Source organism: Kitasatospora setae KM-6054 (genome assembly GCF_000269985.1).
Taxonomy (GTDB): Bacteria; Actinomycetota; Actinomycetes; order Streptomycetales; family Streptomycetaceae; genus Kitasatospora; species Kitasatospora setae.
In genome coordinates this window covers 6,654,463-6,885,148 of the sequence record NC_016109.1, presented here as the reverse complement: position 1 = coordinate 6,885,148, position 230,686 = coordinate 6,654,463, and the positions used below count along the sequence as shown (strand labels likewise).

180 protein-coding genes and 3 pseudogenes (2 of these 183 running past the window's edge) are annotated in these 230,686 nt (G+C 74.8%); 80 read left to right on the top strand and 103 right to left on the bottom strand.

Features of this window, described 5'->3' with window-relative positions; all coding sequences use genetic code 11:
- From KSE_RS30265 to KSE_RS30225, 9 genes are all read right to left on the bottom strand, one after another.
- A protein-coding gene (locus KSE_RS30265; RefSeq protein WP_014139179.1) for a PRC and DUF2382 domain-containing protein crosses the window boundary here: on the bottom strand, window positions 1–987 show its 5' portion. It extends 75 nt beyond the left edge of the window; only the first 987 of its 1,062 coding nucleotides appear in the window; it begins with the start codon at window positions 985–987; its stop codon lies off the left edge, out of view.
- Window positions 988–1,108: 121 nt separating this feature from the next.
- Window positions 1,109–1,342, bottom strand: a complete 234-nt coding sequence (locus KSE_RS30260) for a hypothetical protein (RefSeq protein WP_051056002.1) — start codon at window positions 1,340–1,342, stop codon at window positions 1,109–1,111.
- 40 nt (window positions 1,343–1,382) lie between these two features.
- Complete coding sequence (locus tag KSE_RS30255) at window positions 1,383–2,735, bottom strand: DUF2252 domain-containing protein (protein WP_014139177.1); 1,353 nt, start codon at window positions 2,733–2,735, stop codon at window positions 1,383–1,385.
- A 104-nt stretch (window positions 2,736–2,839) separates the two neighbouring features.
- Entirely contained in the window at window positions 2,840–4,246 is a 1,407-nt protein-coding gene (gene lpdA / locus KSE_RS30250) for a dihydrolipoyl dehydrogenase (RefSeq protein WP_014139176.1), read from the bottom strand.
- On the bottom strand, window positions 4,243–5,673 hold the full coding sequence (locus KSE_RS30245) for a M1 family metallopeptidase (protein ID WP_014139175.1): 1,431 nt from the start codon (window positions 5,671–5,673) through the stop codon (window positions 4,243–4,245). The genes lpdA and KSE_RS30245 overlap by 4 nt, the downstream gene beginning before the upstream one ends.
- A gap of 37 nt (window positions 5,674–5,710) precedes the next feature.
- On the bottom strand, window positions 5,711–9,529 hold the full coding sequence (locus KSE_RS30240) for a Pls/PosA family non-ribosomal peptide synthetase (RefSeq protein ID WP_014139174.1): 3,819 nt from the start codon (window positions 9,527–9,529) through the stop codon (window positions 5,711–5,713).
- 334 nt (window positions 9,530–9,863) lie between these two features.
- Window positions 9,864–11,831 (bottom strand): APC family permease, encoded by a 1,968-nt coding sequence (locus tag KSE_RS30235; protein WP_106438076.1) that lies wholly within the window; start codon window positions 11,829–11,831, stop codon window positions 9,864–9,866.
- A 249-nt stretch (window positions 11,832–12,080) separates the two neighbouring features.
- Entirely contained in the window at window positions 12,081–12,641 is a 561-nt protein-coding gene (locus tag KSE_RS30230) for a DUF421 domain-containing protein (protein ID WP_014139172.1), read from the bottom strand.
- Window positions 12,642–12,707: 66 nt separating this feature from the next.
- Window positions 12,708–13,283, bottom strand: a complete 576-nt coding sequence (locus tag KSE_RS30225) for an O-methyltransferase (RefSeq protein WP_014139171.1) — start codon at window positions 13,281–13,283, stop codon at window positions 12,708–12,710.
- A gap of 584 nt (window positions 13,284–13,867) precedes the next feature.
- On the opposite strand from KSE_RS30225, the gene KSE_RS45980 reads away from it, so the two are divergent.
- Window positions 13,868–16,105 (top strand): SpoIIE family protein phosphatase, encoded by a 2,238-nt coding sequence (locus KSE_RS45980; RefSeq protein WP_051055430.1) that lies wholly within the window; start codon window positions 13,868–13,870, stop codon window positions 16,103–16,105.
- A gap of 193 nt (window positions 16,106–16,298) precedes the next feature.
- On the top strand, window positions 16,299–17,081 hold the full coding sequence (locus KSE_RS30215) for a VOC family protein (RefSeq protein WP_014139169.1): 783 nt from the start codon (window positions 16,299–16,301) through the stop codon (window positions 17,079–17,081).
- 64 nt (window positions 17,082–17,145) lie between these two features.
- On the opposite strand, the gene KSE_RS30210 is transcribed toward KSE_RS30215, so the two are convergent.
- Entirely contained in the window at window positions 17,146–18,048 is a 903-nt protein-coding gene (locus KSE_RS30210) for a M56 family metallopeptidase (protein ID WP_014139168.1), read from the bottom strand.
- Window positions 18,045–18,434 carry a BlaI/MecI/CopY family transcriptional regulator gene (locus KSE_RS30205; RefSeq protein ID WP_014139167.1) on the bottom strand — a complete coding sequence of 130 codons (390 nt, stop codon included), beginning with the start codon at window positions 18,432–18,434 and terminating at the stop codon, window positions 18,045–18,047. The genes KSE_RS30210 and KSE_RS30205 overlap by 4 nt, the downstream gene beginning before the upstream one ends.
- Window positions 18,435–18,591: 157 nt before the next feature.
- Between KSE_RS30205 and KSE_RS30200 the strand changes: the two genes are divergently transcribed.
- On the top strand, window positions 18,592–19,614 hold the full coding sequence (locus tag KSE_RS30200; protein WP_014139166.1) for a C40 family peptidase: 1,023 nt from the start codon (window positions 18,592–18,594) through the stop codon (window positions 19,612–19,614).
- A 99-nt stretch (window positions 19,615–19,713) separates the two neighbouring features.
- Window positions 19,714–20,928 (top strand): aminotransferase class V-fold PLP-dependent enzyme, encoded by a 1,215-nt coding sequence (locus KSE_RS30195; protein ID WP_014139165.1) that lies wholly within the window; start codon window positions 19,714–19,716, stop codon window positions 20,926–20,928.
- A gap of 6 nt (window positions 20,929–20,934) precedes the next feature.
- Here the strand turns inward: KSE_RS30195 and KSE_RS30190 are convergent, their stop codons facing one another.
- Both KSE_RS30190 and lepB read right to left on the bottom strand, forming a co-directional pair.
- Window positions 20,935–21,345 carry a DUF3224 domain-containing protein gene (locus KSE_RS30190; RefSeq protein ID WP_033257573.1) on the bottom strand — a complete coding sequence of 137 codons (411 nt, stop codon included), beginning with the start codon at window positions 21,343–21,345 and terminating at the stop codon, window positions 20,935–20,937.
- 86 nt (window positions 21,346–21,431) lie between these two features.
- Window positions 21,432–22,103, bottom strand: coding sequence for a signal peptidase I (lepB, locus tag KSE_RS30185; protein ID WP_014139163.1), 672 nt, complete (start codon window positions 22,101–22,103; stop codon window positions 21,432–21,434).
- A gap of 139 nt (window positions 22,104–22,242) precedes the next feature.
- On the opposite strand from lepB, the gene KSE_RS38900 reads away from it, so the two are divergent.
- Complete coding sequence (locus KSE_RS38900) at window positions 22,243–22,944, top strand: DUF6193 family natural product biosynthesis protein (protein ID WP_014139162.1); 702 nt, start codon at window positions 22,243–22,245, stop codon at window positions 22,942–22,944.
- A gap of 58 nt (window positions 22,945–23,002) precedes the next feature.
- On the opposite strand, the gene KSE_RS30170 is transcribed toward KSE_RS38900, so the two are convergent.
- The 3 genes from KSE_RS30170 to KSE_RS30160 form a co-directional block, all read right to left on the bottom strand.
- Window positions 23,003–24,199, bottom strand: coding sequence for a serpin family protein (locus tag KSE_RS30170; RefSeq protein WP_033257609.1), 1,197 nt, complete (start codon window positions 24,197–24,199; stop codon window positions 23,003–23,005).
- Between the two features lie 75 nt (window positions 24,200–24,274).
- Window positions 24,275–24,652, bottom strand: a complete 378-nt coding sequence (gene cutA / locus KSE_RS30165; RefSeq protein ID WP_014139160.1) for a divalent-cation tolerance protein CutA — start codon at window positions 24,650–24,652, stop codon at window positions 24,275–24,277.
- Between the two features lie 267 nt (window positions 24,653–24,919).
- On the bottom strand, window positions 24,920–25,804 hold the full coding sequence (locus KSE_RS30160) for a dioxygenase family protein (RefSeq protein ID WP_014139159.1): 885 nt from the start codon (window positions 25,802–25,804) through the stop codon (window positions 24,920–24,922).
- Window positions 25,805–26,282: 478 nt separating this feature from the next.
- Between KSE_RS30160 and KSE_RS38895 the strand changes: the two genes are divergently transcribed.
- Window positions 26,283–26,882: an LppU/SCO3897 family protein gene (locus tag KSE_RS38895; RefSeq protein ID WP_148283179.1), complete on the top strand. Its 600-nt coding sequence runs from the start codon at window positions 26,283–26,285 to the stop codon at window positions 26,880–26,882.
- Between the two features lie 67 nt (window positions 26,883–26,949).
- Here KSE_RS38895 and KSE_RS30150 read toward each other — a convergent pair whose 3' ends face one another.
- Window positions 26,950–27,810 carry a helix-turn-helix domain-containing protein gene (locus KSE_RS30150; protein ID WP_014139157.1) on the bottom strand — a complete coding sequence of 287 codons (861 nt, stop codon included), beginning with the start codon at window positions 27,808–27,810 and terminating at the stop codon, window positions 26,950–26,952.
- A gap of 173 nt (window positions 27,811–27,983) precedes the next feature.
- Here KSE_RS30150 and KSE_RS42410 point away from each other — a divergent pair, with 173 nt between their 5' ends.
- Entirely contained in the window at window positions 27,984–29,447 is a 1,464-nt protein-coding gene (locus KSE_RS42410) for a glycosyltransferase 87 family protein (protein ID WP_231873245.1), read from the top strand.
- 62 nt (window positions 29,448–29,509) lie between these two features.
- The gene (locus KSE_RS30140) at window positions 29,510–30,673 is read left to right on the top strand and encodes a glycosyltransferase family 4 protein (protein ID WP_014139155.1); all 1,164 of its coding nucleotides are present in this window, start codon (window positions 29,510–29,512) and stop codon (window positions 30,671–30,673) included.
- A gap of 7 nt (window positions 30,674–30,680) precedes the next feature.
- On the opposite strand, the gene KSE_RS30135 is transcribed toward KSE_RS30140, so the two are convergent.
- From KSE_RS30135 to KSE_RS30125, 3 genes are read right to left on the bottom strand one after another with little or no spacing between them, the layout of a single operon-like run.
- On the bottom strand, window positions 30,681–31,352 hold the full coding sequence (locus KSE_RS30135) for a response regulator transcription factor (protein WP_014139154.1): 672 nt from the start codon (window positions 31,350–31,352) through the stop codon (window positions 30,681–30,683).
- The gene (locus tag KSE_RS30130; RefSeq protein ID WP_014139153.1) at window positions 31,346–32,614 is read right to left on the bottom strand and encodes a sensor histidine kinase; all 1,269 of its coding nucleotides are present in this window, start codon (window positions 32,612–32,614) and stop codon (window positions 31,346–31,348) included. The genes KSE_RS30135 and KSE_RS30130 overlap by 7 nt, the downstream gene beginning before the upstream one ends.
- A 52-nt stretch (window positions 32,615–32,666) precedes the next feature.
- On the bottom strand, window positions 32,667–33,449 hold the full coding sequence (locus KSE_RS30125; RefSeq protein ID WP_014139152.1) for a DeoR/GlpR family DNA-binding transcription regulator: 783 nt from the start codon (window positions 33,447–33,449) through the stop codon (window positions 32,667–32,669).
- A 144-nt stretch (window positions 33,450–33,593) separates the two neighbouring features.
- On the opposite strand from KSE_RS30125, the gene galK reads away from it, so the two are divergent.
- Window positions 33,594–34,769, top strand: coding sequence for a galactokinase (galK, locus tag KSE_RS30120; protein ID WP_014139151.1), 1,176 nt, complete (start codon window positions 33,594–33,596; stop codon window positions 34,767–34,769).
- 96 nt (window positions 34,770–34,865) lie between these two features.
- Here the strand turns inward: galK and galT are convergent, their stop codons facing one another.
- Together galT and pgm are read right to left on the bottom strand one after the other, a co-directional pair.
- Window positions 34,866–35,948 (bottom strand): galactose-1-phosphate uridylyltransferase, encoded by a 1,083-nt coding sequence (gene galT / locus KSE_RS30115; RefSeq protein ID WP_014139150.1) that lies wholly within the window; start codon window positions 35,946–35,948, stop codon window positions 34,866–34,868.
- A 172-nt stretch (window positions 35,949–36,120) separates the two neighbouring features.
- Window positions 36,121–37,764, bottom strand: a complete 1,644-nt coding sequence (gene pgm / locus KSE_RS30110; RefSeq protein ID WP_014139149.1) for a phosphoglucomutase (alpha-D-glucose-1,6-bisphosphate-dependent) — start codon at window positions 37,762–37,764, stop codon at window positions 36,121–36,123.
- A 220-nt stretch (window positions 37,765–37,984) separates the two neighbouring features.
- Here pgm and KSE_RS38890 point away from each other — a divergent pair, with 220 nt between their 5' ends.
- Window positions 37,985–39,316: a hypothetical protein gene (locus KSE_RS38890; RefSeq protein ID WP_014139148.1), complete on the top strand. Its 1,332-nt coding sequence runs from the start codon at window positions 37,985–37,987 to the stop codon at window positions 39,314–39,316.
- Between the two features lie 12 nt (window positions 39,317–39,328).
- Here KSE_RS38890 and KSE_RS42405 read toward each other — a convergent pair whose 3' ends face one another.
- Both KSE_RS42405 and KSE_RS30095 read right to left on the bottom strand, forming a co-directional pair.
- Window positions 39,329–40,525, bottom strand: a complete 1,197-nt coding sequence (locus tag KSE_RS42405) for an alpha/beta hydrolase family protein (protein WP_014139147.1) — start codon at window positions 40,523–40,525, stop codon at window positions 39,329–39,331.
- 122 nt (window positions 40,526–40,647) lie between these two features.
- Window positions 40,648–41,457: a LysR family substrate-binding domain-containing protein gene (locus tag KSE_RS30095; RefSeq protein ID WP_014139146.1), complete on the bottom strand. Its 810-nt coding sequence runs from the start codon at window positions 41,455–41,457 to the stop codon at window positions 40,648–40,650.
- A 171-nt stretch (window positions 41,458–41,628) separates the two neighbouring features.
- Here KSE_RS30095 and KSE_RS30090 point away from each other — a divergent pair, with 171 nt between their 5' ends.
- The 3 genes from KSE_RS30090 to KSE_RS30080 all read left to right on the top strand — a co-directional run bounded on the left by KSE_RS30090 (window position 41,629) and on the right by KSE_RS30080 (window position 44,223).
- On the top strand, window positions 41,629–42,069 hold the full coding sequence (locus tag KSE_RS30090) for a DUF5997 family protein (RefSeq protein ID WP_014139145.1): 441 nt from the start codon (window positions 41,629–41,631) through the stop codon (window positions 42,067–42,069).
- 120 nt (window positions 42,070–42,189) lie between these two features.
- Window positions 42,190–43,755: an adenosine deaminase family protein gene (locus tag KSE_RS30085; RefSeq protein ID WP_014139144.1), complete on the top strand. Its 1,566-nt coding sequence runs from the start codon at window positions 42,190–42,192 to the stop codon at window positions 43,753–43,755.
- 210 nt (window positions 43,756–43,965) lie between these two features.
- On the top strand, window positions 43,966–44,223 hold the full coding sequence (locus KSE_RS30080) for a hypothetical protein (RefSeq protein ID WP_014139143.1): 258 nt from the start codon (window positions 43,966–43,968) through the stop codon (window positions 44,221–44,223).
- Window positions 44,224–44,230: 7 nt separating this feature from the next.
- On the opposite strand, the gene KSE_RS30075 is transcribed toward KSE_RS30080, so the two are convergent.
- The 3 genes from KSE_RS30075 to KSE_RS30065 all read right to left on the bottom strand — a co-directional run bounded on the left by KSE_RS30075 (window position 44,231) and on the right by KSE_RS30065 (window position 49,010).
- Window positions 44,231–45,610, bottom strand: a complete 1,380-nt coding sequence (locus KSE_RS30075; protein ID WP_014139142.1) for an NAD(P)/FAD-dependent oxidoreductase — start codon at window positions 45,608–45,610, stop codon at window positions 44,231–44,233.
- 132 nt (window positions 45,611–45,742) lie between these two features.
- A complete protein-coding gene (locus KSE_RS30070; RefSeq protein WP_014139141.1) occupies window positions 45,743–47,383 on the bottom strand; it encodes an amidohydrolase in 1,641 nt (546 codons plus the stop codon).
- A 73-nt stretch (window positions 47,384–47,456) separates the two neighbouring features.
- Window positions 47,457–49,010 carry an APC family permease gene (locus KSE_RS30065; RefSeq protein ID WP_014139140.1) on the bottom strand — a complete coding sequence of 518 codons (1,554 nt, stop codon included), beginning with the start codon at window positions 49,008–49,010 and terminating at the stop codon, window positions 47,457–47,459.
- 233 nt (window positions 49,011–49,243) lie between these two features.
- On the opposite strand from KSE_RS30065, the gene KSE_RS30060 reads away from it, so the two are divergent.
- The gene (locus KSE_RS30060) at window positions 49,244–49,951 is read left to right on the top strand and encodes a TetR/AcrR family transcriptional regulator (RefSeq protein ID WP_014139139.1); all 708 of its coding nucleotides are present in this window, start codon (window positions 49,244–49,246) and stop codon (window positions 49,949–49,951) included.
- A 115-nt stretch (window positions 49,952–50,066) separates the two neighbouring features.
- On the opposite strand, the gene KSE_RS30055 is transcribed toward KSE_RS30060, so the two are convergent.
- Genes KSE_RS30055 through KSE_RS30040 form a run of 4 tightly spaced genes read right to left on the bottom strand, consistent with a single transcriptional unit; the run spans window position 50,067 to window position 59,265 of the window.
- Entirely contained in the window at window positions 50,067–52,940 is a 2,874-nt protein-coding gene (locus tag KSE_RS30055) for a pPIWI_RE module domain-containing protein (RefSeq protein WP_014139138.1), read from the bottom strand.
- Window positions 52,937–56,578, bottom strand: coding sequence for a pPIWI_RE_Z domain-containing protein (locus KSE_RS30050; protein ID WP_014139137.1), 3,642 nt, complete (start codon window positions 56,576–56,578; stop codon window positions 52,937–52,939). Before KSE_RS30050 ends, KSE_RS30055 begins: the two co-directional genes overlap by 4 nt.
- Window positions 56,562–57,719 (bottom strand): pPIWI_RE_Y domain-containing protein, encoded by a 1,158-nt coding sequence (locus KSE_RS30045; RefSeq protein WP_014139136.1) that lies wholly within the window; start codon window positions 57,717–57,719, stop codon window positions 56,562–56,564. Before KSE_RS30045 ends, KSE_RS30050 begins: the two co-directional genes overlap by 17 nt.
- A gap of 1 nt (window position 57,720) precedes the next feature.
- Window positions 57,721–59,265 carry a PD-(D/E)XK nuclease family protein gene (locus tag KSE_RS30040; protein WP_148283177.1) on the bottom strand — a complete coding sequence of 515 codons (1,545 nt, stop codon included), beginning with the start codon at window positions 59,263–59,265 and terminating at the stop codon, window positions 57,721–57,723.
- A gap of 293 nt (window positions 59,266–59,558) precedes the next feature.
- Here KSE_RS30040 and KSE_RS30035 point away from each other — a divergent pair, with 293 nt between their 5' ends.
- The 4 genes from KSE_RS30035 to KSE_RS30020 all read left to right on the top strand — a co-directional run bounded on the left by KSE_RS30035 (window position 59,559) and on the right by KSE_RS30020 (window position 64,560).
- Window positions 59,559–61,517: an SAM-dependent methyltransferase gene (locus tag KSE_RS30035; RefSeq protein ID WP_014139134.1), complete on the top strand. Its 1,959-nt coding sequence runs from the start codon at window positions 59,559–59,561 to the stop codon at window positions 61,515–61,517.
- A gap of 35 nt (window positions 61,518–61,552) precedes the next feature.
- On the top strand, window positions 61,553–62,896 hold the full coding sequence (locus tag KSE_RS30030) for a serine/threonine-protein kinase (protein ID WP_051055425.1): 1,344 nt from the start codon (window positions 61,553–61,555) through the stop codon (window positions 62,894–62,896).
- Between the two features lie 165 nt (window positions 62,897–63,061).
- Window positions 63,062–63,889, top strand: a complete 828-nt coding sequence (locus KSE_RS30025) for a hypothetical protein (protein ID WP_014139132.1) — start codon at window positions 63,062–63,064, stop codon at window positions 63,887–63,889.
- Window positions 63,886–64,560, top strand: coding sequence for a hypothetical protein (locus KSE_RS30020; RefSeq protein WP_014139131.1), 675 nt, complete (start codon window positions 63,886–63,888; stop codon window positions 64,558–64,560). The genes KSE_RS30025 and KSE_RS30020 overlap by 4 nt, the downstream gene beginning before the upstream one ends.
- Before the next feature lie 7 nt (window positions 64,561–64,567).
- Here the strand turns inward: KSE_RS30020 and KSE_RS30015 are convergent, their stop codons facing one another.
- Entirely contained in the window at window positions 64,568–65,437 is an 870-nt protein-coding gene (locus tag KSE_RS30015; RefSeq protein ID WP_014139130.1) for an alpha/beta fold hydrolase, read from the bottom strand.
- Window positions 65,438–65,490: 53 nt separating this feature from the next.
- Here KSE_RS30015 and KSE_RS30010 point away from each other — a divergent pair, with 53 nt between their 5' ends.
- From KSE_RS30010 to KSE_RS30000, 3 genes are all read left to right on the top strand, one after another.
- The gene (locus KSE_RS30010) at window positions 65,491–66,198 is read left to right on the top strand and encodes a TetR/AcrR family transcriptional regulator (protein WP_231873244.1); all 708 of its coding nucleotides are present in this window, start codon (window positions 65,491–65,493) and stop codon (window positions 66,196–66,198) included.
- A 157-nt stretch (window positions 66,199–66,355) separates the two neighbouring features.
- A complete protein-coding gene (locus KSE_RS43050) occupies window positions 66,356–67,060 on the top strand; it encodes a hypothetical protein (protein WP_014139128.1) in 705 nt (234 codons plus the stop codon).
- Window positions 67,061–67,240: 180 nt separating this feature from the next.
- Entirely contained in the window at window positions 67,241–67,771 is a 531-nt protein-coding gene (locus KSE_RS30000) for an NUDIX hydrolase (protein WP_014139127.1), read from the top strand.
- Between the two features lie 99 nt (window positions 67,772–67,870).
- Here the strand turns inward: KSE_RS30000 and KSE_RS29995 are convergent, their stop codons facing one another.
- The 5 genes from KSE_RS29995 to KSE_RS29975 all read right to left on the bottom strand — a co-directional run bounded on the left by KSE_RS29995 (window position 67,871) and on the right by KSE_RS29975 (window position 71,170).
- Complete coding sequence (locus KSE_RS29995; RefSeq protein WP_014139126.1) at window positions 67,871–68,887, bottom strand: substrate-binding domain-containing protein; 1,017 nt, start codon at window positions 68,885–68,887, stop codon at window positions 67,871–67,873.
- A gap of 303 nt (window positions 68,888–69,190) precedes the next feature.
- On the bottom strand, window positions 69,191–69,586 hold the full coding sequence (locus KSE_RS29990) for a hypothetical protein (protein ID WP_014139125.1): 396 nt from the start codon (window positions 69,584–69,586) through the stop codon (window positions 69,191–69,193).
- 204 nt (window positions 69,587–69,790) lie between these two features.
- The gene (locus tag KSE_RS29985; RefSeq protein ID WP_014139124.1) at window positions 69,791–70,543 is read right to left on the bottom strand and encodes a helix-hairpin-helix domain-containing protein; all 753 of its coding nucleotides are present in this window, start codon (window positions 70,541–70,543) and stop codon (window positions 69,791–69,793) included.
- Window positions 70,544–70,667: 124 nt separating this feature from the next.
- The gene (locus KSE_RS29980) at window positions 70,668–70,967 is read right to left on the bottom strand and encodes a hypothetical protein (RefSeq protein WP_033257569.1); all 300 of its coding nucleotides are present in this window, start codon (window positions 70,965–70,967) and stop codon (window positions 70,668–70,670) included.
- The gene (locus KSE_RS29975; RefSeq protein WP_033257568.1) at window positions 70,949–71,170 is read right to left on the bottom strand and encodes a hypothetical protein; all 222 of its coding nucleotides are present in this window, start codon (window positions 71,168–71,170) and stop codon (window positions 70,949–70,951) included. The genes KSE_RS29980 and KSE_RS29975 overlap by 19 nt, the downstream gene beginning before the upstream one ends.
- A 536-nt stretch (window positions 71,171–71,706) precedes the next feature.
- Between KSE_RS29975 and KSE_RS29970 the strand changes: the two genes are divergently transcribed.
- The 10 genes from KSE_RS29970 to KSE_RS29925 all read left to right on the top strand — a co-directional run bounded on the left by KSE_RS29970 (window position 71,707) and on the right by KSE_RS29925 (window position 84,414).
- Window positions 71,707–73,332 (top strand): amino acid adenylation domain-containing protein, encoded by a 1,626-nt coding sequence (locus tag KSE_RS29970; protein WP_014139122.1) that lies wholly within the window; start codon window positions 71,707–71,709, stop codon window positions 73,330–73,332.
- 196 nt (window positions 73,333–73,528) lie between these two features.
- Window positions 73,529–73,858: a phosphopantetheine-binding protein gene (locus tag KSE_RS29965; RefSeq protein WP_014139121.1), complete on the top strand. Its 330-nt coding sequence runs from the start codon at window positions 73,529–73,531 to the stop codon at window positions 73,856–73,858.
- On the top strand, window positions 73,855–75,309 hold the full coding sequence (locus tag KSE_RS29960; protein ID WP_106437753.1) for a flavin monoamine oxidase family protein: 1,455 nt from the start codon (window positions 73,855–73,857) through the stop codon (window positions 75,307–75,309). Before KSE_RS29965 ends, KSE_RS29960 begins: the two co-directional genes overlap by 4 nt.
- A gap of 161 nt (window positions 75,310–75,470) precedes the next feature.
- On the top strand, window positions 75,471–77,213 hold the full coding sequence (locus tag KSE_RS29955; protein WP_051055423.1) for a class I adenylate-forming enzyme family protein: 1,743 nt from the start codon (window positions 75,471–75,473) through the stop codon (window positions 77,211–77,213).
- Window positions 77,213–78,676 carry a KamA family radical SAM protein gene (locus KSE_RS29950; RefSeq protein ID WP_014139118.1) on the top strand — a complete coding sequence of 488 codons (1,464 nt, stop codon included), beginning with the start codon at window positions 77,213–77,215 and terminating at the stop codon, window positions 78,674–78,676. The genes KSE_RS29955 and KSE_RS29950 overlap by 1 nt, the downstream gene beginning before the upstream one ends.
- The gene (locus KSE_RS29945) at window positions 78,673–79,689 is read left to right on the top strand and encodes an ATP-grasp domain-containing protein (protein ID WP_014139117.1); all 1,017 of its coding nucleotides are present in this window, start codon (window positions 78,673–78,675) and stop codon (window positions 79,687–79,689) included. Before KSE_RS29950 ends, KSE_RS29945 begins: the two co-directional genes overlap by 4 nt.
- Complete coding sequence (locus KSE_RS29940; protein ID WP_014139116.1) at window positions 79,686–80,939, top strand: AMP-binding protein; 1,254 nt, start codon at window positions 79,686–79,688, stop codon at window positions 80,937–80,939. The genes KSE_RS29945 and KSE_RS29940 overlap by 4 nt, the downstream gene beginning before the upstream one ends.
- Window positions 80,936–82,282, top strand: coding sequence for an MFS transporter (locus tag KSE_RS29935; RefSeq protein ID WP_014139115.1), 1,347 nt, complete (start codon window positions 80,936–80,938; stop codon window positions 82,280–82,282). The genes KSE_RS29940 and KSE_RS29935 overlap by 4 nt, the downstream gene beginning before the upstream one ends.
- Window positions 82,279–83,115: an SDR family NAD(P)-dependent oxidoreductase gene (locus KSE_RS29930; RefSeq protein ID WP_014139114.1), complete on the top strand. Its 837-nt coding sequence runs from the start codon at window positions 82,279–82,281 to the stop codon at window positions 83,113–83,115. The genes KSE_RS29935 and KSE_RS29930 overlap by 4 nt, the downstream gene beginning before the upstream one ends.
- A gap of 36 nt (window positions 83,116–83,151) precedes the next feature.
- Window positions 83,152–84,414 carry a phenylacetate--CoA ligase family protein gene (locus KSE_RS29925; RefSeq protein WP_014139113.1) on the top strand — a complete coding sequence of 421 codons (1,263 nt, stop codon included), beginning with the start codon at window positions 83,152–83,154 and terminating at the stop codon, window positions 84,412–84,414.
- 20 nt (window positions 84,415–84,434) lie between these two features.
- Here KSE_RS29925 and KSE_RS29920 read toward each other — a convergent pair whose 3' ends face one another.
- The 10 genes from KSE_RS29920 to KSE_RS29875 all read right to left on the bottom strand — a co-directional run bounded on the left by KSE_RS29920 (window position 84,435) and on the right by KSE_RS29875 (window position 118,258).
- Window positions 84,435–88,565, bottom strand: coding sequence for a molybdopterin-dependent oxidoreductase (locus KSE_RS29920; protein WP_081539684.1), 4,131 nt, complete (start codon window positions 88,563–88,565; stop codon window positions 84,435–84,437).
- Between the two features lie 165 nt (window positions 88,566–88,730).
- Window positions 88,731–89,117 (bottom strand): hydroxyphenylacetyl-CoA thioesterase PaaI, encoded by a 387-nt coding sequence (paaI, locus tag KSE_RS29915; protein WP_033257567.1) that lies wholly within the window; start codon window positions 89,115–89,117, stop codon window positions 88,731–88,733.
- Window positions 89,118–89,891: 774 nt separating this feature from the next.
- Window positions 89,892–92,954, bottom strand: a complete 3,063-nt coding sequence (locus KSE_RS29910; RefSeq protein WP_014139110.1) for an AfsR/SARP family transcriptional regulator — start codon at window positions 92,952–92,954, stop codon at window positions 89,892–89,894.
- A gap of 139 nt (window positions 92,955–93,093) precedes the next feature.
- Window positions 93,094–109,572, bottom strand: a complete 16,479-nt coding sequence (locus KSE_RS29905) for a WXG100-like domain-containing protein (protein WP_014139109.1) — start codon at window positions 109,570–109,572, stop codon at window positions 93,094–93,096.
- 4 nt (window positions 109,573–109,576) lie between these two features.
- Complete coding sequence (locus tag KSE_RS29900; protein WP_014139108.1) at window positions 109,577–110,524, bottom strand: hypothetical protein; 948 nt, start codon at window positions 110,522–110,524, stop codon at window positions 109,577–109,579.
- A 50-nt stretch (window positions 110,525–110,574) separates the two neighbouring features.
- Complete coding sequence (locus KSE_RS38885) at window positions 110,575–112,878, bottom strand: WXG100-like domain-containing protein (protein WP_014139107.1); 2,304 nt, start codon at window positions 112,876–112,878, stop codon at window positions 110,575–110,577.
- 205 nt (window positions 112,879–113,083) lie between these two features.
- A complete protein-coding gene (locus KSE_RS29890) occupies window positions 113,084–113,707 on the bottom strand; it encodes a hypothetical protein (RefSeq protein ID WP_014139106.1) in 624 nt (207 codons plus the stop codon).
- A 457-nt stretch (window positions 113,708–114,164) separates the two neighbouring features.
- The gene (locus tag KSE_RS42390) at window positions 114,165–116,393 is read right to left on the bottom strand and encodes a WD40 repeat domain-containing protein (RefSeq protein WP_014139105.1); all 2,229 of its coding nucleotides are present in this window, start codon (window positions 116,391–116,393) and stop codon (window positions 114,165–114,167) included.
- Between the two features lie 58 nt (window positions 116,394–116,451).
- Window positions 116,452–117,021, bottom strand: a complete 570-nt coding sequence (locus KSE_RS38880; protein ID WP_014139104.1) for a GNAT family N-acetyltransferase — start codon at window positions 117,019–117,021, stop codon at window positions 116,452–116,454.
- A gap of 292 nt (window positions 117,022–117,313) precedes the next feature.
- Complete coding sequence (locus KSE_RS29875; RefSeq protein WP_014139103.1) at window positions 117,314–118,258, bottom strand: LysR family transcriptional regulator; 945 nt, start codon at window positions 118,256–118,258, stop codon at window positions 117,314–117,316.
- 243 nt (window positions 118,259–118,501) lie between these two features.
- On the opposite strand from KSE_RS29875, the gene KSE_RS29870 reads away from it, so the two are divergent.
- A complete protein-coding gene (locus tag KSE_RS29870) occupies window positions 118,502–119,503 on the top strand; it encodes an NADP-dependent oxidoreductase (protein WP_014139102.1) in 1,002 nt (333 codons plus the stop codon).
- A 7-nt stretch (window positions 119,504–119,510) separates the two neighbouring features.
- Here KSE_RS29870 and KSE_RS29865 read toward each other — a convergent pair whose 3' ends face one another.
- Entirely contained in the window at window positions 119,511–121,805 is a 2,295-nt protein-coding gene (locus tag KSE_RS29865) for a DEAD/DEAH box helicase (RefSeq protein ID WP_231873242.1), read from the bottom strand.
- Between the two features lie 450 nt (window positions 121,806–122,255).
- Here KSE_RS29865 and KSE_RS29860 point away from each other — a divergent pair, with 450 nt between their 5' ends.
- The gene (locus tag KSE_RS29860; RefSeq protein ID WP_014139100.1) at window positions 122,256–123,080 is read left to right on the top strand and encodes a helix-turn-helix domain-containing protein; all 825 of its coding nucleotides are present in this window, start codon (window positions 122,256–122,258) and stop codon (window positions 123,078–123,080) included.
- 2 nt (window positions 123,081–123,082) lie between these two features.
- The gene (locus tag KSE_RS29855) at window positions 123,083–123,340 is read left to right on the top strand and encodes a DUF397 domain-containing protein (protein ID WP_014139099.1); all 258 of its coding nucleotides are present in this window, start codon (window positions 123,083–123,085) and stop codon (window positions 123,338–123,340) included.
- An 80-nt stretch (window positions 123,341–123,420) separates the two neighbouring features.
- Here KSE_RS29855 and KSE_RS29850 read toward each other — a convergent pair whose 3' ends face one another.
- On the bottom strand, window positions 123,421–123,918 hold the full coding sequence (locus tag KSE_RS29850; protein WP_014139098.1) for a MarR family winged helix-turn-helix transcriptional regulator: 498 nt from the start codon (window positions 123,916–123,918) through the stop codon (window positions 123,421–123,423).
- 145 nt (window positions 123,919–124,063) lie between these two features.
- On the opposite strand from KSE_RS29850, the gene KSE_RS45975 reads away from it, so the two are divergent.
- From KSE_RS45975 to KSE_RS29835, 3 genes are all read left to right on the top strand, one after another.
- Window positions 124,064–124,651, top strand: coding sequence for an NADPH-dependent F420 reductase (locus KSE_RS45975; protein ID WP_014139097.1), 588 nt, complete (start codon window positions 124,064–124,066; stop codon window positions 124,649–124,651).
- A gap of 190 nt (window positions 124,652–124,841) precedes the next feature.
- Window positions 124,842–125,666, top strand: coding sequence for a DUF5753 domain-containing protein (locus tag KSE_RS29840; RefSeq protein WP_014139096.1), 825 nt, complete (start codon window positions 124,842–124,844; stop codon window positions 125,664–125,666).
- Window positions 125,667–125,668: 2 nt separating this feature from the next.
- The gene (locus KSE_RS29835) at window positions 125,669–125,917 is read left to right on the top strand and encodes a DUF397 domain-containing protein (RefSeq protein WP_014139095.1); all 249 of its coding nucleotides are present in this window, start codon (window positions 125,669–125,671) and stop codon (window positions 125,915–125,917) included.
- A gap of 71 nt (window positions 125,918–125,988) precedes the next feature.
- Here KSE_RS29835 and KSE_RS29830 read toward each other — a convergent pair whose 3' ends face one another.
- Window positions 125,989–126,750 (bottom strand): MBL fold metallo-hydrolase, encoded by a 762-nt coding sequence (locus KSE_RS29830; protein WP_014139094.1) that lies wholly within the window; start codon window positions 126,748–126,750, stop codon window positions 125,989–125,991.
- A 239-nt stretch (window positions 126,751–126,989) separates the two neighbouring features.
- Here KSE_RS29830 and KSE_RS29825 point away from each other — a divergent pair, with 239 nt between their 5' ends.
- Both KSE_RS29825 and KSE_RS29820 read left to right on the top strand, forming a co-directional pair.
- A complete protein-coding gene (locus KSE_RS29825) occupies window positions 126,990–127,841 on the top strand; it encodes an aldolase (protein ID WP_014139093.1) in 852 nt (283 codons plus the stop codon).
- Window positions 127,838–128,749: a dihydrodipicolinate synthase family protein gene (locus KSE_RS29820; protein WP_014139092.1), complete on the top strand. Its 912-nt coding sequence runs from the start codon at window positions 127,838–127,840 to the stop codon at window positions 128,747–128,749. Before KSE_RS29825 ends, KSE_RS29820 begins: the two co-directional genes overlap by 4 nt.
- Before the next feature lie 45 nt (window positions 128,750–128,794).
- Here KSE_RS29820 and KSE_RS29815 read toward each other — a convergent pair whose 3' ends face one another.
- Window positions 128,795–129,361: a helix-turn-helix domain-containing protein gene (locus KSE_RS29815; RefSeq protein ID WP_014139091.1), complete on the bottom strand. Its 567-nt coding sequence runs from the start codon at window positions 129,359–129,361 to the stop codon at window positions 128,795–128,797.
- A gap of 16 nt (window positions 129,362–129,377) precedes the next feature.
- Here KSE_RS29815 and KSE_RS42385 point away from each other — a divergent pair, with 16 nt between their 5' ends.
- Complete coding sequence (locus KSE_RS42385; RefSeq protein WP_148283175.1) at window positions 129,378–129,653, top strand: hypothetical protein; 276 nt, start codon at window positions 129,378–129,380, stop codon at window positions 129,651–129,653.
- Between the two features lie 43 nt (window positions 129,654–129,696).
- Window positions 129,697–130,338 (top strand): ABATE domain-containing protein, encoded by a 642-nt coding sequence (locus tag KSE_RS29810; protein ID WP_014139089.1) that lies wholly within the window; start codon window positions 129,697–129,699, stop codon window positions 130,336–130,338.
- 68 nt (window positions 130,339–130,406) lie between these two features.
- Here the strand turns inward: KSE_RS29810 and KSE_RS29805 are convergent, their stop codons facing one another.
- Window positions 130,407–131,843, bottom strand: coding sequence for a glyceraldehyde-3-phosphate dehydrogenase (locus tag KSE_RS29805; protein WP_014139088.1), 1,437 nt, complete (start codon window positions 131,841–131,843; stop codon window positions 130,407–130,409).
- A 432-nt stretch (window positions 131,844–132,275) separates the two neighbouring features.
- Here KSE_RS29805 and KSE_RS29800 point away from each other — a divergent pair, with 432 nt between their 5' ends.
- From KSE_RS29800 to KSE_RS29785, 4 genes are all read left to right on the top strand, one after another.
- Window positions 132,276–132,806, top strand: coding sequence for an EF-hand domain-containing protein (locus KSE_RS29800; protein WP_014139087.1), 531 nt, complete (start codon window positions 132,276–132,278; stop codon window positions 132,804–132,806).
- A gap of 275 nt (window positions 132,807–133,081) precedes the next feature.
- Window positions 133,082–134,170 carry an isocitrate/isopropylmalate family dehydrogenase gene (locus tag KSE_RS29795; RefSeq protein WP_014139086.1) on the top strand — a complete coding sequence of 363 codons (1,089 nt, stop codon included), beginning with the start codon at window positions 133,082–133,084 and terminating at the stop codon, window positions 134,168–134,170.
- Window positions 134,167–134,910, top strand: a complete 744-nt coding sequence (locus KSE_RS29790; protein ID WP_014139085.1) for a cysteine hydrolase family protein — start codon at window positions 134,167–134,169, stop codon at window positions 134,908–134,910. Before KSE_RS29795 ends, KSE_RS29790 begins: the two co-directional genes overlap by 4 nt.
- A gap of 14 nt (window positions 134,911–134,924) precedes the next feature.
- Window positions 134,925–135,869 (top strand): SAM-dependent methyltransferase, encoded by a 945-nt coding sequence (locus tag KSE_RS29785; protein WP_014139084.1) that lies wholly within the window; start codon window positions 134,925–134,927, stop codon window positions 135,867–135,869.
- A gap of 43 nt (window positions 135,870–135,912) precedes the next feature.
- On the opposite strand, the gene KSE_RS43045 is transcribed toward KSE_RS29785, so the two are convergent.
- Together KSE_RS43045 and KSE_RS29780 are read right to left on the bottom strand one after the other, a co-directional pair.
- Complete coding sequence (locus tag KSE_RS43045; protein WP_014139083.1) at window positions 135,913–136,056, bottom strand: hypothetical protein; 144 nt, start codon at window positions 136,054–136,056, stop codon at window positions 135,913–135,915.
- A 68-nt stretch (window positions 136,057–136,124) separates the two neighbouring features.
- Window positions 136,125–137,129 carry a glycoside hydrolase 5 family protein gene (locus tag KSE_RS29780; RefSeq protein WP_014139082.1) on the bottom strand — a complete coding sequence of 335 codons (1,005 nt, stop codon included), beginning with the start codon at window positions 137,127–137,129 and terminating at the stop codon, window positions 136,125–136,127.
- Between the two features lie 89 nt (window positions 137,130–137,218).
- Here KSE_RS29780 and KSE_RS29775 point away from each other — a divergent pair, with 89 nt between their 5' ends.
- Window positions 137,219–137,830: a TetR/AcrR family transcriptional regulator gene (locus tag KSE_RS29775; protein ID WP_014139081.1), complete on the top strand. Its 612-nt coding sequence runs from the start codon at window positions 137,219–137,221 to the stop codon at window positions 137,828–137,830.
- Between the two features lie 16 nt (window positions 137,831–137,846).
- Here the strand turns inward: KSE_RS29775 and KSE_RS29770 are convergent, their stop codons facing one another.
- From KSE_RS29770 to KSE_RS29765, 3 genes are all read right to left on the bottom strand, one after another.
- Complete coding sequence (locus KSE_RS29770; protein WP_033260274.1) at window positions 137,847–138,728, bottom strand: GNAT family N-acetyltransferase; 882 nt, start codon at window positions 138,726–138,728, stop codon at window positions 137,847–137,849.
- Window positions 138,729–138,814: 86 nt separating this feature from the next.
- Entirely contained in the window at window positions 138,815–138,949 is a 135-nt protein-coding gene (locus tag KSE_RS45970) for a hypothetical protein (protein WP_255519012.1), read from the bottom strand.
- Window positions 138,946–140,175, bottom strand: coding sequence for a radical SAM protein (locus tag KSE_RS29765; protein ID WP_014139079.1), 1,230 nt, complete (start codon window positions 140,173–140,175; stop codon window positions 138,946–138,948). The genes KSE_RS45970 and KSE_RS29765 overlap by 4 nt, the downstream gene beginning before the upstream one ends.
- A 148-nt stretch (window positions 140,176–140,323) precedes the next feature.
- Between KSE_RS29765 and KSE_RS29760 the strand changes: the two genes are divergently transcribed.
- From KSE_RS29760 to KSE_RS29750, 3 genes are all read left to right on the top strand, one after another.
- On the top strand, window positions 140,324–141,673 hold the full coding sequence (locus KSE_RS29760; protein ID WP_014139078.1) for a tetratricopeptide repeat protein: 1,350 nt from the start codon (window positions 140,324–140,326) through the stop codon (window positions 141,671–141,673).
- Between the two features lie 483 nt (window positions 141,674–142,156).
- Window positions 142,157–143,122, top strand: coding sequence for a LysR family transcriptional regulator (locus KSE_RS29755; RefSeq protein ID WP_014139077.1), 966 nt, complete (start codon window positions 142,157–142,159; stop codon window positions 143,120–143,122).
- 190 nt (window positions 143,123–143,312) lie between these two features.
- A complete protein-coding gene (locus KSE_RS29750) occupies window positions 143,313–145,988 on the top strand; it encodes a collagenase (RefSeq protein ID WP_014139076.1) in 2,676 nt (891 codons plus the stop codon).
- A 57-nt stretch (window positions 145,989–146,045) separates the two neighbouring features.
- On the opposite strand, the gene KSE_RS29745 is transcribed toward KSE_RS29750, so the two are convergent.
- From KSE_RS29745 to KSE_RS29735, 3 genes are all read right to left on the bottom strand, one after another.
- Window positions 146,046–147,323 (bottom strand): hypothetical protein, encoded by a 1,278-nt coding sequence (locus KSE_RS29745; protein ID WP_014139075.1) that lies wholly within the window; start codon window positions 147,321–147,323, stop codon window positions 146,046–146,048.
- A gap of 55 nt (window positions 147,324–147,378) precedes the next feature.
- Window positions 147,379–148,587 (bottom strand): hypothetical protein, encoded by a 1,209-nt coding sequence (locus KSE_RS29740; RefSeq protein ID WP_014139074.1) that lies wholly within the window; start codon window positions 148,585–148,587, stop codon window positions 147,379–147,381.
- 69 nt (window positions 148,588–148,656) lie between these two features.
- Entirely contained in the window at window positions 148,657–149,250 is a 594-nt protein-coding gene (locus KSE_RS29735; RefSeq protein WP_014139073.1) for a GrpB family protein, read from the bottom strand.
- A 121-nt stretch (window positions 149,251–149,371) separates the two neighbouring features.
- Between KSE_RS29735 and KSE_RS29730 the strand changes: the two genes are divergently transcribed.
- Window positions 149,372–150,154, top strand: coding sequence for a TIGR04222 domain-containing membrane protein (locus KSE_RS29730; RefSeq protein ID WP_033260273.1), 783 nt, complete (start codon window positions 149,372–149,374; stop codon window positions 150,152–150,154).
- Window positions 150,155–150,198: 44 nt separating this feature from the next.
- Here KSE_RS29730 and KSE_RS29725 read toward each other — a convergent pair whose 3' ends face one another.
- Window positions 150,199–150,573: a DoxX family protein gene (locus KSE_RS29725; protein ID WP_014139071.1), complete on the bottom strand. Its 375-nt coding sequence runs from the start codon at window positions 150,571–150,573 to the stop codon at window positions 150,199–150,201.
- A gap of 160 nt (window positions 150,574–150,733) precedes the next feature.
- On the opposite strand from KSE_RS29725, the gene KSE_RS29720 reads away from it, so the two are divergent.
- The 7 genes from KSE_RS29720 to KSE_RS29690 all read left to right on the top strand — a co-directional run bounded on the left by KSE_RS29720 (window position 150,734) and on the right by KSE_RS29690 (window position 157,207).
- Window positions 150,734–151,246, top strand: coding sequence for a MarR family winged helix-turn-helix transcriptional regulator (locus KSE_RS29720; protein ID WP_014139070.1), 513 nt, complete (start codon window positions 150,734–150,736; stop codon window positions 151,244–151,246).
- Window positions 151,247–151,357: 111 nt separating this feature from the next.
- Window positions 151,358–152,938, top strand: coding sequence for a DUF7933 domain-containing protein (locus KSE_RS38875; protein ID WP_014139069.1), 1,581 nt, complete (start codon window positions 151,358–151,360; stop codon window positions 152,936–152,938).
- A 144-nt stretch (window positions 152,939–153,082) separates the two neighbouring features.
- Complete coding sequence (locus KSE_RS29710) at window positions 153,083–154,276, top strand: hypothetical protein (RefSeq protein WP_014139068.1); 1,194 nt, start codon at window positions 153,083–153,085, stop codon at window positions 154,274–154,276.
- Between the two features lie 227 nt (window positions 154,277–154,503).
- Entirely contained in the window at window positions 154,504–154,788 is a 285-nt protein-coding gene (locus tag KSE_RS29705; RefSeq protein ID WP_041293910.1) for a hypothetical protein, read from the top strand.
- Complete coding sequence (locus KSE_RS29700) at window positions 154,785–155,255, top strand: SsgA family sporulation/cell division regulator (protein ID WP_014139066.1); 471 nt, start codon at window positions 154,785–154,787, stop codon at window positions 155,253–155,255. The genes KSE_RS29705 and KSE_RS29700 overlap by 4 nt, the downstream gene beginning before the upstream one ends.
- Window positions 155,256–155,512: 257 nt before the next feature.
- Window positions 155,513–156,844 carry a hypothetical protein gene (locus tag KSE_RS29695; RefSeq protein ID WP_014139065.1) on the top strand — a complete coding sequence of 444 codons (1,332 nt, stop codon included), beginning with the start codon at window positions 155,513–155,515 and terminating at the stop codon, window positions 156,842–156,844.
- Between the two features lie 138 nt (window positions 156,845–156,982).
- Complete coding sequence (locus tag KSE_RS29690; protein WP_033259974.1) at window positions 156,983–157,207, top strand: hypothetical protein; 225 nt, start codon at window positions 156,983–156,985, stop codon at window positions 157,205–157,207.
- On the opposite strand, the gene KSE_RS45965 is transcribed toward KSE_RS29690, so the two are convergent.
- From KSE_RS45965 to KSE_RS29670, 4 genes are all read right to left on the bottom strand, one after another.
- Window positions 157,200–158,195: a PaaI family thioesterase gene (locus KSE_RS45965; RefSeq protein ID WP_014139064.1), complete on the bottom strand. Its 996-nt coding sequence runs from the start codon at window positions 158,193–158,195 to the stop codon at window positions 157,200–157,202. The genes KSE_RS29690 and KSE_RS45965 overlap by 8 nt on opposite strands.
- A gap of 372 nt (window positions 158,196–158,567) precedes the next feature.
- Window positions 158,568–159,050 carry an acyl-CoA thioesterase gene (locus tag KSE_RS45960; protein WP_014139063.1) on the bottom strand — a complete coding sequence of 161 codons (483 nt, stop codon included), beginning with the start codon at window positions 159,048–159,050 and terminating at the stop codon, window positions 158,568–158,570.
- A 3-nt stretch (window positions 159,051–159,053) separates the two neighbouring features.
- Entirely contained in the window at window positions 159,054–159,311 is a 258-nt protein-coding gene (locus KSE_RS29675) for a hypothetical protein (protein WP_014139062.1), read from the bottom strand.
- 238 nt (window positions 159,312–159,549) lie between these two features.
- On the bottom strand, window positions 159,550–161,955 hold the full coding sequence (locus KSE_RS29670; RefSeq protein ID WP_014139061.1) for a hypothetical protein: 2,406 nt from the start codon (window positions 161,953–161,955) through the stop codon (window positions 159,550–159,552).
- Between the two features lie 335 nt (window positions 161,956–162,290).
- Here KSE_RS29670 and KSE_RS29665 point away from each other — a divergent pair, with 335 nt between their 5' ends.
- Both KSE_RS29665 and KSE_RS29660 read left to right on the top strand, forming a co-directional pair.
- On the top strand, window positions 162,291–163,244 hold the full coding sequence (locus tag KSE_RS29665) for a sigma-70 family RNA polymerase sigma factor (protein WP_014139060.1): 954 nt from the start codon (window positions 162,291–162,293) through the stop codon (window positions 163,242–163,244).
- A gap of 163 nt (window positions 163,245–163,407) precedes the next feature.
- On the top strand, window positions 163,408–165,030 hold the full coding sequence (locus KSE_RS29660) for a chitinase (RefSeq protein WP_014139059.1): 1,623 nt from the start codon (window positions 163,408–163,410) through the stop codon (window positions 165,028–165,030).
- Window positions 165,031–165,077: 47 nt separating this feature from the next.
- Here the strand turns inward: KSE_RS29660 and KSE_RS29655 are convergent, their stop codons facing one another.
- Window positions 165,078–166,094 carry an LLM class F420-dependent oxidoreductase gene (locus tag KSE_RS29655; protein WP_014139058.1) on the bottom strand — a complete coding sequence of 339 codons (1,017 nt, stop codon included), beginning with the start codon at window positions 166,092–166,094 and terminating at the stop codon, window positions 165,078–165,080.
- Between the two features lie 315 nt (window positions 166,095–166,409).
- Between KSE_RS29655 and KSE_RS29650 the strand changes: the two genes are divergently transcribed.
- From KSE_RS29650 to KSE_RS29625, 7 genes are all read left to right on the top strand, one after another.
- Window positions 166,410–167,252 carry a helix-turn-helix domain-containing protein gene (locus KSE_RS29650; RefSeq protein WP_014139057.1) on the top strand — a complete coding sequence of 281 codons (843 nt, stop codon included), beginning with the start codon at window positions 166,410–166,412 and terminating at the stop codon, window positions 167,250–167,252.
- A 66-nt stretch (window positions 167,253–167,318) separates the two neighbouring features.
- Complete coding sequence (locus KSE_RS29645; RefSeq protein WP_014139056.1) at window positions 167,319–168,566, top strand: FUSC family protein; 1,248 nt, start codon at window positions 167,319–167,321, stop codon at window positions 168,564–168,566.
- Window positions 168,567–169,167: 601 nt separating this feature from the next.
- Window positions 169,168–169,290 carry an LPXTG cell wall anchor domain-containing protein gene (locus KSE_RS43040; RefSeq protein WP_157850095.1) on the top strand — a complete coding sequence of 41 codons (123 nt, stop codon included), beginning with the start codon at window positions 169,168–169,170 and terminating at the stop codon, window positions 169,288–169,290.
- Between the two features lie 83 nt (window positions 169,291–169,373).
- Complete coding sequence (locus KSE_RS29640) at window positions 169,374–169,988, top strand: class F sortase (protein WP_014139054.1); 615 nt, start codon at window positions 169,374–169,376, stop codon at window positions 169,986–169,988.
- 54 nt (window positions 169,989–170,042) lie between these two features.
- A complete protein-coding gene (locus tag KSE_RS29635) occupies window positions 170,043–170,471 on the top strand; it encodes a DUF6234 family protein (RefSeq protein ID WP_014139053.1) in 429 nt (142 codons plus the stop codon).
- 281 nt (window positions 170,472–170,752) lie between these two features.
- Complete coding sequence (locus tag KSE_RS29630; protein ID WP_014139052.1) at window positions 170,753–171,250, top strand: hypothetical protein; 498 nt, start codon at window positions 170,753–170,755, stop codon at window positions 171,248–171,250.
- Between the two features lie 230 nt (window positions 171,251–171,480).
- Entirely contained in the window at window positions 171,481–172,758 is a 1,278-nt protein-coding gene (locus tag KSE_RS29625; protein ID WP_014139051.1) for a polysaccharide deacetylase family protein, read from the top strand.
- 13 nt (window positions 172,759–172,771) lie between these two features.
- Here the strand turns inward: KSE_RS29625 and KSE_RS29620 are convergent, their stop codons facing one another.
- The 5 genes and pseudogenes from KSE_RS29620 to KSE_RS46405 all read right to left on the bottom strand — a co-directional run bounded on the left by KSE_RS29620 (window position 172,772) and on the right by KSE_RS46405 (window position 179,607).
- Window positions 172,772–174,889, bottom strand: coding sequence for a transglycosylase domain-containing protein (locus tag KSE_RS29620; RefSeq protein ID WP_106438068.1), 2,118 nt, complete (start codon window positions 174,887–174,889; stop codon window positions 172,772–172,774).
- A gap of 327 nt (window positions 174,890–175,216) precedes the next feature.
- The gene (gene htpG / locus KSE_RS29615; RefSeq protein WP_014139049.1) at window positions 175,217–177,061 is read right to left on the bottom strand and encodes a molecular chaperone HtpG; all 1,845 of its coding nucleotides are present in this window, start codon (window positions 177,059–177,061) and stop codon (window positions 175,217–175,219) included.
- A 169-nt stretch (window positions 177,062–177,230) separates the two neighbouring features.
- The gene (locus KSE_RS29610; protein WP_014139048.1) at window positions 177,231–177,911 is read right to left on the bottom strand and encodes a ribonuclease H family protein; all 681 of its coding nucleotides are present in this window, start codon (window positions 177,909–177,911) and stop codon (window positions 177,231–177,233) included.
- A gap of 85 nt (window positions 177,912–177,996) precedes the next feature.
- Window positions 177,997–178,401: pseudogene (locus tag KSE_RS29605) on the bottom strand (MFS transporter); the annotation flags it as partial.
- A 171-nt stretch (window positions 178,402–178,572) separates the two neighbouring features.
- Complete coding sequence (locus tag KSE_RS46405) at window positions 178,573–179,607, bottom strand: cold shock domain-containing protein (protein ID WP_014139046.1); 1,035 nt, start codon at window positions 179,605–179,607, stop codon at window positions 178,573–178,575.
- Window positions 179,608–180,012: 405 nt separating this feature from the next.
- Between KSE_RS46405 and KSE_RS29595 the strand changes: the two genes are divergently transcribed.
- The gene (locus tag KSE_RS29595; protein WP_014139045.1) at window positions 180,013–180,990 is read left to right on the top strand and encodes an NAD-dependent epimerase/dehydratase family protein; all 978 of its coding nucleotides are present in this window, start codon (window positions 180,013–180,015) and stop codon (window positions 180,988–180,990) included.
- A gap of 42 nt (window positions 180,991–181,032) precedes the next feature.
- Here KSE_RS29595 and KSE_RS29590 read toward each other — a convergent pair whose 3' ends face one another.
- The 3 genes and pseudogenes from KSE_RS29590 to KSE_RS43685 form a co-directional block, all read right to left on the bottom strand.
- Window positions 181,033–181,935 carry a HEAT repeat domain-containing protein gene (locus KSE_RS29590; RefSeq protein ID WP_014139044.1) on the bottom strand — a complete coding sequence of 301 codons (903 nt, stop codon included), beginning with the start codon at window positions 181,933–181,935 and terminating at the stop codon, window positions 181,033–181,035.
- A 350-nt stretch (window positions 181,936–182,285) separates the two neighbouring features.
- The gene (locus KSE_RS42380; protein ID WP_148283174.1) at window positions 182,286–182,495 is read right to left on the bottom strand and encodes a hypothetical protein; all 210 of its coding nucleotides are present in this window, start codon (window positions 182,493–182,495) and stop codon (window positions 182,286–182,288) included.
- 34 nt (window positions 182,496–182,529) lie between these two features.
- Window positions 182,530–183,204, bottom strand: a pseudogene (locus KSE_RS43685) (MFS transporter); the annotation flags it as partial.
- Here KSE_RS43685 and KSE_RS43680 point away from each other — a divergent pair.
- Entirely contained in the window at window positions 183,169–183,816 is a 648-nt protein-coding gene (locus KSE_RS43680; protein WP_014139041.1) for an Lrp/AsnC family transcriptional regulator, read from the top strand. The pseudogene KSE_RS43685 and the gene KSE_RS43680 overlap by 36 nt on opposite strands.
- On the opposite strand, the gene KSE_RS29575 is transcribed toward KSE_RS43680, so the two are convergent.
- From KSE_RS29575 to KSE_RS29560, 4 genes are all read right to left on the bottom strand, one after another.
- Window positions 183,772–184,329 (bottom strand): DUF3995 domain-containing protein, encoded by a 558-nt coding sequence (locus KSE_RS29575; RefSeq protein ID WP_014139040.1) that lies wholly within the window; start codon window positions 184,327–184,329, stop codon window positions 183,772–183,774. The two genes, KSE_RS43680 and KSE_RS29575, sit on opposite strands and share 45 nt — an antisense overlap.
- A gap of 104 nt (window positions 184,330–184,433) precedes the next feature.
- Complete coding sequence (locus tag KSE_RS29570) at window positions 184,434–185,333, bottom strand: 5-oxoprolinase subunit C family protein (protein WP_051055420.1); 900 nt, start codon at window positions 185,331–185,333, stop codon at window positions 184,434–184,436.
- Between the two features lie 95 nt (window positions 185,334–185,428).
- Window positions 185,429–186,037: a 5-oxoprolinase subunit B family protein gene (locus KSE_RS29565; protein ID WP_014139038.1), complete on the bottom strand. Its 609-nt coding sequence runs from the start codon at window positions 186,035–186,037 to the stop codon at window positions 185,429–185,431.
- Between the two features lie 269 nt (window positions 186,038–186,306).
- On the bottom strand, window positions 186,307–187,497 hold the full coding sequence (locus KSE_RS29560; RefSeq protein WP_014133607.1) for an IS701 family transposase: 1,191 nt from the start codon (window positions 187,495–187,497) through the stop codon (window positions 186,307–186,309).
- A 216-nt stretch (window positions 187,498–187,713) separates the two neighbouring features.
- Between KSE_RS29560 and KSE_RS29555 the strand changes: the two genes are divergently transcribed.
- Entirely contained in the window at window positions 187,714–189,282 is a 1,569-nt protein-coding gene (locus tag KSE_RS29555; RefSeq protein WP_014139037.1) for a Re/Si-specific NAD(P)(+) transhydrogenase subunit alpha, read from the top strand.
- A 6-nt stretch (window positions 189,283–189,288) separates the two neighbouring features.
- Window positions 189,289–190,719 (top strand): Re/Si-specific NAD(P)(+) transhydrogenase subunit beta, encoded by a 1,431-nt coding sequence (gene pntB / locus KSE_RS29550; RefSeq protein WP_014139036.1) that lies wholly within the window; start codon window positions 189,289–189,291, stop codon window positions 190,717–190,719.
- Window positions 190,720–190,748: 29 nt separating this feature from the next.
- Here pntB and KSE_RS29545 read toward each other — a convergent pair whose 3' ends face one another.
- The 5 genes from KSE_RS29545 to KSE_RS43675 all read right to left on the bottom strand — a co-directional run bounded on the left by KSE_RS29545 (window position 190,749) and on the right by KSE_RS43675 (window position 196,048).
- Window positions 190,749–191,420 (bottom strand): response regulator, encoded by a 672-nt coding sequence (locus tag KSE_RS29545; RefSeq protein ID WP_014139035.1) that lies wholly within the window; start codon window positions 191,418–191,420, stop codon window positions 190,749–190,751.
- On the bottom strand, window positions 191,417–192,661 hold the full coding sequence (locus KSE_RS29540; protein WP_014139034.1) for a sensor histidine kinase: 1,245 nt from the start codon (window positions 192,659–192,661) through the stop codon (window positions 191,417–191,419). Before KSE_RS29540 ends, KSE_RS29545 begins: the two co-directional genes overlap by 4 nt.
- Window positions 192,662–192,806: 145 nt before the next feature.
- A complete protein-coding gene (locus tag KSE_RS29535) occupies window positions 192,807–195,008 on the bottom strand; it encodes an MMPL family transporter (RefSeq protein ID WP_014139033.1) in 2,202 nt (733 codons plus the stop codon).
- Between the two features lie 203 nt (window positions 195,009–195,211).
- Window positions 195,212–195,556 carry a hypothetical protein gene (locus KSE_RS29530; protein ID WP_033260092.1) on the bottom strand — a complete coding sequence of 115 codons (345 nt, stop codon included), beginning with the start codon at window positions 195,554–195,556 and terminating at the stop codon, window positions 195,212–195,214.
- Between the two features lie 102 nt (window positions 195,557–195,658).
- Window positions 195,659–196,048, bottom strand: coding sequence for a hypothetical protein (locus tag KSE_RS43675; RefSeq protein ID WP_148283173.1), 390 nt, complete (start codon window positions 196,046–196,048; stop codon window positions 195,659–195,661).
- Here KSE_RS43675 and KSE_RS43670 point away from each other — a divergent pair.
- From KSE_RS43670 to KSE_RS29505, 4 genes and pseudogenes are all read left to right on the top strand, one after another.
- Window positions 196,049–196,258 (top strand): annotated as a pseudogene (locus KSE_RS43670) (response regulator transcription factor); the annotation flags it as partial.
- 187 nt (window positions 196,259–196,445) lie between these two features.
- Window positions 196,446–197,408 (top strand): ABC transporter ATP-binding protein, encoded by a 963-nt coding sequence (locus tag KSE_RS29515; RefSeq protein ID WP_014139029.1) that lies wholly within the window; start codon window positions 196,446–196,448, stop codon window positions 197,406–197,408.
- Window positions 197,405–198,724 (top strand): ABC transporter permease, encoded by a 1,320-nt coding sequence (locus KSE_RS29510; RefSeq protein WP_014139028.1) that lies wholly within the window; start codon window positions 197,405–197,407, stop codon window positions 198,722–198,724. The genes KSE_RS29515 and KSE_RS29510 overlap by 4 nt, the downstream gene beginning before the upstream one ends.
- 39 nt (window positions 198,725–198,763) lie before the next feature.
- The gene (locus KSE_RS29505) at window positions 198,764–201,523 is read left to right on the top strand and encodes a bifunctional YncE family protein/alkaline phosphatase family protein (protein WP_014139027.1); all 2,760 of its coding nucleotides are present in this window, start codon (window positions 198,764–198,766) and stop codon (window positions 201,521–201,523) included.
- 274 nt (window positions 201,524–201,797) lie between these two features.
- On the opposite strand, the gene KSE_RS29500 is transcribed toward KSE_RS29505, so the two are convergent.
- From KSE_RS29500 to KSE_RS29485, 4 genes are read right to left on the bottom strand one after another with little or no spacing between them, the layout of a single operon-like run.
- Window positions 201,798–204,200 (bottom strand): beta-xylosidase/alpha-l-arabinosidase, encoded by a 2,403-nt coding sequence (locus tag KSE_RS29500; protein WP_081539922.1) that lies wholly within the window; start codon window positions 204,198–204,200, stop codon window positions 201,798–201,800.
- Between the two features lie 8 nt (window positions 204,201–204,208).
- The gene (locus KSE_RS29495; protein WP_014139025.1) at window positions 204,209–205,027 is read right to left on the bottom strand and encodes a carbohydrate ABC transporter permease; all 819 of its coding nucleotides are present in this window, start codon (window positions 205,025–205,027) and stop codon (window positions 204,209–204,211) included.
- A complete protein-coding gene (locus KSE_RS29490) occupies window positions 205,027–205,992 on the bottom strand; it encodes a carbohydrate ABC transporter permease (protein WP_033260094.1) in 966 nt (321 codons plus the stop codon). The genes KSE_RS29495 and KSE_RS29490 overlap by 1 nt, the downstream gene beginning before the upstream one ends.
- 19 nt (window positions 205,993–206,011) lie before the next feature.
- The gene (locus KSE_RS29485; RefSeq protein ID WP_014139023.1) at window positions 206,012–207,304 is read right to left on the bottom strand and encodes an ABC transporter substrate-binding protein; all 1,293 of its coding nucleotides are present in this window, start codon (window positions 207,302–207,304) and stop codon (window positions 206,012–206,014) included.
- 154 nt (window positions 207,305–207,458) lie between these two features.
- Between KSE_RS29485 and KSE_RS29480 the strand changes: the two genes are divergently transcribed.
- On the top strand, window positions 207,459–208,481 hold the full coding sequence (locus KSE_RS29480; protein ID WP_014139022.1) for a LacI family DNA-binding transcriptional regulator: 1,023 nt from the start codon (window positions 207,459–207,461) through the stop codon (window positions 208,479–208,481).
- Window positions 208,482–208,596: 115 nt separating this feature from the next.
- Window positions 208,597–209,847 carry a D-arabinono-1,4-lactone oxidase gene (locus KSE_RS29475; protein WP_014139021.1) on the top strand — a complete coding sequence of 417 codons (1,251 nt, stop codon included), beginning with the start codon at window positions 208,597–208,599 and terminating at the stop codon, window positions 209,845–209,847.
- A 147-nt stretch (window positions 209,848–209,994) separates the two neighbouring features.
- Here the strand turns inward: KSE_RS29475 and KSE_RS29470 are convergent, their stop codons facing one another.
- The 3 genes from KSE_RS29470 to KSE_RS29460 form a co-directional block, all read right to left on the bottom strand.
- Window positions 209,995–211,620 carry a hypothetical protein gene (locus KSE_RS29470; protein ID WP_014139020.1) on the bottom strand — a complete coding sequence of 542 codons (1,626 nt, stop codon included), beginning with the start codon at window positions 211,618–211,620 and terminating at the stop codon, window positions 209,995–209,997.
- The gene (locus tag KSE_RS29465) at window positions 211,617–212,531 is read right to left on the bottom strand and encodes an ATP-binding cassette domain-containing protein (protein WP_014139019.1); all 915 of its coding nucleotides are present in this window, start codon (window positions 212,529–212,531) and stop codon (window positions 211,617–211,619) included. Before KSE_RS29465 ends, KSE_RS29470 begins: the two co-directional genes overlap by 4 nt.
- Window positions 212,532–212,785: 254 nt before the next feature.
- Window positions 212,786–214,036, bottom strand: a complete 1,251-nt coding sequence (locus tag KSE_RS29460) for a sensor histidine kinase (RefSeq protein ID WP_014139018.1) — start codon at window positions 214,034–214,036, stop codon at window positions 212,786–212,788.
- 117 nt (window positions 214,037–214,153) lie between these two features.
- Between KSE_RS29460 and KSE_RS38865 the strand changes: the two genes are divergently transcribed.
- Entirely contained in the window at window positions 214,154–215,287 is a 1,134-nt protein-coding gene (locus KSE_RS38865) for a hypothetical protein (RefSeq protein WP_014139017.1), read from the top strand.
- 31 nt (window positions 215,288–215,318) lie between these two features.
- Here KSE_RS38865 and KSE_RS29450 read toward each other — a convergent pair whose 3' ends face one another.
- On the bottom strand, window positions 215,319–215,978 hold the full coding sequence (locus KSE_RS29450) for a response regulator (protein WP_014139016.1): 660 nt from the start codon (window positions 215,976–215,978) through the stop codon (window positions 215,319–215,321).
- Window positions 215,979–216,326: 348 nt separating this feature from the next.
- Here KSE_RS29450 and KSE_RS29445 point away from each other — a divergent pair, with 348 nt between their 5' ends.
- Entirely contained in the window at window positions 216,327–217,268 is a 942-nt protein-coding gene (locus KSE_RS29445; RefSeq protein WP_033260303.1) for a glycoside hydrolase family 11 protein, read from the top strand.
- A 51-nt stretch (window positions 217,269–217,319) separates the two neighbouring features.
- Here KSE_RS29445 and KSE_RS29440 read toward each other — a convergent pair whose 3' ends face one another.
- The 9 genes from KSE_RS29440 to KSE_RS43665 all read right to left on the bottom strand — a co-directional run bounded on the left by KSE_RS29440 (window position 217,320) and on the right by KSE_RS43665 (window position 225,892).
- The gene (locus KSE_RS29440; RefSeq protein ID WP_014139014.1) at window positions 217,320–218,345 is read right to left on the bottom strand and encodes an SDR family oxidoreductase; all 1,026 of its coding nucleotides are present in this window, start codon (window positions 218,343–218,345) and stop codon (window positions 217,320–217,322) included.
- A 42-nt stretch (window positions 218,346–218,387) separates the two neighbouring features.
- Entirely contained in the window at window positions 218,388–219,650 is a 1,263-nt protein-coding gene (locus KSE_RS29435; protein WP_014139013.1) for a beta-ketoacyl-[acyl-carrier-protein] synthase family protein, read from the bottom strand.
- Window positions 219,647–219,970 (bottom strand): acyl carrier protein, encoded by a 324-nt coding sequence (locus KSE_RS29430; protein ID WP_014139012.1) that lies wholly within the window; start codon window positions 219,968–219,970, stop codon window positions 219,647–219,649. The genes KSE_RS29435 and KSE_RS29430 overlap by 4 nt, the downstream gene beginning before the upstream one ends.
- A complete protein-coding gene (locus tag KSE_RS29425; RefSeq protein WP_014139011.1) occupies window positions 219,957–221,348 on the bottom strand; it encodes an aspartate aminotransferase family protein in 1,392 nt (463 codons plus the stop codon). Before KSE_RS29425 ends, KSE_RS29430 begins: the two co-directional genes overlap by 14 nt.
- On the bottom strand, window positions 221,345–221,806 hold the full coding sequence (locus tag KSE_RS29420) for a type II toxin-antitoxin system RatA family toxin (RefSeq protein ID WP_014139010.1): 462 nt from the start codon (window positions 221,804–221,806) through the stop codon (window positions 221,345–221,347). The genes KSE_RS29425 and KSE_RS29420 overlap by 4 nt, the downstream gene beginning before the upstream one ends.
- Window positions 221,793–223,022, bottom strand: a complete 1,230-nt coding sequence (locus tag KSE_RS29415; protein ID WP_014139009.1) for a GNAT family N-acetyltransferase — start codon at window positions 223,020–223,022, stop codon at window positions 221,793–221,795. The genes KSE_RS29420 and KSE_RS29415 overlap by 14 nt, the downstream gene beginning before the upstream one ends.
- Before the next feature lie 41 nt (window positions 223,023–223,063).
- Window positions 223,064–224,194 carry an acyl-CoA dehydrogenase family protein gene (locus KSE_RS29410; RefSeq protein WP_033260301.1) on the bottom strand — a complete coding sequence of 377 codons (1,131 nt, stop codon included), beginning with the start codon at window positions 224,192–224,194 and terminating at the stop codon, window positions 223,064–223,066.
- A gap of 93 nt (window positions 224,195–224,287) precedes the next feature.
- Window positions 224,288–225,556 carry a cytochrome P450 gene (locus KSE_RS29405; RefSeq protein ID WP_081958285.1) on the bottom strand — a complete coding sequence of 423 codons (1,269 nt, stop codon included), beginning with the start codon at window positions 225,554–225,556 and terminating at the stop codon, window positions 224,288–224,290.
- A 165-nt stretch (window positions 225,557–225,721) separates the two neighbouring features.
- Complete coding sequence (locus tag KSE_RS43665) at window positions 225,722–225,892, bottom strand: hypothetical protein (RefSeq protein WP_193365930.1); 171 nt, start codon at window positions 225,890–225,892, stop codon at window positions 225,722–225,724.
- Between KSE_RS43665 and KSE_RS29395 the strand changes: the two genes are divergently transcribed.
- Window positions 225,891–226,769 carry a quinone oxidoreductase family protein gene (locus KSE_RS29395; protein ID WP_106437749.1) on the top strand — a complete coding sequence of 293 codons (879 nt, stop codon included), beginning with the start codon at window positions 225,891–225,893 and terminating at the stop codon, window positions 226,767–226,769. The two genes, KSE_RS43665 and KSE_RS29395, sit on opposite strands and share 2 nt — an antisense overlap.
- Before the next feature lie 183 nt (window positions 226,770–226,952).
- Window positions 226,953–227,726 carry a glycosyltransferase family 2 protein gene (locus tag KSE_RS29390; RefSeq protein WP_014139004.1) on the top strand — a complete coding sequence of 258 codons (774 nt, stop codon included), beginning with the start codon at window positions 226,953–226,955 and terminating at the stop codon, window positions 227,724–227,726.
- A gap of 90 nt (window positions 227,727–227,816) precedes the next feature.
- Here KSE_RS29390 and KSE_RS29385 read toward each other — a convergent pair whose 3' ends face one another.
- From KSE_RS29385 to KSE_RS29375, 3 genes are all read right to left on the bottom strand, one after another.
- Window positions 227,817–228,722, bottom strand: coding sequence for an alpha/beta fold hydrolase (locus tag KSE_RS29385; protein WP_014139003.1), 906 nt, complete (start codon window positions 228,720–228,722; stop codon window positions 227,817–227,819).
- A 212-nt stretch (window positions 228,723–228,934) separates the two neighbouring features.
- Window positions 228,935–230,068 (bottom strand): nucleotide disphospho-sugar-binding domain-containing protein, encoded by a 1,134-nt coding sequence (locus KSE_RS29380; protein ID WP_014139002.1) that lies wholly within the window; start codon window positions 230,066–230,068, stop codon window positions 228,935–228,937.
- A 182-nt stretch (window positions 230,069–230,250) separates the two neighbouring features.
- On the bottom strand, window positions 230,251–230,686 hold the 3' end of the coding sequence (locus tag KSE_RS29375; protein ID WP_014139001.1) for a lytic polysaccharide monooxygenase auxiliary activity family 9 protein. The gene runs 665 nt beyond the window's last position; 436 of the gene's 1,101 nt are visible here — the last part of the coding sequence; the start codon falls outside the window, past its right edge; the stop codon is at window positions 230,251–230,253.

The following is a 230,686-nucleotide window of genomic DNA, read 5'->3' as shown; positions in this document are numbered from 1 at the left end:
GTCCGGGAGTTCGGCCTCGATCCGCTCCTTGCGCACCTCGCCGGTGACGGTCCGCTGCTCGACGTGCTCCTCGGTCACCAGCCGGACCCGCTCCACCGGCACGGCCTCGGTGCGCACCACCGGGCGCTCACCGTGCAGGGTCACGTCGTACTCGGCCTCCGAGATCGGCTCGCCGGACAGCGCCTCGCCCCGGTTCGCCTCGGTGATCGGCTCGCGCTCGACCCGGACCTCCTCGTGCCGCACCGGCACGGTCTGCCGCTCCTCCTCCGTGACGACGTACTTGCGCAGCCGGGCGTGCCCGGTCTCGTAGCGCTCGACCCCGACGCGCATCCGCTCCTCCGAGCGGGTCATCGCGTCGTCGCCCCGCGCCGCGGCACCCCTGGTGCCCGCGGCGCCCGGAGCACCCTTGGCGCCCGGCCCGGACGCCCCGGCCGGGCCGGAGGACTTCCCGGCGGCGGCGGCGGTGGTGGGTGCGACGGGGGCGGCGGGCGTACCGGTCAGGCGGGTGTCGGAGGGGCTGGTGCCCACCCGGCCCTCGGCGGTGGGACGACCCGCCGCCGCCCCGGCCGCACCGACGGTCCCGGCGGCGCCCGCCGCCGTCCCGCCCTGCTGCTGCCCGTGGGCCCAGCCGCCCTCGCCGGGCCGGTTGGCGGCCTTCCAGGCGTCGTCCCAGGCGATGCCGTAGTGGTCGTACAGCCGGTGCTCCTCCTGCTCGGAGAGGTGTCCGCCGCGGTCGACGTCCACGTTCGGCGCGTCCTTGACCTTCTCCTTGCTGTAGGGCACCCGGATGTGGCCGTCGACCACCCGGGCGTCCCGGATCGGGACGAAGGTCTCGCCGGAACCGAACCAGCCGGTCTTCACGCTGACCCACTCGGGCTTCCCGGTGGCGTCGTCGAGATAGAGCCGGCCTGCCTTGCCGATCTTCTCCCCCTCGGCGTCCTGGACGGTCTGGTCCGGCACGGAGCGGAATTGCTGCTCGGTGATCATGCGTTCACGTCTCCTTCACATTCCAGCACTGGAGCGCGTGGCCGACCGGCGCGGAACCGAAACACCGCGCCCCCGTTCTGGCATATGCCAGAACGGGGGCGCGGCGGCCCGACGACCGCGGCTACACCGCCCCGTCGCCGTCCCCCTCGCCGTCCCCGTCCCCGTCGCCGCCCGGGTCGGGCTCCAGACCGGCCTCCTCGCGGTCCTCCTCGGTGCGCTCCTCCAGCTCCGCCTCGTCGGGCCGCCGGGGCAGGCCGCCGCCGTGGCCGCTGTCGGGGTCGCCCTCGACCGCCTTGTTCGACTTGTGGTGACTCACGGTTGCCTCCAACGGTGGGGTGGACGTTCCTGCCTCCATCAGCCCCCGCGGCCGGGCGGAGCGCAAACGGGACGCCCGGTCAGGCGTCCTCGGCCTGGACCTCGCCGGAGGCGATGGCGGCGGCCAGCCGGGCGTGGTCGGCGGTGTTGAGCTTGGCGTAGTGGTGGGCGAAGGCGGCGATCGCGCGGTCGAAGGTGTCGCTCCGGCCGAGGTAGGCGGCGATCGCGATCCGGTCGCCGGAGCGGGCGTGGGCGCGGGCCAGGGCGGCGCCGCAGAGCGCGGCGTAGGCGCGCAGGCCGCGGGTGGTCATCCGGCCGACCTCGGCGGAGCCCTTCATGTCGCGCAGTTGGCGCCAGTAGAAGTGCCGGCCGCCGGGGCCGGTCATCCAGCCGAGGAAGATGTCGCCGGCGGCCTGGGTGAGCCGCTGCCCGGCGACCACCCGCTGCCCGTGGTGGGCGTACTGGCTGGGCTTGGCGTAGGGCTCCAGGACGGACGCCCGGGCCTCCTTGACCTGGAGCACCAGCGGGTCGTCGGCGTCCCGGCCCTGGAGCAGGACGACGAAGCAGCGGGTGCCGACGCTGCCGACGCCGACCACCTTGCGGGCGGTGTCGACGTACCGGTAGCGGTCGAGCAGCCGGCCGCGCTCCTCGGGGAGGGTGGCGCGGTAGTCGGCGAGCATGCCGTGCACCTCGTCGGTGTCGAAGCCGACGTGCTCGATCAGCGGGGGCTGGTCCTTGAAGCGGCGGCGGCCGTTCGCGGTGGTCTCGGTGAGCTTGCCGGCGGCCTGCAGGCTGTCGCGGCGGCGGGCGGCGGTGATGCTGGCCTCGGCCTGCTTGCGGGGCCTGCCCTTGCTGTTGGCGAGCAGGTCGTCGGCGTCGATCCGCCGGTACCAGACCGGGAGTTCGCCGAGCCCGGCGAGTTCGCGGATGTGCTCGCGGTAGCCGCGGACGGCCTCCAGCACGACCCGGTGGGCGTCCTCGGGGCTCTCGCCGTTCTCCCGGGCGGCGACCGCGAGGCTGGCGGCGAGGCGCTGGACGTCCCACTCGAACGGGCCGGGCAGCGTCTCGTCGAAGTCGTTCAGGTCGAACAGCAGGGCCCGCTCGGGCGAGGCGAACAGCCCGAAGTTGACCAGGTGGGCGTCGCCGCAGAGCTGGACGGTCAGGCCGCTGTCGGGGGCGGTGGCGAGGTCGCCGGCCATCACGGCGGCGGCCCCGCGCAGGAAGGCGAACGGGGAGGCGGCCATCCGGCCGTTGCGGATCGGCACCAGGTCGGGCAGCCGGCTCTCCGCCTGGGCGCGCAGCACCGCGAGCGGGTCGGGCCGGCCGGCGGCGGGCCGCCAGTGCCCGGCGGTGGAGCGGGGGGCCCGTCGGCGGGCGGCGCGGCCGACCTCGGCGCGCTCGTCGACCGTCAGGTAGGGGGCGGGGGCGTCCATCGGGGGCTCCTCACGGCGTCGGGCCCCGAGACGTACCCGCCCCGGCGCGCTCCCGTACCAGCGGGGGGGCACCGGGGCGGCGGGCGCTCACCCGAACGGCGGCACTACATGTTGATCATGTGGCCGGCCAGGCCGTGGATCGCCTCCTTGACGGCCTCGCCCAGCGTCGGGTGGGCGTGCACGTTGCGGCCGACCTCGTGCACGGTCAGGTCCCACTGCTGGGCCAGGGTCAGCTCGGGCAGCAGCTCGGTGACCTCGGGGCCGATCAGGTGGGCGCCGAGCAGCTCGCCGTGGGTCTCGTCGCTGATCACCTTGACGAAGCCGACCGGGTGCCCGATGCCGTGCGCCTTGCCGTTCGCGGTGAACGGGAACTTGGCGACCTTGACCGCGTAGCCCTGCTCCCGGGCCTGCGCCTCGGTGTAGCCGAAGCTGGCGACCTGCGGCTGGCAGTAGGTGGCGCGCGGGACCATCACGAAGTCGATCTCCATGGTCTCCGCCCCGGCGATGGTCTCGGCGGCGATCACGGCCATCGACTCGGCGGCGTGCGCGAGCATCAGCTTCGCGGTGACGTCGCCGATCGCGAAGATGTGGTCGACGCTGGTGCGGCCGCGCCCGTCGACCGCGATCGCGCCGCGCTCGGTGAGCCGCACGCCGGTGACCTCCAGGCCGTAGCCGTGCACCCGGGGCACGAAGCCGATCGCCTGGAGCACCTTGTCGGCCTCCAGCACCTCCTGCTTGCCGTCCCGGGTGACGGTGACCTTCACCGGCTTGTCCGGGTCCGAGTCGTCGATGCTGTCGACCCGGGTGGAGGTGAGCACCTGGATGCCCAACTTGCGGTACTGCTTCGCGAGTTCGGCGGAGACGTCGGCGTCCTCCAGCGGCACCATCCGGTCCAGGAACTCGACGATGGTGACCTTGACGCCGTAGTTGTGCAGCACGTACGCGAACTCGACGCCGATCGCGCCGGCGCCCGCGATGACGATCGACTCCGGCAGTTCCTCGGTGAGGATCTGCTCCTCGTAGGTGACGACCCGCTCGCTGAGCGCGGTGCCGGGCAGCAGCCGGGTGGTGGCGCCGGCCGCGATCACGCAGTGGTCGAAGGTGACGACCTCGAAGCCGCCGCCGTTCAGCGCGATCTGCAGGGTGTGGTCGTCGACGAAGGTGCCCCGGCCGTCGTACTCGGTGATGCCGTTCTTCTTCATCAGGTAGTGGACGCCCTTGACCCGGCCGTCGGCGACCTGTCGGGAGCGGCTGAACGCCTTGCCGTAGTCGAAGGACACCTTGCCGTCGACCCGGATGCCGTACAGCTCGGCCTCGTTCAGGACGGTGTGCGCGAGCTCGGCGTTGCGCAGCAGGGCCTTCGAGGGGATGCAGCCGACGTTCAGGCAGACGCCGCCCCAGTACTTGGCCTCGATCACGGCGGTGCGCAGGCCGAGCTGGGCGGAGCGGACGGCGGCGGTGTAGCCGCCGGGGCCGGCGCCCAGGACGACCACGTCGTAGTGCGTGCTCATGTGCCTCGATCCTTCAGGAAGCGACGGACGGCCTCGCGGCCCGTGCCTCCCAGTACACCAGGCCGGGGCTCCGCGACCGCTCCCGAGGGCTCGAGTGGGGCCGCGGGCGTCGGCAGGTCGGGGAGCGCGCCCCGGTGCAGCCAGGCGTCGAGCAGCGGGCCGAGCGGGCGGTCGGTGTAGCGGGCGGCGTGCGCGGCGAAGTCGTCGGTGGTGACGACGGCGTGCCGGTAGGCGGTGGACCAGTCGCGCAGCAGCCGGAAGAAGGCGGTGTCGCCGAGGGCGCAGCGCAGCGCGTGCACGGTCAGGCCGCCGCGTTCGTAGACCCGGTCGTCGAACATGTGCCGCTTGCCGGGGTCGCCGATCGCCAGGTCCTGCGGGAGGCCGCGCAGTTGGAGGTGGGCGTCGGCGGCCTTGCGCTGGGCGGTGGGGCCGCCGGTGCGCTCGGACCACAGCCATTCGGCGTACTTGGCGAGGCCCTCGTTGAGCCAGATGTGCCGCCAGTCGGCGATGGTGACGCTGTTGCCGAACCACTGGTGGGCGAGCTCGTGGGCGACCAGCCGCTCCCAGCCGCGCCGCCCGTCGACGTGGTTGCGGCCGAAGGTGGCCATGCCCTGCGCCTCGACCGGGACGTCGAGGTCCTCGTCGACGACGGCGACGGTGTACCCGTCGAACGGGTACGGGCCGAAGAGTTCCTCGAACAGGCGCATCATCTGCGGCTGCCGGGCGAAGTCGTGCTCGAACCGGGCGGTCAGCGGCTGCGGCACCCAGCCGCTCTGCGGGACGGTGCCGGGGGCCCGCTCGGCGAGCGGCACCTGGCGCAGCGGGGCGATCGCCAGGCCGACCAGGTAGCTGGCGGTGGGCGCGGGCTGCTCGTACACCCAGGTGGTGGCGGAGGAGCGGGTGGTGCGGCTGAGCAGCCGGCCGCCGGTGACCACGGCGTAGGGCGTGGCGGTGGTGACGGTCAGCTGGTAGGCGGCCTTGTCGGCGGGCCGGTCGTTGCAGGGGAACCAGGACGGGGCGCCGGTGGGCTGGGAGGCGACCAGCGCGCCGTCGGTGATCTCCTCGAAGCCGAGGCCGCCCCAGGGGCTGCGGACCGGGCGCGGATTGCCGGACCAGTGCACCTCGCAGGTGAAGACGGCGCCGGCGGCGGGGGCCTTGGCGGGCTTGACCCGGAGCTTGCCGTCCCGGTGGGCGTAGTGCGCGGGCCTGCCGTCGACCAGCACCTTGCCGATCCGGAAGTCGGCGAGGTCGAGGGTGAACTCGCGCAGCGGTTCGGGCCCGGCGATGGCGGCGATCCGGGCGGAGGCGGCCAGCCGGTTGGGGCCGGGCCGGTAGTCGAGGGCGATCTCGTACCGGTGCGCCCGGTAGCGCGGGTCCCCGTGCCGGGGGAAGTACGGGTCGGCGACGGGGGCCTGCTTGGGGTTCACCGGTGGGGTTCCTCCTGGCGCGGGGGTGGACACGTGCTCACTGCTGCCAGGCTTCGATGGGGTTGCCGAGCCAGCGGGTGTCGGCGGGCACCGTCTCGGCACGCATCACCAGGGAGGCCGGGCCGAGGGTGGAGCGCTCGCCGACGGTGCTGCCGGGCAGCACGATCCCGCCCGGGCCGAGGGTGGAGCCCGCGCGGAGTTCCACAGTATCCAGCCTCATGATCCGGTCGTGGAAGAGGTGGGTCTGCAGGACGCAGCCGCGGTTGACGCTGACGCCGTCGCCGAGGGTGACCAGGTCGGCCTCGGGCAGCCAGTAGCTCTCGCACCAGACGCCGCGGCCGATCCGGGCGCCGAGCGCGCGCAGCCACAGGTTCATCAGCGGGGTGCCGGCGGTGCGGCCGACCAGCCAGGGCACGGCGAGCACCTCGGTGAAGGTGTCGGCGAGCTCGTTGCGCCAGACGAAGCCGGACCACAGCGGGTGCTCGACCGCCCGGAACCGGCCGACCAGCAGCCACTTGGCGGCGGCCGAGACCAGGCAGGCGGCCAGGCCGGCGGCGAGCAGCACCAGGCCGGACAGCAGCGGCCGGCCGAGCGCGCAGAGCGCGGCGGCGGTGAGCACGGCGAGGCCGGTGGAGGCGAGCACCGGCACGATCCGGGCGAGTTCGGTCAGGCCGCGGGCCCAGCGCAGCCGGGCGGGCGGCTCGTAGGTGAGGGCGAGGTCGGCGGTGTCGGCGGCCCGGGGCAGTTTGACCGGGGGCATGCCGAGGTAGGAGCTGCCGCGCTTGGCCTTCTTCGGGGTGGCGGAGAGCACGCCGACCAGGCCGCCGTCGGGCACGGCCCGGCCGGGCGCGGTCATCCCGGAGTTGCCGAGGAAGGCCCGTTCGCCGATCTCGGCGCGGCCGATCCGCACCCAGCCGCCGCCGAGCTCGTACGGGGCGATCAGGGTGTCGTCGGCGAGGAACGCGCCGTCGCCGACCTTGGTGAGGCTGGGCAGCGCGAGCACGGTGGAGACCTCGGCGCCCTTGCCGATCCGCATGCCGAGCAGCCGCAGCCAGACCGGGGTGATCAGTCCGGCGTACAGCGGGAACAGCGTCTGGCGGGCCAGGTCCATCAGCTGGCTGACCGTCCAGGCCCGCCAGCCGACCCGGCCGTGCAGCGGGTGGTAGCCGGTGCGCAGGCCGCGGGAGAGCAGCCGGACGCCGGCCAGCACGAGGGCGGCGTAGGCCAGCCCGTAGGCGAGGGTGGCGGGGACGAGGGCGAGCAGGGCGCCGCGCAGGGCCTGGCCGAGGCCGTCGCCCTGGTGGACGAACCGTCCGGCGATCAGCAGCGCGGGCAGCGCGGCGAGCAGCGGCAGCAGGGTGAGGGCGAAGCCGGTGACGCCGTAGGCGGCGGCCCAGCGCGCGGTGCGCGGGGGGCGCTGCTTGGGCCAGCCGTGTTCGGCCTTGCCGGTCTTGGCGGCGGGGGCGCCGGCCCAGCGCTGGCCGGTGGGGACGGAGCCGGTGACGCCGGAGCCGGGGGCGATCTCGGCCCGCTTGCCGATCTTGGCGCCGGGCAGCAGGGTCGAGCGGGTGCCGACGACGGCGCCGGCGCCGATCCGCAGCGTGCCGATCTCCAGCCGGTCGCCGTCCAGCCAGTAGCCGGACAGGTCGACCTCGTTCTCGACGGCGCAGCCCTTGCCGAGCCGGAGCAGGCCGGTGACCGGCGGCAGGGCGTGCAGGTCGACGTCGGGGGCGACCCGGCAGCCGAGCGCGCGGGCGTAGCGGATCAGCCAGGAGCCGGAGAGTTCGGTGGCGCCGACCGCCTCGGCGAGCCGTTCGGCGGTCCACAGCCGCAGGTGGACGGAGCCGCCGCGCGGGTAGCTGCCGGGGCCGGTGCCGCGCAGCAGCAGCCGGGCGCCGCCGGCGGCGAGGGCGAGCCGGCCGGGCGCGGAGTACAGCAGGACGGCGCCGGCGGCCAGCAGCCACCAGGGCGCGGTGGGGGCCCACGGGTAGTCGCCGAGCAGGTTCAGCAGGGTGCCGAGGACGCCGAGGGCGAGGGTCCAGCGCAGGCCGGTGAGGGTGGCCAGCGGCAGGGTCAGCAGCAGTTGCAGGGCCTGGGCGCGGCGCGGGGTCGGGGCGACCTCGCGGGCCGGGCCCTCGGCCTGGGCGGACTTCTCCAGCAGCCGGGCGAGCTTGCGCAGGGTGGGCTGCTGGTAGATGTCGAGGACGGAGGCAGCCGGGTAGCGGGCGCGCAGCAGGGTGGTGAGCTGGGCGGCGGCGAGCGAGCCGCCGCCGATCGCGAAGAAGTCGTCGCCGGCGCCGCGGGGCGGGGCGCCGAGGATCCGCGCCCACTGCTCGGCGAGCCACGCCTCGGTGCCGTAGAGCTGTTCGGCGGGCCCGGCGCTCTCCAGTTCGGGCAGCGGCCAGGGCAGCGCGTCCCGGTCGACCTTGCCGGAGGTGCGGGTGGGCAGCCGGTCGACGGTGGCGAGCAGCGGGACGAGCGCGGCGGGCAGTTCGGCGCGCAGCCGGGCGACGGCGGCGTCCCGGTCGAAGCCGTCCTGGGCGACCAGGTAGCCGACCAGCAGTTGGTTGCCGCCGCGGGCGGTGCGGACGGCGGCGGCCGCGCCGGAGACGGCGGGCAGTGCCTGGAGGGCGGCGTCCACCTCGCCGAGCTCGATCCGCCGGCCGCCGAGCTTGATCTGCTCGTCGGCGCGGCCGAGGAAGACCAGGCCCTCGGGTTCGGCGCGGACCAGGTCGCCGGAGCGGTAGGCGCGCTCCCAGCCGAGGGATTCGAGCGGGGCGTACTTCTCGGCGTCCTTGGCGGGGTCGAGGTAGCGGGCCAGGCCGACGCCGCCGATCACCAGCTGGCCGCTGCCGCCCATCGGGACCGGATCGCCGGCCTCGTCGACGACGGCGAGCTCCCAGCCGTCCAGCGGCAGGCCGATCCGGATCGGGGCCCGGCCGGTCAGCAGGGCGCCGCAGGCGACCACGGTGGCCTCGGTGGGGCCGTAGGTGTTCCACACCTCGCGGCCCTCGGTGACCAGGCGTTCGGCGAGTTCGGGCGGGCACGCCTCGCCGCCGAAGATCAGCAGCCGGACCTCGTCCAGCGCCTCGGCGGGCCAGAGCGCGGCCAGCGTCGGGACGGTGGAGATGACGGTGATCTCCTGCTCGGCCAGCCAGGGGCCGAGGTCGGCGCCGGAGCGGACCTGCGCGCGCGGGACGGGCACCAGGCAGGCGCCGTGCCGCCAGGCCAGCCACATCTCCTCGCAGGAGGCGTCGAAGGCGACCGACAGGCCGGCCATCACCCGGTCGCCGGGGCCGATCGGCTCGTCCCGGAGGAACATCGCGGCCTCGGCGTCGACGAACGCGGCGGCGCTGCGGTGGGTGACGGCGACGCCCTTGGGCTTGCCGGTGGAGCCGGAGGTGAAGATGATCCAGGCGTCGTGCTCCGGGTCGGGCGGCCCGGCGTCGTGCCCGGACGGCTTGACCCGGTCGAGGGCGTAGTCGGCGCCGATCACGGCGTTCACGTCGGCCTCGCCGAAGACCAGCTCGGCCCGCTCGTCCGGGTCCTCGAAGTCGACCGGCACGTACGCGGCGCCCGCGGCGAGCACCGCCAGGATCGCCACGTACAGCTGGTTGCCGCCGGACGGGACCCGGACGCCGACCCGGTCGCCGAGGCCGACGCCCGCCTTGGCGAGGTGGCGGCGGACCCGCTCGACCTCGGTGAGCAGCGCGGCGTAGCCGAGCGTCTCGCGCCCGTCGTCCAGCGCCGGCTCCTGCGGGTGGGCGGCGGCGGTGGCCGCCAGCAGGTCGACCAGGGTGCGCGGGGCGGGCGCGTCCTGGGCGCGGAACAGCGCGGTGGCGGGGGCGGTGGTCATGGCAGCGGCGGTCCTCGTCCTGGGGTCCCCGGCGGCCGGTCGAAAGCGGTCCGTCGAAGGCGTCGAAAGCGAGACAACCTGGGCAAGTTTACCGGTCGGGGCGGGTGCGGAGCCGGAGGCGGGGGCGCGCGGGGCCCCCGCGGGCGGGGGCGGAAACGGGCGGCGCGAGCCGACCGGTCGTCAGCTCGCGCCGCTGCGGGGCAGGTTGCGGGGGTCGGGCGGGTGTTCGACCTGACGGTCCGTCAGACGCCCGACACGCCGTCGTACTCCGGGAGTTCACCCACTGTTCACACCCCCGCCTTCTTCGATTGGCCGTCCGGCCGCCCGGTTCCGGTCAGCGGCCCCGGGTCGGCTCGCCGCGGCGGACGGCGCCGGGGGCCCGCCGGGCGGGTCGGTCCGCGCGGGTGGCCGAGGTCAGCTGCCAGGGTACCGAGATCACCATCACGCCGGGGGTGAACAGCAGCCGGCTCTTCAGCCAGAGCGCGGACTGGTTGTGCAGCAGGTTCTCCCACCAGTGGCCGACCACGTACTCCGGGATGAAGACCGCCACCGCGTCGCCGGGCCGGGCGGCGGTCAGCGCGCGCACGTGCGCGACCACCGGCTTGGTGATCTCCCGGAACGGCGAGTCCAGCACCCGCAGCGGCACGTCGGGACCGCTGCCGTCCCACTGGGCGCGCAGCTCGGCGGTGGCCTCCGGCTCGACGTCCACCGTCACGGCCTCCAGCGTGTCGGGCCGGAACGCCTCCGCGTAGCCGAGCGCGCGCAGGGTGGGCTTGTGCAGCTTGGAGACCAGCAGCACGGCGTGCACCTGCCGGGGCCGGGCCGGGGTCGCCGCCCCCTCGTCGTCCGTGACGGCCAGCTCGGCGGCGACGGCGTCGTAGTGCCGGCGGATGCCGCGCATGGTCAGCCAGAGCAGCAGCGCCGCGACCACGGCCAGCCAGGCGCCCTGGGTGAACTTGGTGATCAGCACGATCACCAGCACCAGCGCGGTGGTGACGGCGCCCAGCCCGTTGATCGCCCGGGAGCGCCGGGCGGCCGCCCGGGCCGCCGGGGCCGGCTCGGCGGCCAGCGCGCGGTTCCAGTGCCGGACCATGCCGATCTGGGAGAGCGTGAAGGAGGTGAAGACGCCCAGGATGTACAGGTGGATCAGGCTGGTGACGTCCGCCTGGTAGAACCAGAGCAGCGCCCCGGCCACCATGGCCAGCGCGATGATGCCGTTGGAGAACGCCAGCCGGTCGCCCCGGGTGTGCATCTGCCGGGGCAGGTAGCGGTGCTGGGCCAGGATCGAGGCCAGCAGCGGGAAGCCGTTGAACGCGGTGTTCGCGGCCAGGATCAGCACCAGCGCGGTGACCGCCTGCACGGCGTAGAACAGCACGCTGTCCGAGCCGCCGAAGACGCTCGCGGCGAGCTGGGCGATCACGGTCTGCTGGGTGTAGGCGTGGCAGTCCCCGGCCAGGCCGGTCAGCTGGCAGGCGTCCTCGACGTAGTGCACGTGCGAGGTCAGCGCGAGCAGCGTGACGCCGGCGAACATCACCACCGCGACGACGCCCATCACCGCCATCGTGGCCGCCGCGTTGCGGGACTTCGGCGCCCGGAACGCGGGCACGCCGTTGGAGATCGCCTCGACGCCGGTCAGCGCGGTGCAGCCGGAGGCGAAGGCGCGCAGGCCCAGCATCAGCAGCCCCAGGCCCTGCAGCGCGTCCTTGCCGCCCTCCGGGTCGATCCCCAGGTGCGCGGTCGGCGCCTGCGGGCTGTCGCCGAACGCCAGCCGGACCAGGCCGGTCACCACCATCAGCAGGATCGCGCCGATGAACAGGTACGTCGGCGCGGCGAACGCCCGCCCCGACTCGCGCATGCCGCGCAGGTTCACCGCGGCCAGCAGCACCACGAAGGCCAGCGCCAGCGCGACCCGGTGCCCGGCCAGCGAGCCGAACGCCGAGATGATGTTGTCCACCCCGGAGGCCACCGACACCGCGACCGTCATCACGTAGTCGACCAGCAGCGAGGCCGCCACCACCAGCCCCGAGTTCGCCCCGAGGTTGCGCGACACCACCTCGTACGAGCCGCCGCCGGACGGGTAGGCGTGCACCACCTGCCGGTAGGACAGCACCACCACCGCCATCAGGCCGACCACGCCGAGCGCGATCCACGGCGTCAGGTACAGGAACGCGGTGCCGCCGACGGTGAGCACCAGCAGGATCTCGCCGGTCGCGTAGGCGACCGAGGAGAGCGGGTCGGAGGCGAAGATCGGCAGCGCCAGCCGCTTGGGCAGCAGGGTCTCGCCGAGTTCCTCGCTGCGCATGGCGCGGCCGATCAGGAGGCGCTTGAGCGCCTGGGGGAGGTTGAACACAGCACGGGAGCGTATGTGGCCCCGCCGACTTGGCAACCAGCCTGTCAGACTGTCGGATTTTCCCTGTTTCCGCAGATGGGGGGCGCTTTTGGTGATCGAATCGAAGGCTCGGGGCGGGCGCAAGGGGGCCGTTAAGGATTCGTCAATATCGTCCGACGATCACCCCGAACCGGTATAAACCGCCCGGCCACCCCCGCCCGCTCAGCCGGCCGGGGGCAGCCGGGCCTCGATCGCGGCCAGCGCGGCCCGCAGCGCCGCCACGTCGTCCTTGTCCGCGACCTGGTCACCGGCCTTCAGCTCCACCAGCAGCGTCCCGCCCGGCTCCAGCACGATCAGCGAGGTCTCCTCGACCGCGTCGCCGCCCTGCTGCCGGACCGCCACGTCCAGGTCCCCGGTCCTGATCCCCTGCCGGACGATCGTCCGCCGGTCGTACACCCCGTCCCGGGCCAGCACCGTCGGCGTCCCGTTCAACAGCCGGTTGAACCAGTCCCGGCGGGCCGCCTGCCGCACCATCACCCAGTCCGCGAGCAGCAGCACCACCGCCCCGAACAGGCCGCCGGAGACCGAGTTGTCGTTCCCGATCACCGCGTTCTGCACCACGTTCGACAGCAGCAGCATCACCACCAGGTCGAAGGTGTTCAGCTGCGCCAGCCCGCGCTTGCCGATCAGCCGCAGCAGCACCAGCAGCGCCAGGTAGACCAGCACCGTGCGGGCCGCCTTCTCGCCGTACGAGATCCCCGCGTCGAACATGTCCTGCCACATGGCGGCCACCGTAGGGGCCGGCCCGCCGCCCGCACCGGCCACCACGCCCGCCGTCCCCCCGACGGCCTACGGGCGGCGGGTGGCCAGCAGCAGGCCGGTCGAGCAGTCCAGGTAGGTGGCGTGCAGGCCGGGATCGCCGGTCAGCCGCTCGACCAGCGCCACGACGGCCGCGGCGTGGTCGTCCGGCCAGGTCGGCTGCGGCAGCAGGTCGTCGATCAGGTACGTGCCGCCCGGGGCGAGCAGGGCCAGCGCCTGGTCCAGGTGGTGGAACTTGCCCGGCCAGGTGTCCGCGAAGACCAGGTCGAAGCCGCCCGGCTCCAGCGCGTCGATCAGCTCCGCCCCGTCCCCCACCACCAGCTCCAGCCGCGGGTCCGCCCCCAGCCGCCCGGCCGCCACCGCCGCCACCTCGGCGTCCAGCTCCACGCTGGTCAGCCGGGCCGTCGGGTCCATTCCGCTCAGCAGCCAGCTCGTCCCCACCCCGGCCCCCGTCCCCAGCTCCAGCACCCGCCCGCCGGGGCGGGCCGCCGCGAGCGTCCGCAGCAGCCGCCCCGTCGTCAGGTCGCACGACATCGCGAAGCCGAGCGCCGCGCACTCCTCCGCGAGCGCGGCCAGCACGGCGGGATGGGATTCGGTCGTGAGCATCAAAGCGCGGCCCTCCACGGGTGACGATCCGTCAACGACCCGCCACGCTAGCCACCCGCCCCCGCCCCCCACCACGCATTCCACCCACCGGACAGACCCCCCCACACAGGCCCCTCCGGGGCGGCTGGACGGCGAGGTGGCGGGACGGCAAAGCCGCAGAACGGGCGACAGGGCGATCGGCGGAACGGCAGGCCCGCCGCAGGCGGCCGCCCCCGGGCGGTTCGAAGGCCGCGCTTGGGCAGATACCCTCCCCCCTCCGCCTCGCGAGCCCGCCGCAGGCGGCCGCCCCCGGGCCGCTCGAAGGCCGGTGCTTGGAGATGTCCTCCCCACCCCCTCCACCCCGCGAGCCCGCCGCAGGCAGCCGCCCCCGGGCGGATTCGGAGGCCGGTGCTTGGCAGACGTCCTCCCCACTCCCCTCCGCCCCGCGAGCCCGCCGCAGGCAGCCGCCCCCGGGCGGATTCGGAGGCCGGTGCTTGGCAGATGTCCGATAAGCGATAAATATGACTTATGTGACCTTCTTCCCTTCTGGTCGCTCGGGGTCTCTGAAAGCCTTGCTGTCCACAGACCTGCCGAAGGAGACCCCCGTGACCGGCACCCCCCGGCGCGCCGTCCGACTGCTGCTCGTGGCCGCCGCCTCGCTGTGCGTGCTGCTGCCGCTGCTGCGCGGGGCGACGGCGGCCGGGGCGATGGCGGAGTTCGGGTTGGGGCGGGGGGAGACGGTCGCGGCGCAGCTGGGGTCGGCGCTGGCGATGCTGGCGGCGTTCCTGGTGGCGGGGCGGGCGGTGGACGTGTGGGGGTGGCCCCGGGTGCTGCGGTGGGCGCTGGGGGTGATGGTGGCGGGCGGGGCCGTCGCGGTCTCGGCGCAGCGGCCCTGGACGTACCTGCTGGGGCGGACGGTGGAGGACGCCGGTTCGGCCGGGGTGCTGATCGCCGCGCTGGCGTCCGTCCCGGTGCTGAACCTGCCGGGCCGGATCACCCGGGTGGTGGGCGGGGCGATCGCGGGGGTGGCGACGGCGTTCGTGCTGGGCGCGAACGTCGCGGTGCGGATCGACGCGGTGGCGGGCTGGCGGCTCGGCGAGTCGGTGCTCCCGGCGGCGGCCGGGCTGCTGCTGCTGGTCTCGTTCCGGCTGCTGCCGCGCGAGCACCTGCCGCGGTCCTCGGTGCCGGTGGCGCCGGTGTGCGGTCCGGGGGTGGCGCTGGCGGCGCTGCTGGGCGTGGCGGGGCTGGAGCTGGGCCCGCTGCGGGACTGGTCGGACCCGCTGGTGGGGGTGCTGTTGTGCGCGGCGGCGGTGCTGCTCGCGGTGTGCCGGGTGCGGACGGTGCGGCTGGCGCGGCGGCGGCCGGGCCGGCCGGCGCTCGGGGTGCCGGCCCGCGCGGCGGGCGGGGCGGTGGCGGCGGGCGCGACGCTGGGTTTCGCCCAGCTCGGGCTGATGGCGACCGCCCCGGTGCTGCTGTTGCAGCGCGGCGTGACGCTCGCGCACGTGACGCTGGCGATGTCGGGGTACGGGCTGGGCATGCTGGGGGCCGGGCTGGTGGCCCGGCACTGGCGGCTGACGCCGCTGACCGGTTCCTCGCTGGGCCTGCCGCTGGCCGCGGTGGGCCTGGCGACGCTGCACTTCCTGCCGGCGGGGGCCGGGCAGGCGGCGCTGGTGGCGGGCGCGGTCTCGACGCTGGTGGGCTTCGGCCTGGTGGTCGCGCAGATCCCGTACCTGGCCGGTTTCCTGGCGGCGCTGCCCCGGCAGCGGCGGGCGGCGGCGTCGGCGCTGTACCCGGCGGCGATCCTGTTCGGCGGGGTGCTGGCGCAGGCCGTGCCGGGCAGTACCTCGCTGCTGACCGGCGAGGCCAGCCGCCGGGAGCTGGAGACGGTGCTGTGGGTGTCCTGCGGCGTGGTGGCGCTGGTGGCGATGCTGCTGGGCCGGCCGGTGGTGTCGCTGACGGTGGCGGGCGCGGCCGGGTTGCAGCACCTGCTGCTGGTCGCGCTGGCGGGCGACCGGGTCGCGGACCGTCCGGGGGCGGCGGTGGCGGCGCTGGCGGTGGGCGCGGCGATGGGCCTGGTGGCGTGGAGCCGGCGCCAGCAGTCGGAGCGGCTGGCCCGCGTCCGGGCGAACGAGGTCGCCCTCCAGCAGGCGGTGCTGCACCCGATCCCGGGGCGGCTGGGCGAGCTGCGGCTGGTCGGGCACTACCAGCCGGCGACGGCGGGCACCGGGGTCGGCGGCGACTTCTTCGAGGCGGTGCGCACCCCGCACGGCACCCGGGTGCTGATCGGGGACGTCCGGGGCAAGGGCCTGCAGGCCGTGCAGACCGTCACCGAGCTGCTGGGCTGCTTCCGCTCACAGGCGCACGAGACCGCCGACCTGGGCGAGCTGGCCGCCCGGCTGGACCGGCAGCTGGCCCGGCTGGCGGCGGCCCGCGGCGACGAGGAGCTGTTCGCGACGGCGCTGCTGCTCCAGCACCGGGACGGCGGCGCGCAGGTCGAGGTGGTCAACTGCGGGCACCTCGCCCCGCTGCGGATCGGCCCGGACGGCGTCCGCACCACGCCCGTCCCGGCCCTGCTCCCGCTCGGCCTCGGCGCGCTCGGCCTCGGCCCCTCCCCCGCCCCGACCCCGCTGGCCCTGCCGGACGGCTCGGCCCTGCTGCTGCACACGGACGGCCTCAGCGAGGCCCGCAACTCCTCCGGCGAGTTCTACCCCCTCGGCGAGCGCCTCGCCGCCCTGCGCGCCACCGACCCGGGCCGCCTGGTCGACGACCTCGCCGAGGACGTCCGCGACTGGACCCACCAGCTCGCCGACGACATCGCGCTGATCGCCCTGACCCGGTCCTGAGGACCGGGCCCGGGCCGGTTCTGCTCGCGGCCCGGGCCGAGTGGGGGCTGCGGCCGAACGGGGGACCCGCCGGGGGCGGCGGCGCGGGCGGGAGCGGGGGCGCGGGCCCGCCCCGGTGGCGGGAGCGGGGGCGGGCCGGGAGGGTGGCTGGCGGGGGACGCACCGGATGACCCGAACCGGAAAGAGCGAAAAAATGCCCGAAGTCACCACCCCGTACGCGACCGGCACCCCGTGCTGGGTCGATCTGATGGCGAAGGACCAGCAGGCGGCGCTGGACTTCTACCGCGACCTGCTCGGCTGGCAGGGGCAGCCCGGCCCGGCCGAGTTCGGCGGGTACGCGGTCTGCGAGCTGAACGGCCGGGCCGTCGCCGGCATCGGTCCGGCGATGGCGCCGGAGGGCGCGCCGGAGCCGCCGACCGTGTGGACCAGCTACCTGGCGACCACCGACGCGCAGGCCACCCAGGAGGCGATCGTCCGGGCCGGCGGCGCGCTGATCGTCCCGACCGTGGACGTCGGGGACCTGGGCCGGATGCTGGTCGCGGCCGACCCGCAGGGCGCGGTGTTCGGCGTGTGGCAGCCGGGCGAGTTCTTCGGCGCGCGGGTCGTCAACGAGGCCGGCGCGCTGACCTGGAACGAGCTGCACACCAGTGACGTGCCGGCCGCGACCGCGTTCTACGGCGAGGCGTTCGGCATCGAGATCGAGCCGCTGGACGGCGCGGACTCGTACTGGGAGCTGCGGGTCGGCGGCCGGGCGGTCGGCGGGGTCACCCTGCTGGCCAACGACCCGCCCGGCACCCCGGCGCACTGGCTGACGTACTTCGCGGTCGACGACGTGGACTCGACGGTGGACGCCCTGGTCAAGCGGGGCGGGACGGTGCTGGCGCCGCCGTTCGACATGGCGGCGGGCCGGATGACGGTGGTCGCCGACCCGCAGGGCGCGCCGTTCGCGCTGATCAGGCCGCAGCCGCTGGCCTGACGGTCGCGACCTCGTGAACCGCCCGTCCCGGACCGTCGTCCGGGGCGGGCGGCCGCGCGTTGGCTCAGGGCAGCACCGGCCCGCAGGTGAGCAGCAGCGGCAGCACCGGGGCGGCGGCCGAGGCGAGCGCGGCGGCGGCCCGCAGCGCGGGGTGCGGGGCGGCGGCGGGGGCGAGCAGGCGGCGGACCCGCAGCAGCGCGGCGGGGCCGCCCGCGGCGAACGCGGCGCGCGGGACCTGGCCGTCGGCGACCCGGTACATGGCGGCGGCCAGCACGGCGCGCGGGTGGCGGCGGACGGCCCGGTCGTCGGCGGCCATCTCCAGCAGCAGCGGGGTCTCCCGGGCGCCGAGGCGGGCCAGCGGGAGGAACGGGAACGCGGCGGCGAACGCGTCCGCGGCGGTCCGGGCCAGGTGGTGGCGGCCGGCCACGTGCGCCCGCTCGTGGGCGAGGACGGCGGCCAGCTGGCGGTCGGTGAGCAGTTCCAGGGCGCCGCGGGTGAGCACGATCCGGGCGCGCCGGCCGGGCAGGCAGTACGCGGCGGGGGTGTCGTGGTCGAGGACGTGCGCGCCGAGGCCGGCGTCCCGGGCGGCGACCAGGTCGAGGACGGTGCGGTGGCGGCGGCGCTGCCGGGCGGTGCGGGCCAGCGCGGCGGCGAGCCGGCCCAGCGGCCAGAGCGCGACGGCGGCGGGCGGCAGCAGCCGCCAGGTGCCGCCGGAGGCGAGCGCGCCGGGGTGCTCGACGCCGCAGACGTGCAGCAGCCCGGCCAGGCCGAGGTGCAGGTGGCCGCCGGGCACCGCGAGGTGGTGGGCGGCCAGCACCAGCGCGGTGGTGTAGGACAGCGCGAGCGCCTGCCAGAGCGCGACGGCCAGCCGGGGCGCGCGGTGCGCCCAGCGGGAGCGGGCCAGCGGCAGCGGGGCGAGCACCCCGACCAGCAGCGCGTAGCCGAGCAGCGCGAGGGCCGCCGTCACCGGGGGCCGTCCCCGGGCTGTTCCCGGCCCGGGCCGCCGACCGAGTCGATGGCGCTGCGCAGCGCGGCGAGCTCCTCGGGGGTGAGCTGTTCGACCAGGTGCGCGAGCGCGCCGGTGGGGTTGGGGCTCTCGCCGAGCACCTCGCGCATCAGGGCGGCGCTGTACGCCTCGCGGGTGGAGGCGGGCCGGTAGCTCCAGGCCCGGCCGGACTTCTCGCGGCGCAGCAGGCCCTTGCGGTGCAGGATGTCGGCGACCGTCATGACGGTGGTGTAGGCGAGCGGCCGGGTGCGGTTGAGGTCGTCGACGATCTCGCGGACGGTGGCCGGGCGGCCCCAGGTCCACAGGCGGTCCATGATCTCCGCCTCCAGGTCGCCGAGTCCGCGCACCGTCCGTCCCGCCCTTCCCCGCTGCCCCTGCTGGTTGCCGCGCTCATCGTAGTGGGCGGGGGGCGCCTTGCCGGTCCTTCTACTTAACTACTAAGTTATCTCGTAGATGGTGCCGGCGCCCGTGCCCGTGCCCGACCCCGAGGAGAGAGCGCAGCCGATGGGAACGCACCGCCGCCCCCGACCGGCCGGACGCGCCAGGACCGCCGTGCTCGGCGCCGCCGCCGGAGCCGCCGCCCTGCTGCCCGCCGCCACCGCCGGCGCCGAACCCGCGCCGAGCATCGACCAGGTCAAGGCCAAGGTCGACGGCCTGTACGAGCAGGCCGAGGCCGCCACCGAGCAGTACAACAAGGTCGACGAACGGGCCAAGCAGCTCCAGGACGAGGCCGGCAGGCTCCAGGACCGGCTCGCCGGGCAGCAGCAGAAGATCGTCGAGTTCCAGGAGACGCTGGGCGCGATCGCCGCCGAGCAGTACCGCACCAGCGGCATCGACCCGAGCGTCCGGCTGATGCTCAGCGCCTCCCCCGACGAGTACCTCCAGCAGGCCGGGCTCCAGGACCTGGCGGGCGACCGGCAGGCCGCGGCGCTGCGCGACGCGCTGCGGCTGCAGCGCTCGATCGACCAGGAACGGGCCGAGACCGCCGACAAGCTCGCCGAACTGGAACAGGCCCGCAGCACCATCAGCGCCAAGAAGGCCGAGGTCCAGGACAAGCTGAACGAGGCGAGCCGGATCCTGGCCGGCCTGAAGGCCGCCGACCGGGCCCGCGTCCTCGGCGACGACTCCCCCGCCGCGTCCCGGAGTTCGGCCCGCGGCCAGACGTACGACGGGCCCGCCTCCGGCCAGACCAAGGCGATCCTCGACTACGCCTACGCCCAGATCGGCAAGCCCTACCAGTGGGGCGCCGAGGGCCCGAACTCCTTCGACTGCTCCGGCCTGACCCAGATGGCCTACCGGGCCGGCGGCGTCAGCCTCCCCCGCGTCACCCAGGACCAGTGGAACGCCGGCAAGCACGTCGCCCGCGCCGACCTCCAGCCCGGCGACCTGGTCTTCTACTACGCCGACCTGCACCACGTCGGCATCTACGTCGGCAACGGCAAACTGCTGCACGCCCCGCGCACCGGCAAGAACGTCCAGATCGTCGACCTGGACGTGATGCCGTACGTGGGCGCCGTCCGGCCGTGACCGCCGCCTGACGCCCGCCGGTCGGGCCGGGTGGCGGCTGTGTCAGGATCTGCGCAGGCCGGGGCAGCGTCGCGTCCGGCCGGATCGGAGAGCATCGCCGTGGCCACCGCCGTCGCCCCCAAGCCCCTGCTGCTCCCGGACGGGCGTCCCGCCGCCGCGGGCTGGTCGCTCGACCCGGGGATGCGGCACCTGAACCACGGTTCGTTCGGCGCGGTGCCGGTGGTCGCGCAGCGCGAGCAGCAGCGGCTGCGCGAGGAGATGGACGCCTCGCCGGTGGTCTGGTTCCCCGCGCTGCCCCGGAAGGTCGCCGCCGCGCGCGCCGCGATCGCCGAATTCCTGCGGGTCCCGGCCGAGTTCACCGCGCTGGTGCCGAACGCCAGCGCCGGGGCGAGCGCCGTCTACGGCAGCCTGCCGCACCGGCCGGGCGGCGAGGTGCTGGTCACCGACCACGGCTACGGGGCGGTCACCATGGGCGCGGCCCGGCTGGCCCGGCGCTGGGGCGGGGCGGTGCGCACCGCGCACGTGCCGCTGGCGGCCTCCCCGGAGGAGGCCGCGGCGGCGGTGATCGGGGCGGTGACCGAGCGGACGGCGCTGATCGTGCTGGACCGGATCACCTCCGCGACCGCCCGCTACCTCCCGGTCGACCTGGTCGGCGCGTTCGCCCGCGAGCGCGGCATCACGCTGCTGGTCGACGCCGCGCACGTGCCCGGCCTGGACGAGGACCCGCTGGCCGGGGCGGACTGCGACGCCTGGGTGGGCAACCTGCACAAGTTCGGCTGCGCGCCGCGCGGCACCGCCGCGCTGGTCGCCCGCGGCGAACTCCGGCACGCGCTCTACCCGTTGATCGACTCCTGGGGCGCCGAGGAGCCGTTCCCGGAGCGCTTCGACACCCAGGGCACACTGGACGTCACCGGCTACCTGGCCGCACCGACCGCGCTGGACTTCGTCGAGCGGCAGTGGGGTTGGGCCGAGGCCCGCCGCTACATGGGCGAACTCGCCGACTACGCCGAGCAGTTGATCGGGGCGGCGGTCACCGACGCGACCGGCGAGCCGGCCGCGGCCGAGGTCGGCTCGCCGGTGAACGCGCTGCGCCTGGTGAAGCTCCCGGCCGGCCTGGGCCGCACCCGGCTGGAGGCCGACGCCCTGCGCGACCGGCTGGCCCGGGAGTTCGGGGTGGAGGCGGCGTTCACCAGCTTCGGCGGCACCGGCTACTACCGGCTCTCCACGCACGTGTACAACACCGCCGCGGACTACGAGTACTTCGCCGAGCGGTGCGTCCCGGTGCTCTGCGCCTGGGCCCGCGAGGCGGAGTGACTCCGGTCAGGCGGAGGGCAGTTCGTAGTCGAGGCGGATCCGGTGGGTGCCGTCCGCGTCGACCTCGATGCCGCCGGTGCCGGTGATGCCCGCGAGGGCGCCGGTGCCGCTGCCCGGGACGATGACGAAGTACTCGTCGTCCCGGGCGGTGCCGAGGGTGGTCGCGGAGTGCGCGAAGTTGAAGCTGCCCGCCGCGCCGTGCAGCGCCCCGGCGAACGACTCCATCGCCAGGTAGGTGCCGACGCCCGCGGCGTGGTCGAAGGCCGAGGTGAACAGGGTGTCGGAGCGGCCCTCCAGCTCGCCCCGGAACTCCTTGCGCATGGTGGCGACGCCGACCCCGCTGGCGGTCACGACCTCCCCGGCGGGGACGGGCGCGGGGGTGAACTCCTGGACGGTGAAGGTGCCTGATGCTCGCATGGGCGCGAGCGTAGGCGACGCCACCGACAACCGGCGGGAGGGAAGCCCCCGGCGGGTCGCCTTCCGGAGAGCCGACTTCCGGAGAATCAACTCCCAGCGGGCGGCGGCCCGTTCATCACCCACTCCGGGTAACCGGCGGGCTGCGGGCCGGTCTTGTTCCGGCGGCGGCGGGCCAGCAGGGCGAGCAGCAGGGAGACCGGGAGGAGCGGCAGGCCGACGAGGAACAGGGTGCCGATGGTGAGCAGCGCGCCGTGGTGGGCGGCGTCGCGGGAGACCACGCTGGTGACCGGGTAGGTGCCGCGCAGCCGGGAGTCCATCGAGTTGGCCCGGTGGTCGCCCATCACGAACATCTGCCCGGACGGGACGGTGGTGTCGAAGCAGCGGACGCCGTTGGGCTCGCCTCCGTACAGGTAGGGCTCGTTCAGCGGGGCGCCGTTCAACTGGACCGGCTGGTCACCGCACTGCGCGACCCGGTCGCCGCCGAGGCCGATCACCCGGCCGAAGTGCGGCCCGGGCACCGGGTCCTCCTGGGTGGTGGCGGTGAAGACCACCACGTCGCCGCGCCGGACGTCCCGGGAGTCGACACCGTAGGTGAGGAGGCGCTGGCCGGGCTGGTAGGTCGGGGCCATGTTGCCGGCCGACAGCGTGAACGTCCGCGGCTGGAGCGCCAGCGCGTAGCCGACGCCGCCCAGCGGGAGCAGCAGCCCGAGGATCAGCAGTGCCAGTGCGGCCTTGCCGAGTCCGCTCCATCGTCCCATCGGTCCGTACCCGCTTTCCCCTGGCCTTGGCGCCCCGTCGCCGATCGGCGCGGTGGCCGGGGAGTGTGGCGGGGCCGGGTGACGGTACCGGACCGCAGGCACAGCACCGGAGGGAGGCGCCCGGCGGGATACTGGCGGGATGGACTTCGAGGCGGGGGACGGCGGGGACGGCGTGACGCTCGGGGAGGTGCTGCTGCGGGCCGCCGCGGGCCTCGGGATCGTGCTGCCCGAGCCGGAGGAGCTGTGGGACGGTCTGGCCGTGTACGTCGTCGCGGGACTCGACCGGGGGATGCGGGTGAGTGCGGACGACGAGCGGCGGCGGGCCTACTGGGTGCACCTCCGGAGCGGCGGCCTGCGGCTGGCCGCCGGGTCGACCGCCGATCCGGCCGAGCTGGTCCGCGCACTGGCGGCCTGGGCCGGTGGGGCGGGGCTCGCGGAGACCAGGGCGCGGGCCCCGTTCGTCGAGTTCCGCCCCTGGGCCCTCGCGCACGAGCGGGAGCCGCTGGACACCGTCGAACTGGCGTGGTGCCGCCTGCTGGACCGCTTCCACACTCCGCCGATGAACCGCTTCGTGCGTGCCCGGGCGCTGGTGGCGGCGGCGTACGCCCGGCCGGTGCTCCGCCGGCTGATGCCGGTGACCAGCCACGGCAACCTCTGGTTCTCCACCAGCACCACGGCGAACCGGCGCCTGACCGGGGTCGGGCCGATGATCTGGCCGAGCTACGAGGGGTCCTACGCCGTACGGGACGGGCACGAGGTGCTCGCCCGCTTCGAGACGCCGGAGGAGGCCGTGGCCTTCGTGCTGGCCGGCCTGCCCGAGGGGATCGGCCCGGCACGCTGAAGCGCCGTCCGGACGGCACCGGCGGAGGACGGGGAGAAAGGACGAGGAAGGGGACGGGTCAGTCCCAGGACGGGAGTTCGCCCGGCGTGGGTTCGGCGACCCAGCCGGCGGCGAGGACCAGGCGGGAGCCGCGCTGGACGGCGAGGAAGCCGAACGGGCGGTCGAAGGACGCGTTGATCCGCCGGGCCAGGTACGGGGGGCGCCGGGTGTCGATCCCGCCGGCGACGGCGCCGAAGGCGGTGACCGCGGCGGCCCGGAAGCCGCGCGGACCGAAGACCGCGGTGGCGGCCTGCCGGGCGGCGCCGACCGCCAGCGGTTCGGGGCTGATGCCGGGGAAGTGGCCGCGACCGGTGTCGGCGGCGGTGGGCAGCCCGAACAGGTCGGGGCGGGCCAGCAGGTCGTGGTCGGCGGCGAGGTCGAACTCGACGGTGTCGACGAAGAGTCGGGGCTCGCGGGAGTGGCTGCGCTCCCGGTACACGTACAGGCCGGGGCCGGCCGCGCCGCCGGGGAGTTCGGTGCCGGGGCGCAGCAGGCGGGGCCGTTCGGCGGTGCGGACGGCGGCGGCCAGGACGGTGCCGGGGTGGGCGTCCTCGGGGCCGAGGCAGAGGTGGACGTCCACGCCCGCGCGGCCGAGCACCTTGAGCACGGTGAGCGGCCCGGCCTCGGTCTCGGCGACGCCGACCCGGTCGAGCAGGGTGGTCGAGCGGAACAGGCCGGCCGCGACGCGGCCGGCCCAGGGGCCCTCCTCGATCTCCTCCGGGGCGGCCTGGAAGCGGCGGATCCAGTCGGTGCGGACGGTGAGCGCCCCGGCCAGCAGCAGTTCGGTGTCCGGCGTGAGGACGGCGGGCATCCGGGGGATCAGGCCGCCGGTCCGCTCGGCGGCCCAACCGTCCAGCGCGGCGCGGTCGGTGGCGGGGTCGCCGGTGAGCCGGGCGTGGCCGTGCGGGGGCAGCGCGGCCGTCCAGCCGGGTTCGAGCGGGAGGCCGGCGCGGGTCCAGAGGCCGAGCGCGGCGGCGACGCCGGGCGTCCGGTCGAGGACGGCGAGCAGGTCGCGGCCGGCTGCGGCGGCCCGGTCCGGGGGGACGCCCAGCGCGTCGGCGAGTTCGGCGGCGGCCGGGCCGGCGGCGCCCGCGGCGAGCAGGGCGAGCGGGGCCCAGGCGCCGGGGCCGCTGAACACCGTGTTCCGGCCGGGGGCGGGGGCGGTGCGGGCCCAGCGGGCGGTCAGCTCGTTGACGGCGCGGACGGTCTGGTGCATCGGCACGGTACGGCTCCCCCGGTGGCGGTCCTCGGGGCGGAGCGTACGGGCGGCGGGGCGCCGGGTGCGAACGGTTTATCCGGCGGCGGGCCTGCTGGCGGGGTCGGCGGTCGCGGCGGGCGGCTCGGCGGTCTCCGCGTCCAGCCAGGCGAGGTAGCCGGGGGCGCCGGCGGTGATCGGGACGGCGATCACCTCGGGGGTCTCGTAGGCGTGCAGTTCGCCGATCCGGGCGGTCAGCCGGTCGACGAGGGCGGCCCGGGTCTTGAGGTCGACCCGCCACTCGGTGGTGTCCTGGACCTCGCCGCCCCACCAGTACACCGAGCGGAGGGGGTGGACTTGCGCACAGGCGGCGAGGCGTTCGCGGACCAGGGTGACGGCGAGGGAGCGGGCCGCGGCCTCGTCCTCGTGGGTGGTCGTCACCACCAGGTGCTGGTACTGCTGCTGCTCGGTCACAGGGACGAGCGTACGGGGATCGGGAGGGGCGGCGGGATCGGACGGGTGGCGCCGGCGGCCGGCCGCGGTGGTGCCGCCTCGCGGCGGTGGTGCGCCATGACGGCCCGGGCACCCCGCGCTCGGGCCGTCATGGCGCTTGGCGGGCACGGTCCCGGTCTCCCGGTTTTCCCCTCCCGGGGAGTGGGTCCGTGCCGCCGCTTCGGGTGGCTGTCGCCGCTGACCGCCCGCGTGGGGGTGGGGTCGGTCAGCGACGGGTCAGGGTGGGGGTCAGCGGCGCTGCCAGAGGGCCGGGACGTTCGGCGGCTCCCAGCCCGCGTAGGCGACGTGGCCCTGGATGCAGACGTAGGTGACGCCGTTGTACGTGACCACGTCGCCGGCCTTGTAGGTGGCGCCGACCTTCCAGGTGGTGGTGCCACCGGTCTGGCTCGGGCTGGGGCTCGGGGTCGGCGAACCCTGGGTCTGGCTCGGGCTCGGGCTCGGCGTGCCGGTGCCGTTGACGTTGAGCACGAAGTCGAAGCTGGCCTCGCGACCGTTGCCGACCTGGCGGACGGTCATCAGCAGCGCCGGGTCGTAGATGGTGTCGGTCGCGTTGCGCGGCTCGTTCGGGAAGTACAGCTGGGTGGTGAGGATCGGCTGGTTCGGCGCCTGCACCTTGACGTGGATGTGCCGGGTGCGGCCGGGGTAGAGGCCGGGCACGATCGTGGTCAGCGAGTACGAGCCGTTGGCGCCGCTGAACTGGTGGCCGCGGAACGTGTAGCCCGAGTTGTCGTAGGTGCCGTTGGTGTCGGCCTGCCAGAAGTCCAGCAGCGCGCCGGCGATCGGAAGGCAGTTCCGGCCGAACACGAAGCCGCTGACGGTCAGCGGGACGCCCTGGGTGCCGGACGTGACCAGGCTGGTGCGCAGCGGGGAGCCCGGCTTGAAGTACGGGCCCTCGATCTGCTCGATGGTGGTGTGGCCGTCGGTGCACTCGGGGGTGAGCGGGAGCGGCGCCGGCGCGTCGGCGGCGACCGCGTCGCGCGCCAGGGCGACACCGGTGCCGACCAGCACCGGCGCGGCGGCGGCCGCGGCGGCCGCCTTGAGCAGGCCCTTGCGGCTGATCTTTCGATCGGCCAACTCGCTCAGGCCGTCCAGCGGGTTGTGGGGGGTGGACATGGCTCTCCGTTCGACTGCCTCTGTTGGTCGCCGCACGCCCGGATTCCCTTGGATGGGACATGACACCTGGAGAGGTCGGGTCTCCCGACACGGCGGCGCTGTGGGGTGCCTCAGACGCTAGGCCCTGCCCGGCCGGGCCGTCGATGGACGGGGACGGCGGGACGTGGTGCATTCCTCAGCCGCCGGCACGCTCCGTTCGACCGGACGTCAACCGGGGTTGGGACGGGCGTCGGCGGAGTTTGGGCCAGCTTATGGTACGCCTGGGGCTCGCTTAGGGAAGGAAGTTGACGATACGTCAGCTGAGCTGCGACGGAACCGGCCGGGAGCGGAGCGGGCGGGGGCAGCAGACCTTAACCGACCGTTGCGGAGCGGCCCCCCGGGCCCCCGCCCCCCGCTCGCGCACCCCGGGCGGAACGGCCCGACCGGGCGGCGGTACCCTGCCTGCCCTGCCGCTCCGTTCGAACACCGAGGGACCCCCGTGACCACTCCGCCCGTGCCCACCGCTGCCGCCGCTGCCACCGCACCCGAACCCGAGGACGGGGAGGGGGGCGCGAGCGCGACTGCAACTGCGACTGCCGACGCGACCGCCGACGCGACCGCGCACGAGACCGGGTCGGGGTCGCGGCCGGGGCAGGCCGAAGCCGTCGGAACCGCGAAGACCGTGGAAGGCGGGGGCGCCGGGGAAGGCGCCGAAACCGCGGGCGCCGCGGAGGAGGCGGGTACGGCGTACGAGGCGGAGCCGACGGTGGCGCCCGCGGCCCGCCGTCGGCTGCCGGGCCTCCTCAAGGTCGCGGGCCTGGTCCTGGCGATCGTGGCGGCGCTCTTCGTCGCCGCCTACTTCTCGCGCGACACCCCGGCCGCCGCCAAGGCGGGCGACTGCGCGCACAACGCGGGCAGCGAGGAGAAGCCGGACGTGAGCCTGGTCGACTGCGGCTCGGCCGATGCCGAGTTCACCGTCCTCAAGGTGGTGCACGGCGCCGACGAGAAGGAGTGCGAGACCGAGCCGGCACTGGTGGCCACCTACGTGGAGACCCGCCGCAGCTCCGTCCTGGTGCTGTGCCTGGGCGAGCACGGCTGACCCGCCGCCGCGCCGGCTGGGCGGACCGTCCGAGGACACCCGTCCGCTCAGCCGGCCGGTTGCCCGCTCAGCCGGCCTTCTCGCGGAACTCCCCGGGGGTGCGGCCGACTTCGCGTCGGAAGAAGCGGCAGAAGTACGCCGGGTCGGAGAAGCCGGCCGCCACCGAGACCTGACGGATCGTCATGTCGGTGGTGGTGAGCAGGTGTTTGGCCTCCAGGGTCTGCTGCTCGCGGATCAGCCGGGCCGGGGTGCGGCCGGTCGCCTCCTTCACCACCTCGTGCAAGTAGCCTGCGGAGACGCCGAGTTCTCGGGCCAGCGCGAGCACCGAGCGGTCGGCGCGGTCGGCGTCGGCGATCATCCGGGCGAACCGGGCGGCGAGCGGATGGCTCGCCGCCCTGGGCACGGCGGCCGGGCCGCGACCGCGGGCCACCCGCAGCGCGCGGACCAGCAGGACGTGCAGCAGCGCCTGCATCACACCCAGGCCGCCGTCCATCCGGCCCTGGTACTCCGACACCAACTCCCGCAGGATGCCCAGCACTTCGCGGTGCTCACGGCGGTCGGGGCGGAGCGCCGGACCGGTCGCCAGGGTGCGCAGCAGGGCCAGGTCCTTCGGATGCTGGTGCAGGAAGTCCTCGTTGAACAGCAGCACCCAGCCGTCCAGTCGGCTCACCCCGCGCCAACTGTGCACCTGGCCGGGCAGCACCACGTACAGCGCCGGCGGTTGGATCCGGTGCTCGACCAGGTCGATGACGTGGGTTCCACTGCCCGCCGTGACGTAGGCCAACTCGTAGAAGGAGTGCCGGTGCGGGAAGTCCGCCCTGGACAGCGGACCGATCTGGTCGAAACTGCCTGCCGCGAACGGCAGTAGTCCGGGGTCGGGCACGTCCAGGTCGTGCAGTTCCAGGCCGACGGCCGGTCGGAGCTTCATCGCGCCAGTGTGCGCAAGCGGCCCGCGAAACGTCCAGCGGTCCAGACCAAGTGGCACGGATCGGCAAGCCGATCCGGCCCGCCGGACCGGCCGCCAGTGGTAGGGAAAACCCGACCACGGGCCTCCACCTGGCCGTCATGACGCCGACCGGCCGCCGTACTGGAATGGACCGGGTGACCGACCGACACCCCCGACCACCCTTGCCCGAACCGGCGGCGGGCCGGACGCCGAGCTCGCAACCGGACCTGCCGCCGGGCCCGCCGCCGGGCCGACGGCTGCGGTGGTGCGCGGGCTGGCTGGGCTGCGCCGGCTGGGCCGCCCTCTTCCCGCTGATCTCCCCGCTCGGCCCGCACCGCGTCTGGGGTGCCCTCGCCGCCGCCGGTTACCTGGCGGCGGCGGTGGTCGCCCTGCTGCCCCTGCCACTGCCACTGCCACCGTCGCCCGGTGGTCGCGATCGGGCACGTCGAGCGGTGGCGCTGTCCGGGTGGACGGCGTTCGGCGGGGCCGTGCTGCTCCCGCTCGCCCTGCTGGTCGGCAGCGGCTCCGGCCAGAGCGAGGTGTCCGTGCTGGCCCGGGCCGGCGAGCTGCTGCTGGCCCACGGCTCCCCCTACCTGGACGCCCCGGCCGGGCCCGCCGAGGTCACCCCCTACCTCCCCGGCCTGGCCGCGTTCGGCCTGCCGCACGCCCTCCTCGGCCGGGCGGCAGGCCCCGCGACCGATCCCCGGCTCTGGTGCGCCACCGCCTTCCTGGCCACCGGCCGGGCCGCCTGGCGCCACCTGGCGCCGACCGGGGCACGCAGCCGCGACCGGGACCACGACCGGGGAGGGCGGCAACTCCGTTCCTGGCGGTGGGAGTCGGTCACGACCGCATCGACTCCGCCGCAGCGCACGGGAGTTCCCTCGCCCGCGCGCACGCCGACGCGATCCGCGCGCGTCGGTGTCCTCGAACTCCCCTCCCCCACGCAGGCCCTGGGAACCGGCCGTACCGAACCGGCCGCCGCCCGGACCGGGCTGGTCGCGCTGCTGGCGTCGCCGCCGGTGGCGCTGGGGGTGGCGGCCAGCGGGGTGGACCTGCCGCTGACGGGGCTGCTCTGTCTGGCGCTGGCCCTCGGCGCGGCCCGCCGGCCGGCCGGGGCGGGGGCGGCGCTGGCGGTGGCGGGTGCGCTCAAGTGGACGGCCTGGCCCGCCGTCCCGGTGGTGGTGGCACTGCTCGCGGTGACCGCGGGACGGCGGGCGGCGCTGCGCTGCGCCGGGGTGGCGGTGGCGGGCACGGCGCTGCTGGTGGCACCGTGGCTGGTCCGGGCGCCGGGGCCGCTGCTGCGGCAGGTCTTCGCGTTCCCGCTGGGCCGGGGCCCGTGGCCCACCCCGGCGGCGAGCCCGCTGCCGGGCCGGCTGCTCGCGGACCTCGGCCCGGCCGGGTGGGGGGCGGCGGTCGGACTGCTGCTGCTCGGCGGGGCAGCCGTGGCCCTGTCCCTGCTGCTGCGCCCGCCCCGGCACGCGGTCGCCGCCGCCGACCGCCTGGCGGCGGGCCTGGCCCTGGCCTTCCTGCTCGCCCCCGCCGGCCGCTTCGGCTATCTGGCGCTGCCCCTGTTCCTCTCCGCCTTCACCCGCCTGGCGACCGCCCCCCGAAGCCGCTGAGCCCGCCCCTACTCCCGCTGCCTCCCCCTCCCCTCCCGTCCGTTCCGCGAAGGAGCATTACCGTGGGCACCACCCTGATCGTCACCAACGACTTCCCGCCCCGGCAGGGCGGCATCGAGACCTTCGTGCACGCGCTGGCCGTCCGGCTGTCCGGGGCCGGGGAGGGGGTGGTGGTGCTGGCGTCGGACGAGCCGGGGGCGGCGGAGTTCGACGCGGGGCTGCCGTTCCCGGTGGTGCGGGAGCCGGTGCGGATGCTGTTGCCGACCGCGCGGGTGGCCGGGCGGGCGGCCGGGTTGATGGCGCGGTACGGGTGCGACCGGGTGTGGTTCGGGGCGGCCGCGCCGCTCGGGGCGCTAGGGCCGGCGGTGCGGCGGGCCGGGGCTGAGCGGGTGGTGGCGACCACGCACGGGCACGAGGTGTGGTGGGCGCGGGCGCCGTTGGCGCGGCGGTTGCTGCGTCGAGTCGGCGCGTCCTGTGACACGGTCACGTATCTCGGGGAGTTCACCCGGCGGCGGATCGCGCCCGCGCTGGGGCCGGGGGCGGCGGGGATGGCGCGGTTGGTGCCGGGGGTGGATCCGGCGGTGTTCCGGCCGTCGGCGGCGGCCCGGGCGGCGGTGCGCGGGCGGTACGGGCTGGGGCGGCGGCCGGTGGTGCTGTGCGTGGCCCGGCTGGTGCCGCGCAAGGGGCAGGACGTGCTGCTGCGGGCGCTGCCGCTGATCCGCCGCCGGGTGCCGGACGCGGTGCTGCTGCTGGTGGGCGCGGGTCCGGACGAGTCGCGGTTGCGGCGGCTGGCCCGGCGCTGCCCGCCGGGTTCGGTGGTGTTCGCGGGCGGGCACGGACACCGGGAGACGGCGGCGTTCTACGCGGCGGCGGACGTGTTCGCGATGCCGTGCCGGACCCGCCGGCTGGGGCTGGAGGCGGAGGGGCTGGGCATCGTCTTCCTTGAGGCGTCGGCGAGCGGCCTGCCGGTGGTGGCGGGGCGTTCGGGCGGCGCGCCGGACGCGGTACGGCCGGGCCGGACGGGGACGGTGGTCGACGGGCGACGGGCCGAGGAGGTCGCCGAGGCGGTCCTGGAGTTCCTCGAAGACCCGGACCGGGCACGGGAGTTCGGGCGGGCCGGCCGGGAGTGGGTGACCGGGGACTGGTCCTGGGACGCGTCGGCCCGCCGGCTGGCGGAGCTGCTCTCCCCCACCCCCGGCGATCCGGCCCGCCCGGAGTGGAATTGACCGGGCGTCAGTTCACTTCCTCGTTCGCCCGGTTGTGGTAGGCGAGGACTGCCAGTACCCGCCGGTTGCCCTCCTCCGGGTCCAGGTCGAGTTTCATGAAGATGTTCCCGGCGTGCTTGACCACGGACGCCTCGGTGACGCCGAGCCGTTGCGCGACGGCCTGGTTGTTCCAGCCTTCGGCCATCAGCCCCAGCACCTCCCGCTCGCGCGGGGTGAGTCGGCGCAGCGGGTCGGCGGCGGTGTGCCGGGCGAGCAGGATCCGCACCACCTCGGGGTCGATGACGGTCCGGCCGGCGGCCACCCGCTCCAGGGCGTCGGTGAAGTCGGTGACCTCCAGCACCCGGTCCTTGAGCAGGTAGCCGAGGCCGCCTCGGTCGGCGGAGCCCTCGCCGAGCAGCCGGGTGGCGTAGGCGGTGGCGACGTACTGGGAGAGCACCAGGACCGGCAGGCCGGGGTGGCGTCCGCGCAACTCCAGTGCGGCGCGCAGACCTTCGTCGCGGTGGCCGGGCGGCATCCGGACGTCGGTGACGACCACGTCGGGGCGCTCGGCGTCGACGGCGCGGATCAGCGCGGCGGCGTCGCCGACGGCGGCCGGGACGCGGTGGCCGACCCGTTCGAGGAGTTCGACCAGTCCGGCCCGGAGCAGGACGGCGTCCTCGGCGATCACGATCCTCAGCACGGAACCTCCAGGTCGAGGCGGGTGGGCCCGCCGGGTGGGCTGGTGACGGTGAGCCGCCCGTCGAGGACGGCGAGCCGGTCGGCCAGCCCCTGCAGGCCGGCTCCGGCGCGCGGGTCGGCGCCGCCGCGGCCGTTGTCGGTGACGGAGAGCCGCAGCGCGCCCGCGCGGTGGCCGCCGCGGACGGTGATCTCGTCGGCGTCGGCGTGCTTGGCGGCGTTGGTGAGCGCCTCGGTGATGGTGAAGTAGGCCGCGCTCTCGACCTGTTCGGGCAGCCGGTGCGGCAACTCCAGCTCGACCAGGACCGGTACGGGGTGGCGGGCGGCCAACTCGGCGACGGCGGCCGGGAGTCCGTGGTCGGTGAGGACCTGCGGGTGGATGCCGCGGACCAGCGTGCGCAGTTGCTCCAGGGCGAGCCGGGCCTCGCCGCGGGCCCGGGCGACCAGGGCGGTGGCGGGGGTGTCGTGGCCGCGCCGTACGAGTTCGGCCAGTTCGAGTTCGGCCAGGCCGAGGGTCATGCCGAGGGCGACGAGCTGCTGCTGGGCGCCGTCGTGCAGGTCGCGTTCGATCCGTCGGCGTTCGGCCTCGAAGGCGTCCGCCAGCCGGGCCCGGGAGCGGGTGAGTTCGATCACCCGGACGCCCAGGTCGGTGTCTCGCGGGCCCAGCAGCTGCTGGGCGAGCCGCACTTGGGCCCCGGCCAGCAGGCCGCCGCTGTACGCCAGGACGACCAGTCCGAGCAGGCCGGCGGCGCTCGCCGGGAGGCCGTCCAGCGGGCCGGAGACCGGCCGTCCGGGCCACAGCATCACCGTGTCGGGGCTGACCGCGAGGATGAACAGCGGGGCGGAGACCAGCAGCAGGCAGAACGCCAGCGCGGCGGCGAACAGCAGGCCGACGGCGGCGAACACGGTGGACTGGGCGAGCGCGTAGCCGAGTTCGCGCCAGCTGGCCCGCTCCCGCAGCCGCCCGCGCAGCCCGCGGGCCGCGCCGTGGTGCGGGTCGGGCAGCCGCTCCGGTTCGACCAGTCGCAGCCGCCCCCGCTCCACCGCCCCGACCGGGATCCCGATCAGCGCCGTCCAACCCAGCACCAGCACCCCGACGCCGAACACCGACAGCCCGACCCCGACCGCCAGCCCGACCGCCAGCCCGGCCAGCACCAGCACCCCCTGCCCCGCGCCGCTCACCAGCAGCGCCCACGCCCGCCACGGCCACCACGACACCAGGAACCGCCCCGGCCGCCGCATCGCCGCCCACACCGCGACACCCATCCGTCCGTTCACCCCCACCCTGCCGACCCTAACAACCGGGCGGCCGGGTCGGTCAGACCAGCAGGAGTTCGGCGCAGGACTCGGTGAGGACGGCCCGGGCGTCGGCGGGGAGGGCCTGGTCGGTGATGAAGCAGTCGAGGTCGGTGAGGGCGGCGAAGCTGCTGAGGCCGACGACGCCCCACTTGGTGTGGTCGGCGACGGCGATGGTGCGGTGGGCGGAGGCGATCAGGGCGCGGTTGGTCTGGGCCTCGGCGAGGTTGGGGGTGGTGAGGCCGGCGCGTTCGCTGACGCCGTGGGCGCCGATGATCAACAGGTCGGCGTGCAGGGAGCGGATGGCCTGGTCGGCGAGCGGGCCGACCAGGGCGGCGGAACGGGTGGGGGCGCCGCCGGTGAGCAGCAGGGCGGGACCGTTGTCGCCGCGGGCGCGGACGAGTTCGGCGACCGGGAGGGAGTTGGTGACGACGGTGAGGCCGGGGATGTCGAGCAGGCGGGCGGCGACGGCGTAGGCGGTGGTGCCGGCCGAGACGGCGACCACGGTGCCGGGCTGGACCTGGGCGGCGGCGGCTTCGGCGAGGGCGGCCTTGGTGGCGGGGGCGAGGGTGGTCTTGGCCTCGAAGGCGGGTTCCTCGGCGCTGGCGGTGCGGGCGACCGCGCCGCCGTAGACCTTGCGGACCCGGCCGGCCCGGGCGAGGGCGTCCAGGTCGCGGCGGACGGTCATGTCGGAGACGCCGAGCTGGTCGACGAGGTCGGCGACCTTGACGGCTCCGTCGCGGTGCACCAGGTCGAGGATCAGGGCCCGGCGCTGGTCGGCGAGCAGTCCGCCGTCGGTGGTCACGGGGTCCTCCGGAGGGGGTGGGGGCGGGGCGCGCCCAGCATAGTTGGCGGGGTGGGGCACCAACCCTGTTCGGGTCTGGTGTGGTGTGTTTGAATGTGTTGAATATACCGCCAGACCGTCCGTGAACGTCCGCTGGAGCGCCCGATGACCACCGACCCCGCCGCCGAGACCGCCGCCGACACCGGCATCGCCGCCGTCTTCGCCGCCGTCTTCGGCGGCTCCCCCGACGGCGTGTGGGCCGCTCCCGGCCGGATCAACCTGATCGGCGAGCACACCGACTACAACGAGGGCTTCGTGCTGCCCGCCGCGCTCCCGCACACCACCCGGGTGGCGGCCCGCCGCCGGGCCGACGGCGTGGTGCGGCTGTTCAGCGCGCAGGGCGACGGCTCGGTGGCCGAGTTCGCGGCGGCCGCGCTGGCGCCCGGTTCGGTGCCGGGCTGGGCGGCGTACCCGGCGGGCGTGTTCTGGGCGCTGTCGGAGGCCGGGCACCGGGTGGGCGGGGCGGACCTGGCGTTCGTCTCGGACGTGCCGACCGGCGCCGGCCTGTCCTCGTCCGCCGCGCTGGAGTGCGCCACGGCGATCGCCCTGGACGACCTGTACGGCCTCGGCCTGGACGCGCCCGGCCGGGCGCTGCTGGCCCAGCGCGCCGAGAACGGGTACGTCGGGGTGCCGTGCGGCGCGCTCGACCAGCTGGCGTCGAGCTGCTGCGTCGCGGGCCACGCGTACTTCCTGGACACCCGGACGCTGGACGGCCGCCAGGTGCCGCTCGACCTGGCGGCGGTCGGCCTGTCGCTGCTGGTGGTCGACACCCGGGTCAAGCACGACCTGGCCGACGGCGCGTACGCGGGCCTGCGGGCCGGCTGCGAGCGGGCCGCCGGGCTGCTGGGCGTGCGGGCGCTGCGCGACGTCGGCGCGGCGGAGCTGGCCGCGGCCGAGGAGAAGCTGCCCGTCGAGCTGCGGCCGCTGCTGCGGCACGTCGTCACCGAGGACCAGCGGGTGCTGGACGCGATCGCGCTGCTGGACGCGGGCGAGCCGCGGGCGCTCGGGCCGGTGCTGACCGCCGGGCACGCCTCGCTGCGCGACGACTACCGGGTCTCCTGCCCGGAGACCGACCTGGTGGTGTCCGCCGCGAACGCGGCGGGTGCGCTGGGCGCCCGGATGATGGGCGGCGGCTTCGGCGGCTCGGTGCTGGTCCTGGCGGACACCGACCGGCTGGCCGGGATCGAGCGGGCGGTGCGCGGGGCGTTCGCGGCGGCGGGCTTCGCCGACCCGCAGGTCTTCCCGGCGGTGCCCTCGCAGGGCGCGCACCGGGTGGCGTAGGGCCGGAACGCCGCAGGGCCGGAACGCCGCAGGGCCGGAACGCCGCAGGGCCCCGCCTCCCTCCTCGGGAGCGGGGCCCTGCGGCTCGCCGGGCCTCTACAGCTCGCGGAGGGTGCGGGCGGCGGTCTCGGGGCGGATGTCGTTCATGAAGGCGCCCACGCCGGATTCGGTGCCGGCCAGGTACTTGAGCTTGTCGGCGGTCCGGCGCAGCGTGAACAGCTCCAGGTGGAGGGCGAGTTCGGTGCGGGCCGGGCGGGGGGTCTGGTGCCAGGCGGCGATGTAGGGGGCGGGTGCGGGGAAGAGCCGGTCGAAGCGGCGGAGCAGGTCGAGGTAGACGCGGGGGAACTCGGCGCGGGCGTCGTCGTCGAGGGTGGTGAGGTCGGCGGTGCGGCGGTTGGGGTAGAGGTGCACCTCGTAGGGCCAGCGGGCGGCGAACGGGACGAAGGCGGTCCAGTGTTCGGCGGCGGTGACGACCCGGGAGTCGGGCCGTCCGGCGGTGGCGCGTTCGGCGGCGAGGACGTCGTCGTACAGGTTGCGGCCGGTGGCGGCGAGGTGGGCGGCGGCGCGGTCGAGGGCGAGCGCGGTGCGCGGGGTGGTGAACGGGAAGGCGTAGATCTGGCCGTGCGGGTGGCCGAGGGTGACACCGATGTCGGCGCCGCGGTTCTCGAAGCAGTAGACCTGGCGGACGGCGGGGTCGGCGTGCAGTTCGCCGGTGCGGTCGGTCCAGGCGTCCAGGACGAGGCGGGCGCGGGCCTCGTCGAGGTCGGCGAAGGAGGCGCGGTGGTCGGAGGTGAAGCAGACCACCTCGCAGCGGCCGGTGCCGGGGGTGAGCGCGTAGGGGCCGTCGGCCAGGGCGGTGACGTGGGCGGCGGAGGAGTCGGCGAGGGACGGGAAGCGGTTCTCGAAGACGGCGACCTGGTAGTCGGCGTCCGGGATCTCGCTGAGCCGGTCGCCGGTCGAGGGGCAGAGCGGGCACTGGTCGGCCGGCGGGTGGTAGGTGCGGGACTGGCGGTGCGCGGCGATGGTGACCGCGTCGCCGGTGAACGGGTCGGTGCGGATCTCGGAGGCGCTCGCGGCCGGCTCCAGCGGGCGCCGGTCGGCGGCGTCGCGCGGGGTGGGTCCGGCGTCGTAGTAGATCAGTTCGCGGCCGTCGGCCAGCTTGGTCACCGTCTTGTGCACGGCGGCACTCCTCGTCGGGGTTCGCGGCTCGGGGGCAGGGGCTGCAGGGACAGCGAGCCGATACACCAAACATCTTCGAACAGAGTGCACCACAATGCAACACCCCTCCGGCGCGTGCGAGCCGGAGGGGTGCGGGTGCGGGTGCGGGTGCGGGGAGGGGCCGGGCGGCGGGTCAGACCTTGGCGAGGACCTCGGTGACCAGCTCGCGGGCCTCGGACTGGACCCGGGCCAGGTGGTCCGCGCCGAGGAAGCTCTCGGCGTAGATCTTGTAGACGTCCTCGGTGCCGGACGGGCGGGCCGCGAACCAGGCGTTCTCGGTGGTGACCTTGAGGCCGCCGATCGCCGCGCCGTTGCCGGGGGCGTGGGTGAGGACGGCGGTGATCGGCTCGCCGGCCAGCGCGTCGGCGGTGACCTGGGAGGCGTCCAGCGCGCCGAGGGCGGCCTTCTGGGCGCGGTCGGCGGGGGCGTCGACCCGGGCGTAGACCGGGTCGCCGTGCCGGGCGACCAGCTCGCGGTGCAGGGCGGACGGGGTGCTGCCGGTGACGGCGGTGATCTCGGAGGCGAGCAGCGCCAGCAGGATGCCGTCCTTGTCGGTGGTCCACGGCGAGCCGTCGCGGCGCAGGAAGGACGCCCCGGCGGACTCCTCGCCGCCGAACGCGACCGTGCCGTTCAGCAGCCCGTCGACGAACCACTTGAAGCCGACCGGCACTTCGAGCAGTTCGCGGCCGAGCCCGGCGACCACCCGGTCGATCAGCGAGGAGGACACCAGGGTCTTGCCGACGGCCGCCGTCGCGGGCCAGCCCTCGCGGTGCCGGTACAGGTAGTCGATGGCGACGGCCAGGTAGTGGTTGGGGTTCATCAGCCCGCCGTCGGGGGTGACGATGCCGTGCCGGTCGGCGTCCGCGTCGTTGCCGGTGGCCAGCGCGTAGGCGTCGCGCTTGTCGATCAGCGAGGCCATCGCGTACGGGGAGGAGCAGTCCATCCGGATCTTGCCGTCCCAGTCCAGCGTCATGAACCGCCAGGTCGGGTCGGTGAGCGGGTTGACCACGGTCAGGTCGATGCGGTGGGTCTCGGCGATCCGGCCCCAGTAGGCGACCGAGGCGCCGCCGAGCGGGTCGGCGCCGATCCGCAGGCCGGCGTCCCGGACGGCGTCCAGGTTCAGCACGGCGGGCAGGTCGTCGACGTAGCGGCCGAGGAAGTCGTAGCGGCCGGTGGTGTCGGCGGCCAGCGCCCGGGCGTACGGGATCCGGCGGACGCCCTCCAGGCCGGCCGCGAGCAGCGCGTTGGCGCGGCGCTCGATCCAGCCGGTGGCGGCGGAGTCGGCCGGGCCGCCGTGCGGCGGGTTGTACTTGAAGCCGCCGTCGGCGGGCGGGTTGTGCGAGGGCGTCACCACGATGCCGTCGGCCAGGGCGGCCGGGCGGGTGCGGTTGTGGGTGAGGATCGCGTGCGAGACGGCCGGGGTCGGCGTGTAGCCGTCGGCGGTGTCGAGCAGCACGGTGACGCCGTTGGCGGCCAGCACCTCCAGCGTGGTGGCGCGGGCCGGCTCGGACAGCGCGTGGGTGTCGATGCCGAGGAACAGCGGCCCGGTGGTGCCCTGTTCGGCCCGGTAGTCGCAGATCGCCTGCGCGGTGGCGGCGATGTGGTCCTCGTTGAAGGCGGTGCGCGACGCCGACCCCCGGTGGCCCGAGGTGCCGAACGCGACCCGCTGCCCGACGTCCTCCGGGTCCGGGCGCAGCGTGTAATAGTCCGTCACCAGCCGGGCGACGTCGATCAGATCCTGCGGCTGGGCCGGCTGGCCCGCCCGTGCGTGCACCATCGTGGCTACTCTCCTAGGTCGGTACGGCAAGGATGCCCGTCGACCATCATGCGGGCCACACCGCCCCATCTGCGGGAACACCGGGGAGCGCGCGGCCGACCGGGCGGCGGCGGTCTCGTGCCGCCCTCCCGCCCACCGGCCCGCCGCCGCCCCGCCGTTACCGTACCGCTACCGTCCGTCGCCTCGACGGCACCGCCCGGGCCGCCCGACACTCGGTGCCATGCGGAGCGCGGCGGGGGCGGTACTGCGCTGGGCCGGGCACCCGGGGACGGGCGCGGCGGTCCTGCTGCTGGCGTTCAACGACCATGTGGGCAAGCGGAGTTGGCCCGGCCTGCTGACCGGCAAGCTGAGCGACCTGGCCTGGCTGGTGGTCGCGCCGCCGGTGTTCGCGCTGCTGCCGGCCGCGCTGCTGCGGCTGCGCGGCGACCGGCCCGCGCTGGTCGGCCTCGCGGCCACCGCGCTGACCTTCACCGCGGCCAAGTCCTCGGCGGCGGGCGCCGACGCGGTCTCCCGGGCCTGGTCGCTGACCGGCGTGCCGAGCCGCACCGTCGCCGACCCGACCGACCTGCTGGCGCTGCCCGCCCTCGCCGCCGCCTGGTGGCTGTGGCGGCACCGGCCCGCCCGGCTCCCGCTCGGCGCGGCCGTGCTGCCGCTGGCCGTCGCGGCGATGCTCGCCACCGGCGAGACCCGGCCGGTCGCCGCCGAGCTCTGGCAGCAGCCCGGCGCCGGCCCGATGCTGGTCACCCCCGAGCACCGCTGGACCACCCCGGACGGCGGCCTGAGCTGGCGGATCGGGCCGGGCCGGCCGCGCGACGTCCACCTGGACGGGCGGGCCGCGGGCGGGCGGTGCGGCGACGACGACGGGCCCCCCGGGACCTGCTACCGGGTACGCGACGACGCCTGCCCCGTCGAGTCCAGCCAGGACGGCGGCCGGAGCTGGCAGGTCGCCTACGCCCCGCCCTGGACGACCGGCGCCGACGCCCCCGCCTGCCCCGCCGACGCCCCGCTCACCCGCCCCGGCGTCCAACTGGTGGTCACCGCGCTGTCCGGACCGCGGCACGGCGTCATCGTCCACTACGCCGGGCACGACCTCGCGGTGCGCACCCCCGACGGCGCCTGGACCCTCGTCGCGTACCCCGTCGACCCGCCGCCACCGCCGCCCCCGCCCCCGCCGCCGCCCGGGCCCCGGCCGCTGCTGGCCCTGCCGGCGGCGGCCGCCGTGGGCTGGGCCGTCCTGCTCGCCGCCTGGGCCCCGCGCACCCTGCGCGCCGCCCCGCGCGGACGCCGCCGGCGCACCGCCGTCCTGCTGGTGCTGCGGCAGGCCCCGGCCGTCGCGTGGATCCCGCTGGCGCTCTGGCTCACCCCCGGCCGGATCCTCTGGCTGTTCCCCGGCTGGTGGCTGACCTGCGCCCTGCCGCTGCTGCTCTTCCCGCTGACCGCCCTCGTCCCCGGGCCGCCCCCGCCGGCCCGCCCGCCGATCCGCCTGCTCGGCCCGGCCCTCGCGCTGGCGGCGGCGACGGCGGTGGCGGTCGCCGGGTGGGACCGGTACTGACCCGGGCCGGGCTCAGGGGTGGAAGGCGACCTCCGGGTTCCGCGGGGTGGGGCCGTCCAGCAGGGGCTGGGGGACGCCCTTGAGCTGGAGGTCGAAGAAGGCCCGCACGTAGGCGCGGGTGAGCTGGACGGCGCGGGCGGCCGGGAGAGTCCGGTCGGGGTCGGGGAGGCCGAGGGCGTCGATCAGGACCGGCAGGTCGGTGAACGTCTGGTGGTTGGTGCCGGCCACGGTCAGCCAGCGCTTCCAGCCGTCGAGCCGGGGCCAGGCGTCGGTCCAGCTCTGGTCCTCGCCGTCCGGGAGCGGGTGGCCGAGCATCAGGAACGGCTTGCCGCCGATGCCGGAGTCGGGCACCGCGTAGTCCATCGTGCCGTCGATGTCGACGCCGGCCCGGATCCGGTCGTCGGTGAGCAGCGCCGGGACGGCCGCCGCGCCGCCCGCCGAGTGGCCGGCGACGCCGACCCGGGACGGGTCGATCATCCGGGCGTTCCGCCAGGCCGGGTGCGGGCGGGCGGTGAGCCGGTCGACGACGAAGGAGGCGTCGCGGGCCCGGCCGAGGTTCAGGGCCGCCCAGTCCGCGCGGGTCCTCAGCTGCCCGCACGCGGCGCACGGGAGCGTGCTGCCGTCGGGGAAGGTGGTGCCGGTGTTCTCGTAGGCGTGGTCGATCAGCGCGACCACGTAGCCGTGGCTGGACAGGTCCTCGGCGAGGGCGGTCAGCGTGCTGCGCGGCATGGTGAACCCGGGCGAGAGCAGCACCAGCGGGTACCGGCCGGGCGCGGGGCGGGCCCCGGACGCGGACCAGGTCCGGACCCCGGTGAGCACCTCGGTCGGGACGGTGTTGCCGGGCAGCTTGTCGTCCAGCAGCGCCCGGGCCGCGCCGGGCGTCATGTACGGGGCCGGGACGCCGGTGCCCGGCCTGGCCGGGTAGTACACCGACACCATCAGCCGGCGCGGCCCGGACGCGGGCACCCACGGGTCGGTCCGGCTCGAGTCGACCAGCTCCAGGTCGTCCCGCCCGACCGCGTGCCGCCCGGTCGGGCGCGGCAGCTCGGCGGCGGCGGACGCGGGGGCGGGGGCGGCGGTATCGGCGGAGGCGGTGAGGGTGACGGTGGCCGGGGCGGCCGCCGAGGCGCACGGGGCGACGGCGACCGCGGACATCGGCAGGGCGAGCAGCAGGACGGCGGTGGCCGCGGCGCGGCGGATTCCGGTCATGCGGCGAATGTACTTACCAGGGAAGGGAGTTGACGTCACCTCAGCGACCTAGGGGTTCCTCCGGAGCCGGCCCGGCCGCCCGGCCGCCGCCCCCTACGGGTCGCCCTCGGGAACGGCCCCGGCTACTTCTTGCGGCCGCCGCCCCCGCTGCCGCCGCGCTTGGGCTGGGCGGTGCGGCCGCCGCCGGCCCGCTGGCCGGGCTTGGGGCGGGCCTTGGCGGCGGACTTCGGGACGGCCTTGGGGCTGCCGGCCTGGGCGGTGCGCTTCTTGCCGGTGGCGGAGGGGCGGCGCTGCTCCTCGGCGGCGGCGGTGCGGCCGCGGGAGCTGTTGGCGGTGCGGCCGCGGACGATGCCGATGAACTCCTCGACCAGGTCGGTGGTGGCCTCCTCGGGCCAGGCCAGCGCGACCTGGGACTGCGGGACGTCGACCAGGGTGCGGTAGGTGAGGTCGCGGCGGTGGTGCAGGCGGGCCAGCGACTGCGGGACGGCGAGGACGCCGACGTTCGCGGCGACCAGTTCGATCGCGTCGGCGGTGGTGGCGGGGCGCTCGAAGGCCGGGCGGCCGGGGAGCTCGGGCCAGTCGAGGCTGTCGTCCAGCGGGTGGAAGACGACCTCCTCGGCGAGGTCGGCGGCGGTGACCTCCTCGGCGGCGGCCAGCCAGTGGTCCTTGGGGAACACCACGACGGTGGTCTCGGTGTACAGCGGGATGGCGCTCAGCACCGTCCGGTCGACCGGCAGCCGGACCAGGCCGGCGTCCGCGCCGCCGGCCAGCAGCAGGGCGTGCCCGTCGGCGGGGGCGTGCTGGAGCAGGGCGACCGGGACGTCCGGGAGCCGCTCCTGCCACACCCGCAGCCACTTGGTGGGCGTCACTCCCGGCACGTACACCAGGCGGAAGGGGGCGGGGGTGGCGGCGGGCCGCTCGTTCTCGGTCACGGGCTCCAGGCTAGCGGGCCGCCGCGAGCCGCCGCCGCGAGCCGCCACCGGGCCCGCCGTGGGCCGACCCCGCGGGCCGCCGCCGCGAGCCGCCGCCGTCGCCGCCGCCGGGGACCGCCGCCGGGGACGGCCGTGACCTGGGCAGGCGCGCGCTCCCTATACCCTTGTCACATGACTACGCCCAAGCCCAAGACCTCCCAGACCATGAAGCCCGCGACCGCGGCCAAGAAGCTGGGGATCTACCTGGCGGCGACCCCCGCCGAGTTCCAGGCGGGCGTCGTCACCCGCGACGAGCTCAACGCCATGCAGGCCGAGCCCCCGCAGTGGCTCGCCGACCTGCGCCGCAACGGTCCGCACCCGCGCCAGGTGGTGGCGTCCCGGCTGGGCATCTCGGTGACCGGCCTGAACCGCGCCGGGATCACCGAGGCGCTGACCAGCGAGCAGATCGACGCGCTGCGCGAGGAGGACCCGGAGTGGCTGCGCCGCGAGCGCACGCTGCAGGCCGACGTCCGCAAGGAGGCGCAGCGGGTGAAGGACGCGGCGGCGAAGGCGGCGGCGTTCAAGGAGGCCCGGACCGCGGGGAAGGCCAAGACCAAGTCCGGCCGCAAGTAGCCAGGCCGGTAGCACAATTCGATCGTCCGAGCGGGTGTCCCGGTGTGACGACACCCGTTCGGATGATGTGCGCACGACATGAACGGCTTTGCGGCACAAGGGAACTGACGGTCCGTCAGCATGGCGACCATGATGTCGCTACGCCGTACCTCCGCCGCGGCCGTCGCCGCCTGCGCGGCCCTGCTGCTCCCGCTCGCCCCCGCCGCCCAGGCCGCGGACCGGGCCGGCTCCCGGCCGACCGAGGCGGCCGTCAACGGCCTGCTGGACGGGATCCGGCAGGACCCGGCGCGCCTGGACGCCTTCCTGCGGGCCATGCCCAAGGGCGGCGACCTGCACAACCACCTCTCCGGGGCGGTCTCCACCGAGCTGCTGATCCGGCTGGCCGCGCAGGACGGCCTGTGCATCGACTCGGTGACCTTCACCTCGACGACCGGCCCCTGCCAGGGCACCCGGCGGCCGGCCCAGGAGGCGCTGCCCGACGGCGAGTTCCGCACCGCGGTGATCCGGGCCTGGTCGATGCAGGACTTCACGCCGGGCGCCGAGTCCGGCCACGACCACTTCTTCGCCACCTTCGGCAAGTTCGGCGAGGCCAGCTGGCGCCACCCGGGCACCATGCTCGCCGAGGTGACCGACACCATGGCGGCGCAGCACCAGAGCTACCTGGAGACCCTGCTGACCCCGTCCTCGGTCGGGGTGGCGGCACTGGCCGCCAAGGTCGGCTTCGACCCCGACTTCCCCGCGCTGCGGCAGAAGCTGCTGGCGGACGGGCAGATCCAGGGCCTGGTCGACGGGGCCCGCGCCGACCTGGACACCGCGATGGCCGAGTACCAGAGCACCGAGCGGTGCGGTACCGCGCAGGCCCGGCCGGGCTGCGCGGTGACGGTCCGGATCCAGTCGCAGGTCTCCCGGGCGTCCACCTCTGCGCGGGTCTTCGCGCAGCTGCTGCTCGGCCTCGAACTCGCCTCGCAGGACGAGCGGTTCGTCGCGGTGAACCTGGTGCAGCCGGAGGACTACCAGTCCTCGCTGGACAACTACCAGCTGCAGATGCGGATGCTGGAGTACCTGCGCCCGCTCTACCCGAAGGCCCATGTCAGCCTGCACGCGGGCGAGTTGGTGCCCGGCCTGGTCAAGCCGGAGGACCTGACCTTCCACATCCGGCAGGCCGTGCTGACGGCCGGCGCCGAGCGGATCGGCCACGGCGTGGACGTCACCCACGAGGACGACTCGGCCGAGCTGCTGCGCACCCTGGCCGAGCGCAAGGTGCTGGTCGAGGTGCCGCTGACCTCGAACGCGCAGATCCTCCAGGTCGAGGGCGACGCGCACCCGTTCCCGCTGTACCGCAAGTACGGGGTGCCGACCGCGCTGGCCACCGACGACCCGGGCGTCGAGCGGATCGACATCACCCACGAGTACGTGCGCGCCGCCCGGACGTACGCGCTCTCCTACACCGACCTGAAGGACCTGGCCCGCAACTCGCTGGAGTACGGCTTCGTCTCCGGCCGCAGCCTGTGGCGGGACCGGGACGGGTTCAAGCCGGTGCCGGAGTGCCAGGGCCGCCCGATCGGGGCGGAGAACCCGACGCCGAAGTGCGCGGCGCTGCTCGCGGCCAGCCCGAAGGCGGCGCTGGAGTGGAAGCAGGAGGGCGCGTTCCGGTCCTTCGAGACCTCGGTGCTGAACCTGAAGTAGTCCGGCCCGCGCGCCGGACCGGCGGCCCGCCGGGGTGCTCCCCCGGCGGGCCGCCGTCGTCACCGTGCGGGCCGGGTCCCGGGCCGGCCTCCCGGGAAGGCGGGGTACCCGGGATCCGCCGACCCTGCCAGAATGCCCGACAGGAGCCCAACGCTCCTGCCGGGCAAAGGAGTTCGGACGCCCGGACACCTCTCGGGAAGGACCCGCCCCATGCAGCCCCGTCGCCTCCGCACCGCCGCCCTCGCCGCCTCCGCCGCCCTGGTCCCGCTCCTGGTGCTGGCCACCGGCACCCAGGCGAGCGCCCGCCCCTCCGTCGGCGTGACCATCCAGGCGAACACCGAGGACAGCGCCGCGGACGGACCGCAGGAGCTCTCCAAGGAGGCGCAGTGCGCCGCCGCGTACGACTTCAACGTCAAGATGGTCGGCGTCTCCTACGCCATCACCCAGTACGAGGCGTGCATGGGCTGACCCGGCGCTAGCCGCGGCCGGAGATCCGGTCGGCGAGGGTGGCGAGGGGGGAGGTGGTGGCGTGTTCGCGGCGGTCGGCGTGGCGGTAGACGGCGTAGAGGGCGTGGACGCCGAGCCAGCGGAGGGGTTCGGGTTCCCAGCGGCGGACGCGGTGGCCGACCCAGGGGAGGGTGGTGAGGTCGGTGGGGGCGGCCCGGCGGAGGTGGTGGAGGGTGAGGTCGCGCAGGGTGCGGCCGGCCAGGTTGGTGGTGGCGACGCCGCTGCCGACGTAGCCGCCGGCGAAGCCGAGGCCGGTGGCGGGGTCGAGGTCGACGGCGGCGCACCAGTCGCGGGGGACGCCGAGGACGCCGGACCAGGCGTGGTCGATCCGGGCGTCGGCGGCGGCGGGGAACATCCGGGCGAGGATCGCGCGGAGCTGGTCGACGGTGCCGGCCGGGGTGGCGCCGTCCCGGTCGATCCGGGAGCCGTAGCGGTAGGGGTGGCCGCGGCCGCCGAGGGCGATCCGGTCGTCGGCGGTCCGCTGGGCGTACATGTAGGCGTGCGCCTCGTCGCCGAGGACTTCGCGGCCGTGCCAGCCGACGGCCTCCCAGAACTCGGCGGGGAGCGGTTCGGTGGCGATCATCGAGGAGTTCATCGGGAGCCAGCTGCGGTGCTGTCCGGCGACGTCGGCGGTGAAGCCCTCGGTGCAGCGGAGGACGACGCGGGCGGAGACGGTGCCGTGCGGGGTGGTGGCGCGGCCGGGGGCGAGGGCGGTGGCGGGGGTGGACTCGTACACCCGGACGCCGAGGCGGCGGACGGCGGCGGCCAGGCCGAGGACGAGTCTGGCGGGGTGGATCCGGGCGCCGTGCGGGCTCCAGCCGGCGCCCAACGCGCCCGGGACGTACAGGCGTTCGGCGGTCTGGGCGGCGTCCAGCAGGTGCGTCTCGGCCGCGCCGAAGTCCTGCTCGTGGGCCACCCGGGCGCGCAGCCGGGCGAGTTGGGCGGGGGTGGTGGCGACTTCGAGGACGCCGCCGCGGTGGGCGTCGCAGTCGATGCCCTCCGCCTCGGCGGCGCGCAGGGTCTCGGTGACCGTGTCGTTCATGGCGCGCTGGAGCCGGCGGGCGGCGTCCGGGCCGTGCAGGCGGGCGTAGCGGCCGCGGCCGGCGATGCCGTTGTACAGCCAGCCGCCGTTGCGGCCGGAGGCGCCGTAGCCGCAGAACTCGGCTTCGAGCAGGACGACGTCGAGGTCGGGGGCGGCCCGCTTGAGGTAGTAGGCGGTCCACAGGCCGGTGTAGCCGCCGCCGACGACGCAGACGTCGGCGGCGGTGTCGCCGTCGAGCGGGGCGCCGCGCCCGGGCAGGCCGGTGGCCGCGTACCAGAAGGAGACGCCGCCGTTGACGGTGGTCATGTGTCCTGCTTCCGGAGGGGGTCGGGGTGTCGCGCGGTGGACGCTAGCCGGGCGGCACCGGGCCGGACAACGGGCACCCTGCCAGGCCGTGGCCGCGCGGCCTGACAGGGTGTCCGGGGTCGTTCGGCGGTGTCACTCCGCCACGTGGACCGCCCGGCCGCCGACGTAGGTGCGCAGCACCCGGGTGTCGGCGATCTCCTCGGCGGGCGCGGCGAACGGGTCGCGGTCGAGGACGACCAGGTCGGCGAGGTTGCCGGCGCGCAGCACGCCGGTGTCGTCGAGGCGGTTGAGGTGGGCGGTGCCGGCGGTGTAGGCGGCGAGCGCGGCGGCCAGGTCGAGGCGCTGCTCGGGCAGGAAGACCGGGACGTCCGGGCCGGCGCCGGGTTCGCGGCGGTTGACGGCGACGTGGATGCCGTCGATCGGGACGGGGCTGGAGACCGGCCAGTCGCTGCCGGCGGCGAGGGTGGCGCCGGTGCGCTGGAGGCCGCCGAAGGGGTACTGCCAGCCGGCCCGCTCGGGGCCGAGGAACGGGATGGTGAGTTCGTCCATCTGCGGTTCGTGGGCGGCCCACAGCGGCTGGATGTTGGCGATCGCGCCGAGCGCGGCGAACCGGGCCAGGTCGTCGGGGTGGACGACCTGGAGGTGGGCCAGGTGGTGGCGGTTGCCGCGGCGGCCGTTGGCGGCGACGGCGGCCTCGATCGCGTCCAGGGCCTCGCGGACGGCGCGGTCGCCGAGGGCGTGGAAGTGCACCTGGAAGTCGAGCGCGTCGAGGGCGGTGACGTGCTCGCGCAGCGCGACGGGGTCGACGAAGCTGAGGCCGCTGTTGCCGGTGGCGCAGCCGCAGCCGTCCAGGTAGGGGGCGGTGAGGGCGGCGGTGAAGTTCTCGGCGATGCCGTCCTGCATGATCTTGATCGAGCTCGCCCGGAACCGGCCGTGGGTGTACGTGGCGCGGCGGGCGACCAGTTCGGGGATCTGCTCGGCGCCGCGCTCGCGGTCCCACCAGAGGGCGCCGACCACCCGGGCGGTGAGGGTGCCGTCCTGGGCGGCCTCCAGGTAGGTGTCGGACGGGTCGGGGTTGCCGCCGAACTCGCCGAGCAGGGCGTCCTGCCAGGCGGTGATGCCGAGCGAGTGCAGCATCGCCTGGGCGCTGAGCAGGCCGGCCTTCCGGTCGGCGGCGGTGGGGTCGGGGGCGTGCCGGCCGACCAGGCCGATGGCGCCCTCCTGGAGCACGCCGCTGGGGGTGCCGTCGGGCTCGCGCTCGATCCGGCCGTCGGCGGGGTCGGGGGTGTCGCGGGTGAGGCCGGCGAGCTCCAGGGCGCGGGTGTTGGCCCAGGCGCCGTGGTGGTCGCGGTTGGAGAGCAGGACGGGCCGGTCGGGGACGACGGAGTCGAGCAGCTGCCGGGTGGGCAGGCCGCCGTCGAAGCTCTCCATCGACCAGCCGCCGCCGGTGATCCACTCCTTCTCGGGGTGGGCGGCGGCGTACTCGGCGATCCGGGCCAGGTAGTCGGCGACGGTGACGGTGCCGGTGAGGTCGCAGGACGCCATCTCGACGCCGCCGTAGACGGCGTGCACGTGGGCGTCCTGGAAGCCGGCCACCAGCAGGCGGCCGCGCAGGTCGACGACCTCGGTGCCCGGACCGATCGACTCCCGCACCTCGTCGTGGCCCACCGCGGTGATCCGCTCGCCGGTGACGGCCAGCGCGGTCGCCCGGGTGCGGGCGGCGTCGCCGGTGTGGATCGGCCCGCCGGTGAAGACCAGGTCGGCACGGTTCATGGGGTGGTGCTCCGTTTTCTGCGCGGGGTACGGGAGTCGGGGCCCGGGCCCGTGGTCGGGCCCGGGCCGCGGGTCAGGCGGTGGCGGGTTCGGTCTCGGCGGGGTCGGCCGGGCCGCTGCCGCCCGGGCCGCTGCCGGCCCGGTCGGTGGCGCCGGTGAAGTAGGCCGAGCGGCGGCCCCAGCGGGACCAGGCCGCGGCGACCAGGCCGGAGCCGATCATCAGGACCGGCACGGTCAGCTCGAACCAGCCGTTGCCGGCCGAGAGTTCGAAGTGGTCGGCGCTGTCGTAGAAGCTCCAGGCCAGGTAGCCGCCGACCAGCAGCAGCACGACCGCGCCGAGCAGCGGGGCGACGACCGCCTTGAGGCCCTCGACGACGTTCTCCCGCAGCAGGTGGCGGAAGCGCACGGCGGAGGCGATCGCGACCAGCGCGTAGTAGAGGGCGACGACGATGCCGATGGCGTTGACGGTGGCCGAGATCAGCTCGGTCACGGTCGGGATGACCAGGGCCAGGCCGGCCAGCGCCAGCGCGATGCCGGTGATCAGCCAGGTGCCGGTGGAGGGGGTGCGGAAGCGCGGGTGCAGCCGGGTCCAGACCCGGCCGAGGGTGCCGTCGCGGCCCATCGCGTAGGTGCCGCGGGCGGTCGGGATGACGGCGGCCTGCAGCGAGGCGGCGGCCGAGAAGGTCAGCGCGACCAGCGGCAGCGCGGCCAGCGGCTGGGCGGCCAGCTTGTCGGCGAAGTACGCCAGGCCGACGGCGCCGTTGTCGGCGAGCTCGTCGATCGGCAGCACCCGCTGGAAGGCGGTGCCGGCGAACAGGAACAGGCCGAGCATCAGCAGCAGCGACAGGAAGCCGCCGCGGGTGGCGTCCTTCGGGTCGTGGACCTCCTCGCCGACGCTGAACACCGACTCGAAGCCCCAGTAGCAGAACACCGCGAGCACCATGCCCTGGGCGAGCGCCGCCATCGACGGGATCTCGAACGGGTCGTACCAGGACAGGCTGAACGGCTGGTCACCGGCGAACAGGCCGTACCCGCAGAACGCGAGCAGCACGGCGTACTCGAAGATCAGCAGGTACTTCTGCAGCTTGGCGGCCAGGTCGAGGCCGCGGACGGCGACCACGGTCGCGGCGAGCAGCACCAGCATGCCGATCAGCGTGCACTGGAAGCTGGAGTCGGGGTCGAGCTGCACGCCGGGCAGCGCGTGCAGTCCCGCCTTTCCGGCCAGCTGGATCAGCGCCGAACCGGTGACGGTGGTGGTGTACGCCATGAAGACGATGGTGGTGACGATGTTCACCCAGCCGGTCAGGAAGCCGAGCCACGGGTTGAGCGCGTTGCCGACCCAGCGGTAGGAGCTGCCCGCGTCCGGTTCGACCCGGTTGAGGCGGCCGTAGCCGCTGGCGATGGCGAGCACCGGCAGGAAGGCCAGCAGCATGATGGCCGGCAGGTGCAGGCCGACCACGCCGGCCATCAGGCCCAGGCCGATGCCGATCGAGGTGGTGGCGGCCGTGCTGGACGCGGCGATCACCACCACCGCGCCGACGCCGACCGACTTGCGCATCGCGTCCGGGCCCGCGGAGGAGCCGCCGCCGTCGGGGACGGGGCCCCGGTCCTTGACCGTCGTTGCCAAAGGATCACCGCCGTGAGGTGTCGTGGGGGGACGCCCGCGGGCGGGCGCCGGGTGAGGGGGTGCGCCGGGCTGCGGCGCGGGGGTGCACGAGGAGGACCGGCGGGCTTCGGGGGGCTCCGCGCGCCGGGTGGGGGCCGCCGGCGGGGAACCGCCGGTGGGAGGCCATGAAACCCCCGCCTCCGCCGAACGTCAATGCTGTTGTCATAACGGCGGATGCCCTAGGCTCACGGGCCATGACCGACCGAACCGACCGGGTCGTCCCCGAGACCGAACGCCGGCGCCGCCGCCCCACCAAGCACGGCACCGTGCTCTCCGAACGCGCCATCGTCGAGACCGCGCTCCGCCTGGTCGGCCAGCACGGCGCCCAGGCGTTCACCGTCCGCCGCCTCGGCATCGCGCTCGGCGCCGACCCCAGCGCGATCTACCGGTACTTCCACAGCACCGACGACCTGCTGCTGGCCGTCGCCGACGAACTCATCGGCCTCGGCCTGGCCGGCTGGCAACCCACCGGCCACTGGCGCGCCGACCTGCGCGAGGTCGGCCTGCGGATCCACGCCAGCTCACTCGCCCACCCGCAGGCCGCCGTCCTCGCCGCCTACCGCACCACCGGCCGGGCCAACGAGATCCGCGCCATCGAGACCATGCTCGGCATACTGCGCGAAGCCGGCTTCCCCGACCCGGACGCGGTCGCCCTCTACCACGCCTTCATCGACCAGGCCCTCGGCTTCGCCGTCCTCGACTCCGCCGCCGTCGCCCTCCCCGCCACCGCCCAGCGCGCCGACAACGGCGTCTGGGACACCGCCTACCGCGACCTCTCCCCCACCACCCACCCGCACATCACCGCCACCGCCGACCTCCTCGCCGCCGACATGCGCCGCAGCGCCTACCCCCTCGCCCTCGACCTCCTCCTCGACGCGCTGGCGGCCCGACTGCCGTCCTGACCGGGCGGCCCGGCCCGCGCGGGGCGCCGGCGTCCTGACCGGGCGGCCCGATCCGGTCGGCGCGCGCCGTGGGCGGGGCCGGGAACTCCGGAACCCCGCTTCTCGGCGCAGTCGCTCAGAGGTCGAATGCGAGTTGGACGGCTTCGGAACCACCGTCGGCGGCCGGAGCGGCGTCGTCCGCCTCTTCCGGCTCCGCTGTCGCGGGCAGGACGTACTCCCCCGCGAGCTTGGCGAGGTGGAGCGGCAGCGGGAGGGCCAGGTACGAGCGGTAATCGGGCGTGCGGCGGAGCTGGTGGGTCAGGGCGGCCCACAGCTCCGGGTCGTCGCCGGGTTGGCAGCCCACCACGGCGAGTTCCAGCAACCCCGGGTTCCAGGCGATCCTTCCGGTCTCGACCTTCGAGACGCCGCTCTTCCCGATCTCCCTGGTGACCCATCTGGAGGCGTTGACGATGGCGCCCTGCCCGGCCCAGCCCCGTTCTGCGGCGCTGACGAACAGGCGGTCGTCCGGTCCTGCCGACGGGTGCCGCCAGAGTCCTTCGGCGATTCCCGCCCTGTTGGCGGGTTCGGGTGCCTCCTCCCCGGCTTCGGGCCCCTTCGGGCTGGCGTCTCCTCCGTGGCCCCACCACTGCGGGGTCTCGAAGCCGGTCTGGCTCCGGAGCCGGACCAGGCGCAGCCCGCTCCCCTGCGTACCCAGGGGCTGCGGCTCACGCCCGTACAGTCCGATCCGGTCGGGTTCGATCTCCGCGTTCTGGAGCCAGGTCCAGAGCTGGCGGCTGTTCTGGGCATGGGCGAGGAGCAGGGTGGGACGGTCGCGAAGACTGAAAAGCATCTCCTGCACGGCCCTGCTCACGGCCTCGCGCTGGGCGTCCCGCACCGATCCGCCCTCGCCGCGGCCCGCTTCCTCCACCGGGTCGTCGTCCGGGAGGTCCTCGCCGTCTTCGCCGACCGGTAGCACCGCCTGCGCGGCCAGGCGTAGGTGGAGCTCGGCGTACGGAACCCATTCACCGGTCCGGGCGTCCCAGCCGGTGATCGCCTCAGGTGCCCCGTAGCCTTCCTGCGGCCTGATCCGGATCGCGATCGGAACCAGTGCCGCTTCCCGGGTGGGCCCGCTGGCCAGGCGCCGGACGAGCCAGAACGCGGCGTACTGCAGGTCTTCCGGCGTGTCTCCCTCGAACCCGTGCTCGGGCACCGCCCGCAGCCCGAGCTGCCGGAACCCGTCGGTCCAGGTTTCGACGGCCTTCGCTTCGAGCGCGGTCGCACGCCGCTTCGTGTTCTTGTCGGGCGGCTGCGGGAGCACGAACTGGCTGAGCGTCCTGGCGTCGCCACAGCCCAGCCGCAGGGCGAACTTGGGGTCCGCCTCACTGATCTCGTAGGAACCCCGTTCCAGGATCTCCAGCACCGCCAAGGCGGGACGTTCCCGGCTCGCGTTCCGTGCCAGGCGGGCGGCCGTCTCGGTTCGGCGGGACTGGATCGCCGCCCGGATGGCGACCGTGCGTCTCCGGTCGGCCTTGTCGAGCGGCAGCCCGCCCCCGAGCGCGCTGATCCGCTGGAGCCTGAGCCGCACGTCCAGTTCGGGCGTGTGCCATGCGAGTCGGTCATCGCTGCCCTCGGGTTCGGGCCCGGACAGGCCGAGCAGCTCCTCCAGTCCCTTCACCATCGCGATCCGGATCTCCGAGGTGTTCCAGAGGAAGTCCAGGTCGATCGTCCGGCCGCCGTTCAGCCTGGCGAGCCCTTCCCGCCGCTGCCGGGCGCGCCTCGCCTTCTCCTCGCTCCGGCCGACCTCATCGGCCGGCAACGACCGGGCCCGGTTCACCGGTGCGGGTCGGTGCTTCGTCACTCGTTCCAGGTCCGGCAGCCGACCGATCGCGTCGGGGAACGCGCTCTCGAACCATTCGGTGAGCGGCACCCGGTCCCTGGGCATCAGCCCGGGCATCACGCCGTGGCTGCCCATCGCCGTGCTGTGCACCACGGCGGCTTCGAGCCCCGATACGCCGCGGAGCCACCTGGCCGGATCCGACAGCAGGTCGGCGGGCTCGGGGAAATCCCCTTCGAGAGTGAGGCGAGAGAGCATGCCGGTCGGTCCGCCGTGTTCCCAGGCGACGGCCTTGGCCTGCCGGTCGTACCGCATCCGAGCCACCGAGAAGCTACCGGCGAGTTGCGGCGAGGTCCCCTTCAGCCAGGGGGCGGACGGTTTCAGGAACACGGACGTCGCCCGACGAGCAGGGAGGAAAAGACCGTTCCTGCCGGTTCCGGTGGCCCATCTCCGGACCCCCGTCCGTACGTGGATGCGCGGCAGCGGGTGGAACGGGACGGTCTGCAGCGTCACTCCGATCACCGCCGAGAAGAACCACTCACCGCGCTTGTCCACGTGGAGGTCCGGAGGCCAGGAGACCAGTTCCGCGCCCCGTTCGAAGGAACGGCGGGCCACCGTACGGAAGGAGAGCGAGAGGCTCCCTTTCTCGTGCTTGAACGGGGATAGCTGCAGGGCCTGTTGGGCGATGGCGTCCGGGAGCAGCTGGTAGAGCCGCGGATCCGGCTGTGCCGTTCCCACCGTGTTCGCTCCACCGGCCAGGAGCGGGATCTTCCCGCGTTCCCAGCGCAGGGTCGCCGGGGCGAGTCCGGCTATCAGCTGCCGCACCTCGCGTCGCGGCACGGAGTCCGGACGCAGGTCCCACACCCAGGCGGTGAAGACGGCGGCGAACACCTCCGGCGGGACCGGCCCGTGGGCGTAGAGCCAGGGCGCCTCGTCCTCGACATCGACCCACTTGGCCACCGACACGATCCCCGGGAGCAGCGATTGGAGCAGGCTGTTGAAGCGCCCGACCGGAAGGCTGCGGCACTGCTCGGGATCCCGCTTCAGACCACGCCGGTAGAGCGCGAGGAGTGCTTCGCGGTAGTGCCGGGGGAGGACAAGGGTGTGGTACTCGGCGTTCCACGCCGCACCCGGGTGGGGTTGGTAGGCGGCCAGCCGGACGTTCGAGTACTTCACCAACGCTGATCTCCTCCTTGACGTCGTACCGCGGCCGGTCCGGCCGCGGTGGTGCCGTTGTCCAGCATCTCGGCCAGCGCCTTGTGCAGCGGCCCGTACAGTGCCTCGACCAGTTGCCTGTCCCGACGGGCGATGCCCGAGGTCCTGTCGAAGTACGGGGCGAGCACGTGGAGCATGCTGGCGAGCAGGCCGGTGCGGTGCGTGTCGCGTCCTCGGCCGGCTGCCTCGCGTTCGGCGAACTTGGAGTCCACGAAGACCACTCGGGCCGGCACCGCTCCGCGGACGAGTCGGCCGATGACCTGCCACATGATCACCATGCGGTCCCAGGTGAACGCCGCCTTCTCCTCGTCGTCCAGCCGTGACCACGCGGCCTGGCGGGTGAGCAGGGTCCGCCACTCGATCCGGCCGAGCCGCCGGAAGGCCCGCCCGGCCTCGTCCAGGTCGGCCGAGGCCCCGACGAGGCGGGCGAATTCACTGCCCGACGTCGTTCCGCCGATGTCCAGCTGCTCCTCGACCCACCTGTTGATCTTCTGCACGGCCAGGTTCAGGTCGTGCGGGCGAGGATGCGGACGGGCCAGGAAGAAGACGGAGCCGATGGCGGCCTTGCCCGCGTCGTTGAGGATGTTGTGACCGCGTTCCACGGACATCAACGGGGCCACCAGGATCTGTGCCCCGGTCTCCCCGAAGGTGGCCACCTCACCGCGGCGCAGGACGGCCGGACCGTGGTCTTCGTCCGAGTCCTGCTCCGGCGGTCCGCCGTACGACCAGGGCTCCAACTCCGCGTCGTCAGCGATCAGCTGGCACACCTTGCCCTGCCATTGGGGCATCTTGTGGATCAGGGCCGCCGCGCGCCTGGCTTCGTCGTAGGAACCGACCAGCAGCAGCAGCCGCTTGCGCTGGTGATCACCGATCAGGCGGATCTCCTCGTCGAAGACACTGGTCCTCCTGCCTTCCACCGGAGCGGCCAGCTGTCGGAGCATCAGTTCCAGCATCTTCGGGCGCTCCTCCGGTCTGGTACCGGACAGGTGCAGCGCCTTGCCGTCGAGCCCGTGCACGAAGTGGGTCCGAAAGACGCTCGTGAGCACGTTGGCGTGCTCACGCTTGGGCGTTCGGAGGATCGCGCGAACCGGAGCCCGGACATGGGCCCCGGGCGCGGTGCCCGCCCAACTGGTCCCCGACATCAGCAGGACGTTCGGGCACGGGCCGTCGATCGGCGCCGCGGACTCGATCAGCTCGGAGAGGAGGATCCGGCCCACGCCCGTGCAACGGAAGAACCTGAGCGCGCCGCTGCCGCTGCCGGCGTCGTCCAGGTCCTCGGGGAGGAACTGGAAACCCAGGATGTTGCCCATCGGCGATTCCGGTACCACCGGGCCGTAGTCGATCGGGGGGCGCTTCGCCAAGTGGTTGGAGGCGGATTCGAGGTTGAGCTCGTCCTCCACCGTCACCCACTGGTCGGTGACCGCGTCCAGTCGCTCCTGAAGCGCGGCAAGCAGCAGGGTGAACTCGAAACGGCGGATCTCGGGTTTCAACTCCTCGTCGAGCCGGCGTTCCTCCGCCGCGTCCAGCCGCCTGCCGGCGGCCTGGAGGTCCGCCGTGATCTCTTCGAGGGAGGGACGGCCCGACAGGGTGCGCAGCAGGGGGGTGATCCGGTGGTGCACGGCGCTTTCGGCCAGCCCGTGCAGCAGGTCCTGGGTGATGCCGACGAGTTCGGCCAGTTGCGGGTCGTTGGTGGTGTTGGCTCCCAACGGGTCCTCGCGGAACTGCTCGAAGAGGTCGAACAGTCGTTCGCGCGCACTGCCGGCGGTCTTGCCGGCGCTCTCCGGTGCTCCCTCCCCGGCCGCCTCCGCCGGTTCCTCCTCGACCGCGTCCGCCGGCTCCTCCGACTCCTCCGACTCCTCTTCGGATTCCGGATCGGCTCCTCCCGGGTTCCCGAACCAGTTGTTCACCAGTTTCTGCTGGAGCGTCCAGGTGCTGAAGTAGTCCGCCTGCACCCAGGCCCGGAGGTCCGAATGGCGGAGGAGTCTGGCGTAGAGCCGGTCCGCGGCGGCGCTCACCGTGTTGAGGGCGGAGGTCCAGTCGTCGACCGTCGACTTGGACAGTTGCAGTCGTGCCCTGCGCGCGAGTTCGTCGATGGTGTGGCTGTACAGGTCGTCGAGCCACGAGTCCGGTGCCCGCCCGACCAGGGTCGCGGACGGCGCGAACAGCGCGTCCAGCTGCATCTGCACCTGGTCCGCCTCGTCGACGACGATCAGGTCGCTGCGAGCGGCGGCGAGTTCGAGCAGGCGGATCCGCTCGCGGTTCTGCTGACGGGGGACCAGGCTGTAGACCAGGCTCGCGGGGTTCGCCACCCAGACGTCCGCGTCGACCAGGCTGTGCGCGGCCTGGTGCCGAGGACATTTGGCCCACAGCGGGCAGCTCCGGTCGGGTCCGGTCTCCTCCTCGTCCCCCCGGGGCTGCGCGGCGGCCGCTCGGCCGGCCCGGCCGAAGACCGGTACGGGGGGCTCCTTCGTCTCCACCGCGCGGAGGTGGCTGCAGGGTGCCTCGGAGAAGAGCAGCGGCTCGCTGCCCTCCATGCTGCGCAGGGCGTCCAACGGGCAGGCGGTGCTCAGGTAGGTGAAGCGGGTCGGGTCGTGGGCGAGCAAGGTGGGCGCCTTGGCCGTGGCCAGTCGGCGGTGCATCCGCTGGGTGTTGCGCACCCTGGTGGACGCCCCGAGGACCGGAGCCGCCTTGATCCCCAGATCGGTGAACAGCGCCACCAGCTTGAGCTGTTCGGCGATGTCCCCGACGACGAGGGTGACGCGCCTGCGCTGCTTCGCGAGCCGGACCGTGAGCACGTCGCGGAACGTGCTCTTGCCGGCGCCGACCATGCCGGCGAGGTGGAACATGCCGTCGATCGTCAGCCACTGGCGTTCCACGTACTCTTGGCCGTCCTGCGTCAGGACGTCGAAGTTGATGCTCTCGACCCGTTCCACCCAGGTCTTCCCCCGGCTGGGCCCGAGTTCCCGGTCCATCCAGTCGGCGGTCTCCAGCAGTTCCCCGCGGACCACCTCCACCGGACCGGGGCGCCGCCGGTCGATCGCCTCCAGGTCGTACCCCTGGGCGCTGTAGGCGGGGAACTTCTCCGGGATCCGTACGTGGCCGGTGCCGTTCCGCAACGGGAAGCGGTACGTCCGCCCCTCCTCCGCCTGCTTCAGCCCCGGTCGCAGGTGACGCTTGGGCGTGTCCACCAGCACGGACTCGTACACTTTCCAGCGGTGGTTCGCCGCTGCGGGATCCAGCCGTTTCGGCGGCTCGGAGAGACTGCCCAGTTCGAAGCCGCGCACCCGCTCCGGGTAGTCCCGGTACTTCTCCAGGCAGGCGTCCCAGGCGTACGGGCGGCGCATGCTCCATCCGAGGTGCCGCAGGATCCGCAGCGCCCGCTCGCGTTCGGCCGAGTCCGCGCCGACCAGCGCGTAGGGGTAGCCGGAGAACAGCGTCCATCCGGCCTTGGCCGGCTGGCCGGGACAGAGCCGGTCCAACGCGTACAGGCCGATTTCCACGCGGCACAGTTGGCGGGCACGCGGCGGCGACTCCTCGCCAAGCCACGCGCTCTTGACCGCCGGAGCGATCAGGTCGATCCAGCTACTGCGGTCGATCATCCGGTGCTTCCCTCCCTCGTGGGCCGTTCTCCACGAACGCCTTCACCTCGCTGACCAGTTCGGCGTCGCTGAGCAACTCCGGGCCGATGGGCCTGACCTCGCGGTACCTGGTGCGGTAGCCGGAGACCGCGGTGACGCTCTCCCTCGGTACGACCCACAGGCGTCGATGGGCCGCGAGGTCGGGGCGCGGCTGCTCGCGTAGGCGACCCAGCAGCCCCGGGTCCACCCAGTCGTGCACGTCGACCGCCCAGACCACCCCGCCCGGCAGGACGAGCCGCAGGTCGAAAGCGCCGAAGTCGGGCCACAGTTCGACCTCGCACCAGGCTCGCAACCTTTGTTCGAGCTTGAGCGCCACCCGTCCGGGTGCGGTGATCCACTGGCGGACGGGCCTCGTCAACTGGCGCAGGCCGCCGTCACGCGCGTCGAGTTCCTTCCCCTCGCGGACACCGCGACGGCGGCACTCCTCGCGCTCGCACCGCCACTCCGAACGCCTGGTGCGCACCAGGAGGATCCCGCAGCGACCGCAGAGCACCGCCCGGCCCTTCTCGACCGAGCCCGGCGGGGCAGGGCGGTAGACCTCGTTCAGGACGTCCCTGACCAGGTCCGCGTCCATGTCCGTCCGACCGAGCATGGTGCTCAGCTTGTTCTTCGTGGTCACCGGTTCCTTCGCCAGTTGCCGGCGGAACGCGAGGTAGGTCTCCTGGTCGTCCTCGGCCCGGCAGCGGTCCGCGGCGAAGGCGAGCACCTGGCGGTCGAAGCGGTTCGCGGGGTGCCGTTCGGCGTCCGCCGCCCACTCGAGGCAGAGCTGGGTCGGCAGCCGGGTGTCCTCGTCCAGCAGTCGGCCGTCCGGATGGGCGGTGCCTTCGGGCAAGTGCAGCGGCCAGTCGTCGAGGATCCTGGTGGCGCCCCATTCGATCAGACCGGGAACGCTCTCCGGCAGCGGGCACCGGAGCCACAGGCAGGTGAGCGCCAAGCGGTCCAGCGCGCGTTGGGCCTCCGCGGGGTAGGGCAGTTGGAAGGTCCCGGGATTCTCCACGTCGTGCAGGGCGACGAGTGCCGTGGCCACGTCCTGGAGCGCGGCGACTCCGTCGTCCGAGTCCCACCGCCAGGCCCTCGGTGGCTTCTCCGGCGTCTGTGCCACTTCAGTCCGCTCCCTGGGTTCGACCGGGCAGATCCGCGCGGTCCCCGCACCAGACGGCGGTGGAGCAGCGGGCGCAGTGCTGCCCCGGGTTCGGGGTGTGCGAGGTGTCCCCGTGCCAGTTCTCCACCAGACCGCGGACGATCTCCCGAGCGCGTTCGACGAGGTGCCGCTGATCGGCCATGAGGATCTCCAGCCTCGCTCCGTCGGTGCCGAGCACCTCCAGCTCGACCCGGCCCGGCCCGCCGCGGTCGGGAGTCAGCGCCATCCAGAGCAGCGCGAGCGCGAGTTGCGGGCGTTCCGCCAGCAGATCGGACTCCACCGGCAAGCCTCGACGGACGTCCGTCTTGGTCTCCCGGTACACCCGCATCCCGCCCTCCCGGTACAGCGTGTCCGGTCGGGCGGTGATCAGTACGTCCGCTGCCGGATCGTGCAGGGTCACCTGCGCCTCGTGGACGATCCCGTTCACGGTCGACAACCGGTAGGGGCAGTACCTGGAGTGGGCGGCGACCATCCGGGCCCCCTGGTCGGCCTCGCGACCGGAGACCGACCATCGGCCCGCGGTCCACGGCCCGCCTCCGTCCGGCGCCTCGTCCGGCCGACAGGCGACGCCGGGGTGCGCCTCGTGCTGCTGCTGGATCCGGACGTGCACCGCGTGCCCCCTGACCACGGCCGGTCCCCATTCCCGATCGGCCTCGGGAGGGAGGCGCAGCCGGTGGAACCGGTCGCGCGCGGGGCAGCCGTCGCCCTTCCCGCTGTTCCCCGCGTAGTAGCGGCCGTTCGTCACCGACCAGGTACGCCGCGCCCGGTTCGGATCATCGATGCCGAGCAGGCCGGGCACGCGTGGCAGCGCCGGGCAGGTGGCGATCAACTTGCAGTCCCCGCAGCCTCGACCGGGGCGGTACTCCGTGCCGGTCACGACGTCGGCCAGCCGCTTCCTCCCTGATTTCCGGTACCGCTCGCGAATCGCCTCCGGCGTGTCGACCAGGATCGGTTGCGCCCGGCCGTTGACGCAGTCGACCACGGTGATCCGGACCGATTCCGGTGGTGCCGCGCTCTCGGCCGACGCGTCGACCGGCTCGGCGTACTGCTTCCAGAACCGGAAATCGGGCAGTTCGGCCGGTCGGCCCTCGGCCAGCACCATCGCCATCACCGCGAGTTCCGACTCGTCGCGCTCGTCCTGGTCGACCCGCTTCGCGAGGGGGATGCGCAGTTCCCGCGTCCGGCTGGACGGATCGACGTAGCGGCGCCCCCAGACGCACAACTCGTAGCGCAGGGCGCCGCGGTCGTCCGGTTCGTCCAGGGTCCTGATGAACACCCAGTCGTGCCGCACCGGGACCAGCTCCGGCCCAAGGGTCGAAAGGTAGCGGTGAACCGCGAGCCGGGTCCAGGCCGCGAAGCCCTGTTCCAGGGGCGGCCTGCCCGCGGGCGCGCCGACCCGCTCGAGCGCCCGGTCGACCGACAGGTGGTCGAACTCGATCAGATCGAGCGCTTCCATGACCGGACCGAGATTGAAATGTTCCTGACTGTCAGACTTGAAGCGAGCCACCGACCCGGGCGGCACGGTGGCTCGCGGCCGAGCCTTGAGCGCCGACCTCATCGGGCAGGCCAGCTCGTCCTCCCGGGCGGATCCGGTGAAAACCCTTATGAGACTTGATGATCCACCCACGCCCGGCGGCGGTCGCCATTGTGACACTCGAAGTACCCCCTCGCCCGGAGAAGCTGCGGCGAACCATAGAGTTGCATCTGCTTGTTGATGACGTCAACCAATCCAGTACAAGATACGTAGTCATCAGTTCACTCGGTGCTAGGCTGCGCGGAGCAGCGACACGAGGAGTCCCGATGACCACAGACGCGACCATCACCGCGGCGGGCGTCGCCCGGATCGCCAAGGTCGGGCCGGCCGCGGTCAGCGCCTGGCGCAAGCGGTTCCCCGACTTCCCGACTCCGACGGCCGGCACTCCGTCGAGCCCCCGGTTCGCCCTCTCCGAAGTCGTCGGCTGGCTCCGCGACCACGGCAAAGAGATCCACTTGTCCGCCTCCGAGGAAGCCTGGCAGCGGATCGACGCGCTGAGCGACCCCGCGCGTCCGGCGGCCGTCCTCGCCTCGTTCGCCCGGACCCTGTCCAGCCGCCCACCTGTCGCCGATGACCCGAAGGATCCGGTTTCAGTCGAACTCGCTTCCATCGCAAGGCGCTTGAGCCTGACCGAAACCCCTGCGGCGTCTTTCGAGTCCGTTCTGGCTCGCTGGAAGGACGCCTATGCCAGGCAGGTGGAAGTGACTCCCGAACCGATCGCGGCCCTGATGGTCGAACTCGTCGCACCCGTCGGCGCCCCGCTGACCGGCCCGGTATTCGATCCGGCCTGCGGAACCGGCACACTCCTCCTGGCGGCCGCGCAAGCCGGGGCGACCCGACTGATCGGCCAGGAGATCGACCCGGATCTCGCCGAACTGTCCCGCCGACGACTGGACCTGGCCGGCGCCGGAACGGTCACCGTCGAAGCCGGGGACTCACTCACGGCAGACGCTTTCCCCGACTGCTCCGCCCCCGCCGCCGTCTGCAATCCGCCCTTCGGGCAACGCCACTGGGGCCGCGACGGCTTGGCGTACGACTCCCGCTGGGCCTACGGCCTGCCGGCCCAAGGAGATCCCGAACTCGCCTGGCTTCAGCACGTGCTGGCCCACCTTTCACCGGGCGGGCGGGCCGTGATCGCGATGCCCCCGGCCGCCGCCTCGCGACCGTCCGGTCGCAGGATCCGAGCGGAGTTGGTGCGGAACGGCAAACTACAGGCCGTCATCAGCCTTCCTCCCGGCTCGGCTTCGACCCACTCGATGGGCATCGATCTGTGGGTCCTCGGATACGGAACGCGCACCAGCGTGCTGTTCCTCACCGCTGCCCGGCACACGGATCCCGCCGCCGGCCAGCGCCACGCGGTGGACTGGCCCTCAGTGCACCGCGAAGTCACGACGGCGTGGCTCGACTTCCAGCACGGCCGACCGGTCGACGAGGCAGGAACGGCCCACGTCGCGCCGATCACCGATCTGCTGGACGACACCACCGACCTCACGCCGGCCACCAGGATCCCCGTGACGGCGCCGCCGGCCCCGAGCCTCGGCGAACTGACGGAGGCCGCGACGGAGTGGCGCACCATGCTCACCCGGTTGACCAACGGCCTCCCGCCCGTGGAACCGGCCGGCCCCACGGGCGCACATGTCATCTCGCTGGAGGATCTGGTCAGCTCCGGAAACGTCCGACTGTGGCGGGGGGTCTCGCGCCGGGACACTCCGCCGCCGGACGGTCCGGCGCGCCTTCTCCTGCAACTCCAGGAAGCGGTCCTGGGCAACCCGCCCACCTCCATGACGACGGACGGCACCCTCGACGCCATCCAGGCGGATGACGTCCTGATCCTGGCCGGAACGGTCGAGAGCGCCCGCCCGGCTCGGCCCATCGAGTTCGGAGCCGTACCCGGGCCCGGAATCACGGTGCTCCGCCCCGATCCGGAGGTCCTCGACCCCTGGTTCCTGGCCTACTCACTGGCCGAGACCCCCGGGCGACGACGGGCCGGAACCGGTGGCCGCCCGTCCCCGCTCGCCCCGTCCCGCGTACACCTCCCGGTTCGTTCCCTGAGCGACCAGCGCAGGATCGGCACGGCCTTCCGCCGAATCGAAGAATTCAGAACCGTACTCGACGAGGCGAGCCAGCTCGGACGCCTGGTGGCAACCCGGCTCATCGACGGACTCGCCTCCGGAGCGCTGCAGCCGACCGAGAACGATCCGATCGCCTCCCCCGGCAAGCAGTGAAACGAACATCGGCAACCAGGCTCACGGAGGGAATTTTGTACAACCGACGGCCAGGGCAGCACATCGCGAACCGCTACCGACTGGACAGTAAAATCGGCAGCGGCGGCCAGGCAGAGGTGTGGAGCGCGTTCGACCAGCAGCTCGAAAGGGCGGTGGCGATCAAATTCGCGACAACATTCTACAGCGGCGACACAAAAGCCAGCGACAATGCGGTGAAGCGATTTCAGCGAGAGATGGGCGCCACCGCTGGAATGGATCACCCCGGCGTAGCCTCGGTCCATGACGCCGGATACGAGAGCGGCGCCTTCTACATCGTCATGGAACGCATCGACGGAGCCTCCCTGCATGACTTCATGGAGGAATTCGGAAGTCTCGAACTACCGGTTGTCGCATCCATCATCGTCGGCCTCTGCCACGTGCTGCAAGCCGCCCACGAAAGATCCGTCATCCACCGCGACATCAAGCTGGAAAACATCATGATCACCCGCTTCGGGCTGGTCAAGGTACTGGACTTCGGCGTGGCTTCCGTCCCAGAGCTCGGCCCCCGACTCACCGAACCGGGGCAGTACCTGGGGACTCGGGAGTACATGGCGCCGGAGATTTTCGACGAAAGCCCGTGCCGCCCGGAGACCGACCTCTACTCCGTCGGCTGCATGATGTACGAGATGCTGGCGGGCCAGCTCCCCTTCACCTCCACCAACATTTCCATCCTGGCATTTCAGCACCTCAACACGATCCCCGAATCCATCGCGACCCATCGGCCCGACCTCCCTCCCGACGTCGTCGACCTGGTGATGAAGTTGCTGGAGAAAGACCCGATGTCGCGCATCAGGTCCGCCGACGAACTGAACCGACTGATCCGGCCCCACCTCCCCAAGCCCGGAAGCAAAAGTCCCGACCTCGCCGACTTCCCCGACCCGACCCGAATCTTCCGCGAGCCCTACGCGCCCATGGAGGAGGCAGTCGAGAAGAAGCCGGCAAAGATCTCCAGGAACCCGGTCACCCCGCCACGAGGAGATCTCCGGCAGTACATTCACGATGCCCGCTCCCTCCTGAAGCAAGGGGCTCCGGAGCGCGCACTGGAACTCATCCAGCCCGCGCTCCCCGACTCCATCTCCTACTGGGGACCGGGCGACCCCTATGTGGCGGACCTGCGCAACATCGTCGCTGCGGCCTTCTGCGAACTCGGGTTCCACCAGGACTCCCTGGAACTCTTCGAATCCGTCTTCCAGGACACCGAGGACCGCACCGGGTCCGCCAACGCGCACATCGAGGCTTCTTCGGGACTCTCCCGCTGCCTCGAGCACCTGAAGGAGGAGCCCTCCGCCGAGTCCACCGCCGATCCGAACCACGCAACCGGGGAGGGGAGTTCATCGTAAGGAGGTCTGGCCCTCCGGTGAAATTCCCACCGGACGGAGGCCGGCCGGTGGGCGCTGCGGCCCCGAACATCCCGGTCGGCAGACCCGAGGCAGACCCGATCCAGTCGGTGCACGCGCCGCAGGCGGGCCGGGGGCGGGGGTGGGTCGTACGCTGCTCTCCCTGCCGTGATCATCGAGGATGCGCGCCCGGGCGGCGCGAGTTGGCGGGGGATCTTCGCGGAGCGGGGCCGGGCCTGCGGGTGGGCACTGCTGGGGGTGGTGGCGGGGAGCGCGGTCGTCGACCTGGCGGTGGTGACGGTAATCCAGGACGTGACGCCGTCGTACCAGCTGCTGCAGGTGCTGCTGGTGGTGGTCCTCGCCGTGCTGTCGGCGTACCAGACCGGTGTGGCGATGCGCCTGCTGGCCTTCGGGCCGCGGCCGGACTGGGCGGCGGTCCTGCGGGTGCCGCCGCGGCAGCTGGGCCTGATGGCGCTCTGGTCGGTGCTGCTCTCGGTGTGGCAGCTGAAGCAGCTGCTCTGGGCCTTCCAGCCGGAGTGGACCTTCGAGCTGATGCGGGGACCGGGACGGTGGCCGCTGCTCGTGGCGGCGACGCTCACCGGCGCGCTGGCCGCGCCGCTGGCGGCGGTCGCCTTCCTGGAGGGCGGCGGGGTGCGCGCCTGCTGGCGGCTGCTGGTGCGCGGCGGGGGCGCGACGGCCGCGCGGCTGTGCGCGATCGCGTTCGGCGTGTTCGTCGCCGGGCAGCTGCTCCAGTGGCAGTACACCGAGCTCTTCGTCCGGGGCACTTCGAGGCTCGGCCTGCAGGCGTTCGACCTGCTGTCCGTGCCGGTGGGCCTCGCGGGCACGCTGGCGCTGTTCGCCACCTACCGCCGCTCCCCCGCCGCCCGTCCGACCCTGCCGCTCGGCGGGCCGCCGGCCCCGGCCGGGCCCTCGGCGTACCCGCCGGTGGACGCCGCGTTCGACCACCGGGACCCGTCGGGTACCGTCGGGGCGTGATCGAGGACGTGGCGGGACAGGGTTCGACGTGGTGGGCGGTGGCCAAGGAGCGGGCGCTGCCCTGCTGGTGGCAGCTGCTCGCGGTGGAGCTGGCGCAGCTGGTCGTGCTGGCCGTGCTGGGCGGTGTGGCGACCGGCTCCGGCGCGGCCGGGCAGGCGACGGCGGTGCTGATGTTCGCGATCGGCGCGGTGCTCGGCGGCTGGCTCTGGTCCGCCCGGCTGCGGCTGCTGGAGGGCGAGCGCGACCTGGTGCGGGCGCTGCGGACGGAGGGCGCCCCCGTCCTGCGGCTGGCCCTGCTGACCAGCGCGGTCAACGTGTCCGGGCTGGTCTGGCTGGCGTCGGCGCTGTTCTTCGACGGCGACTCGCTGGTGCGGTCGCTGCTGCCGGTCCTGATCCCGGCCGGCCTGGCGCTGGGCGCGCTGGCCGCGATGCTGCCGATGGCCGTCCTGCTGGAGGGCCGGGGCCTGGGCCGCTCCTGGCAACTGCTGCGCGGCAGCCGGAACTCCGCGCTGCGGATCGCCGCCGTGGTCCTGGGGCAGGCGGTGCTGTCCGTGGTGCTGCCGGGCGCGCTGCCGTCCCTGCTGCTGAGTCCGGTCTGCGCGGTGCTGCTGTACGCGTCCTACCGGCTCTCCCTGGACGAGGAGAAGTCGCTTGCGGGTGGCGCGGCCTGACGCTCCGTCAGCCCGTTCGCAGGATCCGGTCGGCGACCAGGCCCGGCCGGTCGATCGGCAGTGAGTGTCCGGCGTCCGGGACGACCTCGACCCGGACGGCCGGGAGGAGCCGGGCGATCCGGTCGGCGACGGCCCGCGAGTCGTGCAGGGCGCTGCGGGCGCCGAGCAGGAACAGCGCGGGGCCGTCCAGCCGGCGCACCTCCTCGTCGGTGAACACCGGCGGGACGGGCAGCGCCCGCCGGAAGCCCGTCGCGGCGCGGCCGAGCCGCATCAACTCCGCTTCCAGGACCGCGCCGTTGCCGAGCGCCCGGGCCAGCCGCGGGCGCAGCGCGCGCGGGGCGGAGGCGGCCATCCCGCCGGCGATCAGCCAGCCGTAGAAGCGGGGCCCGAAGCCGTTGAACCCGGCCGGGTCGAGCAGGGTGAGCGCACCGGCCCGCCCGGGGTGGTGCAGCCGGTGCCGGAGGGCGACCCAGCCGCCGTAGGAGCAGCCGACCAGGTGGGCGCCGGTGAGGTCGAGCCCGGCGAGCACCTGGTCCAGCCAGTGCGCGGCGTCCCGGCCGTCGGCGATCGGGGCGCTCTGCCGACTGGCACCCGGCTCGCCGACCGGGTCGACGGCGAACACCCTTCGGTGGCGGGCGAGTTCGCCGAGCTGGTGGTGCCACATCAGGGCGTTGCCGCCGGAGCCCGGGAGCAGCACGAGCGGCGGCCCGGCGGCGTCGCCCGCCACCGGACCCGTCTGCAGGACACGGGTGGTGCCGTAGTCGGTGGGGACGTCGCGCGGGGTGCGGGGGCCCGGCCAGAGGGTGGTCAGGGCGCGGTCGTAGGCGGCCTGGAAGCGGTCGGCGGCGCGGGTGTTCCGGAACTCACTGATGCGCATGATACATGTGTATCACGGCATGATACGGGTGTACCAGGGAGGTCTGATCGAACGTGAGCGGAAGCGTGAACAGCGGCGCGGGTGGCAGTGGCAGTGGCAGTGGCAGTGGCAGCAGTGGTAGCGCGGACGGCGGCGGAAGCGGCAGCAGCAGCGGCGGCGCGGGCGGCAAGGTCGAGCACGAGGAGCGCCGGCGGCAGATCGCCGAGGCGCTGCTCCGGATCGCCGACACCCAGGGGCTGCAGTCGGCCAGCATGCGCGCCGTGGCCGCCGAGGCGGGCGTCTCGCTGCGCCTGGTCCAGTACTACTTCCAGAGCAAGGAGGGCCTGCTGCTGGACGCGCTGGCCCGGCTCGGCGCCCAGCTCCAGGACCGGATGGCCCGCTGGATCGCCGCCGCCGACAGCCCGCCCACCCCGCGCTCGCTGGTCACCGCCGTGCTCTCCTGCATCCTGCCCACCGACGCCGAGAGCCGGCGCATCACCCGCACCTACGCCGCGTACTACACGCTGGTGCTGAACGACCCCGAGCTGCTGGCCCGGCACGGAACCGGCCAGGCCGACCTGCTGGAGGGCTTCCTCGCCAAGCAGCTGCACGCCGCCCGGGACGCCGGACGGCTCGCCCCCGGCCGCGACCCGGCGATCGCCGCCGCCGGCCTCGCCGCCATGGTCAACGGCCTCGGCCAGAGCGTCCTGGGCGGCCAGCGCACCGGCGAGCAGGCGCTCGCCGTCCTGACCCGGCACCTGGACGAACTCTTCACCCCCTGAGGCCGGTTCGGCCCGGTCGGCCCGTTCGGCCCGGTGCGCCTGCTCGGCCCGGTCGCCCTCACGCGGCGGCTGCCCCGGGGCCGACGGTGTCCCAGCGGATTGGTATGTTCTCGGACCGTCACAGCCGAAAGTCATCTCACGGGGGATCCACACCAGCATGCGCATCCGTCAACTCGCCGCCACGGCACTCCTGCTGACCGCCGCCCTGACCGTCACCGCCTGTGACCCGGAGGAGGGCTCGGACTCCGGCGCGACCACCGCCGCGTCCGGTGCGGCCACCGGCGCCGCGTCCGGCGCGGCGTCCGGCGCCGCGTCCAAGCCCGCCGCGGCGACCGGCAGCGCGTCCAAGCCCGCCGCCAACTCGGCCAAGCCGAGCACGGGTTCCGGCAAGGACGGCTCCGCGTCGACCGTCGGGCAGCCCGTCAGCGCCGCCGACGAGACCGCGTTCGAGAACGCCAGCATGGACGTCAAGGGTTGCGCCGCCTTCTACAAGACCCACCTGATGATGGTGGTCCAGAGCGCGGCCCCCGGCGAGCTGATCAAGATCAACCCGGTGAAGGTCGAGTGCGGCCAGTACGGGCGCTTCCTGGACATGGGCGGCACCATCCCCTCCTACCGCCGGCTCGCCCCCAACTTCACCGCCACCTTCTTCACCAAGGGCATCAACCCGTCCGGCCACTACCCGCGCTACGAGGCCCGGAAGGCCACCTACGACGAGTACGCGCAGGTCCACCTGCCCTGCTTCGACACCACCAAGCCGGACGACCACCCGGCCGACATCTGCGGCAACCTCTTCATCTACGAGATGGACGCCGCCGGCCAGATCACCTCGATGCACGAAGCCTTCGAGGAGACCGACTGACCTGCGGCCGCCCCGCGACCGGCCCGAACCGCCCCGCGACCGCCCCGCGCCGCCGTCCGCCCGGGAGCGCCGTGGCATTTCATGGCACTTCGGGGCGGTTCGGGGCGGAAGCGGCCGATCGGCACCCCAACTCGTCCGAGCCGACCGGACGTTCGGGGTCCGGCCGATAGGGTCGGACCCATGACGTCACACCCCCAGGGCGCTCCGCCCGTCAACCGGGAGACCTCGCGCATCCTGCTGCTCGACGACCGGGACCGCCTGCTGCTGCTCTGCTCCCGCGACCCGCGACCGGGCGGCACCCGCTGGTGGTTCACCGTCGGCGGCGGCATCGACGAGGGCGAGGACGCGCTGGCCGCCGCCGTCCGGGAGCTCCGCGAGGAGACCGCGCTCGACCTGCCCGCCGAACGCCTCGGCCCGGTGGTCTGGACCCGCCGCACCGTGTTCACCTTCCACGACCACCTGTTCAGCCAGTGGGAGGAGTACCGCCTGCTGCGCCTCACCGCCGCCGAGACCGCCGCCGTCCGGGTCGACCCCGGCGAGGCCCGCTTCGGCCACCACTGGTGGACCGTCGACGAGTTGGCCGACACCGACCAGATCATCCGCCCCCGCCTGCTCGGCCCGCGCCTCACCGACCTGCTCCGCGACGGTCCCGGCCCGGCCCCGCTGCACCTCGGCGACGTCAACGACGACGAGGACCCGGCCTACAACTAGGTCCACGACTCGGCTCCCCACCAAGGACCTTGCCGGAGCGGCGCCGAGCGTCTTCGCGACGGCGGTGCGACGCATGGGCGTCCCTCCTTCCGGGGAGGGTCAGACGCCGCAGGCCGAGGCCGGCAGCGTCAGGAAGCCGTAGGCGGTGGTGGTGGCCTTGCCGGGGGTGGAGCAGAGGTAGCCGGCGGGGCCGAAGACGGCGCGCAGCGCGGTGCTCTGGGTGGTGGCCGGGCTGGCGTTCCACTCGGCGGCGCGGACCACGTTGTACAGCAGCCGGCCGTACGTCGGGTTGGCGAACGCGGCGTTGATCGCCCCGGCGGCGGTCAGCGGGGCGACGCCGTTGATGTTGCGCAGGGTCAGGCCGCCCTTGTCGTCGGTGGCGGTGGTGTGACCCCGGCTCTGGCCCACCCAGTGCCCGACCGAGTACGGGATGAGCACGTCCGGGTCGTTCAGCGCCGGGTCGGTGCCCTCGCTCTCCTGCGGGCCGGTGGTCACGCAGAGCCCCGGGGTCGGACTGCCGATCGCCTTCAGGAAGACGCTCCGGGTGCCGGAGCCGAGTTGCGGGAGGTAGGGCTTGATGGTGCCGGACGTGCCGCCGAAGCTCGCCCAGTTGGTCTTGCCGGGGGCGCAGGAGTAGATGTCGTACAGGTCCTGGGTGGTGAGGTTCGCCGGGGCGTGGCCGCCCGCCTGCGCCGCCCAGGTCACCGCGTCCTTGCCGAACGCCACGAACTTGAGGGTGGCCGGGTCGCTGGGCAGCTGGCCCCGGGAGGAGGACGCGAAGTCCACCGTGGCGCTGGTGGTGGAAGCCAGCAGGCTGATGCCCTGGTCGCTGCCGCCCGGGCGGGCGTTGACAGGGGCGCCGGCCTTCGTGGTGATCGGGCCGGGGCCGTACGCGTTCCAGCTGTACAGGTGCGGGCCGGTGCCGGTGACGGTGGCGTTGTAGTCCGCCGAGAACTGGTCCATCAGCGCGTTGGCCGCATCGGCCCCCGTCCCCACGATGTCCTGCGCGGCGGGCGGCAGCACCGGATCCGCCTGGGCGGGCGCGGCGGCGGCGGACGCGAGCGCGGCGGCCACCAGCAGGGCCCCGAGCGACTTCACGACGACGGTACGACGCATGGTCCTCTCCATCCTCACGGCAAGGGGCCGGCCACCGGCCCGACCCGGCCGATCCTCGCCCCGGCACCGGCCCGGCGGAACAGCCGCCGCCGAGCCGGCGCGGCGCCTTTTGGGTGCCAACTCCCAGGTCAGCCATGGCATATGACAGGACGTCGAGCTTTCAGCGTTCTTCCTGTGGCGCCCTCCCGGACACCCCCGGGACACCCCGGGTACGGGTTGCCGCCTGGCCCACTGCACGAGCCGGGTCACCGCAGTGCGGCGGACGCCGGCGGTGCGGGGACTGTTCCCGTTCCGGGCCCGCGTTCAGTCCTGTTCGACGGGGATCCGTCCGTCGCGCTGGTCGCGTTGGCGGGCGGCCCAGTCGCGCATCCGGCGGACGGCTTCCGGGTCGGCGGCGGCGCCGGTGTCGAGTGCGGTGGTGGCGCCGTCGCCGAGGTCGACGATGTGGTGCTCCATGGTGCCGGTGGCGACGATGGAGAGGACGGCGAGGAGTTCGTCCTCGACCTCGGAGGTGAGGTGGGGACGGTCCTCGTCGGGGACGTCGATGAAGTGGTCGGTGTCGGGGGTCGCCAGCGACGCGACGGCGCCGGGCAGGATCCGGCCCAGCACCCGGAACTCGGCGGGGTTCATCCGGGCCCGCAGGGTGTCGAGGTACAGGCGCACCTGCTCGGCCCGGGTGGGGGCGGTGTCGTGGTCCACGCGGCCATCCTGCCAGCTCCGCCGGGCGGCGCCCCGCCCCGGGTCCGGGCGGGTCCGGCGGGGCGGGGCGAATTCCGTGGCGGTTGTCGGCGGGTGCACCGCACCGTCACCGGACAGACGCCGGGCGGGGCGCACACGCGCCAGGCGAGCAGGACCCGGCGAGCGGGACCCGGCGAGCGGGACCCGAGGCCCGGGGCCCGCGCGTCACTTCGGCAGGAAGACCGCGTACTCCTTGACCCGGGCGGTCTCGCCCTCCGCGAGTTCGGCGTACACCGCCACCTCGTCGACCGTCCGGAACTGGCCCAGTTCCTCGCGGGCCCGGACCACCCGGGCGGCCGTCTCCGGCGACAGCGAGCAGTGGGCGGAGATCACCTCCGCCGGGGCGGAGTTGAGGTCGACCAGGCCGCCGTCGTCGTAGGGGCCGGTCAGGTCGGGGCGGCCGATCCGCAGTTCGTGCGCCACCACGGCGTCCCGCGCGGCCAGCGCCCGGGCCTCCTCGCGCCGGGCCCGGGCGGCGAGGCGGGCCGCCACCGCGGGGTCGGCCGCGCCGGGGCCGGTCGGCGGCGGGACGGGCGGGGCCGCCAGGCCGAAGACCTCGCGGCGGACCGGGGCGATCTGCAGGCAGGCGGACGTGACGAGGCCGATCAGGGCGAGCACCCACAGCCCCTCCAGCGCGTTGCCCACCTTGCCGGTGACGTGGCCCTGCGCGTCCTTCGGGACGAAGGAGTTGAGCGTGAACAGCAGGACGACGAGCACCGCGTAGACCGCCGCGCGGATCCGCAGGGCGCGGCGGTTCAGCCGGGCGGCCGCGTGCAGGAAGGGCACCGGCGTCAGCAGGCCGAACGAGCAGATCATGGCGACGAAGTACCACTTCCCCGTCGGGCGCCGGGCCGGCGGCGGAGGCGGGAGGGGCGGGGTCGCGTTGCCGGCGGAGCGGGGCGGCGGGGGTGCGGTCATGGTGGCGGCTCTCGTCCGGGGCCGGGCCGTGCGGGCTGCGGACGGGCCGCGCCGCGGGCCGGGGCCGGGGCGGCAAGTGACGTCCCATGGTAGGGCGTTCGGGACGGTTCGGGGCCGGGTTCGGTCAGTCTCCGGCGGCGTCGGCCGTGGCGTCGGCCGTGGTGGCGGCCGTGGCAGTAGCAAGGGCGATGCCGGGGCGACGGTGGCGGCGGTCGGTGAGGGCGAGCAGCAGGGCGGCGGTGACCGGGAGCGCGGTCATGGCGCGGAGCAGGCCGCTCTCCGGGTAGGTGTCGTGGCGCAGGTGCAGGGCGAGGTACGCGGCGGCGAGGCCGGCGGCGCAGGCGAGGGCGAGCCCGGCTTCGGCCCGACGGCCGGGCAGGTGGCTGAGGTTGTAGAGCAGCGCGGTCAGCGCCGCCGGCAGCACCTCGGGCCGCAGCGCCCACCCGGACCGGACGGGCCCGGCGGCAACGCTGCCGCCCCCGGAGCGACGGCAGCCGGGGCGCTCACGGCCGGGGCGCTCGTGGTCGTGCCGCTGACGCCCCTGCTGCTCGCGGTCGGGCCGAGCAGCAGGGCGGCCCCGGTGGAGCCGAGGACGGCGATGTCGACCAGCAGCGCGGTGGGGGTCATCCGGAGATGCCACTGCCGGCCGTCACGGTGCGTTACCGTCCGGTGCGTCGAGCGCCCGGCAGGTGGAGGCGGGCGGGCTGCCTCCGGCGGCGACCGGGGGTGATCGAAGGGCGGGTCTCCGGGCGGTTTGACAGGGACGCTGCCACCCCGGGGAATCCGACCGCCGGAGCCGCTGCGGTAAAAGTATGTTCGAACACCAAGCAGGTGTGCTCGACAGGGCTTGCTATCCGGGGCTCCCCTCCCCTCACTCCCCTCCGGCGGATTTCCGAAAAGCAGCGTCGATTCGCTGACGTACCGTCATTCTTCCTTCCGGGAAGCACTCCTGGCCGCACCGGAGCGCCGTCGGCAGGTCTGCACCAGTGCGGGCGAGTTGATCACGGAACGTGATCAAGGGGCAGGTGGAGGGTGTTCACGGGTCGATCACGCATCCCCCGGATAACGCGTCCGGGGGCCATTGTGGGCCCGGATCGCGGAAGGTAGAGTCCCGGTTCGCCGAAGCACGGACGGGCACCTCTGGGCATTTTCTTGGAGCGGGCATGTCAAAGAACGGCGGCGTCAGCAGACCGGGTTCCGACCTGCTGGACGCGTTCGCGGAAACCGCCCTCCGGTATCCCGAACGAACCGCGATCGAGTATCCCGATCACACCCTCAGCTACCGTCAACTCGCGCTGTCCGTCAGCCGGTTGGCGAATGCGCTGGGTGACCGACCGGGCTCCGTGGCCGTGTCCGCCGGGCACGCACCGGAGACCGTGGTCGCCCTGCTGGGCATCCTCACGGCGGGCGGCGCGTACGTTCCGCTCGACCCCGCCTTCCCGGCCGACCGGCAGCGCCGGATGGCCGCGGCGGCCGGCTGCACCGCGCTCGTCGGATCTGCCGCGCAGGCCGCGCTGCTGGGGCTGCCGCACGTCCCGGCACCGCTCGGCGCGACGCAGCTCGGCGCGACGCAGCTCGGCGCGACGCAGCTCGGCGCGGCAGGGCTGGACGCGGCGCCTCCCGGAACCACTCCGCCCGGTAGCGGGGCCATCAGGGCCGCCGGGATCGCCGGGGCCAGGCCGGACGACCCCGCGTACGTGCTGTTCACCTCCGGGTCGACCGGGCAGCCGAAGCCGGTGCTGACGCCGCGCGGGGCGATCTCCGCAGTGGTCGGCTCGCTGCGCGGGCTGTTCGGGGTGGGGCCGGAGGACCGGGTGCTGCAGTTCGCCTCGCTGAACTGGGACACCTGCTTCGAGGAGATCCTGCCGGCCCTGACCTCGGGCGCCCGGCTGGTGTTCGAACCGGAGGCGCACTCGGTCTCCTTCCCCCGGCTGCTGCGGGCGGTGGAGCGGCGCGGCATCACCGTGCTCGACCTGCCCACCGCGTTCTGGCACGAACTGGTGCTGCACCTCGCCGAGGACGGGCCGGACGCCGAACTGCCCTCCTGCGTCCGGCTGGTGGTGATCGGTGGCGAGGCCGCCGACCCGGCCCGGCTGGCCGACTGGAGCCGGCTGGCGGACAGCGCCCGGATCCGGCTGCTGAACACCTACGGCTGCACCGAGACCACCCTGATCACCCACGCGGTGGACCTGCTCGGCCCCGACACCCCGGAGCCGGGCCGCCCGTGGGACGCGGCCACCCGGGCGCCGATCGGCCGCGCCCTGCCACACGTCGCGGAACTGATCACCCCCGAGGGCGAGTTGCTGATCGGCGGCGCCGCCCTGGCGGCCGGCTACCCCGGGCTGCCGGAGGTCACCGCCGAGCGCTTCGTCGAACGGGCCGGGCAGCGCTGGTTCCGCACCGGGGACCGGGTCTCCCGGGCCGCGGACGGGGTGCTGACCCACCGCGGCCGGATCGACCACGAGGTCAAGATCCGGGGCATCCGGGTCGACCCGGGCGAGGTCGAGACCGCGCTGGGCGCCCACCCCCGGGTGGGGCTCGCGGCGGTCACCGCGACCACCCTGGCCGGACGCACCGCCCTGGTCGCCTACGTCGTCCCGCGCCCCGGCGGGGCCGACCCGGCGCCGCCGACCGCCGAGGAACTGCTGCGCCACCTGCGCGAGTCGCTGCCCGCCCACCTCGTCCCGAGCCGGCTGACCGTCGTCCCGGAACTGGCCCGCACCGCCGGCGGCAAGATCGACCGCGCCGCCTCGCACCTCCTGCACGGCGGATCGCCCGTCCCCTCCTGAACTGCCTTTTTCTGAACGTGAACTGACGGTAAGTCAGTACACGCGACCGCAGCACGGAACCGCCGGCACCACCGCGCACCGCACCACCTCGCACCGCGCACCGCCGCACCACCGTCCACGCACAGCACCGCGCACCCCGCACCGCTGGCACCACCAGGACCACCGCGCACCCCGCACCGGTCGAAGGAGACCCCTGATGAGCCTCGACACACCCGCCGCCACGCCTGCGGCCCCGCCCACCGCCACGCCGGCGGCCACGCTCTCCGGCACCGACCCCGCGCTGCTCGACTCGCTGACGGCGGTGTTCCGCCGCGTCCTGGAGCTGGCGGAGGTGCCCGCGGACGGCAACTTCTTCCTGCTGGGCGGGGATTCGCTGGTCGCCACCCGGGTGCTGAGCGCGGTCGCGCGCGCCCACGGCATCGAACTGACCTTCGACGACTTCCTCGTCGACCCGACCCCGGCCGGCCTCGCCGAGCGGATCGCCGGCGCCGCCACGGCCGCCACGGGCATCCCGGCCGCCCGGTGAGCGCCGCGCTCTCTCCCGACAGCGCGCACCCGCTCGCCGCCCCTGCCACTCCTGGCGTCCCGGGTTCGGTCGTGGTGGTCGGCGCGGGCCTGGCCGGGCTGACCGCCGCCGTGGAGCTGGCCGAGCGGGGTGTCCGGGTGACGGTGCTGGAGGCCCGGGAGCGGGTCGGCGGACGGGCGTTGGGGATCGAGGTGGCGCCGGGCCGGTGGATCGACGCGGGCGCCGCGTACCTGGGCGACCGGCACACCGAGTTGCACGCGCTGCTGGCGGCCTGCGACCTCAAGACCGTGCCGACCGACATGCGGGGCGCCAGCCGGTTCGCGCTGGCCCCGACCGGCTCCGCCGGGCAGGACGCCGACGCCGCAGGCACCCCTGACACAGCCGACACCGCCGACACCGCCGACACCGTCGACGGCCGCTTCCCGCCGCTGAACGCGGTCGCGCTGGGCGACCTGTTCGAGCAGTTGGAGGAGCTGGCGGCGGCCGTCCGCCCGGACGCGCCCTGGCTGACGCCGGACGCCGAGCGGCTCGACGCGCTGACCGCCGCCGACTGGGCGGAGCGGCAACTCGCCCACCCGGACGCCCGGTTGTTCTTCCCGCTGTTCCTGGGCGAGATGATGGCCGCCGACCCGGCGAAGGTGTCCGTCCTGCACATGGCCTTCTACCTGCGTTCGGGCGGCGGCCTGCGCTATCTGAACGCCTTCGCGGGCGGCGCGCAGCAGGACCGGGTGGCGGGCGGCGCGCACCGGCTGTGCGAGCGGCTGGCCCGGCGGCTGCTGGACGCCGGCGGGGTGCTGCGCACCGCCGAGCCGGTGCTGTCCGTCGAGCAGTCCGCCACCGGGGTCACCGTCCGCAGCACGCAGGGCAGTTACCCGGCGGAGGCGGTGGTGGTGGCGGTGCCGCCGCTGCTCGCGGACGCGATCGACTACCGGCCGGAACTGCCGGTGCGGCGGGCCGCCTCGCGGACCGAACGGGGCTGCGCGGTGAAGCTGAACCTGGTGTTCCCGGAGCCGGTGTGGCGGGCGCACGGCCTGTCCGGCTGGTCGGTGAACGCGGCGGGCCCGCTGCTGTCCACGGTGGACGACACCCCGCCGGAGGGCTCCCCCGGCGTGCTGACGGGTTTCGTGACCGGCGCGGAGGCGCACCGCTTCGCCGCCCTGCCGCCGGACGAGCAGCGGTCGGCGGCGGTCGCGCAGGCCCGGCGGCTGTTCCCGATGCTGCCCGAGCCGATCGGCTTCCACGTCACCGACTGGGTCAACGAGCCGTGGAGCAGGGGCTGTTACGCGGCGCTGTTCGGGCCGGGCGACTGGTCGGCGCTCGGTCCGACGCTGACCGCCCCGCACGGCCGGGTGCGGTTCGCGGGCACCGAGACCAGCACCGAGTTCTTCGGCCTGCTGGAGGGCGCGATCCGCTCCGGCCGCCGGGCGGCCGCCGAACTGCTGGCCGGCTGACCCGCCCTCCCCCGCCCCACTCTGCCCCGTCCCGCCCCGCCCGCTCGAAGATCTGACGGATCGTCAGGTCCGAACTCCCCTGTTCCGTCGGGCCTTTCCCCTGGCCCGGTGCACGCCCTACCAAGGCGCGCACCGGCGACGAGTCCTGCTTGGAGACCACCATGAGCAACCAGACACCCCCGACCCCGGCCGCACCCCCGGCCCCGACGCCGATCGCCCCGCTGGCCGTCCGGGAGGGGTTCGCGGCCGATCCGACCCTGGGGGCGGGGAACTTCCTCGACCGGGCGATCGAGGCGAACCCGAACCGGGCGGTGCCGTACGCGTTCTCCCACCGGCTCGACCACCGGGGCGAGGTGGTGCTGGTCGGGCACAGCCTGCTGGACCTGGCGGCGCTGCGCGACCGGTACGCGGCCTGGCACCACGCGATGGGGGTGCGGCCGGGCGAGCCGGTGGGCGTGGTGGTGGCAGAGGGGCTGGAGCCGCTGCTGCACTTCTTCGCGCTGACCGCGCTGGGTGCCGTCCCGGCGCTGATCAACGACGCGATGCGGCCGGACGTGATGGTGCGCTACCTGGACCACGTCGGCGTGGTCGGGGTGGTCGCGGACGACACCACCCGGCTGGCCTCGGCGTACCGGCAGGACCCGCGCCGGCGGCCCCGGTTCCTGGCGCTGACCGCCGAGGTGCAGGCGTTCGACGCGGCGGCGGCGCCGCTGCCGGAGCAGTACCCGTACCGGCACGCGGCCGAGGACGTGGTGGCGCTGATCCACTCCTCGGGGACGACCGGGACCCCGAAGTCGACGATCCTGGCGCACCGGCAGTTCTGGGAGGGCAAGCAGCCGCGGATGACCCGTTTCCCGGCCGAGCCGTCGGACCGGCTGATGTCGCTGATGCCGCACACCCACGCGGGCGGTCTGAGCTACTTCCTGACCGCGACGCTGCTCGGTCTGCCGACCGTGGTGATGGGCGGCTGGAGACGCGCGGTGGTGGAGCCGGTGATGGAGGCGTTCCAGCCGACCATGGTGGCGTCCTTCCCGCGCACCTTCGTCGAGTTGGCCACCGGCGAGCTGCCGGTGGCGGGCGCGGCCCGGGTGCACTCCTGGTTCAACACCGGCGACAGCGCGCACTACGGGCACGTCCGGCGGCTGGTCGAACTGGGCGAGCGCCCGGCCGGGTTGATCAAGCCGTGGCTGCTGCCGCAGGAGAAGGCCGATCAACCGGCCCTTCCCGGTTCGCAGTTCGTGGACGGCCTGGGCTCGTCCGAGATGGGCATGGCGCTGTTCGGCCAGGTCACCTCGCCGGAGACGGAGCGCGCCGACCGCTGCGTGGGCAAGCCGTCCGAGGTGGTGGAGCACGCTGCCGTGCTGGACGAGGACGGCAACGAACTCCCGGACGGAACACCGGGTTTGCTGGCGGTGCGGGCGCCGTCGATCACGCCCGGGTACTGGAACAACGAGCGGCTGACGGCGAGCTTCCACCTCTCCGGGTACTGGCTGACCGGCGACGTGGCCTACCGGGACGCGGCGGGCCGGTTCTTCCACCTGGACCGGACGGTGGACGTGATCGACACCCTGGACGGGCCGGTGTACAGCCTGCCGCTGGAGGAGGTGCTGCTCGCCGACTGCGCCGAACTCGTCCGGGACTGCTCGGTGGTGGGCGTCCCGCACCCGGCCGGCGGGCAGCGGCCGATCGCCGTGGTGCAGCTCCAGGAGGGGGCCGGGGCCCTCGACGAGGAGGGGCTGCTGAAGGCGGCCAACGCCGAACTCGGCCGGGCCGGGCTGGCGGAGCTGGCCGCGCTGCGGGTGGCCCGCGCCGACGGGGACTTCCCGCTCGGCCCGACCGGCAAGGTGCTGAAGCGTGAACTGCGCACCCGGCACGCCACGTTGCTCACCGGTTCGGCTTCCTGATGGAGCGTCAGTCTCAGCCGTACCAGTACGTCCGGCGGCCGCTGGTGGAGCCGGACTGGCGGCGGCTGCCGGGCTGGCGGGAGGTGACGGCGGAGCAGTGGCGGGACGCGCAGTGGCAGCGGGCGCACTGCGTGCAGGGCGAGCGGCAGTTGCGGCAGGTGTTCGGGCCGCTGCTGACCGACCGGTTCTACGACGAACTGGCCGCCGACCAGCGCGAGTTCGCGACCATGTCGGTGCTGGTGCCACCGCAGATGCTGAACACCATGGCGGCGGGTGCCGAGTTGGCGCCGGACGCGTTCACCGAGGCGTTCCTGGCCGATCCGGTGCGGCGCTACATGCTGCCGGTGCGCTCGGACCGGCACCCGTCCTGGCCGAGCCATCCGCTGGCGGCCCGGGACTCGCTGCACGAGGCGCAGATGTGGGTGGTGGAGGGGTTGACCCACCGCTACCCGACCAAGGTGCTGGCCGAGTTGCTGTCGACCTGCCCGCAGTACTGCGGGCACTGCACCCGGATGGACCTGGTGGGCCGTTCGACCCCGCAGGTCGCCAAGGCGCGGCTGGTGCTGCGCCCGGCGGACCGCGAGGAGCAGATGCTCGACTACCTGAAGCGCACCCCGTCGGTGCGGGACGTGGTGGTGTCCGGCGGCGACCTGGCGAACGTGCCGTGGCCGCGCCTGGAGTCTTTCCTGCTAAGGCTGTTGGAGCTGGGGTCGGTGCGGGACATCCGGCTGGCCAGCAAGTCGGTGGTCGGGCTGCCGCAGCACTGGCTGCAGCCGAAGGTGCTGTCCGGGGTGGAGCGGGTGGCCCGGCTGGCGGCCCGGCGCTCGGTCAACCTGGCGGTGCACACCCACGCCAACCACGCGGCGTCGGTCACCCCGCTGGTCGCGGAGGCGGCCCGCGGGCTGCTGGACGCGGGCGTGCGGGACGTGCGCAACCAGGGCGTGCTGATGCGCGGCGTGAACGCGACGCCGACGGCGCTGCTCGACCTGTGCTTCGCCCTCCAGGGCGAAGCGAACATCCTGCCCTACTACTTCTACCTGTGCGACGTGATCCCGAACGCCGAGCACTGGCGGCTGCCGCTGGCCGAGGCCCAGCACCTCCAGGAGGCGATCCTCGGCTACCTGCCGGGCTACGCGACGCCCCGGCTGGTGGCGGACGTGCCGGACGTCGGCAAGCGCTGGGTGCACCAGGCAGTGGGCTACGACCGGGTCCGCGGCATCTCGTACTGGACCAAGAACTACCGCACCGGACTTGAGCTCCGGAGCGGTGAAGTCCCGGTCGGCGGAGACGGGTTGGGCCGCCGGCACCCGTACGTCGACCCGGTCGACACGCTGCCGCCGGAGGGGCGGGCCTGGTGGGCCGAACGGGCCCCTGCCGGACGGGACTTCGACCTTGGCGACCTGGGCGAACCGAACGACCTGAGCGACCTGAGCGACCTGAGCGAGCTGGAGGAGAGCGGATGAGCGAGCAGCGGGCGCCGTTGCGCCGGATGTGCTGGATCTTCCCGGACCGGGAGTCGAGCCGGTCCGGGGCGATGTGGCGGCACTACTTCTGGGACATGTACGCGGAGATCGCCGCCGAGTTGGGCATGGCGTGGACGATCCACGCCCCGGAGGCGGTGACGGTGGACGGCACCGAGCCGGGCCGGCCGCGGGTGTACGTGGACGGCGAGCGGGTGGCGCCCGAGGACACGCTGTTCATCACGGCGCTGTACTCGCTGCCGTACCAGTCGATGGACGTGTTCAACCAGTTGACGCTCTGCACGGTGCTGGAGCAGGCCGGGTTCTACCTGCCGTTCCCGGCGCAGGTCTCGCTGCTGGGCAACGACAAGCTGGCGACGGTGCTGTTCCTGGCGGACTCGCCGGTGCCGCCCGTCCCGTCGGTGCGGATCGGCTCGGGGCGGGACGTCTCCAAGCACCAGTACGAGGCGGCGCTGGACGGCCTGACCTTCCCGGCGATCGTGAAGCCGTCCGGCTGGTGCGGCGGCGGCGGGATCTGCCTGGCCCGCTCCCGGGAGGACGTGCGCGGCCTGGCCAGCCTGGCGCAGGGCGGCGACACCGTGCTGGTGGCGCAGCCGTACCTGGGGGACGGCACGGTCGACTACCGGGTGTACGTGGTGGACGGGCGGCCGTACGCGGCGCTGCGGCGCACCCCGGAGGCGGGGTCTCCGGTGGCGAACGCGAGCCGCGGCGGGTCGATGGAGTTCTGCGAGATTCCGCCGGAACTGGTCGACGCCACCGCGTACTTCGCGAAGAAGCTGCCGATCCCGTTCTTCTGCGTGGACTTCCTGCACGACGGCGAGCGGTTCTGGTTCTCCGAGTTGGAGCCGGACGGGGTGATCGCCCCGGACCTGGACGACCCGGAGCGCCCGGTCCAGCGGGACGTCACCCGGGCCCGGTTCGCCGCCTACCGGGACGCGCACGCGGCGTTCCTGGCGGGTGCCGTGGACGGAGCGGTCGGGGGTGCGGGGCGATGACCTTCCCGCCGACCTCCCCGCTGACCTCCCCGCCGAGCTTCTCGCTGACCGAGGAGCAGGCCGCGGCCGGCCTGGCGGTGGCCCGCCGGACGCTGGAACTGCTGCGCGGCGTCCCGGAGTTCGACGGCCGCTACGACGCCTTCCCCGGGCCGTCCTCGCTGGCCGAGCTGGCCGCGCTGCCGCCGCTGGCGAAGGACGACCTGAACACGGCGCTGGCGCACCTGGAACCGGCCGCCGAGCGGGGCGCGACCTGGCTGTTCCAGAGCGGCGGTTCGACCGGCGCGCCGAAGGTCGGGTACGCGCCGACCGGGTTCTACATGGCGAAGGTGTTCGAGCACTGGCGGCCGCTGGACCGGGACGACGTGTTCGTCAACGCCTGGGGCGCGGGACGGATGTGGGGCGCGCACTTCCTGGCGGCGGGCCTGGCCGACCTGTCCGGCTGCCGGGTGATCGCGCTCGGCTCGGTGACGGCCGAGGAGTACCCGGAGTGGCTGGGGTTCCTGGCCGACCGGCGGGTCACCGCGATCGGCGGCACGCCGAGCGTGCTGCGGCTGTGGTTCGCGCACGCCCGCGCGAACGGGATCGAACTGCCGTCGCTGCGCAAGGTGTTGTGGCTGGGTGAAGCCTGGCAGCCGCAGCTGGAGGAGGACTTGGCGGTGGTCGCGCCGAAGGCCCGGCGGCACGGCATGTTCGGCTCCACCGAGACCTGGGTGGTGGGCTCCAACTCGCCGGACTGCCCGGCCGACACCTTCCACCCGTTCCCGCACCAGCTGGTGCACGTCGGCGACGGCGGGCTGCTGGACTTCACCTCGCTGGACCCGGCGATGCTGAACCCGGTGCTGCGCTACCGCACCGGCGACGCGGGCGAGTTGACGTCCTGCCCGTGCGGCCGGCCGGGCCCGGCGATGCGGGTGCTGGGACGCCGCGACAACGTGGTGCAGATCCGCGGCCTGGGCCTGCACGTGGACGAGCTGCTGGCCCGGGTGGAGCGCGAGCCGGGCGTCAGCCGGGCCCAGGTGCTGGTCACCGAGCAGGGCGGCCGGGCGAAGTCGGTGGACGTCCTGGTGCTCGGCGAGCTGCCGGACGACGCGGCCGAGGCGCTGCGGCGCGAACTGCTGGCCGGCACCTTCACCTTGAGCACCGCCTTCGTCCACGACCCGGAGCACGTCCGGGTCCGGGTGGTGGACGCGCTGGTCAGCAACGAGCGGACCGGGAAGACCGCCGGGTTCGCGATCCGGGAGGAAGCGTGAAGCTGGGCAAGCCCGAGCAACTGGGCCGGGGCTTCAACCTGTTCTGGTTCGGCAAGTCGGTCTCGAACATCGGCGACCGGGTGACGGTGTTCGTCGTCCCGACCCTGATGATCTTCGTGCTGCACGCCTCGGCGTTCCAGGTCGGCATCGTCGCGATGGCCCAGTACCTGGGCATCCCGCTGCTCGGCCCGGTGGCGGGCGTGCTGGTGGACCGCTGGGACAAGCGGCGCACGCTGATCGCCTGCGACCTGGTGCGGCTGGTGGCGGTCGCGGTGATCCCGGTCGCGTACTGGCTGGACTTCCTCTCCACGCCGCTGCTGTTCTGCTGCGTGGCGGCGGTCTCCGGGGCGACGATCTTCTTCAACGTCGGCTACCTGGTGGCCGTCCCGGCGGTGGTCGAGCAGCCGCACCTGGTGCGCGCCTACTCCCGGCTGGAGGGCAGCGGCTCGGTCGCCGAGGTCTCCGGCCCGTCGATCGCGGCCGCCCTGTACGGCGCGCTCGGCGCGGCCTCGCTGCTGGTCGACGCGGCCAGCTACCTGGTCTCGGCGGCCTGCTTCCGCTGGATGCGGCCGTGGGGCCAACCCACCGTCGTCCAGGGCTCGGTGTGGCAGCGGCTGACCCTCGGCTTCCGGCTGAACTGGCAGGACCCGGTGCTGCGCCGGGTGGTGCTGGCCGCCGTCACCCTGAACTCCGGCGGCCCGGTGTTCGTCACCGTGCTGCCGGTGCTCGCCTACCGGGGCCTGGGCGTCACCGTCGGCGTGTACGGCGCCGCGATGTCCGCGGGCGCGGTCGGCGCGCTGCTGGGCGCGCTGGTCGCCCCGAAGATCGGCGAACGCCTGGGCATCGGGCGGACGCTGGCCTGGGCGCTGCTGCTGCACTGCCTGGTCGGCCTGGGCGTGCTGGCCGCACCCGCGCTGCCCGCCGGGCCGGTCATCGCGGTCACCATGGGCTGCTACGGCTTCTTCATGTCGTGCATCAACGTGTGCTCGGCGCCCATCCGGCAGTCCCGGATGTCCGCGCGGCACCAGGGCGTCATGCACGCCGCGTTCCGCACCGCCACCTGGGGCGTCATCCCGCTCGCCGCGCTGGCCGGCGGCCTCGCCGTCTCGCTGCTCACCGGCCCGCTCGGCGTCCTGGACGCGGCCCGCTGGACCATGGTCGGCGGCACCCTGCTCGCCGCCTGCTCCTTCCTGCCCGCGCTCGGCGTGCAGAACCGGATGGACGCCGACCTGCCGAAGGCCGTCGACCTGGTCGACCTGGTCGACGCGCCGCCGGGCGCGACTCCGGGCGCACCGCCGGCCACGCCGGGGAGCACCACCGAGCCTGCGGAGGCCGCGAAATGACGGACCATCAGGTAGTGCTGATCACCGGCTGCTCGTCCGGCATCGGGCTGGCCACCGCGGCGGCGGCCGACCGGGCCGGCTGGTCGGTGGTCGCCACCGTCCGCGACCCGGGGCGGGCGGCCGACGCGCTGCGGGCGGCCGCGCCCGGCGCCGAGGTGCGGCGGCTGGACGTCACCGACGAGGCGTCCGTCGCCGACTGCTTCGCCGGGCTGGAGCGGCTGGACGCGCTGGTCAACAACGCCGGGATCTCCAACTTCGACCCGACCCTGGAGATGTCCACCTCGAAGGCGCTGCGCGCCAACCTGGAGGTCAACTTCTTCGGCACCGTCGCGGTCTCGCGCGCCGCGATGCCGCTGCTGCGCGCTGCGGGCGGCCGGCTGCTGACCATCGGCAGCGTGCACGGCGTGGTCGGCCAGCCCTTCAACGAGGCGTACTGCGCGGCCAAGTTCGCCGTCGAGGGCTTCATGGAGTCGCTCGCCCCGGTCGCCGCGGCGCACGGCGTACGGGTGTCGGTGCTGGTGCCCGGCTACGTCCCGGACACCCGCTTCGGCATCTTCCCGGACGTCAACCGCCGTACCGTGCAGGCTGCTTCGGGCCCGTACGCGGAGACCTTCGCCGCGTACGGCGACCGGATCGGCGCGCACTGGGCGGGCGCCGGGCAGCCCGCCGCGGAGGTCGCCGAGGCGGTGCTGCGGGCGCTGGCCGAGGAGCGGCCGCCGTTCCGGATCCCCACCGGCCCGTGGGCGGCGGCCTACCTGGACGCCAAGCTCGCCGACCGCGACGGCGGCGCCGTCCAGCGACTCGCCCGCGAATGGATCGGCCTCGCCCCGTAGTTCCCCCTCCCTTCCCCTCCCGAGGAGCCAACCGCCATGCCTGCACTGCCGCTTCAGGCCCTGGTCGACCACGCCCGGCGCAACTCCCCGTTCTACGCCGAGCTGTACCGCGAGGTGCCCGCCGTGGTGAGCGCGCTCACCGAGCTGCCGGTCATCGACCACGTCGCGTTCTGGTCGGCCAACCGCTGGCCGGACAACCGGCTGCTGACCGGGCCGCTGACCGACGCCGCCGTCTACAAGTCCGGTGGTACCACCGGCGCCCCGAAGTTCTCGCCGTGGACCCGCTCCGAACACTTCGACTCGGTCAGCGCGTTCGGCGCCGGCCTGGTCGACGCCGGGCTCAAGCCCGGGCAGAAGGTCGCCAACCTGTTCCGGGCGGGCGAGTTCTACAGCGGCTTCCTGTTCATCGAGGGCGCCCTGCACCACGCGCCGATCGACAACGTCCGGCTGCCGGTGGCCACCGCCCCGGACGAGTACGTCGCCGACCTGATCCACTCCTTCGGCGTCGACGTGCTGGCCGGCGAGCCGATGAAGCTGTCCGCCGTCGCCGAGACCCTGCTCAAGCAGGACCGGCCCGCCCCGCAGGTCGAACTGATCCTGTTCGGCGGCGACATCCTCTTCAACGACCTGCGCCCGCTGCTGCGTTCGGCGTTCCCCAACGCCGCGCTGTCCTCGATCGGCTACGCCTCGGTGGACGCCGGGCTGGTGGCCGCGCCGGTCCCCGCCGGGGACGACCTGCGGGTCCACCGGGCCGTCCCGAACCGCACGGTGGTCGAACTCGTCGACGACACCACCGGCGGGCCGATCACCGAACCCGGCGTGCCCGGCCGGGTCGTGGTCACCAACCTGTTCCGCACCCTGGTGCCGATCCTGCGCTACCCGGCGGGCGACCGCGCCGAGTGGACGGACGGCACCCGCACCACCTTCCGGCTGCTCGGCCGCTCCACCGAGGGCGCCCGGGTCGGCATCGTCAACATGCCCACCGAGGACGTCCGCGACGTGCTGCTCGCCCACGACCCCGGGCACCACATCACCGGCATGCAACTCGTCCAGCGCCGCTGGGACAACCGCGACGGCCTGATCATCCGCCTCGGCCACACCACCCCCGCCCCGCCGCCCGCCGAACTCACCGAGACGCTGCGCCGCGCCGTCCTCGACGCCCGCCCCGCGTACGTCTCCGAGGCGGCGATCGGCGCGGTCCACCCGCTGCGGGTGGAGTGGGTCCCGCGCGGCGAACTCGTCACCAACCCCCGCACCGGCAAGCTCCGCCAGGTCATCGACGAGCGCCCGGCGCACTGAGCCGGGCCCGGTGCCCGGGCTCAGTACACGTCGCGGACGTAGCGCTGCTCGGCGGCGAGGGACTTGACGTAGGCGGTGGCGTCCTCCGGGGTGAGGTTGCCGTGGGTGGCGGCGATGTCGCGCAGGGCCCGGTCGACGTCCTTGGCCATCCGGGAGGCGTCGCCGCAGACGTAGAAGTGGGCGCCGTCCTGGAGCCAGGACCAGAGGTGGTGGCCGTGTTCGCGCATCCGGTCCTGGACGTAGACCTTGGCGCGCTGGTCGCGGGAGAAGGCGGTGTCGAGGCGGGTGAGGGTGCCGTCGGCGAGGTGGGCGGCGAGTTCCTCGCGGTAGTAGAAGTCGGTGGCCCGGTGCTGTTCGCCGAAGAACAGCCAGTTGGCGGCGGTGTGGCCGCGGGCGCGGCGGTCGTCCAGGAAGCCGAGGAAGGGGGCGACGCCGGTGCCCGGGCCGACCATGATCATGCGGGTGGCGGGGTCGGCGGGCGGGCGGAAGTGCGGGGCGTGCCGGAGCTGGACGGGGACGGCGGCGCCGGGTTCGGCGTCGGCGAGGTGGGTGGAGCAGACGCCGCCGCGGGGTTGGCCCTTGAGGCTGTCCCAGCGCACCACCGAGACGGTGAGCGAGACCTGGCGGGGGTCGGTGAGCGGGCTGGAGCAGATCGAGTACTGGCGGGGCTGGAGCCTGCCGAACACCTCGACCCAGTCCTGGGCGCCGGCCCGGACGGCGAACTCGGCCGCCACGTCGACGGCTTGCCGCCCCCAGGTCCAGCGGGCCAGCGCGTCGGTGTTGTCGGCGCGCAGCAGGGCGCGCAACTCGCGGGCGTCGCGGGTGCGTTCGGCGGTGAAGCGGAGCAGCTTGGGGCCGACCCTGGTGATGTCGAGGTGCCGGGCGAGGGCCTCGCGCAGCGGCAGGTCGCCGTGGCCGGGGAGGGTGACGGCGTGGTCGCCGCTCAGGCCGGTGACCGAGAGCCATTCGTCCACCAGGAGGCGCGAGTTGACGGGGTGGACGGCGAGCGCGTCGCCGGCCGCGTAGTCGAGCGGGTGGCCGAGGTCGCCGGTGTCGAAGGTGAAGCGGCGCACCTCCTTGCCCGAACCGGGGCCGGAGAGCAGCCGGTTGCCGACCAGCCGGGCGGGGGCGGCGGCGCGGCGGGCCGGGGCGGGGGCGGGCGGCCGGGGCGGCGGCGCGGTGTCCCGGGCGAGGGCGGTGAGCACGCTGTCGAGCCAGCGGTCGGCGGTGCTCTCGTCGTGGGGTTCGCAGTCGGCGCGGGGGGCGAGGCGGTGGGCGCCGAGTTCGGCGAGGCGGGTGTCCAGGCGGCGGCCGTGGCCGCAGAAGTCCTGGTAGTTGGAGTCGCCGAAGGCGAGGACGGCGTAGCGGCGGCCGTCGAGCCGGCCCGGCCCGGCGGCGGTGAGGGCGTCCCAGAAGCCGGCGCCGTTGTCGGGGGCGTCGCCGTCGCCGTAGGTGGAGGTGATGAGCAGCAGGTCGGCGTCGCCGGGGAGGGCGGCCGGGTCGGTGTCGGCCATCGCGTGCAGCGCGGCGCGGCGGCCGCCGGCGGCGAGCCGGGCGACGGCGGTGCCGGCGTACTCCTCGGCGGTCCCGGTCTGCGAGGCCCAGAGGACGATGAGCTGACGTTCCGTCACAGGCGCACCGGACGGCTCGGGTTCGGGGGTGCGTGAGTACAGCCCGGCCAGGGCACCGTTGACCCACTGGGCGCGCCCGGGGTCGAACGGGGCCTCGGCGGGCAGCACCGGCACACCGGGCCGGCCGGTCGGGATCGCGGCCAGGAACCCGGCCAGGTAGCGGCGTTCGCCCTCGGTGAGGACCGGCGGCGGTGCGGCGTCCAGGCCGAACAGCGCGGCGGCTTCGGCGGTGGCGTTCGCGGTGGCGGTGGCTCCGGCGGCGAAGCCGAAGGGGGCCGGCGCGGCCGGGGTCGGGGCTTTGGCCAACGCGACCGCGCAGTACTTGAGTTCGGGCTGGAAGGAGAGCGGGTCGACGGCGTCGGAGGTGACCGCGTTGACCGACAGGTACGCGCCGAACAGGTCACTCCAGTGGAACGGCGCGAAGCAACTCCCGCGCTGCACCCGGTCGGTGACCTTGGCGGGCAGCACGGCCCGGCCGCGCCGGGAGGAGACCTCGACGGCGTCGCCGTCGCCGAGGCCGAGCGCGGCGGCGCCCTCGGGGTGGAGTTCGACGAACGGTGACGGGTCGAGCTTGCCGAGCTTGGCGACCTTGCCGGTCTTGGTGAGGGTGTGCCACTGGTGCGGCAGCCGGCCGGTGTTCAGGACGAACGGGTAGTCGTCGTCCGGGAGTTCGTCCGGGTCGAGGTGCGGGCGGGGGTGGAAGGCGGCCCGGCCGCTGGGGGTGGGGAAGCGCGGGGTGCCGTCGGGGAGCAGGTAGCGGATCGGGTTGCGGTCGGGTCCGTCCGGGTCGGCGGCGGGCCACTGCACGGGGGTGTCGCGCAGCCGCGGATAGCTCGCGCCGCGCAGGTCCCAGCCGGTGGCGGGGTTGTGGGCCCGCTTGAGCTCTTCGAAGACCTGCTCGGCGTCGGTGTACTCGAAGCCCTCCGAGTAGCCCATGGCGCGGGCGACTTCGGCGATGATCCGCCAGTCGGGCAGCGCCTCGCCGGGGGCGTCGGCGGCCGGGCGGGCCAGGGTGAGGTTGCGCTCGCTGTTGATCAGCACGCCCTCGGTCTCGGTCCACAGCGCGGCGGGCAGCACCACGTCGGCGTACGCGTTGGTCTCGGTGTCGGTGAACACGTCCTGGGTGATCACGAGTTCGGCCTTCTCCAGGCCCTCGATGACGGTCCGCCGGTTGCCGACCGAGGCGACCGGGTTGGTGCAGATGATCCAGCAGGCCCTGATCTCGCCGTCGGCCATCTTCCGGAACATCTCCACGGTGCCCTTGCCGACGCCGTCGGCGCGCAGTGTGCCGGCCGGCAGGTTCCACAGCCGCTCGGTGAACTCCCGGTCGGCGGCGGAGAGTACGGTGCGCTGGCCGGGCAGTCCGGGGCCCATGTAGCCCATCTCGCGGCCGCCCATCGCGTTGGGCTGGCCGGTCAGCGAGAAGGGCCCGCTGCCGGGGCGGCAGATGGTGCCGGTGGCGAGGTGCAGGTTGACCAGCGCGTTGGTGTTCCAGGTGCCGTGCGTGGACTGGTTCAGGCCCATCGTCCACAGGCTGGTGAACTCCCCCGCCTCACCGATCAGTTCGGCGGCCCGGCGGATGTCCGCCTCGGCCAGGCCGGTGAGTTCGGCGACCCGCTGCGGCGGGTAGTCGGCGAGGAACCCGGGCATCGCGTCCCAGCCCTCGGTGTGCCGCTCGATGAACGCCGGGTCGGTGTGCCCGTTCGCGTGCAGCAGGTGCAGCAGGCCGTTCAGCAGGGCCAGGTCGGTACCGGGCCTGAGCTGCAGGAACAGGTCGGCCTTGGCGGCGGTCGCGGTGCGCCGGGGGTCGACCACGATCAGCTTGGCACCGGCCTTGACCCGGTCCATCATCCGCAGGAACAGGATCGGGTGGCAGTCGGCGGCGTTGGAGCCGATCACCAGGAACACGTCGGCCAGGTCGAGGTCCCGGTAGGAGCCGGGCGGGCCGTCCGCGCCGAGCGACAGCTTGTAGCCCGTCCCGGCGCTGGCCATGCACAGGCGGGAGTTGGACTCGATCCGGTTGGTGCGGACGTACCCCTTGGCGAGCTTGTTCGCCAGGTACTGGGCCTCCAGGCTCAGCTGCCCCGACACGTACAGCGCGAACGCGTCCGGCCCGTGCTCGTCCACGATCGCGCGCAGCCGGCGGCCGGTGGCGGCGATCGCCTCGGCGACCGGCACGGGCACCGCGTCCTCGCCCCGGACGGTGCGCACCAGGGCGGTGCCGAGGCGTCCGGGCGCGGCCAGCATGTCCGCGGTGGTCGCGCCCTTGGTGCAGAGCCGGCCGCGGTTGGCCGGGTGCTCCGGGTCGCCGGAGACCCTCCGCACGGCGCGGCGGCCGTCCGGGCCGGTGCCGACCTCCAGGAGCAGGCCGCAGCCCACCCCGCAGTAGGAGCAGACCGACCTGACCTGTTCGGTCCCCGGCCGCTGCGGTCCCGCTGCGTCCTGCGCCACTCGTCCGGCCACGGGAGGGCCCTTCCGTTCGACCTGTGCCTGCCTGTGGCGACTGTAGGAAGAGCGCATTTCACGACTGTCTCCGGGGCGGACGGTCGGCGGTTACGCCGCCCGCACAGCGGGACCCGCCGTCCGGTGAGGGCCCGCCGCTCGATGCGGACCGCCCGACCCGGCCTCGCGGCCGTCGCGGGGCCGTCGCCGTCGCGGGGCCGCCGCCGGACCGTACGGGCCCGCTCAGCTGCTGTGCGGCACCCCGGCAACCAGCACGCTCTGCCCCCGGAACTCGGCGACCACCGCCCCCGCCTCCGTCCGCACCGTGACGTCGTAGACGCCCTGCCGACCCGCCAGGGTCCGCTCGACCGCCTCCGCGACCAGGGTGTCGCCGAGCTGCGCGGGCGCCAGGAAGGTGACCTGCGCGCCCTGCGCGAGCGCGACCGGGCCGTAGCTGTTGCAGGCGTACGCGAACGCGGTGTCGGCGAGCAGGAAGACGTAGCCGCCGTGCCCGATCCCGTGCGCGTTGGCCATCTCCTCGGTGACCTTCATCCGCGCGACGGCACGGCCGCCGGACACCTCCTCCAGCACGATTCCCGCACCACCTGCGGCACGGTCGCGCTCGAACATCGCATCGATCCTGGACTGCCCCACTGCTTCCCCCGGGTGAGCTGTGCGTTCAGCGGAAGCAGCATTAGACCGACCGTGTTGACGAGCTGTCAATGAACTTCCGTACAGGTCCGCTCCAACCGGGCCCCCGACTGCCCGGACGCGCACGCACCGCGCGCGATCGCGGCGCCCCTTCGGTTCGGGGCACCGCCGGGTCCGGCCCCACACCGGACCCGGCGGCCGGGCGTCACGACCCCGGGTCGGCCGACGGCGGAAACGGCTCCGCCCGGCCGTCGGCGGACGTCCCGGCAGTCCCACCCGCCGTCACGCCGCCCCCACCACCGGGGCCGTACGCCCGCCCGGCCGGTCCCCGCCGCACGGGGGGACGGCGCGCTGGGACCGGCCGGGCGGGGCGCACTGCCGTGCCACCAGTCTCCCGGACCGGGTTTGCCTTTCGGCTGCGCCTGGTTAACGTCCCACCGTCACGGTGCGCAACGGCCCCCGGCACGCAGCCGCCCGGCATCGCCGCAGGTCAGCACCCTGCCGGGCCGCCACCCGCGCGACCCGCTGCCCGATCGCGCGGCGCCGGTACGGACCCGCTGCCCGATCGGGCGGGCCACCTGCCCGGAGGCCCGGCACCGGGGCAGGGGCAGGGGCAGGTGCAGGTGCAGGTGCAGGTGCAGGGGCAGGTGCAGGGGCAGGTGCAGGGGCAGGTGCAGGGGCAGGTGCAGGCAACGGGGACGGGGCCCAGGACCGGCTCGGCCCAGGACCGGCTCGGCTCGGGACCGGCTCGGCTCAGATCGGCGACAGCAGGTCGGCCCGGCGGCGGTACGCGGCGGCGGGGGCGGCGAGGCCGGCGGCCTCCTCGGCGCGGGCCAGGGCGCGCAGCACCTCGGCGGTGGCCTCGTCGTGGCCGATCTGCTCGGCTTCGCCGAGGGCCGCGCCGAGCCGGGCGCGGGCCTCGGGGTGGCGGCCGAGCGCGGAGAGGGCCTCGCCCGCGGTGGTGTGCAGCAGGACGCGGCGCGGGCCGGGGCCCTCCTCGGTGGCCAGCGCGATGCCGTGCAGGGCGTGGTCGAGGGCGGGGCGGGGGCGGCCGGCGTCCAGGTGGTGGCGGGCGAGGTGCTGGAGCGCGAGGGCGACGGTGTGCGGGTGGTCGGCGGCCATCGCGATCTCCAGCGCCTGGGCCAGGCCCGCACCGGCCGCGCCGTGGTCGGCGAGTTCGGAGTGCACGGCGGCCAGGTTGATCAGCGCGATCGCCCGGCCGACCTGGTTTCCGGCCCGGGCGGCGAGCTCGGCGGCTGGGGTGAGGCAGATCGCGGCCTCGTGCAGGCGGCGGTTGGAGACCAGCACCCAGCCGAGCAGGGCCCGGACCTGGCTCTCGCCGTCCGTGTGGCCGGTCTCCATCGCGGCCTCCAGGGCGAGTTGGAGCTGCGGCACCCAGCCGTCGCGCACCCGGCGCAGGATCAGCGGCCACTGGGTGAGCACCAGCCGCCAGGCCCGCTCCGGGCTCGTGGTGGCGATCACCTCGGCGAGCGTCTCGCGGTGCGCGCCGATCCACTGCAGGGCGTCCTCGACGTCGGTGAACTCGGGTACGGCGCGCGGACGGTGGCTGCCGGCGGGCGGCTCGCAGCAGGGCTTGCTGCCGGGTTCGGCGCACTGCGCGGCGGCCAGGCCCGCGTACAGGTACTGGTCGGCGAGCCGGGCCCGGGCGGTGCGCTGCTCGGACCGGCCGGTCTCGGCGGCGAGTTGGCGGGCGTACAGCCACACCAGGTCGTGCAGGGTGTACTGCTCGAAGCCGGTCTCGGTGACCAGGTGGGTGGCCGCGAGCTGCTCCAACGCCTCGGCGGCGGTGTGGTGTTCGAGGTCGGCGAGGGCAGCGGCGGTGTACGGGTCGACCATCGGGCCCGGGTGCAGGCCGAGCGCCCGGAACAGCCGGGCGGCGGTGGGCGGCAGCTGCTCGTGGGAGATCCGCAGGGCACTGGTGACGCTGATCTCCTCGGCCGCGAGGTGGCTCAACCGGCGCTGCTCGTGCCGCAGTTGATCGACCACGACGGCCAGGCCGCGGCGCGGGTCGGCGGCGGCCTTGGCGGCGGCGACCCGCAGCGCGAGCGGCAACCCGTCGCACAGGTCGGCGAGTTCGCGGGACGCCGTCGGCTCGGCGGCGATCCGGCCCGGCCCGAGCACCCGGGCCAGCAGCGCGGCCGACTCCTCCGGGCGCAGCACCGTGAGCGGTACGGGGCGGGCGAGTTCGGAGGCGACCAGGGCCAGCATCCGGTGCCGGCTGGTGACCAGCGCGGCCGAGTCGGCACCGGCCGGCAGCAGCGGGCGGACCTGCTCGGACTCCCGGGCGTTGTCGATCACCACCAGCAGCCGACGGCCGGTGCTGACCCGCCGGTAGAGCGCGGCCCGGCCCGCCAGGGTCGGCGGCAGTTCCTCGTGCGCGGTACCCAGCGCGACCAGGAACTCCGCCAGCACGTCGCCGACTTCGCGATCCGGCCGGTCACTGAACCCGCCCAGGTCGGCGAACAGCACCCCGTCCGGGAAACGCTCGCCGTTCAGGTGCGCCCAGCGCAGCGCGAGCGCGGTCTTCCCGACCCCCGCCGGACCGGTCACCAGCGCGATCGCCCCGTCCGGCCCCGTACGCAACGCGTCCCCGAGCGCGGCGAGTTCGGCCACCCGGCCGTAGAAGCCGCGCGGTGCCCGGGGCAACAGGTCGACGACTGACGGCACTTCACCCCCGACCGGCGCGTCGGCGGCGGACGGCTGCACCACGGACGGCTGCATCACGGACGGCTGTATCACGGACGGGAGGCCGGCGGGCGGGGGCTCCGACGCGGCCTGCGGACGGGGCGCCGCCTGGGGCTCCGGACGGTACTGCGGCTGGAACGCGGTCCCGGCGGTGCCCATGGCGGCGCCGCTCCGGAAGGAGGTGCGCTGCGCGGGAATGCTCGGCTTCGCCCCGTACGCGGCACCGGCACCGGCACCGGCACCGGCGTCGACAGTGGCGTCGGCCGTGGCGGCGCCGGCCGCACCGGCCGCGGGCGTGAACCCGGGCGCGGGCGCGGACAGCGGCGGCCCGCCCGCCGCCTCCGGGCCCGCCGCCGGGCCCCCCTCGGCGCCTTCTCCGCGCAGGATGCGCTCGTACGCGGCGTTCAGGGCCCGGCCGGGGTCGACGCCGAGGCGGTCGGCGAGGGACTCCCGGGTGCGGTGGTACCAGTCGATGGCGTCGCACTGCCGACCGGCCCGGAACAGGGCGAGCATCAGCGCCGAGACCAGGGATTCGCGCAGCGGGTGGGCGACCGTCTCGGCGCGCAGCAGCTCGGCGGCCCGGGCGGGCTCGCCGAGCCGCTGGAGGTGGTCGGCGAGGGCCTCGACGGCGGCGAGCCGGTTCTCCTCCAGGGTCTGCCGCCAGGCTTCCAGCGGGGCGCTGGAGACCGTGCCGGTGAGGGCGGGACCGCGCCACAGGCCGAGGGCGTGCTCCAGGGCGCCGACCACCTCGGTGGACCGCTGCTCGCCCCGGGCGGCGGCCACCAGCGCGTCGAACTGCTCGACGTCGAGCAGGCCCTCGGGCAGGTGCAGCGTGTAGGCGTCACCGGCCGTGGCCAGCTGGACCCCGTACCGGTCGGCCCGTGCCTCGGCCAGCAGCGCCCGCAGCCGGGAGACGTGGCTCTGCACGACGGTGCGGGCGTTGGCGGGCGGTTCGTCCACCCACAGCGCCTCGGTGAGCTGGGCGACGGAGACGGCGCGGTTGCGGCGCAGCAGGAGCAGGGCCAGCAGGCTGCGTCGCTTCTCCGGTCCGAGCTGGAGCTCGCCGTCGGCGCCGTCCGCCGTCACCGCCCCGAGCAGCCGGAATTTCACCGTGTACCCCTATCTTGGTGCTTGTCCGGTCACGGAGGTTATCCGGTCGTTATCCGGTGCATGCCACCGGGTCGGCCGGTGCGGCCGCCGAGCCCGCTGTCGGGCTCGGCGGCCGCGCGCCCCGGATGTCCCCTGCCGGTCAGACTGATGCCTCGGGGGGTGCCCCCAGGCTTGCGACGAACGCGTCCAGTGCGGTGATGCGGGCCGTGACGGTGGCGGCGTTCCGTGATGTGTCACTTGTTGTCGCGACATCGATTGACGCGTCACCAGTTGTCGTGACACCAGATGTCACGTCATTGGTTGCCGCGACACTAGATGTCACGTCATTGGTTGTCGTGACACCAGTTGCCGCGTCATTAGATGTCACGTCATTAGGTGCCGCGTCATTAAATGACACGTCACCATTCGACTCGACACTGATTGACGTGTCACCCATCGACGCGCCACCGACCGGCTGGCTCCCGCCCCCCACCACCGACCGCTCCACCGCCGCCGCCTCGTCCGCCCGCCGATGGCGCAGCACCAGCTCGCGGCTGCGGTCGGCCCGGGCGGTGACCCGGTAGTCCCAGTCCGGCCCGCCGCCCTGCGTCCCGGTTGACGCCCCGGCTGATCCCCCAACCGACCCCCCGACCGACCCCCCGACCGGTGCCCCGGCCGAGGCCAGGCGGACGGTCACCTCGCGGGGGGTGTTGCCCGGCTTGAGGTAGGTGGAGCCTTCCAGGGCGCGGATCTGTTCGGCCGGGTCGCTGCCGTCGAGGGTGAACTCCCGGTGCAGCGGCAGGTCGGCGCCCTCGCCGGTGACGGTGAGGTGCAGGCGGCCGCCGGCCGGGGTGCCGGTGGGGAGGAGCGGGAGGGTCGCGTCGGCGGCGGTGGCCATCGCGGCGGTGAGCAGTTCGCTGGCGGGGCCGTGGTCGGTCCAGGCTGTGCGGTGGACGTCGTACGGCGGTCGGGTGGGCCAGCCGTCCCGGGCGCCGTCGATCAGGTCGTCGAGGGTGAACGTCCCGGCGGGGCCGCGCCCTTGCAGGTGGTCGAGGGCCTTGCGGACCTCGGCGGCGGGGAGCGGGGCGCCGTCGGGGGTGCCGAGGAGTCCGCCGAGCAGGCGGGCCGCGCTGTCCGAGCTGCCGCCGGAGAGTTCGACCAGCCGGTGGGTGGTCTCGATCCGGGACCGGCCGGCGGCGGTGTCCGCCGTGAACTCCCGCCCGTAGACGGCCTGTCCGAGCCGCACGGTGCCGGTCAGCCGGTCGCGGGCGGCGGGCGTGCTCGCGGCGTGGTCGTACGGACGTCCACCGCCGTTCGGGGCCCCGTCCGGGCCGCCGCCCGGGGTCCCGTCCGGGCCGCCGCCCGGGCCGCCGTTCAGCACGCCGTGCACCTCGTCGAGGAGGCGGGCGTCGGTGCCGAAGCGGAGTGCGCCGGAGCGGTGGTCGGGGGTGAAGGCGAGGTAGTGGTCGCCGGGGACGTCGGACGTGGTGGTCTCGGCGAGCGGGAGGTCGACGGTGAAGGGGACGAGGCCCTTCTCGGTGACGGGTCGGCGGTCGCCGTCGAAGAACGTCACCTCGACCTCGGCGTGGCCGGTGTAGCGGGCCGTCGGGGCGGCGAACTTGCCGTTGGAGACGGTCTGTCCGGAGTCGGCGCGGCTGCCGCCCTCGCGCCACAGCCGCTGGGCTCCGGCGGTGAGGGCGGGGTTGTGGGTGACGTCGCCGGTGATCTTGGCGCCCAACTGGCCCTGGGCGCCCGCGTGTCCGGTCGCCAGGTCGGAGCGGACGGTGCCGGCGGCGGTCGCGTTGGCGGGGCTGAGTTCCACCGCCCGGTCGGTGTCGCCGTGTTCGAGCGCGACGACCTTGACGCCGACCTGCACGCCCTTGCCCCCGCCGAGCGACAGCCGCCCGGTCGGGATGCTGGCCGCGATCTCGGCGCCCTGGCTGGCGGTGCCGAACAGCGCGGAGACGTGGCTGTGCGTGGTGACGGTGCCGACCACCGGCGCCAGGTCCTTCCACGCCGACCGGCCGAAGTACTCCTCGCCGCGCAGCCGCACCAGGTCCTGGACGCCGCCGACGTCGCCGAGCCAGCGCAGCACGTCGGTGTCGCGCAGCCCGCCGTCCCAGACCCGTTCGGGCGGGACGGGGACGCCGACCGCCTCGGGGGCCTGCACCGGGACGGTGCCGTCGGGCTCCCCCCGGCCGGAACCGGATTGGCGGACCGGCACGGTCTCGCCGGTCTCCACGATGGTCTCGAAGCCGACCACCGCGGTGCGCCGCTGCTGGACGGAGGGGCCCACCCACGGCCGGCGGGTGATGGTGAACTGGAGCTCCGCCTCGCCCCGGTAGGCGCTGCCGGGCAGTTTGGCCTTGGTGGCCATGCCTGCCGAGGCCGAGCCGGTGCGCACGTCCGCGTGGTCGTGGCCGCGGCCGCCGGTACCGGTCAGCCCGGCCGTCACCGAGACGGCGGGCGCGCCCGGCACGGGGGCGGCGCCGGTGACGCCGAGCAGGCCGTTGTGGCCCGTCCCGGTGCCGCCGGTGTGCGCGAAGGTGCGCTGCACGTCGGTGCCCGCGTTGAACTCGGTGGTGCCGGTGTCGCCCAGGTGCTCCATCCGGTCGCGCAGCACGGCGCCGACCCGGACGGTGGTCCGACCGTGCCGCACCACGATCTCGTCCCCGGCGGTCATGCCCTTCAGCCGGGACTGCAACCGGTCGGGGGTGAGTTCCCGGTCGAGCTTGCGGCTGATGCCCGCCCAGTCGGAGCCGAACGGGTTGCTCGCCGACGCGCCCTCGCCGGAGGGCCTCCCGGCGCCCCGACCGGGTTTCCAGCCGGACTCCAGCTGGCTCCGGATCGACTCGCCCAGCGTCCTCCCGGGGGCGCCGTTCGGGGCACCCTTCGGGGCGACGCCGTTCGGGGCGCCCTTCGCGCCGGGCAGCGCGTGCACGTCGGTGACGATCGCCGAGGAGTCCAGCCGTCGGCCCTCGACGAATCCCTTGGGCTGTCTGCCGGTCGTCCGCTGGACCGGCCCGCCGACCGGGACGGCGTCGCGTTCCGGCGCGGCCACCCGGGCCACCGTGTCGACCCGGTGCGAGACCGAGCCGTCGGCGACGCCGAGCCGCTTGAACTCGACCTTGACCTGGTACGCGGCGTCCACGTCGAAGAACACGGCCGGTTCGACGTGCTTGCCCCGGTTGGACGTCGAGCCGACGGTCTCGGTGCCCCGGCCGTACGTGCGGTCGATGCGGTGGGTGTAGCCGCCGGCGACGTTAAGCACCGGGGTCCGCACGCCGAACTGCCCGCCGCCGTCCAGCCGGTCGCGGCGGTCGCGCAGGTTGCCCTGGCCGCTGGAGGTCCGAGTACCGGACTCGAACTCGTACTTGGCCGCCGAGGAGTGGTAACTCGACTCCCCGGTACGGGCGGTGACGGTGATCTCGGCCTTCCAAGTGGTACCGGAGACCGTCTCGGTGAGCCGCTCGCCCCGGGTCAGCCGGGACAGCTGGGTCTTCAACGCGACCCGGTCGAGGCTCGCCGCGAGCTGCTGCCGCACCTCCTCGGACGGCTCGCCGTACTTGGCGCGCAGGGCGTCCTCCACCGTCGAGCGCACCCGGTCCGCCCCGCTCAGGCTGTGCACGACGTACGAGGCGTTCAGCTCGCCGCGCTCACGGATCCGCGGCGGGGCGGTGTGCGTCCCGGCGGACCCGGCCGACCCGGCGGCCCCTGCCGGTCCGGTCGCCTTCGGTGAACTCCCGTCCACGGCGGCGCTCTTCGGCGGCCGGAAGGAGACCATGCCGTCCTCGGTGCGCGCCGCCTGCGCCTTGACTGTGTCCCGGGCGTCCAGGCCCACCTCGACGCGGACCGGCGCCGAGACCTCGGAGCGGCCGCCGGGCGGCGTCTCGCCGGGGCGGCCGAGGTGCACGTCGACGACCAGCTCCGCGCCGTAGATCACCTGCGCGGCGGCGTACTTGCCGTTGGCGTACACCCGGTCGGCCTGCCGGCCCTGGGCGCCCGCGCGGTCGCGGCGCTGGCCGGAGCCGGTGGCGACCAGGTCGACGCCGGGCGTGCCCTTGACGGGGCTGCCGCCCAGTCGGCCGTTGGCGGCCGCGGTACGGGCCAGCAGCTGCCGTTCGACGCTGAACGCACCGGTCTCGTTGACCGTGTTGAGCTCGGCCTTGCCGTCCTCCCGCCGGTAGGTCATCTCCCGGACCCGGGCGGTGGCGGTGACCACCAGGTCCTCCTTGCCCGGGACCTTCACCACCAGCGGTTCGCCCCGGGTCATCCCGGTCAGCCGGGCGGCCAGGTTCGGCTGGCTGAACCCCTGGAGGACCTGGTCGCGGACGGCGTCCCAGTCCTTGCCGAAGCGCTCCCGGCCCTGCCGGTCCACCGCACCGCGCAGCGCGGTCGTGGACTCCACGTCCCGGACGACGACGGTCTCGCCGAGCCCGCCCCGGTCGTCCCCGCCGCGCCAGACCGAGTCCGGCGGGGCGGTGACCTCGTGCAGCGCGGGCTCGCCGTCCGGCGTGCCTTCCGGCGTGGCGTCCTTCGGCGGTACGGGCGGCGGGGCCTGCCCGGCGACCGGATCCGTGGCCGGTTCGCCGTCCTTGGGCGGCACGGGGGGCTTCTGCTCGGCGGTCGTGTCGGCTCGGTCGACCAGCAGGCGGACGTCCGCCGTGCCCGCCGGGTGCGCCTCGCCCTTTCCGTTGAAGGTCAACTCGTAGTGGACGGGCCCGTCGTAGAGCACACCGGGCACCTTCGACTTGCTGGTCAGCTGGGAGACCCGGTTGTCGCCGGTGATCTCCACCCGGTCCCGGCCGAGCCGCCCGGCGCCGCCGACGCCGGCCAGCGCCGAGCCCGGCCTGAGCACGTTGGCCAGACCGAACTGCCCCGCGTTGCCACGGGTGTTCGCGGTGCTGCGGACCTGCTGGACGGTGGTGCCGATGGTGAACTCGGTCTCCTTCGTCGTGCCGACCTGCCGCAAATCTCCGACCCGTGCGCCGATCTCGACCGTGCCGAGGCTCCGGCCGCGCCGGTCGGTGAGCGTGACGGTGACCGGTTCGCCGGCCGTCATGCTCTTCAGGTCGCGCTGGAGGCGTGCGAAGTCGACCTCGGCGAGGACCTGTTCGCGCATCGCGGGCCAGTCCTTGCCGAACTCGGCCCGGCCCGCCTGCTCGACCCGGTCGAGCAGCGCCTCCACCGGCCGCCGGCCCGCCGCCCCGTCGCCACCGCGCGGTGCCAGGTCGAGCACGATCTCCTGTCCGCCGACCCGGCCGTCCAACAGCCGCTGCGGGGGCACCCGTTGCTCACTGCTCGGCCCGGTCTCCGGGCGGACGGGCACCGCCACCGTCAGCCCGAGGTCCACCGTCTCGGTCCGGCCGCCGGACGCGGTGCGCACCGGGACGTCCTCGTGCCGCAGGTCGCCGAAGTCCAACTCCAGCCGCATCGTGGTGTCGTAGACGTCGGCCGGCTCGGAGGTCTTCGAGCGGGCGACCATGCCGCCGAGGTCCATGCTGACCTGGCCGTGGCCGCGGTCATGGAAGTACCCGACCAGTTCGGCGGGTTGGGTGATCCCGGCGGACTGCCGGGCCTGTAGGCCGACGTTGTACTGCCACTGCGCGTCGCGGCTGCCGCCGGTCGCCACCGTGCGGTCGGCGCCGTTCTCGAACTCGATCTTCTCGGTCCGCAGGTGCGTCGCCCCGGTGACCCGGCCGCGCAGCGTCACGTTGCCGCTCCAGCCCGGCCCCTCGAACGGCGCCGTCCACGTCTCGCCCCGGGACAGCGCCCCGAGCACCGGACGCAGCGTCGCGGGGCCGAAGTGCGCGTCCGCGAACGCCCGCGCCGCCGCGCGGTCCCCCGGCACCGCCCGGGTGATCGCGGCGATCACCTGCTCCCGGACCGCCGTCTCGTTCCCGGTCAGACCGACCACCAGGTCGGTCCCCGCGATCGGCCGCGACCCGCCGGCCACCGGCGTACCGCCCGCGGCGGGCGGCGGGGACGGCTGCTTCTCCGGCGCCGGGGCGTGCTCCTGCTCCGGCGCGGCCGGGTGCTCCTGCACCGGAGCGGCGGGCGCCTCCGGAGAGGTCTCCGGATGCGGCTGCGGCTCCTGGTGGGAGGGCGCGGGGGCGCTGCCGTCGTAGTGGTCGCCCTGGCGGTAGACCGTGACCTGCCGCCCACCCTCCGGACCGAAGACGGCCAGCGGGGTGCCGTCGTGGTCGAGGACGCGCAGCCGCAGGTCCAGCGCGTGGGCGGCCGCGGCGGGCAGCATCTCGCCCTCGTCGGTGCGCCAGCGGGACTCCCAGCCGCGGACGGTCTCCAGCAGGGCCTGCCGCTCGTGCGGGAACGGCGGCGGGGTGTTCTCGGTGAGGTGGGCGCCGACGATCTCCCGCAACTCCCCCAGCGGCAGGCCCTGGTAGTTCTGCCGGGCGTGGTCGGGGAGGTAGTCGAGCAGCTGCTCTCGGCTCGCGGCCCCCTCGGCGACGATCCCGTTGCGGTAGTGCGAGACCACCTCGGTCGGCCAGTGCTCGAGCGGCAGCGCGCCGAAGTGCCCCTCGACGGCGGTGCGCAGCTGCCGCGCCGCGCCGGCCCCCGTCCCCGCGCCGGTGAGCCCCGGCAGGCCGACGGTGAGCGAGTGGAGCAGGCAGAGGCCGTCGGCGGGCACCTTCACCAGCGGCCCGGCGGGCGGGAACTCCGGTGCGGCGGGCGGCTCTTCGTCCTTGACCGCGGCGGGCGGCTCGGCGGTGTGCTTCGGTTCGGGGGACGGCGGGCGCTGTTCCCGGACCGGCCCGGCGTGGGTGCCCAGCTCGGGCGGGGCCGAGGACGCCCGGGGACGGCTCCCCCCGCCCAGGCCGGTGCCCCGGCCCGCGCCCTCGCCGTCCACCGGGCGGACCGGCCGGCTCTCGGACGGGAGCTCCTGCCCGGGCGGCGTCCCGTGGGCCGGGGCGGCCACCGTCGCAGAGGCGGCCACCGCCACCGGGGTGGTGTCGTGGCCGGTGGGGTGCGGGGTGCCGAAGCCGTCGAGGTCCATCGGTTCGGCGGTGCGGGCGGTGTCGCCGAAGGTGCTGTAGCGCTCCATGAACCCCGGGTCGTGCGGGCCCGAGATGGTGGTCTCGTGCGGGTCGGCGACGGAGGCCCACACCGTCCAGTCCCGGCCGAAGTGTTGCGGCATCGAGCCGTCGGCCGGGGTGACCCGGCGGTCGGTCAGGTCGGCCCAGCGCAGCGTGCCGTCCCGGTCGTGGACCAGCGCGACGGCGTGGCCGTCGCCCTGCTGTCCGGTGCCGAGCACGGTGGCGAAGCTGCCGGGGCCGCCGGCCCGGACCTGGTCCATCAACTTCTGTACGGCGTCTGGCCCTTGGCCGAACAGTGCCGGACCGTCGTGGCGCTTCCAGAGCGTGTTGCCGGGGATCGGCTCGACGGTGCCGTGCAGGGTCTGCCCGGAGACCCGGGGGCGCCCGAAGTGGGTGTCCCGGTAGGCCTCGACGTTCTCCAAGCAGGCGTTCAGGTCGCTGCCGGGCCGGAAGTCCGCTCCGGCGTTCACCGGCTGCTGGTGCGGGTTGACCTTCTGCAGGAGCGAGTTGCTCATCGGCGGGTGCAACCTGGGTGCCCCGCCGAGGTAGTCGACCAGCTTGCCGGTCAACTCGTGCTGCGGGCCGACCTGCTGGTAGCCGCGGTCGTGCATGACGGCGGAGCTGTTCTCGTACGCGGGGGTACGCTGCCGCTTGGCGTCCGCGTCCGGGCCGTCGGGGGTCTCCTCGTCCTCCTCGCGAGCGCGCTTGCGGCCGCCGCCACCACCGGAGCTGCCGGAGCCGGAGCCGGCGTCGGCGTCGGCGTCCCGCATCGCGGTGTCGCCGTCCCGGTCCACGGAGCCGCGGGTGGCGGGCTCGGCCGGCGGGGTGTCGAGGTCCATCGGCTCGGGGCCGCGACTGTCGACCGGCGGGTTCTCCCGGTGGCCGGAGAGGGGGGCGGCCGAGCCGAATCCGGTTGCGGTGGCGGCCTGTTGGGCGTTGGCGTGCTGCTGGGCCTGGGCGTGCTGCTGGAGCTCGCCGTCGCGGGCCATCTGCCGGATCCAGTGGCCGCCGCCGTCCGGTTCGAGCATCCGGAGCAGGCTGTCGACCTTGTCCTGGCGGGAGTGCGGTTCGGCGCCGGCGCCGAATCCGGCGGGTTCGTTCAGCAGCATCCGCAGCGAGCTCTCGACCAGCAGCCTGCCGTCGCCGGCCTCGACGGCGTGCCGGTCGGCGTCGCCGGCCAGCCGGTCGGCGGTGTCGCGGACGTCCTGGAGGGTGCGGCCGGGCTGCTGGAGGTCGATCACGGTGTTCAGCTGGTCGGTCAAGTGGCCGCGCATCTGGCCGAGTTGCCCGTTCAGCAGGCCGTAGGCGGGGCTGTTGCGGTCCAGTTCGCGCAGCACCAGTTCGGCGGACCGGTCGAACTTCTCCAACTGCTCGCGGGCGGTGGCCTCGTAGGTGCCGACGGTCATCCGGACCCGGTCCGCCTCGGTGGGCGGGTCGAAGTTCAGCGGACGCCGGTTCTGCCGGCCGATCCGGTGCTCGCCGTCGTGGTCGACGACCTCGTGGCTGATCACCTCCCAGCCGGTCCCGTCGTACTTGAGCATGTTGGTGACCTCGAACGGCCGGTCCTGCCCGGGCGTCCGGTACTCCTCGACGCCGAACCAGTCGGTGACCGGCTTGCCGGCCCGGAAGTCTGCGGCCAGGCCGAGGTTCGAGGACGCCGAGTACGACTGGACGTGCCAGACCGTGAAGTCGTGCGCCGTCACGTCGGTGATGGCGAACGCGCAGCCGTTCATGCCGCCGGTCAGCACCAGGCTGTCGCCCGGCCGCGCCGGGTCGGGGTGCAGCGGCACCACGGTCTTCCCGATCGCGTCCGGCACCGCCGGGTCCGGCCGTCCGGTCTTGTAGGGGACGTACGAGCCGGTGACGTAGTGGTGGTCGGGCTGCGGCGCGGGCAGCGGGGTGCCGGCGGGCGGACGCGGGAAGGACGGGTCGTGCTCGGCGTACTTCTCCCACGCCGGGGTCAGCACGAAGCCGTTGCGGCCCGCGCCGACGTGCTGCCGGTCCGGGACGAGGGTGAACCAGTGCCGGTCCGCGCGCTCCACCGCGGCGACGAACGCGTTCGCCTGGTGCTGGTCCAACCCGGGCATGCGCTGCATCGCGCCGTCGGCGTAGTTCACCGTGACCGGCGCATGCGACAGCAGCTCGGCCGGGTCCTGCACCAGCCAGCGCTCCACCGAGCCGGCGGGCGGCAACAGCGCCTCGGCGGAGGGCTGTTGGACGTCGTGCGGCGGCTGCTCGTGGCTCGTACCGGGCGCGCCGGACGCACTGGACGTGCCGGGCGTGCCGTCGTGCACCGTGCTGGACGGCGGGGGCGGCGGAGGAGGCGGCGTCACGCTGCCGAAGCCACGACTGCCGGTGCCGGTGCCGTGCCCGGTGCTGCCGGTGGACGGCATCGGGGGCGGGGGCGGCGGGGTGGCCGGGTCGTTGAGGCCGACCCCGGCCAGCTTGCGCCGGACGGCGCGGACGGGAGCGGGCTCGGCGCTGTCCTCGTCCTGGGACTCCTCCGCCCGGGGCCGCTTCCGACCGGCACCGCCCGCCCCGGCCCCTGCCCCCGTGCCCGTGCCCGAGCCCGTGGCGTCGTGCATCTGCACGTCGCCGTCCCCGGTCGGGGGATGCGCGACCGGCGGCGTGCTGCCGTCGTGCGGGGTGGCGTCGTGCGGGGTGGCGTCGTGCGGGGTGGCGTCGTGCGGGGTGGCGTCGTGCGGGGTGGCGTCGTGCGGGGTGGCATCGGTCATCAGCACGTCCGCGTCCGCGTCGCGGTCGGGCGCGGGCCGGTCGGGCTGGTAGAGGCCCTCGGTGCCGAGTTCGGCGAGCCGCTGGTCGGTCAGCGGGGTGGCGGAGGCGCGGGCCGCGAGGTCGCCGGAGGAGGAGACCGGCAGGCGGTGGGTGCCGGGCTGCGAGGTGCCGAGTTCGTCGGCGATGGTGTGGGCGCTGGCGCTGGCGTCGGCTCCGGGCCTGTTGACCACCGCTTCCAGGTCGCCCTGGGTCTTCGGGGCCATCAGGTCGCGCAGTTCGGGCGGCACCAGGCCGTTCTGCTCCAGTCGGCGCACGGCGTCGAGCAGGTCGGCGGTGTGCGGCGTGTACAGCACCTCGGGCGGGAGCTGGTCGTGGGCGACGGCGGTCAGCAGTTCCGGGTCGCGCAGGACGTGCGGGTCGATGAAGTTCTGGATCCACTTGTTGACGAACTCGTCGCCGAACCGCAGGTTGGACGAGCTGTTGGACAGCGCGGCGGTCATCTCGGCGATCAGCGGCGGGAGTTCGTCCGGCGTGGCGGTCAGCGACCGTTCGAAGATGCTGACCGGGTCGTTGTGGCCGGCCCCGTCCCGGGCGAACGCGCCGCCGTGCTGGCGGCCGACCGTCTCGGTGTCGGCCACCGCCCAGGCGACCCGGGCGGCGTCCTTGGCGCCGAGCGTGGCCTGTTCCCGGGCCGTCACCTCCTTCACCCGGTCCTGCGTGGTGGTCGCGGTCTCCAGCGCCCGGCGGCCGAACTCGGCTGCGGTCCGGGCGTCCTCGCGGGCCTGGTGGGCCGCCTTGAGCACCTGGGCGGCCTTGGTCTCGGCCTTCCGGGCGTCGGTGGCCAGGTCGGCCTTGGCCTTGTCGCCGGGGGCGGCGGCCGCGGCGGCGTCGGCGGCGGTCTTGGCGGCGGTGGCCTTGGTGAGCTCCTGCTCGGCCTTGTCGAAGGCCTTCTCCGTGGTGTCCCGCTTGGCCTCGTACCGGGTCAGCTCCTGCTTGGCCTTCGCGACGTCCTTCTTGGCGTGCTCCGCGTCCCGGGCCCCGGCGGTGCTCGGCGGGGCCAGCTCGGCCAGTCGGCGGTCGATCTCGCCCTGCCGCAACCGGTCGCGGTCGCCGGGGAGTTCGTCGGCGAGGCGGCCGAGGCGGTCGCCGGTGACCAGGTCCGGGTGGTCGCGCAGGTCGCCGGCGAGGGCGCGCAGCGGGCCGGCGTCCTGCTTGACGTCCTCGTAGCGCTTCGCCAGGTCGTCGAGCCGTCCGGCCAGCCGCTTGCGGCCGTCCGGGGTCTGCGGGCCGCCCTCGGCGGCGGCGGTGTGCAGGGCGGCGGCGGTGTCGTCCAGCAGGCGCGGGCCGACGACGCCGTTGATCAGCGCGAGGTCCTCGACGGCCTGCCGCCTGACCTGCTCGTGCACCCGGGCGACCGCGTCGTGGACGTCGGCGAGCTGCCGGTCGGTCGGGGTGTCGGGGTGGACTGCGCCGACCTTCCCGGCCAGCTCCTCCAACTGCTCGCGGACCGCCAAGTCGAGTCCGTTGCGGCCGAGTTTACGCTCCAGGCCGGCACGCGCGGCATCGGCGGAACCGCGGTCGCGGATGCCGGCGGTGTCGAAGGCGCCGGGCAGCCGCTCGTTGCCGTACACGCTCTCCAGGTCGACGGTGTGCCGGTCGGCGGCCAGGTCCCGGCGGACCAGGACCGCCTCCTCCTGCCCGTTCGCGCCCAGCCGGGCCTGCGCCTCCGCGCCGTACTTGTCGTACACCCGGTGCGGGTCCGGGGACATCGCGCCGACGAAGTCGCCGAACGCCTCGGCGGCCAGCGGGTGTTGTTCGAGGTCGAGCGAGCGGGCCTTGAAGACCGCCGCAGTGACGTACTTGTGCACCATGTAGTCGGCGATCACGTGGTCGCGGTTGATCTTCGGCTCCGCCAGCTTGACCTTGGAGCGCTCCATCCGGCTCACGACCCGCTCGGCGTGCGGCTGTTGGGCCATCACCCCGTGGTCCGAGTAGGCGAACGCGTCGTGGTAGCCGGCCTCGAAGTGCTGCCAGCTCCAGTCCTTGCCGTTCCGGCCCGGCACCGGGACGCCGACCTTCTCCTCCGGGACGGCCGCCTGCGGGCCCTTCCCCTTGCCCGCCTTGCCGGCGGCCGCCTGCGTGGGTGCCTTCGGCGGATTGGCCAGCTCGGCCTTGGCCTGGTCGACCTGCTTCTCGCGCTGGTCGCGGTCCGCCTTCAGCTTCTTCTGCTGCCGCTCCAGCTCCTTGATCCGCTCCTCGTGGATGCCGGCGCTGCCCTGCTTGGCCTGCAGGCGCTTCTTCGCGTCCGCGACCAGCTGATCGACGCGGGCCTCCTGCTCCTTGATCCGCTCGATGCTCTTCGGCATCACCCGGAGCACCGCCTCGTTCCGCTCCCTGGTGCGGTCGTGGAACTCCTGGCCGGTCAGCGTGGGCTTCGTCCGCGCGTACTCGAAGATCGCCACCCGGTCGCGCTGCTCCTGCACGCGCTCCCGGACCTCAGCCAACTCGGCGCGCCGAGCTTCGAGTTCGGCGATCCGCTCGGGGCCCGGGCGGCCGGTGGCCAGCTCGTGGTCCACCGCCCGGGTCCGCTCGTCCAGCTTCGCCAGCGTCTCGGTCATCCCGTCCATCCGGCGGGCGAGCACGTCGACGTGCTGGAACTTCTCGCTGCGGTAGAGCCCGAGCATCGCGGCCGTGTCGGCGTTCTCCAGGTCGGCCCGGTCGTAGTAGCCCAACTCCTTGCGGAGGTCCCGGAATTCCTGGGAACCGCCGAGGAAGTTCTCGATGGCGTCGAAGGTCTTCGCGCCGTCGATCTTGTGCTCGTAGTCAGCGTCCGGCTTCTGCTGCGCCGAACTGCCGCTGCCGGCCTGGTGGTTGGCTGCGCCACTGCCACTGCCACTGCCACTGCTGTTGCTGCTGCTCTGCGGCGGGGGCGGCGAAGGCAGTTCACCGCCGCGAGGCTCACCACTGCGAGGCTCACCGCCGCGCGGGCCGCCGGGCTGCGGCTGTTCGGCCGCCGGGGACCCGTGCGGCTGCTGTCCGGGCTGCTCGCGGGGGGCGTCGCCGCCCTCGACGTGGTCGGTGAACTCGCGCAGGCCCGCGTACATGTCGTTCTCGGCGGCGGTGGCGCGCACCGGGTTGGCCTGGCCCTGCTGCGCCGACGGGTCCGGGCCGTACAACTTCTCCAGCAGCGGCAGCAGTTCGGGGTCGTTGCGGCGGACCCAGTCCGCCCCGTTGTTCCGCGGCTCGCCGGTGAACGGGTCGGTGCCGTGGTTGGTGCCCAGGTAGGCGTTGGTGAGCTGGGCGAAGTACTCCTGCTCGTCGCGGGACGAGTAGTTCTTCTCGCCGTTGGCGCCGGTCGGCGGGCCGTCCGGCCACTGCGCGTGCGGGTCGGTGCCCTTGCGGGTGAAGACGTCGTGGATCCGCTCCTGCTCGTGCGGCTGCAGGCCGTACTCGTGCAGGGTGTGGGTGAACTCGTGGGTGGTGGTGGAGTATCCGTCCTGGTAGTGGCCGCCGGCCCCGACCGAGGTGTCCTCGCCGAGCAGGTTCTCCTCGGTGACCGCCGAGTGCCGGCCGCCGGAGCCGCGCATGTCGTCGTAGCCGCGACCGCCGCCCGCCTCGCTGCTGTTGTGCGCCCCGCGCAGGCCGTGCAGGTCCGGGACGTCGGTCATCCGGACGTCCTTCGGCACGATCACCACGTCCGCGCCGTTCTTCATCAACCTGGCGGTGGTGTCCGGGTCCTGGAGCATCCGGGCCACCTGCTGCTGCGCCTCCAGCCGCGCCGACGCGGCCCGCTCCGCCCTCGGGTCGACGTGCACGATCAGCTCGGCCGCCGTCCGCGCGAACTCGCGCGGCGGCAACCCGGCCCTCAGCGCGTCGACGGTCTGCGGGTCACGGGCGAGCCAACGCCGGTTCTCCGGCTTCAGGTTGGCGATCTCCTGGGCCCGCTCCCGCGGCGACATGCCCGGCAGCTCCCGGCGCAGCCGGTCCGCGTCCGCCGGCGGAGTCGCCAACGCCCGCTTCTCGCCGCCGAGTTGCCCGACCGCCTCACGCACCGAAGGCCGCTCCCCCAGCGCCCTGAGCTCCGCCTCCCGCTCCTGCCGCCGACGCTCCGCCAGACCGTCGCGGGCCGCGCCGTCACTCTCCGCCTGGTGCGTGCCCACCACCGGCGGTGCGGTCGGCGGGAGTTCGCTCCCGCCCGACCGCCCAGCCCCCGGACGGATCGTCCCGCCCGCCGACTGCTCGCCGCCCTGCCGGGGGACACCGAACGACGAGGCACTCGACGGGGCGCCCGGCGACTGCGACGACGGCACCCGACGCGCGGAACCGCCGTTCCCGGCTGCCCCGCCCGCGCCACCACCGACCGGCCCGGGCGTGAACCCGCCCGCCACCGCCGGGTTCTGCGCGGCGGCGGCACCGTTCGCGGACGCCCCCGCCTCGGCGAGACCGTCCGGCACCGACTGCCCGGGCACCGCCTCCGCCCCCGTGCTCCGGACCGTCCCCGGCCCGGCCGCGATCCGCGTCCCGCCGTCCGCATGGGTCTCCCCACCGGCCCCGACCAACCGCCCCGCCGCCCCGAGCGCCCCTGAGAGGTTAGGCACCCCGGACGCACCGGACGCACCGGGCGCACCGGCCCGCTCCCCGACACCAGCAGCCGCCGCCTCCGAACGCGGGGCGGCCGACTCGTGCGAGACGGTGGCCGACTCGTGTGAGGCAGCGGCCGACTCGTGGCGGGGCGCGGCACTCTCGTGGGTCGGCGCGGCGGCAGCCGAGGACTCCGTACGCGGGGGCACCGACTCGTGCGACTGCGCGGCAACCTGCTCCGTACGCGGGGCGCCCGACTCGTGTGCGACCGGCGCCGCCGCCTCCTGCCGAGGCGCAGCGGTCTCGTGCGACTGCGCGGCAACCTGCTCCGCACGCGGAGCGCCCGACTCGTGCGCAACCGACGCGGCAGCCCGCTCCGGGGCCGGTGGGACCGTCTCCTGCCGAGGCGCGGCAGTCTCGTGCGACTGCGCGGCAACCCGCTCCGTACGCGGGGCGCCCGACTCGTGTGCGACCGGCGCCGCCGCCTCCTGCCGAGGCGCAGCGGTCTCGTGCGACTGCGCGGCAACCTGCTCCGCACGCGGAGCGCCCGACTCGTGCGCAACCGACGCGGCAGCCCGCTCCGGGGCCGGTGCGACCGCCTCCTGCCGAGGCGCGGCAGTCTCGTGCGACTGCGCGGCAACCCGCTCCGTACGCGGGGCGCCCGACTCGTGTGCGACCGGCGCCGCCGCCTCCTGCCGAGGCGCAGCGGTCTCGTGCGACTGCGCGGCAACCTGCTCCGCACGCGGAGCGCCCGACTCGTGCGCAACCGACGCGGCAGCCCGCTCCGGGGCCGGTGCGACCGCCTCCTGCCGAGGCGCAGCAGTCTCGTGCGACTGCGCGACGGTCCGCTCCGGGGTCGGCGCCGCCGCCTCCTGCCGAGGCGCAGCGGTCTCGTGCGACTGCGCGGCAACCTGCTCCGCGCGCGGGGCGGCCGACTCGTGCGAAACCGGCGCGGCGGTCGCCGTCGCGGGCTCGGTGCGGGGCGTTGCCGCCGGGGTCTCGGTGCGGGGTGCGGGGTTCTCCTGGGTCCGCGTGCCCGCTTGTTCGTGGGACGTCGACGCCGCGGCCTGGTGCGTGCCGACGCCGGAGCCGACGCCGCCGCCATCGCCACCGGCTCCGCGTCCGGAGCCGAACGGCGCCAGGCCGCTGACCTTCGACTCGCCCGCGCCCGTTCCCGTACCGCTCGCACCGCCGTGCTCTGCCGCCCCGCCGCCGCCGGACGTCCCACCACCACCGGACGTCCCGGACGTCCCGGAGGGTCCGTGGTACGTGCTGTCGCCGGAGGAGGTGGCGGGCTTGCTGAAGGTGGGCGGTGTCTCGTGGCCGCCGGTGGCGGCGGGGAGGTCGAGTTTGGGGGCCTGGGCGGGGGTGGGGGCGTCGGGGTGGCTCTTGAGGGCGGAGGCGCCCGCGTGGAGGCCGGCGCCCGCGCCGCCGGAGAGGCCGGAGCCGAGGAGGGATTCGCCGTCGACCTTGCCGGTGGTGATGAGCTGGGTGGAGACGTCCGCGCCGACGCCGACGGCCGCGCCGGTGGCCATCTTGCCGGCGGTGGTGTTGAGCGCGTTCTCGGCGCCGATCTTCTTGCCGGCCGCGCCGAGGCCCTTGCCGATCAGGTGGGCCGAGGCACCGCCGACCGCGCCGCCGAGGGCGTTCTGGCCGACTTCCTTCATGTCGATGCTCTTGCGGTGTCCTTCGGCCAGTTCGATGCCCTGGGCGAGGAAGTTGATCGCGGCCATCTGGGCGGCCTGCTTGGCCGCCATCTCCAGCATTTCCTTGAGGAGTTGCTTGAGCAGTTGCGAGACGACGACCCGGCTGGCCGCGATCATCGCCGGGACCTGGAGCAGCGAGGCGCCCGCGGTGAACGGGGCTTCGGCTTCGGCCGTGGCCAATTCGAAGGCGAGGATGCCGAGTTGCGCGATGATCTGGATCTTCGCGGTCTCCGCGGAGTTGGCGACCTGTTCCAGCATGTCGCCCATGCCGTTGAGCGAGTTGATCGCGCCGGGCAGGTAGCCGGGGTCCTGTTCGGTGCCCTTGCCGACCGAGTACTTCTCCCAGTAGGTGCCCAATGCCTCTGCGGCGACGCCGCGTTGGCCGTCGAGGGCGCGCTTGATCGTCGAATCGGCGCTCTGTGCGGCGTCCTTGAGGCTTTCGGCGGCCTTGCGGCAGTGGTCCGCCATGTCGCGGAGCTGGTCCTCGTCGGCTTCGGGCCAACGGGTTCCGGCGAGCAGCAGCAGGACCCACTGGAGCGGTTCCGGGAGTTCGACGGCCATGGGGTCAGTGCCTTCCGCTCTGGGTGATCTGCGGGGTGATCGGGAGGTGGACGGGGCTGGACGGGATCGAGGGCGACGCGGGCAGTTGCTCGGTGCTCTCGATGCCGCCGAGCTCGGAGACGACGTTCTCGTCGGCGTTCCGGTAGCCCTCGGCCATCGCCTTCAGGCCGTCGGCGATGCCCTTCAGCGCCTCGGGCAGGCCCTTGACCACCTCCAGGGTGTCGTGGCTGTACTTCAGGTAGCCCTTCTCGCCCTCGGCGAACTTCTTGCCCGACTCGTCGTTGCCCCAGGGGTTCTGGGCCTCCAGCGAGGGCAGGAAGGCGCTCAGCGAGCGGTAGACCGAGGCGACCTGCTCGGAGGCGGCGAGCATCGGCGACACGGCCGCCAGGTACTGCGCGGGGTCGACCTGGAAGCCCGTCCCCGCTCCCCCGCCCGACCCACCGCCGCCCGACGCCGCGCTCCGCGCCGAGGCCGCCGACCCCGCCGACCCCTCCGAGGCGCCCGTCGGCGCGCTGCGCTGGACGGCGTCCATCCGCCGCAGCGGCTCGGTGGCCTGCTGCATCGGCACACCCTGCTCGAACGGCTGCAACCGCGCCGTGGCCTGCTCCATCGGCACGCCCCGCTCGAACGGTCGCAGCGGCTCGGTGGCCTGCTGCATCGGCACGCCCTGCTCGAACGGCTGCAACCGCGCCGTGGCCTGCTCCATCGGCACAGCCCGCTCGAACGGCTGCAGCGGCTCGGCCGCGACCTGCTGCCGCGCATCCGCCCGCTCCAGCGGCTGGAACGCCTGCAGCCGGGGCTCCGCCTGGACGCTCTCGGGCATGACCGTGCCGATCCGGAACCGGGCGGTGGGTTCGACGGCCTCCTCGGCCATCAGCCGTGCGGCGTGGTCGGGTTCGGTGCGTGCCTCGGGTTCGGCGGCGGCGTACCAGAGCTGCTCGTCGTTGCTCATCGGGGGTGTCCTTCAGTCGGTACGGGTGGCAGCGGCGGAGGGGCGGGCGGTCAGTCCGCGGCGGGCGCGGCCAGCCGGGAGAGCGCGGCGCGCAGGAACGGGCTGGGCACCTGGTAGCCGCCCTCCTCCCGCAGCGGGGCCCGCTGCGGCGCGGACGCAGCCGACTCCGCCCCGGCCCCGGCACCGGCCGCAGCTGCGGCAGCAGGCGCGTCCGGGTGCCCACGGCGCGCGGCGGCGCTGCGGGCACGCTCCAGGTACGCGTCGTCCGGGGCAGCGCCGGAGGACTCCGTCGGTACGGACGTCGCAGGTACGGCCGCCGTCGGATCGGCCGCCGCCGCAGCGACCGCGCCCTCCGCAGCGGCCGATCCGCCGCCCCCGTCACCGTCCCCGCCCGCCGGGGCTGCGCCTCCGCCGCCGGCGCCCCCGCCGAGCAGGACGCCCGCCAGTTGGCTCAGCACCTCGCTCTCGCTCGCGGGCCCGGCCGGAGCGGTCCCGGCCGCTGTCGCGGCCGGTTCGGGTTGGGGGGTGGCGAAGGTGCCCTCGGCGCGGGCGTCGTCGAGCCAGCGGCGGCGGGCCCGGTGCCACTGGCGGTCGCGCGGGTCGACGTCGGCGGCCTGGCCGAGGATGCCCGCGTCGCCGTACAGCTCGTCCTCGTCCTCGCCGTCGCCGCCGAAGCGGGTGGGGCTGACGAAGCGGTTGCCGTGCTTGCCGTCCTTGCCGCCTCCGCTCCGGCCCGCGCCGCCTCCGCCGGGCATGTGGCCGCCGGCGCCCATGCCGGCGGCGCCCGCCGGGCCGCCGCGCCCGGCCGCGCCGCCTGCGCCGAGGGCGCCCGCCCCGGCCCGGCCGGCCGCCGAACCGGCACCGGCCACGCCCCGGGCGCCGCCGCCCGCGCCACCGGCCGCGCCGAGGGCACCGGCCCCGCCGGAGCGTCCGGCCAGCGCGCTGCCGCCCGCGCCGATGCCGCCGCCGGAACCGCGCAGCGCCGAGCCCGCGCCCGAGCCGCCGCCGACGACGCCCCGTCCGCCCGCACCGCCGCCCGCACCGCCTCCGGCACCCCGTCCGCCCGCGCCGCCGAGGCCGAACGGGCTGCCGCCCGCGCCACCGAAGGGGGTGAGCCCGGCGCGGCCGCCGCCCGCGCCGCCGGAGCCGCCGAGCGCACCGCCGAGCGAACCCAGGGCGGTGCCGAGCGTGCCGCCGTACGAGCCGCCACCGCCGCCGGGGCTGAAGCCGGAGCCCGAACCGGAGTGGAGGCCGGCGCTGCCGGGGCTGTAGCTCGAACCCGTTCCGCCGAGGCCGCCGAGGTCGCCGAGTCCGGCCAGCCCGAGCGAGCCGGCGCCGCCGCTGGAGAGCGGGGTGAAGACGGGCGCCGAGCCGCCGCCCGTGCCCCCGCCGGAGCCGAAGCCCGCCAGGTGGGGGGTGAGCGGGGTGAACGGCGCCAGGCCGGATCCGGAGCCCCCCGCGCCGGCCCCCGAGCCGCCGTACGCCCCGGCGCCGCCCGCCGCCCCGAACCCGCCGAACGACCCCGCGCCACCGGCACCGCCGCCGCCGGCCGCGCCGCCACCGGCACCGACCCCGCTGCCGTCGGCGCCCGGCAGTGCGAACGCCGTCGGGTTGCCGGCCCCGCCGAGCGCACCGGCCGGGCTGCCGGGAGCGCTCCCATCGGTCCCGCCCGCGGGCGTGCCGTCGGGCAGCAGGGCGGCCGTCCGCGCGCTCATCGCGGTGCGGTCCATGGCGGACATCCCGGACGTCCCGGACGTGCCGCCCGGGCCCGAAGTGCCGCCCCCGGACGTCCCGTCGAGCGCGCAGGTCCGTCCCATGCCGGTCATGTCGGCGATGTGTCCGGCGCTCTGCCGGAGCATGCCGTCCACGTTGTTGCCGACCTGGCCGATGTACTGGTGGTAGACGGCGGCGGCCTGCTTGACGCCCTCGGACTGCGCGATGTCGTCGTGCTTCCCGGCCGGGTGGGCCTCCATGTACTCCTTGGCGTACTGGAGTTCGCGCACCATCTCGGCCTTGGTGGCGCCCACCGCCTGCGCGGCGCCGTGCAGCGAGTCGGCGATGGCCTGACCGGACTGCAGGGTGGTGGCGACGTGTGAGCCGTCCCCGGCGGCGAACTTCTGCAGGTACGCCTGGAAGCTGTCGGCGGCGGGGCCGGACATGCTGGCCATCGCCCGCTGGGCGGCCTCGGTGATCGCCCGGACGTGGGTGTCGGCCACCTCGTTCCAGGTCTTCCACGCGTCGGCGAGGGTGGCGAGCAGGTCCTCGTCGCCGTCGGGGAAGGCGATGTCCGCGCCGTTCTCGTTGCTCTGGACGGTCTTGAGGACTTCGGCGAGGTCGGCGGGCAACTCGATCATGACGGGGGCTCCGTGGAGGGGAGGTCGGTGGTGCGCTTCAAGTGGCCGGTGGCCTGCGGCAGTCGGTACGCGGGCGGCGGCCGAGACGACACCCGGCGGACGTTCGTACGGCCGACAACGGTGCGGTGTGTGACAGGCGATGTGCGTCGAACGGTGCGTGACCCGGCGGACGACGGGGCATCCGGCCGGTCGGGGCGGCGTCCCGTCAGATGACCGGTCTGGCCCCGCCGGTGTGGCCCGCCCCGGGCCTGATCAGCGGGTTGGGGTGGTTGTAGTCGAGCGTCGGCGCGTCCGGGTCGTGGTAGTCGACGCCGGGGTCGGTACTGCCGATCGGCGCGAGGGGCGGCGGGGCGTCCGGCAGCGGGGCGTCCGGCAGCGAGACGGGCAGCACGCCGACGGAGACCGGGCCACCGGCCGGGCCGGCGACCGAATCGCCGGCCGGGGCGGAGCGTGCGGAGGCCAGTTCCGGGTCGGTCGGCATCGTGCCGGTGTCGGTGATGACGCCGAGCGCGGCGGCCTGGGCGTCGTCGTTGGCGCGGTGCCGGGCGACCATGCTCTGCAGGTTCTCGCCGACGGCGGTGGCGTTGCGCAGCAGGGTGCGGATGCCTTCCAGGACTTGTTCCTGGTGTTGGGCGAGTCCGCCGACGGAGGAGCCGGCGCCTTGGAGGGCCTTGCCGAGCAGGTCGGTGCCGTAGACGCTCGCTTGCACCTGTTTGACCGCGGCTTCCAGCTTGTTGGCCGGTCCGTTCAGCTCCGCCAACAGTCCGATGATCTTCTTGGCCGCCGCGTCGACTTCGTCGAGGTCGATCCACACCGTGTCGTCAGCCATCGCCCATGCCCGCCTTCCCGCACTCCAGCCGCCCCCGACCGGCATGCCCCCCGCGCCGGGCACGCCGGGGCGCCGGGCCGGAAGGACGGCCCGAGCGTGCCCGTGCCATGCCCGCACCGGCTCATTCCGAGGGCACCCTAACCCGCCCGCGTGAACGCGCACAGCCAAGCCGGGGTGCCGGGATGACGCGCCATCACCCCAGCATGAGCTTTGCAGAGCCGTCGGCAACCGCAAGGGGCCGGAAAGCATGCATCAGGTAAATTCACGGCATGAATTCGCAAGGCGGGTAAAGAACGGACGTGTGCATTCCGGGTAGATCGTGAATCTTCTGCACCAGCTTCCGCCGCACCGCCCGGGCCCACCGCCGCAGAGCGGGCCCGGGCGGCGGGCCGGGACGGCGGGCCCGAACGACCGGCCCGGACGACGGGCGCGGGCAGTCGGCCCCGACGGCGGGCGCTCAGAGCGCGACCGCTCCCCCCGGGGTGACGACCCGCAGGCCGGTCTCGTCGAGTTCGATGGCCAGCGGGGTGCCGTCCAGCGCGGCCTCGTTGAGCAGGGTCGCGCTGGAGAGGTGCCACAGCCGCAGGGTGCCGGCGGCGTCGCCCGCCGCGAGCAGGGCCTCGCCGTCGAGCTCGCGGCCGACCACGGCCCGGACCGCCGCCCCGCCGCCGGCCAACTCGGCGGTGCGGCTGCCGTTCTGGACGTCCCAGACCAGGACGGTGCCGTCGGCGGCGCCGGCGATCACCACCGGGCGGCCGCCGATCTCGGCGAACGACACGACCTCGGCGGGGTGCGGGAGTCCGGCGCAGACCGGTCCGGCGGCGCCGTTGCCGGCGTGCCAGAGCCGGACGGTCAGGTCCTCGCCGGCGGTGGCCAGGATCGGCTGGCCGCCGGCCAGCGTGGCGGCGAGCGCGGTGAACGGGCCCCGGCCGGTGGCGAACCGGCGGTTGTCGGCGCCGGTGGCGGCGTCCCGGACGGCGAGCACGCCGTCGCGTCCGGCGGAGGCGAGCAGCGACCGGCCCTCGGGGGTGCCGGAAGCACCGACGGCCGCGGGCGTGAAGGCGAGTCCGGCGACGGGCCCGGCGTGCGGGACGGGCAGCGGCAGGGCGGTGCCGTCGGTGAGGCGGTGGCTGCGGACGGCGCCCGCGGCGGTGCCGCACAGCAGCAGGTCGGCGGTGAGGTCGAGGGTGTGCACGGGGCCGCCCTCGCCGGGGAGGTCGAGCAGCGGGCCGCCGGTGGCGGCGTCCCAGACGGCGAGCGCGCCGTCGCCGAACCCGGCGGCGAGCACGGGGCGGCCGTGCAGGGTGCCGGCGGCGAGCGCGGTGAGCGGGTGGCCGGGACGGCCGGTGGCGGGGGCGGGCGCGGGGGTGCCGGTGGCGGCCTGCCAGGCGGTGATCCGGCCGGTCTCGTCGCCGGTGTGGAGCACGTCGCCGACGGCGGCGAGCGCGGTCAGCCACTCGCCGGCCGGCCAGCCGTGCAGCGGGCGGCCCTCGTGGACGTCCCAGGTGCGGACGGTGCCGTCCAGCGCGCAGGAGGCGAGGACCGGGCGGTCGGCGAGGGTGGTGAAGGCGAGGCCGGTCACCGTGCCGGTGTGGCCGTCGAGTTCGGCGACGGGCTGGCCGGTGGCGAGGTCCCAGAGCCGGATCCGGCGGTCCTGTCCGGCGGAGGCGAGGACGGCCTGGTTGCCGAGGGTGAGCACGGCCAGCGCGAGCACTTCGCCGCGGTGGCCGACCAGCAGGTGCATCAGCTCGCCGGTGCCCGCGTCCCAGACCCGGACGGTGCCGTCGGGGGCGGCGGCGGCCAGCAGGTCGACGCCCGCGCAGTGCGCGGCGCGCAGCGCGGTGGCGCCGTGGCCGCCGGTGGGCAGGGTGCCGAGCACCCGGCCGTCGTCGGCCCGGACGGCCCGCAGGTCGCCGCTCTGGCCGGCGGAGAACGCGACCGGGATGCCGCGGCAGACCAGGGCGGCGACGGCCTGCGCGCCCTCGCCGCCGGTGGTGCCGTGGACGACGGCGCCGGTGGCGGCGTCCCAGACCTGGACCGATCCGTCGGTGCCGCCGACGGCGAACAGCGAGCGCCCGTCGGCCTCGCCGAGCGCGACGGCGGTGGGGGCGAGTCCGGCGTCGGCGCCGGAGCCGCCGAGCGGGGCGGCGTCGTCGAGCGCGGTGAGGCCGAACGCGCCGTCGGCCTCGACCAGGGCGTACGCGGCCCGGCCGGCCACCGTGCCGACGGCGGCGGCACCGCGGACGGCGCCGGCGGCGGCGGGGGCGGTGCGGGCGAGCGCGGCGGGCAGCGAGGCGGGGGCGGCGGGGTCGCCGAGGACCTGGCCGAGCAGCGCGTCGAGGGCGGCGGCCGAGGCGGGGACGGGCGCCCCGGTGCCGTCGGTCCACTGCCGGTCGGGCTGTCCGGGCTGGCCCTGGATGGTGAGCCGCCGCCCGCCGGACGCGAGGGCTTCGCCGCCCTCGGACGCGGGGGCGGGGGCCGGGTCCTGGCCAGTGCCGGCGAGGACGCGGCGGATCAGCGCGGGGTCGATCCGCCCGGTCCTCTCGAAACCGGCGTCCGCACCGCCACCCGAACCTGCTTGATCAACCTGGTCCGCCAGGCCCGCCCGGACGGCGCGGAAGCCGCCGTCGGCGGTGATCAGCAGCTCGCCGAGGCCGCCGTGTTCCAGTCGTACGCTTCCTGACATGTCGTCACTCCTGGTTCGGTGCAGGGAGGTTGGTGACAGCTCGGGCCGACCGAGGGGGTCAGCAGAGGTCTTCGGGGACGAGCGTCGCGTGCACGGCGTCGTGCAGCCGGTGGGTGCGGGAGCCGCGGAACAGCGCGGGCCGGTAGCCGGCCCGGCGGAATCCGATGGCGGCGCCGGTGAGTTGGCTGGGCATGTTGTCGGCGGCGGCGTAGGCGTCGATCCGGCGCAGGCCGATCCGTTCGAAGCCGAAGCGGCAGGCCAGGCGCAGCGCGGCTTTGGCGGTGCGCAGCCGGCGGTGTTCGGGGAGCAGCCAGACGGTGACTTCGGCGCGTTCGTAGCCGGGGTCGAAGTCGACGAGTTCGGCCCAGCCGACGGCGTCGCCGGTCTCCGCGTCCTGCAGGGTGAAGTAGGCGGCGCGGCCGGTCCGCCAGAGCATCGGCGGGATGTCGGTGAGCCAGCGTTCGGCGGCGGCGGTGTCGGGGTGTGGGACGACGCCCTGGAGGAACTCGCGCACGAGCGGGTCGTGGGTGCCGCGGTGGACGAGGGCGGCGTCGCGGGGGTGCGGTCGGCGCAGCACCAGCCCGTCGGCCGTCATCGGTTCGTCCCGCACTTCGGCGAGCGTCGGCATCCGCTCCCCCGTCCGTTCTCCCGGGCCGTTCCGGGCACCGTTCGGTGGACCGGTCCGACCGTTCCGACCGTTCCGGGCTGCCCCGGCGCGCCCTCCCGGGTTACCCGGGCGTACCCTCCCCCGTGGTTCGTCCCGGCGTCAAGTCCGTCCGTCCGGTCCGGTGTTTGCGCACGTCAGCGGGACGTTAGTGGAACGTGAGCGGGGCCGCGCAGACTCGTTGGCGGGGTTCGTCACTCCATGTCCCGCCGCCCACCCGGCCCACCTCTTGTCTCTCCCGGGCCGGGCGCCCCCGCTACGGGCGGCGGGACTCACCCCGTTCCGCGGTCGGCGGTTCGGTCGCCGGGGTCGCCCCGGCGGGCAGCGGTGCTTCGCGCAGGGCGCGGATCACCTCCCGGACGGCGGCGGTGCGGGCGAGTTCGGGGGTGGTGACGTAGCCCACCCGGCGGGACGGCCGGTCCGGGCCGAGGTCGGTGACGGCGAGTCCGGCGGGCGGGCGGTCCAGGCTGAGCCGGGGCATCACGGCCATGCCGAGGCCCTGGGCGGCGAGCGAGAGCACCACGGTGTCGTCGGAGACGTTGATGGTGGCGGGCGGCAGCCAGTCCTGGCGCTTCCACCAGTCCGCCGTGTACGAGCCGCAGTTCTCGTCCCAGTCGACGAGCGGCAGGCCGCGCGGGTCGGGGTGGCCCTGCTGGTGGGCGAGCGCGTACTCCTCGCGGTAGAGCGGTGCGGCGAGCAGCCCGGGCAGCGTGCCGCCGGTCGCGTCCAGCGTGGCGAGCGCCAAGTCGGCCCGGCCGTCGGCGACTTCGCCCGCGGTGCCGCGTCCGAGGTCGCGGACGACCCGTACTTCGGGCTTCAACTCCGGCCAGCGGGCGGCGAGTACGGTCAGCACCTGGGGCAGCACCTGGACGGCGGCGCTGCGGAACGCGACGATCCGCACCGGCCCGGCCGGTCCGGTCGCCGTCCCGCCCGCGGCCTGCCGGGCCTCGCCGGGGAGCGCCGCCAGCAGCCGCAGGATCCGCCGCGCGTGCCCGGCCACCCGCTCCCCCGCCGCCGTCGGCACCGCCCCGCGCCGCCCGCGCTCGAACAGCACCGCCCCGAGCTTCCGCTCGCACCCCCGGACGGCGTGCGACACCGCGGACTGGGTCAGCCCGAGCCGGTCGGCGGCGGCCGTGAAGCCGCCGCTGTCGGCGACCGCGACGAGGATCCGCAGCTCCTGCGGGAGGAGGTCTTCTGCCATCCCGACAGCCTAGGACCCGCCCACCCCTCGATCCACCAGGGCGGATGCCTCAGCCCGGAGGGCTCGGCGCGGGGGCGCGGATGCCGTCGGTGATCCGGGCCCGGTTGTCGCCGCCGCCGCTGCCATGAACGGCGCTCATGGAACGGTCCGCGTCATCGACGCCGGCCCCTGCCGCGCCCCGCCTGCCCTCCGTAGCGTTTCCCCACGTCAGAGCCACCGCTTCTCGCTACGGAGTGTCCCGCCATGCCCGTCCCGTTCCGCGCCGTGCACCAGATCGCCCGCCCGACCGGCCTGCCGACCGCCGACCTGTTCGCCTTCGTGGACGGCGTGCTGCCCGCGCTCGCCGAGGGGGAGGCGCTGGTGGAGAACGCGTTCCTGTCCGTCGACCCGTACATGCTCGGCCTGATGGACGACGAGGAGGACGGCTACCCGCTGCACGCGCCGCTGGAGGGGCGAGCGGTGGGGCGGGTGGTGGAGTCGCGGTCGGCGGCGCTGCCGGTGGGGACGGCGGTGATCCACCGGGAGGGCTGGCGCACCCACGCGGTGGTGGCGCCGGGGCAGGTGCGCGTGCTGCCCGAGCTGCCGGGGGTCCCGCTGAGCGCGCACCTGAGCGTGCTGGGCGGCACCGGCCTGTCCGCGTACGTCGGGCTGACCCGGATCGCCGGGCTCAAGCCGGGCGAGGACTTCTTCGTCTCGGCGGCGGCGGGCGGCGTCGGAACGGCGGCGGGTCAGCTGGCCCGGCTGCTGGGGGCCCGGCGGGTGGTGGGTTCGGCGGGCAGTGCGGCCAAGACGGCTTTCCTGACCGGGGAGTTGGGCTTCGACGCGGCTTTCGACTACCACGCGGGGCCGGTGGCCGAGCTGCTGGCCGAGGCGGCGCCGACCGGCATCGACGTGTACCTGGACAACGTGGGCGGCGAGCACCTGGAGGCGGCGATCGGCGCGATGCGCGACTACGGCCGGATCGCCTGGTGCGGCGCGATCTCCCAGTACGGGGTGGCGACCCCGGCGCCCGCCGCGCCGCACAACCTGTTCGAGCTGGTGGCCCGCAGCGTCCGCCTGGAGGGCTTCCTGGTGCGCCACCACCTGGACGCCCAGCAGGAGTTGTACGACCTGCTGGCCCCGCAGCTGCGCTCCGGCCGGGTGCGCGCGCCGGAGACCGTGCTGGACGGGTTCGACCACATCGTGGAGGCGTTCCTCGGGGTGCTGGCGGGCGCGAACACCGGCAAGATGCTGGTCCGAATCTGACGGATCGTCAGTTCCCCTGCCCGGCCAGCCGCAGTTGCTCGTCCTCGACGATCCGCACCGCCAGCGCCCGGTCGGAGAGGTCGACGGCCTCGGGGAGGGCCTCGGCGAGGTCGCTGCGGCGGGCGTAGCGGTCGAACAACTCGGCCTTGCCCTTGAGCAGTTCGACCAGCCGGTGGTCCAGGCTGTCGCTGGCGAGCAGCCGGTGCACCCGGACCCGGCGAATCTGGCCCATCCGCTGGGCGCGGGCCACCGCCTGGTCCTCCAGGGTGGGTTTGAGCTGCGGCTCGCACAGGATCACCACGTTGGCGGCCTGCAGGTTGAGGCCGAGTCCGCCGGCCTGGATCTGGCAGAGCAGCACGGCGTGGCCCTGGACGGCGGTGAACTCGTCGACCAGTTCCTGCCGTTGCTCGGCGGGCAGCGATCCGGCGATGGTGCCGACGACGGTGCTGCCACTGCCACTGTCGCCACCGCCGGCCGCGCCGAGTGCGTCGCGCACGGCGGCGAGCACCTCCCGGAAGTACGAGAAGACCACCACCTTGTGCCCGGACTCGGCCGCCTCGGCGGTGAGTTCGCGCAGCCGCCGGAGCTTCGCGGACTGCGCGGGCACGGCGTACGCGGCGCGGCGCATCGCCATGAAGTTGCCCTCGGCGACGGCGGCGGCGTAGGCGGCGCGGTCCTGCGCGGAGAGCTCGTCCCACTCGTCGACCCGTACCACGTCCGGGAGTTCGGTGAGCACGTCGTGCTGGTTGCGGCGCAGGTAGGCGGGGGCGACGGCGCGCCGGAACGCCTGCGGGCCGAAGGCGCCGCGGCCAGCCGGGGGGCCGTCGAGCAGGTCGGGCTGGAGGTGGCCGATCAGGGTGCGGAACTCGTCGACCCGGTTCTCCATCGGGGTGCCGGTGAGGAACAGCACGTACGGGGTGCGGGCGGCCCACTCGGCGACCAGCTGGGTGCGGCGGGCGGCCGGGTTCTTCACGAAGTGCGCCTCGTCGACGACCAACGCGGCCACCTCGTCGTCGGCCAGGGTGCGCAGCGACTCGTAGGTGGCGACCAGCACGCCGCCGTGCGCGAGCCAGCGCTCGCGGGCGGCCTCCCGGTCGGGGCCGTGGTAGCGGTGCGCGGCGAGCGTGGTCCGGTCGACGGTCTCGCGCCGCCAGTTGACCAGCACGGACGCCGGGCAGACCACCAGGAACCGGCTGCCCGGCTCGGCCGCGGCCAGGTGGGCGAGGACGGCGAGCGCCTGCACGGTCTTGCCGAGGCCCATCTCGTCGCCGATCACCACCTTCTTCCGGGCCAGCGCGAACCGGGCGCCGAACGCCTGGTAGCCGCGCAGCGAGACGGTGCAGCCCCGGTCGTCGAGGGGCTGGGCGCGGACCTGCTCGGCGAGGCCGTCGGGCAGGTGGCCCTCGGCGGCGGCCCGGCCGTCGACGGGGGCCGGTCCGGCCAGTCGGCCGCCTTCGGCGAGCACGGCGAGCTCGGCGTAGAAGTCGGCGGCCCGGTGCTCGAACTCGACCCAGGCCGCGATCTCCCCGACGGGCGGGCGCAGCAGGTCGGCGGACGCCTGGGCGAACCGCAGCCCGATCTCGTCCCCGGCCGACCTGCCGCCGTGTCCCGTCCCGCCGGCGTGTCCCGTCCCGCCAGCGTCCGTCGACCCGCCGCCGTCTGCCGACCCGCCGCCGTTCGCCAGCTCGGCGGCCAGCAGCTCCACGGCCCGCCGGCCGCGCTCGCGCTTCTCGGCGCCGGCCAGCAGTCCGCGCAGCCGGCCCCGCGCGTACTTCGCCTCGGCCAGCGGGGTCTCGTAGCGGGCGTCGAGCGCGGCGGCCTCGGCGGCGGCCCGGCGGGCGGCGGGCCCGGCCACCACCAGCCGGTGCAGGGCGATGACCAGCGCGGTGGTCCGGTCGTCGGGGTGCGCGGGGTCGAGGCGGACGGCGATGCTCTCCTCGACGGCGGTGGCGATCTGGGCGGCGGCGCCCAGCAGGTGGGCGGCGGTGGGGCCGGCGATGCCGGGGATCCGCAGCAGGTCCTGCCGGGTGGCGGCGTGCACGGCGGCGACGGTGGTGTAGCCGAGGGCGCGCAGCGTGCCGAGCTGTAGGCGGCCGCCGGTGACGTCCTTGAGCCGCTCGACCGGGATGCCGGCCAGCTCGGCCCGCACCGTGCGCTCGAAGATCTCCCGGTGCGCGGCGGCCGCCTCCTCGACGGCCGCCGCGTAGTCCGCCACCAGCGCCCGGGCGGCCGTCCGCAGCCGCCTGGCCGCCGTGACCACCTCGACCGCCCGCCGCCTGCCCTGCCCTGCCACCTGCGCCACCTCGCTCCTGCCCGTCCGGACCGCCCATCCTGACACCCGCCCCCGTCGCCCGGCCCCGGAGGGCCGACCCGGGGACCGCTGGTCGCCGCCCGGTGACACTCGGTAGTACCCAGTACTGCCGGGTACCGACCGTTACCGCCCGGCCGCCGATTGCCGAGGCGGGCGCGGGAACGGGACGGGAACGACGGCGGGGACGGAAACGGGCCCGGAAACGGGGGGCGAGAACGGGAGGCCGGAGGACTCCGCCCGCCACCGGCCGGCGGCCGGCCCCCGATCGTGCCGGACCGTCACCGAAGGAGCACGAACTATCGCCGTCCGAAGCCGACTTGACATATCGGTGCGCCGGTCTGACGTACTGTCCTTTCCCACCCCGGGACCGCAATTGCCGGCGCCTAGTCTGATCCCGAATCAGTGCGGCGCGCCCGCGTTGCGAGCCGAGGGAGGAAGGCCATGGCCCAGCAGGAACGAGTGCTCCACCCCGACCGATCGGCACGGGATCTCTTCGGCTTCCAGCTGCGCAAGCTCCGCAAGGAGTACGGGATCTCCATCGCCGTGCTCGCCGCCGAACTCGGCCGCGGGAAGACCGCGATCGGCAACGTGGAAACGGCGGACCGTCCGATCCCGCTCGAATTACCGGAAGAACTCGACCGGTTCTTCCAGACCGACGGGCTGTTCGCCCACCTCTTCAAGCTCTCGCTCCAGGAGGGCTTCCCGGAATGGTCCCGGCGCTACGTGGAGCTGGAGGCCCTCGCCTGCGAGATCCGCAAGTACGCGGCGGCGACGTTCCCGGGGCTGTGGCAGGACGACGAGTACGGGCTGGCCCTGATCCGGCTCGGCAACCCACGCGCCGGCGCCGAGGAGGTCGCCCGCAAGTGGGCCTCCCGGAAGGCGCGGCAGGAACTGCTGGCCGAGGAGGATCCGCCGCTGCTGTGGGTCGTCCTGGACGAGGCGGTGGTCCGCCGCCGGGTGGGCGGGCCGGAGGCCATGCGCCGGCAGGTCCAACACGTCCTCGACCTGACCGAGCAGCCCGGCTCGGTCGTCCAGGTCATGCCGTTCGCCGCCGGGGGGCACGGCGCGCTGGGCGGCTCGACCACCCTGCTGGACTTCGCGGACGGCCCCCGGGCGGCCTACGTGGAGGACTCCGTGTCGGGCCGGCTGATCGAGTCCGCGCCGCAGGTCCGGCACATCTCCCTTACCTACAACTTCCTGCAGGCGGCCGCCCTCTCCCCGGAGGATTCCCGGGACTGGCTCCGCCGCGTCAAGGAGGAGATCTGACCATGGTCGACATCCAGGACCCCTTCACTTTCACTCCCGGCCCGGCGAACGCCACCTCCGCCGCCTGGGTCAAGTCCAGCTACAGCGACCCCGGCGGCAACGGGGACTGCGTCGAGGTCTGCTCCGACTTCGTCGTCTCGCACGACGCCGTCGGCGTCCGCGACTCCAAGGACCCGCAGGGCCCCCGCCTGCGCTTCGCCCCGACCGCCTGGGCCGCCTTCCTGGCCGCCGCCACCGACGGGGAGTTCGGCACCGCCTGACCCCCGCCGTCCCCGCGACTCCCCCACCCCCGGGCAGGCCGCGGCGGGCTCCGAACGGTTTCGTCGGAGCCCGCCGCGGCCTACTCGCGCTTGCGGCGGGGACGAGGCGGGATCACCGGGACGACCCGGCGCAGGTGGGCGCGGGCGGTGTCCATCAGGGCGGCGAGCTGGGCGGTCTGCTCGGGGGTGTAGAGGTCGAGCAGCCCCTCCCGGACGACCCGGACGTGGCCGGGGGCGGCACTCTCCAGCAGGTCCTTGCCCTCGGCGGTGATGACGGCGAGGACGGCGCGCTCGTCGGCCGGGTCGGGCTCCCGGACGAGCAGGCCGGCCTTGGCCAACTGGCCCACCTGGTAGGTGAGTCCGCTGCGGGAGGCGACCATGCGCTCGGCGAGCTCGGTCATCCCGCAGGCGCCGTCCGGGCTCTCGTTCAGCCGGGTGAGGATCTCGTACTGGACCATGGTCAGTCCGGCGGCCTCGCGCAGTTGCAGTTCCACCTGCCGGTGGATCAGGTCGTAGGTCTCCAGCAGGCCCGCCCAGGCCCGCATCTCGGTGTCGTCCAGCCAGCGCGGTTCGGTCATGGAACCAGGCTAACAGTTGCTGCGAATTCGAAGCATGTGTATGTTTCTCGGCATCGGAGTGCTTCGAATTCGCAACACTACGGTGGAGCGGGGGCAGCGCTCCGCGCCCACGGCACAGCTCCATCACGGAACAGGGGAGATTCCCATGCAGATCAACGTCCTCGGCACCGGCAACGTCGGCTCCGTCCTCGCCCGCCGCCTCGCCGACCTCGGCCACACCGTCACCACCGCCAACACCTCGACCCCCGCCGAGAAGTCCGCCCGCCAGGCCGCCGAAGCCGAACTCACCGTCCTCGCCGTCCCGTTCGGCGCCGTCGCCGAACTGCCCGCCGAGATCAGGGCCGCGCTCGCCGACCGGATCGTGATCGACGCCACCAACCCGCTGGCCGCCGACTACCTCTCGCTCACCGTCGGCCACACCACCTCCGGCGGCGAGCAGGTCGCCGCCGCGCTGCCCGGCGCCAAGGTGGTCAAGGCGTTCAACACCGCGATGGCCGTCACCATGGAGACCGGCACCCTCTCCGGCACCCCCCTGCTGCTCCCGGTCGCCGGCGACGACCGCGCCGCCGTCGCCACCGTGGTCGCCCTCGGCGGCGCCCTCGGCTTCGACGCCCTCGACGCCGGCCCGCTCACCAACGCCCGCTACCTGGAGCCCGCCGTCGAACTCCTCATCCAGCTGGCCTTCGCCCAGGGCCACGGCGCGAACATCGGCTTCGCCCTCGCCCGCGGCTGAACCCGGCACCCGCACCTCCCGGCGGCGAAGCGGCGTGGGGGCCGCGTCGCCGCCGGGAGCACCTGGCAGAAACACCAAGCGACAGCATCAGATTGACAGTTCGTCACATTCGGCCCCGCTGAGTGACCGCCTACGGCTAACCTGATCCGGCGGGTGCGCCGCCCGCACCGCGAGCCGCAGGAGAAGCGCCATGGCCCAGCAGGAACGAGTCCTCCACCCCGACCGCTCGGCCCGGGACCTCTTCGGCTTCCAACTGCGCAAACTCCGCAAGCAGCAGGGATTCTCCCTCACCACCCTCGCCGCCGAACTCCGCCACGCGAAGACCGTGATCGGCAACGTGGAGACGGCCGACCGCCCGATCCCGCTCGGACTACCGGCCGAACTGGACGAGTTCTTCCAGACCGACGGCCTGTTCGACCACCTCTTCAAGCTCACCCTCCGGGAGAGCTTCCCCGAATGGTCGCGCCGCTACGTCGAACTCGAACCGCTCGCCTGCGAGATCCGCGAGTTCGCCACCGGCACGTTCCCGGGCCTGTGGCAGGACGACGAGTACGGCCCGGCCCTGATCCGACTCGGCAACCCGCTGGCCACCGCCGAGGAGATCAACCGCAAGTGGGCCTCCCGCAAGGCTCGCCAGGAACTGCTGACCCGGGACAGCGCGCCACTGATGTGGGTCGTCCTGGACGAGGCGGTCATCCGCCGACACGTGGGCGGGCCGGAGGCCATGCGCAAGCAGATCCAGCACGTCCTCGACCTCACCGAAGGCCCGAAGTCGGTCGTCCAGGTCCTGCCGTTCGCCGCCGGCGGCCACGGCGCGATGAGCGGGACGACCACCCTGCTGGACTTCACGGACAACCCCCGGGTGGTCTTCGTGGAAGGTTCCGACGCGGGCCAACTCATCGAAGCCGAGCCACAGGTCCGGCATACCTCCCTCATCTACAATCTCGTCCAGGTGAAAGCCCTCTCGCCCGAGGACTCCCGGGCCTGGCTCCACCGTGCCAAGGAGGAGATCTGAGCATGGCCAGCACGCAAACCCCTTCCACCACAGGCCTGTTCGGCGACACCGCCGCCTGGGTCAAGTCCAGCCACAGCGACGCCAGCGGCAACGGCAACTGCGTCGAGGTCTGCTCCGACTTCGCCACCTCCCACCACACCATCGGCGTCCGCGACTCCAAGGACCCGCACGGCCCCCGCCTCCACCTCACCCCCACCGCCTGGGCCGCCTTCCTCACCGCCACCACCAGCGGCGAGTTCGACACCGTCTGACGGGATGTCACGAGCCCCCGGAGTCCGTCATGGACTCCGGGGGCTTTCGTGTGCCGAACTCGCCTGTGCCGTCAGACGAGTTCGAGGATGTCGGCGAGGCCGGCCGCGGCGAAGGCGGCGAGCAGGGGTTCGCGGCCTTCGGTGAAGTGGGCCCAGCTGTCGAAGTGGACGGGGACGATCCGGCGGGCGCCGAGGATGCGGGCGGCTTCGGCGGCTCGGGCGCTGTCGAGGGTGAGCAGGGCGTTGTCGAGGATGCCGACCCGGGCGCCGCCGGCGAACAGGACGGCGGTGTCGACGGGGCCGAAGCGTTCGGCGATCTGCTCGACGACCGCGAGCGAGGCGTTGTCGCCGCTGACGTAGACGACGGGCAGGCCGGGGGCGGTGAGGACGAAGCCGATCACCTCGCCGGTGAACGGTTCGCAGCCGTCGGGGCCGTGCTGGGCGGGCACGGCGGTGATCGTGACGCCGCCCGATTCGACGGCCTCCCAGGGGGCGAGGCCGCGCGCGGTGCCGCCGAGGCGTTCGGCGCCGCCCCGGGTGGTGAGGGTGAGCGGGACGTCGGCGAGCAGCTTGCGGCCGCTGTGGTCGAGGTTGTCGGGGTGTTCGTCGTGCGAGAGCAGCACGATGTCGAGCGGGCCGAGGTCGGCCGGGTCGGCGGTGGCGGGGAGGGTCTTGCTGAGGAACCGGCCGTCGCCGCGCGGGTAGTCGCCGGGGGCGTCGAAGGTCGGGTCGGTGAGCAGGCGCAGGCCGCCGTACTCGATCAGGGCGGTGGGGCCTCCGAAGACCCGGACGGCGGGCACGGCGGCGGGCAGGGGGGTGGGGACGGCGGTCATGGCAACCTCGCAGCTCGACAATCCCCTCACGGGGAACTCCGACTTTCTCCGTGAGGAGAATCTAGCGACCCCTCACGGAGAACCACAAGCTTTTCCGTGAACACGGCCGCCCAGCCCCATTGAGTCGACCAGTCGACATATCCACCATCAGAACAACCCCATCGACTCAAGGACACGAGGTGTCCTATAGTGAACGCAGTGTTCAGGGCATCGCCGAACCGACAAGGAGGCCCCCGGACATGGCCGACAGCTTCGCCACCTCGAAATCCGCTCTCGTCGACCTCGCCCAGCAGCGGATGCGCACCGCCATCCCCGACAACGACTGGTCGATCCGCCAGAAGCTCGCCCTCACCTGCCGCATCCTGTTCGACGCCGGCCACGACTCCGGCCTGGCCGGGCAGATCACCGCCCGCGCCGAACAGCCCGGCACCTACTGGACGCAGCGCCTGGGCCTCGGCTTCGACGAGGTCACCGAGGACAACCTGCTGCTGGTCGACGAGGACCTGAACGTCCTGGCCGGCGAGGGCATGGCCAACCCGGCCAACCGCTTCCACTCCTGGGTCTACCGGGCCCGGCCGGACGTCAACTGCATCATCCACACCCACCCACTGCACATCTCGGGGCTCTCCATGCTGGAGACCCCGCTGGTGGTCTCGCACATGGACCTGTGCCCGCTGTACGACGACTGCGCGTTCCTGGAGAAGTGGCCCGGCATCCCGGTCGGCAACGAGGAGGGCGAGCTGATCTCCGCCGCGCTCGGCGACAAGCGCGCCCTGCTGCTCGCCCACCACGGGCAGTTGGTCGCCACCGCGAGCGTCGAGGAGTCCTGCACCCTCGCCGTGCTGTTCGAGCGGGCCGCCCGGCTCCAGCTGCTGGCCTCCGCCTCCGGCCGGATCCAGGAGATCCCCGAACTGCTCGCCCAGGAGGCCCACGACTGGACCTCCACCCCCAAGCGCAGCCAGGCCAACTTCGCCTACTACGCCCGCCGCGCCCTGCGGGCCGGCCACGGCGACGCGCTGACCACCCCCCTCACCTCCACCTCCACCTCCACCACCTCCACCACCAACTCCCCCAAGGACGGCCCCCGTTGAGCAAGCTCGCCCTGGACGGCGTGATCGCCTACCCCGTCACCCCCTTCGACCCGCTGGACGGCGGCGTCGACACCGTCCGCCTGGCCGCCCTGGTCGACCGGCTGGTCGACTCCGGGGTGCACGCCGTCGCCCCGCTCGGCTCCACCGGTGAGAGCGCCTACCTGGACGACGCGGAGTGGCGCACCGCCGCCGAAGCCGCGATCGGCGCGGTCGCCGGCCGGGTGCCGACCGTGGTCGGGATCGCCGAACTCACCACCAGGGGCGCGGTGGAGCGCGCCCGCTTCGCCGAACGGGCGGGCGCCGACGCGGTGATGGTGCTGCCGCTGTCGTACTGGCGGCTGACCGAACGGGAGGTCGAGCGGCACTTCACCGAGGTCGCGGACGCGGTCGGCATCGAGGTGATGGTCTACAACAACCCGGCCACCGCCGGGATCGACCTCTCCCCCGAGCAACTCGTCGGCCTGGTCGAGTCGGTGGAGAACATCACGATGGTCAAGGAGAGCAGCGGCGACCTGCAGCGGATGCACCGGCTGGCCCAACTCTCCGGCGGCGAGCTGCCGTTCTACAACGGCAGCAACCCGCTCGCGCTGCCCGCGTTCGTCGCGGGCGCGGCCGGCTGGTGCACCGCGGCGCCGTGCCTGATCCCGGAGCTGGTGCTGGCCCTGCACCGGGCCGTCCGGGCGGGCGAACTGGCCACCGCCCGCGAGCTGTTCGCCCGCCAGCTGCCGCTGCTGCAGTTCATCGTCTCCGGCGGCCTGCCCACCACCGTCAAGGCGGGCCTGGCGCTGCGCGACTTCCCGGCGGGCACGCCCCGCCTGCCGCTGCTGCCGCTGGAGGCCACCCGCTCCGAGCAACTGACCGCGATCCTGCGGGAGATCGACGAGGCCGGGCAGCCCGCCGCTGCCTGACGCCCCGTCAACTCCGAGTCCCGTCCCCGCCCCGAGCCCCGACGCTCAGGGCAGGGGCGGGACTCGGTCGTCCCCGGCGTCCGGTTCGTCGTGGATCACCACCAGGATCTGGGCCGGCTCCCCGTCCGTGCTGCGGCAGCGGTGCGGCACGGCCGCGTTGAAGTACACGCTGTCGCCGGGCCCGAGGCGCACCGTCCGGTCGGGGAACTCCAGTTCGGCCCGGCCCTGGTGGACGAAGAGGAACTCCTCGCCGCGGTGCGACTTGAACGCCTCCACCGGCCCGTCCAGCGGCGGGTACATCACGAACGGCACCATCCGCTTGCCCGGCAGCGCGGCCGCGATGCCCTCGTACCGGGAGCCCTCCGGCCCGCCCAGCGGGGTCCGTTCGCCGGCCCGGACGACCGTGACCAGCTCCGGTTCGACCTCCTCCGAGAACAGCCGCCCGACCTCGACCCCGAGCGCCTCCGCGATCTTCAGCGCGGTGGAGATCGACGGCTCGCTCAACCCCCGCTCCACCTTCGACAGGTAGCTCTTGGTCACCCCGACCTGCGCCGCCAGCGCCTCCAGGCTGAGTCGGTTCTGCGTGCGCAACGCCCTGAGTCGCCCGGCCATCCGAATCACGCACCCCTTGCTCCGTGGATCCGCCCATTCTCCCACCCCGGCCGTCCGACCCGGCCGGTACCGTGCCTTCCGGAACGATGATCGAACGAGGTCGAACGAGGTCGGACGGGGCGGGGCGAGAGGCACGACCGGGGAACGAGTCGAAGCGCACTACTGCGACGGGTGGGACCCGGAGTCCCGCACCACCGTCCGCCCGCTCACCCGCGCCGCGGACGGCGCGGTCACCGCCGTCGTGGTCGCCGACCCGTACGAGGCGTACGCCCTGGAGCCGGTCACCGACTGAACGCACCTCCTCACGGGCAAGCCGAGCGTTTACCATGAGGACCATGAGCCAGCCCGCCGCCACCGCCCCCGCCGCAGAGCCCGCCGCCCCGCCGCAGGACGCCCCGCAGCCCGCTCCGCCGCCCGCGCCGGGGGCCGAGCAGTACCCGGCGCTGGACTTCGCCAACTCGCTGCTGACCCTGCCGGGCGGGCCGCTGGACCTGCTGGGGGCGCCGGGGCCGGCGTCCGCGTGGCTGGTGGAGCACGGCCTCGCGCCGGCGGCGGGGCGGGTGCTGGAGCCGTGCACGGTGCGGCTGCGGCTGTTCCGGGGCGCGGTGCGCGAGCTGCTGGACGCCCGGGTGGCGGGGCGGCCCGCGCCGCCCGGGGCGCTGGCGGCGGTGAACGAGGCGCTGGCGGCGGCGCCCGCGGTGGCGCTGCTGCGCTGGGACGCCGAGCGGGGCCTGCACCGCAGCCTGCCGCACCCGGCCGACCGGATCGCCGACCGGGCGATGGCCCGGCTGGCCGCCGACGCCGCCGACCTGCTGACCGGCCCGGACGCCGAGCGGCTGGCCCGCTGCGGCGGCACCCCGTGCAGCCGGTTCTACGTCCGCACCCACGCCGCCCGGCACTGGTGCTCGACCCGCTGCGGCGACCGTGTCCGGGCCGCCCGCGCCTACGCCAGGAAGCGTGCCGCGAAGGAGGGCTGACGGTCCGTCAGGAAGACGGCAGGGGCCCCGGCCGGTCGGCCGGGGCCCCTGCGTCCGAGCGAGCTGGGTCAGTTGGTCGCGGCCGGGAAAGTCGGGTACTCGACGCCGGAGACGTGCTGGACGACCCGGACGACCTGGCAGGAGTAGCCGAACTCGTTGTCGTACCACAGGTACAGGATCGCGTTGTCGCCCTCGACCTTGGTCGCGCCCGCGTCGACGATCGAGGCGTGGCGGGAGCCGATGAAGTCGCTGGAGACCGCGTCGGGCGAGTCGATGAAGTCGATCTGCCGCTTGAGCGGGGAGGTCAGCGAGACGTCCCGCAGGTGCTCCAGGACCTCCTCGCGGGTGGTCTCCCGGGCCAGCTGGAGGTTGAGGATCGCGATCGAGACGTCCGGCACGGGGACGCGGATCGAGCTGCCGCTGATCTTCGCCTGCAGCTCCGGGAGGGCCTTGGCGACGGCCGAGGCGGCACCGGTCTCGGTGATCACCATGTTGAGCGGCGCGGAGCGGCCGCGGCGGTCGGCCTTGTGGTAGTTGTCCAGCAGGTTCTGGTCGTTGGTGAACGAGTGGACGGTCTCCACGTGGCCGCGCAGCACGCCGTACGCGTCGTTCATCGCCTTGAGCGGCGGCACGATCGCGTTGGTGGTGCAGGACGCGCAGGAGATGATCTGCTCGTCCGGCTTGACGGTGTCGTGGTTGACGCCGTGCACGATGTTCGGGACGTCGCCCTTGCCCGGGGCGGTCAGCACGACCTTGGCGATGCCGGGGCGCAGGTGCGCGGAGAGCCCCTCGCGGTCGCGCCAGCGGCCGGTGTTGTCGATCAGGATGGCGTTGTCGATCCCGTACGCGGTGTAGTCCACCTCGCTGGGGTCGTTGGAGTAGATGACCTGGATCGCGTTGCCGTTGGCGACGATGGTGTTGGTCGCCTCGTCCACGGTGATGGTGCCCTGGAACTGGCCGTGGATGGAGTCGCGGCGCAGCAGCGAGGCGCGCTTGACCAGGTCGTCGCCGCCGCCGTTGCGGACCACGATGGCGCGCAGCCGCAGGCCGCCGGCCTTCTCGACCAGCAGGCGGGCGAGCAGGCGGCCGATCCGGCCGAAGCCGTAGAGGACCACGTCGCGCGGGGCCTGGCGCTCCAGCTTGTTGGCGCCGGTGGCGCCGGCCACCGCTTCGGCGGTGAACTCCGCCGGGGAGAGGCCGCGGTCGTCGGCGCGGTGGGCTTCGGCGAGCAGGCCCAGGTCGATCTGGGACGGGCCGAGGTCGAGCGCGGAGAGGGCCTGGAGGAACGGGAAGGTCTCGGTGATCGAGAGCTCCTCGCCGGCGATCTGGCGGGCGAAGCGGTGCGTCTTGAGGATGCTGACCACCGACTTGTTCACCAGGGAGCGGCTGTGCAGCAGGATGGTGACGTCCCGCTCGCGGTGGAGCCGTCCGATGATCGGGATCATCGTCTCCGCGAGCTCCTCGCGGTTCTTCCAGTCCGTGAACACGTCGTCGTTGACAGTCACAATTCAACTTTCGAGGGTAGGCCGAGCTGAGGGTAGGCCGAGTTGCCGAGGGTATGGCCGAGCTAAGGCGCCCCCCATGCTAGCTTCGGCCTGTCCGCGGGTCGGGGAGTGGTCCCCCTTCCGACCAGCGGTGGTTCGATCCGGGCGACCCGGGCGGGCGTGACGCCGGACACACCGGCGCGGTCGCGGGCGCGCGGAGCGGCGGCTTCCGTCCGTCGGACGACCGGACATGACGGATGGTCAGCTTTTCCGAACGCGTTCGAGTCCGTCACGGGGCGTGACAATAATCACTTGCGTAACATTAGTCACTCCCGTGAGTGACAACACGTCAGTTCGCCGGACAACGGGCCACTCTTCACGGCAGAGTAGGAGTTCCCGGCCGAGGCCAGGCCGAGCAGGTCGGGCCCGCCACGACCAAGGGGACGACTACCCATGGGACACGAGGCCTTCCAGCGGGCCGCGCTGGTGTTCACCCTGTTCGACACCAACGGGAACGGGGTGATCGACGAGGCCGATTTCGACCTCATGACAGAACGGCTGCTGCTGGTCGCCGAGGACTCGCCGGCCGCCGACCGGCAGGCCCTCGCCGACAGCCTGAGCGGCTACTGGAAGGTGCTGTCCGAAACCCTGGACACCAACGGGGACGGACTGATCAACCCGCAGGACTTCCGCGGCTTCGTGCTGAACACCGAGTTGTTCGGCGCCACCGCCGCGGTCTTCGCCGAGGCGCTCGCCGTCCTCGGCGACCCGGACGGCGACGGGCTGATCGAACGCCCGCGGTTCCTCGACCTGATGACCGCGATCGGTTTCGAGACGCCCAACATCCACTCGCTGTTCGACGCGTTCGGGCCGGACGCCGAGGACCGGATCACCGTCCGGGTCTGGGCCGACGGCATCCGCGACTACTACTCGCCGGAGAAGTCCGGCATCCCGGGCGACCACCTGGTCCCCGACTCCTTCTGACCGCTCCCACCCCCGCCCCGCCCACATCCCCACCGCCACCACGCCGGTGTCCCCGTCGACACCGGTTCCCCGGTGCTGCCCTCGTCCGGCCGACGCCGCCTCCGCGCGCCGCGTCGGATCCGCCGGCTGACACCGCCGTCCGTCCGGGTACTCGGTCCGTCCGAGCCCCGGCCCGCGTCCGAGTACCCGGACGGACGGCGGCCCGTCGTTCCGGACGGCGGCCCCGACCCGTTCGGCGCCGCCGTACCCAGCCCCACTTGCAAGGAGCCACCGCAGTGACCGCACCACTCATCGCCCTCGCCGTCGGCCGCGGCACCGGCCCGGACCTCGCCCCCGTCTTCGAGCGGGTGCTCGACCGGATCACCGCACTGCACGGCACGCAGGTCCGGCTGGTGCGCTCGCCGCGGCTCTACCACTCGTACGTGTCGCTGCGCGCCGGGGCGTCCGGCACCGCCGAGTTCGCCGCGCTGACCGAGCAGGACGCCGCGCACTACGAGTGGTTCTGCCGCGAACAGGCCGCCGCGGGGGCCCGGGCGGTGTTCCGCACCGCGATCAACGCCCAGTCGCTGTACCTGGTCCGGCAGCGGCTGGCCGCCGTCAAGGTCGAGCAGCTCACCGCCGGGGCAGCACGGCTGCTGCTGGTCCGCGACCAGGCCCAGGGCTTCTACACCGGCGAGAACCGGCACGAGGACGGCCGGGTGGTCCGCACCATGGAGTTCAGCCGGGCCGTCACCGAGCGCGTGGTGCGCTACGCGGTGGACCGGGCCCGGGAGTCGTGGCCCGAGGGCCCGGCCCGGGTGCTGCTCGCCTACAAGTACCACCTGCTGGACGGGGTGATGGACGACTGGACGGCCGGCCTGTCCGCCGAACTCGGCCTGGACATCGCCCCGTTCCAGCCCGACACGGTCAACCGCAACCTGATCGCGCACGGCCCCGAGGACCGCACCCTGCTGGTCGCCGGCAACGAGTGGGCCGACATCATGCACGTCGTGCTGCTCGACCGGTACGGCTCGGAGCGGCAGGAGAACCGCTGCGCCGAGAACGTCCACCTGCACCCGGCGCTGCACGGCCTCACCGAGTACCAGACCGTGCACGGCTCGGCCGACGACCTGGCCGGACGCGACCTGGTCAACCCGGTCGCCACCGTCCGGGCCGCCGCCCGGATCGCCGAACGGCACGCCGGCTGCCCCGGCGCGGAGGCCGCCACCGAGGCCGCGATCGCCGCCGCCCAGGCCCGCGGCGCCCGCACCCCCGACCTGGGCGGCACCGCCGGCACCACCGAGGTGGTGGACGCCGTCCTTGCCTCGCTTGCAGGAACGTTCGTGCCGAGCCAGGCCGAGCCGGTTCCGGCGGCCGCCCGATGAGCGCCGCCCAGTCCCCCGGCACCGCCCACGGCCCGGCCCACCCCCACCACCCGCACCGCGCCGCGCACCGGCCCGCCGAGGCCCGCCGGCGGCCCGCCGAGACCTCCCCCGCCGGCGGCGCGGGGCGCAGCGCGCTGGTGGTGGTCGACCTGCAGAACGACTTCTGCGCGGGCGAGGTGGCCCGCTCCCGGTTCCCCGGCGACCCGGCGCTGCTGGCCCGGGCCGCCGCCAACAGCGTCCGCGCGGTCGAGCGGGCCCGGGCGGCGGGCACCGAGGTGCTGTTCGTCCGGTTCCTCGGCGACCCGGCCCACCAGGGCCCGGCCTGGCGGCGGCGGGACGCCCGGCTCGGCAAACGGCCCAAGTGCCTGGAGGGCAGCTGGGGCGCCGAGTTCCACGGCGTGCGGCCCCGGCCGCAGGAGGCGGTGTTCACCAAGCACGCCTGCTTCGACGCCTTCCAGGACGCCGGATTCGAACCGCACCTGCGCCGGCACGGCATCGAACACCTGGTGCTGGCCGGGGTGTTCACCGACGTCTGCGTCGACTCCACCGCCCGCACCGCCTTCCAGCGCGGCTTCCACCTGACCGTGCTGCGCGACTGCACCACCGCGCTGCACCTGGCCGACGCCGACATCCTGCGCTTCATGAACCGGGTGTACGGCGCCCGGATCACCGAACTCGACCGCGTCCGCTTCCCCGGCCGCCCGTCGGACACCGCCGAGACGCCGGCGGGCCGGCGGTGAGCGCGCCGACGAGCATGTCGGACGGCGTCCTGCTGGCCGACCTGCTGCCGGTCGACCTGCTGCCGGAGGGTGCGGGCGTGCCCGCGGGCGTGCCGGACGACGCGGGCGTGCACGCGGGCGTCGGCCGGACCGCCCTGCTGGTCGCCAACGCCCGTGCGCTGGAAGCCCGTCGGGCCGACGCGCTGGCCGTCGACCCGTTCGCCGCGCACTTCGTCCGCGCCTCGCCGGGCTGCGCCGACTGGCCCGCCGACCCGGCCGAGGTCGACCCGGGCGACCCGGTGTGGGAGCGGCTCGCGGCCTACTTCGCGCTGCGCACCCGGGTGCTGGACGACCACCTGCTCGGCGCGGCGGCCACCGGCACCCGGCAGGTGGTGCTGCTCGGCGCCGGCCTGGACAGCCGGGCGCACCGGCTGCCCTGGCCGCCCGGCACCACCGTCTGGGAACTGGACCGCCCCGAAGTGCTGCGCTTCAAACAGCGGGTGCTGGACGGCCTCGGCGCGGCCCCCCGGGCCCGCCGCCGCACCGTGCCGGTCGACCTGCGGGAGGACTGGGCGGGCGCGCTGACCGCCGCCGGACTCGACCCGTCCCGCCCGGTGGCCTGGCTCGCCGAGGGCCTCTTCCTCTACCTGCCGGCCGCCGCCGAACTCGCGGTCACCGCCGCCCTGGACGCGCTCAGCGCCCCCGGCAGCACCCTCGCCTACGAGGTCAAGACCGGCCTGGAATCCGCCGACGTCCGCGCCGCCGACGTCTACGCCCAGGCCCGCGAACGCCTGGACGTCGACCTGCTCGCCCTCTTCGACCCCAGCCCCCGCCCCGACACCGCCGCCGCCCTCCGCGCCCTCGGCTGGACCACCACCGTCCGCACCCCCTTCCACCACGCCCCCGCGGCCCGCCTCCGCCCCGAACCCGCCGACCCGCTCGCCGCCAACCGCTGGATCACCTGCGCCAAACGGCCCTGACCCGCCACCCCGTCCCCGTGCCGCCTACGGCGCGGGGACGCACCTACTCCCGCTCCACCAGCCGGAGTTCGGCCGGCACGGCGCCCGCCCGGGCGGCCAGGCCGGCGTACGCCACCTCGCGGCGGGGGACGGCGAAGGTGCCGTCCCGCCGCCCCGCCCCTCCCCGCGAAGCGGAACCCCTCCTCACCCCGCCCCCGCAGCCGCGGCCCCAGCCCTCGCCGCTCCCCCTGCCTCCCCGCGAAGCGGAGCCTCCCCTCACCGCAACCCCCGCAGCACCGGCCCCAGTTCGGCGATCAGCGTGCGGTAGGTCTCGAACGCCGGCTTGGGGGTGTGGTCGTCGCGCAGCAGGCCGAAGTGGTGGAAGAGGCTCTCGCCGGCGCTGTCCGCGTCGCGCAGGGCGAAGAGCGTGTAGCCGTCGATGCCGAGGGTCCGGGCGTGTGCGGCGACGGTGCGGACGACGGTGTCGAGTACGCGGGCCTGGGCCTCCTCGGGGCGGCCGGGGCCGGTGGGCCAGCCGTTCTCGCAGATCCGGATCGGCACGTGGGCGGGGATGCCGGCCTTCGGGAGGTCGGTGTGGCGGAAGGTGTGCAGCAGCCAGGCGGTGGCGTCGGCGAGGCGGTCGGCGGGGACGGGCCGGAAGACGTCGGGGAAGAAGTCCAGGCCGACGTAGTCGAGGGCGTCCAGGAAGGGCTGGTCGGCGTGGCGGCCGAGGTCGGGCCAGAAGGGCGCGTCCGGGGCGGTGGTCGGGACGGCGTTGAAGCCGACGGCGGCGTCCAGGCCGAGGGCGCGTGCCTCGTCCTTGGCGGCGGTGACTCCGGCGACCAGGGCGGCGAGGACGTTGGGGGTGCTGCCGTCCAGGACGGGCAGGTCGGCGTTGGGCTCCTCGCAGATCTGCACCGAGCCGAGCCGGGTGCCGAGTTCGCGGACCTGGGCGCGGACGTACGCCTCCCAGCCGGTCAGGCTGCCGGTGGGTTCGCGGAACTGGAGGACCAGGTCGATCCGCCGGCCGGGCCGGTCGAGGTAGGCCGGCCAGCCGTCGGGGGTCTGCGGGGGCGCGGGGACGGTGGCGGCGAAGGAGCGGTAGACCCGGATCCGGAAGCCGGGTTCGGTGCCCTGCAGCCGGTCGAGGGCCGCCGCCAGCCGGTCCGGGTCGTCGGGGCGGACGGGGTGGACGAGACCGTGCTCGTCGCCGAGCAGCGCGCCGGGGTAGATCCCGAACACGAACTCCCGCCGTCCTACCGTGCCTGCCTTCGTCCCCATGTCGGCCCCCTCGTCGTCCTGGTCGCCCGAAATATTTTTGGTGTCACACCAATTTTGGGGCGACCCTACCATTCCGTACGATGGACGCCATGGCCACCGGACTCCGCGCGACCAAGAAGCAACAGACCCGCACCGCGATCGCGGACGCCGCGCTCCCGCTGTTCCTCGCGCACGGCTTCGACCGGGTGACCGTCGCCGAGGTCGCCCGGCACGCGGGGGTGTCCACCAACACGGTGTTCAACTACTTCCCGACCAAGGAGGACCTGTTCTTCGACCGGCAGGCCGAGGTCGAGCGGTACCTCGCCGCGCTGGTGGACCCGCTCCCGGCGGGCTCGTGCTGCCCGGCGGCGGCCGTCCGGGACGACCTGTGCGCGGCCCTCGGGCGGCTGGACCCGGCGGTCGGGCTGGCCCAGGACGCGGCCGCGTTCTTCCGCACCGTCGAGGCCAGCCCGGCGCTGCGCGCCCGCGAGCGGGAGATCGGCGAACGCGCCGAGGCCGCCCTCGCCGCCGCCCTGCGCACCGCCGCCCCGGGCGCCGCCCCTTCCGCCGCGCCGCTGCTGGCCGGCGCCCTGGCGGGCCTGCACCGGGCCGCCCTGCGCGAGCTGCGCCGCCGCGTCCTGGCAGGCGACCCGCCCGCCGCCGTCGCCGCCGACCTGACCGCGGCGGTCACCGCGGCATTCGCCCCGCTCTGCGCGCACTGATTCGCAGGGCCTCGATTCAGAGCACGGCGACGCGCACGAAGCCGAGGTCGGTGAGGCCCTCTGAACGGCAGAGGTTGTCGGAGGCTCCGCCGATCTCGGTCTGCAGGAGCTGGTAGTCGGCGCCGTGGGTGTGGCCCCAGTGCATGGCGGCCCGCCACAGGGCCCGGCCGTGCCCGTGGCCGCGGTGGTCGGGCAGGACGCCGAAGTACTGCGGCAGCAGGCGGGTGCGACCGGCAGGGTCGGGCATGGTCTCCATCGGGCCGATCGCACCGACCACCCGGCCGTCGGTGATGGTGACCAGGACCGGGCCGACGGTGCCGGTCCGCATGCGGGAGTGGAGGAAGGCGAAGCCGTCTCCGGCCAGTTTGTCCGCGAAGTCGGCGAACGTCGCCCGCACGCCCTCCTGGTGGGCCTCCAACGGCCGCACGGCGTCCGGTCGGACGGTGGGCCGGTCGGAGGTGAACTCGCGGAGCTGGACGCGGGTGCAGGCCCCGGCGGCAGTGCGGGCCGCCTGGCCAGGTGCCTGGAAGGACAGGACGCGGGCCTTGGCTACGTTGTGGATGGCGGCGAGCTTTGCGGCGAGGTCGGCAGCCTCTTCCTGGTGGCCGCCGGTCGGGTCGCCATAGAGGTGGACCTTGATGGTGCCAGTGCCGCGGGCGGACAGCGTCGGGATGAGGGTGAGGCCGGGGCGATGGACGATGTCGAGCGGCAGGACCGTCTCGTCCTTGGCGTCGGACCAGCGGCGGTCCTTGTCGTGGGCGAGGAAGCGGCCGGTGCCGGCGATCTCGATGACGCCGGCGAACAGCTCGGGTGTGAGGGCGTCGGGGTGGACCGGCCCGAGGGTGGGCGCGAACGGCACGGTCACCACGGGGCTCATCCAGTCCCACGTCAAACGCATGCGAGCACCCTACCCAGCGGCCCCGCACGCCGCGGGCCCCGGCGCGGAAGCGACCGGGGCCCGCGGGTTTTCGATCGTTCGGTGTCCTAGAACGGGTTGTCGTCGCCCGCGTTGCAGGAGCACTTCGTGGATTCGGCGAGCTCATCGAGATCGTCGACGAGCTCGACGTCGACCGCGCCGGCCCGGGTGGCTCCGAGCTGGATCATGGCTTGGGGGTTCATGCGGACACCTCCTCCCTGGGTCGTCCGTGCTGGCAGTAGCTTGCGAGTGGTGCCTTCGCCTCCTGGTAGAGCTTGGCCATCGGCCGGCAGACCCCGCAGGAGCCGGACAGCCGGCAGCCGGAGCATCCACCGGTGCGAAGCATGAGGGAGTCGGCGATCGCGCCCAGGCGCCGGAGGCCATCGAGGCCCTCGGTCATGAGGTCCACGGCGGGGTCGCGGCCGACCTTGCAGATCGACGCCTTGCCGTGCGGGTCGGAGTGGAAGAAGGTGTGGCCGGCGTTGCAGCCGGTGAATACCTTCCGCTGCCGCAGGTGCCTGGCGGACTGCGCGGGCAGCGACTCGGCGCCGCCGTAGATCGTCGGGGCCATGTTGACGTAACTGTTGTGCTCCAGGCCCCAGTTCTCGGCCATGGCGACCATCGCGGCCTCCTCGTCGGCACAGTGCTCGGTGACGACGAGGTTGAGCCGCATCGGGATGCCGGCCTCCAGCGCGGCGGCCATGCCCTTCTTGAAGGTGGCGAAGGAGCCCTTGCGGCGGGTCAGGCCGTCGTAACTGGCGACGCTGGCCCCGTAGACGGAGACGACGACCCGGTAGGCGGGCATCCTGGTCAGGACGTCGAGGACCTTCGGCTGCCACAAGCGCGAGCCGTTGGTGGAGACGGTGAGCATCATGCCGAGCTCGTGGGCGAGGGTGTAGGCGTCGGTGAAGTCGCGGTCGACGGTCGGCTCGCCGCCGGTGATCTGCAGCCACAGCACCCCGGCGTCGCGCATGAGGTGCAGGAGCCGGGCCTTGTCGTCCATGCCCAGGCCCTCGAAGGTCTTCTCACCGAGGTAGCAGTGCTCGCAGTCGTAGTTGCAGCCGAGGTTGATCTCCCACGACGCGCGGCTGTACTGCGGGTCGGCCGGGGCGCGGACCAGCAGGTAGTCCCGCAGCGGGCGGGCGGGCGTCAGGTCCACCGCCCAACGCTGCCGGGCGGCCTTGACCAGCCAGGCCGGGGCTGCCTCGCCCGCGGCGGCGGCGCGCTCCAGATCTGCGTACTGCCGTAGCGGGACCTTGATGCCCGCGGTGCTGCCGGGGCGGAGGACCAAGTGGTCGTCCAGGAACCGGCCGGCGATGAGTTCGTACACTTCGATGGCCTCCTCGATCGGGTCGGACAGCTGGTGCTCGGGGTGGGCGGGGTGCTTCCGTGCGACGTGCGGTGCGGGGTACGGAGGCCACTGCGGCAACCGGAAGCGGTCGAACGGGATCCGGACGGGGCTCCGCTCCCGCTTGCCCGATCGACCTGACACCGAGTCAACAGGTGTGCGCCGAGCGTGAACACGGTAGAGACATCCCGAGCCTTTGAAACCCTTGAAACCTCGCTTGGGAGCTGGCATGACGGCACGGATGCGGACGCCGAACGGCAGGCTCGCCGCCCTGATCGTGCAGTGCCGCTGGTCGAGCAACGGCGAGTTCGCCCGCGCGGTCAACCGGACCGGCGCCGAAGCCGGGATCAAGCTGCGGTACGACGAGTCAGCGGTGTCGCACTGGCTCTCGGGCACTCGGCCGATGGCCAAATATCAGGCCGTGGTTCTGGAGGCCCTCACCCGCCGGCTCGGCCGCCCCGTCACCGCGTTCGAGGCCGGCTTCGCCGATCAGCCCGACGTCCAGGCCGCCTCGCCGGATACCGTGGCGGGACTGATCGACCTGGGGAGCACGGACATGGACCCGTCGCGAAGGGGCGTGCTCAGCGCCGGCCTGTACTCGGTCGCCCTGACCGTCCCCGGCTGGAAGGACGTCCTCGGACGGTTCGAGCGGATCAGGACAGACCCGCACACCCGGATCGGCATGGCCGAGGTCGACGCGGTGATCCAGATGACCGAGCGGATCAGCGAGCTCGACGACCGGTTCGGCGGCCGGACCGCTCGCCCGATGGCGGCGGCGTTCATGGTCAACAACATCGCCCCGTACCTGAAGGCCGACGCCTCCGCCGAGGTCCGCCGGGCGATGCTCTCCGCCGCGGCCGACCACCTGTACCTGACCGGCTACATGGCCGTCGACGAGCGTCTGGACATGCTCGGCCAGAGCTACTACGCCAAGGCGCTCGAACTGGCCGGCGCGGCCAGCGACCACCTGACCTTCTGCACCGTCCTGCGGGGCATGAGCGTGCAGGCCGTCGAACTCGGCCACGGCGCCGCCGCGTCGAGGTACGCGGACGCCGCCTCGGCCGCCTCCCCCGAGGCCGGGCCCCGAATGCGCGCGTTCCTCGCCGGGCAGCAGGCCCACGCCCTCGCGCAGACCGGCGACGCGAGCGGCGCGCTGGCGATGCTGCACGAGGCGGAGACCGCGATGGAGAAGGCCGAGTCGAAGGCCAGGGCCCACGGATCCTACGACCCGTCCTCCCTCGCCTACCACGTCGCTCAGGTCACCTACGAACTCGGCGACCGCGGCACCGCGATCCGCGCGCTGGAGCAGTCCGAGAAGCTCCGCCCTGCGGTCTACCGGCGGGCGAGGGTGAGGCACCGCTCGATGCTCGCCGAGTGGAAGTTGCGGGAGGGCCGGCTGGAGGAGGCCGTCGCCGACTGGCACCGCGCCTTGGACGACTACCCGCACGTCCAGTCCGGTCGGGCCGACGACCGCTACCGGGCGATGCTCGCCGCGATCGGCCCGCACCGCCGCAATGCCCACGCCGGCGAGTTGTACGAACGCGCCCGACCGCTGGCCAAACCCGGACCCACCCGCTGAACCTGCGCGACCAGGCACCGGGGGACCGTTGCTGCGGCCGCAGGCGGGCCGGAGGAGAAATGCTGACGGCACCGGGGCTGCCCGATCCGCCGGGAGTGTTCGCCCGCCCGGGCCACCGGCGTGCGCACCGTTCGGCGGCGCCAGCGGTGCGGGCGGCCGCGCACCCGGAACGGCACCCGGAACCGGGGCGCCGGCGGGGGCGCGGCGACGGGAGGCGCGGACCGGGTCCGGACGGCGGAAACGGAACGGCTCCAGGAGCGACCGCGACCGGGCATCGCGGATCCTTGATCCACTCCGACCTGCGCGGTTTCCGGCGCGGGTGGCCGGCGGGGTGTCAGGCGAGTTCCCGGCGCGGGGGGACTTGACGTGGCTCGGCAAGGAAGCGAAGGTGATCGACACCATCTGACATGTTGCGTGTGACATTACACAGGTTGCCCGAAGCCACCGCCGAGGCGGGGCCGCCCGCACGCGAGGAGGGCCGCCATGGACCTGGAACTGAGGCACCTGAGAGTGCTCTGCGCGATCGCCGACAGCGGCAGCGTGGGACGCGCGGCGGCGGCGATCGGCGCCTCACAGCCCGCCACCAGCACCCAGCTGCGGCGGATCGAGCGCTACCTGGGCGCGGTGGTCTTCGACCGGACGGCCGCCGGGGTGGTCCCCACCACCTTCGGCGCCGAGGTGCTGGCCGCCGCCCGCGAGGTGCTCTCCCGGGTCGACCGGCTGGGCCAGGGGGCCGCGCCGGACGGCGAGCGCCCGCACCGCGAACTGCTGCTGGCCACCGACTGCCCGGCCCTGCTGCCGGGTGCGCTGACCCGAGCGAGACAGCTGCGCCCGGAGCTGCGCTTCGCGCTGACCCCGGGCCGTCCGGGCACCGCGCCGGGCTTCCCGGAGCCGGACGGCGGGCCCCCCTTCGACCTGGCGCTGCTGCTGGACCACCCGGGCTCGGGGCTGCGGCCGACGCCGGCCCTGGCGGCCCGGGCGGTCGCCACCGAGCCGGTGTTCGTCGCGCTGCCCACGGCGCACCCGCTGCGCCACCACGCGGAGCCGGCGCTGACCGACCTGGCGGGTGAGACCTGGCTGCTGCCGGCCGCCGACGGGGCGTCCTGGCCGGCGCTGTTCCGGGCGGCCTGCGAGGCGGCCGCGTTCTCCCCCGCCGGGGTGCGCGAGCTGCCGTACGGGCGGCGCGAGGTGCTCGACCTGGTGGCCTCGGGGCTGGGCGCGGCGCTGGTCCCGGCCAGTACCGCGCCGGTGCCGGGGGTCACGGTCAAGCCGCTGCTGGGGACGCCGCTGTGGCTGCGGTACGTGCTGCTGTGGCAGCGCGCGACGATCGGTCCCGGCCTGGCGCACACCCTGTTGGAGGCGACCGCCGCGGCCTACCGCGAGCTCGCCGCCGAGGCCCCCCACCTGCACAGCTGGGCCAGCCGGACGTTCCGCCCGCCGCGCGTGTGACCCTCCCCCACCGAAGCGCGCGCCGGTTTCACGCCAAGATCTTTCCACCCGTGTTATGCCGCGTTCACGCAATGTCATATGACCTGTGACATTGTTCTGGCCCCGGCAACGGTGCCAGGATGCTCCACGCGTCACCGCGTCACCCTCCCCCATCTTGATGCTCAGTGAGCTCCCGCCCCCAGGAGAAGCAGTGCGTCTGCGCATATCCCTCCCCACACTCGCGGCCGGTCTGGTCGCCGGCTGTACCGTCGCGGCGACCCTGCTGCCGGTCACCGCGGCCGGCGCGGCCCCCGCCGGGCAGAACGCCAAGCCGTCCGCCGCCGCCTCCGGGCAGAACGCCCCCGCGTCCGCGGTGGACCCCAAGGCCCCCGGCGGCGCCGTCCCGAAGCCGCTCGGCCCGATCGTGGACGCCGCCCCCGACACCCTGACCCCGGTGGCCGCCCCGCTGCCGCCGGCCCTGCTGGTGCAGTCCCAGATGGGACAGCCGAAGGGCACCACCGTCCAGACCACCCCGCGCCCGGCGAAGCAGAACGCCGGCAAGGGCCTGCTGGCGAAGTCCGGCGGCACCTCGGGCGGCAGCCCGCTGGCCGGCGCCCCGGGCGCCGAGGCCGGCGCGGCGGGCGCGCAGGCCGCGGCCGCGCAGACCTGCGCCTACACCGACTTCGGCAGCCGCTCCGGCGCCGACCTGGTGAACTTCGTCAAGGGCTCGACGAACACCTGCGTCAACACGCTGTACAACGTGACCGGCACCGACGCGGGCGCGATCTTCAAGCAGGCCAACATGGTCACCGTCGCGAACGCCTTCAAGGACCTGGCGGCGGGCTACGACGGCACCAACGCCTCCGGCATCCTGCAGCTGGTCCAGTTCCTCCGGGCCGGCTACTACGTGCAGTCCTACTACCCGTCCCAGGTCGGGTCGTACGACGGCACGCTGACCGCCGCCACCAAGGCCGGCCTGGACGCGTTCTTCGCGGGCACCCGCTGGAAGGACGTCACCACCGCCAACGGCGTGGTGCTGTACGACGTGCTGGTGCTGACCGACAGCGCCAACATCCAGGCCAAGTACCTGGACGTCTACAAGCAGGTGCTGAACGGCTACGACAACAGCTACAACGCGACGCCGAAGATGGTCAACGCGGTGAACTCGGTGCTGTTCGCCCCGCTGTGGCGCGGCAACTGGAACACCGACTTCGTCAACGCGGTCAGCGCCGACACCAGCCTGGTCACCACCCTGGGCAACTTCGCGCTCAACCACCGCGACCTGATGGGCACCTCCAACGCCTTCCTGGACGTCAACGCGGGCAACGACATCTCCCGGATCGCCGGCAGCTCCACCAACGCGGAGAACGCCGCCAAGCCGCTGATCAAGCAGCTGCTGGACACCACCGCGATCCTCGGCAGCACCGGCCCGCTGTACGTGCACGTCGCGTACAACGCCAACTACTACGACAAGGGTCAGTGCTCGTACTACGGCACCTGCGACCTGCCGAAGAAGCTGGCCGACACCGTCCTGCCGAACGTCCTGGTCTGCGACAACAAGACGCTGCGCGCCCAGGCCCTGACCGTCGCCCAGCTGCAGCCGGTCTGCGACAGCCTGCGCGGCGAGGACACCTTCTTCCACAACCTGGTCAAGGACAACGGCCCGGTGCCGAACCAGTACGGCAAGACGGTCGTCATGCCGGTGTTCGCCAGCGCCGCCGACTACCAGACCTACTCCTGGGCGATCTACGGGAACTCGACGGACAACGGCGGCCAGACCGTCATGGACGTCACCGACCCGAACAACCAGCCGGTCTGCGTGATGTACCAGAAGTCGTGGAACGACGACTTCCCGGGCAACGTGTGGAACCTCAACCACGAGTACACGCACTACCTCGACAACATCTACGACATGAGCGGCAACTTCGCCTCAGAGACGTCCGTCCCGGACATCTGGTGGATCGAGGGCGTCGCCGAGTACCAGTCGTACACCTACCGGGGCGTCACGGACACCCAGGCGATGACCGAGGCGGCCAAGCACACCTACAAGCTGTCGACGATCTTCCAGAACACGTACAACAACTCGGACTCCACCCGGGTCTACCCGTGGGGCTACCTGGCCGTCCGCTACATGTTCGAGAAGCACCCGGCGGACGTGTACAACATGCTCGGCCACTTCCGCACCGGTGACTACCAGGGCGGCTACGCGGTCTACAACGGCCTCGGCACCTCGTACGACGCCGACTTCGACGCCTGGCTCGACCAGTGCGCGAACGGCGCCTGCTTCGCCACCGGCCCGACCGCGCTGTTCAACCAGTCCGTGAACGGCGCCACCGTCACCCTGACCGACCGCTCCGTGGTCACCAACTCCCCGGCGCAGATCACCGGTTGGCACTGGACCTTCGGCGACGGCGGCACCTCCGAGGAGCGCAACCCCTCGCACACCTACGCCAAGGCCGGCACCTACACCGTCGCACTGACCGTCACCGACGCCAACGGCCGCACCACGGCCACCCCGTCCTCGGTCACCACCACCGTCGACGCCAGCGCCACCCTGCCGACCTGCGCCGACCAGCGCACCGACGCGATGGGCCAGAACTGCCAGCGCACCGGCCGCGCCCGCGCCGCCGGCGACACCGACTACATGTACATCTACCTGCCGGCCGGCACCAGCACCCTGAAGGTCACCGCCAACGGCGGCACCGGCACCGCGTACCTGTACTACAACGAGGACACCTGGGCCTCCCCCAGCGCCTTCACCGCCTCCTCCACCACCCAGGGCACCGCCCAGACCATCACCGTCAACAACCCCACCGCCGGCTACCGCTACCTGAGCCTGTACGCGGTGACCGACTTCGCCAACGTGACCATCAGCACCCAGTTCTGACCCGCTGACCCCCACCCTGGGCAGCCGCGGCAACCAGCCGCGGCTGCCTTCGGCGTCTCACCGGCCGAGCCGCTCCGCGGCGGCCGCCCGGAGGTCGTCGTCCTCGGCCGGGCTGTCGCGCAACCGGGCCAGCCGGTGGGCGAGTTCCCGGCTTTCGGGGGCGTGCCGGACGGCGTACAGCCGGGCGTCCGACTCGCAGTCCCAGAGCGACTCGTGCAGCAGCGCGTCCGTCCCGTCCGGGGTGATCGCGTGCAACGCCCTCAGGTAGGACGGGCGTTCGTAACTATGCGGGGTGTTCTCCCAGAGCCCGCGCAGCAGCGGGGCCGCCTCGGCGACGGCCGGGCCGAACCGGGCCAGGCCGTCCGCCAGGCCGTCCGACCCGCACCACTGGCCGACGGCGCACTGCCGCGCCAACTCGGCCAGCAGCAGCGGGGCGTCGGCGACGGTGCCGTGCTCGGCGAGCACCTGGAGACCGAGCCCGGAGAGCCAACTCCGGCTGTCGACGGCCCACTCCCGGGCCGGCTCCACCGCGAGCGGCCCGAGCCGCCGCACAATCCGGAACACCCCGGGGAGCGCGCGCTCCCCCAGCCAGGCGGGCTCCGTGGTGGACAACTCCGTTATCATCGGCAGGACTTCGGGGAACGTCCCGGGACGGGAAGCGAGCGTGCCGAGTGCCCTCGACAGCTCGCCCCGAGCGGCGCCCGGATCGCGCAGCACGGCGAGCAGCCGGCCGTTGCGGGGCTCGAACACCATCCGGTGCGGGCCCCGGCCGCCGCGCTCCGGCTCCGGCCCCCGCCAGTGCCGCCAGGCGTGGTCGTCGGGGCACGCGGGCTCGGCCCCGCCGAGGCGGCGCAGCGCGTCCGGCCGCAGGTCGTCCCACGACTCCACCGGCCAGCGGTCGCCGAGGTGGCCCAGCGCCTCCTGCCAGTGCTCGCCGTGCCGGACGTGCGCGCGCAGCGCGTCGCGGGCCGACTCTCCGCCGATCAGGGCGAGTTCGGCGAGGGTCTGGAGGACCCGGTCGGCGGTGTCCTCGTCCGCCCCCTCCAGCAGCTCCAGCACCGGCTCGACCGGCGCCGCCGACTCCCTGAGCAGCCGGGCGTGGTAGCCGTGCCGCTGGTCGGACTGCCGGTCCCAGCGGGTCTCCCGGCGCAGGCAGTCGAGCACCGCCTCGGCCCCGGCCGCCCGATCGGCCAGGGCGAGCGACCGGCCCAGCCCCCGGCCGCGCTCGACCGCGCCGAGCAGGGTGTCGGCGGGGGCGTAGGCGGCGTAGGCGGCGTGCTCGTCGTAGGGGTCTTCGGTCTCCGTGCCGTCTTCGGCGTCTGCGGTGTCGGTCACGGGCGTCGAGGGTGCCCGATCCGGGGGCGGGGCGCGAGCGGTTTTCCGGCGGTGCTCAGCCGAGCCGCCGGGCGGCGGCGGCCCGGAGGTCGTCGTCCTCGGCCGGGCTGTCGCGCAACTGGGCCAGCCGGTGGGCGAACCGGGGGTCGTCGGGGAGGTGCCGGACGGCGTACAGCCGGGCGTCCGGTTCGCAGTCCCAGAGGGATTCGCTCAGCAGGGGGGCGGCCGCGCCCGGGGCGATCGCGTGCAACGCCCTTAGGTAGGAAGGGCGTTCGTAGCTGTGCGGGGTGGTGTGCCAGAACCGGCGCAGCAGTGGGGCGGCTTCGGCCGCGGACGGGCCGTACCGGGCCAGGCCGTCGGCGAGGAGCTTCGGGCCGCACCACTCGTCCCGCGCCCACTGGTCGGCCAACTCGGCTACCAGGAGGGGGAGTTCGGTGTTCCCGCCATGCTCGGCGAGCACCTGGAGACCGAGTCGGCGCAGTGCGGGGTGGTCGGCGGCGGCCCACTCCCGGGCGGGAGCGAGGGCGGCCGGGCCGAGCCGTCGGACCGCGTCGTGCAGGCCGGCCGGTGCGTGGTCGGCGGTGGCCGACTCCGTTATCAGCGGGAGGAGTCCGGCCGGGTCGACGGGGCGGCAGGCCAGGGCGCGCAGGGCTTCGGCGCGGTCGTCGGGCGCGGTGCCGGGGTCGGCCAGCGCGGCGAGCAGCCGGCCGGTGCGCGGGGCGAGCGGGACCGGGCGCGGGGGCCGCGGCGCGGACGGCGGCTCCGGCTGCCAGCGCGGCCAGGGCGCGGCCCGCCAGTACACCGGCCGCTCGCCGCCCAGCCGGCCCAGCGCGGCCGGCCGCAGGTCGTCCCACCACGGCAGGGGCCAGCGCCCGGCCAGCAGCGTCAGCGTCTCCTGCCACCACTCGCCGTACCGCACGTACCGGCGCAGCGCGGCGCGGGCCGGTGCCGAGCCGAGCAGGGCGAGTTCGGCCAGCGTCTCCCGGGCGCGCGCGGAGCCGTACGCGTCGGGGCCGTCGAGCAGGTCGGTCAACGGGTCGGCGGGGAGTGCCAGTTCGGTCACCAGGAAGGCGTGGTAGCCGGCCCGCTGGTCGACGCCCCAGTCCCACCGGGTGTCCCGGCGCAGGCAGTCGAGCAGTGCTTCGGCCCCGGCCGCCGGGTCGGCCAGGGCGAGCGCCCAGCCCAGCCCCCGGCCGCGTTCGAGGGCGCCGAGCGGGCTGCCGGGCCGGGCGTAGCGCCAGGGGGCGGGGTCGGTGTCGGTCACGGGCGTCGAGGGTGCCCGCTCCGGGGGCCGGGCGCGAGCGGTTTTCCGGCGGCGGGGTGCCCCGGGGGCTCAACTGGCGTACGGGGTCCAGCCGGTGGCGGTGGCCCAGGGTTCGGCGAGGGCGGTGACCAGGTCGACCACGGGGTCCTTGACGTCGGTGTAGGCGTCGAGGTCGGTGACGGCCGCGGCGAGGGTGCGCTTGAACGCGGCGTAGCCGGGGACGGCTTCGGGGTGGGCGCGGAACCAGTCGCGGAACAGCAGGGCGAGGCGTTCGTTGGGCGAGCCGAGCAGGCGTACGTGCAGGTTGCAGTCCGGTCCGGCGGCGGGGTCGCGGCGGAGCCAGAAGCGCTTCGCCCAGCGCGCGGGGTCGTCGTCCGTCCCGGCCGGGACGTGGTCCTGCCGGTGGGGTGAGCCCTGGAAGCCGAGGGCGGCCAGCGGGGCGTCGAAGTCCCGTTCGGCGGCGGCCAGTTCGGTGACGCCGACCTGGAGGTCGTAGACCGGTTTGGCGGCCATGCCGGGGACGGCGGTGCTGCCGATGTGCTCGACCCGGACCGCCGGCGGGCCGAGGGCGGCGCGCAGTTCGGCGGCCAGGTCGGCGGCCCGGGCGGGCCAGTCGGGGTCGTACGGGAGGACGAGGACGGCGGGACGGGCGGCGGAGGACATCCGGCCGAGTCTAGTGACCGGAGGCCAGTGACGGAAAGTGATGGACGCGCTATACCGGTAACGGGTGGTGGGCACTGGGGGCGGGCCGGAGCGGCTCGCGGTCCGCCGGCGGGGAGGCGTGATGGGAACGCTCGGTGTGCTGGGCGCGGTGGCGGCGCTGGTGGCGGCGGGGCTGCTGCGCTGGCTGCCCGTGAAGGCGCGGGGGCGGGGGGAGGACCTCTCCCCGGTGGCCGTCGCGGGCCTGCGGGGCGGGACGGCGGCCGCGCTGGGGGTGGCACTGGTGGAACTGCACCTGGCGGGGACGGTCGAGGTGGTCCGGCACGGCCGGCTGCTGCGGGTGGGGCACAAGGGTCCGGGACCGGGCCTGACGCCGCTGCACCGGGCGCTGTGGGCGGCGTTCGGGCGGGCGCTGTCGCCGCTGGACGCCGGGAACTCGCCGGCGGCGCGGCGGGCCAGGGCCGAGCTGTTCGCCGAGCTGACGGCCCGCGGGCTGCGCTGCGGCCGGGCCCGGCTGCTGCTCGCGGCGCTCGCGGCGCTGGCGGCCTGCGGGCTGGGCGTGGCCGTCGCGGTCGGGGGGGACCTCGCGGTGGGCCTGCCGCCGGCGGTGCTACCGCTCGCCGTCCTGGCCGCCCCGGCCCGGACGCTGGCCGGCCGCCGGGTGCTGCGCGGGCTGCGCCGCCGCAACCCGCCGCCGGGCGCGGCCGAGGCGGTCCACTCCTCGGACGTCGCCCTGCTGGTCGCACTGTACGGGCGTCCGGCGCTGAAGCGGCTGGTCCCGGAGCTGGCCGACCGGACGGCGCTGCTCGGCGGCCGCTCACTGTCGGAGACGGTCGCCGGGGAGAACCGCGCCCGGAACGACTTCGGCGGGGTGACCGGCGGCAGCTACCCGGGCGGCGGCATGTGAGTGCGGGCGCTGCGGGGCGGCGCGGGGCGGGCTCCCGGCGGGGGTCAGAACGCGTACGGCCCGAAGCGGCCCCAGGCGACCAGGACGGCCAGGGCCAGCAGGACGAGGTTGACCGGGAGGGACTTGGCCTCGCCGCGGCGGAGGTGGACGACGGCCGCGCCGACCATGGTGACGGCCAGACCGGTGGCGGCCAGCGGGACGAGGACGGTGGCGATGCCGGTGACGGCGGGGAGGATCAGGCCGAGGGCGCCGAGCACCTGGGTGGCGCCGAGCGCCTTGATCGCGCCGGGGGCGACGTCCTCGGCCCAGCCCATGCCGGAGGCGACCAGTTCCTCCCGGGACTTGGTGATCTTCATCAGGCCGGCGGCCGCGAAGGCGAGGGCCAGGAGGGCGGCGACGATCCACAGGGTGATGTTCATCAGGTGCTTCTCTGCTCGATGACTTGAATGTTCAACCAGAAGGTAGGCGGGTATCAGTTGAAAGGTCAAGTCATCGAGCGGCGCTGCCGCCTCCGATCCGGCTTGAACATTCAAGTCAAACCGGGCCTTTCCCGCAGGACGCACCCGTACCATGGCAGTCATGAGCACCGATGAACCCCGCTGGCTGGACCCCGAGGAGGAGGAGACCTGGCTGGCCATGGTCACCCTGCTGACGCGCTTCCCGGGCGCCCTCGACACCCAGCTGCAGCGCGACGCGGGCCTCTCCCACTTCGAGTACCAGGTCCTCTCCGGGCTCTCCATGACCCCCGGGCGCACCCTGCGAATGAGCGTCCTGGCCGAGTTCGCCGCCTGCTCGCTCTCCCGGCTCTCGCACACCGCCAAGCGCCTGGAGGCCAAGGGCTGGCTGCGCCGGACCCCCGACCCCGAGGACGGCCGCTACACCCTCGCGGTGCTCACCGAGGAGGGCTGGGAGAAGGTCGTCGCCACCGCCCCCGGCCACGTCGCCGAGGTCCGCCGACTGCTCTTCGACCCGCTGACCAAGGGCCAGTACGGCCAGCTGAAGTCGATCAGCCACCGGATCAACGAGGCGATCGGCCCGCTCCGCGGCTGCCCCTCCCACCCCGCGCCGCCCGCACCGCCCTCCTCCCCCTGAGCCCCCGCTCCCCCTCCCGCGACACCCCGACAGCGCCCCGACGGCTCCCCGACGACATTCGGCGCAGCCCGGGCGCCCGGAAGGCCCGGGGTCCCGCAGGACCCGACCGTCGTGTACACCGAGAACTTCGAGAACGCACCTGCGGACAAGCCGGTCCGGCTGACCGGCTACAACGGCTGGGTGCTGGACGACACCGCGACCTCCGCCGGCTACGCACCCGGCATCGCGGACTGCGGCAACTCGGCGAACTTCTGGGACTCCTCCCGCGACCTGGCCGCCGTACTCGGCCAGTACAACGGCACCGCGGTGCCGAACCAGAACCAGGCGGTGACCGCGTTCACGTACAACAGCCCGGGCGCGAACCGGGTCGAGTTCGAGACCGTGCAGCCGCTCCCGCTGCCCCGCACCAACCGGTTCCTGGCCTTCTCGGTGAACAGCGCCGCCACCAACTGCTCGGTCTCCGCACCGCAGTTGAACTTCTTCCTGCTGGACGGCCCGACCGCGGTCCCGGCCTCCGCCAAGCCGCTCAACCCGTGCACCGACCCGGCCGCGAAGTCGTACCCGGTGGACGGCAAGGCGTACAAGGCGGTCGGCCGGGCCAGTGACGCGCCGGTGCTGTTCGCGGGCAGCCTGCTCGGCATCCGGATGACCAACGCGAACGGCAGCGGCACCGGCAACGACGCCGCGTTCGACGACATCAGGGTGCTGGACGTCACCCCGCAGGTCGACAAGGCGTTCACGCCCGAGGTGGCGACGGCGGGCGGCACCAGCACGCTGGTCTTCACCGTCACCAACACCAGCGACCTGGCCGCCAAGAAGGGCTGGTCGTTCACCGACACCCTCCCGGCCGGCCTGACCGTCGCCGGCCCCGCCCCCGCCTCCACCACCTGCGCCAGCGGCAAGGTCGAGTCGGACAACGGCCTCGGCGCCGTCACCCTCTCCGGCGACCTGACGGCCGGCCAGGCGTCCTGCACGCTCGGCGTCCAGGTGACGGCCGCCGCCGGGACGTACCGCAACTGCGCGGAGAACGTCTCGGACGCGATCGGCGTCGACCTGCCCGGCTGCGCGGTGGTCCGCTTCGTCACGCCGCGCTACACCATCGCCAAGAGCTCCCAGCCGGTCGACGGCGGCGCCGTGCTGCCCGGACAGCGGCTGGAGTACCGCGTCCTGGTGAGCAACCCCGGCGAGGTGCCGGTCGACGCGCGGCTCGACGACGACCTGACCGCCGTCCTCGACGACGCGGCGTACGACGGCGACGCCGCCGCGACGCTCGGGCAGGTCGACTACCGGCAGCCCGTCCTGCACTGGAGCGGCGACCTGCCGGCCGGCGGCAGCGCGAGCGTCCGCTACTCGGTGACCGTGGCCGACCCGCGGCGCGGCGACGGCCGGCTCCACAACGCCGTCACCGCCGACGGCTCCAACTGCGCGGCCGGGTCGGTCGATCCGCACTGCGCCACGCACGGCGAGGTCCCGCCGGCCCCGGCCGGACCGACCTCGGCCGGACCGGCCCCGACCCCGACCGCTGCCGCCGCCGTGCCGCCCGCCCGGACCGCGCTGCCGTCCACCGGCGCCGGGCAGCCGCTGGTCGCGGGCGGGCTCGGCGGGCTGGCCCTCGGCGCGGGCCTGCTGCTGACCCTGGCCGCCCGGCGGCGGCAGGAGCGCGAGCGGGAGCGGGGGGACGGGACGGGGTGACGACCGGCTGATCCGTCCGCGACGGCCCGCACCGGCTCCTGGTGCGGGCCATCGGCGGGTGCCGGCCCGTCGGCGGCCCGGGGGCGGGAGGCGGGGCCGGGGGCCCCGCTCGGGGGCGACGGGGGGTGGGAGATCATTCTCCGCATGACCCCCGTTCTGGTGTTCGCCCTCGCCGCGCTGATCATGCTGCTGACGCGGCGGCGGAACGACGGCGGCCGGGGCGGGTTCGCGGCCGAACTCTCGGCGGGGCTCGCCGCGGTGGAGGCGGCGGGGTTCGACCCGGCGGCGCACGGGCTGGTGCCCTCGGCCGAGCTGGACCCCGGGCGGGCCGGGCCGCCGATGCGGCTGCTGCGGCGCAAGGAGCTGGAGGCGCTGGCCGACTCCTGCCTGGCGGGCGGCTGGCGGGCCGCCGAGGCGTACGTCGCGGGGGCGGGGGCGGACTGGGACGAGCGCTGGTCGCGGCTGGACTTCCTGACCCGGGTGGCCGCCGAGCGCGACGAGTGGCTGACCGACTGGGAGGCGGCGGGCACCGCGCCGGCCGCGGCCGCCACCGTCCGGGCCCGGCTGCTGGTGCAGCGGGCCTGGGAGGCGCGCGGCAGCGGGTTCCCCGCGCAGATCGGGCCCGAGCGGATGGCCGCGTTCCGCACCCGGCTGCCCGCCGCGTACGAGCTGGCCCGGCAGGCGGCGGAGGCGGACGGACGGGACCCGGGACCCTGGGTGGTGATGATCACGGCGGCGCGCGGGATGCGGGTGTCCCGGCGGAAGTTCCGGGCGCTGTGGGCCGAACTGGTCGCCCGGGCGCCGCACCACGTCGGCGGGCACTGGCAGGCGATGCAGTACTGGTGCGCCAAGTGGCACGGCAGCGACACCCTGATGCTGCGCTTCGCGGTGCGCGCGGTGCGCGAGGCCCCGGCCGGGTCGCCGCTGCCCGGACTGTACCTGCAGGCGCTCACCGAACTGGAGCTCCGGCACGGCCCCGGCGGCCTGCCGGAGCGCCGCCGCCACCGGGAGCTGCTGCCCCGGGTCGCGGCCGCGCTGGACGAGGTGCCGCCCGGCAACGACCAGGTGCCGCTGCTGCGCCACCTGCTGGCGCACTACGCGCTGCTGTCGCGCCAACCCGCCCTGGCCCTGGAGCAGTTCCGGCTGATCGGCCCGTGGTGCGGGGCGCTCCCCTGGTCGGCCGCGCCCAACCCGGTGCGGGCCTTCGACCGGGCCAGGGGGCTGGCCGCGACGCTGGCCGCCGGGAGCGGGAACGAGCACCCCGGGGCGGGGACGGCGGGCGTCGGGGAGCGACCGGACACCGACCGGGCGGCGGACGGCGACCGACCGGGCGACTGACCGGGCGGCCGACCCCCGGACCGCCCCCGGGCACCGCCGCGGGACACGGCCGCGACCCGGTATCGGCCCGTTCGTGGCGGGATCGCGCCCGTCCGGCGCGGCGGACGGACGAGTACCGTGACCGCCCCCGGATTCGGTCGTTATCCCCGGACGTGAGTGCCGACCCCTTGGCCCCGACGGGCGTCCGCGACGAAACGATTCAGCACGCCCCCATCTACGCACGGCTGGTGACCCTGTGGCACCAGTCCGGCCGCACCGTGCCCGGCCGCCGGGACCACGAGTGGTCCCGGCTGGTCACGCCGCCCCGGTTCGCCGCCCACCCCGCCCCCGCGCCGGTCACCGAGCGGGCCCCGGGGCCCGCCCCTGAACGAGAACGGTTCTCCCCGCCGCCCCCGCCCGATCCGGCCCCGGCCCCGGCGCCGCCCGCCGCCCCCACGCCGACCGCCCCGGCACCGTCCGCCGTCCCGGCGGCACTCGTCCCGTCCGTCGTCCGCCCGAGGGAGGGCTCGTGAACCACCGGAACACCCCCCGCGCGTGGATGCGGCGCAACGGCGAGCCGGACTGCGTGCTGCTGCTGGACGTGACGGTGGCGCCGTGCCCGGGGCTGCGGGTCGCGGTGCCGGCCCGGCTGCGCTACCACCGGGCCGACCCGTACGCGGTGCACCTGGACTGCCACGTCGACCTGGAGGAGCCGATCACCTGGCTGTTCGCCCGCGAGCTGCTGGTGGACGGGCTGGACGGGTGGGCGGGGATCGGCGACGTGACGATCCGGCGGTCGACCGCGGCGGAGGAGCTGGCGATCGCGCTGAGCACGCCGGGCCAGACCGCGGTGCTGCACACCCCGTCGGCGCCGGTCCGGGACTTCCTGGCGCTGACCCACCGGCTGGTGCCGGCCGGCACCGAGCACGAGCACCTGGACGCCGAGGGGCTGATGCGCCGGATGCTGGCGGAGGCCGGGGACGTCGGGAGGTTCGAGTAGCGGCGGCCTGGCCAGGCCCGACCAGGCCGGGGAGTGCTGCGATCATATTCCTGTCGGATGGTCGATTTTCCACGGGTATTCACGACCTTTCATCCGGGAATCACTCCTTCGCCACCGCTCGAAAACGGCCTGCGCAGTATCGATTTCCGCCGCCGGCCGTTGAACAGTCGCCGTCTGCCGGAAATCCGGTATTCGCCGTCGGCGCCGCCCGTTATTCTGAGGCCAACCCCTTAGGTGGTCCGCACAAGGAGTCGTCCATGACACGCACCCGTGGGCCGAACACCGCCCTGCGCGGCTGCATGGCCGAGGCCGGGTGGAACGGCCCCGCGCTGGCGGCCGCGCTGCAGAAGGTGGCCCGGGAGAGCGGGTTCAGCGTCGGCTACGACCGGACGACGGTGGCGCACTGGCTGTCCGGCACGCAGCCGCGGCCGCCCGGCCCGCAGTTGCTGCAGGAGGCGTTCGCCCGCCGCCTGGCCCGCCCGGTCTCGCGCGGCGAACTCGGCCTGAACCCGGCGGACCAGGAGCTCGCGGAGGCGCCCGAGCAGGAGACGGCGGACGCCCTGACCGGGCTGCGCCGGCTGCATGCCTGGCCGCACGCGAACGAGCCGCAGGACGAAACCTTTCAGCCTCCGCTGTTCCAGATCCGCATGCTGCCCGCCCCGCGTCCGCCGCTGAGATCCGGCCCCGGCGCGGATTCCGCGCTCCGGGCGCCGGTCGCGCCGACCGCCCGCCGCTCCGGCCCGGAGCGGGTCGGGGCGCGGCACGCGGAGGCGGTGCGGGAGATGACGGCGTTCGGCGCCCGGCACTACGACGGCTACGGCGGGGCGGTCGCCCGGAGCCTGCTGCTCGGCTACCTGCGCGACCACGTGCTGCCCTGGGCGAAGTCCCCCGCGAACGACCAGCGGCACCGCGAACTGCTGGTCGCGGCCTCGCAGTTGGTCCGCCTGGTCGGGCGGACGTACACCGACGACAACCGGCACGGCGAGGCCCAGCGGCACTACCGGCTGGCGTACCAGCTGGCGACCGAGGCGCAGGACGGGCCGGCCCAGGCGATGGCGCTGCGCGACCAGAGCACCCAGGCCGGGGCGCTCGGGCACCACGCGTACGCGGCCCGGCTGGCGGACGGCGCGGCCGAGCACCTGCCGCCGGACGCGGCGCCCGGCGTGCGGGCGTTCGTGCTCGCCCAGCAGGCGGTGGCGGCGGCCCGGCTGCGCCAGGCGGCGGAGGCGCTCAAGCACCTGGAGGCGGCCCAGCACTGGGCCGGCCGGTCGGCCGTCGAGGGCGGCCCGCACCGGTACCCGGAGCCCGCCCTGCTCTACCAGGCCGCGCAGGTGCACCGCTCGCTGCGGGCCACCGAGTTGTCGCTCTCCTACCTGCGGGCCTCGCTGCGGGCTCGGCCGGCCGGCGAGCACCGGACGATCGGCGTCTCGCTGCTGCAGCTCGCGCACCTGGAGCTGGACTCGGGCAACATCCACCAGGCCCGGCGGGCGTACACCAGCTTCCGCGAGCGGCAGGACGCGCTGCGCTCCCCGGCGACGACGCTGCAACTGACGCGCCTGGAAGGCCGGTTCGCCCGACTGGGTGGGTAGCCGTTCGGCGGGTTCCGCCTCCCGATCGGGGGAACGGGAGGCCCCGTCGGCGGCCGTGCGGGGGTCCGGCCCGGCGGCGGGGTGAGCCGTGCGGGTCGGTTGCTTGGCGGGCTCGGACGGCGGGTGATCAATGAGGGTATGAACGATCCCTCGTACTACCCGCTGGTGTCGCCCGTCCCGCCGCGGCTGCCGCGGCCGCAGGCCGGCCCGGCCGCGCCGCCGGCACCGACCGCCCCGGAAGCACTGGAAGCACTGGAAGCGCCGGAACGCGGCTGGCCGGCACGGGACTTCACCGGCGCCGCGTGTTCCGACGCTTCCTGGGGCGGGTGGCTCGACGAGCGGTCCGGCGGACGGCTCAGCTGACGCGGGCGGGGGACGCCGCCGTCCCCTCGCCCCCGTCCGCCGCCCCGTCCGCCGCCCCGTCGCCGTCCGGATCGGCGGTGCGGATCAGCATCACCGCGGTGGCGGTCGCGAGCACCTCGCCGTCGCCGCCGGTGACGTCGGCCCGGGCCAGGACCCGGCTGCCCTGCCGGTGGGTGACGGTGCCGAGACAGCCGACCGCGCCGCCGGGCGCGGGCACCGGACGCAGGTACTGGACGCTCAGACTGGCGGTCACCACGGTGTGCCGGGCCGGGGCCAGCGAGACCACGGCGAGGCCGCACGCGGTGTCGCAGAGGGTGGCGAGGAAGCCGCCGTGGGTGTTCTCCGGCCAGCCCTGGTGCGTGCCCAGCGGCCTGACGGAGAGCAGGACTTCACCGGGGCCGACGGCCGTGACCCGCATCCCGAGCTCGTCGCTGAACGGGAACAGCGCCCGCTCCGCGCCCCGGGCCGCCCGCAGCGCGTCGATCCCGTTCGCCCGCAGCATCCGCTCGTACACCGTCCCGAGCCCGGAGCCGGTCCCGGCCGTGGGCTCCGGCCCGGGGTCGGCCGCCGACTCGGCCACCGCCCCGGCCGCGGGTCCGGCCGCCGCCCGGGTCCGGGCCCGGGCCAGCGTCGCCCGCCTGGCCCCGGCGGCGGCCCTCGCCCCGGCGCCGGGGCGGAGCTTCGCGGCGGGTTGCTCGGCGACGGGCCGCGCGGGGGAGGCGACGGGCCGCGCGGGGGGCTTCGGGCCGGTGGACGTCCTGGGCCCGGTGGCCGCCTTCGGCGTGCCGCCGGCCGTCCGCGGTGCGGCCTTCGCCGTCGGGCCGGTGGTCGTGCGCGGGCCCGTGACCGGCCCGGTGGTGCCGGTGGTCGACCGCTCGCCGGGCGCGGATCGCGCGCCGGTGGCGGGGGCGGGGCCGGGGGCCGCTCGCGTGGCGGGCGCGGGTTTCGTGCCGGACGGGGACGGGCCGGGCGGGCAGGGGTTGGGCATGGGGTTCTTTCCGCTTCGCGGGCGCGCGATGCCGCCCGGATGTACGAGGGCACGGGCGGCCTCGACCGGTGGGCGCGGTGCCGTCGCGCCGCCGGGTTCCAGGGCCTCCCGGCAGCAGTATGGGGGTGGCGCGGCCCGGCGGACGGGAGTGTGCGGGGCCGGTCCGGTTGAAGTCGTCGCGGTGTTGAAACCCCCTGCCGGGGGCGGGAACGCGGCGCGAGAACGCGGCGGGGCGCGGGAACGCGGCGGGGTGCGAGAAGGCAGCGGGGTGCGAGGACGCGGCGGGGCGCGGTCCGGGAACGGGGCCGGCCCCGGGGCCGGGTGGGGAGCCCGGGGCCGGGGCCGGTGGGAGGGGATGGGCGCGCGTCGTGGTCAGGACGCGCGTTCGCCGAGGACGGGCACCCGGATGCGGCCGGTGGAGCGCACGGGGACGCGGCCGACGGGGGCGACGGGGCCGGTGGGGCGGACCCGGTAGCGGTTGAGGTGGTGGCGTTCGACCTCGCGCAGCGGGCGGCTGCGGCGGGTCGCGGCGTCGGTCGGCACGGTGACCGTCCGGGCCTGGAACACCATCTGTCCGCGCCGGCGGGCCTCGCAGGTGGTGCTGATGGAGGACCGGCCGAGGCGTTCCACCCAGATCTGCACGGGCAGCGGGGTGGGGCAGTGGTAGAGCGGGGAGCGGTAGTCGATCTCGTGGCGGGCGATCATGAACCCGTCCTCGAAGAGGTCCTGCCCCTCGGTGTCGTCGTAGAGGAGGCAGTAGACGGCCTCCTGGACGTACTGGAGGACCTTCAGGTTGTTGACGTGGCCGAAGGCGTCCATGTCGCCCCAGCGGGTCCGGCACAGGTAGGTGTACAACGGTCAGCCGTCCGTTCGGTGTTCGGCGCGGAAGCCGAGGCTCCGGCGCAGGTATCCGTAGGCGTACGGGGAGCGGCGCAGGGCGCTGTCGTGGCCCTGCTCGTAGACCTCGGCGGCGGTGTCCAGGACGGCGCGGCCGAGGATCCGCTCGGTCCGGCGGCAGAGCTTCTCGAGTTCGGCCAGCCGCTGGGCGGCGGGCAGTCCGGCGAGGGCGGCGCACTCCCTCTCCACGTGGTCGACCCCGTCGCGGTGTTCAGACATCGATTCCTCGTTTCCGGTCGGTCTTGCTTCGCAGTTCGAGTTCAGCGTTCACAGCTCACGATTCACGGTGCACAGGAGGGTTGGGCTTTGGTTCATTCGTTGTGGGGGAAGGACGGCGGCTTCGTTGACGCCGGAAAAGCCCTTCGCACGGTCAAACTCGATCAGGAACCAACCGGAAATGGTGAATCACGCGGTGCTTCGTTGAAGATCTGCGATTCGACGTCAACTTTCAACGCGACTACCGTGCCGGCGAGACCGGCGCCGCCGGAACGTCCGGGGCGGCCGGGGCGGTCAGCGAGACCGGGCCCGCCGGGCCGTCGACCAAGGCGAGCGCCAGCACCGAACCGGGCAGCGCGGCGATCACCAGCCCGTCCGGGGTGACCGAGAGGGTGCGGACGGCCGCGCCGAGCCGGAGGTCGGCGCCGCGGTGCCGCTCGCCCCAGCGGCGCAGCCGGAGCAGGCCGTCGGACCAGGCGGCGGCGAGCAGCAGCCCGCCGGGGGTGGCGCCGAGGGCGACCGCGGTGACCGGGCGGGCGCGCTGGTCGACGGGGGCGGGCAGCGGGGGGCGGCCGGGCATCCAGGTCCAGACCCGGCCGTCCTCGCCGCCGCTGGCGACCAGCGTGCCGCCGTCGGCCTCGGCGACGTCGAGGGCGGTGACCGGGCCCTCGTGCAGGGGGTGTTCGGGGCGGTGGGTGGTGCCGGTGGAGATCTCGCTGTAGGTGGTGAGGCCGTCGGGGCGGCCGAACACCATGACGTCCCGGTGGGCGGCGACGGCGGTGCAGGCGTCGAGGGCGGCGAGCGCGCCGTCGGGGACGCCCTGGTGGCCGTCCACGGTGAGCGGGCGGAGCGTGCCGGAGGCGTTCAGCAGCAGGGCGCCGCCGAACGGGGTGGCGGTCAGGGCGCGCGGGTGCGGTTCGGCCGGTGGCGCGGAGCTGTGCAGGACCTCGCCGGTGGCCGGGTCGGCGAGGTGGAGTCCGGCGGCGTCGGTGAGCAGCAGCCGGCCGGCCAGCGGGCCGAAGCCGAGGGTGGCGGCGCAGGGGCCGGCGGCGGGGGTGTGCTGCCAGACGGCGCGCCAGCGGGTGTCGACCCGGGCGGCGAGGGCGGCGCAGTGCGCGGCGGCCTCGTCGTGCCGGCCGGTGAGGTGGGCGTGCAGGACGGCGGCGCGGTCGGCGGGGCGGGCGGTGGCGGTCCGGTCGGGGGCGGCGCGGCGCCAGGCTTCGGCGAGCGGGGTGGCGGGGGTGCCGGCGTCCTCGGCGCGCTGGAACGCGGCGGTGACGGTGGCGGGTTCGGCGTGCAGCAGCAGGTCGATCTCGCCGAGCAGCGGGGTGCCGGGGTCGGCGGCGGAGGCGTGCCGGACGAGCAGGGCGAGGCGTTCGGGGTCGCTGGCGGCGAGGTCGGGGCCGCCGTCGGGGCGGACGGGTATGCCGCCGGCGACCTCCCACATCAGGGCGGCGTGGTCGACCGGCGGGCTGTCGGCGGCGACCAGGTCGGTGAGTTGCTGCGGGCGCAGGCGCCAGCGGTCGGCGATGGGCGGCGGGGGCAGCAGGCGGGTGGCGGCGGCGACGCCGTCGGGGTCGGTGCCGGGGAGGGTGGCCCACAGGGCGGTGCTGATCGGGCCGTCGGCGCCGGCCAGCGCGGTGAGGGCGGCGCGTTCGGGGCCGGGGACGGCGTCCCACCACGCCTCGGCGAGGGCGGTGGCGCGTTCGGCGGGCGGCCGGGTCGGGTCGGGGGCGGCACCGGGGGTGCGGGCGGCGAGCTGGGCGAGGCCGGGGCTGGGGTGGGTGGCGGCGGGGTCGACGGGGTGGCCGGTGAGCCGGGCGCACCAGGCGGCGTACTTGTCGGGGTCGGTCCACTGCGGCTGGTCGAGGTCGAGGACGGCGCCGGTGGGGGCGGCGGCGGTGAGCGCGTCGGCGGCGGGGCCGTGGGCGGCTTCGACGACCAGCAGCAGCCAGGGGACGGAGAGCAGCGGGACGAGGAGTTCGCGGGCGAGGCGTTCGGGGGTGCCGGGGAGGCGGGGGCCGCCGGCCCGGTCGAGGTCGGTGACGACGACCGTGCGGGGGGTGCCGTCCTGGAGCGCTTCGAGGAGTTCGGCGGGTTCGCCGGCGGTGAGGCCGAGCAGGTCGGCGAGCCGGGCGGTGGCGGAGCGGACGGTGAGGCCCTCGGCGTCCAGCAGGGCGTGCACGCGGCGGCCGGGGCGCGGGTGGTCGGGCGGGCAGGCGGCGGCGAGCCAGGTCAGCAGGTGGGTGCGGCCGCTGCCGGAGGAGCCGGCGATGCGGCACAGCCGGGGGGCGCGGGTGTCCTCCAGCCAGGCCAGCAGGGCGCGTCCGGCGGGGCGGCGGCCGGCTTCGAGCGGGGGCAGCGCGGGGGCGTCGGCGGCGGCGGGCGGCTGGGGCAGCGGGCGGCCGTGGCGCGGGTTGGGCCGGTGGGCGCGGTCGCCGCCGGGGCCAGGCGGGGTGCCGCCGCGGACGAGGTGGACGGGTATCCGTCCGGCGGGGTCGACGCCGTCGTCCAGCAGGTACCGCCAGCCCGCCGGCCCGTCCGGCCGGTCCTCCGCCCGGCCTCCCGGCCGGTCCTCCGGCCGCTCCTCCGGCCGCTCCTCTGCCCGGTCCGCGAGTCCGACGCCGGCGCGGTTGTCGCTGTCCACTGGTGCCTGTTCCTTCGTGTCCGTCCCCGTCGGCCGGTCCCCCACGTCCGGCGCCCGGACGCGGGGGCGCGTCCGTCGCGTCCGCCGTTTCGTCGTGGCACCGTCATGTCCGGCCGGGGTCAGCCTACTTGAGGTGCGCGGACGGGCGGCCGGGGCGGCGGCCCGGGTGTGAGCCGGGACACACTCTCCGGCAGGTGCGCAACGTCCGGCGGCCGGCGGCGCTCTCAGTCCCGGAGGATCCGGGCACGAGGTCCAGGCGCGAGGTCCGGGCGCGAGGCCCGGGCGCGAGGCCCGGGCGCGAGGCCCGGGCGGAACGAGCAGGCGGAGGTGCCGCGGTGGGTGCGGAGACGGCGGCGGAGCGGGCCACCCGGGAGTACGCGGAGCACCGGGGGCTGCTCTTCGCCCTGGTCTACGACCTGCTCGGCGGCGTCGCCGACACCGAGGACGTCCTGCAGGACACCTGGCTGGCCTGGTCGGCCCGGACCGGCGACCCGGCGGCGGCACCGGTCGAACACCCGAAGGCGTACCTGGTGCGGATCGCGGTCAACCGGGCGCTGGCGCAGCGGGCGGCGGTCGACCGGCGGCGCGAGGCGTACGTCGGGCCGTGGCTGCCCGAACCGCTGCCCGAACCGCTGCCCGAGCCGCCGGCCGGCCCGGGGCGGGCGGCCCAGGAGCAGGCGGGCCCGGCGGAGCGCGCCGAGCGGGCCGAGGCGGTGTCGCTGGCGCTGCTGGTGGTGCTGGAGACGCTGTCGCCGCTGGAGCGCGCGGCGTTCGTCCTGCACGAGGTGTTCGGCTACAGCGGGGCGGAGACCGCCGCGGTGCTGGGCCGCTCCCCGGCGGCGGTGCGGCAGTTGGTGAAGCGGGCCCGGGAGCACGTCCGGGCCCGGCGCCCCCGCTACGAGCCCGCCCCGGAGGTCCGCCGCCAGGTGACCGAGCGCTTCCTGGCCGCGGCCCTCGGCGGCGACCTGCCCGCGCTGCTCCGGCTGCTGGCCCCGGACGTCACGCTGATCGGCGACGGCGGCGGCCTGGCCCCGGGCGGGCGCCGGCCGCTCACCGGCCGTGCGAAGGTCGCCCGGCTGCTCACCGCCCTGGCCCGGCGGCGCACCGGCCCGGGCCCCGCCCTCGACCTCGCCTGGCCGACCGCCAACGGCGCGCCGGCCGCGCTCTTCTCCGCCTTCGGCCGCCCGTTCGCGCTGCTGGTCCTGGACCTGGCGCCGGGGACCGACCTGGTCACCGGCGTCCACGCGATCTCCAACCCGGAGAAGCTGCGCGCCTTCGGCCCGGCCTGACCCGCGCGGCGGGGGCGCGGGGGCAGGCCGGCGGCGTCATGGCGGCGGCGTGTGGGGGGGTCTTGACAGGCATGTGGTCCAGACCACGACCATGGGGCCGGACTTGGCCCCTCGGGGGTCAAGTCCGCTACCCTCCCCCACAGTTGAGAAGGGAGCGCGGTCCATGGCCGGACCCGTTCGCAGATCTTTCCGCGCGCTGCTCGCCGGAGTCCTCGGCGTCACCGCCCTGGCCGGCCTGACGCTGGGCGGGGGCGGCACGGCCACCGCCGACGCGGCGGGCGCCCCGCTGCCCGCCCACGTCTTCGCGCCGTACTTCGACGTCCGGAGCGGCGACAGCCCGTCCGTCGTCGCCGCGCAGTCCGGCAACAGGTTCCTGACGCTGGGGCCGATCCGGACCGAGGCCAAGGGCTCCTGCACGCCGTACTGGAACGGCGACACCAGCGCCCCGGCCTTCTGGGTCGACCGGATGCCGAAGTACAGCCAGGAGGTCGACGGCCTGCAGGCGCGCGGCGGCGGCGTCGTCCTGTCGTTCGGCGGGTACGCGGCGGGCGGGGCCGGCACCGACCTCGCCGACAGCTGCACCGACGTCGAGGCGATCGCCGCGGCGTTCCGGAAGGTCATCCTGGCGTACGACGCCGAGCGGATCGACCTGGCCGTCGAGGGCCGGTCGCTGACCGACTCGGGCGGCGTGGACCGCCGCAACCGGGCGGTCCGGCTGACGGAGGACTGGGCCGCGTCCGTCGGCCGCGACGTCCAGTTCTCGTACACCCTGCCCGCCACCCCCGCCGGTCTGACCCCCGGCGGCCTGGCGGTGCTGCAGAACGCGCTGTGCCACGGCGTCCGGGTGCACGTCGTCAACCTGCTGACGTTCGACTACCGGGACGGCCCCCGGCACGACATGGCCGCCGACACCCGGACCGCCGCGCAGTGCCTGCACGAGCAGCTGCGGCAGCTGTACCCGGCCCGGACGGACGCGCAGCTGTGGGGCGCGGTCGGGATCACCGAGATGATCGGCGTCGACCACTACGGCCCGGAGGAGACGTTCAGCACCGCCGACGCCGCCGCCGTCGCGGCCTGGGCGGCGGACCGGGGCGTCGGCACCCTGTCGTTCCGGGCACTGCAGCGCGACAACGGCGGCTGCCCGGGCACGGCCGGCTCGGACTCCTGCTCGGGCACCGCGCAGGGCCCCTGGCAGTTCAGCCACGCCTTCCAGCCGTTCACCGACCCGCCGCCGGTCCTGCCGTCCCCCTCCTCCCCCGGGCCGTTCCCCTCGGTCACCGACGAGGGGCCGAGCTTCCTGATGTCCCTGGACTCGCACTCCGGCAGCGTGGTCGCCGGCTCCTCGGTGACCACCCGGGTGACCGCGGCGGTCAACCACGCCACGGTGGAGTACGTGACGGTCGGGACCGCCGGCGCCCCGGCCGGGGTCACCGCCTCGGCCAACCCCTCGATGGTCCTGACCAGTTACCCGAACAACCCGATCGGCACGACCGCCACCCTGACCCTGACGACCACCGCGGCGACCGTCCCCGGCACCTACCGGCTGCTGGTGACCGGACGGGGCAACGACTTCCACGCCGAGACGGCCTACACCCTCACCGTGACGAGCCCCGCACCTCCGGAGCCCTGCGCGGCCGCCGCCTGGAGCCCGGCCCTGGCCTACACCGGCGGCGAAACCGTCTCCTGGGCGGGCCACAACTGGCAGGCCGCGTGGTGGTCGGTCGCCGAAGCCCCCGGCACCACCGGCGAGTGGGGCCCCTGGAAGGACCTCGGCGCCCACTACTGAGCCCGCCACGGGCCCGGCAGCACCGGAGGAAGCCCCTCGCCTCGGCCCTAGCCGCCGTGCGGGCCGAGGCGGGCGAGCAGGTCGAAGAGGCGCTCGGGGACGGCGAGGGCGTCCGGGGGCGGGGAGACGTAGAGCTGGACGGCGGTGACGCCGGGGAGGAGGAACTCGCGCAGGCGTTCGCGGATCCGCTCGGGCGGGCCGTGCAGGAACAGGTCGTCGACGAGGGCGTCCGGGAGGGCGCGCTGGGCGCCGGGGTGGTCGCCGGCGGCCCAGCGGCGGTGGGTCTCGGCGAGCAGGTCGCCGTTGCCCAGCCACTCGTGGAACCTGCGGTAGGGCTCGCGGTTGAGGATCCAGGCGAGGAACGGCCGGGCGGCGCGCCGCGCGTACCCGGCGTCCTCGGTCGGGCAGACGAAGACCTTGACGACGAGTTCCTTGCCGGGCGGCTGCGGGCCGACCGCGTCCAGCACCTTGGGCAGGTCCCGGGCGCGCAGCAGGTTGGTGATGGCGCCGTCGCCCTCGGTGAAGCCGAGCCGGAGCATGCCGGGGCGCAGCGCGCCGAGGATGACCTTGACGGGCCGGGCGGGCGGGTGCGGCAGCCGGTAGCCGGCGATGGAGAAGGTGTCGAAGTCGCCGGCGACGTGTTCGCCGCGCAGCGCGGCGGTGAGGAAGCGCAGGACGTCGCGGGTGCGCTTGAAGGGCTCGTCGAACGGGATGCCGTTGATGTCGGTGACGTGCGCGGGCACGGACGCGCCGATGCCCAGCAGGACGCGTCCGGGGGCGAGTTGGGCGAGGGTGGCGGCGGTCTGGGCGAGGACGGCGGGGCCCCGGGTGTGGACCGGGACGATGCCGGTGGCGATCCGCAGCCGCTGCGACCAGGCGGCGGTGGCGGCGAGCGGGGTGAACGCGTCGGTGCCGCCGCCCTCGGCGCTCCACACGTCGCCGTAGCCGAGGTCGGGGAGGCGTTCGACCAGGCGGCGGTGCCGGTCGAGGGTGAGTCCGGGCAGCGGCAGGGTGATGCCCCAGGCGGGTACGGGTGCGGGTACGGGTCCGGGTGTTCCGGGCATGGTGTGGCGGGTCTCCTCGTCTGTTCCGCGGGCGGGGCCCGGGCGGCCGCCGCCGGCCCGGGTGCCCCGTCCGGTCCGAGCCTGGCGGGCGGCGGGCGGGCGGGCCAGCCAGGCGTTCGTACGGTTACCCCCGGTCATAGGATCCGGGCGCCGACGGCCCGGCCCGAACCGGCCCGGCCCCACCCCGAACTCCGGTCCGGGTACCGGGGGTTCGGCGGCGTGTGAGGAGTGTGTTGCGGGATCCGGAACCGGCCCTCTCCCGCCCTACGCTGGGCCGGAGTGCCGAGCGTCCCAGCCGCGACGAGGAGCGAGCCCGTGCCCACCACCGCCACCGCCACCGCCACCGGTCGGGAGCTGGGCGCGTTCCTGCGCGCCCACCGCGAGTCGCTGCGGCCCGCCGACGTCGGCCTGGCCGCGACCGCGCGGCGCCGGACGCCGGGGCTGCGCCGCGAGGAGGTGGCCTCGCTCTCCGGGGTCGGCCTGGCCTGGTACACCTGGCTCGAACAGGGCCGGGTGGCGGCCTCCCGGCAGGTGCTGGAGGCGGTCGGCCGGGCGCTGCGGCTGGACGCGGCGGGCCTGCGGCACGCGCTGCGGCTGGCCGGCTACCACGAGCCCGCCCCGGCCGGGGACGATCCGGGCGCGGCGGGGAGGCTGGCCGCCGCCGTCCGCCCGGTGCTCGACTCCTGGACGGCCGGCCCGGCCGTCCTGCTGGACCGCCACTTCGACCTGCTGGCCTGGAACGCGGCCTGGACGGCGCTGTGCGGCGACCCCGGGGAGGTGTCGGCCGACCGCCGCAACCTGCTCTGGCTGCTCGCCGCCGACCCGCGCCTGCACGCGGTGCTGCCCGACTGGCGGCCGCTCGCGATGGACGTCTTCCGGCACTTCCGCGCGCAGGCCGGCCCGGCCCTCGCCGACCCGCGCACCGAGCGGCTGTACCGCCGCCTGGACGCCGACGTCCCCGAGCTGCGCCACTGGTGGGGCTGCCACTCGGTCGCCCCGCTGACCGCCCGCGCCGTCCTGGCCCACCCGCCCGGGCGGGCGCCGGTCCGGCTGACCCTCGGCTCGTTCCACCCGGTGGACGACCCGACCGCGCTGGTGCTCCTGCTGACGCCGACACCGGCCGATCCTCCGGGGCCCGGCGCGGCGTGCTCGCCCTGAGGTCAGCGGCCCGCCACCGGGCGGCGTTGCGGTGTACGGGGCGTCCGGGGGGATAGAAGGGTCTGCATGCGCTTTGTTCCGGAGTCGGTGGCGGCCTTGGTGCGCCGTGGGGCCAGGGACCCGTTCGTCGTGCAGACGGTGCGGGCGACCGTCGCGGCGACGCTGTCGTACGTGGTGGCGACCTGGCTGAGCAGTGAGCCGGCGCCGCTGACCGCGCCGCTGACGGCGCTGCTGGTGGTGCAGGTGACGGTGTACTCGACGCTGACCACGAGTGTCCGGCGGGTCAACTCGGTGGTGGTCGGGGTGCTGATCGCGATCGGGTTCTCGACGGTGGTGGGGCTGTCCTGGTGGAGCCTGGGGCTGATCATCCTGGCGTCGCTGGTGGTGGGGCGGTTCGTCCGGGTGGACGAGTTCGTCCAGGAGGTGGCGATCAGCGCGATGCTGATCCTGGGCGTCTCGCAGGTCACCACGCAAGCCTGGGACCGGGTGCTGGAGACGGTGATCGGGGCGGGGGTGGGGCTGCTGTTCAACCTGGTGATAGCGCCTCCGGTGTGGGTGGACACGGCGGGCGAGTCGATCGAGGACCTGGCCCGGCGGGCCCGGCACCTGCTGCTCGGGCTGGCCGAGGAGCTGGGGCGGCCGGTGCCGGTGGAGCGCGCCGCCGAGCGGCTGCACGAGGCGCGCCGGCTGGACCAGGCCATCGCCGGGGTGGACGGGGCGCTGCGGCAGGCCGAGGACAGCCTGCGGCTGAACCCGCGGATCAGCGAGGGCCTGCTGTCCCGGCTGGTGCTGCGGACCGGACTGGACACGCTGGAGATCTGCGTGGTGGTGATCCGGGTGATCGCCCGCTCGCTGACCGACCTGGCCAAGCGCCGCGACCCGGGCGAGCGGCTGTTCCCGGCGGACGTCGCGGTCGCGCTGGAGGAGCTGTTCGGGCACCTCGGCGGGGCGCTGGTGAGCTTCGCGGTGCTGGTCACCACGCAGGTCAGCCGCAACGCGGAGGAGGCCGAGCAGCGGCTGGCCGCCGAACTCGCCGCCGCCTGGGCCTGCCGGGAGAACGTCGCCCACCTGCTGCTGCGCCGCGTCCAGGAACAGCCGGAGGGCTGGCAGTTGCACGGCTCGCTGCTCGCCGAGGTCGACCGGATCCTGGACGAGCTCGACCTGGAGCACCGCGGCCGCCGCCTGATGGAGGAACTCGACCGGGCCGCCGTCGCCAACCGCGACCGCTTCTCCCGCTTCGCGGCCCTGCGCCGCCTCGCCCGCGGCGAACGCCTCCGCCCGCGCCGCCGACGCCCCCGCGAGGAGGCGGCCTGACTGCTCGCCGCCCCGGCCCGCTACGACTCGTTCCTCGGACCGGATTTGACTTCAAGCCCGCTTGAAGCGCGACGTTGGCCCGCATGCCCTCAGCGACCGCGGGACGCCTGCTGCCCGGCCCCTACCGCGCCCTGTTCGCCGACCGGACCTTCCGGCGGCTGATGCCGGCCTTCGCGCTGTCCGACCCGGGCGACGGCATGACCGTCGTCGCCGTGGCGTGGCTCGCGTTCGCCCTGGGGCCGGACGGCGGCCGGGGCGCGCTGGTCCTGGGCCGGTGGATGCGCCGGCCCGCGGCGCGGCGCCCCTGCCGTCCTCGTGGGCTGCGGTGCGCCGATGGTCCTCACCGCCCCCGTCGGCGCCGTCGTGCCGAGGCTCCGCCCGGGCCGTCGACGACGGCCCCGGCCCGTCGCCCTCCCCGTCGCCGAGCCCCTCGGGCAGCGTCTCGCCGTCCCCCGTCGGCAGCGGCGTCTCCCCCTCGCCGTCGCCGTCGACCGGCTCCTCCCCGTCAGGCAAGGGCGGCCCGGGGTCCGGCGGTACGGGCGGTCCGGGCGGTGGCGGTGGCGCGAACGGGTCGGGCCCGGGGCGGACGCCGCAGGGCGGGGTGGCGGCCGGCGCGGGCGGCTCCTCGCGTGACCTGAACCCGGCGGAGGTCGCCGTCGGCGCCGCCCTGATCGCGGGGGCGGGCTACCTGGTCGTCCGCCGGCGCCGCCGCTCCCGCCGTTGACCCCTGCGGAGCGGCCGGCCGGGCGGCGCGGGCGGCATGCCGGTGCCGCCCGCGCCGCCCGGCTGGCCCGGCTGCGGCGGACCGTGCGGGTCGGCACCGCGGCCGTCGCGCTGCTGTCCGGTGTCTGGCTGGTCGACGACGGGCTGACCACCAGTCAGCCCCCGCCCCCACCCGCGCAGGCCCCGCCGTCGCCCGGCGGGGCGGCCGGGAGCGCCCGGCCCGCGCCGGGCGTCGCGGCGCTCGGGCCGTCCGACCCGGTGCGACTGCGGATCCCGTCGATCGCGGTCGACGCCGCCTTCACCCCGCTGGGCCTGGACCCGGCGGGGGCGCTGGCCACGCCGCCGCTGGGCCGCCGCGACCTGGTCGGCTGGTACCGCGACGCCCCGGCGCCCGGCGCGGACGGCACCGCCGTGGTGGTCGGCCACGTCGACGACCGGCGCGGCCCGGGCGTGCTGTACCGGCTCGGCCTGCTGCGCCCCGGCCTGACCCTCACCGTCACCCGGCAGGACCGCCGCACCGCCGTCTTCACCGTCGACGCCGTGCGCTCCTACCCGAAGGCCGCCTTCCCCGCCGCCGAGGTGTACGCCCCGGCGGGCCGCGCCGAGTTGCGCGTGATCACCTGCGGCGGCCGGTACGACCGGCGCACCGGCTACGACTCGAACACCGTGGTCTACGCCCACCTGACCGCGGTCTCCTGAACCCCGCGCGCCCACCGCCGTTCCCCCGGGCCGCCGGGCTGGCAGGGTGGGTCCATGACGGTCACCTCCTCCGCACGCCCCGGCCCGCGGTCGTGGTCCCGGCCCGGCCGCCGGATGCCGCTGGGCGCGGACTTCGGCCTGTTCCTGGTGCTGTTCTCCGCCGAACTCGTCGCGTTCGTCCTGCTGGTGCGGGCGCAGCCGCACGACGGGCCGTTCGCCGTCGTCAGCGAGGTCACCCGCTCCTTCCTGGTCTGGCAGGGCGTCCTGGTGCTGGCGGCGGCGGTGCTGGCCGGGCTCGCGCTGTACCTGCGCGCGCCGCTGGCGGCCGGCTCGCAGGTGCTCGGCGTGCTGGTGTTCGCCGGCCTGCTGCTGCTCTCGCTGCGGGGGTACTCGCACCCGTACCCCGCCCCCCACTCCGTCCCGCTCCAGGGCCCGGCGTCGGCGGGTGCCACGGCCTGCCGCAGCGGCTCCCTCTGCCCCTGAGCCCTGTCCCCCAGCGGGATGGAGCGCGCGGGAGCTCTGCGCGCGCCCCCGGGCGGCTCCTCCCGCGCACGGATGTTCCGGGTGCGAACGGGTGATTCTCGGCCGCGGTGCCATCCGTTTCCGATCGGGCCTTTCTCCTTCCGCGGCAAGGGAACTGACGGCGTGTCCGACGGCTCGGCGCGGGCGACACGGAGGGTGACGCCTGCTCACCGTGCGCACTCAGGGCGTGGTGGTCTGGGCCCGCCCCCGGGTGTTCCCGCCCGGACCGAACTGGAGGAACCATGTCCCGAACCGCCAAGACCAAGGGCCTGATCGCGCTCGCCGTCGGAGCCGCCGCCGTGGTCGCCGGTGTCCCCGCGCTGGCCGGCGCGGCCACCACCGACGCCCACCGGGCCGCGCCGCCCGCCCTGACCATCGACTTCACCGGCAGCAACTCGCTGGCGGGCGCGGCCAACGCGGTCGGCGCGGGCTTCGGCGGGACGGCCGCCGCGAAGGACGCGAGCGGCGCGCAGGTCGCCACCGTGTACGACCAGTGCACCAAGGACGCGGTCGCGGTCGACTCGGTGACCGCGTTCTGCGCCGCCGACCTGGTCTTCACCGGTGGCGACCAGGTGACCTTCACGGCCGTGGTGCCGATCGACAACCCGCTGACCGCGAAGTACCCCAAGCAGTTCGACGGCGTGATCACCGGCGGCACCGGCGCGTACCAGGGCCTGACCGGGGCCGTGCACCTCACCAACACGGCCGCCGGGGTCTACTCCCTCGGCTGGGACGCCTGACCCCCGCCCCGTCCGAGGGGAGCCGCCGATCCCACCGGCGGCTCCCCTCCGGCGTTCCCGGCGGCCGTCGGTGACAACCGATCACGCTCTCCCACTCGTCCGTTAGGAAGAGGATGCGGTGTCCGGTCGTTCCGTCGCGGGACGCGGCGGTCCGGTGGAGCGGGACGGGGAACAGCGGAACAGTGAAGAACCAAAGGGGCGGGGAGCGTCCGCGACTCCGGGGCGGGGCCGTGAAGGTGGCGCTGGGGGTGCTGGCCGGGGGCGCGGTGACCGCGCTGGTGCTGACGCTGGCACTGGACGGCGGGACGGGCCCGGCGCCGGCGCTCGGTCCGCCGCCGTCGTCGCCGTCGCCGTCGTCGCCGGAGGCCGCGGCGGCGTCCGGCGGCGCGGGCGACGGGGTGGGCGGCGGGGTGGCGGCGTCGCCGTCGTGGGACGGGAAGGTGAAGCCGCTGGGGGACGGCTCGACGTCCGACGCCGGGCCGCAGCCGCACCAGTTGAAGGCGGAGAAACTGAAGCCGGGTGAGAAGCCGCCGCAGTTCGTGGTGTTCTCCTGGGACGGCGCGCTGGAGAACGACGACCACCTGTTCTCCCGGTTCCGCGAGCTGGCGAAGACGAACAACGCGACGATGACGTTCTTCCTGAGCGGCATCTACCTCGTCCCGGACCGGAAGCGGAACCTGTACCAGGCGCCGAAGCACCCGGCCGGCAGCGCGGCGATCTCCTTCCCCACCGACGAGCACGTCAAGGAGACCCTGGCGCAGCTGCGGCTGGCCTGGCAGGACGGCGACGAGATCGGCACCCACTTCAACGGGCACTTCTGCACCGACGCGGGGGACGCCGGCGGCGGCTCGACCTGGACGGTGGAGGACTGGAAGAAGGAGATCGACCAGGCGTACGCGTTCGTCGCGAACTGGAGGACCAACACCGGGTTCGCGGCCGAGGCGCCGCTGCCGTTCGACTACGCCAAGGAGCTGGTCGGCGGCCGGGCGCCCTGCCTGGAGGGGCAGAAGAACCTGCTGCAGGCGGCGAAGTCGTACGGGTGGCGGTACGACGCGAGCTCGCCGGGCGAGTTCCAGGTCTGGCCGTCGAAGGCCGACGGGATCTGGAACTTCCCGCTCCAGCTGCTGCCGTTCGGCAACACCCAGGTGCTGTCGATGGACTTCAACTTCCTTGCCAACCAGTCGGGTTCCAGCACCGCGGGCGACCCGAAGAAGTACCCGGCCTGGGAGAAGCAGGCCCGGGAGGGCTACCTGGACGGCTTCGAGCGGGTCTACAACGGCAGCCGGGCGCCGCTGTTCATCGGAAACCACTTCGAGACCTGGAACGGCGGCATCTACATGCAGGCGATCCAGGACGTGATGGAGACCGTCTGCAAGAAGGACGGGGTGCGCTGCGTCTCGTTCAAGGAGCTGGCCGACTGGATGGACGTCCAGGACCCGAAGGTGCTGGAGAAGCTCCGGCACCTGGACCCGGCGCAGTCCCCGGACTGGCCGACCTACCTCAAGTAGGCCGCGCGGCGGGTCAGCGCGCGGTGCCCCTGGCGTTGGCGGCCCAGATCCCGGCCGGGATCGCGGCGTCGGGGGCGCTCTGCGCGGTGCCGCCGATGCCGGTCAGCGGGAGCAGTTCCAGGGTCTTCAGGTCGAGCCGGAAGACGGTGACGGCGGTGGAGACGCCGCCGTGGTAGCCGACGAACCAGCTGGCGTCGTGCTCCTGGGTGCTGCCGGCCTTGGCACCGCTGTCGGCGGCGGCCTCCTTCGCCTCCTTGGCGGTGCCGGTGGCGTCCTTGGCGGTGCCGGTGCCGTCCTTGGCGAGGCCGAGGCCGTCCCTGGCGGCGCCGCGCAGCGCGGTGTCGACCTCGGCGGCCACCTGGGAGGTGAGGGCCTGGACGGTCGCGGGCTTGTCGACGGCGATCTGGCTGCCGTTGCGGGTGACCGAGGTGACGGAGTACGGGTCGGTGCGCTTGCCGTCGGCGTCGAAGGCGGTGTAGGCGTCGGCGAGCCGGATCGCGCTGGGGGTGGAGTTGCCGAGGGTGTAGGCGGGGGTCAGGTCGCCCATGCTCTCGGGGAGCAGGCCGAGGGCGAGCGCGGTCCGGCGGACGTTGTCGAGCCCGACGTCCATGCCGAGTTGCTGGAGCGGGCCGTTGACGGAGCGCTCGACGGCGGCGCGCAGCGTGAGGGTGCCCCAGTTCCGGCCGCCGTCGTTGGTGGTCTTGGCCTTCTTGCCGTCCCGCCCCCAGTAGGGGCCCTCGGGGGTCCGCAGGTCGACGCCGTTGTCGCCGTTGTAGGTGGTGGTGGGCTGGACGGGGGTGCGGGGGCCGTTGCGTTCGCGCTGGACGCCCTGGGCCAGGCCGGCCGCGTACACCAGCGGGGTGAAGGCCGAACCGGCGGGCACGTTCACGGTGTTGGCGTTGTTGAAGCCCTGCTTGAGGTAGTCCGGGCCGCCGTAGACGGCGAGGATCCGGCCGTCGGCGGCGACCGAAGCGGCGCCGATGTGGACGTTCTGGTCGGCGGGGCGGCGCTCGGGGTCGAGCTTCTTCGCGGCGCTCTGGACGGCCTCGGTGAGCGCCTGCTCCTTCGGCTTCTCGAAGGTGGTGTGGATCTGGTAGCCGCCGAGGTCGAACTGGGCCGGGGTGATGTCGGCGTGGCTCTGCGCGTAGCTCTTGGCGAGGTCGACCAGGTAGCCGGTCTGTCCGTTCAGGCCGACCAGCGGCGGGACGGGGTTCGGCTCGGGGAAGTCGGTGTACTTGGCGCGGTCGGCGGCCGAGAGCCTGCCGATCTTCACCATCCGGTCGAGGATCCAGGACCAGCGGTCGACCGCCCGGGCGTGGTTGTCGGCGTTCAGGGCCGGGTCGTACAGCGAGGCGCCCTTGAGCACCGCCGCGAGGAACGCGCCCTCGCTGACGTTCAGTTCGGAGACGTGTTTGCCGTAGTACGCCTGGGCGGCGCGCTCGATGCCGTAGCTGCCGCGGCCGAACCAGCTGATGTTCAGGTAGCCGCTGAGGATCTGCTCCTTGCTGTCCCGCTGGTCGAGCTTGAGCGCGATGAACATCTCGTCGAGCTTGCGGGAGAAGTCCTGCCGCTGGTTCAGGTAGGCGTTCTTCACGTACTGCTGGGTGATGGTGGAGCCGCCCTGGGTGTCGCCGCCCGAGCCCATCCGGTAGAGCGCCCGGCCGATGCCCTGGAAGGAGATGCCGGGGTCGGAGTAGAAGGTCTCGTTCTCGGCGGCCAGCACCGCCCAGCGGACCTGCTCGGGCACCTGGTCGAGCGGGACGTCCTGCCGGTTGACCAGGCCGGTGCGGGCCATCTCGGTGCCGTCGGCCCAGTAGAAGACGTTGTTCTGCTGGGTGGCGAAGGCGTTCAGGTCGGTGGGGACCTCGGTGGTGGCGTACAGCACGCCGACGGTGCCGCACAGCAGCGCGCAGCAGGTGCCGGCCAGCAACAGGAGCTGGCGCCAGGACGGCAGCCAGCGCCGGACGCCGCTCCGGCCGGCCCGGGGGTAGTCCAGCCGACGGGGCCGACGGGGCCGGCGGGGCAGCAGACGGCGCCGACCCGCGCGGGCGGTACGGGCGTCGGCGCGGGCGGTGCGTTCCGGCGGCCCCGCCGCGGCCTCGTCACCGTTCCCTGGCTGGCCAGGCACCATCAGCACTCCGCTCCCTCGCCGGGCGTCCCTCGTCACTCCTCAGACGCCACCAGTCGACCGCGCGTTTCGGGGGCCGAGGTGTGATCAAAACCACTGCGCGGCCGGTGGCCTGGACCACTCCGGGTCCGATCGTGAATTGACGGATCGTCAATTCACGCTGTGATCTGGGGAGTTCCTCAGCCACCGCTCGACCGGGACGGCGGACCGCACTCGACATCCCGACAATCGGAGCGAGTTCCTCCACCCCGCCGCGGTCGTCTGGCAGACGGCGAAGCGGCCCCGCCCCCGGGACGATCGGGGGCGGGGCCGCGGCCGGGCGAGGGGGTGTCAGACCGTCCGGGCGAGGCGGTCGGCGAGCAGCTTGGCGAACCGGGCCGGGTCGGTCAGGTCGCCGCCCTCGGCCAGCAGGGCGGTGCCGTAGAGGAGTTCGGCGGTCTCGGCGAGGGCCGGGTCGTCGGCGCGCTCCTCGTGGGCGGTGCGCAGGGCGCCGACCAGGGGGTGGTCCGGGTTGAGTTCGAGGATCCGGCGGGCGGGCGGGACGTCCTGGCCCATCGCCCGGTACATCTTCTCCAGGGTGGGGGTGAGGCCGTCCGCGTCGCTGACCAGGCAGGCGGGCGAGTTGGTCAGCCGGGTGGTGAGCCGGACGTCCTTGACGTCGCCGAGCGTCTCGCCCAGCCAGCCGAGCAGCGCCGCGTAGGAGCCGGTGCGCTCCTCGGGGACCTCGTCGGCGGGCAGGTCGACCGCGCCGCGGGCGACCGAGCTGAACTCCTTGCCGTCGTGGTCGGGGATGCTCTCGACCCAGATCTCGTCGACCGGGTCGGTGAGCAGCAGGACCTCGTAGCCCTGGGCCCGGAACGCCTCCAGGTGCGGGGAGTTCTCGACCTGGGCGCGGCTCTCGCCGGTCATGTAGTAGATCTTGTCCTGGCCGTCCTTCATCCGGGCGACGTAGTCGGCCAGCGAGGTCGGCTCCTCGCCGGCCGTGGAGGAGAACGAGGCGACGTCCAGGATCGCCTTGCGGTCCTCGGCGGGGTCGAGCAGGCCCTCCTTGACGGCGGGGCCGAACTCGCGCCAGAAGGTGCGGTACTTCTCGGGGTCGGCGGCCATCATCTCCTTGACGGTGGCCATCACCTTCTTGGCCAGCCGGCGGCGGATCAGCTGGATGTGCCGGTCCTGCTGGAGGATCTCCCGGGAGATGTTCAGCGACAGGTCGGCGGCGTCCACCACGCCCTTGACGAAGCGCAGGTGGTCGGGGAGCAGCTCGCGGCTGTCCTCCATGATGAACACCCGCTTGACGTACAGCTGGACGCCGTGGCGGCCGTCGCGCTGGAACAGGTCGTGCGGGCGGCGGGCCGGGATGAACAGCAGCGCCTCGTACTCGAAGGTGCCCTCGGCGCGCAGCCGGATCGTCTCCAGCGGGTCGGTCCAGTCGTGCGCGATGTGCCGGTAGAACTCCCGGTACTCCTCCTCGTCGACCTCGTTGCGCGGGCGGGCCCAGAGCGCCTTCATCGAGTTGAGGGTCTGCTCGCCGGTGCCGTCCGGGCCCGCGGCGCGGATCGGGAAGGCGATGAAGTCCGAGTACTGCTTGACGATCCGCCGGACGGTCGACGGCTCGGCGTAGTCGTGCAGCCCGTCCTCGCCGTCCTCCGGCCGCAGGTGGACGGTGACGGCGGTGCCCTCGGGGGCGTCCTCGACGGTCTCCAGGGTGTAGGTGCCCTCGCCCGCCGACTCCCAGCGGGTGCCGGTCTCCTCCCCGGCCTTCCGGGTGACCAGGGTGACCTTGTCCGCGACCATGAAGGTCGAGTAGAAGCCGACCCCGAACTGGCCGATCAGCTCGGCCGGCTCCTTGCTCTCCCGCAGCCGCCGCAGCGTCTCCGCGGTGCCGGAGCGGGCGATCGTCCCGATCAGCCCGACGACCTCGTCCCGGGTCATCCCGATCCCGTTGTCCCGGACGGTCAGCGTCCGGGCCCGCTGGTCGGTCTCGACGGCGATGTGCGGGTCCTCGACCCGCAGCCGCTCGTCGGTGAGGCCGGCCAGCCGCCGCTTGTCCAGCGCGTCCGACGCGTTGGAGATCAGCTCGCGCAGGAAGACGTCCTTGTTCGAGTAGATCGAGTGGACCATCAACTGCAGCAACTGCCGTGCCTCGGCCTGGAACTCCAGCGTCTCGGTGCTCATGGGGTCCTTCCTCCCAATGCGTGACGGTACGGGTACGCGAGCACGCGCTCCGTCGCAATCTGACACACCGACGGCGGCCCGGACAAACCCGCGGCCGCCGCCCTGGGCCCCGGTGGGCCCCCGGGCCCGGCCGGGGCCCGGGAGGGGGGAACCCGGCCGGGCGGGGGCGTCAGGCGCAGTCGGGGTGGCCCCAGCTGGTGCCGACCTTGGTGATGGTCTCGCCCTTGGCGTAGGCGCGGCCGCACGGGCAGCGGCCGGGGAACTTGGCGGCGAGGGTGCGGCCGGTGCCGCCGCCGGTAGAGGTGGTGGCGGCGGGGGTGGTGCGCTTGGCCGGGGCGCGGCGGGCGGGGGTGGCGGGGGCCGGGTCGGGGACGGGGAGGTCGGGGGCGGTGCCGGCGGCGGCCTGCTGGGTGCGGGCGGCGTCGCTGGCGGCCTTGTCGGCGATGGCGTTGAGCGGGTCGCCGTCGACCTGGTGGGCCGGGACGTAGACGAACTCGACGTCGCGGCCGGTGAGCAGGGCGTCGATCCGCTGGATCAGCTCCTGATTGGCGACCGGTTTGCCGGCCGCGGTCTTCCAGCCGTTGCGCTTCCAGCCGTGCAGCCACTTGGTGACCGCGTCCCGGGTGTAGGTGCTGTCGAGGCGGACTTCGAGCGGCACGGCCGGGTCGGTGGCCTCCAGCAGGCGTTGCAGGGCCGTCAGTTCGCCGACGTTGTTGGTGTTGCGCCCCAGCGGGCCGGCCGCCCAGCGCTGCGGGGTGCCGTTCCCGTCCGCGACCACGAACGCCCACCCGGCGGGACCGGGGTTGCCCTTGGCCGCTCCGTCGCAGGCGGCGATGACTCGTTCAACCATCCCCCGATCATGCCAGCCCGCGCCCACTGCCCCGTCCGGGCGGCCGGGAGCAACGGGCGGGAGCGGCGGCCGGGAGCGGCGGTCAGGCCCGGCGGGGGCGGAGCAGGTCGGTGAGCAGGCCGCCGAGGACCGCGCCGGCGGTGAACCCGGCCGACATCAGCGCGCCGTTCAGGCCGAGCGCCCGGTCGCGCAGCGGGCCCTCCGGGAAGGAGGTGGTGAGCAGCGCCAGGCCGAGCAGGAACAGCCGCCGCCGGCCGAACAGGTCGGCGATCCGGCCGGACAGCAGGGTGAACCCTGCGGCGGGCAGCGCGAACGCCGTGCCGATCCACTGCAGGTCGCCGAGCGGGAAGCCGAGGCCCGAACCGATCGCCGGGAGGGCGACGTTGAGGATCGAGAAGTCCACCGCGAGCATGAACTGGGCGACCAACAGGACGGTCAGGACGAGGAGTTGACGAGACGTCAGTTTCGTTGCGGGGACGGGTCGTCGCAGGGTGGCGCGCCCCGGGCCGGGGTCAGCCGGCCGGGGGCCGGGGCCCGGACATCGGCCGTCAGCCGGCCGGGGGCTGCCGGATGAGCTGCTCACACTCGCCGCGCGGCTCCTCGAAGGCGGCCCGGTAGCGGTCGAGCAGCACCCGGCCGACGGTGACGGCGTTCGCGCCGGTCAGCCGATCCAGCCGTGGCTCTTCGCCAGCTGCAGCATCGCGGCGCGGACCTGGAGGATCTGGGTGCCGGTCAGCGACGGGGCGGACTCCAGCAGCGCCTCGGTGACGTCGTCGAGGTAGTCGTCGGAGGCCAGCGGGTCGTCGTCGTCCACCGGGCGGAGCACCGCGCCGCGCTCCACGACCGGGGCCTTCGGGTCGACGCCCGGGGCGAGCTGGACCGAGGACGCCTTCGGGCCGCGGTCGCCGTCCTCGATCTCGAAGACCACCGACAGACCCGTCCGGATGTAGGACTCCGGGATCAGCAGGTCGTTGACGTGCAGGAACACGTCCTCCCCGCCCTGGTCCGGAGCGATGAACCCGTAACCCCGCGAACCGTCGAACCGCACCACGCGACCGGCAACCATGCCAACCCCCAAGACACCTTTTGGGCCCCATGCCCGAAACCTGCGCCCGAGGATAGTCCCGACACGGCGGCGAGGCGAACCCGGGCGTCCGCGACCGGCCGGGCGCACCGGGCGGCGCGCCCGGGCGGGCGGTCGACTCGCCTGCCGGGCGGCCGTGTCGCCGGTCCCCGGGACGCCGTCGGCGAGGCCGTGGGGCAGCAGGACGGTGCCGCGCGGGCTCGCGGCCGGGGGTGCGAGCAGGGTGAGGTTGGCGGGGACGGCGCCGCTGCCGAAGACCTGCTTGCCGGTGCCGAGGACGATCGGGCGCGCCCACAGGTCGATCCGGTCGAACAGCCGCTCCCGCAGCAGGGTCTGCACCAGGTCGAGGCTGCCGACCGCCCGGATCCGCTCGTGCCGCTCCCGGATCTCCCGGACGGCGGCGGGCAGGTCGGGGCCGAGCAGGCGCGAGCCCGCCCGGTCGAGCGCGGGCTCGCCGCGCGAGGCCACGTACTCGGGGACGGAGTCGAACAGCCGCGCGAACGGGTTGTCCCCGGCGGTGGGCCAGTACGCGGCGAAGATGTCGTACGTCCGGCGCCCCAGCAGCAGCGCGTCGGTGCCCTGGTACGCGGCGTCGACCTGCGCGCCCGCCACCTCGTCCAGCAGCGGGGCCTGCCAGCCGCCGCACGCGAAGCCCTCCGGGTCCTCGTCCGGGCCGCCGAACTCGTCGGCGGCCGGGGGGCTTTCCGGTCGACCGTCCCGGGCGCTTCCTGCTAGGTTCGCGGACGCCCCGTCCGGGGTGGTGGGTCGACGCGTCGCCGAGAGGGTGAGGTTGATGGTTGCCGGGAGCGAGTTCCGTCACGTCCCCATCCGGGCCGCGGACTGAGCCGGCTGCTGCCGCCGGCGGTCCGGGCCGCTTCACCACTCCGGAGTTCTTCCCTCATGCAGAGTGTTCCCCTCCGTCCTGTTCCGCCTTCCGTCCCGCGTGCCGTCCCGCGTGCCGTCCCGCCTGCCGTCCCGCCTGCCGTCCGGCGTCCGCCGGGCCGGCTGCGGCTGCTCGTGCTGGGCGGGACCCGTTTCGTCGGCCGCGCCCTGGTCGAGGCCGCCCTCGCCGCCGGGCACCGGGTGACGCTGTTCAACCGCGGCCTGTCCGCGCCCGGGCTGTTCCCGGGTGTCGAGACCGTCCTCGGCGACCGCACCGCCGACCTGTCCGCGCTGGCCGGGCGGAGCTGGGACGCCGTGGTCGACGTGGCCGGCTACGAGCCGGAGGCGGTCCGCCGCTCGGTGGCCGCGCTGTCCGGGCGGGTCGGCCGGTACGTCTTCGTCTCCTCGCTGTCGGTGCTCGCCGACCAGGCCACCGTGCAGGACGAGGACGGCGAACTGCTCGACCTCGACCGCGAGTTGCCGCCCCACCAGCTGTACGGGGCGCGCAAGGCCCGCTGCGAGCGGATCGTCCTGGACGCCTTCGGCGAGCGCGCGAGCGTGGTCCGCCCCGGCCTGATCGTCGGGCCGCACGACAGCACCGACCGCTTCCCGTACTGGCCGCGGCGCTTCCGGCGCGGCGGCCGGGTGCTGCTGCCGGGCGACCCGGCCGACCCGGCGCAGTTCATCGACGTCCGCGACCTGGCGGCGTGGATCCTGGACTGCGTCACGGCCGGGCGCGGCGGCCCGTACCACGTCACCGGGCGGCCGCTGCCGTTCGGCGAGTTCTTCGCCGCCTGCCGGGCGGTGGTGAACCCCGCCGCCGAACCGGTCTGGATCGACAGCGCCCGCCTGCTGCGGGCCGGGGTCGAACCGTGGATGGGCGTGCCGATGTGGATCGCCTCGCCCGAGTGCGCGGCGATCAACCGGGTCGACGTCTCCCGGGCGCTGGCCGCCGGGCTGGCCTACCGTCCGCTGGCCGAGACCATCGCCGACACCCTGGCCTGGGACACCGCGCGCGGCGGACCCGCCCCCGACGCGCGGGGACTGGCCGCGGAGGGGCTGAGCGCGGCGGCCGAACGGCGACTGCTGGAACTGCTGGAGCCCCTGGGCTGACGGCCCGCCCGCCTGCCCGCCTGGGAGCGGGCGGGCGGGCGGTCAGTCCGGTTCGCGGGCCGAGGCGACGGCCTCCCGGACCTCGGCGGCCGGGTCGGTGGCGAGGGTGTCGAGCAGGGCCTCGGCGCGGGGGGTGGCGCGGCGGTCGGCCTTCCAGACCACGGCTTCGCGGACCCGGGGGTCGGGGTCGGCGGCGAGGGTGTCGAGCAGGTCCTCGGTGCCGGGGGTGTTCCAGTGGCCGAGCGCCCAGACCAGGGCCTCGCGGACCCGGGGTTCGGGGTGGGCGGCGAGCGGGGCCAGCGCGCGGAGCGGGCCGCGGCGGCGCATGCCGAACCAGTGCAGGGCGTCGTCGAGCGCGGCGGGGTCGCCGTCGGCGGCGGCGATCCGGGCCAGCAGGACGGGGACGGGCGGCGGCGGCCCGTCCAGCGGGTGCGGCATCCGTTCGCGCAGCCGGCGGCCGCCGTACCCGCCGCGGACCACGCAGCCGAAGCAGGTGCAGGGCCGGGTGCCGTGCGCGTCCGGCTTGTAGCGCCAGCCGACCACCTGCGGGGCGGTGCGGATCCGGTGCACCTCACCGGGCCGCACCGCCCGGGGCACGAACACCTCCCAGCCGCGCGGGTCCTCCCGCCCGGCGATCAGCCGCACCGCCTCGGCGGCCGTCACCAGCCGGCGCTCCTCCCGCTTCCGCCCGGAGTACCGCCCGGCGTAGTGCCCGGCCCACACCTCCAGCCCGTCGTCCAGCCGGACGTGCACCGCAACCAGCCCGCCCCTGCTCCCGCCCCGGGCCAGCTCGCGCAGCCACTGGTGGGTGAGCGTGTACGAGGGCAGCACCGGGAAGACGTACGAGCCGCGCGCCCCCTCCGGCCCCCGGCTGTCGGCCCTGATCCCGGAACGCCGGATGCGCGGCGCGTCGGCCGCCGAGGTGAGGTGCACGAACATCGCCATGACACCGGATGCTACGTGCCCGGGCCCGACCGCTCCGCCGATTTTGCGGCGCTCGAACCGCGCCGGTGGGCCTGGTGGGGCGGCGCACCGGTGGGCCGACGTCCGGGCGCCGGGGCGTCCCCACAGAAGTCCCGGCGCACAGGCGTCGGCCGGGTTGCTCGACGGGCCCGGCGGTCGCGGGGATGGGGGGTCCGCGGCCGCCGGGCCCGAGGATGAGCGGCGCACCGGGGGTTCCGGCTCCTGTGGCCGGTGCCCTCGGCACTCGTCGAGGACCCTAGGCGGCGGCTGTTACCCGGCCGTTACTGACGCCCCGTCACCCGCCACCCGCCGTCCGCACCCCCGCCCCGGCCTCATGACCGGACGGCGGCGGCGGTGCGGGCGGGGCGCGGCCAGTCCGGGATGTCCCGGACGTGGATCCGGTCGTCGCACCAGGCGCACTCCCACTCGCCGAGGTCGATGTCGTAGGCGAGCCGCCCGCAGTGCACGGGGATCGGCTGGCTACCCAGAGAGGTGGTCTTCCAGTCGGCGCGCGACGGCGGCGCCGCGTTCGTTTCGCTCATGGGAGGGAGCGTGGCAGGCCCCACTGACGAACAGTCAGGTCCGGGGCCGTCCGGCGGCCGGGCGCAGCAGCAGTGCGGCGGCCAGGGCGGCGAGCAGGGCGAGGGCGGCGGAGACCAGCAGGCACAGCCGCATGCCGTCCAGGAAGGAGTCGCCGAGGGCGGCCGTCGCGCGGCCGGTGGCGGGGCCGAGGTCGAGGCCGGCGACGGCGCCGAGGCCCTGGTCGCGGGCGGTGTCCAGGAGGCGCGCGCGGGTGTCGGCGGGGACGCCCGCGTCGGCGAGCCGGCCGGGGAGGGCGTCCAGGGTGCGGGTGGTGAGCAGCGCGCCGAGGACGGCCGGGCCGAGCGCGGCGCCGACCTGGCGGATCGCGTTGTTGCCGGCGGCGGCCATCCCGGCGAGGTGGAACGGGACGGCGGAGACCGCGGTGGCGGTCATCGGGGTGAGGACGGCGCCCATGCCGAGGCCGAGCAGCACCAGGCGCCAGGACAGCGCGGGGTAGGAGGTGGCGGCGTCGACGCCGGTGAGGGTGAGCAGCGCGGCGGCGATCAGCAGCAGGCCCGTGGTGATCAGCAGCCGGGGCGCGACCCGGTGCATCAGCCGTCCGACCGGGAGGCCGGCCAGCAGCGAGGTGCCGGTGACCAGGACCAGCCGCAGCGCGGCCTGCAGGGTGCTCAGGTGCTGCACCATGCCGAAGTACAGGCTGAGGACGAAGACGTCAGCCTGGACCTGGTGGTGCGCTCCTTCGGCGGCCTCGGCGCCACCTCCTGGACGGCCGCAGGTCCCCCGCTGAGCGCCGCGCAGATCGGGCAGCTGACCGCCGACCGGCCCGTCCCGGCCGACCCGCCGCGGCCGATCGGCGAGGAGGACCTGCCGCTGCTGCGGGCCCTGGCCGAGGACGGCCGGGCCACCCACACCCGCCTCGCCGAGCTGACCGGCTGGTCCACGCCCCGGGTCGCCCGTCGGCTGGCCGCGCTGGAGGCGGCCGGGTCCCTCTCCTACGACGTCGACGTGCTGCCGGAACTGCTCGGCTACGAGCTGAACGCCACCCTGTGGCTCCAGGTCGACCTGGCCCGGCTGCACCGGGTCGGCGAGGAGCTGGGCGGCCATGGCGAGTGCGCGTTCGCCGCCGCGATCAGCGGCCGGCACAACCTGATGGCGGTGGTGATCTGCCGCGACACCCCGGACTTCTACCGCTACCTGACCACCCGGCTGGCCCTGGTCGAGGGCATCGCGGGCTACGAGATCAGCGTCCGGGTCCGCCGCCTCAAGCAGTCCGCGTCACTCGTCCACCGCGGCCGCCTGATCCACCCCGGCCTGGCCTGAGCCCCTGCCGTCCCGGCCCGGCCCCCGCTCCGCCGGACGCCCCGCCGGACTCTCCGCCGCGCTCCGGCGCAGCGCGCGGGCGGCCAGCCAGAACAGGACGCCGCCGGCCAGGAACCACGGGTTCCAGAGCTCCAGCGTCCAGGCCCGCTGGGCCCGGCTCACCGCGCCGTCCAGCCCGGTCGCGTCCGTCAGCAGCAGCACCTCGACCAGCGCCCCGCGCGCCAGCAGCAGCACGCCCACCCACCGACCCGCCCACTCGACCGCCCGGCGCCACCGCGACGCCGCCCCCGCCCGTGCCAGCAGCACGCCCAGGCCCGCGCCCGCCAGGCAGGCCGCCGCCACGCCCCACAGCCCGGCCGCCACGAACCAGCCGGGCCGCTCCGCCGCGAGCCGCTCCCCCGCCGAGACGGCCAGCCCGTGCGACCCACCGACCGCCCAGTAGACGTGCGCGGCGGCGAACGCCCCCGCCCAGCCGGCCGCGCCGTAGCCCCAGCCGCCCCTCCCCGCCCGCATCCCGTCCCCCGCCGTCCGTCGTCCTTGGCCCTTGGCCCTTGGCCCCTGGTCCGTGCCGCTCCGAATGGCCAGTCTGCCAGCGGCGGAGGCTGATTGACGGTTGATCAGATCATCCGGAAGCGGAGGGTGCGGCCCGGGCGGGTCTGGGCGGCGAGCCGGAGGTCGTCCTCGTGGACGGTGGCGATGACGGGGTAGCCGCCGGTGACGGGGTGGTCGGTGAGGAAGAGGATCGGGCGGCCGTCGGGCGGCACCTGGAGGGCACCGGGGAGGGCCGCCTCGGAGGGGAGTTCGCCGGGGCGGGCGCGGGTGAGGGCCGGGCCGTCGAGGCGGATGCCGATCCGGTCGGAGCGGGAGGTCACGGTGTAGCGGGCGGTGCACAGGGCGGTGCGGGCCTCGGGGGTGAACCAGTCGTCGCGCGGGCCGGGGACGATCCGCAGCACCGGTTCGGCGGGGAAGGGGCGCTCGGGGGCCAGGTCGGCGGCGGGCCAGTGCGCGGTGCGGGTGCCGACGGGGAGCAGGTCGCCGGGGGCGAGGCGGGCCGGGCCGAGCCCGGAGAGGGTGTCGGTGGAGCGCGAGCCGAGGACCGGGGGGACGTCGATGCCGCCGCGGACCGCGAGGTAGACCCGCAGGCCGTGGACGGGGCTGCCGACGGTGAGGCGCTCCCCGGGCGCGAGCAGGACCGGGGCGTGGGTGTCGACGGCGCGGCGCCCGACCCGGGCCGGGCACGGCGGGCCGGCCAGCGCGACGGTGGTGTGCCGACCGGCCTCCAGCACGAGGCCGCCGTAGGGGGCCTCGATCCCGGCGGCGTCCTCGTGGTTGCCGACCAGCCGGTTGGCCAGCCGCAGGCTGCGCGGATCGGCGGCACCGGACGGGCTGACGCCCAGGGCGGCGTGCCCGGGCCGGCCGAGGTCCTGGACGGTGGCGCCGAAGCCCGCGCCGATCACACGGAGCGTACGGGGACTGGGGCTGGTACGGGCACTGGGGCTGGTACGGGGGCTGGGCATGGGCGGACTCCGGCCTGCGGCAAGGGCGTTCGGGACGGTCGGACGGCGGTCGGGCCGAGAGCCGGACGGCAGTCGGGGCGACAGCCGGACGGCGGTCAGACGGCGGTGAAGCGGACGGCGGTGCCCGGCGTGAGCGGGGTCGGCGGGTCGGCGGACGGGTCCCACAGGGGGTGCCGGGTGGTGCCGAGCAGCTGCCAGCCGCCGGGCGACTCGCGCGGGTAGACGCCGGTGAACTCGTCGGCGAGCGCGACCGCCCCGGCCGGGACCCGGGTGCGGGGCGCGGCCCGGCGCGGGACCCGCAGGGCGGGGTCGACTCCGGTGAGGTACGCGAAGCCGGGGGCGAAGCCGCAGAACGCGACGCGGTAGGCGGCGGCGGTGTGCCGGGCGACGACCTGGGCGGGCGTCAGGCCGGTGAGCCGGCCGATCTCGGCGAGGTCCTCGCCGTCGTAGCGGACCTCGATGGTGACGGGGGCGGCGCCGGCGGCGGGGGCGGCCCGCAGGTCGAGGGCGCGCAGCGCGGCGCCGAGCCGGGCCGGATCGGTGCGGGCCGGGTCGTAGTGGACCAGCACGGTGCGGGCGGCGGGGACGAGTTCGCCGGTGCCGGGCGGCGGGTCGTCGAGCAGGGCGGCGTGCAGCCGGGCGGCCCGGTCGAGGTCCTCGACCTCGACCAGGACGGCCCGGGTGCCGTAGGGCAGGACGCGCATCGCGGGTGGGTGCTCCTCTGCACGGTCGGGGGCGCAACCCGGTCGGACGCACCTGTGGTGACACATTTCACCACTCACCCCTTTACCCCGGAGGGGGGCGGGAGTCTAGTACTGCAACAGTGCTTACCCTGACGAGGCTTCAGCTCTTGGGCTGTGGCCTCGTCTCTTGTAATGGCTGGTCCGGGCCTGTTGTTGGCGTCTGCGGCGCCATCGGGACCAGTGCAGGACGTGGCCTATGCTGCGGCGGACAGGCCGGGTGAGCTGCGTGATCAGCCGGCGGATCTCGGGGAGGGTGAGGGGTACCAGGTCTGGCGTTCGAGCGGGTCCGGCCCCTTTTCGAGCTGCTGGGCCCGCACGACGGTGAGGTAGGCGTGGGCGGCCATGGCCAGGGTGATGTGCCGGTACCAGCCCGGGTGGCGGCGGACCTGGTAGTCGTCGAGGCCGCACTGGCCTTTCGCGGTCTGGAAGCACTCCTCGATCGCCCAACGGGCGCCCGCGACGGCGATCAACTCGTTGAGTGTGGCCTCGGCCGGCGCGTAGGCGATGTAGTAGGCGACCTTCGTGGGATCGCTGATGCTGCGGCGGGCCAGGACCCAGTGCCTGCGGTCAGGACGGTGCCAGGGGCGGACCTCCACGCGAGCCCAGTCGTAGATCCGCAGGCCGTGGGCGCCCTCGCCGCAGGAGCGGCGCTTCCACCTCTGCCGGGGCAGGTCGGCGACCAGGTCGTGCAGCCGATGGTCCATGGCCTGCCAGGTGACGACGGTGTCGTGGCTGGTGGTGGCCATGACGTGGAAGACGTCGGCCTGCTCGAGTTCGTAGCGCCAGCCCTTGCTGTAGCCGTAGCCGGCATCCGCGGTCACCCAGCGGAACGGGATCTTGTCGTCGATCGCGCGGCGGACCATCGCCCGTGCGAGCTGGACCTTGGTGGCGAACTCGACCTCGTCGCCGATCCCGGCCGTTCGGCAGCGCACGCGGTCGTCGGTCCAGGACTTCGGCAGGTAGAGCGCCCGGTCGATCAACGTCCGGCCCAGCTCGCTGGAGTAGGCGAGGAAGACTCCGACCTGGCAGTTCTCGGTCCGCCCCGCGGTGCCGGAGTACTGCCGCTGGACGCCGGCTGACCGCACGCCCTTCTTCAGGAAGCCGGTGTCGTCCACGATCAGCACGCCGCAGGGATCCGCCAGGTGCTCGACGACGTACTCGCGCACGTCGTCGAGCACCCCGTCCGCGTCCCAGTCGATGCGGTTCAGCAGCCTCTGGATCCGGTCCGGCCCGCCATGGCCGGCCTCCTCCGCCACCGTCCAGCCGTTCTTGCGCTCCAACGGCGCCAGCAGGCCCCGCATGTAGGCCAGTGCCGACTCGCGCGACTCGCTCCGCGCGAACCGGTGAGCAAACCGCTCGTGCAGGTCGGCCAGCCCGTCCGACCAGCGACGAGCATCGACCTCGGATATGTCTCCACCCATGAACCGCCCAACGAGCGAACCCAACAACCGTCACGGTAAGCACCGTTGCAGTACTAGGTTCCTGCGTTCAAGGGGAAGCACTCACCCTGAACCCGGAACACCCGCACGAAGCACGCGCACACCTACGCATCACGCACACGCCTACGCATCACGCACACGCATCACGCACACGGAACGCGCCCGGCAGCACCCTCCTCCGACGAGAGAGTACGAGCGATGTCTGGATACGACTCCCCGCCTTCCTCCACGGCCGCCTCGCCGCCCCGACGGCTCGGCGTGGTCGCCGAGTCCGTCGCCGGGGAGACCCGGGTGGCGGCGACCCCGGCCACGGTGCGCGGGCTGCTGGCCCTCGGCTACCGGGTGGTGGTCGAGTCCGGGGCCGGTGCGGCGTCCGGGTTCGACGACGAGGCGTACCGGGCGGCGGGCGCCGCCGTCGGGGACGCCTGGGCGGCCGACGTGGTGCTGAAGGTGAACGCGCCGTCGGACGCCGAGGTGGCCCGGCTGCGCGCGGGCACCACCCTGGTGGGGCTGTTGGCGCCCGCGCAGCGGCCGGAGCTGCTGGCGGCGCTGGCGGAGCGCGGGGTGACGGCGCTGTCGCTGGACGCGGTGCCGCGGATCTCCCGGGCGCAGTCGATGGACGTGCTGAGCTCGATGGCGAACATCGCGGGCTACCGGGCGGTGATCGAGGCGGCGCACGCGTTCGGCCGGTTCTTCACCGGGCAGGTGACCGCGGCCGGCAAGGTGCCGCCGGCGAAGGTGCTGGTGGCGGGCGCGGGCGTGGCGGGGCTGGCGGCGATCGGGGCCGCGTCGAGCCTGGGCGCGATCGTCCGGGCGACCGACCCTCGGCCCGAGGTGGCGGACCAGGTCAAGTCGTTGGGCGGCGAGTACCTGCCGGTGGAGGCGGCCCAGGAGGCGAGCACCGACGGGTACGCGAAGGCCACCTCGGCGGACTACGACCGGGCGGCGGCCGCGCTGTACCGGGCGCAGGCCGCGGACGTGGACATCGTGATCACCACCGCGCTGATTCCGGGCCGCCCGGCGCCGAGGCTGCTCACCGCCGAGGACGTGGCGGCGATGAAGCCGGGCAGCGTGGTGGTCGACATGGCGGCCGCGCAGGGCGGCAACGTGGCGGGCACGGTCGCCGGGCGGACGGTGGTCACCGACAACGGGGTGACCCTGATCGGCTACACCGACCTGGCGTCCCGGCTGCCCGCGCAGGCGTCGCAGCTGTTCGGCACCAACCTGGTGAACCTGCTGAAGCTGCTGACGCCCGGCAAGGACGGGCGGCTGGTGATCGACTTCGAGGACGTGGTGCAGCGCGCGGTGACGGTCGTCCGGGACGGCGCGACCACCTGGCCGCCGCCGCCGGTCGCGGTCTCGGCGGCGCCCGCCGCCGCTCCCCCGGCGCCGGCCGCCGCCGCGGCCCCGGAGAAGCGCCTCGCCCCGGCCGTCCGGTTCGGGCTGATCGGGGCCGGGATGCTGGCGCTGTTCCTGCTGGTCGCCTTCGCGCCGGCCCAACTGGCCGAGAACTTCACGGTGTTCGCGCTGGCCGTGGTGATCGGCTACTACGTGATCGGCAAGGTCCACCACGCCCTGCACACACCGCTGATGTCGGTGACCAACGCGATCTCCGGGATCGTGGTGATCGGCGCGCTGCTGCAGATCGGGCACGAGAGCACGCTGGTCACGGTGCTGTCCTGCGTGGCGATCCTGCTGACCAGCGTGAACATCTTCGGCGGTTTCGCCGTCACCCGCCGCATGCTGAGCATGTTCTCGAAAGGCTGAGCCGAGATGACCTCCCTCACCGCCGCGCACGCCGCGGACCTGGTCGCCGCCCTGCTGTTCATCCTCAGCCTGGCCGGCCTCTCCCAGCACCGGACCTCCCGGGCGGGCGTGGCCTACGGCATCGCGGGCATGGCCCTCGCGCTGACCGCCACCGTCGTGGTCGCCTCCCGGACGATCAGCGCCGGCGCGGTCGCGCTGATCCTGCTGGCGACGGCGGTCGGCGCGGCGATCGGCCTGTGGCGGGCCCGCCGGGTCGAGATGACCCAGATGCCGGAGCTGATCGCCGTCCTGCACAGCTTCGTCGGCCTGGCCGCCGTGCTGGTCGGCTGGAACAGCTACCTGGAGGTGGAGCGGCACGGCGACGCGCAGACCGCGGTCGCCGCCGACCTGCTGACGATCCACCACGCCGAGGTGTTCATCGGGATCTTCATCGGCGCGGTCACCTTCACCGGCTCGATCGTCGCCTACCTGAAGCTCTCCGCCAGGATCGCCTCCCGCCCGCTGGTGCTGCCCGGCAAGAACCTGCTCAACCTGGGCGCGCTGGGCGCGTTCGCGGCGCTCACCGTCTGGTTCACCGCCTCCCCCTCGCTCGGGCTGACGGTCGCGGTGACCGTGCTGGCCCTGCTGCTCGGCTGGCACCTGGTCGCCTCGATCGGCGGCGGCGACATGCCGGTCGTGGTCTCCATGCTGAACAGCTACTCGGGCTGGGCGGCCGCCGCCGCGGGCTTCCTGCTCGACAACAACCTGCTGATCGTCACCGGCGCGCTGGTCGGCTCCTCCGGCGCCTACCTCTCGTACATCATGTGCAAGGCGATGAACCGCTCCTTCCTGTCCGTCATCGCCGGCGGCTTCGGCATCGAGGCCCCGGCGAGCGGCGACGCCGAACAGGGCGAGCACCACGAGATCAGCGCCCGGGAGACCGCCGAACTGCTGGCCGCCGCCAAGTCCGTGATCATCACCCCGGGCTACGGCATGGCCGTCGCCCAGGCCCAGCACCCGGTCGCCGAGCTCACCCGCCGGCTGCGCGAACGCGGCGTCGAGGTCCGCTTCGGCGTCCACCCGGTGGCCGGCCGGCTCCCCGGCCACATGAACGTCCTGCTCGCCGAGGCCAAGGTCCCCTACGACATCGTCCTGGAGATGGACGAGATCAACGACGACTTCCCCGACACCACCGTCGTCCTGGTCATCGGCGCCAACGACACCGTCAACCCCGCCGCCCTCGACGACCCCGCCAGCCCGATCGCCGGCATGCCCGTCCTCCGCGTCTGGGAGGCCGAACACGTCGTCGTCTTCAAACGCTCCATGGCCTCCGGCTACGCGGGCGTCCAGAACCCGCTGTTCTTCCGCGACAACACCGCCATGCTCTTCGGCGACGCCAAGCAGAGCGTCGACCAGATCCTCCAGTCCCTCGACTCCCTCGACCCGGCCCTCGCCTGACGGTCCGGCCCGGTCCGCCCGCGCGGCGCTCAGCCGCCGCCGGGGCGGACCAGGCCGGTCTCGTAGGCGATGACGACGAGTTGGGCGCGGTCGCGGGCGCCGAGTTTGGTCATGGCGCGGTTGACGTGGGTCTTGGCGGTGAGCGGGGTGACGAACAGCCGTTCGGCGATGTCGTCGTTGGAGAGGCCGGCCGCGACCAGTGCGACCACCTGTTGTTCGCGGGCGGTGAGGACGTCCAGGCGGGGGAGGGCGGCGCGCCGGACGGGGTCGGGTTGGGCGAGGAAGCGGCCGATCAGGGCCTTGGTGGCGGCCGGGGAGAGCAGGGCGTCGCCGGCCGCGACGAGGCGGACGGCGTCGAGGAGTTCGGCGGGGTCGATGCCCTTGCCGAGGAAGCCGCTGGCTCCGGCGCGCAGCGCCTCGGCGACGTACTCGTCGTTCTCGAAGGTGGTGAGGATCAGCACCTTGACGCCGGCCAGGTCCTCGTCGGCGGTGATCAGCGCGGTCGCGGCGAGGCCGTCCAGGTCGGGCATCCGGATGTCCATCAGGACCAGGTCGGCGCGGAGCGAGCGGGCCAGCGCGACGGCCTCCCGGCCGGTGCCGGCCTCGCCGACCACCTCCAGGTCGGGTGCGGAGTCGATCAGCAGCCGGAAGGTGCCGCGGAGCAGGGCCTGGTCGTCGGCGAGCAGGACACGGACGGTCATCGGCAGCCCTTCCGGCCGGTGCGGTCGGGCAGCGGCAGTTCGGCGTGGACGCGGAAGCCGCGGCGGGGGCGGGGCCCGGCGGTGAGGGTGCCGCCGGCGGCGCGGGCGCGTTCGTACATGCCGATCATGCCGTGTCCGGTGCCCTCGCCGCCGGGTCCGGTGCCGCGGCCGTCGTCCTCGACGGTGACCCGGAGGAGGTCGGGGGTGAAGTCGAGGCGGACCACGGCGGTGGCGGGGCCGGCGTGCTTGTGGGTGTTGGTGAGGGCTTCCTGGATGATCCGGTAGGCCGTCAGGTCGGTGATCGGCGGGAGGCCGTCGGCGGCGGGGCCGGCGGGGGCGCCGGTCGCGGGCCCGGAGCGTTCCAGGGTGACGGCCAGGCCGGAGTGCCGGAAGGCGTCGAGCAGGTCGTCGAGGCCGGCCAGGCCGGGGGCGGGTTCGCGCGGGGCGGCGGCGGCCTGGTCGCCGCTGTGGCGGAGCAGGCCGACGGTGGCGCGGAGTTCGTCGAGGGCGGCGCGGCTGGTGTCGCGGATCCGCTCCAGGGCCTGGTAGGCGTGGTCGGGGTCGGTGCGCATCAGGTGGTGGGCGACGCCGGCCTGGGTGTTGACCAGGGTGATGTGGTGGGCGACGACGTCGTGGAGTTCGCGGGCGATCCGCATCCGCTCCTCGGTGACCCGGCGGCGGGCCTCCTCCTCCCGGGTGCGTTCGGCCCGTTCGGCGCGTTCGACGGCGGAGGCGAGCAGTTCGCGGCGGCTGCGGACGGCGTCGCCGATCGCCACCGACAGGCAGGGCCAGGCGATCAGGCCGAGGTTCTGCGGGAGTTCCTCCAGGCCGGGGCGGACGATCAGCGCGGTGAGGGTGAGCGCGGCGGCCGCGCAGCAGCCGGTGCGCCAGGCGGTCCGCCGGTCGGTGCGGGTGCCGACCGCGTACAGCGCGAAGCCGACGGCGACCATCGAGATGCCGAGGGACTCCGGGCGGCGGCCGGGGGCGAGCGGGACCAGCAGCAGTTCGGCGACGCCGATCGCGACGGTGCAGGCCGCCACCGCGACCGGCCGGCGGCTGCGGGCCAGCAGCGGCAGGCAGGAGGCCAGCAGGAGCAGCAGGTAGCCGCCGATCGAGGCGTCGCGGTGGTAGGCGGTGGCGGCGCTGACCGGCGCGGCCAGCAGGAAGCAGGACAGGGCGATCGCCGCGTCGGTCCGCGCCGGGCTGCCGCCGAGCCACCGTCTGAGCTTCCGCGTCGTCATTCGCACTCCTTCACGGTACGCACGGTGCGCGGCGGAGCCCGGCCGGTAGGGGGGTGACCGGCCGGGCTTCGCGTTCAGGGGGTGGGGATCTCCGGGGATGTCCCGGGGGGGATCTCCGGGGTCAGGGGGTCAGGGGGTCAGGGGGTCAGTGCCGGGCGTCGGCGGGCTCGCGGGTGCTCTCCGGCGCGGCGGCGGGCGCCGGGTCGGGCTCGCCCTCGACCGAGACGTGCGGCAGCAGGCGGTCGAGCCAGCCCGGGAGCCACCAGTTGGCGGCGCCGAAGCGGTGCATCAGGGCGGGCACCAGGACCATCCGCAGCACCAGCACGTCGAGCAGGACGGCGAGCGCCAGGCCGAGGCCGAACTCGGCGATCATGCGCTGCCCGCCGAACAGGAAGGCGGCGAACACGCAGGCCATGATGACGGCGGCGGCGGTGATGACCTGGCCGGTCTCGCCGTGGCCGATCCGGACCGAGCGGTGGTTGTCGCGGGTGTGGGTCCACTCCTCGTGCATCCGGCTGATCAGGAAGACCTGGTAGTCCATCGAGAGGCCGAACAGGATCGCGATGATCATGACGGGGGCGAACGCCTCGACCGGCCCGGCCGCGCCGACGCCGAGCGCCTCCGCGCCCCAGCCCCACTGGAAGACCGCGACGATCGCGCCGAACGCGACGCCCATCGTCAGCAGGTTCATCGCGACGCCGATCAGCGGCACCAGCAGGCTGCGGAAGGCCACCATCATCAGCAGGCAGCCCAGGCCGACGATGATCGCGATGAACAGCGGCAGCTTGGCGATCAGCACGTCGGCGAAGTCCGCGGCGGTGGCGGTGGCGCCGCCGACGTACACCTTCAGCCCGGTGCCGGCCTCGGCGGCGGGCACGGTGCGCTCGCGCAGCTCGGTGATCAGCGCGGAGGTCTTCGCGGACTGCGGCGAGGTGCTGGGCAGCACCTGGACGATGCCGACCCGCTGGCCCTCCTGGAGCGGCACGGCCACCACCCGGGCGACGCCGTCGACGCCCTCCAGCTCGCCGACCAGCTTCTGCAGCGCGGCCCGGTCGGCGGCCGCCGGGGCCTCGGCGACCAGCAGCAGCGGCCCGTTGGAGCCGGGGCCGAAGCCGTCGGCCAGCAGGTCGTACGCCTGCCGGGAGGTGGTGGACTTCGGGTTGTTGCCGGCGTCCGAGCTGCCCAGGCGCAGCGACAGCACCGGCAGCGAGACGGCGAGCATCAGGACGAGGGCGAGCAGCGCCTTGCCGGTCGGCCGGGCCTGCACCTCGGCGGCCCAGCGCGGCCAGAACCCGGCGGCGTGCTCCTCCAGCGGGCCCTGCCCGGCGAGGCGGCGGCGCTGGGCGCGGGAGAGCACCCGCAGCTTCAGCAGGCCGAGCAGCGCGGGCAGCAGGGTGATCGCGGCCAGCACGGTCAGGCCGACGGTGAGCGCGGCGGAGACCGCCATGCCGTTCAGGAAGCCGATGCCGAGGATCAGCATGCCGAGCAGCGCGATCACCACGGTCAGGCCGGCGAACAGCACGGCCCGGCCGGAGGTGTTCAGCGCCTTCGCGGACGCCTCCTCGACGCTCAGCCCGGCCATCAGGCCCTTGCGGTGCCGGTTGACGATGAACAGCGCGTAGTCGATGCCGACGCCGAGGCCGACCAGCACGCCGAGGGTCGGCGCGACCGAGGCGATGCTCATGCCGTGGCTGAGCAGGCCGGTGGCGATCACCCCGGTGCCGACGCCGGCCACCGCGGTGAGGATCGGCAGCGCGGCCGCCCACGCGGAGCGGAACACCAGGGTCATCACGACCAGCGCGGCGACGATGCCGATGATCTCGCTGGCGCCACCCATCTCCCGCTCGGTGTCCTGCACGGCCTGCCCGCCGAGCTGCACGTCCAGGGTGTCGGTGCGGGCCTGCTTCGCGAGGTCGATCACGTGCTCGACGTCGGCCTTCGGGACGGCGTGCGCGTCGCCGGTGAAGGTGACCTGCGCGTAGGCGGTGGTGCCGTCGGCGCTGACCTGGGCCGCGCCGCGCTCCTCGTACGGGCTCACCACGGCGGCGACCGACGGGCTGTGCGCGATGGCGTCCAGCACCCGGGTCATCCGCTCCTTGACGGCCGGGTCGCCCACGCCGCCGGCCCCGGTGTGCCACACCACGGTGTCGGTGTCGCCGGCCGCGGCGGGCAGCTGCTCCTTGAGCAGCTCCAGCGCCCGGGTCGACTCGGTGGCCGGCATCGCCATGCTGTCGCTGTACCTGGTGCCGGCCGCGCCGGAGGCAGCCCCCAGGCCGACCAGCAGCCCCAGCCACAACAGCACGGTGACGAGCCGGTGCCGGTGGCACCAGCGTGCGAGGACGGTCATGCACACTCCCGTGGTCGGCCTGCGCCGGGCCATCGCCGGCCCTTCTCCAGGTCTCCTCCACCCTCCCCGCCGGACCGCCCGGTGTCGTCCCCCGCCCGCGGACTCCCCGCGTACCGCGGGCGCGGTACCCGGCCGCCGCCCACTACCGCGCCCGCAGGCCCCGCCCGGTTCACCGGTCGGGGCCTGCGGTCACCGGTCGCCGGTCACTGCCAGTCGTCCGTCCCGCCGAGCAGGGACACCAGCACCAGGCCCGGGTCGTCCTCCTCGGCGGTCCACCGGTCGTAGGCGGGGTCCAGGAACAGGCAGAGCTGAAGCCGCCACGGCAGCCGGTAGCGGTGCGTCAGCACGGTCCGGCCGTCCCGGGTGAGGGTGACGCGCCGGCTCAGCAGGAGCCGGCCGGTCCGGTGGCGGATCCCCGTCCGGCCGTCGACGACCGCCGACCGGTCGCCGATCCGCAGGACCCGACGGCCGTCCTGCTCCTCCCGCAGCTCCGCGACCGCCCGGCCGAGCCGCCCCGACCACAGCACGCCGGACCGGTCCGCTGCCACCTCTCCCACCCCGCGTCCCCCGTCCTCCAGGCCCCTCGCCATCCTGGCCCGGCCCGACCGACGGCACAAGGACGGACCGGCGCGGGGACGGACGCCGGGCGGTCAGCGGCCGCGCGGGGTCCGCCGGGTGACGGTGGCGGTGGCGGCGAGGGCCAGGGCCAGGACGGTGAGGGCCGTGCCGAGGAGGACGGTCAGCGCGATCTCCCCGGCGGCGGCAGCCCGCAACTGGCGGGGAGTGCCGCCGGCCGCGATGGCGATCAGCAGCGCGGCGAGCGCGTCGGTAAGTCGGGCGTCGGTGGCGTAGTCGTCCAGGGCGTAGCGGAGCGCGTCGTGGACGGCGCTGCCCGGGACGGCGACCGCCGCGACGCCCGCCGGGACGAACACGTCGTCGTTCAGGGCCGCCGGGTCGTGGGCCCGCACCAGGGCGCGGGGCAGGACGAGGTCGCCGCGGGCCGGGTCGTCGGGCAGCACCCGGGAGACCCGCAGCGGCACGACCCGCTGGAACGGCTGAGCCCGCGCGAGCGGGAGGTGCTGGGCCTGATGGCGCAGGGCCGCTCGAACGCGAACCTGGCCGCCGAACTCTTCGTCAGCGACGCCGCCGTGAACAAGCACATCGGCAACATCTTCGCCAAGCTCGACCTCCCGGCGGACGCCGACGGCCACCGGCGGGTGCTGGCGGTGCTGCGCTTCCTCGGCGTCTGACGCCCGGCCCGCCCGCGCCCTCACGCGCGGGTCGCGGGCGCGGATGCGGGCTCGGATGCGGGGGCGGATGCGGGCGCGGTTGTGGGGGCGATCACCGCATTTCGTTCCATGAACGTTCAGGAAGCGGGTCCTGATCGTGCGGCGTCAAGTCCCTAGGGTCTCCTTCGGCTACGGAGGAAGGGGCTTCATGGACGCGCGCCTCGCGGTCCGGGCCCGGGGTGTCGGCAAGCACTTCGGGGACGTCATCGCGCTCGACGGGGTCGACCTGGAGGTGGGGCCGGGGCGGGTGCACGGCCTGGTGGGGCCCAACGGGGCGGGGAAGACCACGCTGTTGGGGCTGCTGCTCGGCCTGGCCGTCGCCGACCGGGGCGCGCTGGAGATCCTGGGCACGCCGGTCGGCCGCGCGCTGACCGCCCCGGACGGGGTGGCGGGGTTCGTGGACGGCCCCGGGCTTTACCCCTCCTTGACCGCTCGGCAGAACCTGGCGGCGCTCGGGGCGTTGCGCGGCGGGCGCGGGGCGGGGGTCGGCGAGGCGTTGGAGCAGGTCGGGTTGACGGAGGTCGCGGACGACCGGGTGGGCGGGTTCTCGCTGGGGATGCGGCAGCGGTTGGGGTTGGCGGCGGCGCTGCTGTCGCGGCCGCGGCTGCTGGTGTTGGACGAGCCGTCCAACGGGCTGGATCCGGCGGGCAAGCGGCACGTGCACGGGGTGCTGCGCCGCCTGGCGTCGGAGGGGACGGCGGTGGTGCTCTCCAGTCACCGGATGGACGACCTGGAGGCGCTCTGCTCGGAGGTGACGATCCTGCACACCGGGCGGGTGGCGTTCTCCGGGCCGCTGGACGAACTCGCCGCGCGCAACGACGAGTTGGACTACCGGCTGCTGACCTCCGACCCCGACCGGGCCCGGCGCACCGCCGCCGGCACCACCGGCGTCCGCCTGCTGCCGGACGACGCGGCCGGCCGGCTGGTGGTCCGGGCCGGGGTGCCCGGCCTGGACGCGCTGGTGGCCCGGCTGGTCGGGGACGGCGTCGCGGTGCGCGAACTCACGCCCGTGGTCTCGCCGTTGGAGGCCGCCCTGCTCACCCTGACCGAGTCGCGGGGAGCGGAAGCGGAAGCGGGAGCGGAAGCGGGAGCAGAGGGAGGGGTGCGATGAGTGCGGGTGGCGCGGTGCCGGTCCTGCGGGCGTACCGGTTCGAGGTGGTGAAGCTGGTCGCGCAGTGGCGGATCCGGCTGCTGGTGCCGGTCTGCTGGCTGGCGCCCGCGCTGTTCGTGGCCGCCGTGAGCCGACAGGCCACGCTGCCGACCGACACCCTGTTCGGACGGTGGATGCACGCCACCGGCTGGGCCGGGCCGCTGGTGGTACTCGGCTTCGCCGGGAGCTGGGCGCTGCCGCTGCTGACCTCGCTCGTCGTGGGCGACGTGTTCGCCGCCGAGGACCGGCTCGGCACCTGGCGGCACCTGCTGGTCGCCGTCCGCTCCCCGCGCCGGATCTTCGCCGCCAAGGCCCTGGCCGGCCTCAGCGTGCTGGCCGCCCTGGTCACCGGACTCGCCGTCTCCGGCGCGGTCGGCGGCCTGCTCGCGGTCGGCCACCACCCGCTGGTCGGCCTCGACGGCTCCCCGCTCTCCCCCGGCGACGCCGCGTCCCGGGTCGCACTCGCCTGGCTGTGCGCCCTCGCGCCCACTCTCGCGCTGGCCGGCCTCGGCCTGCTCGGCTCGGTCGCCCTCGGCCGCTCCCCGATGGGCCTGCTGCTGCCCGCCCTGGCGGCCCTGGTGCTGCAACTGGCCCAACTGCTGCCGCTGCCGGTCGGGTTGCGTCTCGCGCTGCCCGGCTACGCGTTCGTCTCCTGGAACGGTCTGTTCACCGGCCCCGTCCAGTGGGGTCCGCTGCTGATCGGCGTCGCGGTCAGCCTGCTGTGGGCCGCGGTGAGCACGGCCTGCGCCTACCTGCTGTTCCTGCGACGGGACTTCACCAACCCGGTGCACGACGCCCCGGGCCGGCCCGCGCTCCTGCTGGGCGCGCTCCCGCTGGCCGGGCTGCTGGCCGCCGGCGCGGCGGTGCTGCTGCCGTCGGCGGGCGGCGGTTCGGGCATCGGGCAGGAGAAGGTGCAGCGCGCGGTGGCCACCGCCTTCGGGCACCTCTACCGCCTGCAGACCGCCGAGTTGAACCGCCCGGACGCCACCGAGCAGCAGCTCGCGGTGACGGCCTCCTGCGACAAGGGCAGCACCCTGGTCGAGCCGGAGGGCCCGGGCAACGACTGGCGCTGCACGGTGTCCTGGCACCTGCCGGGGACCGAGGCCACCGGCACGGCCGTCTACCAGCTGGACGTGGCCCCCGACGGCCGGTTCGTCGCCGACGGCGACGGGCCGAAGGAGGTGAACGGCTACTTCCTGGTGCGCACGCCCGTCGGCGACGCGCCGAACCCGCTCTGGCAGTTCGACGGGAACGTCGAGCTGCTGCCGGCTCCGTAGAAGCAGTCCGTAGAAGCAGTCCGCAGAAGGGACAGCAGCATGCAGGTCACCCGTCGCCGTCTGAGTGACGACCTCGAAGCACCGGCCGCCCGCCCGGCCGCCCGCCACCGCCGCCGGACGCTGGTGACGGCCGCCGCCACCGCGGTGGTGCTGACCGCCGGCGCGGGCGTCGGCTTCGCGCACGGCACCGACGCCTTCGGCACCGACCAGGTCGGGCAGTCGTACGAACTGGGCCAGTTGGTGTCCGACAACCAGTACGTCGACCCGTACGGCGAGCGGCTGGTCATCCCGAACGGCAAGATCATGTCGTCGACGGTCAGCCCGGACGGCGCCCACCTGGCGGCCTCGGTCGCCGACGGCGGCGCCGCGCTGGTCATCGTGGACGTGCGGAGCTGGAAGGTGCGGCAGGTCGTCGGCTCCGGCGCCGCGTCGGTGCCGCAGATCAGCGGCAACAGCGTCGGCCAGGAGGGCCCGACCTACTCGCCGGACGGCAAGCAGCTCTGGCTCGGCCAGCCGGACGGCTACACCCGGTTCACCGTCGCCCCGGACGGCAGCGTCAGCGGCCCGGTGTCCGTGAAGATCGCCAAGAGCGGTTCGCAGCAGGCCCTGGTCTCCGGCCTGGTCTTCTCGGCGGACGGTTCGACCGCGTACGCGGCGGTCAACGGCCAGAACCGGGTGGTCGCCATCGACACCGCCGCCGGCACGGTCACCCGGAGCTGGACGGTCGGCAACGCGCCGCGCGGCCTGGCGCTGTCCGGCGGCAAGCTCTACGTCAGCAACGAGGGCGGCCGGCCGGCCCGGCCCGGCGAGAGCACCATCAACTCGTACGGCACCCAGGTCCCGGCCGACCCGGAGACCGGCGCGGCCACCACCGGCACGGTCAGCGTGATCGACCTGGCACACCCCTCCAACGCGCCGGCCGGTATCGACGTCGGCCTGCACCCGACCGCCGTGTACGCCAAGAACGGCACGGTGTTCGTCACCAACACCGGGACCGACAGCGTCTCGGTGATCGACACCCGCCGCGACCAGGTGGTCCAGACCATCGCCACCCGGCCCTGGTCGGAGGCGTCGATCGGCTACGAGCCGAACGCGGTGGCGCTGACCGACGACGGCCGCCTCCTGGTCACCCTCGGCCGGGCCAACGCGATCGCCGTCTACCGGTACGCGGGCCCGCAGGAACCGGCGAGCTACGTCGGGCTGCTGCCCACCGACTACTTCCCCGCCGAACTCGCCGTCTCCGGCAAGGACGTCCTGGTCTCGAACACCCGCGGCATCGACGCCCGCCGCGACACCACCGCCGCCGGGCACGGGACGCACGACACCACCTCCAGCGTGGTGCGCTTCACGCTGCCCGGCGACCAGGAGATCCGCAAGCAGACCGCGAAGGTCTTCGCGCGGAACAACTGGACGAAGAACGCGGCGAAGAGCGCAACGGGCGACAAGGCCAAGGCCGTTCCCGTCCCGGAGAAGATCGGCGACCCGTCGACGATCAAGCACGTCTTCCTGATCGTCAAGGAGAACCGGACGTACGACCAGCTGTTCGGCGACCTCCCGCAGGGCAACGGCGACCCGGCACTCGCCCAGTTCGGCGCGAACGTGACACCCAACCAGCACGCGCTGGCCCGGCAGTTCGGCCTCTACGACAACACGTACGACATCGGCACCAACTCCGCCGAGGGCCACAACTGGCTGATGCAGGCCGACAATCCGGAGTACACCGAGTCCTCGGCGGGCGAGTACCTGCGCAGCTACGACACCGAGGACGACGCGCTCGGCCACCAGGCGAGCGGCACGCTGTGGAGCGGCGCGCAGGCGGCCGGGCGGAGCGTGCGGGACTTCGGCGAGTTCCACCAGTTCCTCGCCAAGCCGGCCGACGCGAGCTGGCAGAACCTGTACTGCGACACCAGGAACATGGCCGCCACCGGGGCCGGTTCGGCCTACCGGCTGGTGTCCTCCTCGCCGATCCCGTCGCTGAACCGGGTGTCGGTGCCGGCCTTCCCGAAGTTCGACACCAGCGTGCCGGACGTCTACCGCGCCCAGATCTGGAAGCAGGACTTCGAACGGAACGGCCCCGCCGACCTGAACATGCTCTGGCTCTCCAGCGACCACACCGGCGGGCCCGCCAACGCGGCCGCCCAGGTCGCCGACAACGACCTCGCGGTCGGACAGATCGTCGACGAGATCAGCCACAGCCCGTACTGGGACTCCTCGGCGGTCTTCGTGGTCGAGGACGACTCGCAGGCGGGCCTGGACCACGTCGACGGGCACCGGGCGCCGATCCAGGTGATCAGCCCGTACGCCCGGCACGGCGTCGTCGACAGCCGCTACTACTCGCAGATCAACATGATCCGCACCATCGAGCAGATCCTCGGGATCAAGCCGATGAACCAGAAGGACACCGCCGCCACCCCGATGACCGGCGCCTTCACCCGCACCCCCGACCCCGCCCCGTTCACCGCCCTGCCCAACCGCACCTCGCTCACCAACGGCCTCGCCACCCCGCCCCCCTGCGGCCCGGACGTCCCGGCCCCGGCGGACCCGGCGGCCGCCGCCGCCCCGACCGGGAGCGTCCCCGCCCCGGCGGCGGACCTCGCGGCGAAGTGGTCGGACTGGAAGAAGCAGCAGCACCTGACCGGCCCCGACGCCGTGCCGGACCGCGCCAACCCGGCCCAGCTGAACCACCTCACCTGGTACGAGGCCCACGACTGGCAGCAGCCCTACCCGGGCGAGCACACCCTCCTCGCCCCGGCCGACGTCCCGGGCGCCGTCCTCCCCTCCGCCGAGCTCGACGGCTGACCGCACCCCGGGCCCGAGCCCGTTCGGAGCGGGGCGGTCGAGGCCCGCTCCCCCGGTTGTCGGCTCCTCGGCGAGAGGCGCCTCCACGATCGTTCGCACCGTCGAGCCGCGTGACCTCCCGCGACCGAGTCGGTCGGTGCCGCAGGCGCTCGGGCCGGCCGCGGACCAGCGCTTCGCGCCGGTCGCCACGGCGTCCGGCGCGCGCGGACGGCCGCGTCGCCTCCCGTGGCGGGGAGGCGGCGCGGCCGTCGGGTCGGCGGGCGGTGCGGCGGGGTCAGCCGGTCCGGAACTCCGCGTGCAGCCGCCGGGTGTGGTCCAGGACGCGGACCGGGCCGTCCAGGCGGACGGTGGCGGTGAGGCGGGGGTCGGTGCTGGCGGCGGCGATCCGCAGTTCCAGGGCGCCGGGTTCGACGATCCGGCGGTGGTCGCGGCCGGTGTGGGAGGCCAGGTCGGCGGGGACGGTGATCCGGACCAGGGTGCTCTCGCCGGCGTCGAGTTCGATCCGGCGGTAGCCGATCAGCCGCTGCACCGGCTGGACCACGCCGGCGACCGGGTCGTGCAGGTAGAGCTGGACGGTCTCGCTGCCGGCCCGGTCGCCGGTGTTGCGGAGCGTGAAGGCGAGCTCGAACTCGCCGTCGGTGCCGGTGGTCTCGCGGTCGACGGCGAGGCCGGTCCACTCGAAGGCGGTGTAGCCGAGGCCGTGGCCGAAGCCGAACGCGGGCGTCGGGTCGGTGCTGGAGACCTCGCTGGGGCCGGCCAGCCGGGCCGCCAGGTAGGTGGAGGGCTGGACGCCGGGCCGGGCCGGGATGCTGACCGGCAGCCGGCCGGACGGGTTGATCCGGCCGCTGAGCACGCCGGCCACCGCCTCGGTGCCGGCCTCGCCGGGGAAGAACGCCTGCACCAGGGCGGCGGCCCCGGTGACCGCCCGGCCCAGCGCGTACGGCCGGCCGGCCAGCAGCACCGGCACCACCGGCGTCCCGACGTCCAGCAGCGCGTCCAGCAACTGCTGCTGGACGCCCGGGAGTTCGAGCAGTTCGACGTCGCAGCCCTCGCCGCTGGTGCCGCGTCCGAACAGGCCGGCCCGGTCGCCGAGCGCCAGCACCACCACGTCGGCCCGGCGGGCCAGGTCGAGGGCCTCGGCGAAGCCGGAGGTGTCCGGGCCGTCGACGCTCGCGCCGGCCGCCGTCCAGATCTCGGTGCCGGGGAACTCGGCGGCCAACGCCTGGCGCAGCGTGGGCAGTTCGATGCCGAGCGGGACGTCCGGGTGCTGGCCGCCGACGTGCACGGGGAAGGCGTAGCAGCCGAGCACCGCGGTCGGGGTGTCGGCGTTCGGGCCGATCAGCGCGATCCGGCGGGGCGCGCGCAGCGGCAGGGTGCCGTCGTTGCTGAGCAGCACGACGGCGCGTTCGGCGATCTCCCGGGCCAGTGCCCGGTTCTCCGGCGGGTCGAGGTCGACGGTGCCGCGCAGCGCGGACGGGTCGTCCAGCGGGCGGCCGGCCAGCGCGGCGGGGACGGCGTCCCAGTCCTCGTCCAGCAGGCCGAGTTCGGCCTTCTGGGCGAGCACCCGGCGCAGCGCCCGGTCGACGGTCGCGAGGGGGACGGTGCCGTCCTCGACGGCGCGCAGCAGCGGCTCGCCGAAGGTCTTGACGGTGGGCAGTTCGACGTCGACGCCGGCGGCCAGCGCGAGCGCGGCGGCCTCCGCCCAGTCGCCGGCCACGCCGTGCAGCACCTTGAGGAAGGCGATGCCGAAGTAGTCGGCGACCACGGTGCCGTCGAAGCCCCAGGTGTCGCGGAGCAGCCCGGTCAGCAGTTCCCCGTCGGCGGCGGACGGCACGCCGTCGGTGTCGGTGTAGGCGTGCATGACGGAGCGCGGCCGGCCCTCGCGGACGGCCATCTCGAACGGCGGCAGGATGACGTCGGCGCGCTCGCGGACGCCCATCCCGACCGGGGCGAGGTTGCGCCCGGCCCGGGAGGCCGAGTACCCGGCGAAGTGCTTGAGGGTGGCGACGACGCCCGCCGACTCCAGGCCGCGGACGTACGCGGCGGCGACCGTGCCGACCAGGTACGGGTCCTCGCCGATGGTCTCCTCGACCCGGCCCCAGCGGGCGTCCCGGACCACGTCGAGGACGGGCGCCAGGCCCTGGTGGACGCCGACCGCGCGCAGGTCGCGGCCGATCGCGGCGGCCATCCGCTCGACCAGCGGCGGGTCGAAGGCGGCGCCCCAGGACAGCGGCACCGGGTAGGCGGTGGCGCCCCAGGCGGCGAAGCCGGCCAGGCACTCCTCGTGGGCCAGCGCGGGGATGCCGAACCGGTTGGCGGCGGCGATCCGCTGCTGGCTGCGGGCCAGCGAGAGCGCGCCGAGCGCCGGGTCGACCGGGCGGGTGCCGAACGGGCGGGTCAGCTGGCCGAGGCCCTGCGGGAGCAGGTCGTCCAGGTCCGGCGGCTCCTCCATGTCGTGCTGGTGCGGGGCGACGTCGCCGCCCTCGTCGGAGGCGCCGACCCAGACGCCGATCAGCTGGGCCAGTTTCTCCGGCAGGGTCATCTCGGCGATCAGCGCGTCGGCGCGCTCCCCGGCGCTCAGCGCGCGGTCGCGCCAGCGGGGCGCGGGTGCGGGGGCGGCGGGGGCGGCGGTGCCGGGGGCTTCGGTGGGGGCTTCGGTGGGAACGGCCGGGTTCATCTCGGTGGTCACTTTCCTCCGACGCCCATGAGGCCCTGGACCAAGGCACGTCGGGCGAACAGGTAGACGATGAAGATCGGGAGCATCGACAGCACGACGGCGCTGAGCAGGCCGGGCACGTCGACGCCGTGCTCGGTCTGGAAGTTGTACAGGCCGAGGGTGATGACCTTGCTGCTCTCCGACTGGGTCAGGATCAGCGGGAACAGGAAGCCGTTCCACGCCTGGAGCGCCGAGAAGACCACGACGGACGACAGGCCGCCCCTGGACAGCGGCACCACCAGTTGCCAGAACACCCGCCAGGGGGTGGCGCCGTCCATCGCCATGGCCTCGTACAGCTCGTTGGTGATGTCGCGCATGGCGCCGGTCAGCACCAGCGTGCACACCGGCAGGCAGAACGCGGCGGTCGGCAGGATCACGCCGATCAGGTGGTCGTACAGGCCGGCCTTGCTGATCACGTAGAACATCGGGACGATCACGGCCTGGGCGGGGATCGCCAGGCCGAGCAGGAAGATCCGGAAGACGGTGGCGATGGTCCGGCCCCGGGCCCGGACGATCGCGTAGGCCAGCGGCGGGACGACCAGCAGCACGATCGCGACCACGCTGGCGGTGACGATCACCGTGTTGAGGAAGTCCTGGCCGAAGCCGTTGGAGAAGTCGTCGGCGTAGTTCTGCAGGGTGAGGTGCTCGGGGAAGCTGAGCGGCCCCTCGGAGGAGTAGCTGGCCCTGGTCCGGAAGGTCGAGATCAGCAGCACGTACAGCGGGAAGCCGACGACGGCCAGCCAGACCAGCGAGCCGAGCCCGGCGAGGTGGTTGGGACGCCTACGCATCAGAGTCCCTCCGTGGTGCCGCGCATCTTGTCGTAGCCGGAGAGCCGGACGACGGCGAGCGAGATCAGGGTGGCGACCACCACGAGGACCAGGGCGATGGCCGAGCCGGAGCCGAAGTCGAAGCTCTTGAAGGCCTGCTGGTACATGTAGAAGGCGCTGTTGGTGGTGTCGGTGCCCGGGCCGCCCTGGGTCAGGATCAGCACGGTGTCGAAGGTGGTGAGGCCGCCGACCAGCATCAGGATCACCGAGGTGATCATGGTGTTGCGCAGCTGCGGCAGGGTGATGTGCAGGAACTGCCGGACCTTGCCCGCGCCGTCGATCGCCGCGGCCTGGTAGAGCACCCGCGGGATCGCCCGGGCGCCGCCCTGGTAGAGCAGGGCGTGCATCGGCGTCCACTGCCACATGCCGACGAAGGTCAGCACCGCGATCGCGCCGCTCTGGCTGCCCATCAGGTTGCCGTCGCCGAACAGCCACGGCAGCTGGGACGGGACGCCGAAGTTGGGGTCGAGGACGGCCCGCCAGACCACCGAGATCGCGGTGGCGGAGAGCAGCAGCGGGGTGAAGAAGACCGCCGACAGCACGGCCCGGTTGCGCTGGTGCCCGGCCGCCCAGACGCCCAGCAGGACGCTGACCGGGGTCTGCACCAGGACGCCGGCCGCGGTCAGCACCAGGGTCAGCCAGACGCTCTGCGTCATCACCGGGTCGTGCAGCAGCCTGGTCCAGTTGTCCAGGCCGTTGAAGGTCGGCGCGCCGACCCCGTCCCAGCTGGTGAAGGACAGCACCGCGACCAGCACCAGCGGCAGGATCGCGAACAGGAGGAAGAAGACGGTGGCGGGCACCGCCCAGGCCAGGCCCGGGCGGGTCACCCCGACACCGGCCCGGCGGCCGGCCCGGCGCCCGGCGCGCGCACCGCGGCCGGGCCCGGAACCGGATCCGGGCCCGGATCCGAGGGAGGAAGTGCTCATGGGGGTCGTCTCAGGGGTCTCAGGAGGCGGGGAGGGCCTGCATGGCCTTGATGAAGCCGTCCACGTCGAGCTTGCCGCTGAAGAACTGCTGGACGGCGGTGTGGATCGGCGTGGTGGCGGCCGGCGGGTACGCCTGGTCCCAGGAGAGCTGGAACGAGGGGGCCGCCTTGACCAGGCCGTACTGGTACTTCGAGTACGCGGGGCTGGCCGCGGTGTCGAGGAAGTGCTCGGTGTTGGTGGTGGTCGGCAGGTTGCCGATGGCCAGCTGGGCCTGCACGAACTCGTCGGAGTACATCAGCTTGAGGAAGGCCGCGGCCGCCTCCGGGTGCTTGGTCTTCTTCAGCACCGAGTAGAAGTTGTTGGTGTTGCCGACCAGGTTCGCCGGGTCGCCCTTGCCGCCCGCGACGGACGGGAAGGCGCTGTAGCCGAGGTCGTTCTTGGCGAAGTCCGGGCTGGCGTCCTGCTGGGTGGCGTACGCCCAGGAGCCCATCAGCTCGAACGCGGCCTTGCCCTTGGCCAGCAGCGCCGGGGAGCCGCCGTCGGTGAACTTCACCGAGTCGAAGTTCGAGCCGAACGCGCCCGCGTCGACCAGCTGCTTGAGCATGCCGAGCGCCTGCTTCGACTCCGGGCTCTCCCAGGCGGTCTTGTCGCCGGCCAGCGCCTTCCGGAACAGCTCGGGGCCGGCCACCCGGTCGAAGACGTACTCGTACCACATCAGGGTCGGCCACTGGTCGCCGCCGCCGAGCGCGAACGGGGTGATGCCCTTGGCCTTCAGCGCGGCGACGGCGTTCAGCAGCTCGTCCCAGGTCTTCGGGACGCTCAGGCCGGCCGCCGCCAGCACCTTCTTGTTGTTGAACAGCAGCACCGGCTGGGTGCCGCGCATCGGGATGCCGTAGGACTTGCCGTCGATCACCGCGGTGTCGAACACCGAGGGGAGGAAGTTCGACTTCAGGCCCGGGTCGGCCTCGATCATGCTGTCCAGCGGGAGCAGCAGGTCGGCCTTGACGTAGGGCTGGATGCTGCCGCCGCCCCAGTTGAAGAAGACGTCCGGCGCCTGCGGGGTGTTGATGACGGTGTTGAGCTTGGACTGGTAGTCGGCGCCCGGGATGGTGTCGAGGACGACCTTGACCTTCGAGGTCTTGTTGAAGGTCTCGACCAGCTGCTTCTCGACCTTGTTGCTGGCGTCGCCGTAGACCAGCACGTGGATCGTGTTCGAGCCGCCGCCGGCGGACGAGCCCCCGCTGCCGCAGGCCGTCACCCCCACCGTCACCAGGGACAGCCCGAGTGCCACAGCGAAAGCACGTCTCTTCATCAGGAGTCTCCTAAAGTTTCGAGCCGAGTCTCGAAATCAATGCCTGGCCGGGACGCTAAGTTGCGAGCGTGTTTCGGGTCAACCCCCCGTCGCGAGGGTTACTGAAGCGTGATCCGAGCCGCTCGGCCCACCCGCCGTGCCCTATGCTGCGCGCATGGAAAAGGGCGATGAACTGGGACGAGCCACCCTTGCGGACATCGCACGGGAGGCCGAAATCTCCGTTTCGACGGTTTCGAAGGTCCTCAACGGACGTACCGACGTCTCGGCCGCCACCCGGGACCGGGTCGAGCGGATCCTGCGCGCGCACGACTACCAGCGCGGCGCCCGCGGCGGCGAGGCGCCGCTGATCGAGATCGTCTTCCACGAACTCGACAGCCTCTGGGCGATGGAACTGCTGCGCGGCGTCGAGACCGTCGCCGACGAGCACGGCGCCGCGGTCGTGGTCGCGCACAGCGGCTCCCGGCGCGCCCCCGGACCCGGCTGGATCGACGCCGTGCTGCGCCGGCGGCCGCTCGGCGTGGTGCTCGTCCTCTCCGGCCTGCCGCCCGAGCTCAAGCGCCAACTCCGGGCCCGCTCCATCCCGTTCGTCATCATCGACCCGGCCGGCAACCCCGACCCGGACGTCCCCTCGGTCGGCTCCGCCAACTGGGCCGGCGGCCTGGCCGCCACCCGGCACCTGATCGAGCTCGGCCACCGCCGGATCGGCATCGTCACCGGCCCCGAGGACACCCTCTGCGCACACGCCCGGCTCGACGGCTACCGCTCCGCGCTGGCCATGGCCGGACTCGGCGCCGACCCGGACCTGATCGCCTACGGCGACTTCCACGCCGAGGGCGGACTCGCCCGCGCCAAGCGGCTGCTGGCCCTCCCCGACCGCCCCACCGCGATCTTCGCCGGCAGCGACCTGCAGGCCCTCGGCGTCATGGAGGCCGCCCGGCTGCACGGCCTGCGCGTCCCCGAGGACCTCTCCGTGGTCGGCTACGACGACCTCGACCTCGCCCAGTGGACCAGCCCCGCGCTGACCACCGTCCGGCAGCCGCTGCGCGAGATGGCCGAGCAGGCCACCCGGCTGGTCCTCGCCCTGCGCGGCGGCGAGCCCCCCACCGCGCCGACCCGGCTGGAGCTGTCCACCACGCTGGTGGTGCGCTCCAGCACGGCGGCACCGGGCCGCCGGTGAGGGGCGCGGGCGCTCCCGAAACTTTCGGCCGTCTCGGCCCTTGCCGCCGTCCCCTTCGTGAACTAATTTGTCTCTCGACCTTGCAAATGGACTTCGAGCCCCTGGAGGTGCGCCGATGACCTCCACCGGCACCGGACGGCCGACCCCCGGACCGCTGACCAACTGGGCGGGCAACCTGGTCTTCGGCGCCCGCGCAGTCCACCGGCCGCGCGCCCTCGACGAACTGCGGGAGCTGGTCCGCCGCAGCGAGCGGATCCGGGCGCTCGGCAGCGGGCACTCGTTCAGCCCGGTCGCCGACACCGACGGCGACCTGGTCCTGCTGGACGACCTGCCGACCCGGATCGAGATCGCCCCCGACCGCCGCACCGTCACCGTCTCCGCCGCCACCCGCTACGCGGAACTCGCCGCCGCCCTGGACGCGGCCGGCCTCGCCCTCGCCAACCTGGCCTCGCTGCCGCACATCTCGGTGGCCGGCGCGACCGCCACCGGCACCCACGGCTCCGGCGACGCCCACCGCTCGCTGGCCGCCGCCGTCCGCTCGCTGGAACTGCTCGGACCCGACGGCGAGACCCGCGTCCTGTCCCACCCCGGCGCGGTCGTCCACCTCGGCGCGCTCGGCATCGCCACCGCGCTCACCCTCGACGTCCTCCCCGCGTACCGCCTGCGGCAGTACGTCCACCTCGGCCTGCCGCTCGCCGAGTACGCCGCCCGCCTGGACGAGGTGCACGCCGCCGGCTGGAGCGTCAGCCTGTTCACCGACTGGGGCTCGGACACCGGCCGGGTCTGGGTCAAGCAGCTCGACGACGGCCGCCCCGCCGCCACCGTCCCGGGCGCCCGCCCCGCCACCGCCCCCGAACACCCCGTCCCCGGGATGCCCGCCGACCACTGCACCCGGCAGCTCGGCACCCCCGGCCGCTGGCACCGGCGACTGCCGCACTTCCGCCCCGAGTTCACCCCGAGCAGCGGCGCCGAACTGCAGTCCGAGTACCTGCTGCCACGGACGGCCGCCACCGCCGCGATCACCGCACTGCGCGCCCTCGGCACCCGGCTGGCCCCCGCCCTGCACATCTCCGAGGTCCGCACGGTCGCCGCCGACGACCTCTGGCTGAGCCCCGCGTACGGCCGCGACTCGCTCGCCCTCCACTTCACCTGGAAACCCGACCCCGCCACCGTCACCCCGGCCCTCGCCGCCGTCGAACGCGCCCTGCTCCCCCTCGGCGGCCGCCCGCACTGGGGAAAGGTCACCCTCGCCGACCGCGCCGCCACCACCGCCGCCTACCCGCGGCTCCCCGACTTCCTGGCCCTGCGCCGGGAACTCGACCCCACCGGCAAGTTCGGCAACCCCTTCACCGACCGCCTGGCCTGATCCCCCATCCACCCACCCACCCACTCCGCCGGGCCGGCGGCCCCCGCTTCCCCGCCCACCCGACGGCGCCCCACCCGGGGCCGGTCGGCCGTCGGCCCGCAACGACGCGGAACCCGCCGACGGCCGGCCCGAACTCCCCTGCCCCGGTTACTCCTTGACGCCGCGCCGGGCCGCCGCCACCGCGAAGGACGCGGCGAGCAGCGCGGCGGCCAGCGCCGTGACCAGCAGCGGGTGGGGGCCCGCCGGGCGGCCGGCGGTGCGGACGGCGCCCATGAAGTCCAGGGCGGCGACGCGGTTGACCAGGAGGTACCAGAGCGGGAGGTAGAGCGCCTGGAAGAGGCGGTGGCCGCGGCTCAGCGTGCCCAGCGCCAGGGCGAGCGAGGGGACGAGCAGGGCGCCGGCCGCCCAGTGCGCGAGGCCCGGGCCGTCGCCCGCCACGAGCAGCCGCAGCAGCGGGGCGAGACCGGCCAGGGCGGTGAGGGCCAGGCCGGCCGTCCACTCGGCGAGCAGGCGGCGGCGCGGGGCCGGGTACGCGGCCAACAGCCCCTCCAGGCCGTGCTCGACCCGCTGGCTGCCCAGGCGGGACCAGAGCAGCACCGGCCACAGCCACCCCAGCGGCAGCAGCAGCCCGGTCGCGGCGGGCAGCGGCACCGCGAGGCCGACGGCGGCGAGCCCGCCCGCGACCGGCCACCACCAGCGGGGGACGCCCTGCACCAGGATCCGCGCCTCGCCCGCGAACAGCCGCCCGAACGCCCCGGCCGTCCGTGCCCCGGCCGTCCGCGCTTCGGCCGGCCGCAGGCCGTTGGGCGGGCCGGCGGTCCAGCGCGGCGGTGCGGCGGGTGCGGGTGCGGGTGCGGGTGCGGGTGCGGCGGGCACGGGGTCGGCGGCGCGGCGGGCGGGGGTGAGCGGGAGCGCGGGGTCCGGCGCGATCCGGCGGAACCAGAGCGCGGGCAGCAGCGCGACGGCCGCCGCCAGCAGCAGGAGCAGCAGCCGGTCGCGCAGGAAGCCCCCGGTGGCGGCGAAACCGTCCCAGCGGAACGGGTCGAGCGGGTGCGGCACCTGGGTCAGGCCGAGGCTGAACCCGCCTTCGGTGGACGGTGGTCGGCGTGCGGCCAGGGCGGCCTCCAGCGAGCGCGCGGCCTGCCCGACGCCGAGGCCGCCGAGCGGCGCGGACCCGGACTGCCCGCCGATCACGGCCGGCAGCGCGACGACGAACCAGACGACGTTGCCGAGCCCGGCCCGCAGCGGCCGCACCGTCTCGAACAGCACGGCGAGCGCCGCCGTGAGCGCCACCGGCGGCAGCGCGAGCAGCACGAACGGCCCGAGCAGGGCCACCGGGTGGACCGCCCGGTCCTCGCCCCGGACGAGTTGCAGCACCAGCGCGGTACCGGCCAGCACGGCGAGCATCGAGCCGAGCACCGCCAGGTTGGCCAGGAACTTCGCGAACAGGTAGCCGGGCGTGCGCAGCGGCGTCGCGGCCAGCACCTGGCCGACCCGGGTGGTCCCGTCCCGGACGATCGCGCCGCGGACGGCGTAGAAGCCGCCGACGGTGAGCCAGAGCGCGCCCGCGAGGGCGGTGGCGGTGCCGACGTAGGCGCTGTTGTAGGTGCCGCGGTGGCCGCCGACGTCCAGGATCACCCAGCTGCTGTCGGCGGCCGGCACCGCGAGGCAGCCGAGCCCGACGGCGGCGAGCAGGATCACCGCGTACACCGGGCGGCGCGCCCGGTCGCGGAAGTCGCCGAGCGCCAGCCCGGCCAGTGTGCGGGCGTTCACCGCGCCACCTCCGCACCCTGGCTCCGGCTCTGACTCCGGCTCTGACTCCGGCTCTGGTGGACGAGGGCGAGGTACGCGTCCTCCAGGTCCGGCGCGACGGCGACGGCCCCGGGCGCGGGCGGGTGGTCGGCGAGCAGCCGCAGGCGCACCCCGTCCGTGCCGCGCACCATCCGGCTGATCGCGAACCTGCCCTGGACGTCCGGGAGTTGGGCCGAGGCGACGGTCAGCTCCCAGACCCGTCCGGCCGCCTCCCGGCACAACTCCTCGGGTGTGCCCCGGCGGAGCAGCCGGCCGCCCGCCAGCACGGCGATGTCGGCGGCGACCGACTCGACGTCCGAGACGATGTGGGTGGAGAGCAACACCGCGCGGTCGACGGCGAGTTCGCTCAGCAGGTTGCGGAAGCGCACCCGCTCCTCCGGGTCGAGCCCGGCGGTCGGCTCGTCCACCACGATCACCTTCGGGTCGGCGAGCAGCGCCTGCGCGATGCCGACCCGGCGGAGCATGCCGCCCGAGTACGCGCCGAGCGGGCGCCGCACCGCCTCGGTGAGGTTGACCAGGTGCAGCAGTTCGTCGATCCGGGCCCGCGCCGAACGCCCGGACAGGCCCTTGGCGGCCGCCAGGTAGGCCAGGAACTCGCGCGCCGTGAGATTCGGGTAGACGCCGAAGTCCTGTGGCAGGTAGCCGAGTTCGCGGCGCAACGGCTCCGGCTCGGCCACCGCGTCGGCCCCCCGGTAGCGGAGCCCGCCACCGGTCGGCCGGGTCACCGTCGCGACGATCCGCATCAACGAGGACTTCCCCGCCCCGTTCGGGCCGAGCAGCCCCAGCATCCCGGGCCCCAGCCGCAGGCTGACCCCGCCGACGGCGTGCCTGCCGCCCCGGTACACCTGGGTGACGTCGATCAGTTCGAGCATGGCCTCCCTCTCCGCCCGTGCGCCCGTGCGCGCCCCGGACCACGAGCCTCGCCGATCGGGGGCGCGCTGCCATCTGCCGTTCGGCAGATATCGGCGGACCCGCGACGGACCCGCGACGGCCGCACCGGCGGTCACAACGGCCACGGCGGTCACGGCGGTCACGGCGCAGGCCGAACGCCTGAGCGCCGGTGACCGTGACCGTGGCCGTGGCCGTGGCCCGTCGTGCGGGGGCGGTTCGGTCCGGCCCCGGCGGCTCAGGGCCCGTCGTGCAGCGGCAGTTCGGCCCGGACCCGCCAGCCCGCGCCGGAGGCGCCGGGGCGGCCGGGTGTGGCGGTCGCGGTGTGCGGGCCGGCCGTCAGGGTGCCGCCGAGGGCGTGGACGCGGGCCGCGAGGGCGGCCAGGCCGGTGCCGCCCTCGCCCGGTCGGCGGGGCGGGGTGGCGGCGGGGTCGCGTCCGCCGCTGTCGGTGACGGTGACCCGGAGGACGGCGGGGTCTCCGGTCCGGGTCACTTCGACGTGCAGGTGTCCGGCCCGGGCGGCGTGGCGGCGGATGTTGGTGAGTGCCTCCAGGACGACCCGGTACGCGGTGTCGCCGGTCTCGGGCGGGACGGTGTCGGCGGTTCCCGGTTCGGGTGTGGTGAGGGTGAGGACGGTGTCGGCCGGGCCGGCGGCGCGGAACCGGTCGACCAGCGCCGGGAGTTCGGCCAGTCCGGGCCCGGCGCCGGGTGTCTCCCGTTCGCGCAGGGTGCGCAGGGTGTGGTCCATCGAGTCGAGGGCCCGGGTGCCGGCCGCCTCCAGTCGGGCCAGCAGTTCGCCGGTCTGCCGCTCGTCGTAGCCGGAGAACTGCGCGGCCTGCACCTCCAGCAGGATGCCGGTCACCTCGTGCGCGACGAAGTCGTGCAGGTCGCGGGCGACTTCGAGGCGCTGCTCGCGGCGGGCCAGCCGGACCGCGCGGGCCTGCCGCTCGTCCTGGCGCCGCAGGTGGAGTCCGGTGCCGATCGCGACGGCCACCGGCAGCGCGGCGGCGGCCGCCGCGACGACCGACGTCCCGAGGACGGCCTGCGGCAGCCGGACGGTGAAGCGCAGCGGCAGCGCGAGCGCGGCGAGCACCACCGCCGCCGCCGCGAACGCGGCCCGCCGCGCGGCGGACCGCCGGACCGTCCGCCCGGCCAGCACCAGCAGCGCCGCGTACTCGAACGGCAGCCAGAGCAGCACCAGTCCGCGCGGCCCGAAGTAGCCCGCGTCGACGGCCAGCGAGAGGAGCGCGACCAGGCCCGCCGGGCCGGCCGGGCCGCACCGCCGCCACGGCCGCCGCAGTGCTGCCGCCGTCACCGCCAGCCCGGCCAGCCCGGCCACCAGCAGCGCCCCGGCCCGCGCCCCCGGCGGGGCCAGCAGCGCCAGGAACACCAGCCCGGCCGCCAGCAGCCCGCAGCACACCCGGCGCAGCCGGCGCAGCCGCTCGGGCCGCTCCGCCCGCCCGTCCCTCCCCGCCTGTTCACTCTGCACGGGGCCGAGCCTATGCAGCGGGTGCACCGGCTGTCCGCCCACCGACGGTCCTCCGTCCGCCCACTGGCTAGGATCCGGTCCGAGGGACACCGGACGGTACGGCGAGGGGGACGGCACGTGGGGGGCGACGGTCGCGGGCGGGGCTTCCTGGGACTCCTCCGGCGGCGCCGCGCGGACGAACTCGCCCAGGTGGACGCCGAGATCACCGCTTTCGGCGAGGCGCTGGCCCGCTACGAACTCGGCTCCACTCCCCCGGCCGGGCAGACGACGGCCGGGCAGGCCGCAGCCGGGGACGCGCTCGCCGACTACGGCCGCGCCCTGGACGCCTACGAGCGCGCCAAGCGGGACTTCGTCGGCGACCGGAACCGCGAGGACGCCGCCGACGTGCTGCGCGCCCTGGACGAGGGGCGGTCGGCGCTCGCCCGCGCCGAGGCCCGGCGGGCGGGCCGGCCGGTGCCGGACCGCCGTCCGCCGTGCTTCTTCGACCCGCGCCACGGCCCGGCCACCACCGAGTTCCGGTGGGCGCCGCCCGGCGGCGTGCCCCGCCCGGTGCCGGTCTGCGCGGCGGACGCCGCCCGGCTCTCCGACGGGCTGCCGCCCGTCACCGACCGGCGCCCGACCCGCCCGACCCGCCCGGTACGCCCGGTACGCGCCCACCCGGCCCCCGCCACAGCCCCCGCCACGGCCCCCGCCGCCCCCGGCTGGCGGCCGTACAGGACCCCGCCGCCCGGCACCCGGACGGCGTACCGCGCCGACGGGAAGGGCCCGCGCGAGGTCAGGCTGCACCGTCCCGATCCGGCCGGGCCCGCGCTGCTGGTGGTCCGGTCGTCGTACGAGGGCGAGGTGCACCGGCTGGGCGGGCCCGGCGGCGGGGGGCTGCTGATGGCGCACGCGCTGGGGCGGACGGTGGTGGTGCTGCCGCCGGACGGCGAGGCGCACGTCCGGCTGCGGGTGGAGAAGCGCGGGCCGTGGCAGCTGTGGCTGCAGACGCCGGAGCACGTGCCGGTGCTGGAGCGGGGCCTGTCCTTCAAGGGGCGGTACGTCTTCCGCTACGAGGGCGGGCCGGCCGGGATCCGGTTCAGCCACCGGGGCAGCGGATCGTGCTGGATCGAGCGGCTGACCGACGGGTTCGGGCCCGGGGAGCGCGCGGTCGGCGGGAAGGGCACCTGCGACCTGGTCGGGGAGCTCCCGGGGCCGGGGCTGTTCCGGGTCCGGGCGAACCACGACTGGAGCCTCACCCTGAGTTCCTGACGGGCCGTCGACCGTAGGTCGCCAACGACCGTCAGTCGCCCGGCGCGTAGCCGAGCTCGAAGGCGCGCATCGCGATGCCGACCCGGTTCCGGACGCCCAACTTGCGCTGGATGCTGGCGACATGGGTCTTCACCGTGCCCGCCGAGATGAACAGCTCCCCGGCGATGTCGGCGTTGGTCCTGCCCTCCGCGACCTTCCCGGCGACCTCCCGCTCGCGTCGGGTCAGCGGCTCCAGCAGCCCGGGGCCGGACGCCGCCGGGGCGCGGCCGGTGACGTGCCGCAGCAGCCGCACCGTGACGGACGGGCTGATCAGGCTGTCGCCGGCGTGCGCCGCCCGGACCGCCTCGACCAGCAGGGCCGGGCCGGAGCGTTTGAGCAGGAAGCCGGAGGCGCCGTGGCGCAGCGCCGGGTAGACGTACTCGTCGAGGTCGAAGGTGGTGACCACGACGACCCTGGTCGGTGCCGCCGCTCCGGGGCCGGCCAGCCGCCGGACCACCTCCAGCCCGTCCATCCGGGGCATCCGGACGTCCACCAGCGCGACGTCGGGGCGCAGCAGCCGAGCGGCCTCGACCGCGCCGACGCCGTCGGCGGCCTCGCCGACGACCTCCAGGTCCGGTTGGGTCTCCAGGATCCGCCGCATGCCGCGGCGGACCATCTCCTGGTCGTCGGCGAGCAGCACGCGGATGGCCATGGTCCAGGATCCTGTCACACCCGGCTCGCGCGCGGGCCCACGGTTGCGAAACTTTCGAAGAGTGATCGCCGAAGAATGCGGACACCCAGCCCGGTACCCCACTTTCCCTCCCCTTCGCTTGAGCCAAAAACACTCCTCTACCAGCAAGTTGACGACCCCAGGCCGATCCGACTCATTCGGAAATCATGTCGAAAGTGTTGACAGCCTGACAGGGCCGGGCCAACACTGACGCCCAGTCCAGCCCAACCCCGGGCCGCGCACCGGTCGTGCCAACCCCCCACCGGTGCAACCGGGTTGGCCGTGGCTTCCCCCACCCACCCCCACCGCAGAACGGATCACCTCGTGAACCTGCCCCGCTCCCTCCGCCGGGTCCGCGTCCTCCCGCTGGCGCTGGCCGCCGTCGTCCTGCTGCCCGGTACCGCCGACGCGGCGACCGTCACCACCAACCAGACCGGCAGCGACGGCGGTTACTTCTACTCGTTCTGGACCGAGGGCACCGGCTCGGCCTCGATGTCGCTGAACGGCGGCGGCAACTACGGCACCTCCTGGACCAACGCGGGCAACTTCGTCGCGGGCAAGGGCTGGAGCACCGGCTCGCGCAACCCGGTGACGTACTCGGGCACCTGGAGCACCAACGGCAACGCCTACCTGTCGCTGTACGGCTGGACCACCAACCCGCTGGTCGAGTACTACGTGGTCGAGAACTACGGCTCGTACAAGCCGACCGGCACCTACAAGGGCACCGTCACCAGCGACGGCGGCACGTACGACATCTACGAGACGACCCGGGTCAACGCCCCCTCCATCGAGGGCAACAAGACCTTCAACCAGTACTGGAGCGTCCGCCAGTCGAAGCGGACCGGCGGCACCATCACCGTCGGCAACCACTTCGACGCCTGGGCCCAGCACGGCATGAACCTCGGCACCATGAACTACGAGATCCTGGCGACCGAGGGCTACCAGAGCAGCGGCAGCTCCAACCTCACCCTCGGCACCACCACCGGCGGCGGTGGCGGCACCGGTGGCAGCTGCACCGCCACGCTGTCGGCCGGCAGCTCCTGGAGCGACCGCTACAACCTGAACGTCGACGTCACCGGCGCCGCCAACTGGAAGGTCACCGTCAAGGTCCCCAGCCCCGAGCAGGTCAGCGCCACCTGGAACGTCAACGCCACCTACCCGGACGCCCAGACCCTGGTGGCCACCCCCAACGGCTCCGGCAACTCCTGGGGCCTGACCCTCATGAAGAACGGCTCCACCACCTGGCCGACCGTCTCCTGCACCACCGCCTGACCCGCCACCCGAGCCCCCGCCCCCGTCCCCGCCCCCGCCCGCCGGAACGTCTCAGCGGGCGGGGGCGAGCAGCGTCCAGGGTTCGGGGCGGGCGAGGGCGAGACGGGGGCGGCGGTGGGCCCAGTGGTGGACGGAGGCGGCCATCGCGGCGGCGGGATCGGGGACCTTCCAGGTGGGGGTGAAGGGGCGGCGCATGCTGGTGTAGCTCTGGAACATGGCGAGCAGGCGGACGGCCTGGCCCTGCACCGGGGAGAGGTGGCGGTCGGAGAGCGGGAGGAAGAAGCGGTTCCAGCTGTCGGTGGGGATCAGCGGGGGGCGTTCGACGGGGGGTGCGCCGTGGGCGGCGCGGAAGTCGTTGAGGGTGGTGAGGATGACGTCGACGAGGGTGTCGAGGTCGAGGCAGTCGGCGCCGGCCGCGATCACCTCGGTGCGCGGGGCGGCGGGCGGTTCGGCGAGGACGGCGGCGGTGAGCGCGGCGGCGACCTCGTCGACGGGGCTGATCTCGGCGTAGCCGGCGCCGTCGCCGACGACCACGGCGGCGGTGCCGGAGACCAGGGCCTGCAGCATGGTGTAGGGGCCGGAGAAGCGGGCGATCTCGCCGGTGCCGCGGCGGCCGACGACCAGCGGCGGGCGGACCAGGGTGAGCGGCCCGGGGTGCCGCTCGCGGGCGAGGTCCTCGCAGCGGGCCTTGGACCACTCGTAGCCGTTGCGGTAGCCCTCGAACTCGGCGCCGCGCAGGTCCTCGGGGTTGCGGTCGCCGCCGACGTACGCGGTGGAGACCTGGACGAGGTGGGTGTCGCGGTCGGCGAGGGCGAGGACGGCGCGCAGCGGGTCGAGGTTGGCGGTGGCGGCCTCGTCGCGGCCGAGGGTCCAGCGGGTGCTGGCGGCGGCGTGCACGATGACGTCCCAGTGGCCGGCGAGGGCGGGCGGCGGCGGTTCGGCGCCCATCCGCCAGTGGACGGTGTGCTCGCCGCGGCGGGAGACCGGGACGAGTTCGACGGCGGGGTCGGCGGCCCGGAGCTGCTGGGCGAGTTCGGTGCCGACGACGCCGGTCGCGCCGGTGAGCAGGACGCGCATGGGGTGGCTGCCTCTCGGAGGGGTCGGGTGGCCCGGGCGGGGTCAGGTGGGGGGTGCGAGCACCAGGCAGGCGTTCTGGCCGCCGAAGCCGAAGGCGTTCGAGAGGACGGGGGCGGGGGCGACGGCGCGCGGGGCGCCCTGGACGAGGTCGAGCAGGTCGGCCTCGGGGCTGCTCCGCAGGTTGGCGATCGGCGGGACCAGCCCGTCGGCGGCGCAGCGCAGCGCGAGGGCGGCGGCGAGCGCCCCGGCGGCGCCGATCAGGTGGCCGGTGACGCCCTTGACCGCGGTGACGGGCGGGGACGCGGCGCCGTAGCAGCGGGCGACGGCGCGGGCCTCGGCCCGGTCGCCGGGGACGGTGGAGGTGCCGTGCGCGCTGATGTGGCCGATGTCGGCGAGGGCGAGTCCGGCGTCGGCGACGGCGGCCCGCATGCAGCGGGCGGCGACCTCGCCGTCCTCGTGCGGGGCGGCGATGTGGAAGGCGTCGCAGGTCTCGGCGTAGCCGGCGATCTCGCCGTGGATCCGGGCGCCGCGGGCGCGGGCCGCCGCCCAGGGTTCCAGGATCAGCACGACGGCGCCCTCGCCCATCACGAAGCCGTCCCGGTCGGCGTCGAACGGGCGGCTGGCCAGGGCGGGTTCGTCGTTGCGGAGGGAGAGCGCGCGCATCCGGGCGAAGGAGCCGAGCACGACGGTGCTGATGGCGGCGTCGACGCCGCCGGCCACCGCGACGTCGAGTTCGCCGTACCGGATCCGGCGGGCCGCCTCGGCGAGCGCGGTGCCGCCGCTGGCGCAGGCGCTGGAGTAGGTGGTGCAGACGCCCTGGAAGCCGTGGCGCAGCGCGACCCGGCAGGCGGGCGAGTTGGCCATGGTCCGCGGGACGGTGTGCACCGGCAGGTCGCGGGGGCGGTGGACGTAGCCGGCGGTGGCGTCCTCCATGCTGGTGAGGCCGCCGATGCCGGTGCCGATCTGGACGCCGATCCGCTCGCGCGGCTGCCCGGCGGGCAGCGCGGCGTCGGCGAGCGCGTCGGCGGCGGCGCACAGCAGCAGCTGGGCGGGGCGGTCGATCTGCCGGGCCTCGCGCCGGCTGAGGTACGGCTCGGTGTCGAACTCCGGTACCAGGCAGGCGATGTGGACGGGCAGGTCGGCCTCGGCGAGCCGGTCGAGCCGGGTCGCGGCGGGCTTGCCGGCCAGCACGGCGGCGTACGCCTCGTCGAGGGTGGTGCCGACCGGGGTCTTCAGGCCGATGCCGGTGACGGCGACCCGGTGGCCGCCGGACGGGTGCCGGTCGGCGCGCGCCAGGGGGCTCACGCGGGGCCGCCGGAGGGCGGGGCGAGGGTGATGACGGCGTTGGCGGTGCGGCTGCCGGGCGCCGCGGTGGCGGGGTCGCGCAGGCGGGCGTGCAGCAGGTCGACGGCGTGGCCGACGTCGCGGGCCGAGATCAGGTCGTCGGGGTCGATCCGCAGCCGCAGGGTGCGCTCCAACCGGGCGCCGATCTCCATGAGTTCGAGGCTGTCGATGCCGTAGTCGTCGGCCAGGCTGGTCCGGTCCCGCAGTTCCTCGGGTTCGGTGCCGAGGACGTCGGAGACGACCGTCCGGACCGTCGCGGCGAGTTCCTCACGTGTGAGCACCTGGGTGCGCTCCTTCAGGGGTCGGGGCAGGAACGGGGGTCGGGGCAGCGGCCGCGGCCGGGGCATCGGCCGCGGCCGGGTCGGTGGCCGGGTGGTTCTTGCCGGTGGCGGTCAGCGCGGTGTCCAACAGGGCGGCGGCCTCGGCGAGTTCGGCCGGGGTGGCGATCAGCGGCGGCAGCAGCCGGATGGTGGTGGGGCGGCTGAGGCAGGGCGAGACCAGCAGGCCGGCGGCGGCGAGTTCGAGCACCATGGCGCCGGCCTGCCGGGGGGTGGCGCAGTCGAGGCCGCGCAGCAGGCCGCGGCCGGTCAGGGCGCGCACCACGCCGGGGTGGCGGTCCCGCAGGCCGGCCAGCAGCCCGTCCAGCAGGGCGGCCGATTCGCGTCCGTGGTCGGCGAGTTGCTCGATCGCGTCGAGGGCGGCCGGGACGGCGGCGCAGCTCAGCGGGTGGCCGCCGAAGGTCGCCGAGTGCAGGAACGGGTCGGCGGCCAGCGGCGCGTACAGGCGTTCGGTGCAGAGCAGCGCGGAGAGCGGGACGACGCCGCCGCCGAGCGGCTTGCCGAGCAGCACGGCGTCGACCGGCAGGCCGTCGGCGAGCGCGACCGAGCGTTCGCCGCAGCGGCGCAGGCCGCACTGGATCTCGTCGGCGATCACGAACGCGCCGGCCCGGGCGGCGTCCGCGCACCACTGGCGGAGCACCTCGGTGGGCAGCGGCCGGGCGCCGTTCTCGCCCTGGACGGGTTCGAGGATCACGGCGGCGACCTGCCCGCCGGCCGCCTCGCGGGCGATCGCGCCCTCGTCGTCGGCGTCGACGTGCACGGTGTCGATCTCGCAGCCGAGCAGGCCGCGCCGGTAGAGCGGGCTGTGGGTGAGCGCGAGGGCGCCCAGCGACTTGCCGTGGAAGCCGCCGCGGACGGCGACCACCCGGGGGCGGCCGGTCGCCAACCGGGCGAGTTTCACCGCGACTTCGACCACGTCGGCGCCGTTCAGGCCGAAGTACGCCTTGGGCAGGGCGTCGCCGAGGTAGCCGCTGAGCCGGGCGGCGGCCTCGGCCGCGACCGGGTTGGCCAGGCTGCGGGTCGTGGTCGGCATGGTGTCGAGCCGGGCCCGGACGGCGGCGCTGACGGCGGGGTGGCGGTGGCCGAGCAGGGTGACGGCGTAGGAGCCGAAGTCCAGCACGCTGCGGCCGTCCGAGAGGGTGACCCGGCAGCCGGACGCGGCGGCCTCGACGGCGCCGCGGCCGGCGAAGCCGCCGGTGAGCGCGAGCTTCGGGGAGAGGTGGCGGCGCAGCCGGTCGAAGACGGCCCCGGCGTCGACCGCCCCGCCCACTCCCCCGGCCGTTCCGGCACCGGCGCCCGGGCCGGTGTCGACGGCGGTCATCGGGCGGCCCCTTCGGCGCCGGCCAGCATCCGCTGTTCCAGCGCGCCGAGCATCTGCGCGGCGCTGTCCCGCAGGGCGTCGGCGGCGACCGGGTTGAGCATGTCGGCGAGCAGCGGGATGCCGAGGTCGAAGTCGACGTGCAGGGCGACGGTGCTGCCGCCGCCCGGGGCCGGGGTCACCGCCCAGTGGCCGGCGAAGGCGCCGAGGTCGCCGGTGAGTTGCTCGAAGTCGAAGCGGCGGGCGGCGTGGTCGATCACCTCGGTCTCGACCCAGCGCAGCACCGAGCCCTCCAGCCGGACCGACCAGGCGGTGGTGCGGTGGGTGTCGTCGGCCTGCTCGACGAGTTCGACCGAGTCGACGCTCTCCATGCAGGCGGGGTAGCCGAGGACGTCGAGCACCACCGGCCAGGCGGTCTCGGGCGGTGCGGTGACGGGCAGTTCGACTTCAACGTGCGGCATGGGACGGCCTTTCGGTCGGTCGGCGGGGGTCGTGCGGGCCGAGCGCCTCGGCCCGGGCGGCGGCCAGCGCGGGCGGCAGCACCCGGCGCAGCACGGCGCGGGGCAGCGGCCGGACGTGCGTCATCGCGTGCCACTGCTCGACGAGTTCGCAGCCCATCTCGACCTTGGGCAGGTAGGCGGTCTGGGCGAAGCGGATCCGGCGGCAGCCGGCGGCGATCGCCAGCCGGACGGCCGCGTAGTGCAGGTTGTGGTAGAGCGCGGCCCGGTGGGCGAGCCGGTAGTCCAGGCCGATCCGGGCGCCGGTCGCGGCGGTGCCGTCCGGGCCGAACAGGCAGAGCAGGAAGCCCACCGCCCGTTCCCCGATGGCGTGTTGGCCCATCCGCCGGGTCTCCAGGCAGACCACCAGCCGGCTGCGCGGGTCGGCGGCGACGGCGGTCAGGAAGGTCTGGTCGAGGACGTCGAGGGTCTGGTCGGCCCGGTCCATCACCTGCCGGTAGAGGGCGAGGAGTTGTGGCAGCAGGTGCCGGTAGTCGGCCAACACCTCGATGCGCAGGTCGGATTGGGCCTCGAAGCGACGTATCTTGGCCCGGGCGTTGCGTCGCGGCTTGGCCGGGAGGGCGGCCAGGTAGTCGTCGAACGTGCCTCCGGTCAGGGTGAGTTCGGTGTCGGGCAGGGCGGGGGCGAGGAAGAACCCGGCCTCCCGGAGCGGGGTGCGCAGCGGGGCGAGGTCGGGCCCGGCGAAGTCCTTGAACAGGACGGTGCCCAGGCGTTCGCGCCGGGCCAGGCCGAGGGCGGCGGCGACCAACTGCCGTCCGGCGGCCGGGTCGAGCGGCTCGGCGGCGGGCAGCCGGCCTTGGCCGAGCAGGTTGCCGCAGAACAGCGTGGGCACCCGGAGCAGGCCGGGGGCGAGGCGGTTCAGCGGGGCGAGCCGGCGGCGTTCGGCGGGGCCGACGATCCGGTCCAGCCGCAGGCCGCGGAAGAGGCAGAGCGGCAGCACGGCGACGGGTTCGCCGTCCCGGCGCAGCAGCAGGTGGGCGTACCCGTCGGGGCCGACCCGGGCGCGCTCCAGCGCGGCGAACACCTCGCGGGACCACATCGGGTCGTCCGGCGGGGCCAGCCGCTCCCACAGTCCGGGCGGCAACTCGCCGACACCGCGCAGGACCTCGACCCGGTAGCGGCCGGCGCCGGCCGCCCGCGCCGCACTCGTCCCCCGCATCGTGCTCGCCCCCCGCGCCGCGCTCGTCTTCCGCACCGGTCTCAGCCGATCCGCAGCGGGCGGCCGTCCAGGAAGTCCCGCAGCGGGCGGGCCATCCTGGTGCGGGCGGGCGGGTGGAAGGTCAGGCCGACGGCGGCGGAGGCCAGGTAGGAGCAGTCCGGGGAGGTGATGAAGGACATCCCGCCGAGCGCCGCCAGACAGGAGCGGGTGGTCTCGGCGATGGCGTCCTGCGCGGCGTAGCGGGCGGTCAGCGCCCGGACCAGCAGGGATTCGTCCCAGGGGTCGTCGTCCATCGCCCGGGCGACCGCCTCGACGGCGAGCGCCGCGGCCTCGACCGGGACGAGGTGCGGCGTCGGGTCGTCGCTGCCGCCGCCGGGGCGGTGCAGCGTCCGCTCGACCAGGGCGCTGGCAACGCCCAGGTAGCCGGCGGTCAGCAGCAGTTCGAACCAGAGGAACCCGGCGATGTTCAGCGCGTCCGGCACGGCGGCCGCGGTGACCTCGGTGGCGACCACCATGGACGGGTCCAACTCGACGTCGGTGAGCCGGACTTCGTCGCTCTCGGCGCCGGCCAGCACCGGCGTGCCCCAGAACGGGTGGACGCTGATGCCGGGGGTGTCGGCGGGGATCAGCGCGACGCCGAGCCGCTCGACGCCGTCCGGGCCGGTGAGCGCGACCGAGGCGGTCAGCAGGTCCATCGAGCGGGCCAGGCTGCACGGCTTCTTGCTGCCGTTCAGCACGATCCGGTCGCCGCGCCGCTCGGCGCTCAGGTGCGGGGTGAGGATGTTCTGCCCGGGGCGGCCCTCGGCGAACGCGGAGGCCACCAGCAGCCGCTCCTTGGCGACGGTCTCCAGCAGCGCGCCCTCCAGGCCGTCACCGTACTTGGCGGCCTCGACCAGGCCCGCCACCGAGAAGTGGTGCATGGTGGTGGCGACCGCCAGCGAGGGGCAGCGGGCCCCGACCGCCCGCTGCACCCGGACGGCCCGCAGCGCGCTCGCGCCCGCCCCGGCGTAGGCGGTGGGCACCAGCAGGCCGGGCCCGCCCGCCGCCTTGAACGCGGCGATCGCCGGGCTGGGGGCGCGCTCCAGGTCGGCCAGCGGGTGGCGGGCCAGCTCCTGGTCCAACCCGGGCATCAGCGCGTCGAGTTCGGCGCGTTCGCGGTGCAGGAAGTTCACGGGCACGTCCTTCGGGAGGGGGACGGGACTTCGAAAGGGGCGGTGCGGCGGGGGACGGACGGTGAGGCGGGGGCGCTGCGGCGGCGGGCGGGGTCAGGTGCCGTGTGCCAGCGGGAGCGCGTCGAACGAGCGCAGGCAGGCCGAGGCGCGCCGGGTGGGCGTCCCGGCGAGGGCGAGGCGGGGGAAGCGGTCGAGCAGCCGGCCCAGCAGCAGCGCGCCCTCCAGCCGGGCCAGCGCCGCGCCGAGACAGTAGTGCGGTCCGGCGCTGAAGCTCAGCACCCGGGTGCCGGTGCGGCGGACCAGGAACGCGTCCGGGTCCGGGTGGCGGGCCGGGTCCCGGTTGGCGGCGCCGAGCACGGCGGTGAGGCTGCCCCCGGCCGGGACGGCCACCCCGCCGACCTCGACCGGGTGCCGCGCCAGCCGCTCGGTCATCAGCACCGGCCCGTCCCAGCGCAGCACCTCCTCGACGGCGCCGGGCAGCAGCCCGGGGTCGGCGCGCAGCAGCGCGGCCTGGTCGGGGTGGGTGAGCAGGGTGTGCGCGGCGGTGCCGAGCAGGCCGGCGGTGGTCTCGAAGCCGGCCACGAAGACCAGCAGCAGCAGGTCGGCCAGCTCGTCCTCGCGGAGCGGCCGTTCACCGGACGGCCCGCTGGCGCCCGCGAGCAGGTCGGAGGCGAGGTCCTCGGCGGGGCGGGTCCGGCGGGCACGCAGCAGGGCGGCGAAGTAGGCGCGCAGTTCGGTGACCGCCGCGTCGGCCAGTCGCCAGTCCTCCTCCGTGCGGACGGGTTCCAGCAGCCGGGCGGCGTCCCGGCCGAGCCGGTGGAACGCGGCCTGGTCGGCCCGGGGCACGCCGATCAGTTCGCCGACCACCGCGACCGGCAGCGGATATCCCACCAGGGCCTGGAAATCGGCCGTCGCACCGCCGTCCAGCGCGTCCGCGAGAGCGTCCAGCAGTTCGTCGGCGATCTTCTCGACGGCCGCCGTGAGGCCGGCCACCCGGCGCGGCCCGAACGCCGCCGCCAGCGGGGCGCGCAGGCGCTCGTGCGCGGCGGCGTCGGTGCCGAGCAGCGAGGCGTAGAAGAAGTCGGCGGCGGGGTGGGCGGCCCAGGCGGGGCGCTCGCGCAGCATCCACGCCCGGTCGGGTACCGCGAAGGCGGGGCCGGAGAGCACGGCCTGGCAGTCGGCGAAGGCGGTCAGGAAGTGGGTGCCCACCTCGGCGCTGTACAGCACGGGGGCGGTCGCCCGGAGCGCGGCGAGCGCGGGATAGGGGCCGGCCGGGTGGTCCGAGCCGCAGGCGGCCAGTGCGGACCGGAGCAGTCCGCCGGCGTCCTCCGTGCCGACCGGCCCGGCCGTGGCACCGCTCAACGCACCCATCCGCTCTCACCCGCCGCCGTCGCGCCTGCCGGGCCGGTCGAACCGGCCGGGAATTGCCTGTCGTTCGGGCCGAGAGTACCGGAAAGAACTATCGCCGCGCACAGCAGAAAATCATTGAAATACCCATCCCTTAAACGGATATGGCGACGGTCCGGGTCATTTCTGCGCGGGCGTCTGCTCGATCAGCGTGGCGGTGGCCCGGTCGAGGAACTCGCAGAACCGGCGGTGCTCCTCGGCGTCGAAGCGGTCGGTCAGGACGCGGGCCGGCCCGGCGCCGGACTGGACCCTCGTCGCCCGCGCGGGAGAGCGCGAGCAGCGTTGAACCATGACGAGAGCAGTGCCGCAGACCGCGCCGCAGGCCACGATGCGGGCCGTCGCCCTGGACGCGGACGGCCGCCTCCCCGTCCCGCGGCCGTTCGTGGCCGGGTTCGAGGCGGCGGGCCGGATCGTCGCGGTCGGTCCGGGGGTGGAGCGGGGGCGGGTCGGCGAGCCGGTGGCCGTGCTGGTGGGCGGTGGCGCGCACGCGGAGGTCGTGCTGGCGCCGGCCGTGCTGGCGGTGCGCGCGGAGGGCGTCGACGCCCGCACCGCCGCCGGGTTCGGCTGGAGCACCCCGACCGCGTACGACCTGGTCCACACCGTCGCCCGGATCGGGCCCGGCGACCGGGTGCTGATCCACGGCGCGGCCGGGGCCGTCGGCACCATGGCCGCGCAGTTCGCCGCCGCGGCCGGGGCGGGCCGGATCACCGGGGTCGCCGGGAACGACGAACGGTCCCACTACGCACGTCAGTTCGGATTCCACCGGGTGGTGACCCGGGACGCGTTCCCGGACGCCCTGGCCGGCGAGTCCTTCGACGCCGTCCTCGACCCGGTCGGCGGCGCCACCCGGGTCGCGAGCCTGGCGCTGCTCGCCCCGCACGGCCGCCTCGTCGCCTACGGCGAGATCGCCGGCGCCGACCCGGTGCGGGTCTCCGTCGGCGACCTGCTGGCGTCCGGCCGTTCGCTGCTCACGCACAACGGCGACCTGCTCGGCCGCACCCACCCGGCCCGGCTGGCCGAGAGCGCCCGCCGCGCCCTCGCGCTGGTCGCGGACGGCACGGTGCGGGTCGACGTCACGGCCGAGCACGCCCTGGCCGACGTCGGCGAGGCGGTCGCCGGCCTGGCGGCCGGCCGCACCCTCGGCAAGGGAATCGTCCGGGTGCGGTGAACCCGTACCCGGCCCGGGCCGGGAAGTTCCGTCCGCCCGCAGGGGGCACCGGCAGCAGGCCACTTGATACGGTTCAGGTCTGCGTCGCCTGCCGGTGGCGCGGCGGCTCCCCCGCCGCCGTGTCGGCCCCGGCCTGCGGCAACGGCCCCCCTGTCGTCTCCAACCCGGGTAAGGAGCACCGCAGTGCCCCTGGTTTCCGTGGTGATGCCGGTGCACAACTCGGCCACCACCCTTGGTGCTTCGGTGCGCTCCGTGCTCGCGCAGACCCATGCGGACGTGGAACTGCTGATCACCGACGACGCCTCCAGCGACGGCTCGGTGGACCTGCTGCACGAGCTGGCCCGGCAGGACGACCGGGTCCGCCCGCAGGCGGCGCCGGAGCAGGGCGGGGCGGCCAGGGCCCGCAACCTGGCGCTGGGCCGGGCGCGCGGCGCGTACGTGGCGTTCCTGGACAGCGACGACATGTGGCTGCCGGAGAAGCTGGAGCGGCAGTTGGCGTTCGCCGCGGCCGGGGACGCGCCGCTGACCTTCACCTCCTACTACAAGGTCGACGGCGACCACGTCGGCGAGGCCCGCGACTTCGTGCCGAACGGCCGGGTGGTGGCGGCCCGCGCGCGCGTCACCTACCGGGACATGCTGGTGCAGGACCACATCGGCGCGCTGACCGCGATGTACGACCGCCGGGCGCTGGGCACCCGGCTGATGCCGGACATGCCGAAGCGGCAGGACTACGCGCTGTGGCTGTCGATCATGCGGGACGGGCACGCCGCCCGGGGCCTGCGGGAGCCGCTGGCGGTCTACCGCTCCGGCCGGGCGGGTTCGCTCTCCTCCAACAAGCTGTCGCTGGTCGAGCACAACTGGGCGCTGTACCGCCGGCACGAGCGGCTGTCGCTGTTCCGCTCCACGCTGGCGCTGGCGGGCGCGACGGTGCACTCGGTCCGCAAGGCCCGCATCTGAGGCGCTGACCCGCCGCTGACCCGCCGCTGGCCCGCCGCTCAGCCGCCGTTCAGCCTCCCGCTCAGCCCCCCCCCCCCCCCCCCCCCCCGCTCAGCCGCCGCTCGCGGGGGCGGTGTGGGCGAGCCCGGTGGCGAGGTCGACCAGCCGGTCGAGCAGCCCGGGGGCGAGGTGGTGGCCCATGCCGGGGATCTCGACGTACCGGGCGCCGGGGATCGCGGCGGCGGTGGCGCGGCCGCCGCCGGGGTGGACCATCCGGTCGGTGTCGCCGTGCACGACCAGGGTGGGCGCGGTGATCCGGCGCAGTTCCGCGGTGCGGTCGCCGGAGGCGCGGATCGCGTCGATCTGCCGGGCGACCGGCGCGCCGGTGTGGGTGCCGCCGGTACGGGCCCACAGGCCGGCCGTCCAGGCGCGCTCGCGGGCCGGGTCGTACGGGTGGCCGGGGCCGCCGATGTGGTCGAGCATCGCCAGGTGCCGTTCGGCGGCCTGCTCGGCGGTGCGGGACGGCGGGCGGACCATCCGGGCCACGGTCGACAGGGCGGGGCCGCCGGTGCCGCGGGCACCGGTGGTGGAGAAGATCGAGGTGAGGGTGGCGGTCCGGTCGGGGTGCCGGGCGGCGACGGTCTGGGCGATCATGCCGCCGAGCGACATGCCGACCAGGTGGGCGCGGGCGATCCCGAGCGCGTCGAGCACGGCGACGGCGTCGCCGGCCATGTCGGCGAGGGTGTAGGCGTCGGGGCGGGGCCGGGAGAGCAGTTGGCGCAGCCGGCCGGGCGGCGGGGCGGCGATCCGGTCGGAGCAGCCGGCGTCCCGGTTGTCGTGCCGGACGACCAGGAAGCCGCGGGCGGCGAACCCGTCGACCAGCGGCTCCGGCCAGGAGGTCAGGTCGTAGCCCAGCCCGGCGATCAGCAGCAGCGGTTCGCCGCCGGCCGGTCCGCGCGTCCGGTAGGCGATCCGCGGCCCGCCGGGCCGCTCCGCGTACGCGTCCCGCTCCGTCACCGCGTGCCCCCTGCCCTTGCCCGCCCTCGCCGTCCCGCCGTACCTACCCGCGGCCGGCCCCCGTCACCCTGTCGCCCCCGTCACCCCGGCCGGGCGCCGGACGCCGGGTGTCGGACGCCGGGCCCCGGGCTCGGCGAAGGGCTCGATCCGGCCGGGGCGCGGACGCACAGCCGCGCCCGCGCCCGCGCCCGGTGCGCCCGCGCCCGGCGCGGTCAGCGCCGCACGGCGGCCAACACCTCGATCTCGGGGACGACGGCGGCGGGCGTCGGCTGCGCCTCGTTCAGGGCCCGCAGCCGGGCGGCCCCGGCGCGCAGGTCCGGGTCGGCGACCAGCCGGGCGAGCAGCGCGCCGTCGACCTCGGCGGAGGTGGCGGACAGGGCCGCGCCCGCCCCGACCATGGTGTCGGCGGTGAGGAAGTTGTCCGCGCCCTGCGGCAGGAGCAGCTGCGGGACGCCGGCGTGCAGCCCGGTGAGCGTGGAGCCGGAGCCGCCGTGGTGGACCACCGCGTCGCAGACCCGCAGCAGTTCCGCCAGCGGCACCCAGGGCAGCGGGCGGACGTTGGCGGGCAGGGTGCCGAGCCGGGCGAGGTCGCTGTCGCCGACGGCGAGCAGGAACTCGGCGTCGACCCCGGCGGCGGCGTCCACCAGCCGGACGATCGGCTCCACGCCCTCGACCTGGGTGATCACGGTGCCCAGGGTGACGGCGACCCGCGGCCGCCCGGCCCGGCGCAGCAGCTCGGCGGGGACGGTGCCGCCGCCGTTGTAGGGCAGGTAGCGCATCCGCAGGCCGCCGTCGTCGCCGCCGAGTTCCGCCGGGACGATGTCCAGCGGGGTGCTCTCGGCCGGCCCGGCGAGGCCGCGCTCCTCGTACAGGTCGGTGAAGTGCCGGGCCAGCCGGGCGGCCATGTCCAGGCCGGAGCCGAACCCGTAGTTGTGCAGCGCGGCCGGGATCTTCAGCTCGGCGGCGACCAGCTGGGCCGAGGCCAGGCAGGAGTCGTGCACCAGCAGGTCGGCGCCCCACTGCTCGGCGACCGCGCGCAGGCCGTCCACGGTGGGCCGGGAGGCGTGCGCGAAGGCGCGCGCCCCCAGGTCGAGCAGCTCGTCCTGGCTCATCTCGGGCCGGGCGTAGCGGAACGGCTGCCCGGCCGGGGCGGTCGCCTCGAACGACTCGCGCAGCGAGCGGCCGTCGCCGATCCCGGCGATCGGGAAGCCGGCCTGGCGGATCTGGTCGTGGGCCGCGGGCACGGCGAACAACACCTCGTGCCCGGCGGCCCGCAGGGCCTGCGCGGTCGGCACCATCGGGAACAGGTGGCTGGGGGCGGCCGGTCCGGCGAAGAGGATGCGCACGGAGGTCTCCTCGGGTTGCGTCAGCAGACGGGATCACGGGGCGGCCGTTCCGCGAACGGCCGCCCCTCCATTAACTGACGGATCCTCAATTCCCCTTCCCCGTACGGTCGATTATCGGACGTTCTGTCGGAGTCCTTGCCTTCCGGGCCGCACTCTGCTCTCTCCGGCGGCCCGGGGCGATGTCAGGAGGCGGTGCAGGTGAGCGAGCCGGTCGGGAGGTCGTTGCCGGTGGAGTTGGCGGTGAAGCCGAAGGTGGTGCCGGAGTTCGCGCCGACGGTGCCGTTCCAGGCCGCGTTGCGCACCGTCACGTCACTGCCGGCGGTGGTCAGCGTGCCGTTCCACAGGTTGGTGATCGTGGTGCCGGGGCCGGTCCGCCAGGTCAGGGTCCAGCCGGTGATCGGCGTCGCGTCGTGGTTCATCACCTCGACCGCCGCCTGGAAGCCGCCGCTCCACGAGCCGACCACGGCGTACGTCGCCATGCACCCGCTGCTCGGCATCGGGCTGCCGCCGGACGACGGGGACGCGGACGGGGACGGGGACGGGGACGGGGACGCACTCGCACTCGCGCTCGGCTGGTGGATGCCGGTCACCTCGCCGTGCCCGCCGTCGAAGACGACG

What these genes read in the sequence shown, in the direction of transcription:
- KSE_RS29630 (WP_014139052.1), top strand. Translation starts at nt 170,753, where the DNA reads ATGTCCCGAACCGCCAAGACCAAGGGCCTGATCGCGCTCGCCGTCGGA.
- KSE_RS38890 (WP_014139148.1), top strand. Translation starts at nt 37,985, where the DNA reads ATGCGGAGCGCGGCGGGGGCGGTACTGCGCTGGGCCGGGCACCCGGGG.
- KSE_RS38885 (WP_014139107.1), bottom strand. Translation starts at nt 112,878, where the DNA reads ATGATCGAGTTGCCCGCCGACCTCGCCGAAGTCCTCAAGACCGTCCAG.
- KSE_RS29900 (WP_014139108.1), bottom strand. Translation starts at nt 110,524, where the DNA reads ATGAGCAACGACGAGCAGCTCTGGTACGCCGCCGCCGAACCCGAGGCA.
- KSE_RS29485 (WP_014139023.1), bottom strand. Translation starts at nt 207,304, where the DNA reads ATGAAGAGACGTGCTTTCGCTGTGGCACTCGGGCTGTCCCTGGTGACG.
- KSE_RS29810 (WP_014139089.1), top strand. Translation starts at nt 129,697, where the DNA reads ATGAGCCAGCCCGCCGCCACCGCCCCCGCCGCAGAGCCCGCCGCCCCG.
- pgm (WP_014139149.1), bottom strand. Translation starts at nt 37,764, where the DNA reads ATGGTGCACGCACGGGCGGGCCAGCCGGCCCAGCCGCAGGATCTGATC.
- KSE_RS29480 (WP_014139022.1), top strand. Translation starts at nt 207,459, where the DNA reads ATGGAAAAGGGCGATGAACTGGGACGAGCCACCCTTGCGGACATCGCA.
- KSE_RS43665 (WP_193365930.1), bottom strand. Translation starts at nt 225,892, where the DNA reads ATGGTTCAACGCTGCTCGCGCTCTCCCGCGCGGGCGACGAGGGTCCAG.
- KSE_RS45970 (WP_255519012.1), bottom strand. Translation starts at nt 138,949, where the DNA reads ATGAACCCCCAAGCCATGATCCAGCTCGGAGCCACCCGGGCCGGCGCG.
- KSE_RS45975 (WP_014139097.1), top strand. Translation starts at nt 124,064, where the DNA reads ATGCAGATCAACGTCCTCGGCACCGGCAACGTCGGCTCCGTCCTCGCC.
- KSE_RS29735 (WP_014139073.1), bottom strand. Translation starts at nt 149,250, where the DNA reads ATGTCCTCCGCCGCCCGTCCCGCCGTCCTCGTCCTCCCGTACGACCCC.
- KSE_RS29495 (WP_014139025.1), bottom strand. Translation starts at nt 205,027, where the DNA reads ATGCGTAGGCGTCCCAACCACCTCGCCGGGCTCGGCTCGCTGGTCTGG.
- KSE_RS30260 (WP_051056002.1), bottom strand. Translation starts at nt 1,342, where the DNA reads ATGGAGGCAGGAACGTCCACCCCACCGTTGGAGGCAACCGTGAGTCAC.
- KSE_RS30090 (WP_014139145.1), top strand. Translation starts at nt 41,629, where the DNA reads ATGACTACGCCCAAGCCCAAGACCTCCCAGACCATGAAGCCCGCGACC.
- KSE_RS29785 (WP_014139084.1), top strand. Translation starts at nt 134,925, where the DNA reads ATGTCGGACGGCGTCCTGCTGGCCGACCTGCTGCCGGTCGACCTGCTG.
- KSE_RS30255 (WP_014139177.1), bottom strand. Translation starts at nt 2,735, where the DNA reads ATGGACGCCCCCGCCCCCTACCTGACGGTCGACGAGCGCGCCGAGGTC.
- KSE_RS30000 (WP_014139127.1), top strand. Translation starts at nt 67,241, where the DNA reads ATGACGTCACACCCCCAGGGCGCTCCGCCCGTCAACCGGGAGACCTCG.
- KSE_RS29950 (WP_014139118.1), top strand. Translation starts at nt 77,213, where the DNA reads ATGGAGCGTCAGTCTCAGCCGTACCAGTACGTCCGGCGGCCGCTGGTG.
- KSE_RS29940 (WP_014139116.1), top strand. Translation starts at nt 79,686, where the DNA reads ATGACCTTCCCGCCGACCTCCCCGCTGACCTCCCCGCCGAGCTTCTCG.
- KSE_RS30085 (WP_014139144.1), top strand. Translation starts at nt 42,190, where the DNA reads ATGGCGACCATGATGTCGCTACGCCGTACCTCCGCCGCGGCCGTCGCC.
- KSE_RS29870 (WP_014139102.1), top strand. Translation starts at nt 118,502, where the DNA reads ATGCCCGTCCCGTTCCGCGCCGTGCACCAGATCGCCCGCCCGACCGGC.
- KSE_RS29560 (WP_014133607.1), bottom strand. Translation starts at nt 187,497, where the DNA reads ATGGGTGGAGACATATCCGAGGTCGATGCTCGTCGCTGGTCGGACGGG.
- KSE_RS29835 (WP_014139095.1), top strand. Translation starts at nt 125,669, where the DNA reads ATGGCCAGCACGCAAACCCCTTCCACCACAGGCCTGTTCGGCGACACC.
- KSE_RS29645 (WP_014139056.1), top strand. Translation starts at nt 167,319, where the DNA reads ATGCGCTTTGTTCCGGAGTCGGTGGCGGCCTTGGTGCGCCGTGGGGCC.
- KSE_RS29945 (WP_014139117.1), top strand. Translation starts at nt 78,673, where the DNA reads ATGAGCGAGCAGCGGGCGCCGTTGCGCCGGATGTGCTGGATCTTCCCG.
- KSE_RS29790 (WP_014139085.1), top strand. Translation starts at nt 134,167, where the DNA reads ATGAGCGCCGCCCAGTCCCCCGGCACCGCCCACGGCCCGGCCCACCCC.
- KSE_RS42380 (WP_148283174.1), bottom strand. Translation starts at nt 182,495, where the DNA reads ATGAGCGAAACGAACGCGGCGCCGCCGTCGCGCGCCGACTGGAAGACC.
- KSE_RS29775 (WP_014139081.1), top strand. Translation starts at nt 137,219, where the DNA reads ATGGCCACCGGACTCCGCGCGACCAAGAAGCAACAGACCCGCACCGCG.
- KSE_RS30015 (WP_014139130.1), bottom strand. Translation starts at nt 65,437, where the DNA reads ATGCGCATCAGTGAGTTCCGGAACACCCGCGCCGCCGACCGCTTCCAG.
- KSE_RS29920 (WP_081539684.1), bottom strand. Translation starts at nt 88,565, where the DNA reads ATGCGCTCTTCCTACAGTCGCCACAGGCAGGCACAGGTCGAACGGAAG.
- KSE_RS29725 (WP_014139071.1), bottom strand. Translation starts at nt 150,573, where the DNA reads ATGAACATCACCCTGTGGATCGTCGCCGCCCTCCTGGCCCTCGCCTTC.
- paaI (WP_033257567.1), bottom strand. Translation starts at nt 89,117, where the DNA reads ATGTTCGAGCGCGACCGTGCCGCAGGTGGTGCGGGAATCGTGCTGGAG.
- KSE_RS29515 (WP_014139029.1), top strand. Translation starts at nt 196,446, where the DNA reads ATGGACGCGCGCCTCGCGGTCCGGGCCCGGGGTGTCGGCAAGCACTTC.
- lpdA (WP_014139176.1), bottom strand. Translation starts at nt 4,246, where the DNA reads ATGAGCACGCACTACGACGTGGTCGTCCTGGGCGCCGGCCCCGGCGGC.
- KSE_RS29475 (WP_014139021.1), top strand. Translation starts at nt 208,597, where the DNA reads ATGACCTCCACCGGCACCGGACGGCCGACCCCCGGACCGCTGACCAAC.
- KSE_RS30080 (WP_014139143.1), top strand. Translation starts at nt 43,966, where the DNA reads ATGCAGCCCCGTCGCCTCCGCACCGCCGCCCTCGCCGCCTCCGCCGCC.
- KSE_RS29545 (WP_014139035.1), bottom strand. Translation starts at nt 191,420, where the DNA reads ATGACCGTCCGTGTCCTGCTCGCCGACGACCAGGCCCTGCTCCGCGGC.
- KSE_RS30075 (WP_014139142.1), bottom strand. Translation starts at nt 45,610, where the DNA reads ATGACCACCGTCAACGGCGGCGTCTCCTTCTGGTACGCGGCCACCGGC.
- KSE_RS29970 (WP_014139122.1), top strand. Translation starts at nt 71,707, where the DNA reads ATGTCAAAGAACGGCGGCGTCAGCAGACCGGGTTCCGACCTGCTGGAC.
- KSE_RS30235 (WP_106438076.1), bottom strand. Translation starts at nt 11,831, where the DNA reads ATGCGCAGCGAGGAACTCGGCGAGACCCTGCTGCCCAAGCGGCTGGCG.
- KSE_RS29800 (WP_014139087.1), top strand. Translation starts at nt 132,276, where the DNA reads ATGGGACACGAGGCCTTCCAGCGGGCCGCGCTGGTGTTCACCCTGTTC.
- KSE_RS29815 (WP_014139091.1), bottom strand. Translation starts at nt 129,361, where the DNA reads ATGGCCGGGCGACTCAGGGCGTTGCGCACGCAGAACCGACTCAGCCTG.
- KSE_RS29955 (WP_051055423.1), top strand. Translation starts at nt 75,471, where the DNA reads ATGAGCAACCAGACACCCCCGACCCCGGCCGCACCCCCGGCCCCGACG.
- KSE_RS29535 (WP_014139033.1), bottom strand. Translation starts at nt 195,008, where the DNA reads ATGACCGTCCTCGCACGCTGGTGCCACCGGCACCGGCTCGTCACCGTG.
- KSE_RS29490 (WP_033260094.1), bottom strand. Translation starts at nt 205,992, where the DNA reads ATGAGCACTTCCTCCCTCGGATCCGGGCCCGGATCCGGTTCCGGGCCC.
- KSE_RS29860 (WP_014139100.1), top strand. Translation starts at nt 122,256, where the DNA reads ATGGCCCAGCAGGAACGAGTGCTCCACCCCGACCGATCGGCACGGGAT.
- KSE_RS29930 (WP_014139114.1), top strand. Translation starts at nt 82,279, where the DNA reads ATGACGGACCATCAGGTAGTGCTGATCACCGGCTGCTCGTCCGGCATC.
- KSE_RS30070 (WP_014139141.1), bottom strand. Translation starts at nt 47,383, where the DNA reads ATGAACCGTGCCGACCTGGTCTTCACCGGCGGGCCGATCCACACCGGC.
- lepB (WP_014139163.1), bottom strand. Translation starts at nt 22,103, where the DNA reads ATGGGACGATGGAGCGGACTCGGCAAGGCCGCACTGGCACTGCTGATC.
- KSE_RS29755 (WP_014139077.1), top strand. Translation starts at nt 142,157, where the DNA reads ATGGACCTGGAACTGAGGCACCTGAGAGTGCTCTGCGCGATCGCCGAC.
- KSE_RS30130 (WP_014139153.1), bottom strand. Translation starts at nt 32,614, where the DNA reads ATGGGTGTCGCGGTGTGGGCGGCGATGCGGCGGCCGGGGCGGTTCCTG.
- KSE_RS29505 (WP_014139027.1), top strand. Translation starts at nt 198,764, where the DNA reads ATGCAGGTCACCCGTCGCCGTCTGAGTGACGACCTCGAAGCACCGGCC.
- KSE_RS29565 (WP_014139038.1), bottom strand. Translation starts at nt 186,037, where the DNA reads ATGCGCGTCCTGCCCTACGGCACCCGGGCCGTCCTGGTCGAGGTCGAG.
- KSE_RS29620 (WP_106438068.1), bottom strand. Translation starts at nt 174,889, where the DNA reads ATGGTGCCTGGCCAGCCAGGGAACGGTGACGAGGCCGCGGCGGGGCCG.
- KSE_RS30150 (WP_014139157.1), bottom strand. Translation starts at nt 27,810, where the DNA reads ATGAAGCTCCGACCGGCCGTCGGCCTGGAACTGCACGACCTGGACGTG.
- KSE_RS29850 (WP_014139098.1), bottom strand. Translation starts at nt 123,918, where the DNA reads ATGACCGAACCGCGCTGGCTGGACGACACCGAGATGCGGGCCTGGGCG.
- KSE_RS29710 (WP_014139068.1), top strand. Translation starts at nt 153,083, where the DNA reads ATGACCCCCGTTCTGGTGTTCGCCCTCGCCGCGCTGATCATGCTGCTG.
- KSE_RS29760 (WP_014139078.1), top strand. Translation starts at nt 140,324, where the DNA reads ATGACGGCACGGATGCGGACGCCGAACGGCAGGCTCGCCGCCCTGATC.
- KSE_RS29925 (WP_014139113.1), top strand. Translation starts at nt 83,152, where the DNA reads ATGCCTGCACTGCCGCTTCAGGCCCTGGTCGACCACGCCCGGCGCAAC.
- KSE_RS29905 (WP_014139109.1), bottom strand. Translation starts at nt 109,572, where the DNA reads ATGGCCGTCGAACTCCCGGAACCGCTCCAGTGGGTCCTGCTGCTGCTC.
- KSE_RS30200 (WP_014139166.1), top strand. Translation starts at nt 18,592, where the DNA reads ATGGGAACGCACCGCCGCCCCCGACCGGCCGGACGCGCCAGGACCGCC.
- KSE_RS29465 (WP_014139019.1), bottom strand. Translation starts at nt 212,531, where the DNA reads ATGCTCGAACTGATCGACGTCACCCAGGTGTACCGGGGCGGCAGGCAC.
- KSE_RS29840 (WP_014139096.1), top strand. Translation starts at nt 124,842, where the DNA reads ATGGCCCAGCAGGAACGAGTCCTCCACCCCGACCGCTCGGCCCGGGAC.
- KSE_RS29440 (WP_014139014.1), bottom strand. Translation starts at nt 218,345, where the DNA reads ATGCGCGTCCTGCTCACCGGCGCGACCGGCGTCGTCGGCACCGAACTC.
- KSE_RS29570 (WP_051055420.1), bottom strand. Translation starts at nt 185,333, where the DNA reads ATGCCCAGCCCCCGTACCAGCCCCAGTGCCCGTACCAGCCCCAGTCCC.
- KSE_RS29555 (WP_014139037.1), top strand. Translation starts at nt 187,714, where the DNA reads ATGTCTGGATACGACTCCCCGCCTTCCTCCACGGCCGCCTCGCCGCCC.
- KSE_RS29415 (WP_014139009.1), bottom strand. Translation starts at nt 223,022, where the DNA reads ATGCGGGGGACGAGTGCGGCGCGGGCGGCCGGCGCCGGCCGCTACCGG.
- KSE_RS42390 (WP_014139105.1), bottom strand. Translation starts at nt 116,393, where the DNA reads ATGTCAGGAAGCGTACGACTGGAACACGGCGGCCTCGGCGAGCTGCTG.
- KSE_RS29425 (WP_014139011.1), bottom strand. Translation starts at nt 221,348, where the DNA reads ATGACCGCCGTCGACACCGGCCCGGGCGCCGGTGCCGGAACGGCCGGG.
- KSE_RS29730 (WP_033260273.1), top strand. Translation starts at nt 149,372, where the DNA reads ATGGGAACGCTCGGTGTGCTGGGCGCGGTGGCGGCGCTGGTGGCGGCG.
- KSE_RS29830 (WP_014139094.1), bottom strand. Translation starts at nt 126,750, where the DNA reads ATGACCGCCGTCCCCACCCCCCTGCCCGCCGCCGTGCCCGCCGTCCGG.
- KSE_RS29675 (WP_014139062.1), bottom strand. Translation starts at nt 159,311, where the DNA reads ATGTCTGAACACCGCGACGGGGTCGACCACGTGGAGAGGGAGTGCGCC.
- KSE_RS30190 (WP_033257573.1), bottom strand. Translation starts at nt 21,345, where the DNA reads ATGCGAGCATCAGGCACCTTCACCGTCCAGGAGTTCACCCCCGCGCCC.
- htpG (WP_014139049.1), bottom strand. Translation starts at nt 177,061, where the DNA reads ATGAGCACCGAGACGCTGGAGTTCCAGGCCGAGGCACGGCAGTTGCTG.
- KSE_RS30050 (WP_014139137.1), bottom strand. Translation starts at nt 56,578, where the DNA reads ATGATCGACCGCAGTAGCTGGATCGACCTGATCGCTCCGGCGGTCAAG.
- KSE_RS29500 (WP_081539922.1), bottom strand. Translation starts at nt 204,200, where the DNA reads ATGAACCCGGCCGTTCCCACCGAAGCCCCCACCGAAGCCCCCGGCACC.
- KSE_RS42405 (WP_014139147.1), bottom strand. Translation starts at nt 40,525, where the DNA reads ATGACCGGAATCCGCCGCGCCGCGGCCACCGCCGTCCTGCTGCTCGCC.
- KSE_RS29695 (WP_014139065.1), top strand. Translation starts at nt 155,513, where the DNA reads ATGACACGCACCCGTGGGCCGAACACCGCCCTGCGCGGCTGCATGGCC.
- KSE_RS29965 (WP_014139121.1), top strand. Translation starts at nt 73,529, where the DNA reads ATGAGCCTCGACACACCCGCCGCCACGCCTGCGGCCCCGCCCACCGCC.
- KSE_RS29770 (WP_033260274.1), bottom strand. Translation starts at nt 138,728, where the DNA reads ATGCGTTTGACGTGGGACTGGATGAGCCCCGTGGTGACCGTGCCGTTC.
- KSE_RS29510 (WP_014139028.1), top strand. Translation starts at nt 197,405, where the DNA reads ATGAGTGCGGGTGGCGCGGTGCCGGTCCTGCGGGCGTACCGGTTCGAG.
- galK (WP_014139151.1), top strand. Translation starts at nt 33,594, where the DNA reads ATGACCACCGACCCCGCCGCCGAGACCGCCGCCGACACCGGCATCGCC.
- KSE_RS29875 (WP_014139103.1), bottom strand. Translation starts at nt 118,258, where the DNA reads ATGGCAGAAGACCTCCTCCCGCAGGAGCTGCGGATCCTCGTCGCGGTC.
- KSE_RS30060 (WP_014139139.1), top strand. Translation starts at nt 49,244, where the DNA reads ATGACCGACCGAACCGACCGGGTCGTCCCCGAGACCGAACGCCGGCGC.
- KSE_RS29660 (WP_014139059.1), top strand. Translation starts at nt 163,408, where the DNA reads ATGGCCGGACCCGTTCGCAGATCTTTCCGCGCGCTGCTCGCCGGAGTC.
- KSE_RS29890 (WP_014139106.1), bottom strand. Translation starts at nt 113,707, where the DNA reads ATGGCTGACGACACGGTGTGGATCGACCTCGACGAAGTCGACGCGGCG.
- KSE_RS30170 (WP_033257609.1), bottom strand. Translation starts at nt 24,199, where the DNA reads ATGCACCAGACCGTCCGCGCCGTCAACGAGCTGACCGCCCGCTGGGCC.
- KSE_RS29655 (WP_014139058.1), bottom strand. Translation starts at nt 166,094, where the DNA reads ATGCCCGGAACACCCGGACCCGTACCCGCACCCGTACCCGCCTGGGGC.
- KSE_RS30225 (WP_014139171.1), bottom strand. Translation starts at nt 13,283, where the DNA reads ATGCTCACGACCGAATCCCATCCCGCCGTGCTGGCCGCGCTCGCGGAG.
- KSE_RS29575 (WP_014139040.1), bottom strand. Translation starts at nt 184,329, where the DNA reads ATGCGGGCGGGGAGGGGCGGCTGGGGCTACGGCGCGGCCGGCTGGGCG.
- KSE_RS29540 (WP_014139034.1), bottom strand. Translation starts at nt 192,661, where the DNA reads ATGACGACGCGGAAGCTCAGACGGTGGCTCGGCGGCAGCCCGGCGCGG.
- KSE_RS30035 (WP_014139134.1), top strand. Translation starts at nt 59,559, where the DNA reads ATGACCACAGACGCGACCATCACCGCGGCGGGCGTCGCCCGGATCGCC.
- KSE_RS29395 (WP_106437749.1), top strand. Translation starts at nt 225,891, where the DNA reads ATGACGAGAGCAGTGCCGCAGACCGCGCCGCAGGCCACGATGCGGGCC.
- KSE_RS30240 (WP_014139174.1), bottom strand. Translation starts at nt 9,529, where the DNA reads ATGACCACCGCCCCCGCCACCGCGCTGTTCCGCGCCCAGGACGCGCCC.
- KSE_RS38880 (WP_014139104.1), bottom strand. Translation starts at nt 117,021, where the DNA reads ATGCCGACGCTCGCCGAAGTGCGGGACGAACCGATGACGGCCGACGGG.
- KSE_RS30160 (WP_014139159.1), bottom strand. Translation starts at nt 25,804, where the DNA reads ATGTCCACCCCCCACAACCCGCTGGACGGCCTGAGCGAGTTGGCCGAT.
- KSE_RS29855 (WP_014139099.1), top strand. Translation starts at nt 123,083, where the DNA reads ATGGTCGACATCCAGGACCCCTTCACTTTCACTCCCGGCCCGGCGAAC.
- KSE_RS29420 (WP_014139010.1), bottom strand. Translation starts at nt 221,806, where the DNA reads ATGCCGCACGTTGAAGTCGAACTGCCCGTCACCGCACCGCCCGAGACC.
- KSE_RS43050 (WP_014139128.1), top strand. Translation starts at nt 66,356, where the DNA reads ATGCGCATCCGTCAACTCGCCGCCACGGCACTCCTGCTGACCGCCGCC.
- KSE_RS29610 (WP_014139048.1), bottom strand. Translation starts at nt 177,911, where the DNA reads ATGGTTGAACGAGTCATCGCCGCCTGCGACGGAGCGGCCAAGGGCAAC.
- KSE_RS29450 (WP_014139016.1), bottom strand. Translation starts at nt 215,978, where the DNA reads ATGGCCATCCGCGTGCTGCTCGCCGACGACCAGGAGATGGTCCGCCGC.
- KSE_RS29720 (WP_014139070.1), top strand. Translation starts at nt 150,734, where the DNA reads ATGAGCACCGATGAACCCCGCTGGCTGGACCCCGAGGAGGAGGAGACC.
- KSE_RS30230 (WP_014139172.1), bottom strand. Translation starts at nt 12,641, where the DNA reads ATGTGGCAGGACATGTTCGACGCGGGGATCTCGTACGGCGAGAAGGCG.
- KSE_RS38900 (WP_014139162.1), top strand. Translation starts at nt 22,243, where the DNA reads ATGGACTTCGAGGCGGGGGACGGCGGGGACGGCGTGACGCTCGGGGAG.
- KSE_RS30215 (WP_014139169.1), top strand. Translation starts at nt 16,299, where the DNA reads ATGCCCGAAGTCACCACCCCGTACGCGACCGGCACCCCGTGCTGGGTC.
- KSE_RS29975 (WP_033257568.1), bottom strand. Translation starts at nt 71,170, where the DNA reads ATGACCCCCACCGCGCTGCTGGTCGACATCGCCGTCCTCGGCTCCACC.
- KSE_RS29825 (WP_014139093.1), top strand. Translation starts at nt 126,990, where the DNA reads ATGGCCGACAGCTTCGCCACCTCGAAATCCGCTCTCGTCGACCTCGCC.
- KSE_RS29635 (WP_014139053.1), top strand. Translation starts at nt 170,043, where the DNA reads ATGACGGTCACCTCCTCCGCACGCCCCGGCCCGCGGTCGTGGTCCCGG.
- KSE_RS29690 (WP_033259974.1), top strand. Translation starts at nt 156,983, where the DNA reads ATGAACGATCCCTCGTACTACCCGCTGGTGTCGCCCGTCCCGCCGCGG.
- KSE_RS45965 (WP_014139064.1), bottom strand. Translation starts at nt 158,195, where the DNA reads ATGCCCAACCCCTGCCCGCCCGGCCCGTCCCCGTCCGGCACGAAACCC.
- KSE_RS29590 (WP_014139044.1), bottom strand. Translation starts at nt 181,935, where the DNA reads ATGGCGATGTTCGTGCACCTCACCTCGGCGGCCGACGCGCCGCGCATC.
- KSE_RS29780 (WP_014139082.1), bottom strand. Translation starts at nt 137,129, where the DNA reads ATGGGGACGAAGGCAGGCACGGTAGGACGGCGGGAGTTCGTGTTCGGG.
- KSE_RS29995 (WP_014139126.1), bottom strand. Translation starts at nt 68,887, where the DNA reads ATGCGTCGTACCGTCGTCGTGAAGTCGCTCGGGGCCCTGCTGGTGGCC.
- KSE_RS29985 (WP_014139124.1), bottom strand. Translation starts at nt 70,543, where the DNA reads ATGACCGCACCCCCGCCGCCCCGCTCCGCCGGCAACGCGACCCCGCCC.
- pntB (WP_014139036.1), top strand. Translation starts at nt 189,289, where the DNA reads ATGACCTCCCTCACCGCCGCGCACGCCGCGGACCTGGTCGCCGCCCTG.